This is a genomic window from Kluyvera chengduensis, assembly GCF_044197065.1.
In the GTDB taxonomy this organism is placed as follows: Bacteria; Pseudomonadota; Gammaproteobacteria; order Enterobacterales; family Enterobacteriaceae; genus Kluyvera; species Kluyvera ascorbata_C.
Genome location: NZ_JBIQOI010000003.1, coordinates 171,589 through 341,410, shown reverse-complemented (window position 1 = coordinate 341,410; position 169,822 = coordinate 171,589). Strand labels below are relative to the sequence as shown.

Here is a 169,822-nt window from a genome sequence, read left to right as displayed (position 1 = left end):
CGACGTTATGCGGTATTAGCTACCGTTTCCAGTAGTTATCCCCCTCCATCGGGCAGTTTCCCAGACATTACTCACCCGTCCGCCACTCGTCACCCAAGAGCAAGCTCTCTGTGCTACCGTTCGACTTGCATGTGTTAGGCCTGCCGCCAGCGTTCAATCTGAGCCATGATCAAACTCTTCAATTTAAGTTTGATGCTCGTGAATTAAACTTCGTAATGAATTACGTGTTCACTCAGAGACTTGGTATTCATTTATCGTCTTGCGACGTTAAGAATCCGTATCTTCGAGTGCCCACACAGATTGTCTGATAAATTGTTAAAGAGCAGTGCAACACGGCTTTCGCTCACTGTTGCGAGGTGGCGTATATTACGCTTTCCTCTTTCAGAGTCAAGCGTTTAATTTCGCTTTTCTCTGTCGAGATTCTCAGGGGAACCTCGCTGACCCGGCGGCTTGTTTGCCGTTGTTCCGTCTCAGTGGGGCCGCATTATAGGGAGTAATTGAGATCCCGCAAGCATAAATTTAAAATAATTTACCGCTCGCTTTCTTTTTCAACAAATCGTGCAGCAATGCGTCGTAAAAAGCCTGAATTGCTGTTTTTAACACCGATTCAGCACGTCAAATGGCATACTAAAGAAAGATAAATAATAGGAATGGCATTTATGTCTCTAAGCGCACAGCAACTGGCAGCTCAAAAGAACATCTCCTGGGTCCTGGCTGAGAAAATAGCCCAGAAGATACTCACCGGTGAATACCCGCCGGAAAGCATTCTCCCGGGTGAGATGGAGCTGGGTGAAATTTTCGGCGTGAGCCGAACCGCTGTTCGTGAAGCGGTAAAAACACTCTCAGCAAAAGGCATGCTGCTTCCACGCCCACGTATTGGCACGCGCGTCATGCCACAGGCACACTGGAACTTCCTCGACACCGAGCTCATTTCCTGGTGGCTGACCACCGATAACTTCCAGTCGGTGATGAAACACTTTCTGGTACTTCGCCGTAGCCTGGAGCCGCAGGCCTGTATGTTGGCAGCGACATTAGGCACCGCCGAGCAGAAGGCGCACCTCAATACATTAATGGAAGAGATGGCAACGCTTGAGAAGGCATTCGACCGCAATCGCTGGATCGACATCGACACCTCATGGCACGAACATATCTATGAAATGAGCGCGAATCCGTTTCTGACCTCTTTCGCCAAACTTTTCCACTCCGTCTACCACATCTATTTTACCTCGATTACCGAAGACGAAGTAATTGAGCTTGCCAGCCACCAGGCAATTGTCGATGCAATACAGGACGGCGATGGTCAGCAGGCGTTTCTGGCATGCCAGGCTTTATTAAACGCACCGCATATCCGGGAAGCGGTATAAAGGACATCGAATGACAGAAAAGAAAGCGCGGAGTATGGCTGGCCTGCCGTGGATAGCGGCAATGGCCTTCTTTATGCAGGCGTTGGATGCCACTATCCTGAATACAGCGCTTCCCGCCATCGCCCATAGCCTTAACCGTTCACCTCTGGCCATGCAGTCGGCCATTATCAGCTACACGCTAACCGTCGCCATGCTGATCCCGGTTAGCGGCTGGCTGGCCGACCGTTTCGGTACCCGTCGCGTCTTTATGTTAGCGGTGAGCCTGTTCACCCTGGGATCTCTGGCCTGCGCGCTCTCTTCTTCATTGACCGAGCTGGTTATCTTCCGGGTGATCCAAGGGATTGGCGGCGCCATGATGATGCCCGTTGCACGCCTGGCGTTACTACGCGCCTATCCGCGTAGCGAACTGCTGCCGGTGCTCAACTTTGTCACCATGCCAGGTTTGATTGGCCCGATTCTTGGCCCGGTACTCGGCGGCGTATTCGTCACCTGGGCAACCTGGCACTGGATTTTCCTCATTAACATACCGATTGGCATTATCGGGATGCTGTACGCCCGGAAATACATGCCGAACTTCACCACGCCGCGGCGACGCTTCGATTTCTCCGGTTTTCTGCTCTTCGGGCTAAGCCTGGTACTGTTCTCCATCGGTATGGAGTTGCTAGGGGAGCAAATCGTGTCGGGCTGGGTGGCCTTAATGATAGTCCTGCTCAGTATCATTCTGCTGCTGGCCTATATCCGCCATGCACGCAAACACCCTACACCGCTGATTTCACTGTCGCTGTTTAAAACGCGCACCTTTTCCGTCGGCATCGCGGGTAATCTGGCAACACGTCTGGGCACCGGCTGTGTACCGTTCCTGATGCCATTGATGCTACAGGTGGGCTTTGGTTATCCGGCACTGATCGCCGGCTGCATGATGGCGCCGACGGCAATCGGTTCGATTATTGCGAAATCGACCGTCACTGCCGTACTACGTCGTTTGGGCTATCGAAAAACACTGGTGGGGGTCACGCTGTTTATCGGGCTGATGATCGCGCAGTTCTCGCTGCAGTCGCCGTCGATGCCGATATGGATGCTGATTCTGCCGCTGCTCGTGCTGGGGATGGCGATGTCGACGCAGTTCACGTCGATGAACACCATTACGCTTGCTGACCTGACGGACGATAATGCCAGCGGCGGCAATAGCCTGCTGGCGGTGACGCAGCAGCTGTCGATTAGCCTTGGCGTTGCTATCAGCGCCGCGGTGCTGCGTTCGTATCAGAGTATCGTGGGGTCAACCATCGATCAGTTCCACTATACCTTTATTACCATGGGCGTGATTACGGCGATATCCGCGCTGATGTTCCTGCTGCTGCGGCCGAAAGATGGCCGCAACTTAATAAAAGAAAAGCACTAAGCTCACACGGAGCCGCGAACCACCAGCTCGGGCGTCAGCTGCATACGCTGCTGTTTCTGCCCGGGCTGCGCGATGCGATGAATCAACACATCAATCGCCAGCTCGCCCAGTTCATCTTTCGGTTGGTGAATGGTGGTCAGCGGCGGCGTCATATAGCGCGCCAGCTCGATATCGTCATAGCCAATTACCGCCATGTCCTGCGGAATACGCAAACCGGCCTGATACAACGCTTGATAGGCACCGACCGCCATGGCGTCATTGCCGACAAACACCGCATCCGGACGCTCGGGATGCTTTAACAACTGCTGCATCGCCTCCAGACCGCCACCAAATTCGAAGTCGCTGGTAATTTCATAGCCGTCCAGAATAGGCAGCTTCGCGTTATGCATCGCTTCCCGATATCCTTCCAGCCGCAGACGCGCAGGAGTTTTATCTAGCGGGCCAGCAATACAAGCAATGCGCGTATGGCCGCGTTCAATCAGGTAACGGGTCGCCATATCGCCGCCGAGCAGCGAGTTGTCCTGAATCAGGTCGCTGTCGCCGTCGAACGGTGCCCAGTCCATCATCACGGAAGGAATAGAAGGGTAGCGCTGCATGATCTCCAGCGACGGCTGGTGCGTTTCGGTGCACAGCAACAGCAGCCCATCGACGCGTTTTTGCATCAGCGTCTCAAGATTGCGGTTCATCCGCTGCTCGTCGCCTTCGGTATTGCACAGCACCAGGCTGTAGCCACGCTCAAAACAGCTGCGTTCTACGCCGCGCACCAGTTCAGAGTAGAACGGGTTGGTACTGGCGGTGATCAGCATGCCAATCGTGTGGGTCTGATTCAGCTTGAGGCTACGCGCCAGCGCCGACGGCGCGTAGTTCAGCGTTTTGATGGCCGCATCAACTTTCTCGGTAACAGCATCGCTGACGAACCGGTCTTTATTGATGACGTGCGATACCGTAGAGGTGGAAACGCCCGCCAGGCGAGCAACATCCTTCATCGTGGCCAAGCATTACCCCTGTAGACGTAAGAATTCGTCGATCTCTTCACGCCACGGAACCGATGGCTGAGCGCCTTTACGCGTAACCGCAATGGCCGCGGCTACATGAGCAAAGCGCAGCGCCTCCGCCAGCGGCGTATTTTCCAGCAGCGCGGTCATCAACGCACCGTTAAAGGTATCGCCCGCTGCAATGGTATCGATGGCCTGAACTTTAAAGCCCGGCACGCGACGACCTTCGCCCTTCACGCTGGCCCATACGCCACGGCTGCCGAGGGTGATTATCACCGTGTCGATACCTTTGGCATGCAGCACCTGCGCGGCTTTCGCTGCGTCTTCATCGTTTTCTACCCGTACGCCCGTCAGCTTCTCTGCTTCGGTTTCGTTCGGGGTAATGATATCCACCAGCGACAGCAACTCATCCGACAGCGCGCGCGCCGGGGCCGGGTTTAATACCACGGTGGTCTGGTTCTGGTGGGCAATCTGCGCGGCCAGCAGTACGCTGTCCAGCGGGGATTCAAGCTGCATCAGCAGCGCGTCAGCCTGGGCGATACGCTCGCGCTGCGCGTCGACTAACGCGGTGGATAATGCGGCGTTGGCTCCGGCATGGATACCAATGACGTTTTCGCCTTCTCCGTTCACGAAGATCAGCGCCACGCCGGTCGACTCGCCCGCCACGGCGCTCACTGGCGCGGTATCAATGCGGTCAACCTGTAACTGCTTACGGATACGCTCGCCGATATCGTCATCGCCCGTACAGGCAATAAACGCAATATCCGCACCGCTGCGGCCAGCAGCTACCGCCTGATTAGCACCTTTACCGCCAAAAGCGACCTGATAATGGTTACCGGTGACAGTTTCGCCAGGCGTCGGAAATGATTCAAGATTGAGAATGTGATCGGCATTGATGCTGCCAAGGACGACGAGTTTGCCTGCGGTTTTCATTTTCGGTATGTCCGGTAAGATGCGCCACCGGCTGACTCACCGGTGGCGCGTGCCCTGCTTTTATTTTTGATGTTGTCCCTCAGGCTAAGAGCCTGAATCGCACTCGCGTTATTACTGCTTAATTACCAGCTTCAGGTCAACAGGATATTTCGCCTGGACCTTTTCGCCTTTCAGCACTTTGTCAGCGGTTTCCACGCCGGTTGCGCCGATCTGGTCAGGTAACTGCGCGATAGTCGCCGCCAGTTTGCCATCTTTTACCGCTTTCTCGCCATCTGGCGTACCGTCAAACCCAACCACCATCACATCGGATTTACCGGCAGTCTGCAGCGCACGCAGTGCGCCCAGCGCCATTTCATCGTTCTGTGCAAAGACCGCTTTCACGTCCGGATGCGCAGTCAGCAGGTTCTGCATCACGTTCAGACCTTTAGTACGGTCGAAGTCGGCAGGCTGGCTCGCCAGGACGTTAAATTTGTGAGCAGCAACGGCCTGCTGGAAACCTTCGCCACGCTCGCGCGCTGCGGACGTCCCGGCAATCCCCTGCAGTTCGATAACCTTCGCGCCTTCACCGGCTTTCTTCGCGATGTAATCACCGGCAATTTTGCCGCCCAGCACGTTATCGGAAGCAATGTGGCTCACGACGTCGCCTTTAGAAGCCACACGGTCAAGGGTGATTACCGGGATTTTCGCCTGGTTAGCCATCTTGATAGCGTTACCTACCGCATCGGAATCCGTTGGGTTAATCAGCAGAATTTTGGTGCCACGAACCGTTAAATCCTGAACGTTAGCCAGCTCTTTCGCCGGGTTATTCTGTGAATCCAGAACCACCAGGTTGTAACCCAGTTTATCGGCTTCTTTCTGCGCGCCATCCTTCAGGGAGACGAAGAACGGGTTATTCAGGGTAGAGATAACCAGCGCAATGGTGTCTTTCGCCATCGCGTTCGCACTCACGGTGGCGCTCAGCGCAACCGCAGAAACCAGGGTAGCCAGTTTTTTCATGTTCATATCTAAGATGTCCTGTAGTGTCGTGAATTACTGCTTTTTGTTGTCCACCAGCACCGCCAGCAAAATGACGACTGCTTTAACGATCATCTGGTAATAAGAAGAAACGCCTAACAAGTTCAAACCGTTGTTCAAGAACCCAAGAATCAGCGCACCAATAAGCGTGCCGACGATACGACCTTTACCGCCTGCCAGGCTGGTACCACCCAGCACCACCGCCGCGATAGCATCCAGCTCATAGCCGGTACCCGCCGTCGGTTGCGCAGAGGAGAGACGCGCCACTTCGATAATCCCCGCCAGCGCCGACAGCAGCCCGCACAGAGAGTAGACGATAATTTTGACTTTATTAACGCTGATACCGGAAAGACGCGTTGCCGCTTCGTTGCCGCCCAGCGCATAGATATAACGACCCAGACGGGTGTGATGCAGCATGTACCACGCGGCCAGGAAGACAATCCCCATGATCCATACCGGGGTAGGAATGCCCAGCGGACGACCAATCCCGAACCAGCCAAAGACATCAGCGTTATCGGTAAACCCGGTATTTACCGGACTGCCGTTGGTGTACACCATGGTCACGCCGCGCAGCAGCAGCATCATCACCAGCGTGGCGATAAAGGCCTGAACGCGACCTTTGGCGACGATAACGCCGGTAACGGCCCCGATTGCGGCACCTAATGCGAGTGCGGCAGCAACCGCCACCAGCGCATTAACTTCGATGCCCACAATCGACGCGGCGACCGCGCCGGTCAACGCCAGCAGAGAACCGACGGACAGGTCGATTCCTGACGTTAAAATGACCAGCGTCATCCCGACCGCCATGATCGCATTCACGGAGGTTTGCTGCAGGATGTTGAACAGGTTATTGACGGTAAAAAAGTTCGGGCTCATGGTCGATACAATCGCTATCAGCACCAGCAGGGCTATCAGCGATTTTTGCTCCAGCAGCCATGCTTTAGTGAAATAGCGGCGACCCGCCACAGACTGGGTTGTCATCTTTTTTACTCCTGGTTCACGCGGTTAAGCTTGCCCACTGCGGCAGCCATTAATACTTCCTGGGTGGCCTGCTCGCGTGAAAACTCACCGCCGAGATGCCCTTCATGCATCACAATAATGCGATCGCTCATCCCCAAGACTTCCGGCATCTCTGAAGAGACCAGAATGATGCTCAAGCCGTCGGCTTTGAACTGGTTGATAAGCTGATAAATCTCTTTCTTCGCCCCCACGTCGACGCCGCGCGTCGGCTCATCGAGGATCAGCACCTTCGGACGAGTCATCAGGCCGCGGGCAATCGCCACTTTCTGCTGGTTACCGCCGGAGAGCAGGCCGATAGCCTGTTCCATGGAAGGCGTTTTAACGTTAAACAGGCGGATAAAGTCGCCGACCGCCTGCTGTTCATCTTTATGCTTCAGGCCACCACCGGCACGGCTGAAGTAGCGCAGCGCGGTTAGCGACATGTTCTCTTTCACCGACATGCCCAGCACCAGGCCATCGCGCTTACGGTCTTCGGAGATATAAACGATGCCGTTTGCCAGGCCGTCCTGCGGTGAACGGGTCACCACTTCATGGCCGTCGAGAGTCACGTAGCCGCTGGTGCGCGGCAGCGCGCCGTACAGCACCTTCATCAGTTCGGTACGTCCAGCGCCCATTAGCCCGGCGACGCCAAGGATTTCGCCTTTACGCAGGGTGAAGGAGACGTTTTCCACGCCCGGCCCGCACAGCGCGTCCACCTTCAGGCGGATCTCACCCGGTTCTTTATCAAGATGCGGGTACTGATCTTCGAGTTTGCGCCCAACCATCATTTCAATCAGAAGGTCTTCGTCGAGGCTCGCCACTTCACGCTCGGCAATAAACTGCCCGTCGCGAAACACGGTGACGTCGTCGCAGATCTCGAAAATCTCTTTCATGCGGTGGGAGATATAGACAATGCCGCGTCCCTGCGATTTCAGCTCGCGGATGACGCGGAACAGGGATTCGGTTTCAGTATCGGTCAGTGCATCGGTCGGTTCATCCATGACGATGACCTTCGACTCAAAGCTCAGCACCTTGGCAATTTCCACCATCTGCTGATCGCCGATAGAGAGGTCGCCCACCAGGCGGTCGCTCTTAAAGCGCAGATTGAGTTTTGCCAGCAGGATATCGGCCTCGGCATACATCTTCTTCCAGTCAATTTTGCCAAAGCGATTCACGAACTCACGGCCGAGGAAAATGTTCTCGGCAATCGTCAGTTGCGGGATCAGGTTCAGCTCCTGGTGGATGATGCCGATACCGGCTTCCTGGGACGATTTTGGACCGTTAAAGGTAGTCTCTTTACCCAACCATAATAATGAGCCGGCATCGCGGGCGTAGATCCCGGTCAGCACTTTCATCATGGTGGATTTGCCCGCGCCGTTTTCGCCCACCAGCGCCATCACGCGACCGGAGTAGACGTTCAGCGCGGCGCCGGAGAGCGCCTTTACGCCCGGGAACGATTTATCGATCCCTTTCAGTTGTAAGAGTGCGTCCATGATGGCCTCAGAAGGTGACGCCAGCACAGAGAATGATATTCGCATACGGGGAACACTCCCCGCTGCGAATCACCGCCTGACTGTCTGCGGTTTGTTGTTTGAACTGTTCATGTGAGACGTAACGAACATCAATGGTGTTTCCCTGGTGTTGCTGCAGCTGCTCAATGTGTTTGAGCAACGCTTCGTGGAGCTGCGGATTATGTTGTTGAATTTCCGCGGCGAGAATGGCGGCCTCGACCTGCATCTCTTGCGTCACCACGCCCAGCACCTGCATAAAGGTGGGAACGCCCTGGGTCAGCGCCATATCAATGCGCGCCGTGCTGCGGGGAATAGGTAAGCCCGCATCGCACACCACCAGCGTATCGGTATGCCCCAAACGGGAGATAACCGACGAGATTTCAGAGTTGAGTACCGTGCCTTTCTTCATTTTGTTTTCTTGCTCCACTAGCGAAACGTTTCGCTAACATAAGTTTAATCTGAAGAACGAACAGAAAACCACCATCAGGTTATAGAAATGTGATCGCCATCGAAACGTTTCGCGAACGAAGGAAAGGGAGATAAAAAAACGCCCTCCGTCAGAATGAGGAAGGGCGTTGATAGCATTAGATTTCGACCTGGGTGCCCAGTTCGATAACCCGGTTCGGCGGGATCTCGAACTGATCCGGCGCGCGAAGCGCGTTGCGCTGCAACAGCAGGTAGAGCTTGCCGCGCAGGCGCAGGTACCACGGACGCTTGCCGACAATCAGCGACTCATGCGACATAAAGAACGAGGTTTCCATCATTCGGCAGCTTAAGCCTTCCAGGCCGCAGCGGTGGAACACCTCTTCCACGTTTGGCGTTTCACGCCAGCCGTAGCTGGCCACCACGCGCCAGAAGGTTGGAGAGAGCTGCTCAATCTGCACGCGGCGAACGTTATGCACATACGGCGCATCTTCAGTACGCAGCGTCAGCAGGATAACCCGCTCGTGCAGCACCTTGTTGTGCTTGAGGTTATGCAGCATGGCGAACGGAATTACGTTCAGCGCACGAGACATATACACCGCGGTACCCGGTACGCGTACCGGAGGCGATTTCTCCAGTGAGGCGATCATCGCTTCCAGAGAGTTACCGTGCTCATGCATACGACGCAGCAGGCGGAAACGCTCGCTTTTCCAGGTAGTCATGATGGTGAACATAATCAGCGCCAGCGTCAGCGGCAGCCAACCACCGGAGACGATTTTATCGAGGTTCGCCGAGAACAGCGGAATGTCGATGCACATAAACGCCACGAACAGCAGCGCCACAAAGAACTTGTTCCAGCGCCAGTTCTTACGTGCCACCGTAGTGAACAGAATCGTCGTCAGCACCATGGTCCCGGTCACGGCAATACCGTACGCCGCCGCCAGGTTTGAGGAGTGCTCAAAGCTGACGATAACCACCACCACCGAGATATAAAGCAGCCAGTTGATAAACGGGATATAGATCTGGCCGGACTCCATTTCCGAGGTGTGGATAATGCGCATCGGTGACAGATACCCCAGGCGCACCGCCTGGCGAGTCAACGAGAAGACCCCGGAGATAACCGCCTGAGAGGCGATAACCGTCGCCAATGCCGCAATCACCAGCATTGGGATCAGCGCCCAATCAGGCGCCAGCAGGAAGAACGGGTTCTTAATGGCTTCCGGGTGCTTTAACAGCAGCGCGCCCTGACCAAAGTAGTTCAGCACCAGCGAAGGCAGCACCACCGAGAACCAGGCCAGGCGAATCGGTAATTTCCCGAAGTGCCCCATGTCGGCATACAGCGCTTCCACGCCGGTAATCGACAGCACCACCGCGCCCAGAGCCACAAAGGAGACGGTTTTATATTGCAGGAAGAAGTTCACCGCCCAGTAAGGATTCAGCGCATGCAGGACTTCCGGGTTAGCAATAATGCTCCGCGCGCCCAGCACCGCCAGCAGCAAGAACCAAATAAGCATTATCGGCGCGAACAGTTTGCCGACCATGCTGGTACCGTGCTTCTGGATAGCAAAAAGCAGCGTCAGGACGATGATAGAGATGGGGACAATCCAGGTATCGAGCGTTGGCGCGATGATCTCAAGACCTTCGATCGCCGACATCACCGAGATAGCCGGGGTAATCACCACTTCACCATAGAAGAAGCTTCCCCCAATAAGCCCAAGGATCACCAGCACCGATGTGGTTCTTGCGGAGGTATTACGCCCGGCAAGCGACATCAGCGTGAGGATCCCGCCTTCACCGGCGTTATCCGCCCGCATCACGAAGGTAATGTATTTGAGTGATACGGTAAAAATCAGCAGCCAGAAAATTAATGACAGAAAGCCAAAAACCGCGTCACGTTCGACGCCAAAACCAAACTGCCCAGACAAACATTCACGAAGCGTATAAAGAGGGCTGGTACCAATATCGCCGTATACCACGCCAATTGCAGCGAGTGTAATCGCTGATAAAGATTGTTTCTTATCAGTGCTCATAGACTAGTCTTTCGTTTACGAAACAAATGTGTGCCTAGTCCCTTGGCCCACCAAAAGCGCACAGTATGCACGATTAACATCAAAATCGTACCCCTTAATTGCGTCATCTTAACCTGCCTCAAGAAATAGCGAGGTACTATTCAGGCTATTCACCTAAAGAGTTATACGTCTATACTCAGCCAGTTAGCAGAATAAGCGGTGAAAGGACGCAACTTAATTATGGCGCAACCACATTTATTAGCAGAAAGAATTTCACGCCTGAGCAGCGCGCTGGAAAAAGGCCTTTTTGAGCGTAGCCACGCCATGCGGCTGTGCCTGCTGGCGGCCCTCAGCGGGGAGAGTGTGTTTTTACTTGGTCCTCCCGGCATAGCTAAAAGCCTGATAGCCCGCCGCCTGAAGTTTGCCTTTCAGCACGCCCGCGCCTTTGAATACCTGATGACCCGTTTCTCTACGCCGGAAGAGGTATTCGGCCCGCTCTCTATTCAGGCCTTAAAAGATGAAGGGCGCTATGAGCGTCTGACCGCGGGTTATTTGCCCGAAGCGGAAATCGTCTTTCTTGATGAGATCTGGAAAGCCGGCCCGGCGATTCTGAACACCCTATTGACCGCCATCAACGAGCGTCACTTCCGTAACGGCGCCAGCGTCGAAAAAATCCCCATGCGCCTGCTGGTCACAGCCTCCAACGAACTGCCGGAAGCGGAAAGCAGCCTTGAGGCGCTGTATGACCGTATGCTGATTCGTCTGTGGCTCGACAAAGTGCAGGATAAAGGCAATTTCCGCTCAATGCTGATTAGCCAGCAGGACGAGAACGACAACCCGATTCCGGCCAATCTTCAGGTCACCGACGAAGAGTATTTCCAGTGGCAGAAGGATATCGGCAACGTGAAGCTGCCGGATGCGGTGTTTGAGCTGATCTTCACCCTGCGCCAGCAGCTCGATAATCTGCCGAATGCGCCTTATGTCTCCGACCGTCGCTGGAAAAAAGCGATCCGTCTGCTTCAGGCCTGCGCCTTCTTCAGCGGCCGCGATACCATAGCGCCTATCGATCTGATCCTCTTAAAAGAGTGTCTCTGGCATGACGCAGAGAGCCGAAATCTTCTGCAACAACAAATAGATATTTTGATGACTGGGCACGCATGGCAGCAACAGGCGATGCTCAACAAGCTGGGCGCAATCACCCAGCAGCGTCTGCAAATTCAGCAGCAACAAAGTGACAAAACGGCGCTCAAGGTGACGCGTCTGGGGGGCATGTTCAGCCGCAAACCACACTATGAGCTGCCACCTGAGGTGCAGTCGCCTACGGTCACGCTACTGCTGCAAAAACCGCTCAAACTGCACGATATCGAAGTGATTCACATCACCTTTGAACGTCAGGCGCTGGCCAACTGGCTGGAGAAAAGTGGTGAAATCCGCGGCAAGCTCAACGGCATCGGCTTTTCGCTGGCGCTGAATATGGAAGTCGACGCCGGTCAGCACCTGGTGGTGCGCGATGTCAGCCTTCAGGGAACGCGCCTATCGCTGCCCGGCACGGGCACGACGGAGAATATGCCAGCGGAAATCCGCCAGCAGCTGCTCGCGCTGGATGAAGAGTGGCACCAGCAGCACAACCGCTTTAGCGAACAACAAAAATGCCTCTTTATTAATGAAGAGTGGCTCGGCCGCATTGAAGCCAGCCTGCAGGATGTGGCCGCGCAAATTAAGCAGGCGCAGCTTTAATGCTGACTATTGATACACTCAACGTCATGCTGGCGGTTAGCGAAGAGGGGATGATCGAAGAGATGATCATCGCCCTGCTGGCCTCGCCGCAGTTGGCTATCTTTTTTGAAAAGTTTCCTCGTTTAAAAACGGCCATCACCGACGATCTTCCCCGCTGGCGCGAGACCTTTAAAAGCCGCCTGAAGGGAGCGCCGGTGCCACCAGAGCTGGAAGAAGAGGTCATCTGCTATCAGCAGAGCCAGCTACTCTCTACCGCGCAGTTTATCGTCCAGCTACCGCAGATTCTGACGTTACTGACTCGTCTGAGATCGCCATTCGCCGCACAGGCACAGCAGCTTGTAGCCAACAATGCGACCTTTACCCCCGCACTACACACCCTGTTCCTGCAGCGCTGGCGGCTGAGCCTGGTCGTTCAGGTCACGTCGCTTAACCAGCAGATGCTGGAAGAGGAGCGCGAACAGCTGCTGAGCGAGGTTCAGGAACGCATGACCTTGAGCGGCCAACTGGAGCCGGTGCTGGTGGAAAACGACAGCGCGGGCGGGCGGCTATGGGACATGAGCGCCGGGCAGCTTAAGCGCGCTGACTATCAGCTGATCGTCAAATACGGCGAGTTTCTCAGCCAGCAGCCGGAACTGATGCGTCTGGCAGAACAGCTTGGGCGCTCTCGAGAAGCGAAATCAGTACCGAAAAAAGACGCGCCGATGGAGACCTTCCGCACCATGGTGCGTGAACCCTCCACCGTGCCAGAGCAGGTCGATGGCATTCAGCAAAGCGACGACATCCTGCGCCTGCTGCCGCCGGAGCTGGCAACGCTTGGGATGACCGAACTGGAATATGAATTCTACCGTCGGCTGGTGGAGAAGCAGCTGCTGACCTATCGGCTGCATGGCGATGCATGGCGCGAAAAGGTCACCGAGCGCCCGGTGGTTCATCAGGATGAAGACGAACAGCCGCGCGGCCCGTTTGTAGTCTGCGTAGATACCTCAGGTTCGATGGGCGGCTTCAACGAGCAGTGCGCCAAAGCGTTTTGCCTTGCGCTGATGCGCGTGGCGCTGGCGGATAACCGACGCTGCTACATCATGCTGTTCTCAACGGAGGTCGTGCGCTACGAACTGACAGACCGTCAGGGGCTGGAGCAGGCGATCCGCTTTTTAAGCCAGCGCTTTCGCGGCGGCACCGATATGGCGAGCTGTCTGCGTGCGGTTATCGAGCAACTGCAAAACCCGCAGTGGCAGGATGCCGACGCGGTGGTCATTTCCGATTTTATCGCCCAGCGGCTGCCAGATGAGGTGGTGAAGAAGGTAGGGGACCTGCAGCACAAATATCAGCACCGTTTTCATGCGGTGGCGATGTCTGCACATGGAAAACCCGGGATCATGCGCATCTTCGATCATATCTGGCGCTTTGATACCGGGTTGAGAAGCCGCCTGCTAAGACGCTGGCAGCGTTGATTTAAGCATTACAACAGGGCGGAGACGCTCTCACGAACCTGTGCTGGCCATACGCCACACTGCACCTGCCCGATATGGGAGAGTTGCAGCAGCAGCATCGTCAAACGAGACTGACCAATGCCACCGCCGATAGTCTGCGGCATTTCACCGCGCAGCAGCGCCTGATGCCATTCCAGCTTCAAACGATCTTCATCACCGGTTAACGCCAGCTGATGCTTCAGCGCTTTGGCATCAACGCGGATCCCCATAGAGGAAAGCTCGAAGGCGTCTTCCAGCACCGGGTTCCACACCAGGATATCGCCGTTCAGACCAGAAAGGCCGGAAGCCGTTGGCGTGCTCCAGTCGTCATAGTCCGGCGCACGAACGTCGTGGCGCTCACCGTCAGAAAGCTTACCACCGATTCCCATCAGGAAGACCGCGCCCAGCTCTTTGGCTATCGCGCGCTCACGGCCTTTCGCATCGAGGCCCGGGTAGCGGCTCAGCAGCGTTTCACTATGAACGAAGTGGATCTGTTCTGGCAGGAACGGTGTCAGACCAAATTCTTTGCTCACAGCAATTTCAGTTTCTTTAATACCCGCCCAGATTGCCTTCACGGTGCTTTCCAGCGTACCCGCATGGCGCTCTTCATCGCCCATTACGCGCTCCCAGTCCCACTGGTCAACGTAAACGGAGTGAATGGCGGTGAGTCGGTCTTCATCGGGGCGAAGGGCCTTCATGTGCGTGTAGAGCCCTTCGCCCGCGCTGAAGTCGTGTTGTCCCAGGGTTTGACGTTTCCACTTCGCAAGGGAATGAACCACTTCGAACTGGGCTTCTGGCAGTGTTTTCACTTTCACCTGAACCGCCTTCTCGCAACCAGACAGGTTGTCCTGTGTCCCATCTCCCACGCGGCTTAAAATCGGCGCCTGGACTTCTACGAGCCCTAGCTTCTCTTCCAGCTGACGGGAAAAATAGGATTTAACGAAACTAATCTGGCGTTGTTTTGCGATGTATGCGGTTTTCATTATTTTTACTCCTGCGTCCTGTTGGTATTGATTAAGCAACAAAACAGGGTGCCAATTCAATAATCAAACAATAAAAAGCCTCACTCACTTTTGATTCAATAAAATAACAGGCTAAAATAGAGTGAATCATCAATCTTCATAAGAAAAAGCTATGGAAAATTATCAAATCGACAATCTGGATCGCGGCATTCTTGAGGCGTTAATGGCCAATGCCCGTACCGCCTATGCCGAACTGGCCAAACAATTCGCCGTGAGCCCCGGCACCATTCACGTTCGCGTAGAGAAGATGAAGCAGGCGGGCATTATTACCGGTGCGCACGTTGACGTGAGCCCTAAGCAGCTGGGTTATGACGTGGGCTGCTTTATTGGCATCATTCTGAAGAGCGCGAAGGATTACCCTTCGGCGCTAGCAAGGCTGGAAAGTCTGGACGAAGTGACCGAGGCGTATTACACCACCGGGCACTACAGCATCTTTATTAAAGTCATGTGCAAATCCATCGATGCCTTACAACAGGTACTTATCAACAAGATCCAAACAATTGATGAAATTCAGTCCACGGAAACCTTGATCGTCCTGCAAAACCCGATAATGCGTACCATCAAGCCGTGATCGTTTTTTTTAATCCCACATTTTTCCACAGGTAGATCCCAGCTCGTTCACAGCGTACAATGCGCCTTCTATATAAAGGTGGGCGAGCATGGCAGACATTACTCTTATCAGCGGCAGCACGCTTGGCAGTGCGGAATATGTAGCAGAGCATCTGGCTGAAAAACTCGAAGATGCCGGTTTTACCAGCGAAATGCTGCACGGACCAATGCTTGATGAAGTGCCAACGGAAGGGATCTGGCTGGTTATCAGTTCCACGCACGGTGCTGGTGACATTCCTGACAACCTGCTGCCTTTATATGAAGCATTACGTGAGCAAAAACCGGATCTCTCCCAGGTTCGCTTCGGCGCTATCGGGATTGGTAGCCGTGAATACGACACGTTTTGCGGCGCGATCGACAAACTGGATGCTGAACTGAAGGCCTGCGGGGCCAAACAGATTGGCGAAACGCTGAAGATCAACGTACTCGAGCATGAGATTCCTGAAGATCCGGCCGAAATCTGGTTGGGATCGTGGCATCTTTTGCTCAGAGATTTGTAAAGATCGGAATTTATTGTGTGGATAACTCTGGTTAAAAGCTTGGATCAACCGGTAGTTATCCAAAGAATAACTTCTGTCTGGTTTTTGACCTGTGCATAACCCTTCGTTTTGATCCCAGCTTATACTGACCAGGATCACCGATCATTCACAGCTAACGATCCTTCTTAAACGGTTGATCTTAAAATCCGGATCGGACTTATCCACAAAGGTTGGCGATCCTAATAAGAGATCACAATAGAACAGATCTCTAAATAAAAAGATCTTCTTTTTAATACCCAAGATCCGAACCCTTTCTCCATCGACTAAAGTTGAGTAGAATCCACGGCCCGGGCTTCAATCCATTTTCAAACCGCTTTACGCGAGGCAAACCACCATGTTTTATCAGGATCCTTTTGACGTCATCATCATTGGCGGGGGTCATGCAGGCACTGAGGCCGCGATGGCCGCAGCGCGAATGGGTCAACAGACTCTGCTTTTGACACACAATATCGACACGTTGGGGCAGATGAGCTGCAATCCGGCGATTGGCGGCATTGGGAAAGGACACCTGGTAAAAGAAGTGGATGCCCTTGGCGGCCTGATGGCTACAGCGATCGACCAGGCTGGCATTCAGTTTAGGATACTAAACGCTAGCAAAGGCCCAGCCGTTCGCGCTACCCGTGCACAGGCGGATCGCGTGCTCTATCGCCAGGCGGTACGCACCGCGCTGGAGAACCAGCCGAACCTGATGATCTTCCAGCAGGCGGTTGAAGATCTGATTGTTGAGAACGATCGCGTCGTTGGCGCCGTAACTCAAATGGGTCTCAAATTCCGCGCTAAAGCGGTGGTTCTTACCGTAGGGACATTCCTTGACGGTAAAATTCACATTGGTCTGGATAACTACAGCGGTGGCCGTGCTGGCGATCCGCCGTCTATCCCGCTGTCTCGTCGTCTGCGTGAACTGCCGCTGCGCGTCAGTCGCCTGAAAACCGGTACACCGCCGCGTATCGACGCGCGCACTATCGACTTTAGCGTCCTGGGTCAGCAAAACAGTGATAACCCACTGCCGGTCTTCTCCTTCCTGGGCGATGCCTCTCAGCATCCTCGTCAGATGCCGTGCTACGTCACCCATACCAACGAGAAAACGCATGAGGTGATCCGCAATAACCTCGATCGCAGCCCAATGTACGCTGGCGTGATCGAAGGGATCGGTCCGCGCTACTGCCCATCGATCGAAGATAAAGTGATGCGTTTTGCCGATCGTAACCAGCATCAGGTATTCCTGGAGCCGGAAGGGCTGACGTCCAACGAAATTTATCCAAACGGCATCTCCACCAGCCTGCCGTTTGATGTACAGATGCAAATAGTCCGTTCCATGCAGGGGATGGAAAACGCGCGAATCGTGCGTCCTGGCTACGCCATTGAGTACGATTTCTTCGATCCGCGCGACCTGAAACTCACGCTGGAAAGCAAATTTATCCACGGCCTGTTCTTTGCTGGTCAAATTAACGGCACTACGGGCTACGAAGAAGCTGCTGCTCAGGGCATGCTGGCCGGACTTAACGCCGCGCGTCTATCCGCTGACAAAGAAGGCTGGGCACCGCGTCGCGATCAGGCTTATCTCGGTGTGCTGGTGGACGACCTCTGCACGCTCGGTACTAAAGAACCGTACCGTATGTTCACCTCCCGCGCGGAATATCGCCTGATGCTGCGTGAAGATAACGCCGATCTGCGTCTGACCGAAATTGGCCGTGAGCTGGGAATGGTGGATGACGTTCGTTGGGCTCGCTTCAACGAGAAGCTGGAAAACATTGAGCGTGAACGTCAGCGTCTGAAATCCACTTGGATTACGCCGTCATCCGAGTCTGCAGCCGAAGTGAATGCTCACCTGAGTGCGCCACTGACCCGCGAAGCCAGCGGTGAAGATCTGCTGCGTCGACCGGAAATGACCTACGAACAGCTGACTGCTCTGACTCCGTTTACGCCAATGCTGGAAGACGCGCAGGCGGCTGAACAGGTAGAAATTCAGGTCAAATACGAAGGTTATATTGCTCGTCAGCAGGATGAAATCGAGAAACAGCAGCGCAACGAAAACACTTTGCTGCCTGCCACGCTGGACTATCGCCAGGTTAATGGCTTGTCCAACGAAGTGATCGCCAAACTTAACGATCACAAACCGGTCTCGATAGGCCAGGCATCTCGTATCTCCGGGATCACGCCAGCGGCAATCTCCATTCTGCTGGTATGGCTCAAAAAACAAGGGCTGCTGCGCCGCAGCGCTTAATGCACCGAACGTTGCCCGGCGGCGCTACGCTGACCGGGCCTACACCTAAGCCGGATAAGGCGAAGCCGTCATCCGGCAGATTATCGCTAACAGGTATTCTCCGTGCTCAACAAACTCACCCGACTGCTGAATGAAGCAGGAATTTCCCTCTCCGATCACCAGAAAAACCAGCTTGTGGCCTACGTGGATATGCTGCACAAGTGGAATAAAGCCTACAACCTGACCTCCGTACGTGACCCTAACGAGATGCTGGTTCGCCATATTCTCGACAGCATTGTGGTCGCGCCATCGCTGAAAGGTGAACGCTTTATCGATGTGGGTACGGGTCCTGGCTTGCCGGGTATTCCGCTGTCGATTGTACGCCCTGATGCTCACTTCACTCTGCTGGATAGCCTGGGCAAACGCGTCCGCTTCCTGCGTCAGGTGCAGCACGAGTTAACGCTGACTAACATCACGCCAGTGCAGAGCCGTGTTGAAGATTTCCCGGCTGAACCGCCGTTTGACGGCGTGATTAGCCGTGCTTTTGCCTCACTGACCGACATGGTGACCTGGTGCCATCACCTTCCTGGTGAAGCTGGGCGCTTTTACGCATTGAAGGGACAACTGCCGGAAGAGGAAATTGCCCAACTTCCCGCGCCGTTTAGCGTCGAGAGCGTAGTGTCGTTAAAAGTTCCTCAGCTGGAAGGGGAACGTCATTTGGTTATTATTGCAGCAAATAAAATTTAATTTTTATCAAAAAAAGTAGAGAAAAAGTAGGGTCTCTGGTGTTAACAAATGAGCGACAATTAGCGCCAGCGACCTGCTATATTTAACCAGCGGTTAACTTTGGCTTATCTTCACCTTAACGCGGCTTTTTTTGTTAAGACTTAAAATAGTCAACATGGAAAATATCAGTCTGCTAAAAGTAAGCCCATTCGTCATTTTGTCATGTTAATAAATTATTATGAATGTCAATGAATGGTTTTTGTTCTGTATCGCGGTGTTTTTAAAAGAGTTCGCGAATTAAGTCTTATATATCAGAATGATGAGAACATCCGTTTTGCTACAATGATTTATGCGCTTTGCTCGAAAATGTTTAATTTGTGATCTTGTGCACGCTTTGTAATCACTATTTTCGGTGTATTTGCAGTTTTGTACGATCGTTCACACTTTGGCGAAAAGTAGAAAAATAGCGCGAATGAAAAATAATTAAATATTTATTCACGTTTTGGCTACTTATTGTTTGAAATCACGGGGTGTCACCGTATAATTTGACCGCTTTTTGATGCTTGACTCAGAGCATTAAAGAACGTTTTATACGACACGCGGCATACCTCAAAGGGAGCAGGAGTACAAACGTGATGTCTATGTCGTTCGTGAGTCGCAATGTTGCTCGAAAGCTTCTGTTCATTCAGCTTCTGGCAGTGATAGCAAGTGGATTGCTGTTCAGCCTTAAAGACCCCTTCTGGGGCATCTCCGCCGCGTGTGGAGGCCTGGCAGTGTTACTGCCTAATATGTTGTTTATGATTTTTGCCTGGCGTCACCAGGTACATACACCCGCTAAAGGCCGAGTGGCCTGGACGTTCGCCTTCGGGGAAGCGTTCAAAGTGCTTGCGATGCTGGTGTTACTGGTCGTGGCGCTGGCGGTTTTTAAAGCGGTGTTCTTACCGCTGATCGTTACATGGATTTCGGTGCTAGTGGTTCAAATACTGGCGCCCGCTGTAATTAACAACAAAGGGTAAAAGGCATCATGGCTTCTGAAAATATGACGCCGCAGGAATACATAGGACACCATCTGAATAACCTTCAGCTGGACCTGCGTACTTTCTCGCTGGTAGATCCGCATAACCCCCCAGCCACCTTCTGGACGCTCAATATTGACTCCATGTTCTTCTCGGTGGTGCTGGGTCTGTTGTTCCTGCTTACGTTCCGTAGCGTTGCCAAAAAAGCAACCAGCGGCGTACCGGGTAAATTTCAGACCGCGATTGAGCTGGTAATTGGCTTCGTTCATGGCAGTGTCAAAGACATGTACCATGGCAAAAGCAAGGTCATTGCTCCGCTTGCCCTGACGATCTTCGTCTGGGTCTTCCTGATGAACCTGATGGACTTACTGCCTATCGACCTGCTGCCGTATATTGCTGAGCATATACTGGGCCTGCCGGCGTTGCGCGTGGTTCCGTCTGCGGACGTAAACATTACCCTGTCTATGGCACTGGGCGTGTTTATCCTGATTCTGTTCTACAGCATCAAAATGAAAGGCATCGGTGGCTTCACTAAAGAGCTGACACTGCAGCCGTTCAATCACTGGGCATTTATTCCTGTCAACTTAATCCTTGAAGGGGTAAGCCTGCTGTCCAAACCGGTATCTCTCGGTCTGCGACTTTTCGGCAACATGTATGCCGGTGAGCTGATTTTCATTCTGATTGCTGGTCTGTTGCCGTGGTGGTCACAGTGGATTCTGAATGTGCCGTGGGCCATTTTCCACATCCTGATCATTACGCTGCAAGCCTTCATCTTCATGGTTCTGACGATCGTCTATCTGTCGATGGCGTCTGAAGAACATTAATTTACCAACACTACTACGTTTTAACTGAAACAAACTGGAGACTGTCATGGAAAACCTGAATATGGATCTGCTGTACATGGCTGCCGCTGTGATGATGGGTCTGGCGGCAATCGGTGCTGCGATCGGTATCGGCATCCTCGGGGGCAAATTCCTGGAAGGCGCAGCGCGTCAACCGGATCTGATTCCTCTGCTGCGTACTCAGTTCTTTATCGTTATGGGTCTGGTGGATGCTATCCCTATGATCGCTGTAGGTCTGGGTCTGTACGTGATGTTCGCTGTCGCGTAGTAAGCGTTGCTTTGAATTAAGTAAGAGCAATATCAGAACGTTAACTAGATAAAGAGGCATTGTGCTGTGAATCTTAACGCAACAATCCTCGGCCAGGCCATCGCGTTTGTCCTCTTCGTTCTGTTCTGCATGAAATACGTATGGCCGCCTTTAATGGCTGCCATCGAAAAGCGTCAAAAAGAAATTGCTGACGGCCTTTCTTCTGCAGAACGAGCTAAAAAGGATTTGGACCTTGCACAGGCCAATGCGACCGACCAGCTGAAAAAAGCGAAAGCGGAAGCCCAGGTAATCATCGAGCAGGCGAACAAACGTCGCTCTCAGATCCTGGACGAAGCCAAAACTGAAGCAGAGCAGGAACGTAACAAAATCGTGGCACAGGCTCAGGCAGAAATTGATGCTGAGCGTAAACGTGCCCGCGAAGAGCTGCGTAAGCAAGTCGCTATCCTGGCTGTTGCTGGCGCCGAGAAGATCATCGAACGTTCCGTGGATGAAGCTGCTAACAGCGACATCGTGGACAAACTTGTCGCTGAACTGTAAGGAGGGAGGGGCTGATGTCTGAATTTGTTACGGTAGCTCGCCCCTACGCCAAAGCAGCTTTTGACTTTGCCGTCGAACACAAAAGCGTAGATCGCTGGCAGGACATGCTGGCGTTTGCCGCCGAAGTGACGAAGAACGAACAAATGGCAGAGCTTCTGTCTGGTGCGCTGGCACCGGAAACGCTCTCTAAGTCGTTTATCGCAGTATGCGGTGAGCAACTGGACGAAAACGGCCAGAACCTGATTAAGGTTATGGCTGAAAATGGTCGTCTTAAAGTGCTCCCGGATGTTCTCGAGCAGTTCATTCATCTGCGCGCCGCGAGTGAAGCTACCTCTGAGGTAGAAGTCATCTCCGCTAATGCACTGAATGAAGAACAGCTTGCGAAAATCAGCGCCGCGATGGAAAAGCGTCTGTCACGCAAAGTTAAGCTGAATTGCAAAATCGATAAGTCTGTAATGGCGGGCGTTATCATCCGTGCGGGTGATATGGTCATTGATGGCAGCGTACGCGGCCGTCTTGAGCGCCTTGCAGACGTCTTGCAGTCTTAAGGGGACTGGAGCATGCAACTGAATTCCACCGAAATCAGCGAACTGATCAAGCAGCGCATTGCTCAGTTCAGTGTTGTGAGTGAAGCTCACAACGAAGGTACTATTGTTTCTGTAAGTGACGGTGTTATCCGCATTCACGGCCTGGCCGATTGTATGCAGGGTGAAATGATTTCCCTGCCGGGTAACCGTTACGCTATCGCACTGAACCTGGAGCGCGACTCCGTAGGTGCTGTAGTCATGGGTCCGTACGCTGACCTTGCCGAAGGCATGACCGTCAAGTGTACTGGTCGTATCCTGGAAGTTCCGGTTGGCCGTGGCCTGCTGGGCCGTGTGGTTAACACCCTGGGTGCACCAATCGATGGTAAAGGCGCGCTGGACAACGACGGCTTCTCCGCCGTTGAAGCTATCGCACCAGGCGTAATCGAACGTCAGTCCGTTGATCAGCCAGTTCAGACTGGTTATAAATCCGTTGATGCCATGATCCCAATCGGTCGTGGTCAGCGTGAACTGATCATCGGCGACCGTCAGACCGGTAAAACCGCGCTGGCAATCGACGCCATCATCAACCAACGTGATTCCGGCATCAAGTGCGTATACGTTGCTATCGGCCAGAAAGCGTCCACCATTTCTAACGTGGTACGTAAACTGGAAGAACACGGCGCGCTGGCTAACACCATCGTTGTTGTGGCAACCGCGTCTGAATCCGCTGCACTGCAATACCTGGCACCATATGCCGGTTGCGCAATGGGCGAATACTTCCGCGACCGCGGCGAAGATGCGCTGATCATTTACGATGACCTGTCTAAACAGGCTGTCGCATACCGTCAGATCTCCCTGCTGCTCCGTCGTCCACCAGGACGTGAAGCATTCCCGGGCGACGTATTCTACCTCCACTCCCGTCTGCTGGAGCGTGCTGCGCGTGTTAACGCCGAATACGTTGAAACTTTCACCAAAGGTGAAGTGAAAGGGAAAACCGGTTCACTGACTGCTCTGCCGATTATCGAAACGCAGGCAGGTGACGTTTCCGCATTCGTTCCGACCAACGTAATTTCCATTACCGATGGTCAGATCTTCCTGGAAACCAACCTGTTCAACGCCGGTATTCGTCCTGCGGTTAACCCGGGTATCTCCGTATCCCGTGTTGGTGGTGCAGCTCAGACCAAGATCATGAAAAAACTGTCCGGTGGTATCCGTACCGCTCTGGCACAGTACCGTGAACTGGCAGCATTCTCCCAGTTCGCATCTGACCTTGACGATGCAACCCGTAAGCAGCTGGACCATGGTCAGAAAGTAACTGAACTGCTGAAACAGAAACAGTATGCGCCGATGTCAGTCGCGCAGCAGTCTCTGGTTCTGTTCGCGGCAGAACGTGGTTATCTGGCGGATGTAGAACTGGCGAAAATCGGTAGCTTCGAAGCCGCTCTGCTGGCTTACGTTGACCGTGATCACGCTCCGTTGATGCAAGAGATCAACCAGTCCGGTGGCTATAACGACGAAATCGAAGGCAAGCTGAAAGGCATCCTCGATTCCTTCAAAGCAACCCAATCCTGGTAAAGTCTGACGGCCTGTCTTAGGGCAGGCCGTAGGCATTGAGGAGAAGCTCATGGCCGGCGCAAAAGAGATACGTAGTAAGATCGCAAGCGTCCAGAACACGCAAAAGATCACTAAAGCGATGGAGATGGTCGCCGCTTCCAAAATGCGTAAATCGCAGGATCGCATGGCGGCCAGCCGTCCTTATGCAGATACCATGCGCAAAGTGATTGGTCACCTTGCGAACGGTAATCTGGAATATAAGCACCCATACCTGGAAGAACGCGACGTTAAGCGCGTGGGCTACCTGGTGGTGTCTACCGACCGTGGTCTGTGCGGTGGCTTGAACATTAACCTGTTCAAGAAACTGCTGGCGGATATGAAGGCATGGACCGAAAAAGGCGTTCAGTGCGACCTCGCAATGATCGGCTCTAAAGGTGTGTCCTTCTTTAATTCCGTAGGTGGCAACATTGTCGCTCAGGTAACCGGTATGGGCGATAAACCTGCCCTGTCCGAACTTATCGGTCCGGTAAAAGTGATGTTGCAAGCCTACGACGAAGGTCGTCTGGACAAGCTTTATATTGTCAGCAACAAATTTATTAACACCATGTCTCAGGTGCCGACGATCACCCAACTGCTGCCGTTACCGGCTTCAGAAGATGATGATCTGAAACGTAAAACCTGGGATTACCTGTACGAACCCGATCCGAAAGCGCTGCTGGATACCCTCCTGCGTCGCTATGTCGAATCTCAGGTCTATCAGGGCGTGGTAGAAAACCTGGCCAGCGAGCAGGCCGCACGTATGGTGGCGATGAAAGCCGCGACCGACAATGGCGGCAGCCTGATTAAAGAGCTGCAGTTGGTATACAACAAAGCTCGACAGGCCAGCATTACTCAGGAACTCACCGAGATCGTCGGTGGTGCATCCGCGGTATAACCAGGTTAATTCGTAGAGGATTCAAGATGGCTACTGGAAAAATTGTCCAGGTAATCGGCGCCGTAGTTGACGTCGAATTCCCTCAGGATGCCGTACCGCGCGTGTACGAAGCTCTTGAGGTGCAGAATGGTAATGAAGTTCTGGTGCTGGAAGTTCAGCAGCAGCTCGGCGGCGGTATCGTACGTACCATCGCTATGGGTTCTTCCGACGGTCTGCGTCGCGGTCTGGATGTTAAAGACCTCGAGCACCCAATCGAAGTTCCGGTAGGTAAAGCAACACTGGGTCGTATCATGAACGTACTGGGTCAGCCAGTAGACATGAAAGGCGACATCGGTGAAGAAGAGCGTTGGGCTATCCACCGCGCTGCACCTTCCTACGAAGAGCTGTCTAGCTCTCAGGAACTGCTGGAAACCGGTATCAAAGTTATCGACCTGATGTGTCCGTTCGCTAAGGGCGGTAAAGTCGGTCTGTTCGGCGGTGCGGGTGTTGGTAAAACCGTAAACATGATGGAGCTGATCCGTAACATCGCGATCGAGCACTCCGGTTACTCCGTGTTTGCGGGCGTAGGTGAACGTACTCGTGAGGGTAACGACTTCTACCACGAAATGACCGACTCCAACGTTATCGATAAAGTATCCCTGGTATATGGCCAGATGAACGAGCCACCGGGAAACCGTCTGCGCGTTGCTCTGACCGGTCTGACCATGGCTGAGAAATTCCGTGACGAAGGTCGTGACGTACTGCTGTTCGTCGATAACATCTATCGTTACACCCTGGCCGGTACAGAAGTATCTGCACTGCTGGGTCGTATGCCTTCAGCGGTAGGTTACCAGCCGACTCTGGCGGAAGAGATGGGCGTTCTGCAGGAACGTATCACCTCCACCAAGACCGGTTCTATCACCTCCGTACAGGCGGTATACGTACCTGCGGATGACTTAACTGACCCATCCCCAGCAACTACCTTTGCTCACTTAGATGCAACCGTAGTACTGAGCCGTCAGATCGCTTCCCTGGGTATCTACCCTGCGGTTGACCCGCTGGACTCCACCAGCCGTCAGCTGGATCCGCTGGTTGTTGGTCAGGAGCACTACGACACCGCTCGTGGCGTTCAGTCCATCCTGCAGCGTTATCAGGAACTGAAAGACATCATCGCCATCCTGGGTATGGATGAACTGTCTGAAGAAGACAAACTGGTGGTAGCACGCGCTCGTAAAATTCAGCGCTTCCTGTCCCAGCCGTTCTTCGTAGCAGAAGTATTCACCGGTTCTCCGGGTAAATACGTTTCGCTGAAAGACACCATCCGTGGCTTTAAAGGCATCATGGACGGCGAATACGATCACCTGCCGGAGCAGGCGTTCTACATGGTCGGTTCCATTGACGAAGCAGTGGAAAAAGCCAAAAAACTTTAACGCCTTAATCGGAGGGTGATATGGCAATGACTTACCACCTGGACGTCGTCAGCGCAGAGCAACAAATGTTCTCTGGTCTGGTCGAGAAAATCCAGGTAACGGGTAGCGAAGGTGAGCTGGGTATTTACCCGGGCCACGCCCCGCTGCTCACCGCCATTAAGCCTGGTATGATTCGCATCGTTAAACAGCACGGTCACGAAGAGTTTATCTATCTGTCCGGCGGCATTCTTGAAGTGCAGTCTGGCAGCGTGACCGTTCTGGCTGATACCGCAATTCGCGGTCAGGACCTCGACGAAGCGCGCGCGATTGAAGCGAAGCGTAAGGCCGAAGAGCACATTAAGAGCTCTCATGGTGACGTGGATTACGCTCAGGCGTCTGCGGAACTGGCCAAAGCGATCGCTAAACTGCGCGTTATCGAGTTGACCAAAAAAGCGATGTAACACCGGCTTGAAAGTCAAAAAGCCAGTCTGGTTTCCAGGCTGGCTTTTTTTATGGCTTGTTTTAATTTAAATGAAACTGAAAAGGTATTTTAAATATTTTGTGATTTGAATCACAAAACTGTTGATCGATAAATGTCCGAGGAGTAGACTTCTTTTTGTGACATGAGTCACAGAAAACACCACTACTATCGCAGGATTAAAATCATGAAACTGATCAATAAAATCATCGCTCTCTTCAGCGCTATGAACATCTCTTTCGGTACTTTCAACCTGTAAGGTTGATGACCGCACTGGCCGCCTCACCTGTAGGTCAGATGCCGTTCTGTTAAGCGCTGTACCGCTAACGAAAACCACAACACATGCGGTGTAAACAGAACCAAAAATGAAGAAGGTCGCCTCACGGCGACCTTTGTATTTTGTAGGCCGGATAAGGCGTTTACGCCGCCATCCGGCAATGTCTTTGTGGCTTGCCTGATGGCGCTGCGCTTATCAGGCCTACAGCACTCACCTCCGCATCAATCCTTGTTCAGGAAATTCCCGGTATCAAAACTCCCGTCCGCATTACGGGTCAGCGGCTGCGGTAACGATAGCGACTGGAAGTCTTGCGCGCGCAGCTCCTTCCCTTCCGTATTAACGCTTTTTCCCTTCTCGATGAAGTAGTTGGTTGCATCAACGTTCCCCACCACCGCATCGTCGTATTTCCCCGGCTGGCTGCGCAGCGAAATGTTGTCGCTGAACACGCCCTGGGTTGCGGCATCCCCGTACGGGCTTGGGCGGAAGATGAAGTTGAAGCGCTGGTTATCCACGGCAACGTTATTCACCACCACCAGCTTGCCTGGGTTGAAGTTATCGGTGAAACCATCAAGATGGTTGCCAATAGCAATGCTATTGCGGATTTCATGGGCCACTGGCTGGCCTTCACCACCGAGCTTGAAGCCGTTGCTGGTGTTATTGCGGGCAATAGAGTTCTCAATCACCACCACGCCGTTGGCGCCATCTTCAATCTTGTTGAACAGATCGAAGCCATCGTCGATGTTGTCGTGGGAGTAACACCCTTCCAGTCGGTTACCTTCACCCACGCGCATCTTCACCGCAAAACCGTCGGCGTTGATCTTACCCGGATCTTCGTTGCGATAAGATTCGGAGTTCACCACGCGGTTATGGCTTGCCCACAACGGGCGACCGATCTTATCGGCAGAAGAGATCTGAATTCCGGTATCGTCGTTGTGATAGGCGGTGACGTTTTCGATAAGGTTATGGCTTCCCTGAATGCGTAGGCTCTTGTCGGTAATATCGATACCTCGAATCGTCCAGTAGTGAGCGTCCAGCAACATGCCGTGGATAACCGCTTTACCGTTGGCTTCCAGCGTTTTACGTCCATTTTCAAGGCCGCTTGCGGAAAGTGGAATATCCGTTTTTGCATAGTCGCCTGCTGCCAGTACCACTTTACCGCCCGGTGGCACAAGCGCGATGGCGGAGGCTAAATCCAGCGGTGCTTCTGCCGTGCCTTTAGCATCGGCTTTACCGTCCGCAGCAGCGTACAGCGTACTGTTTGCCGCCGCTTTATACTGGCTAACGGTAAGCTGCTGTTCAACCGGCGAACGATCGCCGCCGCTGGTGGGGGTAAACGTAATCTGGAAGCTGTTGTTGTCTTTCAGCGTGGCTGGCAGGGTAAACATCTCGCCGGCTTTCACCGGTTTATTCTCCCCGATCACTACTTCATTCTGGCGCACCGAGAACAGACCATCGTAGTTCGCTCGCGCCTGTAAGGTGTAGTTCGCCCCGGCGCTTTGGCTGCCGGATGCGACCTGCATCACCACCGGCCAGGATTTTGCGACGAACGGCTTCGAGGCGACGGTCTGGGCTGCCGACGTGGTCAGTGAGGCATCACTCACGGTGATTTTCGCGTTACGGGAGGCAAAAAAACCGACGTAGTACTGCTTTTTATCCTGAACCGAAATTAGATCGGCATTCGGCACCTGCTGAGTTGTCCACTCTTCGCTACCAACCGGCGCCCAGGCGGTAATAAAGCCCTCATTGGTTCGCTCGAGCTTAAGGCGGAAGGCCGGTGACTCTCGCAGATTAACACCTTCCTTGTAGCTGACCTTTTTAATTTCGGAGCCCGCGTTCCCCCACGGTTGGGTGATGCCGTTGCGTGAGATAGCCTGTAGCTTCACGCGGTAATCGTCTTTTTTATCCTGAGTCATGATGGCGTTCATCACCATATTCGATGCCGCAGGAAACTCTTCATAACCCTCTTTCAACGGCTCCTGGCGAGGAATGCCGATAATATCGCGCACCAACAGTCCGGCCCCTTCCTGAGCGGCCGGCTTAGCGCCATTTTCTGGGCCAAACTGATCGACGGTTACCGTGGCGGAGAGAACAAAATTCTCGTCACTCGGTACGGTGGTGTAGAAAAAGGTCAGGCCATCGTGTGAGTTAGCAATCTTACCACCACGACTTTCGATGGTGATAGGTTTGCTAAGAGAGGCAGTTTGTTGTGGAGTCAGCGTCTTACCGTCAATCGTCACGTTGTTAACGCCAATCTTCTCCGGTAACACATTGGAGGAGAAGTTTACGTCGGTAGATTGCCCAAAAGCGATCGCCTTCCATTGCTGGGGCGCCTGAGCGTGTGCCGACAGAGAGAGTGCTGCGCTACAAAGCGTCAGAGCCAGAGGTATTTTCTTTTTCATATCATCTTCCTGAATGGTTGAGCGCCGTAATTATCAACAAATCAAAACGCTGTTTCTTTTTTGTTCGTCACAATAATGAGTAAATAAAACGGCGTTTTAAATTATGGGTTTCTTTATTCAGGTATCAAAAAAACAATATAAGCAGAGAGATAGCGCGCTATCTGGCGATTGAGCCGAATTCTTACAAGACAAATGCGTTTGATATGGACGAAAATAAGGGAAGAAAATCAGGTCGAAAGGGGATGTTGAACGTTTTATCATCAAGCCATTTCATGGCGAAAAATATGTAGAATTTTCAACGTTAACCCGCTTTACTTCATACTTAATCTACAGACAGGATACCTATGTCTAACCGTACCATGAGCGTTGTGATCCTTGCCGCAGGCAAAGGCACGCGTATGTATTCCGATCTCCCAAAAGTGCTGCACACCCTGGCGGGCAAGCCGATGGTGCAGCATGTTATTGATGCCGCGAATCATGTTGGCGCGAACCAGGTTCACCTGGTGTACGGTCACGGCGGTGATTTACTTAAGCAAATCTTATCCGACGATAACCTCAACTGGGTGCTACAGGCTGAACAGCTGGGCACCGGTCATGCAATGCAGCAGGCTGCGCCGTTCTTCGCGGATGACGAAGATATTCTGATGCTCTACGGCGACGTGCCGCTGATCTCTGTTGAAACGCTGCAACGCCTGCGTGAAGCCAAGCCGCAGGGCGGGATTGGCCTGCTGACTGTGGTGCTGGACGATCCGAGCGGCTATGGCCGTATTACCCGTGAAAACGGCAAAGTGACCGGCATTGTTGAGCACAAAGATGCCACCGAAGCACAGCGTCAGATTCAGGAAATTAACACCGGTATCCTGATTGCTAACGGCGCGGACCTGAAGCGCTGGCTGGCGAAACTGAACAACAACAATGCGCAGGGCGAATTTTATATCACCGATATTATCGCCATGGCATACCACGAAGGCCGCGAAATTGCTGCGGTTCACCCGGCGCGTATCAGTGAAACTGACGGCGTGAATAACCGCCTGCAGCTTGCCCGTCTTGAGCGTATTTATCAGTCCGAACAGGCTGAAAAACTGCTGCTGGCAGGCGTGATGCTGCGTGACCCAGCGCGTTTTGACCTGCGAGGCACCCTGTCTCACGGGCGTGATGTCGAAATTGATACTAACGTTATCCTTGAAGGCAACGTGGTGCTGGGTCATCGCGTCAAAATCGGCGCGGGCTGCGTGATTAAAAACGCCACCATCGGCGACGACTGTGAAATCAGCCCGTACAGCGTTGTGGAAGATGCTCATCTGGAGGCCGCCTGCACCATCGGCCCGTTTGCTCGTCTGCGTCCTGGCGCTGAGCTGCTGGAAGGCGCGCACGTGGGTAATTTCGTCGAAATGAAAAAAGCGCGTCTGGGTAAAGGCTCGAAAGCCGGTCACCTGACCTACCTCGGCGACGCGGAAATTGGCGACAACGTGAACATCGGCGCGGGTACCATTACCTGCAACTACGATGGTGCCAACAAGTTTAAAACGATTATTGGCGATGACGTTTTTGTCGGCTCCGACAGCCAATTGGTTGCTCCGGTCACCATTGGCAAAGGTGTCACTATCGCGGCCGGTACCACCGTGACCCGCGATGTTGCTGATAACGAACTGGTGCTGAGCCGCGTACCGCAGGTACACAAGCAAGGCTGGCAGCGCCCGGTGAAGAAGAAGTAGTTTTATGTAGGCCTGATAAGGCGTAGTCGCCATCAGGCAGACAAGGGTGAGGAGATAACATAATCTCCCGCCCAAAAAGCAGTACCTATAAAAATAACCCCACTCTCTACAAGGCTCGGGGCGCCCGGAATACGGGCAACAGGTTGACCGACAACGCATGGCATAACGCCAAAATCGGAATAGAAAACTATGTGTGGAATTGTTGGCGCAGTCGCGCAACGTGATGTAGCTGAAATCCTTCTCGAAGGTCTCCGTCGCCTGGAATACCGTGGTTATGACTCTGCGGGTCTGGCCGTGGTAGACGCAGAAGGTCATATGACCCGCCTACGTCGTTTGGGGAAAGTCCAGATGCTGTCCAAAGCCGCGGAAGAACACCCGCTGGTGGGCGGCACGGGTATTGCTCACACCCGCTGGGCAACCCACGGCGAACCGTCGGAAGGCAACGCGCATCCGCATGTTTCTGACCACATTGCGGTGGTGCATAACGGCATCATCGAAAACCACGAACCGCTGCGCGAAATGCTGCAGGCGCGTGGCTATGTTTTTGTTTCAGCGACCGACACCGAAGTGATCGCTCACTTAGTGCACTGGGAGATGGAACAGGGCGGTACGCTGCGTGAAGCGGTGCTGCGCGCTATCCCGCAACTTCGCGGTGCCTACGGCACGGTGATTATGGACTCCCGCGACCCAAGCACGCTGCTGGCCGCGCGTTCCGGTAGCCCGCTGGTTATCGGCCTCGGCATGGGCGAGAACTTTATCGCTTCTGATCAACTGGCGCTGCTGCCGGTCACCCGTCGCTTTATCTTCCTCGAAGAGGGCGATATCGCCGAAGTAACGCGCCGTTCGGTCGCGGTCTTTGATAAGTCCGGTGCCAGCGTGAATCGTCAGGAGATCGAATCTAATCTGCAATACGATGCGGGCGATAAAGGTATTTATCGTCACTATATGCAGAAAGAGATCTACGAACAGCCGAACGCCATCAAAAACACCTTAACCGGGCGTATCAGCCACGGCGAAGTGGACCTCAGCGAGCTGGGCCCACAGGCCGACGCGCTGCTATCTCGTGTTGAGCATATCCAGATTATCGCCTGCGGCACCTCCTATAACTCCGGGATGGTCGCGCGCTACTGGTTTGAATCACTGGCTGGCATGCCGTGCGACGTCGAAATTGCCTCGGAGTTCCGCTATCGCAAATCGGCCGTGCGTCCGAACAGCCTGGTCATCACCCTGTCGCAGTCTGGCGAAACCGCCGACACGCTGGCTGGCCTGCGCCTCACCAAAGAGCTGGGTTATCTGGGCTCGCTGGCGATTTGTAACGTCGCCGGTTCGTCGCTGGTGCGTGAGTCCGATCTGGCGATTATGACCAACGCCGGGGCGGAAATTGGCGTGGCGTCCACCAAAGCGTTTACCACTCAGTTGACGGTTCTGCTGATGTTGGTGGCGAAGATGGCGCGCCTGAAAGGAGCTGATGCGTCCGTAGAGCATGAGATTGTTCATGCGCTGCAGGCACTGCCAAGCCGCATTGAGCAGATGCTGTCGCAGGACAAACGCATTGAAGCGCTGGCAGAAGATTTCTCTGACAAGCATCACGCGCTGTTCCTTGGCCGTGGCGATCAGTACCCGATCGCGCTGGAAGGTGCGCTGAAGCTCAAAGAGATCTCCTACATTCATGCGGAAGCGTATGCCGCAGGCGAGCTGAAGCACGGCCCGCTGGCGCTTATCGACGCAGATATGCCGGTTATCGTGGTCGCGCCGAATAACGAACTGCTAGAAAAACTGAAGTCCAACATTGAAGAGGTACGCGCGCGCGGCGGTGAGCTGTATGTGTTTGCCGATCGTGATGCGGCGTTCAGTAACAGCGACAACATGCACATCATCGAGATGCCGCATGTGGAAGAGGTGATTGCACCTATCTTCTACACCGTGCCGCTGCAGTTGTTGGCTTACCATGTGGCGCTGATCAAAGGCACCGATGTGGATCAGCCGCGTAACCTCGCGAAGTCGGTTACCGTCGAATAAGTACGTTTAGTCAAAACGATCCGGCTCTGCCCTCAGGCGCAGCCGGATTTTTTTTATCTTCATAAACTGTCATAAAGCATGATTTTTGGGTTGTCATAAAAAGAAAATTTCACTGTAATTTCATTGTAAATTATTTTTATAACTCGCTGATTTATAGTGGTTTAATAATATTGTTTTTCGCATGGTTTTCGTTGTCATTAAACTGTAATAAACCTTACATATAACTGTCACCTGTTTGTCCTATTTTGCTCCTCGTAGCCACTAAACAATCATTTACGGATTCTTGCAGGAGACATTATGAAAGTTATGCGTACCACTGTCGCAACTGTTGTCGCCGCGACCTTATCGATGAGCGCTTTCTCTGCATTCGCAGCAGCAAGCCTGACGGGTGCTGGTGCAACCTTCCCGGCGCCAGTGTATGCCAAATGGGCAGATACCTATCAGAAAGAGACCGGTAGCAAAGTAAACTACCAGGGTATCGGCTCCTCCGGTGGCGTAAAACAAATTACTGCTAACACCGTTGATTTCGGCGCATCAGATGCGCCGTTGTCTGACGACAAACTGGCTCAGGAAGGCCTGTTCCAGTTCCCGACCGTAATCGGCGGTGTGGTTCTGGCTGTTAACATCCCTGGCCTGAAATCCGGCGAGCTGGTGCTTGACGGTAAAACCCTGGGTGACATCTACCTGGGTAAAATCAAGAAGTGGGATGATGAAGCCATCACCAAACTGAACCCAGGCGTTAAGCTGCCTTCTCAGAACATCGCCGTTGTGCGTCGTGCTGATGGTTCCGGTACCTCCTTCGTGTTCACCAGCTACCTGTCTAAAGTGAACGAAGAGTGGAAATCCAAAATTGGCGCGGGCTCTACCGTAAACTGGCCGACCGGCCTGGGCGGTAAAGGTAACGACGGTATCGCTGCATTCGTACAGCGTCTGCCAGGTTCCATCGGCTACGTTGAATATGCTTACGCTAAGCAGAACAACCTGGCTTACACCAAACTGATTTCTGCTGATGGCAAGCCGGTTAGCCCAACTGAAGATAACTTTGCTAACGCCGCTAAAGGCGTTGATTGGAGCAAATCCTTCGCGCAGGACCTGACTAACCAGAAAGGTGACAACGCGTGGCCGATTACCTCTACCACCTTCATCCTGGTACACAAAGAGCAGAAGAAACCTGAGCAAGGTGCTGAAGTGCTGAAGTTCTTTGACTGGGCGTACAAAAACGGCGGCAAACAGGCTAACGAGCTTGATTACGCCACTCTGCCAGAGAGCGTGGTTGAGCAGGTTCGTGCTGCATGGAAGACCAACGTAAAAGACAGCAGCGGTAAAGCGCTGTACTGATTACGGTAGCCCGGCGGAAACGCCGGGCAACGTGTAAATGTCGTGGCGGATTTTAAACTGGAAAGAGTGATTTATGGCTGCAACTAAGCCTGCTTTTAACCCTCCGGGTAAAAAGGGTGACATGATATTCAGCGCGCTGGTAAGACTGGCTGCGCTGATTGTGCTATTGATGTTGGGCGGGATTATCGTCTCTCTTATCATCTCTTCATGGCCAAGTATGGAGAAGTTCGGCTTCGCCTTCCTGTGGACCAAAGAGTGGGATGCGCCTAACGATATCTACGGTGCGCTGGTACCCATTTACGGTACGCTCGTGACCTCCTTTATCGCGCTGCTGATCGCCGTTCCGGTGAGCTTCGGTATCGCACTCTTCCTGACTGAACTGGCACCTAACTGGCTCAAACGCCCATTAGGTATCGCGATTGAACTGCTGGCGGCGATTCCCAGCATTGTTTACGGTATGTGGGGCCTGTTTATCTTTGCTCCGCTGTTCGCGACCTACTTCCAGGAGCCCGTCGGCAATATCCTTTCTAACATCCCGTTTGTCGGTGCGTTGTTCTCCGGCCCGGCGTTTGGTATCGGTATCCTGGCGGCAGGGGTTATTCTCGCCATCATGATAATCCCGTATATCTCCGCCGTAATGCGTGATGTGTTTGAACAAACTCCGGTGATGATGAAAGAGTCGGCCTACGGCATCGGCTGCACCACCTGGGAAGTTATCTGGCGTATCGTTCTGCCGTTCACCAAAAACGGGGTCATAGGCGGCGTGATGCTCGGCCTGGGCCGCGCGCTGGGTGAAACCATGGCGGTGACCTTTATCATCGGTAACACCTACCAGCTCGACAGCGTTTCGCTGTATATGCCGGGCAACAGCATTACCTCCGCGCTGGCGAACGAATTCGCTGAAGCGGAGTCGGGTCTGCATGTCTCTGCGCTGATGGAGCTGGGGCTTATCCTGTTTGCGATTACCTTTATCGTGCTGGCTGCATCGAAGTTTATGATTATGCGCCTGGCTAAAAACGAGGGGGCACGCTAATGACGACGCTGGAAATGCAAAGCACCGCCGCGCTGGCAGAGTCTCGCCGCAAGATGCAGGCACGCCGCCGCATGAAGAACCGCATTGCGCTGACGCTGTCGATGGCCACCATGATTTTCGGCCTGTTCTGGCTGGTGTGGATCCTGATGTCCACCGTGACCCGCGGCATCGACGGTATGTCGCTGGCGCTGTTTACTGAAATGACGCCGCCGCCAAACACGGCGGGCGGTGGTCTGGCTAACGCCCTGGCGGGCAGCGGCCTGCTGATCCTGTGGTCGACCGTTATCGGTACCCCACTGGGCATTATGGCGGGTATCTACCTGGCGGAGTACGGCCGCAAGTCCTGGCTTGCTGAGGTTATCCGTTTTATTAACGATATTTTGCTCTCCGCGCCGTCCATCGTTGTAGGCCTGTTCGTCTACACCATCGTGGTGGCGCAGATGCAGCACTTCTCCGGCTGGGCGGGCGTGATTGCGCTGGCGCTGCTGCAGGTGCCTATCGTGATTCGTACCACTGAGAACATGCTCAAATTGGTGCCGGATAGCCTGCGTGAAGCAGCCTACGCGCTGGGTACGCCGAAATGGCGAATGATCTCCGCGATTACGCTGAAAGCGTCTATCTCCGGGATTATGACCGGTATCCTGCTGGCTATTGCGCGTATCGCCGGTGAAACGGCTCCGCTGCTGTTTACGGCGCTCTCCAACCAGTTCTGGAGCACCGACATGATGCAGCCAATCGCCAACCTGCCAGTGACCATCTTTAAATTTGCGATGAGCCCGTTTGCTGAGTGGCAGCAACTGGCCTGGGCCGGTGTGTTGATTATCACGCTGTGCGTATTGCTGCTGAACATTCTGGCGCGCGTTATTTTCGCGAAGAAGAAACACGGTTAATTTTAATACCTTGCCTGATAAGCGAAGCGCCATCAGGCATGATGAGGAAGTGATTGAGATGAGTATGGTGAACACAACTCCGGGTAAAATTTCAGTACGTGACCTGAACTTCTACTACGGCAAATTCCATGCCCTGAAGAACATCAACCTGGATATCGCCAAAAACCAGGTAACGGCGTTTATCGGCCCGTCAGGCTGCGGTAAATCGACGCTGCTGCGTACCTTCAACAAGATGTTTGAACTGTACCCGGAGCAGCGCGCAGAAGGCGAAATTCTGCTGGATGGCGACAATATTCTCACCAATACCCAGGATATCGCCCTGCTGCGTGCGAAAGTGGGTATGGTTTTCCAGAAGCCAACGCCATTCCCGATGTCTATCTATGACAACATCGCCTTCGGCGTGCGCCTGTTTGAAAAGCTGTCGCGTACCGACATGGACGAACGCGTGCAGTGGGCGTTGACCAAGGCCGCATTATGGAACGAAACCAAGGATAAACTGCACCAGAGCGGGTACTCTCTCTCCGGTGGTCAGCAGCAGCGTCTGTGCATCGCGCGCGGTATCGCGATTCGCCCGGAAGTTCTGCTGCTGGATGAGCCGTGTTCAGCGCTAGACCCAATCTCTACCGGGCGTATCGAAGAGCTGATCACCGAGCTGAAAGAGGATTACACCGTCGTTATCGTGACCCACAACATGCAGCAGGCTGCACGTTGCTCCGACCACACGGCGTTTATGTACCTGGGCGAGTTGATTGAGTTCAGTAACACGGACGATCTGTTCACCAAGCCTGCGAAGAAACAAACCGAAGACTACATTACTGGCCGCTACGGTTGATCGGGAGAGAACTGTGGATAATTTAAACCTTAATAAACATATTTCCGGCCAGTTCAACGCAGAACTGGAAAGCATCCGCACCCAGGTGATGACCATGGGCGGCATGGTAGAGCAGCAGCTTTCTGATGCGATTACCGCTATGCACAACCAGGATAGCGAACTGGCGAAGCGCGTCATCGACGGTGATAAACACGTCAACATGATGGAAGTGGCGATTGATGAAGCCTGCGTGCGCATCATTGCCAAGCGCCAGCCAACGGCGAGCGACCTACGTCTGGTGATGGCGATTATCAAAACCATCGCCGAGCTGGAACGTATTGGTGACGTGGCGGATAAAATCTGCCGCACTGCGCTGGAGAAATTCTCCCAACAGCACCAACCGCTGCTGGTGAGCCTGGAGTCGCTGGGCCGCCACACCGTGCAGATGCTGCATGACGTGCTGGACGCGTTTGCGCGTATGGATCTTGACGAAGCGGTGCGTATCTACCGTGAAGACAAGAAAGTTGACCAGGAATATGAAGGCATCGTGCGTCAGTTGATGACCTACATGATGGAAGACTCGCGCACCATTCCAAGCGTGTTGACCGCGCTGTTCTGTGCGCGCTCTATCGAGCGTATCGGCGACCGCTGCCAGAATATCTGCGAATACATCTTCTACTTTGTGAAGGGACAAGACTTCCGTCACGTCGGTGGTGATGAGCTGGATAAACTGCTCGCAGGGAAAGATCCTAAGGAATAAGCGGTCCGCCGGGCACCCCCGGCGTCGCTATAGTAGGCCGGATAAGGCGTTACGCCGCCATCCGGCATTCTGCGTAATGCTGCCTGATGGCGCTTCGCTTATCAGGCCTACGGTTTAACCTACGATGTTCCACCCGCGCGCTTTCCATAGTGCAGGTAGTTCCGCCAGATCGGTAAACGTCGTCACCTTCGGGTGAACGATCGGTTTGTTGTGCGGGTCGGCGCAGAAGTAGAACACCTCCATGCCCGCATCAATCCCCGATTGCGCGCCAGCGGAAGAGTCATCCACCAGAATGCACTTCTCCACATCTACGTTCATCGCTTTTGCAGCGTGGTGCATCAGCGCCGGGTCTGGCTTCCAGCGCTGGATGTCATAGCCGCTGAACAGCTTCTGTGGGAAATGATGCAACATCCCCAGCTTGCCCAGCGAATGCTGCATTTTGCTGACCGGGCCGTTCGATACGACGCACATCGGCACGCTAACCGCATCGAGTAACGCATTCGCCCCGGAAATCACTTCCAGCTCGGTGTCGAACAGGCGTGCGACCTCGGCGCGGTAAACCGGTTCTAGCTCGGCTTTTTCCAGATGGGTACCGTGCTCATCGTTGATGATGTCGATAATCTCGTAGAGCTTTACGCCCTTGAAACGTTTAAAAATCTCTTCCAGATCGAGCGTGATGCCAAATGTTTTAAACATATGGACGTAGGCCCGTGAACAGATCACTTCGCTGTCTACCAGCGTGCCGTCACAGTCGAAAAAAACCGCTTCAACTCCGGACATGTCATTTCCTTTTTAACAAGTTTAACGTTTACGTAATGCCGAATTGAGAGACGCAATCGTTGCCGTATAAGCAAAATCAATGAAAAAAAGTATCTCGCAACCGCGCCTATTGTCGCATTTTGGTATAGGATAGCGACGAATTTTCCTTCCATGTCTGCGGAAATTAATAATGAGTCAACAACACACCACCCCGGCTTCCGGTCAGGGGATACTGGAGCGCGTGTTTAAGCTGCGCGAGCACGGCACGACGGCACGTACCGAAGTGATCGCCGGTTTCACGACCTTCCTGACGATGGTCTACATCGTTTTCGTTAACCCGCAAATTCTTGGTGTCGCTGGCATGGACACCAGCGCGGTGTTCGTCACCACCTGCTTGATTGCGGCGCTGGGCAGTATCCTGATGGGCGTATTCGCCAACCTGCCGGTGGCATTGGCTCCGGCGATGGGTCTGAACGCCTTCTTCGCGTTCGTGGTGGTGCAGGCAATGGGCCTGCCGTGGCAGGTGGGTATGGGCGCCATCTTCTGGGGCGCTATCGGTCTGCTGCTATTGACGATTTTCCGCGTGCGCTATTGGATGATTGCCAATATCCCGGTGAGCCTGCGTGTGGGTATCACCAGCGGTATCGGTCTGTTCATCGGTATGATGGGCCTGAAAAACGCCGGCGTTATCGTGGCGAACCAGGACACCCTGGTATCTATCGGTAACCTGACTTCTCACAGCGTACTGCTGGGCGTGCTGGGCTTCTTTATCATTGCGATTCTGGCCTCTCGCAACATTCACGCTGCGGTGCTGGTCTCCATCGTGGTGACCACGCTGCTGGGCTGGATGCTGGGTGATGTGCACTACAGCGGCATCGTTTCCGCGCCACCGAGCATTACCACCGTGGTCGGTCACGTTGACCTGGCGGGCTCCTTCAACCTGGGTCTGGCGGGGGTTATCTTCTCCTTCATGCTGGTTAACCTGTTCGACTCCTCCGGCACGCTGATTGGTGTGACCGACAAAGCCGGTCTGGCCGACGCGAAAGGTAAGTTCCCACGCATGAAGCAGGCGCTGTTCGTGGATAGCGTCTCCTCGGTTGCGGGTTCCTTTATCGGTACTTCTTCCGTCACCGCGTATATTGAGTCTTCCTCCGGTGTCTCCGTAGGTGGTCGTACCGGTCTGACGGCGGTGGTTGTCGGTCTGCTGTTCCTGCTGGTTATCTTCCTGTCGCCGCTGGCGGGGATGGTGCCAGGCTACGCGGCTGCTGGCGCGCTGATTTACGTGGGTGTCCTGATGACATCCAGCCTGTCTCGCGTGAAGTGGGATGACCTGACCGAAGCTGTTCCAGCGTTTATTACCGCCGTGATGATGCCGTTCAGCTTCTCAATCACCGAAGGTATCGCGCTGGGCTTTATCTCTTACTGCGTAATGAAAATCGGTACCGGTCGTTTCCGCGACCTCAGCCCGTGTGTGATTGTTGTCGCACTGCTGTTCGTACTGAAGATTGTGTTTATTGATGCACACTAAGTAAGAAAACCCTCACCATGCTGGTTTTCTCCCTCTCCCTATGGGAGAGGGCTGGGGTGAGGGTAATTTTGTTTACGCTTTAACGCGCTGAATATACTCGCCAAATGCGGTCAACTGACCGGTCAAATGATCCAACGTCCCCTGTTCAATCACTTCACCCAGCTGTGGGTCGACCTTATTCTGAATCACGCCGCCCATAAACTCCGGCTTGTTCATCACCATCGCATCGAGGAACACCAGAATCTGGCGCAGATGATACTGGCAGCGCGCGCCGCCGATAGCGCCCATGGAACTGGTCTGAATCAGGACCGGTTTACCGGAAAGCGGCTGATCCGGTAAGCGAGAGAGCCAATCGATAGCGTTCTTCAGGCCGCCCGGCACGGAATAGTTGTACTCTGGCGTGACGATGACCACGCCGTCAGCCTGGCGAATCTGTTCTGCCAGCGCTTCAACGCTCTGCGGGAAACCATCTTCCTGCTGAAGGTCTGCGTCATACAGCGGGATATCGCCAATCGACGGCAGTGCGGAAACGCTCATGCCCGCCGGGGCGATTTTAGGCAGAGTGCGAGCCACCATACCGTTGAATGAGCCTTTGCGCAGGCTTCCCAGTAACGTAACAACGTTCAATGTTTCAGACATGACTACTCCTTTCCATCTTAGCGGCTGAAATCCAGCCGAATCAGTTGAGTATAAGCGCTTTCTCTGCCGGTAGGCTGGTGAATCTCATCAGGCGTGCCGAAGGTTCGTTGGCCCGGGTTTGGGCATCAGGCAGGCTACGCCAGCCGTACTTACCATCAAACTCCCAAACCTTGAGTTTGTCGATAGACGGTGAAGCGGCCAGCGACCAGACCAGAACATCCTCGGCATCGCAGATAACTTCGAGCTGGTCGGTCAACGTTGAACGCAGACGGCCTGAGCCGGGCAGGAGCTGGAGCGTTTGTGGGGAGTCGTGGTGAACCTCACCTGACAACTTGAGGACGCTCTGACGCAGCGTGATGAGCTGTGCGCGCGCTTCGTGTGGGTCGTTCTGATTATTGATCCACAGATTCTCATTGCTGGTAAAGCGGTAGCTTTCCATCATCGTGGCCTGCGGGGTGTTGCGCAGCGTGCGCAGCAGTTCCATATCGAGGCCGCACTGGCCTTCGGTGGTCAGCGCAACGCCGACGATGTTGCCAGCATAAGCGATAGAAAAATCAGGCAGATGGCTATCCTTAAAGTGCGGTTTACCTTCTTCCTGAGTCACGATTTCAGGCAGTTCGCCTATGCCATACAGCATAAACAGCAGTTCAGCCAGCAGCGCGCGTGAGGCCAGATAGCGGGTCCGTCGATGGGACGGCAGCTGGCGCGCGATATTATGGCTGGTGGATGACAGCCTGACTGATAGGAGATGTCCGTCTTTAAGGATCCCTCTTGCAAAATGCGTCGCCATTTTTCGCTCCGTGATTAATGGACTGTGGATATGGCGAGAGTAACATTTACGCCAGTTATGATCAGGTTTTACTGCCTAAAAATGCGATTGAAAAGGGGTATTACGAGACTTTTACACTTCGCCTTAACTGAAATGTATTATTTTTACGAATAATGAGTCAGGAAACAGCGAGATATAAGGCTTTGAGGGTATCGCGGAGCCAAATAATTTTGGGGTTGTGACTATTTCGTTTATGCCAGAGTAGGGTAAACGGCACCTGCAATTTTTCCCGCTGAATGGCATCGAAAGGCAGCGGACGGGCCACTAAAGGCAGGTTATGTAGTTGGTTGTAGTGCTGGCAATAACGCGGTGCTGTTGCAATCATCTGGTGGTCAGGTTGGGCGGCCATAAATAGCGACTGTTCAAAGCCCGGTAGGCTTAAGGCGATATCGCGCTCGCGTCCCATTTCTTGCAGTACGTCGTCCAACGCCCAGGTATCGCTCTGCTCCCAGCAGATGCTGATATGCGGGTAGCGCAAGAACGTTTCCAGATTCCACTCTTCTTGAAGCGCAGGATGGTCTTCACGCAGCCAGACCCAGGGAAGATCGGTAAACAGCACCTCGTAGTCTATCGACAGCGGCAGCAAGCTCAACAGCTCGCGTGAGCGGGGATGGCTTTCGCGCCCGGTGAAGCCAATGTCGACCTCACCGCGAATAATCGCATCCAGCGAATCATAGTCCCAGTTACGCACTTTGATCGTCGCCTGCGGATAGCGCTGGTAGATCTGGCTGGAGAGTTCGTTGAACATGATCATCACCAGCGGCGTTTCGGCAACCAGATCAAACTTCAGCCCACGAGGCATCTCATGGTGCGGCTTATCCAGCAGTTGATTGCTCATCTGCATCCACTCGGCCAGGTTTTGCTCCATGTTAAGCATCAGCGGCGTTGGCGTGAGCCCGAGCGGCGTATTCACGAAGAGTGGATCGTCAAACCAGGCTCTGAGCTTCGACAGCGACTTACTCACCGCCGACGGCGTGACGTTCATCCGTTTGGCAGTTTTCGTCACGCTGCGCTCCTGCATCAGGAGCTGCAGGCAGAGCAGTAAGTTAAGATCGAGACTAGTGAGGGACTTCTTCATGTGTTGGCACAGACCGGTTAGGAGCAACTGAGATAATAAACAGTATGCTACAACCAATCACAATTCCGAACAGTAAAAAGAGTGAGTACACAGTATGTTCTTCCCTAAGAAAGGGCAGCCGTAATTTAGTGTACTTTAAGAAAAATTCTTTTTTACTTCTTTGTTGTGTTGATAAACATTAATTTATTGCAATTTGTGAAAAAGCGATAAAATATATTTATGTAATTACGTAAAACCATCTATCAGCGCTGAAATTGCGGGTATTTTAATTCGAATGCATTTGTTTTATGAATAGTTAATGCATTATATATACAAAGTCCTGCGGCATTCAAATCTTCTTTTATTGTGTATGATAATAATATCTTATTACGCTAAGAGTTGCTCAAAAATGTCAGATATAGACTTTGTCGTCTTGTGGGTGGATTCCAACGATCCATCATGGCTGAAATCATACTCACATTATAAAAATATCAGCGTTGGGGCTGATAAAAACTCTCAGAAGCCAGCAAGATTCAGAGACATGGGAATGTTCAGATATTGGTTTCGTAGCGTAGAAAAATATGCCCCATGGGTGCGAAAAATACATTTGGTTACCTGTGGTCAGGTTCCTGAATGGTTGAACATCAATCATCATAAAATTAATATAGTTAAGCATAGCGATATTATGGATGAAGCATGCCTACCAACGTTTAGTTCTCGGGCTATTGAAGTTAATATTCATAAAATTAAAGGTCTTAGCGAAAAATTCGTTTTCTTTAATGATGACATGATGTTGAATTCAAAAATTGATCCTGAATTTTATTTTAAAAACGATCTGCCAAATGATTTTATGATTGATAGCAGGCTAAGTCCAACCTCGATTGAACATATTGTTTTTAACTCAACGATAATTGCTAATGCCTCAGTTATAAATACGTTTTTTAATCGTCGCTTAGTAATCAAGAACAATATCAAGAAGTATTACAGCCACATTTATGGTCGTTATATCTTAAAAAACATAAAGTTGAAACAAAATAAATCGTTTGAAGGTTTTTTGGGTAAGCATTTGCCACAACCATTTTTGAAATCAACCTTTGAAGAAATCTGGAGTATGAAGGAAATAACCGACCTGTTGAATAGAACTTCCAGATTTAAATTCAGAGAGGGGTGCTGTTTGAACCAATACCTATTCAGATATTGGCAGTTAGCTAAGGGAACGTTTAATCCTTGTAATCCAAAGGAAATGGGGGTTTGTTATCATTTGTCAGGGGATGACAAGCAGCTATTAAACGCGATAGCTGATTTAAAATCAACTAAGCCCCAGATATGCTTAAACGATTGTTTTAGTGATGATGACGCGTTTCATAATGCTTGCGACAAACTCGCAAACACACTCAATTTGAAACTAGGCGCACGCTCTAGCTTTGAACTTGCAGCTATGCCGGCAGCAGACGCAGCGGCATAGCTGTCAAATTAAGACTGAGGCTGGCGGGAGGCTTCTTCATGCGCTGTTGCAGACCGGTGAGGGGCAACGGAGATAATCAGCAATATGCACACGATGCTACAGCCAATCAGAATCCCGATCAGCATATTCAATGCATTGAGACCCAGAACAGCTGATAGCCATATCCACAGCGATGAACCGCAGACCTGCGCGATACCTAGCACAGAGCTGGCTACCCCCGCGCGCATCGAGAACGGCCCCAGCGCCTGGCTCATGGCAACGCCAAAGCCTACCGAGAAGCCAGCGCAGATTAAGGTCAGCCCGAAGAGCGTGACCGCGTGCGTGCTGGCAAGAGTCAGCACAATACCTGCCGCCAGGAACAGCACCTGTGATGCCAGCATGAGGGTGCGGGGCTTAAACAGGCTCAGGGCAAACGGCGTCGAAAAAGACACCGCCATGCTGATCCCTGCGGTCATCGCCATCGTTGTGGCATATTCGCCGCGGTCGAAGCCCATCACTTCCATCAGCAACACCGGAGAGGTGTTCACAAAGGTCAGGATCACCGACACGCTCAGCGTGGTTATAGCCAGGCGGCTGAGGAAGAAACGGTTAACCAGCGACTCGGTGCCTGGTGTGTGGTTTGCCGATGCGGAAATCGTCGTTGGGCGTGATTCTCGCAGCACAAATACCGACAGCAGGCAGACCACAACGCCCATGCCGATCATCGTGTAGAACAGGCTTTGCCAAGGATATCTGAGCATAATCAGATGCCCCATCACCGGCGCAAGCACCGGCACGATACAGGTGATGCCATTAAGCAGCGACAGCACCTTGGCCCGCAGGCGATCGTCGAGCGTATCGCGCAGGATAGCGAAGGCCACCACGTAGCAGCAGCCAGCCCCAACGCCCTGAATAAAGCGACCGACCAGGAACGGCGTACCGCTCTCTGCGAGCGAACAGAGGGTGGATGCGGCGATATAAATCAATGCACCGGTAATCGCGACCGGCTTACGGCCAGACCGATCGGCCACCTTCCCGGCGAACAGCATCGCGGTGGCCATTCCGGCCAGATAGACCGAAAACGCGATATGCAGCTGCGCTTCGCTGGCCTGTAAATCAGCGGCGATGCGGGGCAACCCAACCAGATACATATCGATACCGGCGGGATAAAGCAAAACCAGGGCAAAACTGCAGACAAGAAAGCGTGTCATGGCGACCTCACGAGAAATGTGGCGTCAGCATAATGGGGCGCGGGCGATGACACGAGTTGCCATTTGGACAACTGTGATTTCCTGTGAGGAAAATTGGCGTAGCCCGGTGGCGCTACGCTTACCAGACCTACATGCTACGTAGGCCGGATAAGGCATAGCCGCCATCCGGCAAGACTACTTACCAATACAGAAGCTAGAGAAAATCCTACCGAGCAGATCGTCGGAGGTAAATTCCCCGGTTATCTCGCTCAGGCTCTGCTGCGCCAGGCGCAGCTCTTCTGCCAGCAGCTCTCCGGCCCAGGCACCGAGTAACTGGGCTTTACCCTGCTCAAGATGCTCGGCGGCGTCGGAAAGCGCCTGCAGGTGGCGACGACGCGCCAGGAAGCCGCCTTCCATGTTGTTTTCGAAACCCATGCTCTGTTTGAGATGGTTACGCAGCACATCGACACCTTCGCCGGTACGCGCGGAGAGGCGTACAAGTGAGTGGCCATTTACTTCACTCAGCCCCAGCGTCTCGCCGGTGATATCGGCTTTGTTTCGCACTACGGTGATCGGCAGATTTGCTGGCAGACGGGCGATAAAGTCCGGCCAGATATCTGCGGGGTCGGTCGCGTCGGTGGTGGTGCCGTCGACCATAAACAGCACGCGGTCGGCCTGCTCAATTTCCTGCCAGGCACGCTCGATACCGATACGTTCAACTTCATCGTTGGCGTCGCGCAGACCGGCGGTATCGATAATATGCAGTGGCATACCGTCAATGTGAATATGCTCGCGCAGCACGTCGCGGGTGGTGCCAGCGATGTCAGTGACAATAGCCGCTTCACGGCCCGCCAGGGCGTTCAACAGGCTCGATTTCCCGGCGTTCGGACGACCGGCAATCACTACCTTCATCCCTTCGCGCAGCAGGCTGCCCTGACGCGCTTCGGCACGTACAGCGTCGAGATCGCCCATCACGGCATTCAGCTGCGCTTCGATTTTGCCATCGGAGAGGAAATCTATCTCCTCGTCAGGGAAGTCGATAGCCGCCTCAACGTAAATGCGCAGGTGGGTGAGGGCTTCCACAAGGTGGTTAACACGCGCTGAGAAAGCACCCTGCAGCGAGTTCAGCGCAGAGCGCGCTGCTTGCTCGGAGCTGGCGTCGATCAGGTCGGCAATGGCTTCTGCCTGCGCCAGGTCGAGCTTATCGTTTAAAAACGCGCGCTCGGAAAACTCGCCGGGGTTGGCAATGCGCACGCCCGGCAGCGTCAGAATACGTTTTAGCAGCAGGTCGAGGATCACCGGGCCGCCGTGGCCCTGAAGCTCCAGCACGTCTTCACCGGTGAATGAGTTCGGACCCGGGAACCACAGCGCAATGCCCTGATCCAGCGCGCTGCCGTCGCTGTCTTTGAACGGCAGATAATCGGCGTAGCGTGGCTTAGGCAGCTTGCCCAGCACCGCCTGTGCGACATCTCTCGCCTTCAGGCCGGAGATGCGCAGAATGCCCACCCCACCGCGTCCCGGTGGGGTGGCCTGGGCGACGATAGTGTCGTTTTGGCTCATGGTTTGTCTCTACTGTATCGCAATAAAAAAAGGCGGTCATATGACCGCCTTTTGATTGTAGGCCTGATAAGCGTTAGTGCCATCAGGCAGCGCGGCGCGCATAGCCGGATGGCGGCTTCGCCTTATCCGGCCTACACCGAATCAGGATTTTTTCTTCTCGCGGCTATGCAGGCCACGTTTTTCCAGACCACGGTAAATCAGCTGCTGCTGAATGATGGTGACCAGGTTGCTGACGATGTAGTACACCACCAGACCAGACGGGAACCACAGGAAGAACACCGTGAAGATGACCGGCATAAAGGTCATGATCTTCTGCTGCATCGGGTCGGTCACGGTCGTCGGAGACATCTTCTGAATGAAGAACATCGTCGCGCCCATGATGATCGGCAGGATGTAGTACGGGTCTTGTGCAGACAGGTCGTGGATCCACAGGATGAACGGCGCATGACGCAGTTCAACCGAGGCACTCAGCATGTAGTACAGCGCAAGGAAGATTGGCATCTGGATAATCAGCGGGAAGCAGCCACCCAGAGGGTTAACTTTTTCCGCTTTATACAGGGCCATCATTTCCTGGCTTTGACGCTGTTTGTCGTCGCCCAGACGCTCACGCATGGCCTGAATCTTAGGCTGCAGCATACGCATCTTCGCCATGGAGGTGTACTGCGCTTTGGTCAGCGGGTACATGATGCCACGAACGATAAAGGTGATAACGATGATGGAGAAGCCCCAGTTACCCAGGAAGCTATGGATCCATTTCAGCAGTTTGAACAGCGGCTGAGAGATGAACCACAGCCAGCCATAGTCAACGGTCAGATCCAGGTGCGGCGCAACGGCAGCCATTTTGTCCTGAATTGCTGGGCCGACCCACAGGGTGCTCTGCAGTTTATCTGCCTGGCCTGGCTGTACCAGAACTGGCTGAGATTTGTAGCCGATAGCCACTACGCCGTTACCGAGGTTAGCGGTGTAGAAGTTATTGGTACCGTTGTTCTGAGGAACCCATGCAGTCGTGAAGTACTGCTGCAGCATGGCAACCCAACCGTTTTTGGTGTTGGTGTTCAGGTTCTCGTTATCAACGATGGTGTCGAATTTATATTTTTCGTATTTCGAGTCAGACGTTGAATACGCTGCGCCACGGAAAGTGTGCATGGTAGACAGGCCGCCAGACTGCGTATTACGGTCAGACGGCAGGTTAGCCGTCTGCTTCAGCTGACCGAAGGTAGACACTTCCAGCGGTTTCTCGCCGGCGTTCTTCACGTCATAGCTTACGTTCACCGCATAATCACCGCGTTTCAGGGTGAAGGTTTTGGTGAAGACGTTGCCTGCTTTATCGGTATAGGTCAGTGGAATGACGATTTCATTCTGGCCATCGGCCATCACAAACGCATCTTTATCGACGTTATACAGCGGACGTGGGCCGTTAGCCGGGTTATCCGGGCCATCACGACCGGTTAAGCCGCTTTGTGCCTGATAGACAAACTGTGGGGTGGTTTCCAGTAACTGGAACGGTTCGTCAGATTTCAGTGCTTTCGGGTAAGCCGGAAGCAGCGCTTGCTCAATATCACCACCGCGAGTGTTGATAGTCAGCTCAAGCACATCAGTTTTAACCGTGATCAGTTTCCCTTGGCCACTGGCCGGTACGCCCTGGTCTGCGGCGCTACCCGCTGCTGTGGTCGTAGTCTGCGTGGTCTGCTGCTGGGTCTGAGGATTGTTGTCCTGTTCCCAAGCTTGCCAGATCATGAAAGACACGAACAACAAAGCGATGATAAGAAGATTGCGTTGCGAATCCATCGTTAGTGTTCTCTGGTATCAAATGGTCCGGGCGGGACGGGGTCGTCACCACCAGGGTGTAAAGGGTGGCATTTTAATACGCGTTTCACTGTCAACCAACTGCCTTTTATCACTCCAAACCTGCGCAATGCCTCAATTCCGTATTGAGAACAGGTTGGTGTGAAACGGCAATGCGGCCCGAGTAGCGGACTAATCAGGCGCTGATAGACCCGAATAAGGCCTATCAGGACCCGCGAGCCAGACGACAATGGCGGCGCCATAATTTTTCCAACGCTTCCGAGAGAGCACGGTTATCGAGGTCGGCAACCCCTCTCTTTGCCACCACCACGAAATCCATAGGCGGGAGTTCATGCTGACGTAAACGGAAACTTTCACGCGTCAGACGTTTAATCCGATTGCGTTCATGTGCGCGTTTGACGTTTTTCTTGGCGACGGTGAGACCGATACGGGGATGCCCCAGCGAATTCAGGCGGCCGAGGATGGTGATTTGCGGCGTGCCAGCCCGTTGTGGCTGCTGGAAGACGAATGTGAAATGAGTGGGAGTTAACAAACGTAACTCCCTGGGAAATGCTAGCTTAACCACTCGAGGGGTTAGCTTTATTACTTAGAAACGGTCAGACGAGAACGGCCTTTAGCACGACGACGTGCCAGAACCTGACGACCATTTTTAGTAGCCATACGAGCACGGAAGCCGTGAGAACGGTTGCGCTTCAGTACAGACGGTTGAAAAGTGCGTTTCATGGCGATTTCTACCTAAACTTGAATAAATTCAATGGCTTTATTGGATATCCGAACGAAAATCGAACGATGGACACCGAAGCCATGGGTGATTAAAGAGGCCGGATTGTAATAATTGTACACTCCGGAGTCAATTCTCTTTCCTTATTTACCGCGTAAAAAACCACGTATCACCGCAGTTTTTCGCCCGGTAAATGAGCAGCGTCCTTCACCAAAATTCGCGCAGAACACGCCGGGTGGGGGATTATACGGGCTGCCCATTAAAGCGCAAGGATCATCCTGGATCTTTGTTAGATCATTTAAGCAGAAATTTGTCGCTAGTCATTAATTTTTCCAATATGCGAAGGAAATCGTGCCTTCTCTTTGTCGGGATCGTTTACACTTAGCGCTTGCCGGATCCACCTGTGGATAAATCGGGAAGAATCTGTGAGAAACAGAAGATCTCTGGCGCAGTTTACGCTATGATCCTCGGCCCGATCGCGATCGGTGGATCGTAAAAGGGGAAAATAACCGCGTCATTTCAGCACCGTGTCTGAAAGAGGTGGTTGAAAACCGCAGATAGCGGTTCGCGCGTCACCCGCTTGCATCGGGTCTTTTCGACGTGTGCCAAAAATCACGAATTTTTAATCTTATACACAGCATTGTTCGGGCTGCGCATATGCAGCAACTGAATGAATCCCCGACAGTATTCAGTTTTGCTGGCGGCAGGATCGTCAGAGGTAGCCTGCAGGTTTGCCTGGAGGATGATGTGTATCGACTTTTTTCGAGTGGAGTCCGCCGTGTCACTTTCGCTTTGGCAGCAATGTCTTGCCCGATTGCAGGATGAGTTACCAGCCACAGAATTCAGCATGTGGATCCGCCCATTGCAGGCGGAACTAAGCGATAACACGCTGGCACTGTATGCGCCAAATCGTTTTGTACTTGATTGGGTAAGAGATAAATACCTCAATAACATCAACGGTCTGCTGAATGATTTCTGCGGCTCTGATGCCCCGCAGTTGCGCTTTGAGGTTGGTACCAAGCCCGTTACCCAAACGTTGCGAGAGACGGCAAACGTCAGCGCCCCGGCGCAGATGGCCCAGGTTCATGCCCCGCGCGTTGCCCCTGCGCCACGTGCAGGCTGGGACAACGTTCCAGCACCCGCTGAGCCTTCTTACCGTTCAAACGTCAACGTTAAACACACCTTTGATAACTTCGTGGAAGGTAAGTCGAACCAGCTGGCCCGCGCGGCGGCGCGTCAGGTGGCAGACAACCCAGGCGGCGCTTATAACCCGCTGTTCCTCTATGGCGGCACCGGTCTCGGTAAAACGCACCTGCTGCACGCGGTAGGCAACGGTATTATCGCCCGTAAACCGAACGCGAAAGTGGTGTATATGCACTCCGAGCGCTTTGTCCAGGACATGGTAAAAGCCCTGCAAAACAACGCGATCGAAGAGTTTAAACGCTACTATCGTTCGGTGGACGCCCTGCTGATCGATGATATTCAATTCTTCGCCAACAAAGAGCGCTCTCAGGAAGAGTTCTTCCACACCTTTAATGCCCTGCTGGAAGGTAATCAGCAGATCATCCTCACCTCGGATCGCTATCCGAAAGAGATCAACGGTGTAGAAGATCGTCTTAAATCCCGCTTCGGCTGGGGGCTGACGGTGGCCATTGAGCCGCCTGAGCTTGAGACCCGCGTCGCTATCCTGATGAAAAAAGCCGACGAAAACGATATTCGTCTGCCTGGCGAGGTGGCGTTCTTCATTGCCAAGCGTCTACGCTCTAACGTGCGTGAACTTGAAGGGGCACTGAACCGCGTTATCGCTAACGCCAACTTTACCGGCCGGGCGATCACCATCGATTTCGTGCGCGAAGCGCTGCGCGACCTGTTAGCGCTGCAGGAAAAGCTGGTCACCATCGACAATATTCAGAAGACGGTGGCGGAGTACTACAAAATTAAAGTGGCGGACCTGCTCTCCAAACGACGTTCTCGTTCGGTAGCGCGTCCGCGCCAGATGGCGATGGCGTTGGCGAAAGAACTCACCAACCACAGTCTGCCGGAGATTGGCGATGCGTTTGGTGGCCGTGACCATACCACCGTGCTGCACGCCTGCCGTAAGATTGAACAGCTGCGTGAAGAAAGCCACGATATCAAAGAAGACTTTTCCAATTTAATCAGAACATTGTCGTCGTGATCCTATGAAATTTACCGTAGAACGTGAACATTTATTAAAACCGTTACAACAGGTGAGTGGCCCGCTAGGCGGGCGTCCGACATTGCCGATTCTGGGTAACCTGTTGCTGCAGGTCGCGGACGGCACGCTGTCGCTGACCGGTACCGATTTGGAAATGGAAATGGTAGCGCGTGTGGCGCTGCTGCAGGCACATGAACCGGGCGCGACTACCGTCCCGGCGCGTAAATTCTTTGATATTTGCCGCGGCCTGCCGGAAGGTGCCGAGATTGCTGTACAGCTGGAAGGCGACCGTATGCTGGTGCGCTCTGGCCGTAGCCGCTTCTCGCTCTCCACGCTGCCTGCCGCCGACTTCCCGAACCTGGACGACTGGCAGAGCGAAGTCGAATTCACCCTGCCGCAGGCGACCATGAAGCGCCTGATTGAAGCCACCCAGTTCTCGATGGCCCATCAGGACGTTCGTTATTACTTAAACGGCATGCTGTTCGAAACCGAAGGTGAAGAGCTGCGTACCGTGGCGACCGACGGCCACCGTCTGGCGGTCTGCTCCATGCCTATCGGGCAATCGCTGCCGAGCCATTCGGTGATCGTGCCGCGTAAAGGCGTGATTGAGCTGATGCGTATGCTCGACGGTGGCGATACGCCGCTGCGCGTACAAATCGGCAGCAACAACATCCGCGCGCACGTCGGTGACTTTATCTTCACTTCCAAGCTGGTTGATGGCCGTTTCCCGGATTATCGCCGCGTATTGCCGAAGAACCCGGATAAACATCTGGAAGCCGGCTGCGATATCCTCAAGCAGGCCTTTGCCCGTGCGGCGATTCTCTCCAACGAGAAATTCCGCGGCGTGCGCCTGTTTGTCAGCGAAAACCAGCTGAAAATCACCGCCAACAACCCAGAGCAGGAAGAAGCCGAAGAAATTCTGGATGTCTCCTATCCGGGCACTGAGCTGGAAATCGGCTTTAACGTCAGCTACGTGCTGGACGTTCTGAACGCGCTGAAGTGCGAGAACGTGCGCATTCTGCTGACCGATTCCGTATCGAGCGTACAGATTGAAGATGCCGCATCACAGTCGGCTGCTTATGTTGTTATGCCAATGAGACTGTAATGTCGCTCACCCGCCTGTTGATCCGCGATTTTCGCAATATCGAAAACGCGGATCTTGCTTTATCCCCTGGCTTTAACTTCCTGGTTGGCGCCAACGGCAGCGGCAAAACCAGCGTGCTGGAAGCCATCTATACGCTCGGTCATGGCCGGGCCTTTCGCAGTTTGCAGATTGGCCGCGTTATCCGCCACGAGCAGGAATCATTTGTCCTGCATGGTCGCCTACAGGGCGCGGAGCGTGAAACGTCTATCGGCCTGACTAAAGACAAACAGGGCGACAGCAAGGTGCGTATCGACGGCACCGACGGCCATAAAGTGGCCGAACTGGCGCTGCTGATGCCAATGCAGCTGATTACGCCCGAGGGGTTTACTTTACTCAACGGCGGCCCCAAATATAGAAGAGCGTTCCTTGATTGGGGATGCTTCCACAACGAAGCCGGATTCTTCAACGCCTGGAGTAACCTGAAGCGGTTGCTCAAGCAGCGCAACGCCGCGCTGCGCCAGGTGAGCCGCTACGCGCAGCTGCGCCCGTGGGATATGGAACTCATCCCATTAGCCGAGCAAATCAGCCGCTGGCGCGCGGAATACAGCGCCGGTATCGCTGAAGATATGGCCGATACCTGCAAACAATTTCTCCCGGAGTTCTCTCTGACCTTCTCCTTCCAGCGCGGCTGGGAAAAAGAAACTGACTATGCCGAAGTGCTGGAGAGAAACTTCGAACGCGACCGTATGCTGACCTACACGGCACACGGCCCGCACAAGGCGGACTTCCGCATTCGCGCCGACGGCGCGCCGGTGGAAGACACCTTATCGCGCGGGCAGCTCAAACTGCTGATGTGCGCGCTACGCCTGGCACAGGGCGAGTTTTTAACTCGCGAAAGCGGAAGACGCTGCCTGTACCTGATAGATGATTTTGCCTCGGAACTTGACGACGCGCGGCGCGGCCTGCTGGCCAGCCGTTTAAAAGCCACACAGTCTCAGGTTTTCGTCAGTGCGATCAGCGCTGAACACGTTCTGGACATGTCGGACGAAAATTCGAAGATGTTTAACGTGGAAAAGGGTAAAATAACGGATTAACCCAAGTTTAAATGAGCGAGAAACGTTGATGTCGAATTCTTATGACTCCTCCAGTATCAAAGTCCTGAAAGGGCTGGATGCGGTGCGTAAGCGCCCGGGTATGTATATCGGCGACACGGATGACGGCACCGGTCTGCACCACATGGTATTTGAGGTTGTGGATAACGCTATCGACGAAGCGCTCGCTGGTTACTGCAAAGATATCGTTGTCACGATCCACAGCGATAACTCCGTATCCGTACAGGATGACGGCCGTGGTATCCCAACCGGTATTCACCCGGAAGAGGGCGTTTCTGCTGCGGAAGTCATCATGACGGTTCTGCACGCAGGCGGTAAGTTCGACGATAACTCCTATAAAGTCTCCGGCGGTCTGCACGGCGTGGGTGTTTCCGTGGTTAACGCCCTGTCCCAGAAGCTGGAACTGGTTATCCAGCGCGATAACAAAATTCACCGTCAGATTTACGCGCACGGCGTGCCGCAGGCACCGCTTGCCGTCACTGGCGATACCGAAAAAACCGGTACCATGGTACGTTTCTGGCCGAGCTACGAAACCTTCACCAACGTTACCGAGTTCGAGTACGAGATTCTGGCAAAACGTCTGCGCGAGCTGTCGTTCCTGAACTCCGGCGTCTCTATTCGTCTGCGCGATAAGCGTGACGGCAAAGAAGACCATTTCCACTACGAAGGCGGCATCAAGGCGTTCGTTGAGTATCTCAACAAGAACAAAACGCCAATTCACCCAAATATCTTCTATTTCTCCACCGAAAAAGACGGTATCGGCGTTGAAGTTGCGCTGCAGTGGAACGACGGCTTCCAGGAAAATATCTACTGCTTCACCAACAACATTCCACAGCGTGATGGCGGTACTCACCTTGCAGGCTTCCGTGCGGCGATGACCCGTACCCTGAACGCCTACATGGACAAAGAAGGCTACAGCAAAAAAGCCAAAGTCAGCGCCACCGGTGATGATGCCCGTGAAGGCCTGATTGCGGTGGTTTCCGTGAAGGTGCCGGATCCGAAGTTCTCCTCACAGACCAAAGATAAACTGGTCTCCTCCGAGGTGAAATCGGCGGTAGAACAGCAGATGAACGAACTGCTGGCGGAATACCTGCTGGAAAATCCGTCTGACGCGAAAATCGTGGTAGGCAAAATTATCGACGCAGCACGTGCACGTGAAGCGGCGCGTAAAGCCCGTGAAATGACCCGTCGTAAAGGCGCGCTCGACTTAGCCGGCCTGCCGGGCAAACTGGCGGACTGTCAGGAACGCGACCCGGCACTGTCTGAACTGTACCTCGTGGAAGGGGACTCCGCGGGCGGCTCTGCGAAGCAGGGGCGTAACCGTAAGAACCAGGCGATTCTGCCGCTGAAGGGTAAAATCCTCAACGTTGAGAAAGCGCGCTTCGACAAGATGCTCTCCTCTCAGGAAGTGGCCACGCTGATTACCGCGCTGGGCTGCGGCATTGGTCGTGACGAATACAACCCGGACAAACTGCGTTATCACAGCATCATCATCATGACCGATGCGGACGTCGACGGCTCGCACATTCGTACGCTGCTGTTGACCTTCTTCTATCGTCAGATGCCGGAAATCGTTGAACGCGGCCACGTCTACATTGCACAGCCACCGCTGTACAAAGTGAAGAAAGGCAAGCAGGAACAGTACATCAAAGATGACGAAGCGATGGATCAGTATCAGATCTCCATCGCGCTTGATGGCGCAACCCTGCACACCAACGCCAGCGCGCCAGCGTTAGCGGGTGAGCCGCTGGAAAAATTGGTTGCCGAGTTCAACGCGACGCAGAAAATGATCAACCGTATGGAACGCCGCTTCCCGAAAGCGCTGCTGAAAGAGCTTATCTATCAGCCTACGCTGGTGGAAGCAGACCTGTCCGACGAACAGAAAGTGACGCGTTGGGTCAACGCGCTGGTGACCGAGCTGAACGAAAAAGAACAGCACGGCAGCCAGTGGAAGTTTGATATTCAGCACAACGTTGAACAGCAGCACTTCGAGCCGATTATCCGCGTGCGTACCCACGGCGTGGATACCGACTACGTGCTGGACAGCGAGTTTGTTAACGGTGGCGAGTACCGTCGTATCTTCACGCTGGGCGAGAAGCTGCGCGGCCTGGTGGAAGAAGACGCGTTCATTGAACGTGGCGAACGCCGTCAGCCGGTAGCGAGCTTCGAACAGGCGCTGGATTGGCTGGTGAAAGAGTCCCGTCGTGGTCTGGCTATCCAGCGTTATAAAGGTCTGGGCGAAATGAACCCGGATCAGCTGTGGGAAACCACCATGGACCCAGACAGCCGCCGTATGCTGCGCGTGACCGTGAAAGATGCGATTGCCGCCGACCAGCTCTTCACCACCCTGATGGGTGATGCCGTTGAGCCGCGTCGTGCCTTTATCGAAGAGAATGCCCTGAAAGCCGCGAACATCGATATCTAACGCTGTAGGCCGGATAAGGCGTTTACGCCGCCATCCGGCAATGTGCTGCATTGAGCCTGATGGCGCTACGCTTATCAGGCCTACAGAAAAAACGCCTGAATTTTTTCAGGCGTTTTTTTATGCCCGTCAGCCACGAACTATACTTTGCTACGTCTTCTCTTAACCGTCATTCCGAGGTGGAAAAATGGGGCTTTTTGATGATGTGGTGGGCTCGCTGCTCAGCGGCGATGCGGGTAAATATCAGGCTATCCTGAGCTGGGTCAACGAGCAGGGCGGTATTCAGGCGCTGCTGGAGAAACTGCAAAGCGGCGGACTCGGTGACATTGTTTCATCCTGGATAAGCAATCAACAAAGTAATCAATCTATTAGCAGTGACCAAGTGGTCTCGGCGTTGGGCACGCCAGCCGTTGCCGATCTCGGTGCAAAGCTCGGCACCGATGCCAGTTCCGCCTCAACGATGCTGGCGGAATACCTGCCGAAAATCGTCGATGCGCTGTCGCCAAAAGGCGAAGTGGACCCGCAGGCGCATAACAATTTGCTGTCAGCGGGCATGGATCTGCTGAAAGGCGGCAAACTCTTCGGTTAACGATGCAGCAAAAGGGGAGCACGCTTTACGCGTTGTATCCCCGTTTTAAGCGCGGCTGGCTACTGTTTTTTGAGCTAAACCGAGTTAGCATGAGAACAGACTCATCTAACCTGGGGATCTCATGGCTATTAAACTTATTGCAATCGACATGGACGGAACATTGCTGTTGCCGGACCACACTATTTCTCCTGCGGTAAAAAACGCGCTGGAAGCAGCACGTGCTAAAGGGGTAAACGTGGTTCTGACCACCGGGCGTCCGTACGCCGGTGTACACAGCTACCTGAAAGAACTGGGGATGAACGAGCCGGGAGATTACTGCATTACCTATAACGGCGCGCTGGTGCAGAAAGCCGGCGACGGCAGTACCGTGGCACAGACCGCGCTGAACTATGACGATTACCGCTTCCTGGAAGAACTGTCGCGCAAAGTCGGTTCCCACTTCCACGCGCTGGACCGCAACACGCTGTACACCGCGAACCGCGATATCAGCTACTACACGGTGCACGAATCCTTTGTCGCCACCATTCCGCTGGTGTTCTGCGAAGCCGAAAAAATGGACCCGGCAACTGAATTCCTCAAGGTGATGATGATTGATGAACCGGCCATTCTGGATAAAGCGATTGCCCGTATCCCGCCGGAAGTGAAAGAGAAGTACACCGTGCTGAAAAGTTCGCCGTACTTCCTCGAAATCCTTGATAAGCGCGTCAACAAAGGCACCGGCGTGAAGTCGCTGGCCGACGTGCTGGGCATCAAGGCCGAAGAGGTGATGGCTATCGGTGACCAGGAAAATGACATTGCGATGATTGAATACGCTGGCGTTGGCGTGGCGATGGATAACGCGATTCCAGCAGTCAAAGAAGTGGCGAACTTCGTCACGAAATCAAACCTGGAAGACGGCGTTGCCTGGGCGATTGAAAAGTACGTCCTGTCCTGATGTTCCTGTTGCCCGGCATTGTCCGGGCACTAACCTTAAGATTGTTTGGAAAATTGTTATTGTATTATCAGGTGTGAAACCGCACGTAAGTCCCCGCAATTAGCCCGTAATTTCTTTACTCTCCTCCCCCTCTTTTATCTCCCGGCAGACCTGCCTGCACATACGCTTCATTTATGATCAACAAACGCATCCGTCTGGTGCTGATGATGTCATCCTGTACGGTTTTTCAGACCTGGGCGGCGACGGATTCTGACTCGACGCTGACACCGCTTTATGGCTATCAGGATGATAGTCAGGCTACCCCTTTGCCTGCGAAACCTGCGGCCGTGGTGCCGGAAGAAAGCCACTCTGTTTTACCTTTCTTAGGTGACGAAGCGCGTAAGCGCGGCTATGAGCTGCCATTACCGTTTGGCGTGAATATTAACTACATGAATATCCGGCAGAATATTGATGTGGATAGTATCAATTTCAACGGACTGTCTCTGAAAGGCCACTCGCTGGATAACGCCTTTAAAATCAACGTGGGTAATACTCGCGAAAGAAGCAAAACCGAAACGGTAAAGCTGGATGCCTGGCTACTGCCGTTTATGAACGTGTATGGTCTGGTGGGGTATACCGACGGGCACTCCGTTTCGCAGATTGGCGTGGGGATTAAAGGGCCGCGTAAATATCGCTACCCTGGTAATTTGCAGAACCTGGCCTTTCAGCTCGATTTTAAAGGCACCACCTACGGCGTCGGCACCACGCTGGTCGGCGGTGTCGGTAACTGGTTTACCGCCTTTGACGCCAACTACACCCAGACACGGTTCGATATTCTGGATGGCAGCATCGACGCCTTCACTATCTCCCCGCGTATCGGCTATCGCTTTAACACGCCGGGCATCGATACCCTGCACCTGCCTTCCGGCAAGTTAAACCTGTGGGTCGGCTCCATGTATCAGGACGTGCAGCAGGAGTTTAAAGGTAGCCTGAGCGACCTCACTATGCCGTCCGCCGCGCTGCAGGATATGGTGAATCTGGCGAACAAAGATAACAAAGGTCGTTTCGATGTGAAGCAGCACCTGTCATCGCCGTGGAACGTGCTGGTGGGTGCGCAGTATGAACTCACCCGCAACTTCAACGTCACCACCGAGATTGGTTTTGCCGACCGCAACAGCTTCTTTGTCGCGGGGGAATATCGCTTTTGACACGCCTCGGCCTGCTCCTGCTGTGCTGCCTGTTTGTCGGACAAGTCCAGTCGGCGCTGCCGACGCGCGACCAGGTTGACGGCTGGCTGAAAAAGCTCGGCGCGAGCGATAATTTTGATGCCAGCAAAGGCGTTGACTGGGGCGTCATGCCGGGGCCGTTTTATACCCCCGAACTGGGGCTTGGCGTGGGCACGGCGGTGGTGGGCATGTATCGCCCTGACCCAAACGACACGGTCAGTCAGAACTCAACCCTGACGCTGAGCGGCTACTTTAGCTCAACCGGCGCTTTTGGCCTGACAATGCAGAATTATGCCTTTTTCGCCGACGATCGCTGGCGTTTCTTTCTTGATGGCTCACTGACCGATACCCCAACGTATTACTGGGGACAGGGTTTTAGCGCGGGTGATAAGGACAGTAAAAAAGAGCAGTACACCGCCCAGGATCTCGATTTACGCCCGACGGTATACCGTCGGCTGGCGCCGAATATCTATCTGGGAGTGGGCTGGTCGTTGAATGCCCAGCACGCGGCGCAAATCAATAATGATGACCCGCAGAAAATTAGCGACACCGCACAGGGAGAATCCGTGTTGAGCTCCGGTAGCAGCGTTGAGCTGAGCTGGGACGATCGTGATTTTGTCCCTAACCCGCGCAAAGGGCAGTATGCCGATCTCCGCTACACCCGCTTTACGCCGGATGTTGGCAGCGATACCCGCTTTGACGAATACCAACTTCACTACAGCCGCTATCACTCGCTAGACGACAACAACGTACTGGCGTGGGAAATAGACGGCGCGTTCACCCAGGGCGAGGTCCCCTGGACAATGATGCCGCTGCTTGGCAGCAATCAGCGGATGCGCGGCTACTACGAAGGTCGCTACCGGGATAAAAATGCCGTCAGTGGTCAACTGGAGTACCGCCGCAAGCTTGACTGGCGGCACGGCGTGGTGGGGTGGCTGGGCGCTGGCACCATGGGGCCGTCTTTTCACTCGCTGGACGATGGTCGCTGGTTGCCCTCGGCGGGCGTTGGCTACCGTTTTGAGTTTAAGCCGCGGGTTAATGTACGGCTGGATTACGGCATTGGCAAAGGCAGCAGCGGGTTTTACTTTCAGGTAGGAGAGGCGTTTTGAAGGCGTTGATTAAAATGGTATCACTGCTGGCGCTGTTTGCTATCACGCGAGCCACGGCCGCGCTGCCGGTGGCGCTGGATTTAAGTGAAAATGCCACGGCGCTGGCGGCGAGTGCCTGGCCCACGATGCCCCCGCAGCCGTTGCCCAAAGGGCTGCGTCCGTGCTGCGCTTTTGGCTATAACCTGCATGCGGAACTGTTGGGAATGCCGGTACCGTTATACCAACTGGATAACGTGGCTTACGCCAGCCAACTGGGTCAGCATCAATACAACGATAAGATGCTGGCCGGTCTGGAGAATCTGACGGGGTTAAGCGGTGAGAATAACGGCATTCTCTACACCACCCGTGGCGGTTTTATTGATACCGCCCACGTGCGCGATACCGCGGATATGACGGTCTATATCTTTAGCCAACTGCTGCCGAAACTTGGCCAGGCGTTTACCCTCGATCTGGATAGCGAGCTGGCGCAGCGTCGCCTGGTTTTTAAAGCGTTCACCCCGCCCACTGACCCCGTTGAGCGTTACACGCTGGCCGCCTGGCTTGCGGCCCATCTGGCCTTTCAGGTCGCGGAATGGCATGAAATTGCCCAATGGTATGGTTTTGAATCGGTTCCTGGATTTTCAGAGGGCGTTTCCGCTTTTTCGCCGGAAGATCTCTACTCAAACCTGCTCGGCGCGCGCGTAGCCGTCTCGCTGATACTCGACGGACAGACCGTTTCTCAGGGGGTCTACAATGCGGCGATGGGCACGGCGCTTACTCAGGCACTCATGCATCTGGGCGCGCAGCCTCCAGCGATGACCCGCTTCCATTTCGATATGCTGGACGGCCGCTGGTGGAACAGCCAGCGCCGAGTGCCGGAGAAATATCTGGTGCTGCATCGTAATTTTAAGATGGGCGATAACCGGCTGCCAACCCGTGTGCCGGGTGAGCAAACCGCGCCGCAGCGCCTGACGCTGCCGCACCGCTGGCAGGGTGTTCATCTTCGGGAATTAGGGCAGCTTCAGCTGTGGCCCTCTGCATCGATGGAACAATTACCGCCGCCTGAACGGTATTACACTGCGGCTGATTTCCCCATGCTTGCCGCCAGCGCGCAACAAGCCGATGCGCTAACTCGCCGCTAAAGGTTTATGGGATAAGACGCGTGCGTGGTAAAAAGAGTCGGTATCTTTTGACCGGGACTCCGCCATGAAACAAATCACCTTTGCACCGCGTAATCATCAGCTTACCAATACCCGAACCTGGACGCCGGACAGCCAGTGGCTGGTCTTCGATGTGCGCCCGTCCGGCGCGTCGTTTACCGGTGAAACCATCGAGCGCGTGAATGTGCACAGCGGTGATGTTGAGGTGATTTATCGTGCAAGCCAAGGCGCGCACGTTGGCGTCGTCACGGTGCATCCCTCTGCCGAACAGTACGTGTTTATCCACGGCCCGGAAAATCCAGATGCCCAGTGGCAGTACGATTTCCACCATCGCCGCGGCGTCGTCTCGGCCCACGGTCAAAACCAAAACCTGGACGCGATGGACATCACCTCGCCCTACACGCCCGGTGCGCTGCGTGGCGGTAGCCACGTCCACGTCTACAACCCTTGCGGAAAGTACGTTAGCTTCACCTACAACGACCATGTGATGCACGAATATGACCCTGCGCTGGATCAACGTAACGTTGGCGTAGCGGCGCCGTTCGGCCCGGTGACACCGCGCGGTCAGCATCCGCGTGAATATGCCGGTAGCCACTGGTGCGTGCTGGTGAGTCAAACGACGGCGAAGCCGCAGCCCGGTAGCGATGAGATTAACCGCGCCTATGAAGAGGGCTGGGTGGGTTCCTCTGCGTTGGCCTTTATCGGTGATACCGTTTCGCTTACCGGTGAAAAAGTCCCTGAGCTATTTCTGGTGACGCTACCGCGCGACGAGGCTGGATGGAAGCTGGCGGGTAATGCGCCGCTATCAGGAACGGCGACAACGCTGCCTGCGCCGCCGGCAGGTGTTCATCAGCAGCGACTGACCTTTACCCATCAGCGTGCTTATCCAGGGCTGGTGAGCGTGCCGCGTCACTGGGTGCGCAGCAACCCGCAGGGGACGCAGATTGCGTTTCTGATGCGCGATGACCGTGGCGTAGTGCAGCTGTGGCTTCTCTCACCCGAAGGCGGCGAGCCGCGCCAGCTTACGCACAATGCGTCAGATATTCAGTCGGCGTTTAACTGGCACCCATCCGGAAAGGGACTGGGCTTTGTGCTGGAAGGGCGTATTGCGATGTGCGATGTAGAGACCGGTGCGGTGACGTTTTTAACGACCGATCACGCAAATCCACCGTCGGCGGATGCGGTGGTCTTCTCTCCTGACGGTCAGTTTATTGCCTGGATGGAAGAGGTGGCTGGCTTTCGCCAGCTATGGATAACCGAAACCGCCCGCTGAATCAGGGGGCGGGCATTGGCGCTGGCGGAATAACCGAATTGGTTGCCAGCGTCTCTTGCTCACTCTTTTCTACGCGGGAGCGAACGGAGCTATCTTTACGGAAGAAGTCCCACGGCAGCAGTACGGTGTCCATCACCGCCGTAAACGGCATATCAACGGCGACCAGCGATTTGGCGACCCAGCCGCTGTCATCGTCGCCCAGCATCGCGGCGCTTGCACGCGTGCCAGGGTACGTTCCCTCTTTGCCGCCAGTATGCGACATGACGCTGGAACACCCTCCTGACAAGAAGATCCCCCCAACCAGCGCCGTTTTAATCAGAACATTTTTCATAATGAGTTCTTCTCGTCACGGGCATAAACAGCCCTTCTTTGGGTTATATCTACCCATTGCCAAAATAGGAAGTACCGGCTTGCCGCTCTGTGGCGGCTGTCGCACTTTGGCCTTTTGTGCCATACCCCCAGTCTAAGCGGTCTGTGGGAAAGTGCAAAAAAAGTAAGACATGAGGACTTGAAAATGGTTCTTTTCACCACATTTTATAGGTGTAGCCAAGAGGAACACGCCTTCGGGGTGTTTGGGCTTCAACAACCTGTCCATGATGGAAGGTGATTAATTTCTCGCTGATTTTCAGGAGCTATTTAACTATGCGTAACTTCGACTTTTCCCCGTTATACCGTTCTGCCATCGGTTTTGATCGTCTGTTCAACCTGTTAGAAAACAATCAAACGCAAAGCAACGGCGGCTACCCTCCGTACAACGTTGAACTGGTTGATGAAAACCACTATCGCATCGCGATTGCCGTGGCCGGTTTTGCGGAAAGCGAACTGGAAATCACCGCGCAGGACAACATGCTGGTGGTAAAAGGCGCGCATGCCGCAGAGCAAAAAGAACGCACCTATCTCTATCAAGGCATCGCCGAGCGTAACTTTGAACGCAAATTCCAGCTTGCGGAACATATCCACGTACGTGGCGCAAACCTGGTGAACGGCCTGCTGTATATCGAACTGGAACGCGTGATTCCAGATGCGGACAAACCGCGTCGTATCGAAATTAATTAATGATGCCGGGCCGCCCGTGCGGCCCTGTTAGCTAAATCATCAATCGGCTTGCCGTCAGGGAGCCGGAAGGTACTTACTCGCTTCTTAGAAGGAGAAACACAATGCGTAACTACGATTTATCCCCACTGCTGCGTCAATGGATCGGTTTTGACAAACTGGCGAACGCGCTGCAAAGCACCAGTGAAGGCCAGACCTTCCCACCGTACAACATCGAAAAAAGCGACGATAACCACTATCGCATTACCTTAGCGTTAGCCGGGTTCCGTCAGGAAGATCTGGATATTCAGCTCGAAGGCACTCGCCTGACTGTAAAAGGCACGCCAGAGCCGCAGGAAAAAGAGACCAAATGGCTGCATCAGGGGCTGGTGACTCAAGCCTTTAGCCTGAGCTTCACCCTGGCAGAAAATATGGAAGTCGCCGGTGCGACCTTTACTAACGGCCTGTTGCATATCGACCTCACCCGCAACGAGCCGGAAGCTATTGCGCCGCAGCGTATCGCCATTAGCGAGCGACCTGCGTTGAATAGTTAATAGCATTGCCCAATTAGCCCCGAGAAATCGGGGCTTTTTTTTGCGAGTGAAAGCATGTTTGTCGCCCTTGCTGCAACGAGTGTTTCAGTTTAAAAAATGATCAGAGAAAATGGCGTAATAAAACAAGGGACATGTTATGAACGAGCAACAGCTGTTTGAAGTGATTAAAAACGTCGATCAGGAAGGTAGCGAGTATTGGTCTGCTCGCGATCTAGGACCATTACTTGATTATAAAGAGTGGCGTAATTTTCAAAAGGTTATCTCAAAAGCAGCCATTGCATGTGAGGCAAGTGGTCAGCGGGTATCTGACCATTTTGTTGAGTCCAACAAAATGGTTGAAGTGGGATCTGGTGCTAATCGACAGCTTGAAGATATCAGGCTTTCCCGCTACGCCTGCTATCTGGTTGTACAAAACGGTGATCCCTCTAAACCCGTGATTGCAGCGGGGCAGACCTACTTTGCATTACAAACCCGCCGCCAGGAGCTGGAAGACGACAAAGTCTTTAAATCTCTACGGGAAGATGAGAAACGCCTTTTTCTACGCAATGAACTTAAAGAACATAACAAACATCTGGTCGAAACCGCTCATCAGGCGGGTGTTGAGACGGCGCTGGATTTCGCTGTGTTCCAAAATCATGGTTACAAAGGGCTCTACGGCGGCCTTGATCAAAAGGCGATTCATGAACGTAAGGGGCTGAGAAAAAGCCAGAAAATTCTCGACCACATGGGCTCCACCGAGCTTGCGGCAAATCTCTTTCGTGCCACGCAAACCGAAGAAAAGCTGCGCCGCGACGACGTCAACACAAAGCAAATCGCCAATCAGACGCATTACGAAGTGGGTCAAAAGGTGCGTCAGACCATCAAGGACCTTGGCGGTACGATGCCAGAGTCACTCCCTTCCCCTGATAAAAGTATTCAGCAGTTAGAAATTGCGGCTAAGAGTAAAGACGCACCTGAATAGTGATATTTCCTCAGTCGATTAATGTGCGCCGTACTACATACAAGCTCCCTCCGACTCAGACATAATCCCTGATGTTAATAATGTTATTCACAGGGAAAATACGATGAGTGATATAGCATTGACGGTAAGCGTCCTGGCACTGGTGGCGGTGGTCGGGCTGTGGATTGGCAACGTCAAAATCCGCGGGATTGGCTTTGGCATCGGCGGCGTGCTGTTCGGTGGGATTATCGTTGGCCACTTTGTCGATCAGGCAGGCATCACGCTAAGCAGCCCGATGCTGCACTTTATCCAGGAATTCGGCCTGATTCTGTTCGTCTACACCATCGGTATCCAGGTGGGGCCGGGATTTTTCGCTTCGCTGCGCGTTTCTGGCCTGCGGCTGAACCTGTTCGCCATCCTGATTGTGGTGCTTGGCGGTCTGGTCACCACGCTGCTGCATAAAATCTTCGCGATCCCGCTTCCCGTCGTGCTGGGCATCTTTTCCGGCGCGGTGACCAATACCCCTGCGCTGGGTGCCGGGCAGCAAATTCTGCGCGATCTTGGCGAACCGTTTAGCGTCGTAGACCAGATGGGGATGAGCTACGCGATGGCCTACCCGTTTGGTATCTGCGGCATTCTGCTCACCATGTGGCTGGTGCGCCTGTGCTTTCGTATTAACGTCGACAAAGAGGCGCAGCGCTTCGATGAGCAGGCGGGTTCCAGCCATTCCCATCTTCAGACCATCAATATCCGCGTTGAGAACCCCAATCTGAACCACATGGCGATTCAGGATGTGCCCGTTATCAACAGCGATAAAATTATCTGCTCGCGCCTCAAACGGGGTGAAACGCTGATGGTGCCTTCGCCAACGACCATTATTGAGAGTGGCGACCTGCTGCACCTGGTGGGGGAAGCGGCGGATCTGCGTAGTGCGCAACTGGTGATCGGCAAAGAGGTTGAAACGTCGCTTTCCACCCGAGGCACGGATCTCAAAGTGGAAAGGGTGGTGGTGACCAACGAGAAGGTATTAGGCAAGAAAATCCGCGATCTACACTATAAACAGCGTTATGACGTGGTGATCTCCCGCTTAAACCGCGCCGGGGTTGAACTGGTCGCCAGCAGCAATGCCAGCCTACAGTTTGGCGACATCCTCAACCTCGTGGGGCGTCCGGCGGCCATTGATGCCGTCGCCTCCGACCTTGGCAATGCCCAGCAGAAATTGCAGCAGGTGCAGATGCTGCCGGTGTTTATCGGTATTGGTCTTGGCGTACTGCTCGGCTCTATCCCACTGTTTATCCCCGGCTTCCCGGTCGCGTTAAAGCTCGGTCTGGCGGGCGGGCCGCTAATTATGGCGTTGATCCTGGGCCGTATCGGCAGCATCGGCAAGCTCTACTGGTTTATGCCGCCGAGCGCCAACCTGGCGCTGCGCGAGCTGGGGATTGTGCTGTTCCTTTCGGTGGTAGGACTCAAGTCCGGCGGCGGCTTTGTTGACACGCTGCTACATGGCGAAGGGCTGAGCTGGATTGGCTACGGCATCCTGATTACCGGTATCCCACTGCTGACGGTAGGCATACTGGCCCGGGTGCTAGCGAAGATGAACTACCTGACCCTCTGCGGCATGTTGGCCGGTTCGATGACCGACCCTCCTGCGCTGGCGTTTGCCAATAACCTGCACGCGACCAGCGGCGCGGCGGCGCTCTCCTACGCGACCGTCTACCCGCTGGTGATGTTCCTGCGCATCATCACGCCTCAGCTTCTGGCGGTGCTGTTCTGGGGGATGGGCTAGGGTTGTGGATGCGCCTGAGGTGATAATCCACCTGATATTCGCTGGCGTTACGGAACATCACTGAATAGTTAAGAAACTCACCGCTGTCGCTGTAGGAAAGGGAGGTAATACGCAGCAGCGGTGTTTGTTCGGGTACGTTCATCGACTGGGCCAACTGCTTATCAGCCAGCACCGGTGCCAGGCTTTCATAGTTACCGCTGATTGTTATCCCGCACTCTTTTTCGATGTAATCAAACTTTGACCCCTCCAGATGCACCAGCGACAGATTGCGAAAAAGCTTAACCGGCATATAGCTGTCTTCAAGCATCAAGGGCTTTCCATCAACGTAGCGTACCCGCCGGGAAAAATAGATCCGCTCATTGATTTGAATGCGAAGCTGGCTGGCAATGGCGGGCGGCGCGGGCATCACCTCGAAAACCAGGACGTGGCTTCTTACCTCTTTGCCCTGCTTGCGTAAAATCTCGGCCAGCCCGGTCAGGTTTGAGGTTTCATGGTGGATATCTTTATGGGCAACATAGGTGCCGCTACCCTGCCGACGAACCACCAGACCCCACTCGACCAGCAGGTCGACCGCTTTGCGGATGGTCATCCGCGCAACGCCAAACTCCTGCGCTAACGCTTTCTCGCCTGGAATCGGGCTGCCAATGTTGAAATCGGATGAGTTGAGCCGTAGACGTAGCCTGTCCGCAATAGATTTATAGATCACTTCTGGACCTCTATTTCCAATCAAACCAGGTTTATTGAACCGCCGTTTCTTATTAAAAAGTAATCAATTACAGGCAAATAATGACAATTCTTATAACAGAACGGAATTGAGCGATATGACATGTCTATTTTTATCTTAAAAATTAGACAACATCGCCTGAATTAAAACCATGAAAGCGATCACGAATCGCGTGCTCAGCGCATGTTGTCTGACGGGCTAATTCCTATCCTCGTAGCAGGCCGGAAATCAACATTAATAAGGCCACTTACCCTACGAGTTGTTAAATGAGGATTGCTAAATGCTCAGTCAAATACAACGCTTTGGCGGCGCCATGTTTACCCCAGTTTTATTATTTCCGTTCGCGGGGATTGTGGTGGGTATCGCCATTATGTTGCGTAACCCAATGTTTGTGGGTGAAGCACTCACTGCACCTGATAGTTTATTCGCTCAGATTGTTCACATTATTGAAGAAGGCGGCTGGACGGTATTCAGAAACATGCCGCTTATTTTTGCCGTTGGCTTGCCGATTGGCCTTGCTAAACAGGCACAAGGGCGAGCCTGTCTGGCCGTACTGGTTAGCTTCCTGACCTGGAACTATTTCATCAATGCCATGGGAATGACCTGGGGCCACTTTTTTGGCGTCGACTTCTCCGCTGATCCGGTGGCGGGAAGCGGCCTGACGATGATTGCCGGGATTAAGACGCTGGATACCAGCATCATCGGCGCTATTGTCATCTCGGGTATCGTGACCGCGTTGCATAACCGCTATTTTGATAAGCCACTGCCGGTTTTCCTCGGTATTTTCCAGGGATCTTCGTTTGTCGTTATCGTGGCTTTCCTCGCCATGATCCCCTGCGCGTGGATAACACTTTTAGGCTGGCCAAAAGTCCAATTGGGCATTGAATCACTGCAGGCATTTTTACGCAGTGCCGGGGCCCTGGGCGTCTGGGTTTATACCTTCCTTGAGCGCATTCTTATTCCTACAGGCCTGCATCACTTCGTCTACGGTCCCTTTATTTTTGGCCCGGCGGCGGTTGAAGGCGGAATTCAGGTTTATTGGGCTCAGCATCTCCAGGAATTCAGCCAAAGCACTGAATCACTCAAAGCGCTGTTCCCGGAAGGCGGCTTTGCGCTGCACGGTAACTCAAAAGTGTTTGGTTCCGTCGGGATTGCGCTGGCGCTTTACTTCACCGCAGCCCCTGAAAACCGCATCAAGGTCGCGGGGCTGCTCATTCCTGCCACGCTGACCGCCATGCTGGTCGGGATCACGGAACCGCTGGAGTTCACCTTCCTGTTTATCTCTCCGCTGCTGTTCGCCATTCACGCCGTACTGGCAGCTACCATGTCGACCGTGATGTACATGTGCGGCGTGGTGGGGAACTTTGGCGGCGGCCTTCTTGACCAGTTTATCCCGCAAAACTGGATCCCGATGTTCCATAACCATGCGTCGGTGATGTTTACCCAGATAGGTATCGGCGTGTGCTTTACCGCCCTCTACTTCGTCGTCTTCCGGGCCTTAATTCTGCGCTTCAATCTGAAAACGCCGGGCCGTGAAGACAGTGAAATCAAGCTCTACAGCAAAGCAGACTACCAGGCCGCGCGTGGCAAAACCTCAGCGGCTGGCGCGAGCGACACCAAATTGGGCCAGGCGGCAGGCATTCTCCAGGCGCTGGGCGGAGCCGCCAATATTGAAAGCATCAACAACTGCGCGACCCGATTACGTATTGCGCTAACCGATATGGCGAAAACGCAAAGTGATGACGTATTCAAAGCGCTGGGCGCGCACGGTGTGGTGCGCCGCGGCAACGGCATTCAGGTCATCGTTGGCCTGCATGTACCACAGGTCCGCGACCAGCTTGAAAGCCTGATGAAAGATTCTCTACAGACCGAACAAACCACCATGACGGAGGCAGTATCATGAAAAAATTCTCAGTTGTTATCGCAGGCGGCGGCAGTACTTTTACTCCAGGTATCGTCTTGATGCTGCTGGCAAATCAGGATCGTTTTCCACTGCGAGCGCTGAAATTTTACGACAACGACGGTGCGCGACAGGAGACGATTGCAGAAGCCTGTAAGGTGATTCTAAAAGAGCAGGCGCCGGAGATTGAATTCAGCTACACCACAGACCCGCAGGTGGCGTTTACCGACGTCGATTTCGTGATGGCGCATATTCGCGTGGGTAAATACCCGATGCGTGAAAAGGATGAGAAGATTCCGCTGCGCCACGGTGTACTGGGTCAGGAAACCTGTGGACCAGGCGGCATTGCCTACGGCATGCGCTCCATTGGCGGCGTGCTGGAACTGGTGGATTACATGCAAAAATACTCGCCGAACGCCTGGATGCTTAACTACTCCAACCCGGCGGCGATTGTGGCGGAAGCGACCCGTCGTCTGCGTCCGGATGCCAAAATCCTCAACATCTGCGACATGCCTATCGGCATTGAAGGACGGATGGCGCAGATTGTTGGTCTGAAAGACCGCAAGCAGATGCGCGTTCGCTACTACGGGCTGAACCACTTTGGCTGGTGGACATCTATCGAAGACCTTCAGGGGAACGATTTGATGCCTAAGTTACGCGAATATGTCGCGAAATATGGCTATGTTCCGCCATCAAACGACCCGCATACTGAAGCCAGTTGGAACGACACTTTCGCCAAAGCGAAAGATGTACAGGCGCTGGACCCGGACACCATGCCGAACACCTACCTGAAATACTATCTGTTCCCGGACTATGTAGTGGCGCACTCAAATCCGGAACGTACCCGAGCCAATGAAGTGATGGATCACCGTGAGAAAAATGTGTTCAGCGCATGCCGGGCGATTACAGAAGCCGGTAAATCCTCGGCGGGAGATCTGGAAATTGACGAACATGCGTCTTACATCGTCGATCTTGCCACCGCGATTGCTTTTAATACCCAGGAAAGAATGCTGCTCATTGTGCCGAACAACGGCGCTATCCATAACTTTGACGCCGATGCGATGGTTGAAATTCCATGCCTCGTCGGCCACAACGGCCCGGAACCGCTGACGGTGGGGGATATTCCAAACTTCCAGAAAGGGATGATGAGCCAGCAGGTTGCGGTGGAAAAACTGGTCGTTGATGCCTGGGAACATCGTTCATACCACAAGCTGTGGCAGGCGATTACGCTGTCGAAAACGGTGCCGAGCGCTTCTGTGGCAAAAGCGATTCTGGATGATTTAATTGAGGCTAATAAGGACTACTGGCCGCCGTTAAACTAAGTACTGATTTAGCGTGTCATGCCCACAGGACGTTGTTCTGCGGGCATTTTTGTTTTCAGGTGTTGGGATGTGAGACGGCGCACACTGATGTAAAAAGCAGCGAGAGCACGTAAGCTATTGAGGTAACTTACTCACTTTCGCTGGGCACAAGGAGCCGTCATGAAAATTTCCCGCGTGGGAGAAGCGCCAGACTATCGCTTCTCTCTGGCCAACGAACGTACGTTTCTGGCATGGATTCGCACCTCGCTAGGCTTTCTGGCGGCGGGCGTCGGTCTCGATCAACTGGCTCCGGATTTTGCGACACCGGTGATTCGTGAAGCGCTAGCGCTGATGCTCTGCCTGTTCGCGGGAGGGCTGGCGATCTATGGCTATCTGCGCTGGTTACGCAATGAAAAAGCGATGCGCCTGAAAGAGGATCTTCCTTACACCCGTAGTCTACTGGTCATTAGCCTGATACTGGCGCTGGTTGCTGCGGTGGTGATGATTCTGGTGTTCTATGGCGGATAACCGCAAAGCCCGCCGCGAAGCCGATCCCGGCCTACAGCCGGAACGTACCTCGCTCGCCTGGTATCGCACGCTGCTTGGCTACGGCGCGCTGATGGCGCTGGCGCTAAAGCATAACTGGCATCAGGCTGGCGGACTATTCTGGTTGTCAATTGGCGTACTGGTTATCGTCGCTATCATCCTCTGGCAATACACCCGTAATCGCAACGTCATGGACGTCACACAGAGCGATTTTACTCAGCCGCGCGCGGTACGTGATAAATTTTTGATCTCCCTCGCGGTGTTATCGCTCGCATTGTTGTTTGCTGTTACCCACATTCGCCAGCTTGTTATTTTTATAAAGGATTTTGCATGACAGGACGTCAAGTTGAAGCCGCCATCGCGTGCTGTAGTTTCAATGGCACGAGGATGCCTGAGGGCATCTTATGCAGCATGGTGAATCGCCAAAATTGTCTGCAACCGCAGCGCTGGTATCGCGAATTTCGTCAGACGGGAATGACATCAGTACAGTTAATTCCGCAGATAGAAAGAGATGCGTCAGGCAATCTCAGCGCGGAGTCGGTGCAGCCGGAAGAGTGGGGCGCGTTCCTCTGCGCTATTTTTGATCTCTGGGTGCGGGAAGATATCAACACAATCCAGATTCACCTTTTTGAATCCACGCTCGCCATCTGGCGAGGTTTTTCCCCTCAGATAACCCGCAATATGGATAACGCATGCGGTAAGTGTTCTGTGCTGCGCCTCTGCCGCGGAGCCTGCTCTGAGCCCCCATGTTCTGAGGATAAGCATGTGCTCTGCGAGGGATATCGCCGTTTCTTCACCTACAGCGCGCCATACATGAAAGCAATGCGCGACCTCCTGAAACAGCACCGCTCGCCGATAGAATTAATGGCGATGTTAAGCCAGGCCGAATAAGCTTTCTCTGTTTGCCAGACGGGCCTGCCGGATGGCAAACAGGTCAAGGTCTCCGCTATGGATTCTGGTATCACTATCTCTTCACTGTGATAACGCGTCTGGAGTGTCTATGCCGCTCGTGCTGCCCCGGGAAACCCACTTTCACCACCCGCTGGAAAGCGTGGTGTTCCATTTCTGGAAACCGGAAAAAAATATCAGTCATGAACACACCCATGAATACTGCGAACTGTTCCTGGTCGGGCATGGTAGCGGCATCCACGTCATCAATGAAAAACCCTGGCTGCTGAGCAGCGGAACGCTCTGCTACCTGAATCGTCAGGACTACCATCTGTTTGAAGAGATGAAGGCGTTGCAGCAGGTGAACCTGCTGTATCTGGGGCGCGATAACTTTAACTTTATCAAACAGATTGATTATCTCCTGCCGAAGGAGGGTGAGAGCAACGTCTGGCAGGTGGACGTGGGCATTATGCAGCGCATTTTTGACCGTTTGGCCAGCCACAACGAGGCAGAGTTCAGCGACAAGCTGCTGGCAGAAAGCCATAAAGAGATGATTTTTCTCGAAGTGCTGCACACCCTGAACCTATGGCGCTATAAAACCCAGGATTTTCACTCCAGCGAAGACCGTATCAGTCAGGTGTTGATTCGCCTCAACGGCCAGTGGCAGCAGCCGCTCGACCTCGATGCGCTGTGCCACGAGTTTGGCCTTTCCCGGCGCACGCTGCAGCGCGGTTTTAGCGACTACACCGGCATCTCTCCTCAGCAATACCTTGCTCGCGTGCGGCTATTGCAGTCCCGTTATCAGCTACGTTTTACCTGTGATTCGGTAAATGACATCGCCATTCGCTGTGGATTTGGCGACGTTAGCTACTTTTCCCGTGCTTTTCGTCGACAGTTTGGCGTGTCGCCAAATCAGTGCCGTTAATCGGTCAGAGTGGGAGGTAATGCATAAAAACGAATAAAAATAACACTGTGGAAATTAAAAGTAACATTACTAATTAACTGTTTTTATTTAATAAATACACATTTATTCCATTTGAAATAATAAAAGTACCAGCGATATAAATCAGTTTTGTGCCGCCCTTCACTTGCCGCTTTCTACCCTACTACGCAGAATATATTTTGCCGTATTTCCGCGGAATACCACGCTTATAACGCCAGGGGAAAATGATGAAGAAGATCTTTTTATGCTGCGCAGCAGGCATGTCGACCAGTATGTTAGTTGAAAGAATGAAACAATCTGCCGCTAGCCGCGATATTGATGTGGATATTACCGCCGTCCCGGTTTCTGAATTTGATCAGATTATCGAAGATGCCGACGTTATTTTGTTAGGCCCGCAGGTGAAATTCCAGCTACAGCGTTTAGCGGCTGTCGCTGAACCACAGGGTGTGCCGGTGGCAGCCATTGATATGATGCAATATGGCTCGATGCAGGGCGATAAAGTCCTGGATCACGCGCTGTCTTTATTAGCCAAAGCACAATAAGGACAGGCCATGAAATACCATTTTCCTGATAATTTCTGGTGGGGTACTGCAACCAGCGCCACGCAATCTGAAGGCCGTATTCCCGGCGATGGCAAAGGCGACAATATCTGGGATTATGCTTCACATCATTTTAACGAGCGCTTTTTCCAGGGCGTCACGGCGGATGATACCTCGACGTTTTATCAGCATTATCGGGAAGATATTCAGCGCGCCAAAGAGATAGGCCTGAACTCCTTTCGCACCTCGCTCTCCTGGTCCCGGCTCATCCCCGACGGCGACGGTGAAGTCAATCAACAGGCGGTGGCGTTTTATAACGCCATGATTGATGAATTGCTCGCGCAGGGTATTGAGCCCTTTATTAATCTCTATCACTTCGATATGCCAATGGCGCTACAGGAAAAGGGCGGCTTTGAAAATCGCGACGTGATTGACGCCTTTGCCCGTTACGCGCGTATTTGCTACCAGCTGTTTGGCGATCGCGTCCGCTATTGGTTCACCTTTAACGAACCGTTAATTCCGGCGGAAGCGGGGTATTTACACCCTCGTCATTATCCCTATGTCACCGATTTCCGCCGTGCGGCGCAGGTGTTGCACCACATCGTGCTGGCGCACTGTAAGGCGGTCGCCGCGTGGCGCGAGCTGGGCCTTGCCGGGCAGATTGGCATTATTATGGACGTTATTCCGGTCTACCCGCGTAGCGATACGCCGGAAGATTTACAGGCCGCCGCCATGGCCGACCTGTTTTATACCCGCAGCATCAACGAACCTATTTTATTGGGCAAATATCCTGACGAACTGGTGGCGATTCTGCGCGAGCATGATCAGTTGCCGGAATATTTAGCGCAAGACTGTGCGCTTATCGCCAATACGCGTATCGACCTGCTGGGGATTAACTATTACCGTCCTCGCCGGGTCAAAGCGCGTGAAACACCGCTGGCAGAGCCGCACGGTTTTGTGCCGGAACGCTTCTTTGAGGAATACATTATGCCGGGACGCAGAATGAATACCTCGCGCGGCATTGAGATTTATCCAGCGGCGCTTTACGACATCGCGATGGTGGTGAAAGAACGCTACGGCAATTTACCGTGGTTCGTTTCTGAAAACGGCATCGGTATTCAGGATGAAGAACAATTTATGGTGAACGGCCAGGTGCAGGACGATTACCGCATTGAATTCCTCAAAGAACATCTGGGATATCTCCATCAGGCCATGGCCGACGGCAGCAATTGTCTGGGCTACCACATGTGGACGTTTATTGACTGCTGGTCGTGGCAAAATGCCTATAAAAATCGCTATGGATTCTATCGCCTTGATTTAGCCACCCAACAGCGGTCACTGAAAAAATCCGGGCAATGGTTCTCAACGGTGATTGCCAATAACGGATTCGAGGGGGAGTAACATGTCTTACTTTGAACGGCTGGCGGAAAAAATGCTGCCGGTAGCGAATGCTATTGGTAATCAGCGCCATATGCAGGCCATTCGTAACGGCTTAATCTCTATTTTACCGCTGACCATTGTCGGATCGTTTTTCGTTATTCTGCTGAATATCCCGATTAAAGGGTACATGGATTTTATCGCACCGTGGCGCGATATTCTGGATGTGCCTTTCCGCTTTACCGTTGGGCTAATGTCGCTGTACGCCGCGTTCACCATCGGCTCATTTTTGGGGAAAAGCTACAAGCTCAACGATATCACCAGCGGCCTGCTGGCGATGCTCGCCACGCTGCTGATGATTGTGCCGGTGAATATTAAAGAGGGCGTGACCGTCGCCGGTGATGCGATTTCCGGGCGCTATATTCCGGTGGCGTCGCTGAGTTCGCAGGGACTGTTTGGGGCGATCATCTCCTCGCTGATTGCCATTGAAATCTATCGCTTTATTAAAGTCCGCAATATCGAAATTAAGATGCCCGCAGGCGTACCGCCAGTGGTTGCCAGCTCCTTCTCAGCGCTGTTCCCGACGCTGGCGGTAGTGCTGATTTTCTGGATCCCGCGACACTTTTTAAATATCGATATTAACGCCATCATCAGCTACATCATCATGCCGCTGAAGGGCTTTATGACCGGTACTAACCTGTTCGGCGGTATCGTCACGCAGTTCTTTATCGACCTGTTCTGGGTGTTTGGTATTCACGGTCACGCGGTGATGGGGCCGTTGATTCGCCCGCTGTGGGACCAGGCCATCGTGCAGAATATGGAGCTGTTCCAGGCCGGAACCAGCGCCTACGACCTGCCGAATATCTTCACTGAACAGTTCTTCCAGTGGTATGCGCAGATGGGCGGTACGGGCTCCACGCTGGCGCTGGTGGTGTTGTTTATTCGATCAAAAGTTATCTATCTGAAATCGCTGGGTAAGCTGTCGTTTATCCCCGGCCTGTTCAACATCAATGAGCCCATGATTTTCGGCGCGCCGATCGTGATGAACCCGATTCTGGCGGTGCCGTTTATTCTGGCGCCGATGGTCAACACGGTGGTGGTGTATCTCTTTACCATCAGCGGGCTGATTCCGCGCATGATGGTGAAACCGCCGTTTACCATCCCGGCTCCGCTCGGGGCGCTTATCACCACCAACTGGAACCTGATTGCCTGCGGGCTGGTGTTTATCTGCTTCTTTATCTCGCTGGCTATCTACTACCCGTTCTTTAAGGTGTACGAGAAGAAAATGCTGGAAACGCAGCAGGCTCAGCAGGAAGAAGAGGAAAAAGCGAAGCAGTTGGCAAACGCCTGAGACAGAAAGTCAGCGCCAGCCTCTGTCCCGGCTGGCGCGTTTTTTTAGCCCTTCACTTCTATCACTTCCAGCAGCGTGGAGCCGGTTTTTGCCTCGTGCGGTACGTCGCGGAAAATGGGCAGCGCCTCCCAGCGCAGCCAGTAGCGGCTTTGCGGGCTGTAATCGCTGTTCTGCGCAGCCACTAACTGCACTTCCGCCTGCGGCGCAACGTTCTGCCGGGGTTGCCACAGCTTGGCTGGCAGCGGCGGCGTGAGCGGGCGCGCGGTGACGACGGTAAGCGTCCGGTCATCAATAATCCACACGCCGCTACCGGCCCAGGTTGAGGTCCATTCCACGGCCATTTGTCCGTGGCCGATAGCGCGCGGCGCGCTGAGGGTAACGTCCGGCGGAATAGAGCCGCCGCCGCTGAAGTCCCAGCGAAAATCCCACTGGCTGATCTGCGTTTTTTGCCAGCCGCCCTTGCCGTCCGGGCGTGCCAGATACGCCTGCGACAGTCCCCGGTCATCATAACGATGATAAATCAGCACCGGGCGCGCCTGATTATCAAAGCCCACCTCCTGCACCATATTAATCAGCCCGCCGCCGATGCCCGCATCGTCGACAATCTCACCCTGATGGCGGGCGATAGGCAGCGTAAGCGGCGTGCCGTCTGATTTTTCCCACTGCTGAAGGTCGCGGCTGCGCGCGTACGAGAGATTATTGTTGGTTTCGCAGTGCGGTGTTTCGCGCCACATCCACACCATATGCCAGTAGCCGTCCGGCCCCAGCAGCGGCTGGCGCGCGTAGCCGTTGCGCGCCCCTTCACCGTTGAGCAGCGGTGTTTCCAGCAGGCGCGACCACTGCTGACGCTCGGCGTCGAAAATGTTGTACAGGTCATCACCGTTGCCGCTGCAGCCATCGCGATAGCGGAACAGCAGGCGGCCCTGCACGTCTTTAAAGAACACCGGGTAGGTGGCCCGCGTTTCCCGTTCGCCGGTCATCGCAGGAACACACTCCAGGGTGGTGACGTCCAGCGGTGCGCGGCTTCTGAAGTAAATGAGTGGATCAACGTGCATATTGCCGGAAAGATGCAGGTATCCAGCGCTATCTACCGCCATCGTCAGATAATTGTGCGAATCAAACTCGGTGATATGCGAGTAACGTTCGCGCTCCGGTAGCCAGCATCCCTCCGGTTGAAAAGTCTGCCACGGGCCGTCGGGTAAGCGGCGCTGGCCCACGGTGATGCGGTGCTCCGCATCATACCAGGCGGCAAACTGGTGGTTGTGGTGATTGATAAGACAGTAAAGCACGGTGAAATCTGCGCAGGCGTGTGCCACGGGCGCAACAACGATATCAGTCATCAGACGGTCTCCGGACGAGCAACAAAGGATTTTTTACGACGCAGGAAGAAGGCGGCTAACACCAGCGCGCCGATGGGGTGTAGCGTTGCGCCAGCGTATATCGGCATCGAATAACCGAAGTGGTCGATGATGGTGCCGACAAAGCCGTTAAAGATAATGGAGGTCACGCCGCCCAGGGCGCTCATCACGCCGATAGCGGTGGCGATGGCCACGCGCGGTGCCAGCCCGCCCATCATAATGGTGGCCATGCTGAGCCAGGCGGTGCACATAAAGTTAATCACCGTCATGATAGCCACCGCCGCGTAGGCGTTGCTGATGGACGGTAGCAGGAACACCAACGGCGCCAGACAGGTGACGGACCAGATAATGGTTAAGCGGGCGCGGGTCGCGTCCATGCCGCGCGCCACCAGACGGTCAGAGGCCCAGCACACCGCCAGCACGCCAAAAACGGCAACCAGCGGCGGCAGCCACATCAGCTTGCCAACTTCTGCCAGCGTCAGGCCGATTTTTTCCTGCATAAAGCCGACCTGCCAGTATTGATAGAAGAACCAGAACGGGTCGGTGAGCAGGCGAGCAATCAGCAGCGCCCAGATAGGTTTTGAGGTCAGCACCATCTTGTAGCGCTCAACCAGCGGCACGCTGACGGCGCTCACCTGTGCCGTGTCGTCGGCCGCAGGCGGCGTTTTACGACTAGAGAGATACCACATCACCCCAACGACCACGCCCGCCATGGCAGGGATAAAGAACGCCCAGCGCCAGCCGGTAGAGATAGTCACCCAGGCCACGAATGGCGGCGCCAGGATAAGCCCCAACGACTGAATAATATTGGTGAGCTGGAAGGCAAAGGCACGCTGCTCGGCGCGAAACCAGGTAAAGACCGCCAGCGTCAGCGCTGGCACAATCCCGGATTCCGCCAACCCTAGCATCACGCGCCCGACGATAAGCCCGGTCATTGAGTGCGACAGGCCGGTGATCAGCGTGGCAATCGACATCAATACCATCAGCGCGCACAGCACATAGCGGCTGCCGAAGCGGTCGACGATGCCGCCGACGAAGAAGTACATGAAGGTGTAGGGGATCATAAAAGCGCTGATCAGCACCGAATAGTCGCTGTTATCGAGCCCCAGTTCCTGCATGAGGGTGGTTTTGAGGATGGAAACAATTTGCCGGTCGAGCGAAAAGAAAAACAGCACGCAGCCGAGGAGCAGAAGCAGTACCCAGATGAGCAGGGTAAAACCGCCGCGGCCGACCGATTTTTCAGCCTGTTGCATTGTGTTCTCCGGTTTATCGTAGGGATACGAGATAGCCTGGAGTATATCGACGCCGCTTCTTAACGCTGGCGGCAGGGGAGAGGAGTGTGACGTGCGGCAATACGCTTTGACCTGAGATGCCACAATGCCGGGAGAAGTGGCACGATTGTGATGAAGCAGCATCGCGCAATAACGGCGATGCTGCTTGAGGTTAACGCGGCTTAGCGCCCTTTCGCCAGGTACTGCGCCATTTCGGCTTCCGGCACCATACCGCCGCCGGTCGCCCACACCAGATGGGTGGCGTGATTGAGCTGCTCGGCGCTGAAGCCGTGCATCTGCTGGTAATCCGTGGAGGCACAAACGTGCTGAGGGCCAGCCATGCCTGCCAGCGCCGACGGCTCAAGACGAATGCCTTCCTCCTGCGCCAGCCAGCCCAGCATGTCATACATGGTCTGGTCATCGAGGGTGTACAGACCGTCGAGCAGACGCTCCATCGCCCGGCCGACAAAGCCCGAGGCGCGACCCACCGCCAGCCCATCTGCCGCCGTCAGGTTGTCGATGCCGATATCCTGGACGGAAATGGTGTCGTGCAGCCCGGTATAAATCCCCAGCAGCATGCACGGTGAATGAGTCGGCTCGGCGAAGAAGCAGTGAACGTTATCGCCAAACGCCAGCTTCAGGCCAAACGCCACGCCGCCAGGGCCGCCGCCGACGCCGCACGGCAGGTAAACAAACAGCGGATGATCGGCATCCACCACGCGCCCTTGCTCTGCAAACTGCGCCTTCAGACGCTGCCCGGCTACCGCATAGCCTAAGAACAGCGTGCGGGAGTTTTCATCATCGATAAAGAAACAGTTCGGATCGGACTGTGCCGCTTTGCGCCCCTGTTCAACCGCTACGCCGTAGTCTTCCTCGTACTCCACCACCGTCACGCCGTGGCTGCGCAGTTTGGCTTTTTTCCACGCGCGGGCGTCAGCGGACATGTGCACCGTGACGTTAAAGCCGATACGGGCGCTCATGATGCCAATCGACATTCCGAGGTTGCCGGTGGAGCCGACGGCGATGCTGTACTGGCTGAAGAACTGTTTGAACTCGGGCGAAAGCAGAACGCGGTAGTCGTCTTTAGTGGTCAACAGGCCCGCTTCCAGCGCCAGTTTTTCCGCATGGGTCAGCACTTCATAAATGCCGCCACGCGCTTTAATTGAGCCCGAAATCGGCAGGTGGCTGTCCTTCTTCAGCAGAATTTCGCCGTTGATGTGCTGCCCGTACTCTTTTTCCAGCCGCTTTTGCATCAATGGAATGGCGGCCAGCTCAGATTCGATAATGCCGCCGGTGACGGCGGTTTCCGGGAACGCCTGCGCCAGATACGGCGCGAAGCGCGTCAGACGGGCGTGGGCGTCCTGGACATCGTGCTCGGTCAGGCCAACATACGGTAAACCTTCCGCAAAAGAGGTGGTGCCAGGGTTAAACCAGGCCGTTTCCTTGAGAGCGACCAGGTCTTCTACTAAAGGATGCTGGGCGATAAGTGTTTGAATGTTTTCCATAGTCAGTCTCTTTGCGCTTAGATAATAAAGGAAAGCAGGAATGTGCACGCCAGTGCAATAACCGAGGCGATAAATGTCGCGGTTGTATAGTATTTGAATGTCTCATTCAGGGTGGCGCCGCAGTATTGCTTGACCAGCCAGAAGAGGGAATCGGTGACGATCGTGCAGCCAATAGCGCCGGAACCGATGGCAATAGCGATGATCTCCGGGCTAACGTTAGGGTAGAGCGGCAGCATCGGTGCCACGATTGCCGTCGCCCCCATCATTGCCACCGTAGCGGAACCCACCGCGGCATGGAGGATTAACGCCACCAGCCAGGCCAGCAGAATCGGATGCATATGCATGTTCGAGAGGATTAGCGCAAGCGTATCCGCCAGCCCGCTGCTTTTGAGGATAGCGTTGAATGCGCCACCTGCGCCGATAATCAGCAAAATGTTAGCAATGGAGCCAAAACCGTTTTCGGTGTGGGTCAGCAGCGCACCCATGCCGATGTGCTGACGCAGGCCGAGAATGTAATAGGCCACGAAAACGGCGATAAACATCGCGGTGATCGGGTTACCAATAAACTCCAGCAGCGTATACACCGTGCTGCCTTTCGCCATGTTCAGCTCGGCGACGGTTTTCACCAGCATCAGGCCAATCGGCAGCAGTATGGTAAACAGCGTGGCACCCAGCGACGGTAGCGTACTTTCTTCGCGCACTTTCAGGTCGGAAAACTCAGCCGGAACCGGTTTAAACGGCAGACGGTTACCGAGGAATTTCAGGTACAGCGGCCCGCCAATCAGCGATGCCATTAAGCCCACCAGTAAACCGTAGACAATCACGGTGCCAATGTCTGCGCCCAGTTTGTTGGCCACGAACAGGGCAGCCGGATGCGGTGGCACCACGCAGTGCACCGCCATCAGCGCCGTACACAGCGGGATAGCCAGCTTCAGCAGTGAAGTATGGGTCTTTTTGGCAATAGAAAAAGCCAGCGGAATCAACAGCACCACGCCCACTTCCACAAACAGCGTGATCCCGCAAATCAGCCCAACCAGCACCATAATGACGTCAACGGAAAGCCAGCGGCAGCGCTGTAGCGTCAGGCCGATGCGCTCTGCCGCGCCGGACACTTCCATCATTTTGCCCAGAATGGTCCCGAGGCCGATAACGGCGGCAAGGAAGCCGAGCGTGCCGCCGATGCCGTTCTCAATGGCATTGACCATATCCAACGGCCCCATGCCCATCATCGTCCCCACGAAGAAGCTGGCTAACAGCAGCGCCAGAAACGGGTGGAATTTAAACTTCACGATGGTCAAAACGATTAACACGATGCTTATCAGCAGCGTGCTCACAACCCAGATTTGAGAGTGCATAACTCACCTTGCCCTGTGATTAACCTGGGGTTATTGGACAAAAATAGGGCAGGGTCTGACAAACGATATAAATCCCCACTCACATGAGCCAGATTGAATCAAATGGGTGATTTGCATCTAATTACGCTGCTTTTATGCGACATGATTCACTCTGCATCACCTTTGTGCTGATTTTTAGCGCGGGTTTTTTTACACTCCGGCGAAGAGAAATCAGGATGAAAGAGGTGAGTATGGACCCCCTGCGCGAAGTCAGAAATCGGCTGCTTAACGGCTGGCAGCTGTCGAAGTTGTATACCTTTGAAGTGGCGGCCCGACATCAGTCATTTGCGCTGGCGGCGGACGAGCTGTCATTAAGCCCCAGCGCCGTCAGCCACCGTATTAACCAACTGGAAGAGGAACTGGGCATTCAGCTGTTTGTCCGCTCGCACCGCAAAGTGGAGCTTACCCACGAAGGCAAACGGGTATTCTGGGCGCTGAAATCGTCGCTGGATACGCTCAACCAGGAGATTCTTGATATCAAAAATCAGGAGCTTTCGGGGACGCTCACCGTCTACTCGCGGCCTTCTATCGCCCAGTGCTGGCTGGTTCCGGCGCTCGGTGACTTTACCCGTCGCTATCCGTCCATTTCACTGACCATCCTGACCGGCAACGACAACATCAATATGCAGCGCGCCGGGGTTGATCTGGCGCTTTATTTCGACGATGCGCCGTCCGCGCAGCTCACCCACCATTTCCTGATGGATGAGGAAATTCTGCCGGTATGCAGCCCGGAATATGCTCGCCGCTACGATCTGACCGGTTCACTGGTGAACCTGCCGCACTGTACGTTGCTGCATGACAGGCAGGCGTGGAGTAACGATTCGGGAACCGATGAATGGCACAGCTGGGCGCAGCAGTATGCAGTGAACTTGCCGACATCATCGGGTATTGGCTTCGATCGTTCTGATTTAGCGGTGATTGCGGCGATGAATCATATTGGCGTGGCGATGGGGCGAAAGCGGCTGGTGCAAAAGCGCCTCGACAGCGGGGAGCTGGTGGCTCCTTTTGGTGATAAGGCGCTGAAATGTCATCAGCATTATTACGTCACCACGCTGCCCGGCAGGCAGTGGCCGAAAATTGAGGCGTTTATTGGTTGGCTTCAGGAGCAGGTTAAATAGGCGTTTTATGCCGGGTGGCGGCTCCGCCTTACCCGGCCAACTCACGGTCTTTGTAGGCCTGATAAGCGAAGCGCCATCAGGCAGTGTGACGGTATTACACCGCCTGGCCTTGCTGCGCAAAGCGCGACGCCAGCGGCAGCCAGCAGAGGAAAATCAGCAGCCCCATCAGCGTCATCAGCAGCCCGATGCTGCCTTGCCCGGTTTGCGGCATCATTGCCGACAGCCAGGCCAGCATGCCGGAACCAATGTTCTGCAAGCCGCCAACCAGTGCCCCGGCGGTACCGGCGAGGAACGGGAAGGGCTCCATCGCGCCGCTGGTCGCCAGCGGGAACAGCATCCCCGCGCCGAAGAAGAACAGCGCCGCAGGCACCAGTAGCGTCCAGATATTCATGACCCCGAACAGGCCTGGGAGCCACATCATCACCCCCGCCGCCAGACAGCACACCACCGACTGCCACATCAGCGTCGGGAAACGTTTTTTCGGCCGTCCGGCAAACCAGGCGCCAAAGAACGCCGCCGGAATCGGCAGAATAAACAGGATACTGACCATCATGCTGCTTAAGCCCAGCACGCCGCCCATCAGCACGCCGGAGCTGGCTTCAAATACCGCGATACCGGCCAGGCCGCCAATCAGCATCAGCAGGTAGCAGTTAAAGCCGCTGTTGCCGAACAGCGTTTTGTAGTTGCTGATAAGGCGGGTTTTTGGTGCGCCGGTTGGGCGCGTTTCCGGCATCCAGCGCGCCATGCTGATGGTGACACCCGCACACAGTACCAGCAGAAAACCGTAGCAGGCACGCCAGTTGATGAGCGTCTCCAGCACGCCGCCAATCAGCGGTGCCAGCAGTGGACTGACCAAAATACCCATGTTTAACAGGCTATTAGCATGGCGAAGCTGGCTGCCCTCATAGAGGTCACGCGGCAAGGTTCGCGCCATCACGCCGCCCACACCGGTCCCCATGCCCTGCATCGCACTGGCAATAATCAGCACCGTCAGGCTGTGTGTGGTGATGGCCACCAGCGTCGCCAGCATAAAAATCGACATCCCGACGAGGATCACCGGGCGACGGCCTACGCGGTCGGAAAGCGGGCCGTAGAACAGCTGCGAAACGCCATAGGTCAGCAGATAGGCCGCCATCACGCTCTGCACCGCCCCTTCGCGAACGTTCAGGTCGTTCGCCATCTGCGCAATTGCGGGAATATAAATGGTTTGCGCCATCTGACCGACGGCGACGAGCAACACCAGCATCACCAGGATATTGACGTTTCTATCTCTTTTCATTTCGCTGATAACTTTATAAAAATTGGGTTTATAAGAATAAATGTCCGGGAATTGCGCTAAAAGCGAGAGGAATCTACCACAATGAGATGACAATTTAATCACATGTCATGTAAATGGAATGTGTGATGCAGGCAGGATTTATACACGTAAACGGCAACAATAGTTGCCAGTTGCGTCAGGAGAGACGCAGCAGAATGGCACCCGCGGCGATACCGCCAGCGGCCACCAGGCGCAGCCCGGCGACCCGTTCTTTGAGCAGCAGCCAGGCGATCAGCGCGCCGAACAGAATCGAGCTTTCACGTAGCGCGGCGACCACCGCCAGCGGAGCCTGGGTCATCGCCCACAGCGCCAGACCGTAGGAGCCCATCGTCCCCATGCCGCCCATCAGGCCTTTTTTCCAGTGCTGAACCAGATAGCGCGAGGCTTCGCGGCGGCGGGCGATCATCGCCCAGCACAGCAGGCTGGAACCGTTGAGGAAAAACGACCACAGCGTATAGCCCAGCGCGGTGTCAGAAAGGCGCACGCCGGTACCGTCGATCAGGGTATAACCGGCAATAATCCAGGCGTTCAGCAGCGCTAACATCACGCCGCGCTGCGAACCCCCTCGACCATTGAACGCCATTCCCAGGATCGCCGTACAGATAACCGCTATTCCGCACCACGCCAGCGTAGAGAGGCTCTCGCCAAGAAACAGCACGCTGATGATGGCCACCAGCAGCGGCGCGGTGCCGCGCATCAGCGGGTAGGTCTGGCTCATATCGGAAATCTGATAGGTCTTTGCCACCAGTACGGTGTAGATCACCTGCAATACGGTGGAAGCCACCATAAACGGCATGCTGGCCGCCGAGGGCGCAGGCGCGAAGGGCAACAGCAGTAGTGCGATAAGCGCCGCGGACCCGGTGACGCCAATAGCAGAATAGAGTTTGTCGTTTCCCGCCTTCACGATGGCGTTCCAGCTGGCGTGCAAAAGTGCGGCAAACAGCAAAATGCAGAAAACAGAAAGCGTCATGAGAATACGTTGCCTGGGGGTATTTCAGCAAAACGTAACACAGCTTATCGACGGCGACCAAGGCCAGAAATAGGGGCAAAACAGGACAGATCGGCAGAATCCCCTTTGCGCGGAAACGTGATCTTTGACGCATTTTTACGCAGATGAAAATATTTCCATTGTCAGCCTGAATAAGCTGTGTTTGTATAAATTCACTAAACGAATTGAGAGAAGACCCTTAATGACCCCATCAATGCTGACTTCGACCCTACTAAAAACCGCGCTACCAGCCGCGGTGGTCGTCGTGCGTGTGGTGGTGGTCGTCGGCAATGCGCCGTAGGGTCAGGAACACACACGATTCCAAACCCCGCCGGCGCAAACCGGGCGGGGTTTTTAGTTTCTAGCCCCCTCCGGATAGTCGGCCCAGAATAATAAGGACTGGAGCATGGCAAGTTCGGGCACAACATCACAGACCACGCGTTTTACCGGCGCGCAATTAATCGTTCATTTACTGGAACGCCAGGGTATCACCATGGTGACCGGCATCCCCGGCGGCACGGTGCTTCCGCTGTACGACGCCTTAAGCCAGAGCACGCAGATCCGTCATATTCTGGCGCGACACGAGCAGGGCGCGGGCTTTATCGCCCAGGGCATGGCGCGAACCCACGGCAAACCGGCGGTGTGCATGGCCTGTAGCGGGCCGGGCGCGACCAACCTGGTGACCGCCATCGCCGATGCGCGCCTCGACTCCATTCCGCTGGTGTGTATCACCGGTCAGGTAGCCTCGTCGTTAATCGGCACCGACGCGTTCCAGGAAGTCGACACCTACGGTATCTCTATCCCCATCACTAAACACAACTATTTAGTCCGCAACATCAATGAATTACCTCAGGTTATTGCTGATGCTTTCCGGATTGCCCAGTCAGGCCGCCCTGGCCCGGTGTGGATAGACATTCCTAAGGACGTTCAGACCGCGGAAATCGATATCAGCGAACTGCCAGAACCCGGCGGCCGCGCAGCAACGCCGGAATTCAGCGCCGAGAGCGTGAGCGCAGCGGCGGCGATGATCAACGCCGCACAGCGCCCGGTGCTCTATCTGGGCGGCGGCGTTATCAACGCGCCGGAACGCGTGCGCGAACTGGCGGAAAAAGCCAACCTGCCGACCACCATGACCCTGATGGCGCTGGGCATGCTGCCAAAAGCACACCCGCTGTCGTTAGGCATGCTGGGGATGCACGGCGCGCGCAGCACCAATTTCATCCTTCAACAGTCTGATTTACTGGTGGTTTTAGGTGCGCGTTTTGATGACCGGGCGACCGGTAAAGTGGCGGAGTTCTGTCCGAACGCGAAGATTATCCACGTCGATATCGACCGCGCCGAACTGGGTAAAATCAAACAGGCTCACGTGGCGATTCAGGCGGACGTGGATGACGTGCTGGCCCAGCTGCTGCCGCAAATCGACGCCCAGCCGCGCGACGAGTGGCGTGGCAAAGTGGCTGAACTGCAACAAGAGTTCCCTGGTGCCATTCCTGAAGCGGGTGACCCACTCAGCCACTACGGCTTGATTAACGCCGCGGCGGCCTGCGTTGACGACACCGCGATTATTACCACCGACGTTGGTCAGCACCAGATGTGGGTGGCGCAGGCTTACCCGCTGAACCGTCCTCGCCAGTGGCTGACCTCCGGCGGCCTCGGCACCATGGGCTTTGGCCTGCCTGCGGCTATCGGCGCGGCGTTAGCCAACCCGGACAAAAAAGTGCTGTGCTTCTCCGGTGACGGCAGCCTGATGATGAATATTCAGGAGATGGCGACGGCGGCGGAAAATCAGCTGGATGTGAAAATTATCCTGATGAACAACCAGGCGCTGGGTCTGGTACACCAGCAGCAGAGCCTGTTCTACAAACAGGGCGTATTCGCCGCCACCTACCCAGGCATGATTAACTTTATGCAGATTGCCGCCGGGTTCGGTCTGGAAACCTGCGATTTGAATACTGAAGCCGACCCGCAGGCGGCGCTGCAGGCGATTATCAATCGTCCGGGCCCGGCGTTGATTCACGTACGCATCGACGCAGAAGAAAAAGTGTATCCGATGGTGCCGCCGGGTGCGGCAAATACCGAAATGGTGGGGGAATAAGCCATGCAACAACAGACTCATGATAACGTTATTCTGGAACTCACCGTACGCAACCACCCGGGCGTAATGACCCACGTCTGCGGGCTCTTTGCCCGTCGCGCCTTCAACGTGGAGGGCATTCTCTGTCTGCCGATTCACGACAGCGATCAGAGCCGCATTTGGCTATTGGTCAACGACGATCAGCGGCTCGAGCAGATGATTAGCCAAATCGACAAACTGGAAGACGTGGTGAAAGTGACTCGCAACCAGTCCGACCCGTCGATGTTCAACAAGATAAGCGTCTTCTTCGAGTAGTCCGCTCAAGACTTGAACACCAGGGCGCTTATCGTTAAGGTAAGCGCCTTTGCCGGATGGCGGCGTTAACGCCTTATCCAGCCTACCGTCTTGTAGGCCTGATAAGCGCAGCGCCATCAGGCGTTTCCCAGTTCCAGGACAAACCCATGATCACCGTAGCCCTTATCGACGACCACACTATCGTTCGCTCTGGCTTTGCCCAACTGCTCGGCCTTGAGCCTGATTTGCAGGTGGTCGCCGAATTTGGTTCCGGTCGCGAAGCGCTGGCGGGGCTACCGGGGCGCGGCGTGCAGGTCTGTATCTGCGATATCTCGATGCCGGATATCTCCGGCCTTGAGCTGCTCAGCCAACTGCCGAAAGGTATGGCAATTATCATGCTCTCCGTTCACGACAGCCCGGCGCTGGTCGAGCAGGCGCTGAACGCGGGTGCGCGCGGGTTTCTCTCCAAACGCTGTAGCCCGGACGAACTGATTGCGGCGGTCCACACCGTGGCGACCGGCGGCTGCTACTTAACGCCGGATATCGCCGTCAAGCTGGCGGCAGGTCGTCAGGACCCGCTGACCAAACGCGAACGTCAGGTAGCGGAAAAGCTGGCACAGGGGATGGCGGTAAAAGAGATTGCCGCTGAGCTGGGCTTGTCGCCGAAAACGGTACACGTTCATCGCGCTAACCTGATGGAAAAGCTGGGCGTCAGCAACGACGTCGAGCTGGCGCGCCGCATGTTTGACGGCTGGTGATGAATAGCGTCTTTTCGCGGTGTATTACCGTTGTCGCCTGTTTCTTTATCTTCTCCGCCGCGTGGTTCTGCCTGTGGAGTATCAGCCTGCACCTTGTGGAACACCCGGCGCTGGCGGTGCTGCTGTTCCCGTTCGGTCTGCGTCTGGGGCTTATGCTGCAATGCCCGCGCGGTTACTGGCCGGTGCTGATAGGCGCGGAGTGGTTACTGATTTACTGGCTGGCGCAGGAAGTGGCGCTGGACCACGCGTTATTATTGATGACCGGAAGCGCGCTGACGCTGCTGCCGGTGGCGTTGATTTCCCGCTATCGCCATCAGCGCGACTGGCGCACGCTGCTGCTCCAGGGCGCGGCGCTCACCGCGGCGGCGCTGCTGCAATCTTTGCCCTGGCTGTGGCAGGGAGAGGCGGCGCTTAACGCGCTGCTGCTGACCTTAACCGGCGGGCTGACGCTGGCGCCTATCTGCCTCGTGTTCTGGCACTACCTTACCAGCACCACCTGGCTGCCGCTCGGCCCGGCGCTGGTATCGCAGCCGGTGAACTGGCGCGGGCGGCATCTGGTCTGGTATCTGCTGCTATTTACCGTCAGCCTGTGGCTACAGCTTGGTTTGCCCGAAGAACTCTCGCGCTTCACCCCGTTCTGCCTCGCGTTACCGATTATCGCGCTGGCCTGGCACTACGGCTGGCAGGGGGCGCTGATTGCCACCCTGATGAACGCCATCGCCCTGATTGCCAGCCAGACCTGGCACGATCACCCCGTTGATTTACTGCTCTCGCTGTTGGCGCAAAGCTTGACCGGACTGCTGCTTGGCGCGGGTATTCAGCGGCTGCGTGAGCTTAACCAATCTCTGCAAAACGAACTGGCGCGCAACCACCGGCTGGCGGAGCGTCTGCTGGAAACCGAAGAGAGCGTGCGCCGCGACGTGGCGCGCGAGCTGCATGACGATATCGGGCAGACCATCACCGCCATCCGCACTCAGGCCGGGATCGTACAGCGGCTGGCCCCGGAGAACGCGGGCGTGAAGCAGAGCGGGGCGCATATCGAGCAGCTTTCGCTGGGCGTTTACGACGCCGTGCGCCGCCTGCTGGGTCGGCTGCGCCCGCGCCAGCTTGACGACCTCTCGCTGGAGCAGGCCATTCGCTCGCTGATGCGTGAAATGGAGCTGGAAAGCCGGGGTATCGTCAGCCACCTCGACTGGCGAATTGATGAATCAACGCTGAGCGAAAGCCAGCGCGTGACGCTGTTCCGCGTCTGCCAGGAAGGGCTCAACAATATTGTGAAGCACGCCAACGCCAGCGCGGTGACGCTACAGGGCTGGCAACAGGATGAACGGCTGATGCTGATGATGGAAGACGACGGCAGCGGCCTGCCGCCGGGCTCGAATCAACAGGGCTTTGGCCTCACCGGCATGCGCGAGCGGGTGACCGCGCTCGGCGGCTCGCTCACTATCTCCTGCATGCACGGCACGCGGGTCAGCGTCTCTTTGCCTCTGCGCTACGTGTAAGGAACGGCGATGTTTCAATTTCTCAAGGCTCCGGCTAACGCCCCGCGTATCACCGACAAGCAGGAAGTGGATGCGCAATACCGCTACTGGCGGCGGCATATCCTGCTGACCATCTGGCTTGGCTACGCGCTGTTTTACTTCACCCGCAAAAGCTTCAACGCCGCGGTGCCGGAAATTCTCACCACCGGCGTGCTGACCCGCAGCGATATCGGCCTGCTGGCGACGCTGTTTTACATCACCTATGGGCTGTCGAAGTTTATCTCCGGCATCGTCAGCGACCGCTCCAACGCCCGCTATTTTATGGGCATTGGGCTGATTGCCACCGGGGTGGTCAACATCCTGTTCGGTTTCTCCACTTCACTGTGGACCTTTGCCCTGCTGTGGGCGCTGAACGCCTTCTTCCAGGGCTGGGGCGCGCCAGTGTGCGCCCGCTTGCTCACCGCCTGGTACTCGCGCAACGAGCGCGGCGGCTGGTGGGCCATCTGGAATACCGCGCACAACGTCGGCGGGGCATTAATCCCAATCGTGATGGGGGCGGCGGCGCTGCACTACGGCTGGCGTGCGGGGATGACCATCGCTGGAACCCTGGCGATTGTGGTCGGCCTGTTTCTCTGCTGGCGGCTGCGCGACCGTCCGCAGACCATTGGTCTGCCGCCGATTGGCGACTGGCGGCACGACGAGCTGGAAATCGCCCAACAGCAGGAAGGGGCGGGTCTGACGCGCAAAGAGATCTTCACCCGCTACGTACTGCTCAACCCCTACATCTGGCTGCTGTCGCTGTGCTACGTGCTGGTGTACGTGGTGCGCGCGGCGATCAACGATTGGGGCAACCTGTACATGTCCGAGACGCTGGGCGTCGATCTGGTGACGGCGAACACCGCGGTAACCATGTTTGAGCTGGGCGGATTTATCGGCGCGCTGGTCGCGGGCTGGGGTTCGGACAAACTGTTCAACGGCAACCGTGGGCCGATGAACCTGATTTTCGCCGCCGGGATTTTGCTCTCGGTGGGCTCGCTGTGGCTGATGCCGTTCGCCAGCTACGTGATGCAGGCGGCGTGCTTCTTCACCACCGGGTTCTTCGTCTTCGGCCCGCAAATGCTCATCGGCATGGCGGCGGCGGAGTGCTCGCACAAAGAGGCGGCGGGCGCGGCCACCGGTTTTGTTGGCCTGTTTGCCTACCTCGGCGCGTCGCTCTCTGGCTGGCCGCTGGCGAAGGTGATGGAGGTGTGGCACTGGACCGGGTTCTTCGTGGTGATTGCCATTGCGGCGGGCATCTCGGCGCTGCTGCTGCTGCCGTTCTTAAACGCCCAGGCACCGCGAGAAGCGTGACCCGCTTCACCTTTCTAAGACGAATGGCGTAAAACTAGGAAATTTTCCCGGTTTCACCTGGACGGTGTCTCAGGCCAGACGCGTCGCTGATTTTTACAATACCGGCTATCACGCAGGTATAAAAATCAGGAGATACCCATGCTGGCCTTCTTAAACCAGGTGCGCAAGCCGACCCTGGATCTGCCGCTCGACGTGCGGCGCAAAATGTGGTTCAAACCGTTCATGCAGTCCTATCTGGTGGTCTTTATCGGCTACCTGACGATGTATCTGATTCGTAAGAACTTTAACATCGCGCAGAACGACATGATCTCCACCTACGGGCTGAGCATGACCCAGCTCGGGATGATTGGCCTCGGCTTCTCCATTACCTACGGCGTGGGTAAAACGCTGGTCTCCTACTACGCCGATGGCAAGAACACCAAGCAGTTCCTGCCGCTGATGCTAATCCTCTCCGCTATCTGTATGCTCGGCTTCAGCGCCAGCATGGGCCCGGGCTCAACCAGCCTGTTCCTGATGATTGCCTTCTACGGCCTGAGCGGTTTCTTCCAGAGTACCGGCGGCTCGTGCAGCTATTCGACCATCACCAAGTGGACGCCTCGCCGCAAGCGCGGTTCCTATCTCGGCATGTGGAATATCTCCCACAACCTCGGCGGCGCAGGTGCCGCAGGCGTAGCGCTGTTCGGCGCTAACGTTCTGTTCGACGGTCACGTCATCGGTATGTTTATCTTCCCGTCGATCATCGCGCTGATTGTGGGCTTTATCGGCCTGCGTTTTGGTAGCGACTCCCCGGAATCTTACGGCCTCGGCAAAGCGGAAGAGCTGTTCGGCGAAGAGATCAGCGAAGAGGACAAAGAGACCGAAGACAACGACATGACCAAGTGGCAGATCTTTGTTGAGTACGTGTTGAAAAACAAAGTTATTTGGCTGCTGTGCTTCTCCAATATCTTCCTGTACGTGGTACGTATCGGTATCGACCAGTGGTCTACGGTCTACGCTTTCCAGGAGCTGAAGCTCTCTAAAGAGGTGGCGATTCAGGGCTTTACCCTGTTTGAAGTTGGCGCGCTGGTGGGTACCCTGCTGTGGGGCTGGCTCTCCGACCTCGCCAACGGTCGTCGTGCGCTGGTGGCTTGCGTAGCGCTGGCTTTAATCATTGCGACGCTGGGCGTTTATCAGCATGCCAGCAACCAGTACGTCTATCTGGCGTCGCTGTTCGCCCTCGGTTTCCTGGTCTTCGGCCCGCAGCTGTTGATTGGCGTGGCAGCGGTAGGCTTCGTACCGAAAAAAGCGATCGGCGCGGCCGATGGTATCAAAGGCACCTTCGCTTACCTGATTGGCGACAGCTTCGCCAAGCTGGGCCTGGGGATGATTGCCGACGGTACGCCAATCTTCGGCCTCACCGGCTGGGCGGGCACCTTCGCCGCGCTGGATACCGCCGCTATCGGCTGTATCTGCCTGATGGCCATCGTCGCGGTATTTGAAGAACGTAAAATTCGCCGTGAGAAGAAGATTCAGCAGTTAAAAATGGCGTAAGTGTGTTTGGTAACTTCTTTGCCCGGTTCTGCACCGGGCTTTTTTATGCCTGTGGTTTGATGAGCGGTAGGCCGGATAAGGCGTTTACGCCGCCATCCGGCAATATGCGGCATGCTGCCGGATGGCGCTTCGCTTATCCGGCCTACAGTGCCTGCTGGCTGGTCTCATGCAGCAATTCGCGCAGCCACTGCTGCGCCGGGTCGCGATGCGTACGCTCGTGCCAGGCCATACTTTTGGTAAAACCGTGAATCGCCACCGGCGGCTCCTGCACGCAGATTGACGCGCGCGCGCTGGCAAGGCGGCTCGGCACCACGGCAATCATTTCGCTGACCGCCAGTACTTCCGGCAGCACCAGGAAGCTGCTTACCGATAGCCCGACCCGGCGCTTGCGGCCCACTTTTGCCAGCGCGTCATCGGTCACCCCCCAGAAACTCTCGCCCTCGTAAGAGACCAGAATATGCTCCAGCGCGCAGAAGCGGTCGAGGCTCAGCGGCGCTCGGGCATCGGGATGGTCGGCGCGCAGCATGCAGACGTAGCGCTCCTCGTACAGCGTGCGGCTGTGCAGGTCGCCCGGCGTGGTGCTGGGGGTCAGCAGCGCGAGGTCGATTTTCCCTTGCTCAAACTGTGCGGTGAGCCGCTCTGGCTCAACGGGGATCACCCGTACGCGAATCGTCGGCGCGCGCACCTTCAGCGCGGCGATAAACGGCACCACTACCGCTTTCAGCGCATAGTCGGTGGCGGCGAGGGTGAAGGTAAAGTCGGCGGTGAGCGGGTCGAACTGCGCGGGCCGTAGCAGCATGTTGATATCGTTCAGGATCTGTTTGACCACCGGCGCTAACTGCTGGGCGCGTAGCGTCGGCACCATGCCGTGCGGGGCGCGGATAAACAGCGGATCGCCAAAATTATCCCGCAGCCGGGTCAACATGCCGCTGACGGCAGGCTGGGTCAGCGACAGCCGCGCGGCTGCTCGCGTCACGCTGCGTTCATCGAGCAGCGCATCCAGCGTTTTCAGCAGGTTGAGGTCGAGGGTTCTGAGATCCGGTTTCATCGGCGGCTTCCTTCAGGGAGATAACGCACATTATGGCATGTTCGATTATCGACAGGGCGCAAAATCCCATTATTATGTCGGGGTTTAGCTAAGGTGAGAGCGTGCATGATCTGGTTGATTCTGGCCACCCTGGTGGTGGTGTTTGTAGTAGGATTTCGGATCCTGACCTCGGGTTCCCGACGGGCAATTCGCCGTCTCAGTGAGCGGCTCGGCATTACGCCAGAGCCGGTAGAGTCAATGGTAGATCAGCTAGGAAAAGCGCAGGGCGAAGCGTATTTACACTATCTGGAGCGGCCGAACGAAGCGCATTTGCAGAACGCGGCGCAGATGCTGCTTATCTGGCAGGTATGCATTGTCGACGGCAGCGAATCAAACATGCTGAGCTGGCACCGGCGGCTGCAAAAGGCCCGTCTGGCAGCGCCGATTACCGACGCCCAGGTGCGCCTGGCGCTGAGCTTCCTGCGCGAACTGGAGCCGGAAATCAGCGAGCTGAACGCCTTCCAGTACCGCTATAATGCGCTGTTCCATGATGAAAACGGCGTACACTGGCTGCATTGATATCACGTTTGGTGATGTTGTTTATCAATATTGATGATTATATTTATATCACTCCTGGGCGCATGATTTACCTCGTCAACACAATCACTCACGAGGTTCATCATGAAACAGTCCATGCAGCAAAGCGCAATCGTCTGGCCGGAAGGCTATCTGCCGGGTACCACCGACAACTTCGCCTCTAACGAAATCATCGTCAGCGGCCTGACCGCTAAACAGATTTGGGCGCAGCTTGACGACACCACGCTGTGGCCAACCTACTACAGCAACGTAGCGGATATTCATTTCCATGACGGCAGTGGCCCGATGCTGAGCGCCAACGCCCGCTTCCGTTTCTCTACCTTTGGCTTCCCGATTGAAGCGCAGATTACCGAATATGTTCCACCGGTCGACGGCGAAGCTGCACGCATAGCCTGGCACGGCTGGGCGGAAGGCGATGCCACAACCCGTCTGGATGTTATCCACGCCTGGCTGTTCGAAGACCTGCCCGGCAACCGCGTGCGCATCCTGACCCAGGAATCGCAGATTGGCGTCCCGGCGCAAGAACTGGCACGCACCGTGCCAAACCCGATGATTAACGGCCATCAGGAGTGGATCACCGGGCTGGTGAAATCGGCGCGTGGGGAGTGAGTTGTGAGTGCCGGATGGCGCTACGCTTATCCGGCCTACAAAAACCGCCGACCGTAGGCCGGATAAGGCGAAGCCGCCATCCGGCAGGCAGCGCTGGAATAGAAACTAATCACCGTAGCGAAGATGGAGCAGGCGGAAAACGATCCACGTTTGTCGACGCTGAGGCGTTACGTCGCTGCGCTCGGCAGTGAGATCAGCATTGATGTCACGCTGCCAACGGGAAAGAAGATAGCGTTTCATCTTTAACCGTTGCCAAAACGTTAAATCCATCACACTTAAAATGTTACACTGCGCACCCTTTCAGCAAAAACACCGCGCAGGTAACAAGAAATGAGTGAGCATAGTGAAGAGAAGCCCCGCACAGAGGGCGTTCTGCGGCCGAACTGGTCGGCGGTATTTGCCGTGGCGTTTTGTGTGGCCTGCCTGATTACCGTGGAATTTTTACCGGTCAGCCTGCTGACCCCGATGGCGGAAGATCTGGGCATTTCAGAAGGCGTGGCTGGCCAGTCGGTCACCGTGACGGCGTTTGTCGCCATGTTCTCCAGCCTGTTTGTCACCCAGATTATCGGCAGTCTCGATCGCCGCTACGTAGTGATTCTGTTCTCCATTCTGTTGACGCTTTCCTGCCTGCTGGTGTCGTTCGCCAACTCGTTTACGCTGCTGCTGATGGGACGCGCCTGTCTGGGTCTGGCGCTGGGCGGGTTCTGGGCGATGTCGGCCTCGCTGACGATGCGTCTGGTGCCAGCACGGACGGTACCGAAAGCACTGTCGGTTATCTTTGGCGCGGTCTCTATCGCGCTGGTGATTGCCGCGCCGCTGGGGAGTTTCCTGGGCGGTATTATTGGCTGGCGCAACGTGTTCAACGCCGCGGCGGTGATGGGCGTACTGTGTATTGTTTGGGTGGTGAAAGCGCTGCCATCGCTGCCGGGCGAACCGGCGCACCACAAGCAGAATATGTTTAGCCTGCTGCAACGTCCTGGCGTCATGGCGGGGATGATCGCCATCTTTATGTCCTTTGCCGGGCAGTTCGCCTTCTTCACCTATATTCGCCCAATTTATATGAATCTGGCAGGATTTGGCGTGGACGGCCTGACCTTAGTGCTGCTGAGCTTCGGGATTGCCAGCTTTGTCGGCACCTCGTTCTCGGCGGTTATCCTGAAACATTCGGTTAAGCTGGCGCTGGCCGGTGCGCCGCTGATCCTGGCGATAAGCGCGCTGGTGCTGGCGCTGTGGGGAAGCGAAAAGGCGGTGGCGGCAGGCATTGCCATTATCTGGGGGCTGGCGTTCGCGCTGGTGCCAGTGGGCTGGTCGACGTGGATCACCCGTTCGCTGGCTGACCAGGCGGAGAAAGCCGGTTCGATTCAGGTAGCGGTTATCCAGTTGGCGAATACCTGCGGTGCGGCCATTGGCGGTTTAGCGCTGGACCGTCTGGGGCTGACGTCGCCGCTGATGATTTCCGGGGCGCTGATGCTGCTGACCGCGCTGCTGGTGACGGTGAAGGTGCGGATTCGATAACGTTGTTGCCGGATGGCGGCGTAAACGCCTATCCGGCCGACGTATCTGCTGAATAATCTTGTAGCCCGGCCAAGCGAAGCGCCGCCGGGAACGGCGCCGATGTTACCTGTTTACGGGCGTTCGCCCTTCGACAGACGCGTATTAATCTCGGCAATCACGCCAGGTAAATCCGCCAGCGAATCCACCACGTAATGCGCCCCGGCGGCATACAGCTTGCTGGCGGCGTGCTCGCGGCGGGTGGCAATCTCTGTAACGCTCATCGCCTGATACTCCTCCCACGTCGCCCCGAACTCATTGCCCGACACCGCCAGGCCCACGGTCCACATTCCGGCATTCAGCCCTTCGGTAATGCCCGGCGCGGCATCGTCTACCTTCACGCAGTGGCTCACCGCATCGATACCGAGCGTAATCACGTTTTGCAGCGCCATCCACGGCCCCGGACGCCCGCCCGCGGCGAGATCGTCGGTGGCGACCCAACAATCCGGCGCGTAGCCGTGCTCGGCGGCGGCAGGTACCAGGCGCTCCATCACCGCGCGCGGGTAGCCAGAGCAGGAGCCAATCTTAATTCCCGCGTTACGCAGTGCCGCAATCGTGTCGATAACCCCGGCGATTGGCGCGGAAAAATCGACAACTTTGGCAATTTGCAGGGGCATAAAGGTGGCATAAATCTCATCGATATCCGCCGCGTTCATGGCACGGCCAAATTTTGCCTGCCAGCGGGCATCGACGGACGGCAGTTTGCCCAGCGCTTCAATATGCTGCCACTTGCCAAGCCCCATCGGCACGCGCGCTTCGGCGAGGGTTATCTCCACGCCAAACGCGCGGCGAAAAGCCTCGACGAAAATCTGCGTCGGCGCGAAGGAGCCAAAATCGACGGTGGTACCCGCCCAATCGAGAATAACGGCGTTAATACGGTTCATGATGGCTCCTTATTTTGTCCAGTACATCGCATGGCGAACGGCGGTCAGCAGGGCGGCGATATCGGTGTCGTACACTTCGCCAATGTTGCCAATACGGAAGCAATCGCTCTGCGATACCTTCCCCGGATAGATAACAAACCCCTGATCTTTCAGGCGGCTATAAAATGCTTTAAAGCGGTACTGCGGGTCTTCTGGAGAATAAAACGCGGTGATGATCGGTGAATGCAGCGCGTCGTCCAGCAGGGGGGTAAAGCCCAGCTCCCGCATACCGGCGACCAGGCTGCGCTGGTTTTGCTGATAGCGCTGATAGCGCGCCGCCACGCCGCCTTCTTCTGCCAGCTCTTTCAGCGCCTGCGCAAACGCCAGCACGGTATGAGTTGGCGAGGTGAATCGCCATTTGCCGTGGTTATCTTCCATGCAGCGCCACTGGGCGTAGAGATCCAGCGACAGCGAGCGAGAGCGGCCTTTGCACGCGGTAAGTTTATCCGTGCGGGCAATCACGAAGGCAAAGCCCGGCACGCCCTGAATGCATTTGTTGGCGGAGCTGATCAGGAAATCGATATTCAGCTCGGCAATATCCATCGGAATACCGCCGAAGCTGCTCATCGCGTCCACAATGTAGGTTTTACCGTACTGACGGGCCAGCGCGCCGACCTCGTCAATTGGGTTGAGCATCCCGGTGGTGGTTTCGCTATGCACCATCGCTATATGGGTGATCGCCGGGTCGTCCTTGAGGATCTGCTCGATCGTCTGCACATTCGGGCGGGAAACTTCGCCGCAATCATAGGCGTGATGGGCGATATCCATCATTCCCGCCATCTCGACCATGCGAGCACCATAGGCACCGTTGCTGACAATCAGCACCTTATCCTGCTTGCTGAGCGCGCTGCCGAGTACCGCTTCCACGGCGTAGCTGCCGCTGCCCTGCAGGAGCACAGAGGTGAAGCCGTCAGAGGTGGTTGCCAGTTTAGTCAGCTGCTGGCGGATAGATTCCACCACGCCGATATTGTAATCATCGTCCCAGGTGCAGCTATCGAACAGCATCGCTTCTTTCACGGTGCGTGAGGTGGTCAGTGGGCCGGGGGTCAGCAGCAGATAGTTACGCGAAGTCATGTTATTTACCTTTGGTCTATACCAGATTTGCATTTATCATGACGATCTTTTCGGCAAAGGGTCAAAGGGAAAATGGCTCTGCAACAAAAAATTCATCTGCGTCTGTATAATGGCGGCAGTGAAAAGTGACAGCGAGTGACTATGAAAGCGATTCCGGGCGATATCCCACAGTACCTGTTGATCAAGGCGCAGCTGCAGGCGCGCATCCAGAGCGGTGCGTTGAAAAGCGGCGATAAGCTGCCGTCTGAACGCGAACTGTGCGCGATCTTCAACACCACGCGCATCACCATTCGCGAAAGTCTGGCGCAGCTTGAGGCCAGCGGGCTTATCTGGCGCGCCGACCGCCGCGGCTGGTTTGTCACGCCGGAACGCCTGTGGCTGGACCCGACCCAGAACACCAACTTCCACAAGCTGTGCCGCGAGCAGGGCCGTGAGCCAAAAACCGCGCTGCTGAGCGGCGTGCTGACCACCGTGCCGGTGGAGGCGATGGAGCCGTTACAGCTCCAGCCGTTTGACCAGATCTACCTGCTGACCCGTCTGCGCTACGCCGACGGTCGCGCGGTGTGCTACAGCGAAAACCACTGTCTGCCCGCCCGCGTACCGGAGCTGTTGCAGTACGATCTCAACGGCAGCCTGACCGAGGTGTACGAGTCGCACTACAACCTTGTCTATACCAGCATGCACCTGTCGTTCTACCCGACCGCCATGCCAGCGCAGGCCGCGCAGGCGATGGGGGTGATGGAAGGGCGCCCGGCGCTGCTGTTACGCCGCCTTAACTACGATCAGCACGGGCGGGTGCTCGATCTGGATATCGAATACTGGCGTCACGATAGCTTGCGTATTGAGGTGGATACCCACTAACCGCCGTTTGCCGGATGGCGTCGCTGCGCGCCTTATCCGGCCTACAAATCGCACCGCCCATACAAATTGTACCGTCCTGTAGGCCGGATAAGCGCAGCGCCATCCGGCATTCAACAAATCCTTCATCGTATTGTCACAAAAGCCGTTTAGCGTAAAAAGCAAATCTGGTATAGGCCAGAAACACAAAACGCACGCTATGAGGCTATAACGATGAAACTTTCCCGACTTGCTCTGCTGTCTGTTTTCGCTCTCGCCAGCGCCCCGTCATGGGCGGAATCGGTGGTCACGGTTTACTCTATCGACGGCCTGCACGACGGCGACAACAGCTGGTATCAGGCGCAGTTCGACGCGTTCACCAAAGCGACCGGCATTACCGTACGCTACGTTGAAGGCGGCGGCGGCGTGGTGGTGGAGCGCCTGGCGAAAGAGCGCACCAACCCGCAGGCCGACGTGCTGGTGACCGCGCCGCCGTTCATTCAGCGCGCCGCGTCTGAAAAACTGCTGGCGAGCTTTAAAACCGACGCCGCCACCGCAATTCCGGATGCCAACGACCTCTACTCGCCGCTGGTGAAGAACTACTTGAGCTTTATCTACAACGGCAAGGTGCTGAAAACCGCTCCGGCTACCTGGCAGAACCTGCTCGATGGTCAGTTCAAGAACAAGCTGCAGTACTCCACCCCAGGCCAGGCCGCTGACGGCACGGCAGTAATGCTGCAGGCTTTCCACAGCTTCGGCAGCAAAGACGCCGGGTTTGATTATCTCGGCAAACTGCAGGCCAACAACGTCGGGCCATCCGCCTCCACCGGTAAGCTGACCGCGCTGGTCAATAAAGGCGAACTGTATGTGGCGAACGGTGACCTGCAAATGAACCTCGCGCAGATGGAACGTAACCCGAACGTGAAAATCTTCTGGCCGGCCAACGACAAAGGCGAGCGCAGCGCGCTGGCGATCCCGTACGTGGTTGGCTTAGTCCAGGGCGCGCCGCAGAGTGAAAACGGCAAAAAGCTGATTAACTTCCTGCTGAGCAAAGAGGCGCAAACCAGCGTCAGCGCGCTCTCCTGGGGGATGCCGGTGCGCAGCGACGTGACGCCGAGTGACGATCACTATAAAGCGGCCACCGCGGCGATGGCGGGCGTGCAGAGCTGGCAGCCAAACTGGGATGACGTCGCCGTCTCGCTGTCGGCCGACATCTCCCGCTGGCATAAAGTGACCGAAAGCGAGTAAGCCTGATGCTGATGAAAACGACCGCCGTTTCTGCCCCTGCGATGCAGGGAACCTCGGGGATTGTCCTCGACTCGCTGCGCGTGGCGTACCACGGCAACGTGGTGCTTAAACCGCTCTCTTTGACGATTGAACCCGGCGAAGTGCTGGCGCTGATTGGCCCTTCCGGCTCCGGAAAAACCACGGTGCTGCGCGCGGTGGCGGGCTTTGTCCAGCCTGCGGGCGGCCGCATTCTCATCGGCGATACGGATGTGACCCAGTTACCGCCTTACCAGCGTGGGCTGGCGATGGTAGTACAGAACTACGCGCTGTTCCCGCATATGAAGGTGGAAGATAACGTCGCCTTTGGCCTGCGAGCACAAAAACAGCCCAAGGCACTGATTAATGATCGCGTAACCCAGGCGCTGAAAACGGTCGGCATGAGCGATTATGCCACCCGTTATCCGCACCAGCTTTCCGGCGGCCAGCAGCAGCGCGTGGCCATTGCCCGCGCCATTGCCGTGCGCCCACGGGTGCTGTTACTGGATGAGCCACTCTCGGCGCTGGACGCGCAGATTCGCCACAACATGGTGGAAGAGATAGCTCGCCTGCACCGCGAACTGCCGGAACTGACCATCCTCTACGTTACCCACGACCAGACCGAAGCGCTCACCCTGGCGGATAAAATCGGCATCATGAAGGACGGCTCGATGATCGCCCACGGCGAAACCCGCGCGCTGTACCGTCACCCGCCGAACCGTTTTGCCGCCGAGTTTTTAGGGCGTGCCAATATTCTCTCCGCCACTGCGCTAGGCATCACGGATGCGCCGGGGCTGGTGGACGTGAGCTGCGGCGGCACGGTGGTCCGCGCCTTTAGCCAGGGCAGCCATCATGGTCACAACAAGCTGCTGTGCATTCGCCCGCAGCACCTGAGCCTGACGCCACGCTCTGCCGTCAGCAACCGTTTTAACGCTACGCTGCAATCGGTGCACTGGCAGGGGGATCTCACCCATTTGCTGTGCGACGTGGCGGGCGAGGCGGTGCGCATTGTGCTGACACACGTGGACCCGCTACCGAAGCCCAGCGACAAGCTGGCGCTGTGGTTCGAGCCCGATGATGCGGTTTTGATTGAGGTATAACGATGTCGCTCTCTCTGACCCAGACCAAACCGCTGCCCAATCTGCGCCCGCTATTATGGCTGCTGTTGCCGCTGCTGGTGCTGACCACGCTGTTCTTCTGGCCGCTGTCGCTGATCGTCGAGCAGGCGCTGCGCGACGCCAACGGCAACGTCGGGCTGGACACCTTCTGGCAGGTGGTGGAATCCCGGCGCTTTGTTAGCGCGCTGATGAACACCCTGCAAATTGCGCTGACCGCCACCGCCGGCTGTCTGCTGCTGGGCAGCGTGCTGTCGCTGATTCTGGTGTTTATTCCGTTTCCCGGCAGCGAACTGATTGGCCGGGTGGTAGACACCTTTATCGCGCTGCCCACCTTCCTGATAACGCTGGCCTTCACCTTTATTTATGGCTCGGCGGGACTGCTTAACGGCACGCTGATGCACCTGTTCGCCTTCGATCTGCCGCCGGTCGATTTTCTCTATTCGATGCAGGGGGTGATTCTGGCGGAGATCACCGTCTTCACGCCGCTGGTGATGCGCCCGCTGATGGCGGCGCTGCGCCAGATTGATAAAAGCCAGCTTGAGGCGGCCAGCATTCTCGGTGCGCACCCGCTGCGGGTGATTGCGCAGGTGATTTTCCCGGCGGCGCTCCCCGCGCTGATGGCGGGCGGCAGCCTGTGTCTGCTGCTGACCACCAACGAATTCGGCATCGTGCTGTTTATCGGCGCGAAAGGGGTCAATACGCTGCCGATGATGGTGTACAGCAAAGCGATTCTGGAGTCTGACTACAGCGTCGCCTGCATGATCGCATTAATTAATATTGTGCTGTCGCTGGGGCTGTTCTTGCTCTACCGCCTGGCGGCGGCGCGCACGGGCGTTAGGAGCTAACCATGTTGATTTGGTCGCGCAAAGGGCGCGTCGCGGCGGGCGTGGTAGCCACCGCGCTTGCCAGCGTCTTCTTTTTCCTGCCGCTGGCGGTGATTTTAATGTCCAGCCTGAGCCAGCAGTGGAACGGCATTCTGCCGAGCGGCTTCACGCTGAACCACTTTGTGAATGCCTTTCGCGGCGCGGCGTGGGATGCGCTGCTCGCCAGCCTGATCATCGGCTTTTGCGCCAGCCTGTTTGCGCTGCTGTGCGGCGTCTGGGCAGCGCTGGCGCTGCGCCAATACAGCGGTAAAGTGCAAAAAGGGCTGAGTATGCTGTTCTATTTGCCGAGCGCGATCCCTTCGGTTTCCGTCGGGCTTGGGATTCTGGTGGCCTTCAGCCAGGGGCCGCTACAGATGAACGGCACGCTGTGGATTGTACTGGTGGCGCACTTTGTGCTGATCTCGGCCTTCACCTTCAGCAACGTTTCCACCGGGCTGGCGCGGGTGTCTGCCGATATTGAAAATGTCGCTTCTAGCCTTGGCGCTTCGCCGTGGTACCGCCTACGCCACGTGACGCTGCCGCTGCTGATGCCGTGGATGGTCTCGGCGCTAGCGCTGAGCCTTTCGCTGTCGATGGGGGAGCTGGGGGCAACGATGATGATCTACCCGCCGGGATGGACCACGCTGCCGGTGGCTATCTTTAGCCTCACCGATCGCGGCAATATCGCCGACGGCGCGGCGCTGACTATCGTGCTGGTGGCGATGACGCTGCTGTTGATGATGAAGCTGGAGCGCGTGGCAAAGCGGTTGGGGCAGAAATAAAAACCCTCACCCCAGCCCTCTCCCTTAAAAAGGGAGAGGGAGCACATCGGTGCCGCTGGTTAGCTCGGCAGAAAAATTCTGCACAACACGGTCCCCTCGCCCCTTTGGGGAGAGGGTTAGGGTGAGGGGAATAGAGGGCACATAACCAAAAAAGGTCCCCTCTCCCCCTTTAGAGAGAAGGTGAGAGTGAGGGGCGTATGTTGGCTCGAAAGTCAAACCCTCACCCCAACCCTCCCCGTAAAAGGGGAGAGAGGGTTTATCACGCTAGCTTAGAACCAGGCTTCAAACATTCCGCCGAAATTCAGCGAATCCAGCTGCTCGTCCTGCGTTCCGTTCACCTTCGCCGTACGCTTGTTATCAACCTGACCACCGGTCACGTAGAAGCGCAGCATTGGGCGGAATTCCGGCCCCATACCAATCGCGATGTTCTGCGACAGCGTCAGCTTCCAGCCGTGGTTATCACCGCCCTGATCGTAATCTACGCGCTGGTAGCCCGCTTCCAGCCAGGTGGAGTGCACGTCGTTCCAGAAGTACATTGGACGCACGATAGCACCGTAGTTTTTACGATTGTCGGTGTTGTCTTTGCTGTTGTCGTAATCGTGGAAGGCCAACAGGTATTCCACCTGCGCCTGCTGGGTAAATTTATAGTTACCTTCGAAGCTGGCGTAGATAGCGGTCAGCCCGTCGGTTTTGTTGAATACGCTGTTATCCGAGTTATCGGAGTAGCGCAGGATAACCTTGTTCACGCCGCTGTCATCGCTGTTGGTGTGGCTTAACAGCAGGCCGCCCTGCCAGGCATCCAGCTGCTGATCGTTATCCACCGCTTTGGAGTCGAAGCCGTAGTTAGCGTAGACCTCAACGTCAATCGGGCCCGCTTTGATGTTGTGGGTTTTGGTGGTCAGCGCGTAGTGGCCGTCGTCACCGGTATCTGAGCTACCGGTACAGGTGATGCGAGATGGGTTGGACTCATCGGCCATCACTTCCGGGCTACAGGATTTCACCTGCGACACGGTAGCGACGTCGAACTGCACGCCGCCAACGTCGAAGTTTTTCACCCCTGCGCCCTGGCCGTCGTGGTTCATCCAGAAGTAGTCGTTGATACCCTGTTGTGGACGCTGGTGGAAGTCGCGGCCCGCCCAGATATAGGCGTTAGGGTTAGATTCCAGCACGTTGGTCACGCCAACGTAGGCTTTTTTCAGGTTAACTTCGTCACTCCAGTGGTCGAACATGACGTTGATATCCCAGATAGCGCCTTTGCTGCTCTTAAAGGCTTTGGTTAACTGGAATTCACCGCCGTTGCCTTCGTTACCCAGACGACCGATCGCCGAGGCACCGTTATAGGAGCCGTCCACGCCGACGTATTTCTGATCGCCAGCCTGGAAGTGTGCGCCGTAGCGCGCGTAGCCGCTGAACTTCAGACCAAACGGCACCGCCATGTCTGGGGTCTGTGCGGCGCTTTGTGGGTTAGTTTCCAGATCCACCTTTTTAGCCTGGGCGGCATCCATTTTGGCCTGGCGGTCAGCCAGGGCTTTATCGACGGCCTTGGCCACAATGGCGTCGATTTGTTCCTGAGTAAACTCTTGTGCCATTACAGAGGAAAGCGGGCAAAGTGCGGCAATAACCGCGATAGCTAAAGGAAGTTTTTTTACAGTTTTCATGGTTATCTCAAATTAATTAATTATATTTTCAGACAATAACCATCCCGTTCAGGTGGATATTCGCTATCGCCACCAGAACAAGCTGATTTTATATTTTATCGCGTAGGGTACAATTAAATCATTAGCGTGATTAACGTCTCCGTAGTTAAATTAAATTAAATATTAACGTTGATACAGATGAATAATTTCTTCCGAAAGTTCACGAGCAAGTAATGAATTCATTAAGTGATCCTGCGCGTGAACCATGATTAAGGTCATGGGCTGCCGCGCTTCACCTGCATCCTGCTCGATAAGCTTTGTTTGCATATGGTGCGCCTGACGGGCGTAGCCGTCGGCTTCCCGCAGGAGATTTCTGGCTTCCTCCATTTCGCCCTGACGCGCGGCGTGCAGCGCTTCAAAACAGAGCGACCTGGACTGGCCTGCGTTAATGATTATTTCCATTACCGCGTCCTCTAACCTAACCATAATAAGATCCCCTAACTATTTAAAGTCATCATAAGAACAGGGCGGAAATAATATATTAGTGCTTAATGTTAAATTAATTTTATTTAACTAACGGTTTCCGCTAATGGCGATGCTGCTTTTAATTTCTGCTCTTCAGTCTTCATTAATGAACGCTCGTAGGCGCGCAGGAATGGTAAATACATGGCCGCAGAGATCAGCATACAGATAACGCACATCACTACCGGACTTAACGCCCAGTTTGCCGCCCAGGAAGCACCGATAGGCGCAGGCGTGGTCCACGGCGTCAGCGAAACCACCTGTGCCAACCAGCCGAGACGGGTAGCGGTATAGGCGAGAACGGCGTTAACCATTGGAATGCAGACAAACGGAATAAACATCATCGGGTTCATAATAATCGGCGCGCCGAACAGAATCGGTTCGTTGATATTAAAGAAGCTTGGGACGACGCCCATTTTACCGATGGTACGCAGGTGCGCGACACGGCTACGCAGCAGCAGGAACGCCAGCGGTAAGGTACAGCCTACGCCGCCAATCAGCAGGTAGTGATCCCAGAAACCTTGCAGGTAGACATGCGGCAGAACGGTACCCGCCGCCAGCGCGGCCTGGTTGGCGGAGAGGTTCGCCATCCAGAATGGGTTCATGATCCCGGTGACAATCAGCGAGCCGTGGATCCCGGCGAACCAGAAAATCTGGCACATCAGTACTGACAGCAGAATTGCAGGCAGGGAGTCAGAAGCAGAAACCAGCGGTGCCAGTACGTGCATAATTGCCTGCGGCAGAATCATACCGGTCTGCGCTTCAATGAACAGGTTCAGCGGGTGCAGCGTACCAATCACCACCAGAACCGGAATCAGGATCTCAAAGGAACGCGCCACGCCGGTCGGGACTTCTTTCGGCAAACGAATGGTGACGTTGTTCTGCTTAAGCCAGGCGTACACGCGAGTGGAGTAAATCGCGGTAATCAGCGCAGTGAAAATCCCCTGACCAGACAGATACTGGGTGGAAATCTTGCCGTCTGCGTACGGCGCGGCAACCAGCAGGAAGGCCATAAACGCCAGCAGGCCGGACATCACCGGGTCGAGGTTAAACTGACGACCGAGGCTTGCCCCGATACCGACGGAGATAAAGAAGGTCATCACGCCCATGCTGAGGTTAAACGGCAGCATCAGCTGATCGCGATAGTGAGCGGAGAAATCGAGCCAGCCGCGGGCAAAACCGTTGGTCGTATCCGGTGAGAACGGCGGGAAAATAAACACCAGCATGAACGAGCCGATTATCATAAACGGCAGCGCGGCGGTAAAACCATCGCGAATGGCGATGACATATTTTTGCTGTCCGAGACGGCCAGCCAGCGGGGTAATGGATTGCTCAATAACGGCAACCATAGATTGATAAAGAGAACTCATTTGGAAACCCTTTTAGTGCGCTGCGGAAATCAGCGACAGAGCGTAATCGAGTACTTTGTCACCCCGTTGCATTCCGTAGTCCATGGTATCAATTGCCTGGACGGGAATATTTTGGGTGGCGGCCTTTTCTGACAAACTTTTTAACATGTACTTCACCTGCGGACCCAGTAACACCACCTGATATTGCGGGTACTGGATGTCAAATTCGGACACGCCATAGGCATCAATTTTCACCGGCAAGTCCCGTTCTTTCGCGGCTTCCACCATTTTTCTGACCAGCATACTGGTCGACATTCCGGCGGAGCAGCAGAGCATAATTTTGTACATCTATGACCATCCTCTAAATGTAAAAAGTTGTTGCGATTGTGATTTGATATGAAACTGAAACCGGTTTCTATTCATAAAACTTAGAACTGTGATATTCATCAATTTCTCATGCTTATGAGACTAATTATTTCGTCCTGGCTCACAAAAAATTGTCGTTTTGAGACTAAATGGACATCAAATGGATAATCGGTTTCCATGAAAAAAAGGAAACGGATATACTACCGACAGCTATAATTTGAGCCGTTGCTGTACCGAGGATTTACAAGGCAAGCCGTGTGCCTTTTCAGGGGAGAATGATGTCTACAATCAACGATGTATCACGTCTGGCCGGAGTGTCTAAGGCCACAGTTTCGCGTGTGTTGAGCGGTTCACGAGGAGTAAAGGAGGCTAGCCGGCTTGCGGTTTTACGTGCGGTTGATGAGCTTAATTATCGGCCCAACGTGATTGCCCAATCGCTGCTGAGTCAGTCCACCGGCTGCATTGGCGTCATTTGTGCGATGGAGAATATTAACCAGACCACCGGCTATCTCTACGCGCTGGAAAAGCAATTTAGCCAGCATCAGAAACACCTGCTGCTGCGTTTTGCCAATACGCGAACCGGCGTGATGTCGGCACTCGATGAATTGACCAGCGGGCTGTGCGATGACGTGCTGGTGATCGGGGCGCGTTTTCCGCTGGAAGTCGATAGCGACAATGTGGTGCTGATTGACTGCCCTGAAGCGGAAAACACCAACAGCATCCAGTTCGATCACGTCTTTGCCGCGGAAACCGCCTGCAACTATCTCGCAAGCCAGGGCCGCCGCCAGATTGCGCTGATTCAGCCGTTGGGCAGCGGTTTTGCCGACGACGTGCTGCTGGGCTATAAGCAGGGGCTGGAGAAAAACTTTCTGCCGTTTAATCGCAACCTGGTGTTCATGGACAGCAACTCTTCGACCGTGGCGTTGCAGGAACTGCTAAACAATGCCAGCACCGTCAACTTCAATGCGCTGCTGGTGGCCGATGAACAGGAAGCGCAGCGGGTGATCCCGCAACTCCTGGCGTTCAACAAACGGGTGCCGGAAGATGTGATGGTCTTTAGCCTTGCGGGGACGCTGCATCTGCCGGGCATTCCGACCATTCCGGCTATCGAATACTCGATGGACGCCATTGCCGCGCGCATTGTGCACTGGCTGGAAGAGAAAACACAGATGCCGGGAAATAACGCATTTCGTGGTGATTTGATTATTCCGGAGATGCATAAACGCTAATGATGTCGCCATCAGGCGTTGTGCGGCACGTTGCCGGATAGCCGTTTTAGCTTATCCGGCCAACGATTACTGAATGTTATTTGGTGGGGCACTGAATGCTTTTAATCGCCTTTTCATAGGCAGAACGATCGTTCTTATCCAGCGCCCGGGTGGCGCTCTGCACCGCGATTTTGTTGTCTTTTGACTCCAGTACGCGGTTGGCAAACGTGGAATCACTTAACCCACTGCTTGCCGGGCAATTCTGCTTCACGTCTTTTACCACCTGCTGTTTTTGCTGCTCAAACTTCAGCCCCTCCAGCGGTGCGGCCAGCGCGACAGCGGGCAACAGCAGGGAGGCGGCAAGCGACACGACGATACTGACTTTCTTCATTGCGGATATCCTTATGTTAATGCGCTTAGGTAACTATAGACGTATTCCCCGGAACATCATTCTGCGTAGCGGTTTCCCGCCAAATGATAGCGTTGCACTGGCACATTAACACCTTTCGTCGCGGCTCGTAAAAGCGGTAAATCAGGCCTGCTTTTACGCTGCTCTGCGCGTAGAGTCCCGCTATCAGTTCTCTGGATGATGGAACATCATGACGACTTCTACGCCGCACGATGCGGTCTTCAAACAGTTTTTATGCCACCCGGAAACGGCGCGGGATTTTCTGACTATTCATCTGCCGGAGGCGCTAAGGTCTCTGTGCGACCTGCAAACGCTAACGCTGGCATCCGGCAGTTTTATTGAGCCGAGCCTTCGTGCCTATTATTCCGATGTGTTGTGGTCGTTACAGACCACGGAAGGTGAAGGCTATATCTACGTGGTGATTGAACACCAAAGCTCGCCAGACGCACATATGGCATTTCGCCTGTTGCGCTACGCGCTGTCGGCGATGCAGCGTCATCTGGATGCAGGTCACCCGACGCTACCGCTGGTGATCCCTATGCTCTTTTATCACGGGATGCAAAGTCCCTATCCCTTTTCGTTGTGCTGGCTGGACGAGTTCGCGAATCCGGTAGCGGCTCGTGCGCTGTACGCCGACGCGTTCCCGTTGGTGGATATCACGGTCGTGCCAGACGACGAGATTATGCATCACCGACGAATCGCGCTGCTGGAGCTGGTACAAAAGCATATTCGTCAGCGCGATCTGCTGGGGCTGGTTGACAGGCTAGCCCTGTTGCTCGTTACTGGATGTGCTAATGACAGCCAGATGGAAGCGCTGTTTAATTATTTGCTGCGGTCAGGAGATGCGGTGCGCTTTCATGAATTTCTCCAGGCTGCGGTCGCGCGTTTACCCGAACAGAAGGAGAAGATGATGACGATTGCGGAGAGGCTGCGGGAAGAGGGGCATCTGGCGGGATTACAAATGGGGGTTCAGCAGGGGTTGCAACAGGGCATTCAGCAGGAAGCCCAGCGCATTGCCCGGACCATGCTGGAAAACGGTATAGATATCGCCCTGGTTCAGCTAATCACCGGGCTTTCGGCTGACGAACTGGCATCACTGCGCCATTAACATCAGGCCCGATAGCCAGATGCTATCGGGCAGCACGTCGCTACGCCGTCTTTGTTCTGCGGCGTGAGTCCAGTGAAATCAGCACCACCGAGGAGAGGATCAGCAGCGTGCCCAGCCAGTCCGGCAGGGTGAAGCTAATGCCCAACAGCAGCAGGGACAGTAATGCGCTGCTGAGCGGTTCGGCGCAGCTGAGGATGCTGGCTTTCGGGCCGCCGATCATCTGCGCCCCTTTAAGGTACAGGCTGAAGGTGAGGGAGGTGCCAATCACTACCAGGTAGAAGAATGCCAGCAGCAGGTTGCCGGTAATCACCACGTTGGCACCATCTCCCGCGTAGAACGGCAGCAGCATCGCGCCGCCGAGCAGCATGCTCCAGCCAACGATAGGCAGCGTGCCGTAGCGGGCAATCAGCGTGGACGGGTAGGTGGTGTAAAACGCCGCAGCGAAGGCTGAGGCGATACCCCAGAACAGCGCCGCGCCGGAAATCGACAGCGACGTCGGGTCACCGTGGGTGACCAGCAAGAAGGTGCCGATAAGCGAGGTGGCAATGGCGGCAAAGACGAAGCGTCCGGGGCGGGCTTTACGCACGATGGCGAACCAGGCGACGATAATGGTCGGCGACAGGAACTGCAAAATTGTCGCGGTGGCGGCGTTGGATTTTTCAATCGCCAGCAGGAAGGTGAGCTGAACGGTCATCGCGCCGACAAGAGAGAACAGCAGCAGGCTGAGAATATCTTTACGGTCTTTCAGAATGCGGAAAATGCCGTCGCCGTGCAGGAAGGAGAACGTCAGCAGGATAAAGCCACCGGAGAGCAGGCGAATCATCGTCAGAAACGGTGACGGCATCTGGCTGTGTTCCATGATGTACTGTGCACAAACGCCTGAACTTCCCCACAATATCGCTGCAACTAAGACGTTCAGCATCCCTTTTCTGGTGGCACCCATTTTTCCTCAACCCTGTCATATGATTTTATTCTGACGGGCATCATAGCATGGGCTGAGGCTTGCCCCCAGCGGTGCGCCGGGGGCAAAAGGGTTAGCTGAGATCGACGTTTTTACTGCCAAACAGCCAGGTGAGCAGGAAGCCGAAGAAGTAGGCCACCAGCAGGCCCGCGGCGTAGACCGCCATCCCGGCGTAGATGCCGCTGTGCGAGGTCATCAGCGGCAGTGCCACCAGGCCAGATGGACCAAAGACGGTGTTGAGGCCAACCGGCAGCCCGAGCCAGGCCACCAGACCGATAAAGAAGCCCCCGCAGGCACCGCCGAGACAGGCGGTGACAAACGGCTTCATGCGCGGCAGCGTGACGCCGTAAATCAGCGGCTCGCCCACGCCGAGCAGGCCGGGAATGATGGCGCCTTTGATCTGCGTACGCAGCAGAGAATCCTGCTTCGCGCGGACGTAGAGCGCCAGCGCCGCACCCACCTGACCCGCACCGGCCATTGCCAGAATGGTGAACAGCGAGTTGAAGCCTTGCGCTTCCATCAGCGCAAAATAGACCGGCACAAAGCCCTGATGCACGCCGAACATCACCGCCAGCAGGAACAGACCGGCCAGCACCGCAGAGCCGAACGGGTTGCCGTTGAGGTGCAGGAACAGCCAGGACATCCCGGTAAACAGGTAGCCGCCGATAGGCATAATCACCACGAAGGTGACCGCGCCCATGATCAGCAGCGTCACCGCCGAGGTGAGGATCATATCCAGGTTGGCGGGCATGATGCGGCGCACCCGTTTTTCGACCCACGCGCCAATAATCGAGGCGATCAGCACGCCGATAATATTGCCGCGCGGGTCGATGCCGTGGCCGAAGAAATCGGTGATGCCGGAGTAGAAACCGACGGTGGCCTTCGGGTCATAGCCGAGGATAAACAGCGCGGCGATGATGGCCCCGTTGACGCCGGAGCCGCCAAAGGCTTTCTGCGCGTTATAGCCAATGAGAATGCTCAGGAAGGTGAACATCCCTTTGCTGAAGATTTTCATGTAGCTGATGATGCCCACCAGCGTGGCGTTGGGATGCGCGTTCTCCAGCACGAAAAGCTGCTCGGCGAGCGTGGCGAAGCCCAGCAGCAGCCCGACGGCGATAAAGCCCGGAATCAACGGGGTAAAGATGGTGGCAAACTTCGCCAGAAACTTCTGCACGCCGCCGGTCTGTTTACCCTTCAGCTCCTGTTTTTTGGCGCTGGCGATATCGGCGAGTGACTCGCCGCTGGCGGGTGTTTGCTGCGCGGCAGGTTCGTTTTCCAGCAGTTCGTTCATCAGCTCGGCAGCGGTTTGCGCTTTGCCCGGCCCGAGGATTATCTGGAACTGCTCCTCGCTGACGACGACGCCCAGCACGCCTTCGACCTGGCGGATGGCCGTCACGTCGGCGTGGATGTCGCTGCGTAAGGTTAAACGCAGACGGGTCATGCAATTACCCGCCTGGACTACGTTCGGCGCGCCGCCAACCAGGTCGAGGAGGCGAGCTATCATCGCTTTATTTATTTTGGCCATTCCACGGTATCCCAGTCAGTCGAATCAGTGTTTTAACGCTTTACGGATAAAGCCGTTGTTGTCCGCCAGCAGCTGTTTGGCTTCTTCGGCGCTCAGGTTTGCCAGCACCATGACGATGGCGGTTTTGCAGTGACGTCCGCAGGCGTCCAGCGCCGCCTGCGCGGTGGCGCGGTCGCATTCGGTGGCTTCCATTACGATGGAAATCTGACGCTCAATCAGCTTGGCGTTGGTGGCTTCCACGTCCACCATCAGGTTGCTGTAGACCTTGCCGCTGCGGATCATCGCGCCGGTGGTAATCATGTTCAGCACCAGCTTCTGCGCGGTGCCTGCTTTCAGACGAGTAGAGCCGGTGACCACTTCCGGGCCGACAACCGGAGTGATGGCGATATCCGCGCGCTGCGCCATTTCGCCGTGCGGGTTGCAGCTCACAATGGCGACCAGCGCGTTCTGTTGGTGGGCGTATTCCATGGCACCGAGTACGTACGGGGTGCGGCCGCTGGCGGCGATGCCGACCAGTACATCGCGTTTGTTAAAGCCCAGCGCCTGTAAATCTTCTGCGCCGCGCGCCGCGTTGTCTTCCACGTTTTCTACGGCTTTCAGAATGGCGGTATGGCCACCGGCAATCAGGCCAACAACCTGTTCCGGGCGGGTGCCGAAGGTCGGCGGGCATTCGCTGGCATCGAGAATGCCTAAACGCCCGGAGGTGCCTGCGCCGATGTAAATCAGACGGCCGCCGTGGCGGAAGGCGTCGGCTACGGCGTCAACGAGCTGGGCAATTTGCGGAATGTAAGGGGTGATCGCATGGGCAACCAACTGATCTTCGTTGTTAATCACCGTCAGCATGGCTTCGGTAGAGAGGGTGTCAATGTTGGCGCTGTTGGCGTTGCGGCGTTCGGTCAGCAGTTTGCTCAGGTCGATACTCATAGGAAACCTCATCATTCTCAGTGGCAGGCAGTATAAGGAATTAATTATTCCAATCATGTGAAGAGTATCACGATTAATGCGTTGGAGATACGCGGTGAATTCGCTGGTGGTAGGAAAGTCGCGGTAATAACATTGGAATATTTTATTACCGCAACAGGGATTGTTATGCTTCGCGAGGTTTAAGCAGGCCGAAGAATAGCGCCAGCGCGTAGGAAATCGCCATGGCGAGGCTCATCTTGAGCATCGTTTCGCCGCCAAGCCCCGCGAGCGGCGCGGCGATGCCGCCGCAGACAAACATCAGGGTGCCCATCAGCGCCGAGGCGGTGCCCGACTGCGCGCTCTCCACCGCGTTCATTGCCTCGGCCCCGGAGACGGTGCTGATACCGCTCATAAACGACACGGTGAAGAACAGCCCCACCAGCGCCAGCACGGCGTGCTGTTGCCAGGCGAGCAGTAGTGTCACCAGCGCGCAGAATACTGCCAGCAGCAGGCCGCGTCGCAGCAAGGTTTCTGCGGGAGTACGGCGGGCCAGGCGGGAGAAAATCAGCGCAGCGATAATCAGCCCGATGCCGTTCAGGCCAAACAGCAGGCTGAACTGCATGGCGCTCATGCCGTATTCGCTTTGAATAACGAACGACGATGAACCGATGTAGGAGAACAGCCCGGCCATCATAAAGGCCTGAATCAGGCAGTAGCGCATAAAGCGGCGGTTCTTCAGTACCGGCGTACCTTTAGCCTGCTGCGCGGTATTGGCGCTTTTTGGCGGTAGCGTTTCATGCAGCACGACGAGGCTCAGGAGCAGCAGCACCGCGCCGATCCCCGCCATCGTCCAGAACAGAATGCGCCAGTCGAAGGCGGTGATGATATAGCCGCCCAGCACCGGAGAGAGCACCGGGGCGATGCCGTTGACGGTCATCAGCAGGGCGAAAAATTGCGTCAGCTGCGCGCCCTGATAACGGTCGCGGGCGATGGAGCGCGACAGTACGGAACCGCCTGCACCCGCAAAGCCCTGCAGGAAGCGCCAGGCGATCAGCATATGAATATCGTGCGTGGCGGCGCACATTGCTGAGGAAAAGATAAACAGCAACAGGGAGATAGCCAGCGGCTTGCGGCGGCCGATGCGGTCGCTGAGCGGGCCGAAAAATAGCTGGCCGAGACCCAGGCCGATAAGCGCAGCGGTGAGCGACAGCTGGGTCTGGGTGCCGGTGGCGCTCAACTGGTCTGTGATTTCCGGCAGCGCCGGTAGGTAAAAGTCGGTACACAGTGGGCCGATGGCGCAAAGCAGGCCCAGCACCACGACCCAGGAAAGGGAAATACGCGGCATGAAAGCTCCTTTTTATTTTTCATAATCAATGTGGGGATGGTGCGGACAGCACCCTCACCCCGGCCCTCTCCCTGGAAGGGAGAGGGAGAAAAAGATCCCCTCACTCCTTCGGGGAGAGGGTTAGGGTGAGGGGAAACCCCTGCACCAACACATCAGCTCGCTCCGCCCCCCAATGACTGCCACAGCGTGATCCGGTTCGCCAGATCCGTTTCCTGCAGCGCAATCAGCGTCTGCTGTGCCGACCACAGCGTGCGCTGCGCCGTCAGTGCGGTCAGGTAATCCCCGACGCCCGCCTGATAGCGCTTCATTGCCACGTCCAGCGTCTGCTGCTCCGCCGCCACGTACTGGCGCTGGGCATCCAACTGCTCGCCCAGCGTCTGGCGACGCGCCAGCGCATCCGCCACGTCTTTAAACGCGCTCTGAATCGTCTTTTCGTAGGTGGCAATCAGCCCCTTTTTTTCCGCCTCGGCGTAGCGCAGCTGCGCCAGATTGCTGCCGCCGGTAAACAGCGGCAGTGAAATGGACGGCGCAAATGACCAGACGCTCATGCCGTGGCTAAACAGTGAAGATAGCGCATCGCTGCCCACTCCGGCGCTGGCGGTGAGTGAAATGGTTGGGAAGAAGTTGGCGCGCGCCGCGCCGATATTGGCGTTGGCGCTCTTCAGATTGTGCTCCGCTTCCTGAATATCCGGGCGCGTTAGCAGTACCGACGACGAGACGCCCGCCGGGACCAGTGAGATGGTGTTGGCGGCCAGGCTCTCCAGCGTGCCGGGGAGCAGGGCGTCCGGTACCGTTTCACCCGCCAGCAGATTAATGGCGTTTTTATCCTGCATCACCAGCGTCTGATAGCTGGCGACGCTGGCGCGGGCCTGCTGGTAGACGCTCATCGCTTCGCTGACGTCGGTAGCTGCCGCGGTGCCAACCTGCTGCTGGCGCTGGACGATTTTCAGCGAGTCCGCGGCGCTCGCCATGGTTTGCTGCGCCAGCGCCAGATTGCTGTTATCCGCCGCCAGCGTCACCCACGCGCTGGTCAGTTCGGCAATCATCGTCAGGCGGGTGTTCTGCGCGGTGAATTCGCTGGCAAGCCAGGTTTCGCGCGCCGCGCGGGACAGGCTCTGATTACGGCCAAACAGATCCAGCTCGAAGCTGGAAACTGCGCCGTCGGCCTGCGCGGTGGTGCTCACGCCGCTGGCCAGCGTGCGGCTGCGGGTGTTGCTGAGCTCGGCGTTGACGGTTGGCATCAGCGACGCACGGGTTTCACCGTATTGCGCGCGGGCGGCATCAATGTCGGCAATGGCTTTTTGCACATCGCGGTTGCTGCTAAGCGCCTGGCTCACCAGCTTTTGCAGGCGCACATCGTTCACCACCTGCTGCCAGTTACCGACAACCGCGGTGGCTTCGCCGTGGCTGCCCGGCAGGCTCGCCGGGATGGGCGCGTCCGGGCGCTGATAGTTGGGGTCCATCGACACGCAGCCAACGCTCAGGAACGCAATAAATAACAAAGACAAACGAAACATAACTTACTCCTGACGACCGCGTTTGCCGGCGAACAGACGTTTCACCAGCACAAAGAACAGAGGAACAAAGAAAATCGCCAGCAGGGTAGCCGTTAGCGTACCGCCGATAATCCCGGTACCGATAGCGACGCGGCTATTCGCGCCCGCGCCGGTGGCGACCGCCAGCGGCATCACCCCAGCGATAAACGCCAGTGAGGTCATGATGATTGGACGCAGACGGGTTTGCGCCGCTCGCATGGCCGCGCGGGTCAGCGAGTAGCCCTGCGCCACGGAGGCTTCGGCGAACTCGACGATCAGAATGGCGTTTTTCGACGACAGCCCGATGGTGGTCAGCAGCGCCACCTGGAAATAGACGTCGTTGCTGAGCCCGCGCATCCACGCCGCTAACGCCGCACCAAGCAGGCCGAGCGGGATAACCATGATGACCGAAAACGGCACCGACCAGCTTTCATACAGCGCGGCCAGGCAGAGGAACACCACCAGAATGGAGATGGCGTACAGGCTCATCGCCTGACCACTTGCCAGTTTTTCCTGTAGCGACAGGCCGCTCCACGCCCAGGTGGTACCCGCGGGCAGGCTGTTGGCCAGCGCTTCCATCTTCGCCATCGCCACGCCGGAGCTAAAGCCGTCGGCGTTCTCGCCCTGGATTTCATAGGCCGCGGAGCCGTTGTAGCGCACCAGACTTTCCGGGCCGTATTCCCAGCGTGTGGTGGCGAAGGCGGAGAATGGCGTCATGCTGTCATCGCTGCCGCGTACGAACCATTTCCCGAGATCCGACGGCACGGCGCGCGCATCGCTATCGCCCTGGATGTAGACCTTTTTCACGCGTCCGCGGTCGATAAAGTCATTCACGTAGGTCCCGCCCCAGGCGCTGGAGAGCGTCGAGGTGACGTCGCTCAGCGACAGGCCCAGCGAGACGGCTTTGTTGTTGTCGATATCCACCTGGAGCTGCGGCATCTGCGGTAGGTCGTTGGCGCGCACGGCGTGCAGCGATGGGTCCTGGTTGGCGGCCTGAATCAGCTGGTTGCGCATTTTCAGCAGCGTATCGCGGTCGGTCGCGCCGTTGGCCATCAGCTCAAAGGTGAAACCGTTGCTCTGCCCCAGACCGTCAACGGCGGGCGGGGTCATGGCGAACAGCGTGGCGTCACGAATGCTGCTGAGCTCTTTGGTGGCGCGCAGCGCAATGGCCTGCGCGCTGTTCTCTTCGCCTGGGCGCAGCGACCAGTTTTTCAGTGCGACAAACGCCATCCCGGCGTTCTGTCCGCTGCCGCTAAAGCTGAAACCATCGACGGTGAAAATCACATTGGTGTTGGCTTTCTCTTTGGTCAGGAACCAGTCGATCACCTGCTGGCGTACTTCGGCGGTACGGGAAGCCGTGGCACCTGCGGGCAGGGTGTACTGCACCATCACATCGCCCTGATCTTCTACCGGCAGGAAGCTGCCCGGCAGTTTCCACATCGCCAGCGCCATGCCGCCGCAGATGGCGAGATAAACCACCATCACCACGCCAGAGCGGCGCAGGACGTTCATCACCCGGTGTTTGTAGCCGTGCTCGGTGGCGCTGTAGAAGCGGTTAAACTTGCCGAAGAAGCCCTTTTTATGCGGCGGCGTGTGGTGAAGAATAGAGCCGCACAGCGCGGGCGTCAGGGTCAAGGCGACCACCACCGACAGCATCATGGCCGAGATAATGGTGACCGAGAACTGACGGTAGATAACCCCGGTGGAGCCGCCGAAGAAGGCCATCGGTAGGAACACCGCCGACAGCACCAGCGCGATGGCAATCAGCGCGCCGGAGATTTCACCCATCGATTTTTCGGTGGCTTCGCGGGCGGGCAGCCCTTCGTCGCGCATAATACGCTCGACGTTTTCCACCACCACGATGGCATCATCCACCAATAAGCCTATCGCCAGCACCATCGCGAATAGCGTCAGGGTGTTGATGGAGTAGCCGAACAGCGCCAGCACGCCGAAGGTGCCGAGCAGTACCACCGGTACCGCCAATGCGGGGATCAGCGTCGCGCGGATGTTTTGCAGGAACAGGTACATCACGCAGACCACCAGCGCGATGGCCTCAAACAGCGTTTTCACCACGTCTTCGACGGAGATCTTGATGAATTCGGTGCTGTCTTTCGGGAAGGCGACTTCGTAGCCCTGCGGCATATTGCGCTGGAACTCGGCGATTTTGTCCTTCACGCGGGTGGCGGTATCGAGTGCGTTCGCGCCCGGTGCCAGCATCACCGCAACCCCGGCGGCCGGGTGGCCGTTGAGCTTGGCGGTGGCGGTGTAGTCTTCGCTGCCCATCTCAACGCGGGCGACGTCGCCAATGCGCACCACCGAGCCGTTAGACTGGCTTTTCACGATGATATCTTTGAACTGTTCGACCGTTTGCAGACGCGACTGCGCGCGCACGGTGGCGGTAAGCTGCTGCGTGTTTGGCGACGGCAGCGCGCCGATTTTACCGGCAGATACCTGCACGTTCTGCGCTTCAATCGCCGTTTCGACGTCGGACGGCATCAGCGAATAAGAGGCCAGCTTCGCCGGGTCCATCCAGATGCGCATGGCGTATTCTGCGCCGAATACCTGCAGGCTACCAACGCCTTCAATACGCGCCATCGGGTCCTGCATGTTGCTGACCAGCCAGTCGGCGATGTCCGAGCTGGTGGCGTTATCGGTGGTGTCGTAAACCGCCATGATCAACAGGAAGCTGCTCTGGGATTTCACCACCGTCACGCCAGCCTGCTGAACCTCGCTCGGCAGGCGGGATTCGGCCTGCTGCACCTTGTTCTGCACCTGCACCTGCGCGGTATCCGGGTCGGTACCCTGCTCGAAGGTGACGTTGATGCTGACCGTACCGTCGGAGCTGCTGGTGGACGAGAAGTAGAGCAGGTTATCGAGGCCGGTAAGCTGCTGTTCAATGACTTGAGTGACGCTGTTTTCCAGCGTATCAGCGGAAGCCCCGGTGTAAGAGGCGGAAATCTGGATGGTTGGCGGTGCCACGTCCGGATACTGCGCCACCGGTAGCGTCTGAATGGCCAGCATCCCGGCGAGCATAATCAGAATGGCGATAACCCAGGCGAAGACCGGGCGACGCACGAAGAAGCGAGAGAACATCAGGCTTTGCCTCCGTTGCTTTGCACGGCAACGGGTTTCACCGTCTGCCCGACCGTCACTTTATCGGTACCTTCAACAATCAGCTGGTCGCCGTTTTTCAGACCGCTTTGTACTAGCCATTTGTCGCCGTAAGTGCCGTCGGTTTCCAGCGTGCGCTGCTCAACCTTGTTATTCGCATCAACGACTAACGCGGTGGCGTTGCCCTTCACGTCGCGAGTGATACCCTGCTGCGGGGCAAGAATCGCCTCGCTCATCACCCCTTCGTCAATGCGGGCGCGTACGAACATACCCGGCAGCAGTTGGTGCTGTGGGTTAGGGAACACGGCGCGTAGCGTGACCGAGCCGGTGGATTCATCCACCGCCACTTCGGTGAGCGCCAGGCGGCCTTTTTCGCTGTAGGTGCTGCCATCTTCCAGGGTCAGCGTCACGCTCAGGGTATCGCTGTTAGTCGCCAGCGACTGCTTGCGCAGGCGCAGCAGGTCGACGCTGGAGCGGGTGAGGTCAACGTAGATGGTGTCGAGGCCGCGAATGGTGGCAAGCGCGGTGGTCTGTTCGGCGGTGACCAACGCCCCCGGCGTGACGGAAGAGATGCCGATGCGCCCGGCAATCGGCGCGGTGACGGTGGTCCAGTCGAGGTTAATGCGCGCGCTCTCCAGCGCCGCTTTTTTGGACTCGACGCTGGCTTTGTCCTGGGCGCAGGTGGACTGCGCATCGTCGGCATCCTGCCGCGATACGCCGTTATCTTTCACTAACAGCGCGTAACGCTGCGCCTTCTGGCAGTCTGCCACGACCAACGCCTGCGCCTGCTTCAACGCGGCGGCGGCTTCGTTATAGGTGGCGCGGAAGCTGGACGGGTCAATCTGGTACAGCGGCTGGCCCGCTTTGACGTTATCGCCTTCATTAAAAAGCCGTTTCTGGACGATGCCGGAGACCTGCGGACGCACCTCGGCGCTTAGCGCGGCGGTGGTACGCCCGGTCAGGTCGCTGACCACGGAAACGGGTTGGCTTTTTAATGTGACGATACCCACTTCCTGAGCGGGACGCTCTGGAGAGGCGGTAGGTGCATTATCGCATCCGCTCAGGAGAAATAATGCCGCGATGGTGGTTGTTATGTATTTCATATTTTTCTCTGGGTGAACGACACCCTCCTCGCCGAATAGGGGTGAGGATTTCAGGTGTAAAAAAGCCTGCGTCTCCGGTGGGCTGGAAACGACAAAAGGGGGATAAAAATATCCCCTGGTATCTAAATGGAATTAATTATTTTGCGGATACGAGCATATTAATAATTTCCTGATAGATTTTTTCCATCTCGTCAGACGGCACCTGTTGGGGGATCTGACGGCGATAAATCGTGCCTTCAACCATCACCGCCATCACTTCTACGCAGCAGCGGATTCGGCTTTCGCTTAACTCGGGATAGGTTTTACGCAGATGCTCGCAGGCGTTGGCAAACATGCGTTCATCGGCGGCGTTCAGCCAGGCGGCGACCTGCGGGTTGCGGGTGGCTTCGGCGGACATTTCCAGCATCAGCGCATCGTCGTCTTCGCTCAGCGTTTCGCGCCACGCCAGCATGTGCGGCATCAGATGGGTCTGGGTTTTGCCCTCCATCTCGGCGATGCGATAGTCGATAATCCGGCGGATCATCTCTTCGATAATGGCGTCTTTGTTGCTGAAATAACGGTAGATTTGTCCGACGCTAAGCTTCGCTTCGGCGGCAATCTGCGACATGCTGGCGGCATGAAAACCACTGTTGCGAAAGCAGCGGCGGGCAGCGGCGATGATATCGTCCTGGCGGGCTTTTTGCCTGGCTTCCAGCTTGCTGGTCATGCATGTCTCCGTGAAAGTTGATAGTGAGAACGATCGTTCTCATTTTCGTCCATTATACGTAGCGAGCGTCCGATGAAAAGCATTTTCTGATACTGTTTTTTCCTTTTTTTATTTGTGCAAAAAAGAATGGAGAAAAAAAGAATTTTTTGTGAAATTAACCCTGCCGGCCAATAAAAATAAGGAATAAATATGCCTTTTGTTATTAAAGAAATTATTACGCAGGAAGATAAAGACGAATTACTCACTGGGCTTCGCGCCTATAACCGTCAGTTTGTGGATACCACAGACTGGTGCGATGTCTGCGTTTACCTGCGCGACGAGCAGGACGTGATGCGTGGCGGCCTAATTGGTCAGCGCAAAGGCGACTGGCTCAGTATCGACTATCTGTGGGTGTGTGAAACGGTGCGTGGCGACGGGGTCGGCAGCGAGCTTATCAAGCGCGCGGAGGCGCTGGCGCGGGAGAAAGGTTGCCGCCATGCGCTGGTGGACACCATTAGCTTCCAGGCGCTGCCGTTTTATCAGAAGCAGGGGTATGAGCTGGTGAAAACGCTGGAGGATTTCCCGCTGGCGGGGATGGCGCGGCACTATCTGACCAAGGCGTTGTGAGGGTTGCCGGATGGCGCTGCGCTTATCCGGCCTACGCCAATCTGTAGGCCGGATAAGGCATAGCGCTGTTTTACGCGTGCCGGGTTTTCAGCGGCGCCTCTTTCAGCCACCACGATAGCAGGAACGCCACCACCATAATGCAGGCCGCCATAATAAACGCCGCGTGAATCGCCGAGCCAAAGGCGCTGAGATAATCGCTGCGAATCGCCTCGGGCAACTGGTGAATCGACACCGGGTTCATCCCCGGTGGAATAGCCGCCCCTTCCGGTAACAGGCTGGTCAGCCGTGATTGCAGCACTGAGGTAAACACCGCGCCAAACAGCGCCACGCCGATGGAGCCACCAATGGAGCGGAATAGCGTCACCCCGGAAGTCGCCACGCCGTAAAGGTTCGCCGCCACGGTGTTTTGCACCGCCAGCACCAGCACCTGCATCACCATCCCCAGGCCCATTCCCAGCACGCCGGTAAACAGATACAGCTGCCAGGTTGGCGAGGTAATGGTAATGCGCGTCAGCAGCACCATGCCGATAAAGCCCATCAGCGTCCCGATGATCGGGTAAATGCGGTATTTCCCGGTGCGGCTAATGGCGCGGCCGCTGATAATCGAGGTGAGCAGCAGCCCGCCCATCAGCGGGATCAGCTGGAGCCCGGCCTCCGTCGGCGTGGCATTTTTCACCACCTGCAGATACAGCGGCAGGAAGGTCACCGAACCGAACAGCGACATACCGATGATAAAACCAATCAGGCTGCACAGCAGGAAGCTGCGGTTGCGGAACAGCGAGAGCGGAATGATCGGCTCAAACGCCAGCCGCTCTTCATAGATAAACCCGGCGATACCAATCAGGCCAAAGGCCAGAATGCACCACAGCTGCGGGTCGCTCCACTCGCGCACCGTGCCGCCTTCGGTGGTGAACAGGATGATGCACACCAGCGCCATGGTCAGGTAAATCGCCCCCAGCCAGTCAATCTGGTGCTGGCTGCGTTTGTTGCTGGAGTGGAATACCGCGCCAATAACAAACAGCGCGAACAGCCCCAGCGGCAGGTTGATGTAGAAGATCCAGCGCCAGGAAGCATGCTGCACGATAAAGCCGCCGATAAGCGGCCCGATGACCGTCGCCAGACCAAACACGCCGCCGAAAAGCCCCTGATAGCGCCCGCGTTCGGCAGGCGGGATCACGTCGGCTACCGCCGCCATGCTGATAACCATCAACCCACCGCCGCCGAGCCCCTGAAGGGCGCGCATCAGCACCAGCTGCGTCATGTTCTGCGCCAGCCCGCACAGCGCCGAGCCCGCGAGGAACAGCAGAATCGAGATTTGCAGCACCCGCTTGCGGCCAAACAGGTCGCCGAACTTACCGTACAGCGGCACCACAATGGTGGAGGTGAGGATATAGGCCGTCACCACCCAAGAAAGCTTGTCGAGTCCGCCCAGCTCGCCGACAATGGTCGGCAGCGCGGTGGAGACTATCGTCTGGTCGAGCGCGGAGAGCAGCATCACCAGCAGGAGTGCGCTGAACAGCAGACGGACTGAGGTGACACCCGCCTGTTGGGGCGGCTGCGCATTCGTCGTCGTTTCGGATGCCATCATGTTCTCACTTGAAATTAATTAAATGCATAATTAATATTTATTGAAGATCATTCAGAGGTCAAGAGATCCTGTTTCTATGTCAGCACAAAAAGACCATCTCGAACCGCGCAAGCCCGGCCGCCCGCGTGGTAGCAAGCCCGATGCGGCCAAGCGTGAACAACTGATTGGCATCGCCCTGCGGCTCTTTTCCCAGCAGGGGATTGCGCGCACGTCGCTGAACGCCATCGCCCGTGAAGCCGGGGTGACGCCAGCGATGCTGCACTACTACTTTAATTCGCGTGAGCAACTGCTCGATGTGATGATTGAAGAGCGTTTTCTGCCGCTGCGCGCGCAGATAAGCGGCGTGTTTGGTGATTATCCTGACGAGCCGGTAAAAGCGCTGACCGCGATGGTGAAAACCCTGTCGGCGATTGCCGCCGAGCACGAATGGTTTGCCCCGCTGTGGATGCAGGAAGTGATTGGTGAAATGCCGGTGCTGCGCCAGCATCTGCACGCCCGCTTTGGCGACGACAAATATCACGCCACGCTGGCGATGGTGAAGCGCTGGCAGGCCGAGGGGAAAATCAACCCGCACCTGAGCGCGGAGTTGCTGTTCACCACGCTGTTAAGCCTGGTGCTGGTGCCTTTTTCCCGCATGCGTAACGACGAGCGGCTGGCGATGCTGACGCCGGAGGTCATCACCAATAACGTATTGGCGGTGATCCAGCAGGGGATTGGCCCGGTGTAGGTCCCGGCGTCGCGTTGCTCGGCCGGGCTACATGGTGGCACAAACGTAGCCCGGCCGAGCGCAGCGACGCCGGGAAGATATCATTCCACGCTAAACTGGTTACTCTCCGCTAACGCCTTAAACCACAGCCCGTTGCGCTTAATCTGCCGCTCGCCCGTTTCAAGATCGAGACGGTAAAAACCGTAGCGGCGCTTAAACGAGTTGAGCCACGACCAGTTGTCGATAAACGTCCACTGGTGCACGCCGAAGCAGTTCGCGCCGTCGGCGATGGCGCGATGGAGCTGCACCAGATGTTCCTCCATCAGGCCAATACGAAAACCATCTTCAATCACGCCATCTGCCTGTACCGGGCCTTCGGATTGCAAATCCATGGCGATGCCGATTTCGGCGAGATACCACTTAATATTGCCGTAATTGTCGCGGATGTTGACGGCAATATCGTAGATAGCCTGCGGATGAATTTCGTTGTTATCGCGGTACGGATTAAAGCGGCCGTTCGGGTCAACGTAGTTTTCGAAGTAGTACTCCGGTGAGAAATAGTCGAGGGTGTATGGCGTTTCACGCGCCTGTACGCGACGCGGCACGTAGTAGTTCACGCCGAGGAAGTCGATCCGCGAGTCGGTAATCAACGACACTTCCTGTTTGGTGGTTTCCGGCAGGCAGTTATGCAGCGCCAGCAGCTCGCACAGCTCTTTGGGGAACTGGTGCTTCACCAGCGGGTCGAGGAAGCTGCGGTTAAATAACAGGTCGGCATACCACGCCGCTTTTTTATCTTCCGGCGAGTTGTTGCGGGTGTAGGACGGCGTCAGGTTGAGCACGACGCCAATCTCGCCTGCCAACTGCTGCTGGCGGTAGCACTCCACCGCTTTGGCGTGCGCCAGCATGATATTAAACGCCACCTGTGCGGCCAGTTTGCCGTCTTTTTTACACGGATAGTGGAAGTCGTACAGGTAGCCGCCTTCTACCGGTACAATCGGTTCGTTGAAGGTGATCCAGTATTTGATTTTATGGCCAAACAGGCGGAACGCGGTGGCGGCAAAGCGGGCAAACAGGTCGGTGACGTGCTTTGACTCGAAGCCGCCGTAGCGGTTTTGCAGTTCTTCTGGCATATCAAAATGGTAGAGGTTGACCATCGGTTCGATGCCGTTCGCTATCATTTCGTCGAAGTAGTCGTTATAGAAACGCACGGCGTCGGCGTTCGGTTCGCCGGTTTCCAGGTCATCTATCAGTCGTGACCACTGAATTGAGGTGCGGAATGAGTTGAAGCCGATGCGCTTCATCAGCGCCACATCTTCTTTGTAGCGATGCAGCGTGTTACAGACCGTCTCGGGTCCTATTCCCTGGAAAAAGCGCTCCGGCTGTGCGGCGTGCCAGCTGTCCCAGATGGAGCGATGAGGCTTACCCTCTGCGCCTTCGGTTTGTGGGCCAGAGGCAGCAGCGCCCCAGAAAAAGTGGTTCGGAAACGCGTATGTGGTCATTTAACCTCCTGAATAAAAACACAAAAAAGCTGCGCCGCTATCGGCGCAGCAAATTACTACTCTGCATTCACCTGAATGGATTTGATAAAGATATAGCCCCAGTCACCGGCGTATTTCCCTAAGCTGATGGTGTTTTCACCCTGCTTGAGATGCACAGGAAGGGTCATCCGCTGGCCTTGTTCATCAGTTTGCGGAAACTCAATTTGAATCGGCTTATCGCTGTTCACCTGCACCGAGTTCTTCTTGCCGCCCCATTTAGCGTTGAAATCGAGGTGCAGCAGATAGTTGCCGTCCCACGGTGCGGCAACCTGCCAGCTCACTTTATCGCCATCATTGGCAAACGGACCGAGGAAGCCATCTTCGCCGGTTGCCAGTTCGTTTTCCGCGCTCTTGATCACCGTTTTCTGGCTTTGCTTCAGGTCCAGCAGCGGACTTTCAAAGCGGCAGAAGTCGTCGGGCGCTTTGGCCGTCGCCTCGGTCACGTTCACCGTTATCGTTTTGCTGCTTTTCAGCAGGCCGTCGTCGGCGGTAAACGTCAGCTGATAGGTTCCCGGAGTAGGGAACCAGGCGCGAGTGGAGGCCTTATCGGCATCGCAGAAGTGCGCCTGTTTTTTCCCTGTGCTGGTCCACTTTTCACTCACCTGACGTGACGGCAGATTGTCGTCCTGCCACGTGGCGTTGAGGCTCAGGCCGCGGTTTTGCGTGGTACTCACTTTCTTCTCAAGCGTAATGACCGGTGCCTGGTTTTTCTGCATATGGGTGACGCTGATAACGTTGGATGGTGCAGACTGCCCGGATTCATTTTTCGCAATCACCCGGTAGTAATAGGTTTTGCCCAGCGTGAGCGATGCGTAGTCGTCGCGGAAGAGGTCCATGGACTGTGGATCCCACTCCTGTACGCCATCGGAGATGTTTTTCCCTACGACTTTCCACGGACCGTCTTTCGACTCCGCGCGTTCTACGTCATAGCTGCGGCCAACGGCGGCCCCCATCCAGTTAATGGCGAAGGGAGAATGGCTCTCGCGCAGTTTTGGCGCTTCGGGTTTGGGCAGCGGTGCCATTTTTTCCTGCCCTGTCATTTGAGCGGCGGCGGTACGCACCAGGTCGACGACGTTGGTTTCCTGGTTAGCATCGCCTTCCGGGAAGCCCGGAAGATGGTAGCTATAGTGTCCGGTGTACTCTTTATGCCAGTAGAAACCACCGTCGTGTCGATGACCGCGGAAGCCCCAGATAAACCCGCCAGCCGCTTTTGCGCCGTTAACCTCGGTATGGACTATCGACTGCATGATGTTGTTCAGGTCTTTGCTATCAAGCAGACCAAACTCGCCCACCAGGTACACTTTCTTCCCGCCGATGGCTTCCAGATCCTTCTTCACCTGATCCGGATGATTGTTTCCCGCATTGGTGTAGTAGTGGTTGCTGACGATATCAACGTTAGGATCGTTCACGGAGAAGGCGTTGATTTTCTTATAGGTACCATCCACAACCAACTGATGTGGCGCGAGTTTTTTAATCCATGCCGCCGTCTGCTTCAGGAATGCCGCGTTGGTGTCTTCCAGTTCGTTACCCGTCTCCCAGGCCATAATGGCTTTCTCATCCGCGTAGGTGCGCCCGGTTATGGTGTTGGTTCGGGTGATCACCTGGCGAATCACATCAAGATAAGCCTGATAGGTTTTACTGTCGGTCCGGTAAAAATCTTCTGGTTTTTCATGGTAGAAGGCGGCTAACTGCTCGCGTCCACCCCACCACCACCAGTGATCGATAAACGGCAGGATCAAGCGCAGGCCTTGTTTATCGGCTTCGGCAATCATGTTGTCGTACACCACCATGGCTTTTTCATTCAGACGTGGCATACCGTCCGCCGTGGCGGGTGCCAGAATATGCGTTTCGCGCTCGCAGGCTTCGTCGTTCTCCTGCTGCACTGAGAGCACATAGACGCGCTGGGCTTTTGCCCCTGTCTGCACGATGGCTTTAATCCAGTTCTCCTGCTCTTCCGGAGTTGGCCACTTAAAGTACTGACCCCAGCCGCGCGGGTCGGCTTTACAGACGCCGCGGGCGTCGTTTTCAATACGGTGCAACTCTGGTGCGTGGATCCCTGCGAAGCGGAATTCCTGCTTGCCGTCCATCAACTGTGCGCCCTGGCGGGTGATGAAGTGGTCAAAGTGCGACGGTGCTGCCGCCATCGCGCCAGCGCTGGTCAAGGCGGCCAGCATGGCTATCAGCAAGGATTTTTTTACGGGCTGTTTCATTGCGTCTCTCCTTAGAACCAGACTTCTGCCTGTACGCCAAAGTTAACGGTATCGGTGCTACCGCTGCGGCTGTAGCCACCGGCATCGATGGTGTTGGTGCTCCAGTTGTAGTTGCCGTCGAGAGCATCCGAGACGCCTTTATCCCATTTGGCATAGGTCACAAAGAAGCGCAGCTGTGGGCGGCTCCAGAAGCCGGAATCGAAGGTCAACGTTGGCGCGACAGTGACTTTCGTCAGGCCGCCTTTCCCTTTGCCGTTCACGCCTTTGTAGTTGTCATCGTCGAGGTACTCGTAACCCAGCTCATATTGCATGGCGAAGTTTTTGGTGATCTGGTGATAAGGGCGGATACCGGCAACCCAACTGGTGCGTCCCCAGCCGCTGTCGTCGTTGCTCCACCAACGGTAATTTTTGTCTTTTTGCAGGTAGGCGAAGGTTGAGACCTCCACGTCGCCCATTGAGGCGAGACTGTCGAGCACAATACGCCAGGATTGCGTGTCTTCGAGGTTTGCCCAACCCCAGCCGTTTTTACCCAGTGAGTCACCTGCCGCCAGGCCGCGACCGTACTGCATCACCAGTTTGGAATAACCGCCGGTCAGGCCCCAGAAACCATCAAAGTTATAGACGCCGGTTACGCCATAGCCTTTCTCAGCAGAGGTTGGGTGATTTTCGTTGCGGTTCATCCGGTGGCCGATAAGCTCCAGATCCAGCCCGCTGCCGGCAATCTTTTTAAACCACAGATTGAGCGAGTAGTCGTCCGGGTAACCCTGATCGCCTTTGTCGACCGGATAGGCCTTGGTTTCATCGGTTGGCGAGAAGGCGTAAACCCCGGCGTCAAAGCGGGCAAAGCCCAGATCCATATTATCGAAACCGCCGCCGGTGCCGTTGTACTGAATGTACTCCCAGTCAAACTGATGGCTGGAGGTGTTGGAGCTGCTGTAACGCTTACCGCCCCAGAAGGTGATGTCCGGGGCGAAGTCGAGGTTGGTGAGTTCGGCATATCCTTCGCGGAACTGCACGTCGTGGCCGTCATCGTCCTGGCAGTTCCAGTCAGAGGTACATTTGCTCTGATGGGTGATGTTGGCCTGAATTTTTGCCACCGCACCTGAGTCGGATTTCAGCGTGACTGTCGGGATCAACTCTATTTTGGTGTCTTCTTCGTTGCCCAGACGCCATTTGCCATCCGGCATCAGCCCCACGGAGTCCGCGCGGTTTCCGTCTGAGTTCGCGAGGATCCCTGAGCGCATGTAGCCGTGCAGCTGGAAGTCATATTTTTCTGCATAGGCCAGGCCGCTTGTGGCGGTGCTGACGAATAGAGCCAGAGGTATCAATCGGTTAAGTTGTTTCATCTTTCTTTTTTCCCTTTTATTTTTTGTACGCAATAGCGCTTTTGTTAATGCGATGGGAAATTTACGGATCAAAAATGGAAATGTACATCCATGCATGGAAAGCGCTTTCCATAATTGCCGGATCAAATCACAGATCCGAAGATTGTTCGTATGAAAGCGTGATCTGGATCGGCTTTTGGCTTTTAGAGAATAAAAAAGCCAGCGTCTGAACGGCGCTGGCGAAGAATAAACTGTGAAGGCGATCGATTAGCGGATTTCAGAATCCGTGAGTTGCCGCTCGTAGACCTTGAAGAAGGGGCGGTAGATCATCCAGGCGTTAAAGAAGGCGAACAAGCACATAAACATATTTTTCCAGCTGCCGTTTGCTGACCAGGCGGCGCCCAGCGGTGCGGGCATGGACCACGGCAACATCGCCACGGCGCGATCGAGTACGCCGAGGTGCGTCAGATACCATGCAATGCAGGCGTTAATCATCGGAACGCCGATAAAAGGGATTAAAAATAGTGGGTTAAGTATTATCGGGAAACCAAAAAGTATCGGCTCATTGATGTTAAAGAGGGAAGGAATAAGGCCAATTTTGCCCACGCTTTTTAGCTGACGGGAGCGACTGCGAAGCGCCATAAAGACCAGCGGCAGCGTGGAACCGATACCCCCAATTAGCAGATAGAAATCCCAGAATCCTTGCAGATAAATATGCGGTAGCGGCGTGATGCCGTTCACCAGTGCCTGCTGGTTTTCAAACAGGTAGGTCATCCAGAACGGGTTCATGATGCCGGTGATAATCAGCGCGCCATGAATACCAACAAACCACAATAAGTTACAGATAAGTAAGGAGATGAGTAGCGCGGTTAGCGTATCAGAGGCGATGATAAGCGGTCGCAATGCTTCACTGATAAGCTCCGGTAAAATCATCCCGGTATTGAGCTTTAGCCCAGCATTCATCGCCGTAATAGAAAGCATGATCACCAGCAGCGGCACCAGCAGCTGAAAGCCGTTGCGGGTCATGATCGGCACCTCGTCGGGCAGGCGAATACACCAGCTTTTCCGATAGAAGAACCGGATCACTTCAACAGAGTAAAAGCTTGAAATCAAAGCGCTAAATATTCCCATTCCGCCCAGGAAGAGGTTACTACCCGCATTTTCCTTAAAGCCGATGAACACCAGAAATGCCAGGCAACCCGTCAGCCCGGAAAGCCGTTCGGGTAGTTGGTACTGCTTGCCTAAGCTGGCGCTCGCACCGAAAGCGATGATCAGCGCAATCAGGCCAATCGTCAGCTCAAAAGTAGGCAACAGCATGGGCCGAATAGCCAGATACCACGCGCCGTTGATAGCAAATGGCGGAAAGATCAGCGGCACCATCAGGCTGCCAACAATGACGAATGGCATGGCCAGCGCAAAGCTGTCGCGCATGGCGGTGATGTGTTGGCTACGGGTCAGAAGATTGGCGAAAGGCGTAACGCGCTGCTCAATCAGCGTCACAGCAACATTCATAAACTGAATGTTCATGGCGAACCTTATATCGAACGGAGGTGCCAGGATCATCGCCTACATCCCAACAAAGTGAAAGCCTGCAACCGGTGATCGCGCTCACATTTAACGGATTCATGTATGGAAAGCGCTTTCCGTTTTGTTTCCTCGTGATTATAGTCCGCTCATCGTTACTACTCAGTCAGGAGTTTTCCATGAAGAAAATTATGCTTTGTTGTTCCGCAGGGATGTCCACCAGTTTGCTGGTTAAAAAAATGGTGGCAGAGGCGGAAAAGCGCGGCCTGGAAGTGGATATCAAAGCCTTTGGTGTCGCCGAGTTTGAGCAGCAGGTAGGTCATTATCAGGTGGTGCTTCTGGGGCCGCAGGTGAAGTACATGCAGAAAGACTTACAGCAAAAAGCCAACGCCTACGGCATTAAGGTGGAGCCGATCAACATGATGGATTACGGCATGCAGAAAGGCGGCGCGGTTTTAGATTTTGCCCTGTCATTAATTGATAACAATAACTAAGGGATAAAACATGAGCTCTCTGTACGCTAAATTAATCAGCGTGATAGAACAAAAAATCACGCCAATGGCCGGAGCGGTTGGTCAGCAAAAATACGTCACTTCCATTCGTGACGGTTTTATCCTCGCGCTGCCTTTTATGATTGTTGGTTCGTTTATGCTGGTGTTTATCTTCCCGCCGTTCTCACCGGATACCAGCTGGGGTTTTGCTCGCGCATGGCTGCAATTTTCGCTGGATCACCGTGAGAGCCTGATGCTGCCGTTCAATTTCAGCATGGGTATCATGACGCTATTTATCTCCGTTGGGGTGGCCGCCAGCCTTGCGCGTCATCACGATCTCGACCCGCTGACGTCCGGGATGCTGTCGCTGATGGGCTTTTTACTGGTCGCTGCGCCGCTGAAAGACGGACAGATTTCCGTGGCTTACTTCTCCGGGCAGGGCATCTTCACGGCGCTGCTGGTCGCGATATACACCACCGAGCTTTACGCTTTTCTGCGTCGTCACAACATCACCATTCGTTTGCCTCCGGAAGTGCCGACCGGCGTGGCGCGTTCCTTTGAGATTCTGATCCCCGTGCTGGCGGTGGCGCTGACGCTGCATCCGTTGAACCTGTTTATCGAAGCGCAGCTTGGAATGATTATCCCGGAAGCCATTATGTCGCTGGTGAAACCGTTGGTTGCCGCATCCGATACGCTGCCGGCTATTCTGCTGTCGGTACTGGTATGTCAGATTTTGTGGTTCGCTGGGATTCACGGCGCGCTGATTGTCACCGGCATTATGAACCCATTCTGGATGGCAAACCTGTCGGTTAACCAGGCCGCCATGGCCGCCGGTACCGCCATTCCGCATATTTACGTGCAAGGATTCTGGGACCACTACCTGCTGATTGGCGGCGTGGGCTCCACGCTGCCGTTGGCAATTTTACTGATGCGCAGTAAAGCGGTTCACCTGCGTACGATTGGCCGCATGGGCGTTGTACCCGGGTTGTTTAACATCAACGAGCCGATTCTGTTCGGCGCGCCCATCATCATGAACCCGCTGTTCTTTATTCCGTTTGTCCTGGTGCCGATGGTGAATGCGACGCTGGCCTACTTTGCCCTCGACTTCGGCCTGGTATCCCGCGTGGTATCGATGACGCCATGGACCACACCAGCCCCAATTGGTGCATCCTGGGCGGCAAACTGGTCGTTCAGCCCCATCATTATGTGCCTGATTTGTATGGTAACGGCTGCCGTCATGTACTACCCGTTCCTGAAGGCTTATGAGAAACAGTTGCTGTCGCAAGAAACCGGCGATGCGGAAACGGAAGGCCGCGTTGGACAGTCTGAAGCTGCCTGATTTTGTTGATTGAGAGGATGTTATGGATTTAGAAGAACAAGTGATGGGCATTATCATTAATGCCGGCCAGTCGCGTAGCCTGTGCTACGAAGCGCTAAATAGCGCTAAAGCCGGTAATTTTGCCGATGCGGATGAAAAAATGGGGCAGGCGCAGCATTTTGCCCGTGAAGCGCATCGGGTGCAGACGCAGCTGATTGAGGCCGATGAAGGCGAGGGTAAAACCAAAATGACGTTGGTGATGGTGCATGCGCAGGACCATCTGATGACGTCGATTCTGGCCAAAGAGCTAGTGGGCGAGTTGATTGAGCTCTACCGCACGCGTCATTAAGCCTCTGTCTCCCCGGCCGTTTCGCGCCGGGGAGTTGGCGAATACCTGAACGCATTTATGTTAGTATAGGGAGAAAACCGTAATACAGACGACACCATGCCTACTATTGATGATGTTTCAAAGTTAGCCAACGTTTCCCGTGCCACCGTTTCGCGCGTGCTGACGGGGACGCGTGGCGTTCGTGAAGAGAGCCGCGAGGCCGTATTACGCGCGGTGGAAGAGCTTAACTACCGCCCAAGCTTTGCGGCGCAGAACCTGGCGAGCAACACCTCGAGCTACGTCGGAATGGTGCTGCCCGCGAACGAAGCCGGGTTTAGCGCTACGCTGCTGCCGCAGCTATCGCAAGCGGTGAAATCGCTGAACAAATCGCTGATCATTCAGTACGTGAACGATGCTGCTGAACAGCAGGCGGCGGTTGAAAGCCTTCAACATCAATGCGTTGCGGTCGTCACCCTGAGCCGTAACAGCGGTGATGTTGCCAGCAACGTGATCGCCTTCGATGCGTTTTCCGCGCAAGGCAGCGCCAGCCAGGGTTATAACTACGCGTTTGCCACCGAAAGCGCCTGCCGCTACGTATTGGGCAAGGGGCATCGTAATATTGCGCTGCTGATGGACAATGAAAATGACGTCGCCAGCAAGCAGATGCTCGATGGCTATCGCAGCGTGCTGCAAAACTACTCTCTGCCGTTCAATCGTCAACTGTTGGTGATGGCTGACAATAATATTGAGCAGGCGCTGCTGACGCTTATCAATAGCTTTACCAAATATACGGCGATTATCGCCAAACGTGACTGCTACGCCGCCGAAGCGATGCGTTTATTGCGTGAATTCAATATCGCGATCCCACAGGAAGTATCGCTGGTGAGCCTTGAAGATTCTCCGCTGGCATCGTTGGTTTACCCGCCTCTGACCTGTATCGCTTATCCGGTTGAACAACTGCTGGAGCACTGCGTTCAGCGTATTCGTGCGTTAATTGATGGGCATTCTGTGTTTGTGCCGGAAGGGCGTGCGTTTACCGGACGTCTGGTGGCGCGCTCATCGGTGGCGGATATCAGTTAATCCTCGCGGTGCTGCCAATACCCGCGTTTTCGCAAGACACTTCTTTACAGCACTAAACTGGTCGGCTCGCTAAGATACGCTTCGTACTATGACGAGGTCATGATGAGCGAATTTTTCCAGCGCCGCCGCGTATACCGCTGGCTGCGCGAAATTATAGTGCTGTTGCTGTTAGCCGTGGTGCTGATGTGGGGCGTTGACCGCTTCCGCAGCCCCACGCTGCCCGACACCTTCTCTGGCACGACCATGCAGACAATAGACGGCCAGCAGCTGGATTTCGCCGCGATGAGCGAAACACGCCCGCTGCTGGTTTACGTCTGGGCGACGTGGTGCAGTATTTGCCGCTTTACCTCACCGTCGGTTGAAAAGCTGACGGAGCAGGGCGGTAACGTGGTGAGCATTGCCCTGCGCTCTGGCGATGATGCGCGGCTGGCGACGTGGATGCAGAAAAAAAAGCTGACTATGCCGGTGGTAAACGACGCGCGCGGTGAGCTGGCTCAGCGCTGGCAGGTGAGCGTAACGCCGACGCTGGTGGTTATCGACAAAGGCAAACCGGTTAGCGCCACTACGGGCTGGACGAGCTACTGGGGCATGAAAATGCGCCTGTGGTGGGCGGGCCTGTAATCCTTCTACTATTGCGATATTGATAATAGTCTATTGCTATTTATACCATTTATGTAATCAGTCTGCGGTCGTATCCTGCTTCGCATCACGTTACCAAGCGTAACGTCCCTTACCGAACAGGATACGACCATGAAAACCCTTACTACAATTTTTGCTGCTTCCCTTCTCTGTGTTGCTGCCTTTAGCGCCTCTGCGCAAAGCGTTACCGCGACCGCCACTACGCTGGACTCCGCTGAAGCGGCCATTGCGCAGAAAGCCAAAGAGATGAACGCCTCCGACTACAAAATCACCAGCGCACGCATGGGCAATACCGTGACCATGAGCGCTGAACTGTACAAATAAGCGGAGGAACACAGCATGTTATTCAAAAAATATTCTCTGAACGACCTGCCGCTGGCTAACCGTATCGTGATGCCGCCGATGACCCGCTCCCGCGCCGGTGCCGGCGATGTAGCGACCGACATGATGGCCGACTATTACGCGCAGCGCGCCAGCGCCGGGCTTATCATCAGCGAAGGCACGCAAATCAGCCAGCAGGGTCAGGGCTATGCCTGGACGCCGGGCATGTACTCTGAAGCACAGATTGCAGGCTGGAAAAAAGTGACCAGCGCCGTGCATCAGGCGGGCGGTAAAATCTTCGCTCAGCTGTGGCACGTCGGCCGCGTTTCACACAACGTCCTGCAGCCGAACGGCGCGCAGCCGGTCTCCTCTTCGGCGATTCAGGCCGAGGGTGTGAAAGTATTTGTTGACGTGGAAGGCCGTGGCCCGGAAAGCGGCGTCGGCGCGATGGTGCAGCACGATATGCCGCGCGCACTGCGTACCGATGAAATCCCGGCTATCGTCAATGACTATGCCCAGGCGGCACGCAATGCCATTGCCGCCGGTTTTGACGGTATTGAACTGCATGGGGCGAACGGCTATCTGATTAACCAGTTTATTGATTCGCAGGCTAACCTGCGCGACGACGAATACGGCGGCTCGCTGCAAAACCGTCTGCGCTTTATGAAAGAGGTGGTGGCGGCGGTGTCTGAAGCGATTGGTAAAGAGCGCGTGGGTATTCGCCTGGCGCCGCTGACCACGCTGATGGGTTCGCGCGATGATACCCCGGAAGCGACCTATCTGGCAGCGGCCAGCGTGCTGAGCGAGATGGGTATTGCCTATATTCACATCGCCGAAGCCGATTGGGATGATGCGCCGGTGATGCCCGCCGCGTTTAAAGAAGCGCTGCGGATTATCTTCCATGGCACGCTGATTTATTCCGGCAAGTACACCAAAGCACGTGCCGAAGAGGCGCTGGAGAAAGGCTGGGCGGATCTGATCGGCTTTGGTCGTCCGTTTATTGCTAACCCGGACCTGCCGTATCGTCTGGAGCATGATTTACCGCTGAATGCGCCGGTGAAGGAGCAGTTCTTCGGCGGTGGGAAGGCCGGGTATCTGGATTATCCGACGGTGGAGTGAGGGGTGCCGTTCCCCTCACCCTAACCCTCTCCCCACGGGGAGAGGGGACCTATCGTGCAGCCAGCATGTTTGGTTTTCTCCCTCGCCCCATTGGGGAGAGGGCCGGGGTGAGGGGAACCCGCTTACGCTACCTCGTCAATACGCATGTCCGGCGGGCGATGGCTTAAAAGGCGTGCCGCTATTTGAGACGGTTTTCTTTAGTAGGTCACATTGATGGTCACCGTATCGGCGTAGGTATCCGGGCGATAGTTGGCGCTGGGCACGACGGCGTACACCGTCTTGTTGACCGCGAGTCCGGTTCCCGTGCCCGGCACCGTATTGGTAGAGGTGATATTCCCCCATGCAGTACCGCTGACACCCGCCGTCGAGTTCAGCTGATAAGGTACCCTATCGAGATTGGTCGCGGGAATGGTGGTGCTTTTCATCATGCCGCTGCCGGTGGTGCTGCCGTTGGAAGGCGAAAGGCCAATGGTATACGGCGTCGAGTTTGTGCAGGCCATGGTGAAAAAGTTATTACCGGTAATATTGGTCTGCGTGCTGGGAACCGAGCCGAGGTTGATGTTATTGGCCGTGTTAATGTTGCACTGTTTGTTGACGACGGCCGTGACCATAAATGAGAACGTTTGCACCGTGCTGCTGCCGCAGGTGCCTGGCGGGAGCAGTAGCGCGCCGTTGATGGTGACGGATGCGGTAGACCCGGCATAGCTGTCGGAATAATTCCCCGGCGCGACGGTATTTTGCCCGCCAGGAACGGTGCCATAGACCGTCAAACTGCCGCTGACCGTGGTGATATCCAGCAAGTTGAGATCGACTTTGGGGAAGGTGCTGCCGGGAGCCGTCTGGTTCCCCCACACCAGACTGTTTCCGCTCGAATCTTTATAGTAAAGCTGGTAGTTCAGCGTGCCGCCGCCGCTGGTGGTCATCTTGCGGGTGGCGATGGTATTGCCGCCCGGCGCACCGAGGTTGAAGCACAGGGTGTACCCGCCGAGTACGTCGCCGACGACTTTTGAGCAACTGTAGTTAAAGGTCATCGAGGTCTGGGCATCGGTGGTGGATAACGGGTTCACCGAGCTAAACGCCACGTTCGAAACGGCGGTGATGGAGCAGGTCACCGCATGGCTTTTCATGGGGAAACAGAAAACCCCAATGAGTAAAATCAACACACGTAGCCACATAGCGTCAGCTCCTGTTTAGTGAAAGCGTTTATTGGCACGTTAACGGGCCAATCTGCGGGATATCCCGTGGTTTTTGCGGGTAGTCGAACTGTGCGGAACAGGCGCCTGCGCTGGTGCTCACCCTCAGCGTGTTGTGCATTTTCAGCGTATCGAAGTAGACCATGCCGTCGAAACCAACCACCGCACGCTGCCCGGATGCGCCGTTAAGCACGGCGGTTGAGCCCTCGGGAATGTCCTCCCCTTTGCTATCTTTCAAGATGATCAATGCCGAACGCACCGGCCTGACGGTGAAGTTCACCATCGTCCCGGAACGGTCGGCGGGGGTCGCCACGGCGTTAACCGGGTAGATCTGCATATTTGCGGGCAGGTTTAACGGGTTAATGCTGATCTGGTTTTTCTGATAGCTGTTAAGCGGCGTCACGAGCAGTAGCCCCTGGCTATCGCTGGTGCCAATCGGGTTGTTCTGCAACTCAATGGGCACGTCCGGCACGCCGTCGGTGGAGACCACCGCAAAACCGTTGTTGATGAGGCGCGAAGCAAACACGCCGCCGCCCATCAGCACCAGCGAACCGTCAGCGCCCGCATAGGCTGACTGACTGTCAGCGATATGGCTATAGCCGCTGTACACATTGCCGTAGCGCCCTAGATAGCCGATTTCACCCTGCCCATTTTGCCGCGAATCCTGCTGGTTGAGCGCCAGGTTCCAGCCCCAGCCGCCTTCCGTAGGCTGCGTCTTGCTGGCGTTGAGCATATAGCTCATCTGATCGTTGCTGCGCTGCACGGTGCTGCTGGCGCTAATGTTGTTATCAAACGAGACGCTGACCATCAGATACAGGCTGCGGTCGCGGCTTTTATCCACGTTCTGATTGAGCCCCGCGTTGAGGTAGACGTTATCGGTGACGGATCTATACCAGTTGGCGTTGGTATAGCGCTGCGTGCTTTCACCGGGATAGCGGAACTGCAGGTAGCCCACGCTAAAGCTGCCGAGTGTGTCCGTGGTGTAGCCGACAATGGTGCTCTGATTCAGCGAAGGCGGCGCCTGGCCGTAACGGGTGGCAACGTCGTGATAGTCGTTGACGGTGGCCGTGGTGGCCGTACTGAAGCTAAAGCGGCTGTTGCTCCAGCGGTAGCCCAGGGCATAGAGGAGGCCATTTTTCCCCGAGTCTGCGCTCATCGCCAGCGAGGTTGAAATGATGCCGCTGCTACTGCCGGGTATCCAGTCGCTGCTCAAACCGCCGTTGACCAGGCTGTCGGTGGCTTCGGCGTGCCCACCGAGGGTAAAGCTATTGCTGAAACCGTGCCGCCAGGTGCCGCTGAAGGCGGGGTTACTGGAGTAGTCAAAAGAAGAATAGCCGTAGTTGTTCCGCACCACGCCAACTTCCGCTGACCATTGGGTAATGCCTTTGCGCAGTAAAGACTGGTCGGTATAGAACGAGAAACTCTGTACCGTCGTTTTGCCTAAGGCATCGGTCATGGTGACCTGGCCGGTGCCCGCGCCGTTAATATTTGGCAGAGTGTTGATTTCAAAATTCCCCGCCGGGACTTCGCCGTTGTAGTACTTCACGCCGTTCATATACAGCTCAACGCTGGAAGGCAGGGTGGCGGAGCCGAAAAAGGACGGCAGCGGCGTGGTCGGCGTGTAGGGCTGAAGACTATAGTCCGTGCCAAGCTGTATCCCGGCGATGCGGGTCGGGCGTGACCAGTTCAGCGCGCTGGTAAAGGTATCCCCAGCGGTGACGGAGAGCACCCGTTCCGGGAAAGAGGAACGCCAGCTGGTGTCCAGGCGCGTCATGCCGTTTCCCTGATCGTAATCGTCATGGCTGCTGCTGTAGCGGGCTATCTGCGTGGAGCTCAGCACGCCCGCGCTGCTGAAGGCGCGAAGCTCGGTGTACGCGTTGGCGTTGTTCTGTTCGTTTTTTTCCTGCGAGGCGTAGAGATCGTAATTGAGCAGCAGGCCGCGCGACGTGCTGGCCTTAGGGTTAGTGTCATCCCGGTCGCTAATCTCCGTGGTGCCCATATCCAGCATGGCCAGCGGGGCGGTGAGGGTCAGCGTTTGCAGGTTGGCATCGTAGTCCAACTGCAACTGGGCGATATCGTTCAGACAGACCGGGTCCGGCGCGCCGGGTTCCACCCGCAAACCAATCTGGCGCAGGGTGTCGGCGCTGGCGTACAGCCGGTTGTTGTCAAAGCCGAACCGGGCGATGCCGATGTGGGTCTGGTTCAGCGTCACGTCGAGATAAAGATCGACCCCGACCAGCGGTTTGCCATCGGTAATCACTCCATCCTGCGGCGGTTTGTCGCTTTTCATTTCCGCAGACATACCCCTTGTTAAAAATAACACATTGAAAATTAAAATAATTAAAAGCCAGGTTGGCCTGCTATAGCGGTTGCAGCGATTTTTTACCATTGACCGTGACTTCAAGCTTCCCTCCCTGTCCTGCGTCACCGGCGCTGGCAGGAATAATCCAGCGCATCGTCGAGCCGGGAAGCACGTACCCTAATAACCCCGGGGTAATCTCTTTTCGGCTGCCTGACGCAGAGAGAATGCTGACTGCAGATATTTGCGCGTGCCCATCTCCCTGATTGCTGACTTGCAAAAACGCTTTCCCGTTTTCGCGATGGATCTGCCATTGCAGTCTGGCGAAGGCGTCACTCACGCCCGGAGGCTGGATAAAGACGGGAATGGAGTAGTGCAGTACGAACTGCAGGGCATTTTTTTTCAGCACCGACGGCGGCAACTCGTTAATGGAGAGGCGGTAGGCATCTTCTGTGGTCGGCGGCGGCCCGGTGCGGATCACGCGGATAAGCTGTCGCCCGCCGGGCGCTAAGGTCAGCATCGGCGGGCTGATCACCAGCCCCTGTGACGAGGCGAGCTTGTCGCCATAGTCGCTCTGGCTCCAGTGAAACACGCGCACCTGAGCGTTGATAGGGTTGCTACCGGTGTTGCTCAGCCATATCCCTTCAGCCCGCTGGTTTTGTTGCAGCGTCAGGTTGACGGGCGTGACCTGCAGGCCTTCTGCTATCGCCAGTGGGCTGACGAAGACCATCCCCAAAATAAAGGCAAGCGCACTCTTTTTCCCATTCATGTGCCGTCCCTGAACTAGTAGTTAACGCTGATGGTGACCGTATCGGTATAGGTATCGGGTTTGAAGTTGGCGTTAGGGGCCACGGCATAGACCGTGATGTTCTGCGCCAGGCCGCTACCGGTTCCGCCGACCCCGTTACCGGCGCTGGCGGAGGTGGCGGTGTTACCCCACGGTTTGGTACCCGCGGAGTCCTGGTTTAGCTGATACGGAACTTTATCCGTGTTGCCCGTCGTACCCGACATAAAGCCGTTGCCTGTCGTACCGCCGCCGTTAGCGGAAGAAGGCGTCAGGCCAACAAAGTAAGGCGTGGTTCTTGAACAGGTGACCGCCATCGTGGTTGAGCCGTTGGCTGTCGTCTCATCGGACTTCACCGAGCCCATGTTAAGCAACGCCGGTTGGGTAACAGAACAGCTGCTTGTAATAACGAGCTGTACCTGAAAATTATTTGTTGCCACCGCCGCGTTCGCTGCGGGAATAACGGCGGATGCCAGGCAGAAAAAAATGAACTTGAAAGACGTGTTCATAGTATTGACCTCTACTTAGGTGTTACTTTTCCTTAGTAAAACAATGACGTATGAATATTAAATCCTTATATAAAAATAGAATAGGTAGCAATATTCTGCCAATTTACCTTAAGGCTTTTTTATTAAAAATAGATCGCTCATCACCTTATTGGGTGAGAAAATAAGAATATAAATTATATGATATATTTAAACGGTAAGTGATTATTTGAAATGGAATAGTAGGTAATGAGTGTGGGCGTAGAATAGGTGTTTATTTTATTTTTTATAAAATAATATGTAGTGATAATTAAATGATTTTAATAATACTGGCATGCGTTTTCGGATCATTCCCTAAAAATAGTAGGGGTTGTGCCTCTGCTTCTCGCCGGGTAAAGCTGTGTTTACCCGGCCATATTTGCTGCTTTGTCCGTTAGAAAGCGTATTTTACGCCCAACATGCCCTGAGTATCCTGATAGCTGTTGGCCCCTATCTGCTGAGCTACACTGCCCCACACACTCAGATTTTCGCTTACGCGACCTTCCACGCCTGTTTTGAGTTCGGCTACATTGCGCTGGCCCTGGATGTCAGAGCGATCATCACCCATTTTCACACCATAATCCTTTGCGGTGTATACCCAGTTCGCTTCTACAAACGGCTCAAATTGACGGACTGTACCTTTGTTCAGATGGCTCTGACCCGTCATTGATAAACGTACGCCCAAACGGGTTTGTATGTTATCACTGCCACGGCCCTCAACTTTCGTACCGTTTGTTTCTGTATGATCATCGGCCTTCACCCCAGACCACAGTAACTGTGCCTGCGGCGTTACGTAAACATTATTCACCATGCCGCCTGCTGTCATGTACGAGCCGGTATGGAAGGTGTATCCGGTCTCCAAAGAAGCAGTAAGACCCTTTGATTTGTACTTTTCATACGATAGTTCATCGCCCTTCACGGAGTTGTTAAACCAATTCCAGGCAAGCCAACTATCTGCATACAGACCCGTTTTGTCTTTCGCATTTTGATACCAGGTACCATAGATTCCGGTGCTGTAACCCCACACAGAGCCTTTTGATTTGTAACCCGACAGGTTATTAAGGGTGCTGCTGTATTGCTTCCCATAGCCTCCCATTATGCCGAGGTGCCAGGCGTCATCAACGCCCAGACTGCCGTTAAGAATGTCGTTCCCAATCTGAAATACCATCCGGTTTGCGGAGTACTTAGACTGACCGTCTGACATCCGACCTTCTGAATGGGCGCCCACAGAACGTACCCACAGACTACTGTCCTGGCGCGCACCGGTGACGGGATTAATATAAACTCCGCCTCCCTTGCGATCTTCCATGCGCATATTAAACATTGTTGCTGCTGCCTGCAGGTTTGAGGCATAACTGCCTCGCTCAGGTCGATAAACTTCATTGCTGGTCAAATACCAGTTGTTCATATTCGCCCCTGAAGCTGTCCCCTGTTGGAGATGATACTCATAGCTACCTGCAACGATACGGCCCTTCTGAGTGAAGGCATCAGAGGTTGAGTTGCCGGTAGTAATGACCTCAATCCCTTCCAGCGTCTGAGCCCCTGTTCCGCCTTCATTGGTGACCGTCACATAGGTTTTTCCGGTTGCTGAGCCACTAATAGACAGTTTGTCAGTCAGGCTGTTATCACCACCTAGTACGGTTCCGATAGATAAGGTTCCTTGGTTACCGACGTAATTTCCATCAACAGTCAATGTATGACCAGCACAGGATGAACAGGCGTTAAGTATTACATTTCCACTATTTGTTAATGAAGAAATCACGGATGAAGATAGTAAATAAATATAGCCACTGTTATTTAATATACTATCACCCGTTAATAACGTATCGGTTAAATATGCTATCCCTGTATTATCTAATGTGCTTCCATCAACATTTTGCTGTCCATTTATGAATAATTTACCAGCGTTATTTAATGTTGAATGGGTAAAGCTGTTCCCCTCTTTTAAATACATCTTCCCTGCATATTCATTCACAATATCTACCGAATCACCATTATTTCCGGAGGAAGATAATTCTCCGCTGTTTTTTATGGTGGCAGATGATGTGGAACTATTAGCAAGATCCAAACGGCCATCGTTGTTAATATCGCTACTGGTCGCTATCCCGTTATTTATATATGCAGAAGAAGTATTGTCTATATTTATTTCGGTTGAAATTACCGAGTCGTTATTTGAAATCAACTGACTTTTATTATTCAGCGTGATGATGGCATCATTTACTGTATTTGATTTAAAATTTAACGTTGAATTGTTAGCTGTTATTTTTGAATTTGATGAGTCATTATCTTCACCTGACAGCACGCCTCCGTTACTCACTTCCATTATATTGTTTGTGCTTACATTATTTTTTAATATGGTATTTGCATTGTCAGTTATTATCGTGGTACCTGGGGCATTATTGTTTATTGCCGTTAGTACGCCGCCATTCTCATTTACAATGGTTGATTCAGCAGCGTAATTTGAGTCAAGAACAACCGTCGACGCATTATTCAGCACAGAAACTTCACCGGCATCGTTCCCATACATAGTCACCGACGAGCCATTCTTTATGGTGAAGTTTGAGGATGTTGCGATATTTTTATCAAAATACGCAGTAGAGGCATCTAATGATATAGTCGCTCCAGATGCATGGTTTGAACTAACAAAAACCATTGAATCATTATTAGCATCAATCTCTGCGTTAACGGTGTAGTTCTTATATAGAATTAGTGTGGCTCCAGTGCCTGATGCCGAGAACTTTCCCGATGTTGTAGTTGAGTTTCCCTCGTAATAATGAATCACACCATCTGAATTTTCGGCTGAGAACTCATCTGAATAGTCACCGCTAATAGAGTTTTTTAAATAATATGTTGCCTCTGAAGCATATAAATTTCCGCCTGTTAACGGATTGACTACTGAATATGCATTTCCGGAGCCTGAGTTTTGGTGTAACTGGTAAGGAGAGTCAGTTGAGGAAATGTTGTTTGAATCAAATGTTCCTGAATATCCTGATCCTGTTTCATCAATGCTTTGTATCGCATTGGATGCGACTTCATTACCTGAAGCATCAGTATGCGCAGCGAAAGCACTTTGGTTAAAAAGGAAAATAATTGATATTAGTTTATAGTGCGTTTTATATTCTTTTTTATCTTTTTTTTTCAAATTTATTAGAGACATTCCTGAAGTCCTCATCCAGTTACAACAACATAAATACGCTATATGTAACTTATGATTGTATTATGCTTTTTATTTTGGAGCTAAATGTCGTTGCATTTATCGCGTCGGATAAGAATTTTCCTAATGAAATATATGCCAGGCAATGCTGGGTTCATGCAGGTTTCTGATATTAATAATATTTGAAGTTATCTGTTATACATGGCTGGCGATCATTATTAAACATTGGTTTTTTGATGTGTTTATAATTATTATTGGGAGGATGATAAGATTTTTATTATTTTACTGATAACTTAAAATAAAGAATATGGCATCAACAGGTTGATTTTAAACAAGTATTTGTATAAAGCACTTGCTGGTTCTGACTTTTGTTTAATAAAATTTATATTATGAAAAACAATAAGTATCAAAAACAATAGAAGAATTTTGTGGGACTATTCTTTTACATACTGTGCACGTGCAGCCTTCCATCACTTTTACGCTAACCTGTTGCCCGGTTTCGACCCGGCTTCGCACAGCCACTTCCCGGAAAGGGTAAGACCAGGCGTGTTTTTGTTTGCACCCTGCGGGCGATATCCCACAATCAATATGTGTTCAGTATTTTTCTGCGTAATGAGAGGGCTTTTATTTTTGGTAAATGATTAACTTCATAACTGGAGATATTGCTCTGTAATACATTTTCCCTTCTTGCAAAAAGTGATGATGGAATAATTAACATCAATATAAATAACATATAATCACTAGCTATAGCATTTTTTGCTTTGGTAGCATCTTGATATCCCCGTTATTAATGTTTCTATAAACCAATGAAATGGAGTTTTGTATATGGCTATTCCTGCATATTTATGGCTTAAAGATGACGGTGGTGCTGATATTAAAGGTGCTGTAGATGTACAAAATCGAGAGGGCAGTATTGAGATAATGGGCTTCGGCCATGGCCTGCATCTACCGACCGATAACAACACGGGAAAAATTACCGGTACACGTGTTCATACGCCTCTCGTTTTTGAGAAGGAGTTTGACAGTTCAAGCCCATATCTATACAAGGCGGTAGCCAAAGGGCAGACGCTCAAAAGTGCAGAATTTAAGTGGTACAAAATTAACGACTCTGGACAAGAAGTTGAATACTTCAACATGTTACTGGAAGGGGTAAAGGTCGTTTCAGTTTGCCCCCTTATGCATGACGTAAAAGACCCAGTGATGGAAAAACATAATCATCTTGAAAGTGTGGCGCTGCGTTACGAAAAAATAACCTGGAAACATTGTGATGGGAATATCATCTTTTCAGATGCATGGAACGACCGATGATCCGCTGTACGTTTCACCTTAATAATGCACAACTTTCAACTCTAAGCTGTCCCGGTATTGGTTTCTTCCCTGCATATTCTGGTAACGCTGGAAAATATAGGAACAACCCTGAGGAATCCAGTACTGCTGAAAGGGGACCACTTCCACCCGGTAGATATTTTATCGTGACGCGCCAGAAAGGTGGGCTTAGATCCCGATGGCATGACCTTATAAAAGAACTGGAGAGTGGATCAAATCGTGATTTATGGTTTGCACTTTATCGCGAAGATGGTGCGATCGATGATATGACATTCATTGATAATGTTCAGCGCGGCTCCTTTAGGCTACACCCTGCCGGACAATCAGGTATAAGTAATGGCTGTATAACATTACCTAACCATTCACATTATAGAGTTTTACTTGGCGCTTTGCTTCGAACGGGGTCTATTATGATTACCCCACAATTAAAAGCATTTGGTACGGTACAGGTATATTAATGAATCCCAAAAAGCATGTATGCATTTGGTTAGTTGAAACGCTGATGCTTTTCGGAATTTATAGCATCCTGTGTTTCTTTATGCCGGATGTATGGCTGTATCATTTCTACACCAGAAATTTTGGATTTGTAACTGAACTGGAGTGGAGCGATAACTATACTTTGGTATTGTTTATAGCTTCATTATTTTTGAATGTAATATGTATTTATTTGTTTGCGCGTAGAAAAAATAAAATAGACCGGAAGTTGAATGGTTGTTCATGACGATTTGGATATTTACTAATGAAAGTTGTATTTTTTATTGCAAGCTGGTGCACGTTAGTATTTATGATGCTGCTTGCTTTGTATCATTATATTCCTGTTAAGGTGCAGTATTCAATGGCAGAACACTTTGGTGTTTATGGCGATGAGTCCGTGATGGATTTCTTATTATATGTTTACTTTGGACTATCCATATTATTGGTTTCTATTATTTTATCATGTGTTCTTATATTAATTAGGAAGAAATAAGGTTAGCCATGTTGCTATATTTCGGGCTATGTACACGGGTGTCGGTATCCCGCTAATCTTAGCCATACATTTGTTGAGATCTTCTGGCAATGATTCACCCGATTGCTCGTTAGCCTCTTTTCTATTGAACCTGTAAGTCTGGCTTACAGGTTCACTTTTACCCTCAATGTACTGCCGACACCGCCGCTTCAATCCCTTTCAGCTTCAACTGCGTTTCCTTCAACTCCGCCAGCAGCTTCTGCTCCTGTTCGCCATAGGCCATCAGGACTATGCACCCATCCATCACTTTTACGCTAACCTGTTGCCCGGTTTCGAACCCGGCCTCGCGCAGCCACTTCCCGGAAAGGGTGAGACTCGGCGTATTTTTGTTTGCACCCTGCGGGCGATATCCCACAATTATTGTGCGCTCGGTTTTTGCTGTGGGTAAGTCTGGGGTAGAATGCGAGTCAGCCATAATCAACTCCTTGATAGTTGGTGAGGTTAGACGCTCTGGTTGTGTTCCCGCACATCAGAGCGTTGTCTAGCTAAGGAGGTTTAGGTGGCCTCCTATATGTGTCAGAGTAGATGGATAGGTGGCCTCATGTCAATCGTATCGCGCGAAAAAAAACCAAAAGGCGGCGGTCAGTCACCGCAGTTCAAGATGCGTATTGATCCGGCGTTGAAGGAACAGTTGGATGTTGTGGCGGCGGAGGAGGGGGTTAGCCTCGCCAGTTGGTTTAAGGAGTTGGCGAGAGAGGAATTACGTAAAAAAGGTGTAAGTCCCAAAGGATAAAATTTATCGGTATCACATATTTGTGAAGGAATTGCATATGTCGCGTACAGCCAATCAATTAAAATTGCTTGAAGTTCTTAGACAGTATGAAAGTTCAAACACTACGTTTACTCCAATAGATTTAGCGTCTCAAACGGGTTATACAGTTAATAGTATTAGAAAATATATTCATGAAAAGTTAAATGGTATATATGTTAATAGCTCGGATGGGAAATCATGGAAGTGTGAAGGTATCCATCATTTATCAAATGATGATTTTATTGTTCTAATGTCACAATCGCTAAAAGCAAAAACATTAACACCAGAAATAAAGATCTATAGGTCTCTTCTTAAGCGAAGCTTAGATGCTTTTATCTTATCATTAGAGGTATATAATCGGCCTAGTTTAGGTAACAGAGTTGAAGCATTTTGTATCTTATCAGTAAATGCTTGGGAATTACTGTTAAAAGCAGAGTTAATTAAATCTTCTGGCATGGATTCTGTTTTTAAAAAAAATGGACATTCAATATGTATTACTGATGCCATTAATAAAAGACTACAACAGAACGATCCAGTTAAAAGAAACCTTGATACTCTGATTGAACTTAGGGATGGAGCTATTCATTTGCTGTTACCTGAACTACAGCCAGAACTTTCCCGCCTATTCCAAGCTAATGTTTTAAATTATCAACAGCGATATTTAAAAGAAACCGGAATATCTCCATTAGCAGGGCAAAGTGTTGGAATGTTAAGCTTAGTTGTAGATGGGCCCAAAAGTGATATTTCAACAATTAAAGAAAACTATGGAGAAATGACTGCAAATGTTGCAAAAGAGTTTCTTACACGCTTTCATCAAGCGACAAAAGATCAGAATTCTAATGAGTTCAGTATATCGATTGATTACAAATTAACGCTCACTAAATCAGAAAAAGAGAGTGATTTATCATTAGGTGCAGGAAGCCAAGGCAGTAATGCTATTATTATTCGGGAGACCAGAGATCCTGATATAACTCATCCATATTATCAGGGTTCTGCAATCGAGAAAATAAATAACATCCAAAATGATTTTGTTATTACTAGATTTTCGTTTACGGCGATTATTAAAAAACATAATATACAAAAATCAAAACGATCTGATATGCATTATACTATAGATAATAGACATAGATATTCTGAGAAGTTTATACAATGGCTGGGCAAAAATTTGAACCATCCAGGATGGTTAGAAGAGTCTGTTACGTACTACAAAAACACAAAAAAGAAATAAATTTTGGCGGAAGATCACAGGAGTCGAACCTGCCCGGGACCGCTGGCGGCCCCAACTGGATTTGAAGTCCAGCCGCCTCACCGGAGACGACGATCTTCCGCGCCTACATTGCTACATGGAGGCGGGCGCATTATAGCTACTTTCAATCATTTACCACATCCCCCCAGGGCACATTTTTCGCCCCATTCCCCCTGCACTTTTGTACTTCCAGGATAAAACCCTGCCTTTTCCTATGGTTACATTCTTCACCTGTAACACAGCGCACAATTTACCGCACTTCTTGCCCGATGAATGGCGTAAAAACCATCACCATAACCGAATATTTGACCCTTTCACGGCCAGTTTGCGTCGTGTTTATCAGCCGCTGGCCGCGCAGGCTTACGGCGTAAACGAGCCGGGACAGTATCAGGAAGAAAAAGGATATGGCTAAGGGAGAGTATAGATAAAACGGGTTAATACTTTGGCGGAAAAGTGAGCGAATTTTGGCGGAGATCGCAGGAGTCGAACCTGCCGGGAGCCGCAGGCGGCTACCACTGGAAAAGATGTCCAATCGTCTCACCGGAGACGACGATCTTCCGCGCCTGCATTGCTACATGGAGGCGGGGCGCATTATAGCCACTTTCAATCAGTTACCACATCTTTACTTACATTTTCCGCGAACTTTTTTATATCTGTCGCACGGTATGGATAGAAATATCTGCAAAATCCGCAAGTTACACTTAGTCACACTCTACCCACGAATCCAGATCACAGAAATCAAGAAACATAATTTGATAACGAGATATCGCAATTCACCTTATGGAGCGGATGGTTTAAAAAATGTGTAACCGGTACCAACGTGGCTTCGGTGCGAAAAGGGTTTGAAAGATGAAGAGTGAAGTATTATCTGTCAAAGAGAAGATCGGCTACGGAATGGGCGATGCCGCCAGCCATATCATTTTCGATAACGTCATGTTGTACATGATGTTCTTCTATACCGATATCTTCGGTATACCCGCAGGTTTTGTTGGCACCATGTTCCTTCTGGCGCGCGCGCTGGACGCTATCTCCGACCCGTGCATGGGGCTGCTGGCCGACCGTACCCGCAGCCGCTGGGGCAAGTTCCGCCCGTGGGTGCTGTTTGGCGCGTTGCCGTTCGGCGTGGTCTGCGTGCTGGCCTACAGCACCCCGGACTTCAGCCATAACGGCAAACTGATTTACGCGGCGATCACCTACACGCTGCTGACCCTGTTCTACACCGTGGTGAATATCCCTTACTGCGCGCTGGGCGGGGTTATCACCAATGACCCGACGCAGCGCATCTCGCTGCAATCCTGGCGCTTCGTGCTGGCGACGGCGGGCGGTATGCTCTCTACCGTCTTAATGATGCCTCTGGTGAATTTGATTGGCGGCGACAATAAAGCGCTGGGCTTCCAGGGCGGTATCGCGGTGCTCTCGGTAGTGGCGTTCCTGATGCTGGCCTTCTGCTTCTTCACCACCAAAGAACGCGTGGAAGCGCCGCCGACCAATAACTCCATGCGTGAAGACCTGCGCGACATCTGGCACAACGACCAGTGGCGCATCGTCGGCCTGCTCACCATCCTTAACATCATGGCGGTCTGCGTTCGCGGCGGCGCGATGATGTATTACGTCACCTGGATTATGGGCTCCCCGGCGCTGTTTACCGCCTTCCTCACCACCTACTGCGTCGGCAACCTGATTGGCTCGGCGTTAGCCAAACCGCTGACCGACTGGAAATGCAAAGTCAGCGTCTTCTGGTGGACCAACGCCATTCTGGCGGTGCTGAGCCTGGCGATGTTCTTTGTCCCGATGAGAGCGGACATCATGATGTTCGCCTTCATCTTCGTGATTGGCGTTCTGCACCAACTGGTGACCCCAATTCAGTGGGTCATGATGTCCGACACCGTTGACTACGGCGAATGGCGCAACGGTAAACGTCTCACCGGCATTAGCTTCGCGGGCACGCTGTTCGTGCTGAAGCTCGGCCTGGCGCTGGGCGGGGCGATGATTGGCTGGATGCTGGCCGGCGGTGGTTATGACGCTGCGGCCAAAGTGCAGAACCCAACCACCATCAGCATCATTATTGCCCTGTTCACTATCGTACCGGCTATTTGCTACCTGCTGAGCGCCGTCGTGGCGAAGCGCTTCTACACCCTGAAAACGCCGTTCCTGGTCAAGATGATGGCCGAACTGGCGAGCGGTGCGCACCGCAATCAGCAGGATTTTGAAAACGTATCTATGAAACAATCTCTCGAGAATTAAGAGGACGAACTATGAAGATCAGTGATGGAAACTGGATGACCCAACCGGGTCTCAACTTGATTCATCCGGTCCAGGTGTTTGATGTTGAACAGCATGGGAATGAGCTAGTGGTGTACGTGGCACCGCGCGATGTACGGGAACGTACGTGGCAGTTGGACACGCCGATGTTCACCATTCGCTTTTTCTCTCCTCAGGAAGGCGTGGTTGGCGTGCGTATTGAGCACTTCCAGGGCGCGCTGGATAAAGGCCCGCACTACCCACTGAACGTGCTGAAAGACGTGAAGGTGCAAATCCAGAACACTGCTGAGTTTGCCGAGCTGAAAAGCGGCAACCTGAGCGTGCGGGTCACCAAAGGCGAATTCTGGTCGCTGGACTTCCTGCGCAACGGCGTTCGCATTACCGGCAGCCAGCTGAAAAATAACGGCTACGTGCAGGACAGCAACGTCGATCGCAACTACATGTTCGAGCGTCTGGACCTTGGCGTGGGTGAAACCGTGTACGGCCTGGGCGAGCGCTTTACCGCGCTGGTGCGCAACGGCCAGAACGTCGAAACCTGGAACCGCGACGGCGGCACCAGCACCGAACAGTCTTACAAAAATATTCCGTTCTACCTGACCAACCGCGGCTACGGCGTGCTGGTGAATCACCCGGAAAACGTCTCCTTCGAGATTGGCTCTGAGAAAGTCTCCAAGGTGCAGTTCAGCGTTGAAGGCGAGCATCTGGAATACTTCGTTATCGACGGCCCAACCCCGAAAGAGGTGTTGAACCGCTATACCCAGTTTACCGGTCGTCCGGCGCTGCCACCGGCCTGGTCCTTCGGCCTGTGGCTGACCACCTCGTTCACCACCAACTACGACGAAGCGACGGTGAACAGCTTTATCGACGGTATGGCGGAACGCGACCTGCCGCTGCACGTCTTCCACTTCGACTGCTTCTGGATGAAAGCCTTCCAGTGGTGCGACTTCGAGTGGGACCCGGTGACCTTCCCGGACCCGCAAGGCATGATCCAGCGCCTGAAAGAAAAAGGGCTGAAGGTCTGCGTGTGGATTAACCCGTACATCGGCCAGAAATCTCCGGTCTTCCAGGAGCTGAAAGAGAAGGGCTACCTGCTCAAACGCCCGGATGGCTCCGTCTGGCAGTGGGATAAATGGCAGCCGGGCCTGGCGATTTATGACTTCACCAACCCGGAAGCCTGTCAGTGGTACGCCGACAAGCTGAAAGGTCTGGTGGAGATGGGCGTCGACTGCTTCAAAACCGACTTTGGCGAGCGCATCCCAACCGACGTGCGCTGGTTCAACGATGCCGACCCGCAGAAAATGCACAACCACTACGCCTATATCTACAACGAGCTGGTGTGGAACGTGCTCAAAGAGAACCTCGGCGAGAAAGAAGCGGTGCTGTTTGCCCGTTCCGCCTCGGTGGGCGCACAACAGTTCCCGGTGCACTGGGGCGGCGACTGCTACGCCAACTACGAATCGATGGCGGAGAGCCTGCGCGGCGGTCTGTCTATCGGCCTGTCCGGCTTTGGTTTCTGGAGTCACGACATTGGCGGCTTCGAAAACACCGCCCCGGCGGATGTCTACAAGCGCTGGTGCGCCTTCGGCCTGTTCTCCAGCCACAGCCGCCTGCACGGCAGCAAATCCTATCGTGTGCCATGGGCGTACGACGAAGAGTCCTGCGATGTGGTGCGCTACTTCACCGAAATGAAGTGCCGCATGATGCCGTACCTGTATCGTCAGGCGGCGCTGGCCAACGAGCAGGGCACGCCAATGCTGCGCGCCATGATGCTGGAGTTCCCGGACGACCCGGCGTGCGACTACCTCGACCGCCAGTACATGCTCGGCGATTCGCTGGCGGTAGCGCCAGTGTTCACCGAGGCGGGCGACGTGCAGTTCTACCTGCCGGAAGGCCGCTGGACGCACCTGTGGCACAACGACGAGGTGCAGGGCAGCCGCTGGCATAAACAGCAGCACGACTTTATGAGCCTGCCGGTGTACGTGCGTGATAACACCCTGCTGGCGCTGGGTAATAACAACCAGGTGCCGAACTACGCCTGGCATGAAGGGACCGCGTTCCAGCTGTTCCATCTGGAAGACGGCCGTCAGGCGATGTGTGAAGTGCCAGCGCAGGACGGTTCGGTTATCTACACGCTGACCGCGAAACGTCAGGGTAACGTGATTACCGTGACGGGCAACGGCAAGGCAAGCGGCTGGACGCTGTGCTTGCGCAATATTCAGCAGGTGGCAGGCGTGCAGGGCGGGGCGCAGGCGGGTAGTGAACTCGGCGTGGTGGTGACGGCGCAGGGTAATGAGTTGGTGATTACGCTTTAGTATTGAGGGTTCCCCCTCACCCTAACCCTCTCCCCGCGGGGGAGAGGGGACGGATTGTGCAACTGGCACGTGTGGTTTCCTCCCTCGCCCCTTTGGGGAGAGGGCCAGGGTGAGGGGAGCCCTCGCACGATCTCTCTTGTAGCCTGGCCAAGCGCAGCGCCGCCGGGGCGGCTCCGAGCCAACCCCGGGGTCGGCGTAAACGCCTCGCCCGGGCTACTTAATCATGCCGCCCAGCATCTGCTGGGTGACTTCCTGCTTATCCATATTCACCGCATGCAGCTGCCCGTTCACCGTCGGTTTGAGCGGCGCATCGGCTTGCACATTCCCGCTCGCCGTCAGTTGAACATTCCCATCGCCGGTAATCGGCAGCGTTGGCCATCCCCATTGCTGGAGCACGTTCAGCGGCACGCCTCGGCCGTTCAACGTGACGCGAGTCTGGCGCTGTGGTTGCTGCGCAACGGTAGCGGTGGCTTCCAGAATGCCTTTTTCGGTAAAGGCGCTCAGCTCGGTGATATTAACGTTTGAGGCATCGGCGTTCAGCGTCATTGACGGACGACGCACGTCGATGCGGTTAAAGGTTGCCGCCGCGCCGTTCAGCGTCGCGCTGCCGCCCCAGACGCCCCACTGGCGGTTTTTGGCTAACTGAAGATTGGCGCCGTAGCCGTCCAGCGCGGTGATCTGCCATGGGAAATCAGGGTCGATATCAATCACCAGGTTACGGCTGGCACCGAATTTCTTCAGGGTTACGCTTTGCAGCCACGGCGGAAGCTGTTCCATCCACAGCGATTTCCAGTTCTCCGGCAGCGTATATTCCAGCCCGGCGAAGACCGCATCGTCCAGCACCAGCGCATTCCCGGCGCGCAGCCAGTTACCGGAACTGCGCACCATGCCGCCTTCCCAGCGTGAGGTGAACTGACGCAGCGCAATGCCCTGCGGTGAGAATTCAGCGTTGAGGATTGGGTCGAGCAGATGCAGCGAGCCGTAGATAAACTCGCTGGCGTTCATTGAAATTTTACCGTCATCGCTCTGCCAGCCGCCCTGGCTGAGGGTCAGGTTGCGCAAGTTGAGGTCGAGGTCGGTCACCGCCCAGTCCGGGCCTTGCAGTCGCGCATCGGTGATATCAAGCCGGCCAATCTGTAACGACGGCACGGTGGTGAGCGGCGCAAGGAAATCGAGCAGCGACTTGTCGCTCTGCATGCGAATTTCGTTAAGACGCAGATTATCCACGACCCAACTGCCGTCGCTGTTGCGCCGTGCGTTGCCGGTGAGGGAACCGCGCGCCATATCGGCGCCGACGGTGGTTAATGTGACCTCGCCGTTGTCGAGGGTGCCTTCAATCAGCGCGTTGGTGGCCGGGATGCCATTAAGCGACAGCGAGCCTGCGCTCATCTGAATCTGGGCTTTGGTGCCCAGCACGTTACCGGCAACCGGAGCCCAGGGTATCACGCCGCCGGAGACGCGCTGAGCGCTCAGCTCCCAGCCGGTTTCCGGGCTGTTCAGCGCCATATTGTTTAGCTGCAAGCGGTCAGCGGCAAACGGCAGCGGGGCGTTAGACGGAGAAAGGTTCAGCGTGCCGTCTTGCAACAAAATGGTATCGACGTGCAGCGGGTCGGTTATCTGGCGCGAACTCAGGCCGATATCCACCGCTTTGGCGACCAGCGTTGCGGGCTTGCCGTCGCGGCCAAAGGTGACGTTTTTCAGCAGGATATGAGAAGGCGAAGAAAAGCGATGGTCCATCGCGTCAAACGTCACGTGGTACGGGGTGCTGTCGCTCAGCCACTGGCTAACGTGACGTGCGCCCCAGCGCGTTTGCAGTAAGAAATAGAAGGCCAGGATCACCAACAACAGGGCGATCAACAGCCAGATAATGAGCTTTCCAAGAAATTTCATGATCTTCCGTCCTGAGAAGGGCACATAAACCTGTTATGCATGATTTATGCGCATTCCTCAAGGCGGGAATCGTATTATTCGATGTCAGCGGCAGTGGCGAAACCACTGCCGCGAAGGGATTACGCTTTTTCCGGCGGGAAGACCAGGTTGAGGATAATCGCGGTGATACCACCGGCGGCGATGCCGGAAGAGAGCAGGTTTTTCAGCCAGTCCGGCGCGAACTGCAGGATTTGTGGCTGCTGGGACACACCCAGACCGACGGCCAGCGACAGCGCGATAATCAGAATCGCACGACGGTTCAGCGGCTCACGGGAGACGATGCGCACGCCGGAAGCGGCGATGGTACCGAACATCACCAGCGTTGCGCCGCCGAGTACCGGCTCAGGGATGTGCTGCACAAAGCCGCTTACCGCCGGGAACAGGCCGAGCACGATAAGCATCAGCGCCACCACGAAGCCCACGTAGCGGCTGGCAACGCCGGTCAGCTGGATCACGCCGTTGTTCTGCCCGAAGCAGGAGTTCGGGAAGGTGTTGAACACCGCTGAGACGCAAGAGTTCAGACCGTTTGCCAGCACGCCGCCCTTCAGACGCTTCATATAAACCGGGCCGGAAACCGGCTGCTCGGAAACGTCAGAGGTGGCGGTGATGTCACCGATGGTCTCGAGGGAGGTAATCATAAATACCAGCATCAGCGGCAGCAGCAGGCCCCAGTCGATGCCCAGGCCATAATAAAGCGGCGTTGGGATGGTAATCAGGCTGCTGTTCGCTGGCGCGGCGTTCTCCGGCAGCATGCCGAGGAACCACGCCATCAGGTAGCCTGCCGCCATGGCAATCACCAGAGAGGCGATGCGCAGGTACGGGTTACGCTGGCGGTTAAGCAGAATAATGATGGCCAGCACGATCCCTGCCAGCAGCAGGTTTTTCGGCGCGCCGAAGGTGTGGTCTGCCATCGCCGCGTAGCCGCCGCCGATGGAGGTCAAGCCAACCTGAATCAGCGACAGGCCGATAATCATCACCACCACGCCGGAAACCAGCGGTGTAATCACGCGGCGCGCCAGATGCAGCACGCGGGAGATAACCATTTCGGTGCAGCTTGCCAGCATCAGGGTGCCGAACAGCGCCGCCATCATTGTGGGTACGTCCGCGCCACCGGTTTTCAGCGCCGTGCCGCCCATGATTAACGGGGCGACGAAGTTGAAGCTGGTGCCCTGAATCGACAACAGGCCAGAACCTACTGGGCCCCAGGCTTTAATCTGAATGATGGACGCCACGCCGGAGGCGAATAACGACATGCTGATAATGTGCTGAGTGTCTTCCGCTGGCAGGCCAAGCGCCTGGCAGATGAGCAGCGCGGGGGTGATCACCGCAACAAACATCGCCAGCAGGTGCTGAAACGCGGCGAACAGCGTCTGCGGCAGCGGTGGACGATCTTCCAGACGATAGATTAATTCGCTGTTCTGCGAATGCGCAATCGGTTGCGCATTGGCTTGATCGAGTGTGTTAGAAGACATCTCAGAGGTAATCCCGTGGTGGAAAAGTGGCGATTTTAGCGGACTGGCTGGTAAAAGCAATCGGTTGCTTTCACTGATGGCATATTATTGCGGAAAATAGCCGCGCAAAATAAGGGGTTTTGCCGGAGTAAGTTAACGAAAATGATGACAAATAATACGTTTTTCTACCCTAATCACCTTTTTCTTGCTTACACTTTTGCTCGACGCCTCATGAGGAGGCGTGAACGACATGGGAAATTGGTCGCGTGTGAATGAATCATGCGTTTTAGTCAGGAGCTGTAATTATGTTTCATCTCGATACTTTATCGACGCTCGTTGCCGCAACGCTGGTGTTGCTGCTAGGACGAAAACTGGTTCAGAGCGTTCCCTTCCTTAAGAAATACACCATCCCCGAGCCCGTTGCGGGCGGCCTGTTGGTCGCGCTGGCGCTGCTGGTGCTGAAAAAGAGCATGGGCTGGGAAATCGACTTTGATATGAGCCTGAAGGACCCGCTGATGCTGGCGTTCTTCGCGACAATCGGCCTTAACGCCAATATCGCTAGCCTGCGTGCGGGCGGCAAGGTGGTGGGGACGTTCCTGATTGTAGTCGTTGGGCTGCTGCTGCTGCAAAACGCGCTGGGCATTGGCATGGCGAAGCTCTTAGGCCTCGACCCGCTGATGGGGTTGCTGGCGGGCTCGATTACCCTCTCCGGCGGTCACGGCACTGGGGCGGCGTGGAGCAAGCTGTTTATCGAACGATATGGCTTTGAAAATGCGACGGAAGTGGCGATGGCCTGCGCTACCTTTGGGCTGGTGCTCGGTGGCCTGATTGGCGGGCCGGTGGCGCGCTATCTGGTGAAACACTCGTCGTCACCGGATGGTACGCCGGACGATTTGCAAGTGCCGACGGCGTTTGAAAAGCCGGACGTGGGGCGCAGCATTACCTCGCTGGTGCTGATTGAAACTATCGCGCTGATTGCCATCTGTTTGACGCTGGGTAAAGTCATTGCGCAACTGCTCGCCGGTACGGCGCTGGAGCTGCCGACGTTCGTCTGCGTGCTGTTTGTCGGGGTGATCCTCAGCAACGGCCTGGCGCTGATGGGCTTTTACCGCGTGTTCGAGCGAGCGGTGTCGGTGCTGGGCAACGTCAGCCTGTCGCTGTTCCTGGCGATGGCGCTGATGAGCCTCAAGCTATGGGAACTGGCGGATCTGGCGCTGCCGATGATTGTGATTCTGGCGGTGCAGACCGTGGCGATGGGCCTGTACGCGATTTTCGTCACCTACCGTCTGATGGGCAAAAACTACGATGCGGCGGTGCTGGCGGCGGGTCACTGCGGCTTTGGCCTTGGCGCAACGCCAACGGCGATTGCCAATATGCAGGCGATTACCGAGCGTTTCGGGCCGTCACATATGGCGTTTCTGGTGGTACCGATGGTGGGGGCGTTCTTTATTGATATCGTCAACGCGCTGGTGATTAAGCTGTATTTGATGCTGCCGATATTTGGCTGAAATAAAAATGCCGGAGATAGTCTCCGGCATTTTTTTGCCTGATGGCGCTACGCTTATCAGGCCTACAAACGGATGCCGTTCGGTTCCCTCTCCCCCGTGGGGAGAGGGCTAGGGTGAGGGGGGCATACCGTGCGACACTTACCCTTCGTGATCTTCCCACGCTAACGCGCGTTTCACCGCTTTCTGCCAGCCACTGTAGCGGTAGTTACGCTCGGTGGTTTCAATCCCCGGGCGGAACTCGCGCTCAATCACCGCTTTTTCCTGCAGCTCATCCAGGTTCTGCCAGAAGCCGACCGCCAGACCGGCCAGGTAGGCCGCGCCGAGCGCGGTGACTTCACGCACTTCCGGACGCTCAACGCGAGTGCCTAGAATGTCGGACTGGAACTGCATCAGGAAGTTGTTGGCGACCGCGCCGCCGTCCACGCGCAGGGCGTGCAGACGAATGCCAGAGTCTGCCTGCATCGCTTCCAGCACGTCACGGGTCTGGTAGGCGATGGATTCCAGCGTAGCGCGAATAATGTGGTTCGAGTTCACGCCGCGGGTCAGGCCGAAGATGGCTCCGCGGGCATACGGGTCCCAGTACGGTGCGCCGAGGCCGGTAAAGGCCGGTACCACGTACACGCCGTTGGTGTCTTTCACCTTGGTGGCGAAGTACTCGGAGTCGAACGCGTCGCTAATCAGTTTCATTTCGTCACGCAGCCACTGAATGGACGCGCCCGCCATGAATACCGCGCCTTCCAGCGCATAGTTCACTTCACCGCGTGGGCCGCAGGCGATGGTGGTCAGCAGGCCGTGGCTGGAGGCCACCGCTTTCTCGCCGGTGTTCATCAGCATAAAGCAGCCGGTACCGTAGGTGTTTTTCGCCATCCCTTCTTTCACGCACAGCTGGCCGAACAGCGCCGCCTGCTGGTCACCGGCAATCCCGGAGATAGGAATACGCGTACCGCCTTTACCGCCAATGTTGGTCTGACCGTACACCTCGGAAGACTTGCGCACTTCCGGCAGCATGGCGCGCGGGATATCCAGCGCGTCCAGCATCTTGTCGTCCCACTCCAGCGTGTTGATGTTGAACAGCATGGTACGCGAGGCGTTGGTGTAGTCGGTAACGTGGACGCGCCCCTGGGTCATTTTCCAGATAAGCCAGGTATCAACGGTACCAAACAGCAGCTCGCCGCGTTTCGCACGCTCGCGGGAGCCTTCGACGTGGTCGAGGATCCACTTCACTTTGGTGCCGGAGAAGTACGGGTCCACCACCAGGCCGGTGGCTTTGCGCACGTACTCTTCCATGCCGTCACGCTTCAGTTGCTCGCAGATATCGGCGGTGCGGCGGCACTGCCAGACGATGGCGTTGTAAATCGGCTTACCGGTTTCACGCTCCCACACCACGGTGGTTTCACGCTGGTTGGTGATACCGATAGCCGCAATCTGGTCAGAGCTAATGTCGGCTTTCGCCAGCACTTCGACCAGCGTAGAGCTTTGGGTGGCCCAGATTTCCATTGGGTCGTGCTCAACCCAGCCTGGCTTAGGATAAATTTGTTCGAATTCGCGCTGTGACACGCTGACGATGTTGGCGTCATGATCCATAACGACGGCGCGGGAGCTGGTGGTGCCCTGGTCGAGCGCAACGATATATTTTTTGTCAGTCATAATGAACGTTCCGTAGTCAGTTTACAGCGAAGCATTTTGTTGGTTCTGGCTGGAGGCCGCCTTCGGCGCTTCAACCTCGCAGGTGTCGCACGGCAGGTGACGACCGATCAGCTTGCGATAGCTGAACGCCCCCAGCGCTGCACCTACTATTGGCGCACACAGCGGCACCAGGAAGTAAGGAATATCTTTGCCGCCGGTGAAGGCGACGTCGCCCCAGCCCGCCAGCCAGGCGAAGGTTTTCGGTCCGAGGTCACGCGCAGGGTTCATGGCAAACCCGGTCAGTGGGCCCATAGACGCACCGATAACCGCAATCAGCAGGCCAATCAGCAGCGGTGCCAGCGGCCCGCGCGGAATGCCGTTACCATCGTCGGTGAGCGCCAGAATCACGCCCATCAGGATAGCGGTAATCACCATTTCTACCGCGAATGCCTGCACAAAATTGATATGTGGGTTCGGGTAAGTCGAGAAAATACCGGCCAGTTCAAGACTTTCGACGCTGCCGCGCACCATATTGTGCGTGTGTTCGAAGTCGAGGAAAAGATTGTAGTAAAGCCCGTAGACCAGCGCGGCGGCGCAAAACGCACCGGCAAACTGAGCCACGATGAACGGTACGACTTTGCGCCCGTCGAAGCAGGCAAACAGCCAAAGTGCAATGGTCACTGCCGGATTAAGGTGCGCGCCGGAAACCCCAGCGGTCAGGTAGATGGCCATCGCCACGCCCAGACCCCAGATGATGCTGATCTCCCACTGGCCGAAACTTGCACCCGCAACTTTCAGCGCCGCAACACACCCCACGCCGAAAAAGATCAACAACCCGGTACCAAGAAACTCTGCGATGCACTGGCCTTTTAAGGTTGATGTTTGGCTCATAATCGGAATCCTGAAGACTAATTGATGATTATTGTGTACATGAGCGTTCGGGACACTCATGTTGCCATGTAGGCATAGTGTTAATTTATCGTTAACGAGCGTAAACGAGAAATATCGAAATCGAAATGTGTGTACCGCGTCAAGAAATGAGCGTTTTCGCGCCAAAAAATGAACGTTTTCGGAACGAAAAGTGTGAGGAAGGAAACATTCTTGTGGCTAAACATTTAACAATTTAATCAGAATGGACGCTAACGCTCCAGGATGAGACCGAAAATTGCGGACAACCGCAATCTACAGGCTCTGGCGCTGGACAGTCGCGGCGGGGCTCCATACAATCGACTGCAAGCCGTGCGCTTATTTAAGATAAGGCGTCGCCGGGGTTCCGGGACGATATCAACGCCTTGCAAGATCAGGAGAGGTTATGACGATGTCATTAGAAGTGTTTGAGAAACTGGAAGCGAAAGTTCAGCAGGCGATTGATACCATCACGCTGTTGCAGATGGAAATCGAAGAGCTGAAAGAAAAGAACAACACCCTGGCGCAGGATGTACAGTCTGCACACCAGAGCCGTGAAGAGCTGGAGCGTGAAAACAACCAGCTGAAAGAACAGCAGAGCGGCTGGCAGGATCGTCTGCAGGCGCTGCTCGGCCGCATGGAAGAAGTTTAATTCCATTCCTCCCCGGGCGGTTTTTTAACGGCCTGGGGATGTTCTTCCCCCCTTTATCTCCTCCCTGAGTGATTTCGAGCAAACGCGCATTTCGTGTCTCCGTTTATATTTCAAAACTGCATAATCAATCTTTTTTTATTCTTTAATCATTGGTTCGATTTCTGGCAGGCTAGCCTCATTACAACACAACAGATAAGAGAGCGGGCGATGAATAAGTGGGGCGTAGGGTTAACTCTTTTGCTGGCTACTACCAGCGTACTGGCTAAGGACATCCAATTACTTAACGTGTCGTACGATCCGACGCGTGAACTGTATGAACAATACAACAAGGCGTTCAGCGCGCACTGGAAAAAAGAGACCGGTGATAACGTGGTGATTCGCCAGTCGCACGGCGGATCTGGCAAACAGGCCACGTCCGTGATTAACGGCATTGATGCCGACGTCGTCACGCTGGCGCTGGCCTATGACGTAGACGCCATTGCCGAACGCGGCCGCATCGACAAAAACTGGATTAAACGTCTGCCGGATAACTCCGCGCCGTACACCTCCACCATCGTGTTCCTGGTACGTAAAGGCAACCCGAAACAGATTCATGACTGGAACGACCTGATTAAACCGGGCGTTTCCGTGATTACCCCGAACCCGAAAAGCTCCGGCGGCGCTCGCTGGAACTATCTGGCTGCCTGGGGCTACGCGCTGCATCAAAACAACAACGATCAGGCCAAAGCGCAGGATTTCGTGAAGGCGCTGTATAAGAACGTAGAAGTGCTGGACTCCGGCGCTCGCGGTTCTACCAACACCTTCGTTGAACGCGGTATCGGCGATGTGCTGATTGCGTGGGAAAACGAAGCGCTGCTGGCAGCGAATGAACTGGGTAAAGACAAGTTTGAGATTGTCACCCCAAGCGAATCTATCCTCGCCGAGCCGACCGTTTCCGTGGTCGACAAAGTGGCGGAGAAAAAAGGCACCACCGCGGTAGCGGAAGCGTACCTGAAATACCTCTACTCACCGGAAGGTCAGGAGATCGCGGCGAAGAACTACTATCGCCCACGTGACCCGGCGGTGGCGAAGAAGTATGAAAACGAATTCCCGAAACTGAAGCTCTTCACCATTGATGATGAGTTCGGTGGCTGGACCAAAGCGCAGAAAGAACACTTCTCTAACGGCGGTACCTTCGACCAGATTAGTAAGCGTTAATCTCACTCTAACGCCCGGTGATTTTACCGGGCGTTTTCTTTTGGTCATCAAACTACGTTACTCTTCCCCCTTGATTTGATTTGGGGAGACAAAATGACGCGCTTAAAATATCTGCTGGCAGCGCTGCTGGTATTGGTGATTGCTGCGGGAGCGGGCGGCTGGTACTGGCTGCATTCCGGCAACCCGGACGCGCTGCGCCACATTGTGCTAGAGCAGTGCGTGCCTAATCAGCTGAATCATCGCACCCCGGCCCCCTGTGCTGACGTGAATCCAAAAGGCGGCTACGTCCTGTTCAAAGACCGTAACGGCCCGCTGCAATACCTGCTGATGCCAACCTACCGCATCAATGGCACCGAAAGCCCACTGTTGCTTAACCCGCAAACGCCGAACTTCTTCTGGCAGGCGTGGCAACGTCGCATGATCATGAGCGATAAACGGGGCGCGGAAGTGCCGGATAGCGCCATCTCCCTGACAATTAATTCCCGCACCGGACGGACGCAAAACCATTTCCACATCCATATTTCCTGCCTGCGTAAAGATGTTCGCGAGCAGTTGGACGGCGATATCGCCGCCATCAGCAGCCGCTGGTTGCCGCTGCCGGGTGGTCTGATGGGGCATGAGTATCTGGCGCGCCGCGTCACCGAAAATGAGCTGGCGCAGCGTAGTCCGTTCCTGATGCTGGCGGAAGAAGTGCCGGAAGCGCGCGACCATATGGGGCGCTTTGCGCTGGCGCTGGTGAAGCAAAGCGATGACTCGTTGCTGCTGCTGGCAACCGAGCGTAACCTGCTGGCGCTGAACCGTGCCTCTGCCGAAGAAATTCAGGATCATCGCTGCGCAATCCTGCAATAACCCCACCTAATCTGGCGTTTACCTGTCTACCCTGTCGTCGTATGCTTGCTGAAAAAAACGACAGGAGACAGGTATGTCGCTCTGGTTTTCCCACCCTCTGTTCCTTCCCTCTATCATCGTTGGCGTCACTATCCTTCTGTGGGCCACCTCGCTGCTACCGGAGTTTATTACCGCGCTGCTGTTTTTCGCTGCGGCGATGACGGCGAAAATCGCGCCGCCGGACGTTATCTTTGGTGGCTTTGCCTCGTCGGCCTTCTGGCTGGTATTCAGCGGTTTTGTGCTTGGTATCGCCATTCGTAAAACCGGGCTGGCGGATCGCGCCGCACGGGCGCTCTCCTCAAGACTCACTGACTCCTGGCCGCTGATGGTCGCCAGCGTGGTGCTGCTGAGCTACGCGCTGGCGTTTGTGATGCCGTCGAATATGGGGCGCATTGCGCTGCTGATGCCGATTGTGGCGGCCATGGCTAAACGCGCGGGTATCGAAGACGGCACCCGTGCCTGGTACGGGCTGGCGCTGGCCGTTGGTTTCGGCACCTTCCAGCTTTCTGCGACCATTCTGCCCGCCAACGTGCCTAATCTGGTGATGAGCGGTGCTGCGGAAGGCGCCTACGGCATTCACCTCAACTATGTGCCGTATCTGTTGCTGCATACGCCGGTATTAGGTTGGCTGAAAGGGGCGGCGCTGGTGGGGCTTATCTGCTGGCTATTCCCCGGTAAACCCCATCCACCGCGCGACCTGGAGCCGTTGCCGCCAATGAGCGCGGATGAGAAGCGCCTGGCGTGGCTGTTGGCGGTGGTATTGACGCTGTGGGTGAGTGAAAGCCTGCACGGCATCGGACCCGCCTGGACGGGGCTGGTGGCTGCGGTCATCACGCTACTGCCGCGCGTTGGGTTTATTAACGGCGATGAATTTGCCAGCGGAGTGAACATCCGCACCTGTATTTACGTGGCGGGGATTCTGGGGCTGGCGATCACCGTGACCCAAACCGGGATTGGCGCCGTTGTGGGGAATGCGCTGCTGCATATCATGCCGCTCAGCGAAGACGCGCCGTTTACCAGCTTCCTCGCGCTAACCGGCATTACCAGCGCGCTGAACTTCATTATGACCGCCAACGGCGTACCTGCGCTGTATACCACCTTTGCCCAAAGCTTCTCTGATGCCACCGGCTTCCCGCTGCTGAGCGTGATTATGATTCAGGTACTGGGTTACTCCACGCCGCTGCTGCCGTATCAGGCGTCGCCGATTGTGGTGGCGATGGCATTAGGGAAGGTGCCTGCGCGGGCGGGGATGCTGCTGTGTCTGGCGCTGGCGGCGGTCAGTTATCTGCTGCTGTTGCCACTGGATTATGCGTGGTATCAGGTGCTGGGGAAATTATAAAAAAACCGGCCTGATGGCCGGTTCTTCCCGGCGGCGCTATGCTTGGCCGGGCTACGGGGAACCTGGTCGCCCGGACGAGGCGAATGCCGAATCCGGGGAGGTTCTGCGTGATGTCTTACGCTTTTTTCGCCGCTTCTGCTGCTTTAACGATCACCGCGAAAGCGTCAGCTTTCAGGGATGCACCGCCAACCAGCGCGCCGTCGATGTCAGGCTGGGTGAACAGCTCTGCTGCATTGCCTGCGTTTACGGAACCGCCGTACTGGATGATAACCTGTTCAGCGATTTTCGCGTCAGCTTTAGCAATGTGGTCACGGATGAATTTGTGAACAGCCTGAGCCTGCGCTGGAGTTGCAGATTTACCGGTACCGATAGCCCATACTGGTTCGTAAGCGATAACCGCGCCTTCGAAGGCTGCCGCGCCCTGAGTTTTCAGAACCGCGTCGATCTGACGTGCGCAAACTTCTTCAGTTTTGCCCGCTTCGTTTTCTGCTTCGGTTTCACCGATGCACAGCACTGGGATCAGACCCTGTTCTTTCAGAATCGCGAATTTCTTAGCGATCAGCTCGTCAGATTCTTTGTGGTAGGTACGACGCTCGGAGTGGCCGATGATGATGTAGGTTGCGCCAACATCTTTCAGCATTTCAGCGGAAGTTTCGCCGGTGAATGCGCCGGACAGGTTCAGGTCAACGTTCTGCGCGCCCAGGTGGATGTGGCTGCCCGCAGCGGCGTGTTTAGCCTGATCGATGTACATTTCTGGTGGCGCGATAGCAACGCCACAACCAGCAACGCCAGCCAGTTCGGTACGCAGATTAGCAATCAGCTCGTTTACCATGTGGCGGCTGCCGTTCAGTTTCCAGTTACCCATCACTAAAGGATGTCGCATTTCGATTCTCCACGCTTATCAGCGAATTAAGGAATATGGCCGCCCGTCAGGGCAGCATGGTCTGTGAAACAGTATAGAGATTGAATGTCATGAAGGCTTTGCTTTTTATCATTTATTCTCCCCTTCAAGATTCTCAGATAGCGCCAGCTTAATCGGTTCAACGGCGAAGGTCAGCCCTTTTTCACCGTTATCTGCGACAACATAGCGTACGGCGCCTTCGGTGCTGGCGAAGTAATGTTTACCTTTCCCGAGCGTCAGGAGCTTTTGCAGTTTTTGCAGACTTTGTGGTTTGGTGAGCGTTGGGATCACGGCGCGCATCAGCGCACTCATATATTCCAGCGCTTTATTCTTCGCCGCCTTCTGCTCTGGCCCTTGAATTGGCAGCCAGGTTATCTGAATGGACTTAATCTTCAGCGTGCCGCGCTCCAGCGCCGTAGAGGCGTAGAGATTTTCGTTTATCTTGCTGGCGGCGCGGGTAATGTTGAGCTGGTCGCGGCTTGAAGTAATTGACCGGAACTCGGCGAGCGGCAGCGTCGGGTTGTCGGCATTAAATTTTTCCCGGAACTGGCTGATGGAGAGATCGAAAGCTGGCGCGCCCGATATCAGATACGGCGCCACGGCCGCAGGCGACTGCGCCGACAGCACGGACTGAGCGGCACCCAGGGTCAGGAGCCCAATCAGACACAGCGTTATCCATTTTTTCATGCTTATCGTCTCCTCTTTTCCGATGACGATTAAAACGGGAACCACCTCGCTTGTCAAAATATGGCCGCTTCAGGGTACACTATGCGGCACAACGACAAAGGAAAGGGTACATGACTCTACAGCAATGGTTATTTTCCGGTAAAGGCCGTATTGGTCGCCGTGATTTCTGGATCTGGATTGCCATCTGGGCGGTGACGATGGTGGCGCTGTTTAGCCTTGCGGGCGGCGGGCTGGTTGACCTGCAAACGGCGGCATTTATGCTGGTCTGCCTGCTCTGGCCGACGGCGGCGGTGACGATTAAACGGCTACATGACCGGGGGAAGTCCGGCATCTGGGCGCTGCTGATGATTTTGGCGTGGATGCTGCTGGCGGGCAACTGGTCAATGCTGCCCGGTGTCTGGCAGTGGGGCGTAGGGCGCTTTATTCCGACGCTGATTATCGTGATGATGCTCATCGACCTGGGCGCGTTTGTCGGCACCCAGGGCGAGAATAAATACGGTAAAGAGACGCAGGCCGTGAAGTATCGCGCCGATCACCAATAGTGTTCGGCGGTCATGTGGCCCGGCCGACGACGCAGGTGTTTGGTCATCTGTCGGGTTTCTTTCAGCAGTTGCTGAGTGTCACGTACCATCTGCGGGTTACCGCACAGCATCACGTGGCTGGTTTCAGCGTTCATCGGCAGGCCGACCGCCGCTTCCAGCGCACCGCTTTCAATGAGCGCGGGTACGCGCCCCGTCAGCATGCCCGGCGCAGTTTCCCGGCTGACAACCGTATGAATACGCAGCTTGCCGGCATAACGTGCTTCCAGCGCTCGCATTTGCGGCAGATAGCTTAAGTCGGCGGCGTAGCGTGCGGCGTGAACCAGCACCAGATTCTTAAAGCGATCCAGATCTTTGCCTTCTTCCAGAATCGACAGATACGGCCCAATGGCGGTGCCGGTTGCCAGCATCCACAGAGTTTCGCAGTCGGGGATCTCTTCGAGCACAAAGAAGCCCGCCGCTTCGCTGACGACCAGTACCTCATCACCGGGCTTCAGCGCCGCCAGGCGTGGGCTCAGCTTGCCGTCCGGTACGGTGACCAGATAGAACTCGAGATCGGGATTATGTGGGGCGTTAACGTAGGAGTAGGCGCGCTGCACGCGCTCGCCGTCGATATCAAGACCGAGCTTGGCAAACTGCCCGGCGGTGAATGGTTTAACCGGTGCGTGGACGGTGAGGCTAAACAGTGCATTCGTCCAGTTATGCACCTTAACAACTTTGCCTGTTACCCAGTCAGCCATGGCCTATCTCCCCTCAATATCGTTAGCTTTATCATCACCGCGACGAGAGCAGATTTCCAGCCCGAAAGGGCCGGAAAGCTCTATTGATCAAATGATTCAGAGAATGTGACGCTGAATTTCAGTGTCTTTGCGATCGAGATAGTGAATTGACTGAATGCGGCGAATGGTGCGTGATTTGCCGCGGATCAGCAGCGTCTCGGTGGTGGCGATATTGCCCTTGCGGGTAATGCCATCTAGCAGGTCGCCTTTGGTGATGCCGGTCGCGGAAAAGATAACGTTATCGCTGCGCGCCATGTCGTCGAGCGTCAGCACGATGCCCGCTTCAATGCCCATCGCCTTGCAGCGTTCCAGCTCGTTTTCACCGATACGGCGGTTCTCTTCGCTGTCGCCTTTGACGTGATGACGCGCCAGCAGGCGGCCATGCATATCGCCATCCAGCGCGCGAATGACCGCAGCAGAGACCACGCCTTCCGGCGCGCCGCCGATGCCGTACATCACATCGACTTCGCTATCCGGCATACAGGTCAGGATAGAGGCGGCAACGTCGCCATCGGGAATGGCAAAGACGCGCACGCCCAGTTTTTGCAGCTCAACGATAACCTCGTCGTGACGTGGTTTAGCAAGAATGGTGACGGTTAATTCGGACAGCGGTTTGTCCAGCGCGCGGGCGACGTTACGCAGGTTCTCTTCCAGCGGTTTGTTGAGATCGATAGTGCCTTTCGCGCCTGGGCCGACAATCAGCTTTTCCATGTACATGTCAGGCGCATTGAGGAAGCAGCCCTTGTCGCCTACCGCCAGCACCGCCAGTGCGTTTGCCTGGCCCATTGCCGTCATTCGGGTGCCTTCGATGGGGTCAACGGCGATATCTACCGCATCGCCATTCCCGGTACCGACGGACTCGCCGATGTAGAGCATTGGCGCTTCATCGATTTCGCCTTCGCCAATGACGATAGTGCCGTCAATGTTGACCTTGTTGAGCATAATACGCATGGCATTGACCGCCGCGCCGTCGGCGGTGTTTTTATCGCCACGGCCCAGCCATTTGTAGCCTGCCAGCGCCGCTGCTTCGGTGACGCGCGAAAATTCGATAGCCAGTTCTCGTCTCATTACAAACTCGTCCAGGGAAGTAAAATTGTGCGAAGTTTAGCACAGCCTCTGTGGGGCTGTGGGTATCGCTACGCGTTGGAATAACGTTCGGTTTCCGGCATCCAGCGTTCAATCAGGGCATGGGCTTGCTGTGGATAACGGTCGTGAATATGGCGCGCCAGGCGCTGAACTTCGGGGATCATTGCCTGATCGCGCAGCAGGTCGGCGACTTTAAATTCAGCGTTGCCGGTCTGGCGGGTGCCAAGCAGCTCGCCGGGGCCGCGGATCTCGAGGTCCTTTTGCGCAATCACAAAGCCGTCGTTGCTGTCGCGCAGCACCTGCAGGCGCATCTGCGCGGTTTTCGACAGCGGCGCTTTGTAGAGCAGCACGCAGTGCGATGCCACCGCGCCACGACCTACGCGGCCTCTAAGCTGGTGCAGCTGCGCCAGACCCAGACGCTCCGGGTTTTCAATAATCATCAGGCTGGCGTTAGGGACGTCGACGCCGACTTCAATGACCGTGGTAGCAATCAGCAGGTGCAGTTCGCCCTGCTTGAACGCCTGCATTACGGCCTGCTTCTCGGCGGGCTTCATGCGCCCGTGGACGAGGCCGATATTCAGCTCCGGCAGCGCCAGCTTTAGCTCTTCGCAGGTGGCTTCCGCCGCCTGGGCTTCCAGCAGGTCGGATTCTTCAATCAGCGTACAGACCCAGTAGGCCTGACGGCCTTCGGTGGTGCAGGCGTTGCGTACGCGGTCGATGATGTCATGGCGACGGGTGTCCGGGATGGCGACCGTTGTGACCGGGGTTCGTCCCGGCGGCAGTTCATCAATCACCGAGGTATCCAGATCGGCATAGGCGGTCATCGCCAGGGTGCGTGGAATCGGGGTAGCGGTCATGATCAGCTGATGCGGGTGGAAGCCTTGCTGCTGGCCTTTTTCCCACAGCGCCAAACGTTGATGCACGCCAAAACGGTGCTGTTCATCGATGATCACCAGCGCCAGACCGTTAAACTGCACCTGTTCCTGGAAGATAGCGTGGGTGCCGACAATCATCTGCACCTGACCACTGGCAATAGCTTCCTGCTGCGCCTGACGTGCCTTGCCTTTCTGCTTACCGGCTAACCAGCCGACTTCAATGCCGAGTGGCTCAAACCAGCTACGGAAGTTATTGGCGTGCTGTTCGGCGAGCAGTTCTGTTGGCGCCATCAGCGCCACCTGTTTGCCGTGAGCGATAGCGCGCAGTGCCGCCAGCGCGGCAACCAGCGTTTTACCGGAGCCGACGTCGCCCTGCACCAGGCGCATCATGGGGATATCCAGCGCCATATCGTGTTCAATTTCGGCCGTTACGCGCGCCTGTGCGCCGGTAGGCTTAAACGGCAGATTGGCCAGAAACTTATCTTTCAGTTCGCGGTTCGCGCTGAGGGGCTGAGCGTGAAAACGCTGCGCGCCCGCGCGTAAGGCCAGCATGCTGAGATTGTGCGCCAGCAGTTCTTCCAGGATTAAACGCTGCTGGGCAGGGTGTTTACCGGTTTCTAAATCGGCAAGCTGGAGTGACGGAGGTGGGCGATGCAGCGTGCGCAGCGCTTCCGGCAGGCTCATCATCCCCTGCGCCAGTTCCGGCGGCAGCAGCTCGCTGATGGCGCAGGTATCGAGTAAAT

Annotated in this window: 151 protein-coding genes, 2 tRNA genes, 1 rRNA gene, 1 pseudogene and 1 other annotated feature (1 of these 156 cut by a window edge); of the genes and pseudogenes, 89 read left to right on the top strand and 66 right to left on the bottom strand. The window is 55.0% G+C overall.

From position 1 onward, the window contains the following. Positions 1-185: ribosomal RNA gene (locus tag ACH1XZ_RS12580) — 16S ribosomal RNA — on the bottom strand; the annotation flags it as partial. 474 nt (positions 186-659) lie between these two features. Here ACH1XZ_RS12580 and ACH1XZ_RS12575 point away from each other — a divergent pair. Further along, positions 660-1,364 (top strand): FadR/GntR family transcriptional regulator, encoded by a 705-nt coding sequence (locus ACH1XZ_RS12575; RefSeq protein WP_395595830.1) that lies wholly within the window; start codon positions 660-662, stop codon positions 1,362-1,364. Positions 1,365-1,374: 10 nt separating this feature from the next. Next, complete coding sequence (gene mdtD, locus ACH1XZ_RS12570; protein WP_395595829.1) at positions 1,375-2,763, top strand: multidrug transporter subunit MdtD; 1,389 nt, start codon at positions 1,375-1,377, stop codon at positions 2,761-2,763. Between the two features lie 2 nt (positions 2,764-2,765). On the opposite strand, the gene rbsR is transcribed toward mdtD, so the two are convergent. From rbsR to kup, 7 genes are all read right to left on the bottom strand, one after another. Beyond that, on the bottom strand, positions 2,766-3,758 hold the full coding sequence (gene rbsR / locus ACH1XZ_RS12565) for a ribose operon transcriptional repressor RbsR (protein ID WP_395595828.1): 993 nt from the start codon (positions 3,756-3,758) through the stop codon (positions 2,766-2,768). A 3-nt stretch (positions 3,759-3,761) separates the two neighbouring features. Then, positions 3,762-4,691, bottom strand: coding sequence for a ribokinase (gene rbsK / locus ACH1XZ_RS12560; RefSeq protein WP_395595827.1), 930 nt, complete (start codon positions 4,689-4,691; stop codon positions 3,762-3,764). 111 nt (positions 4,692-4,802) lie between these two features. Continuing rightward, positions 4,803-5,693 (bottom strand): ribose ABC transporter substrate-binding protein RbsB, encoded by an 891-nt coding sequence (rbsB, locus tag ACH1XZ_RS12555; RefSeq protein ID WP_395595826.1) that lies wholly within the window; start codon positions 5,691-5,693, stop codon positions 4,803-4,805. A 27-nt stretch (positions 5,694-5,720) separates the two neighbouring features. Continuing rightward, positions 5,721-6,686, bottom strand: coding sequence for a ribose ABC transporter permease (rbsC, locus tag ACH1XZ_RS12550; protein ID WP_035893646.1), 966 nt, complete (start codon positions 6,684-6,686; stop codon positions 5,721-5,723). Positions 6,687-6,691: 5 nt separating this feature from the next. Then, complete coding sequence (rbsA, locus tag ACH1XZ_RS12545; protein WP_395595825.1) at positions 6,692-8,197, bottom strand: ribose ABC transporter ATP-binding protein RbsA; 1,506 nt, start codon at positions 8,195-8,197, stop codon at positions 6,692-6,694. Positions 8,198-8,204: 7 nt separating this feature from the next. Continuing rightward, entirely contained in the window at positions 8,205-8,624 is a 420-nt protein-coding gene (gene rbsD / locus ACH1XZ_RS12540) for a D-ribose pyranase (RefSeq protein WP_123650958.1), read from the bottom strand. 175 nt (positions 8,625-8,799) lie between these two features. After that, complete coding sequence (gene kup, locus ACH1XZ_RS12535) at positions 8,800-10,668, bottom strand: low affinity potassium transporter Kup (RefSeq protein WP_395595824.1); 1,869 nt, start codon at positions 10,666-10,668, stop codon at positions 8,800-8,802. A 219-nt stretch (positions 10,669-10,887) separates the two neighbouring features. Here kup and ravA point away from each other — a divergent pair, with 219 nt between their 5' ends. Continuing rightward, entirely contained in the window at positions 10,888-12,384 is a 1,497-nt protein-coding gene (gene ravA / locus ACH1XZ_RS12530) for an ATPase RavA (protein ID WP_395595823.1), read from the top strand. After that, the gene (gene viaA / locus ACH1XZ_RS12525) at positions 12,384-13,835 is read left to right on the top strand and encodes an ATPase RavA stimulator ViaA (RefSeq protein WP_395595822.1); all 1,452 of its coding nucleotides are present in this window, start codon (positions 12,384-12,386) and stop codon (positions 13,833-13,835) included. Before ravA ends, viaA begins: the two co-directional genes overlap by 1 nt. 8 nt (positions 13,836-13,843) lie before the next feature. Here viaA and asnA read toward each other — a convergent pair whose 3' ends face one another. Then, positions 13,844-14,836, bottom strand: a complete 993-nt coding sequence (gene asnA, locus ACH1XZ_RS12520; protein ID WP_035893633.1) for an aspartate--ammonia ligase — start codon at positions 14,834-14,836, stop codon at positions 13,844-13,846. A 151-nt stretch (positions 14,837-14,987) separates the two neighbouring features. Here asnA and asnC point away from each other — a divergent pair, with 151 nt between their 5' ends. From asnC to ACH1XZ_RS12455, 13 genes are all read left to right on the top strand, one after another. Next, positions 14,988-15,446, top strand: coding sequence for a transcriptional regulator AsnC (gene asnC / locus ACH1XZ_RS12515; protein WP_035893632.1), 459 nt, complete (start codon positions 14,988-14,990; stop codon positions 15,444-15,446). Between the two features lie 88 nt (positions 15,447-15,534). Continuing rightward, positions 15,535-15,984, top strand: a complete 450-nt coding sequence (gene mioC, locus ACH1XZ_RS12510) for an FMN-binding protein MioC (protein WP_035893631.1) — start codon at positions 15,535-15,537, stop codon at positions 15,982-15,984. A gap of 373 nt (positions 15,985-16,357) precedes the next feature. Beyond that, positions 16,358-18,247: a tRNA uridine-5-carboxymethylaminomethyl(34) synthesis enzyme MnmG gene (gene mnmG / locus ACH1XZ_RS12505; protein ID WP_395595821.1), complete on the top strand. Its 1,890-nt coding sequence runs from the start codon at positions 16,358-16,360 to the stop codon at positions 18,245-18,247. A 102-nt stretch (positions 18,248-18,349) separates the two neighbouring features. After that, positions 18,350-18,973: a 16S rRNA (guanine(527)-N(7))-methyltransferase RsmG gene (rsmG, locus tag ACH1XZ_RS12500; protein ID WP_395595820.1), complete on the top strand. Its 624-nt coding sequence runs from the start codon at positions 18,350-18,352 to the stop codon at positions 18,971-18,973. A gap of 614 nt (positions 18,974-19,587) precedes the next feature. Next, complete coding sequence (gene atpI / locus ACH1XZ_RS12495; protein WP_395595819.1) at positions 19,588-19,968, top strand: F0F1 ATP synthase subunit I; 381 nt, start codon at positions 19,588-19,590, stop codon at positions 19,966-19,968. Positions 19,969-19,976: 8 nt separating this feature from the next. Beyond that, the gene (gene atpB, locus ACH1XZ_RS12490; protein WP_035893623.1) at positions 19,977-20,792 is read left to right on the top strand and encodes a F0F1 ATP synthase subunit A; all 816 of its coding nucleotides are present in this window, start codon (positions 19,977-19,979) and stop codon (positions 20,790-20,792) included. 46 nt (positions 20,793-20,838) lie between these two features. Next, entirely contained in the window at positions 20,839-21,078 is a 240-nt protein-coding gene (atpE, locus tag ACH1XZ_RS12485) for a F0F1 ATP synthase subunit C (protein WP_000429386.1), read from the top strand. Between the two features lie 66 nt (positions 21,079-21,144). Beyond that, entirely contained in the window at positions 21,145-21,615 is a 471-nt protein-coding gene (atpF, locus tag ACH1XZ_RS12480; RefSeq protein ID WP_035893620.1) for a F0F1 ATP synthase subunit B, read from the top strand. A gap of 14 nt (positions 21,616-21,629) precedes the next feature. Continuing rightward, positions 21,630-22,163: a F0F1 ATP synthase subunit delta gene (gene atpH, locus ACH1XZ_RS12475; protein ID WP_035893618.1), complete on the top strand. Its 534-nt coding sequence runs from the start codon at positions 21,630-21,632 to the stop codon at positions 22,161-22,163. 12 nt (positions 22,164-22,175) lie between these two features. Continuing rightward, on the top strand, positions 22,176-23,717 hold the full coding sequence (gene atpA, locus ACH1XZ_RS12470) for a F0F1 ATP synthase subunit alpha (protein ID WP_166515109.1): 1,542 nt from the start codon (positions 22,176-22,178) through the stop codon (positions 23,715-23,717). Positions 23,718-23,766: 49 nt separating this feature from the next. After that, complete coding sequence (gene atpG / locus ACH1XZ_RS12465) at positions 23,767-24,630, top strand: F0F1 ATP synthase subunit gamma (RefSeq protein WP_035893615.1); 864 nt, start codon at positions 23,767-23,769, stop codon at positions 24,628-24,630. Positions 24,631-24,656: 26 nt separating this feature from the next. Beyond that, positions 24,657-26,039: a F0F1 ATP synthase subunit beta gene (gene atpD / locus ACH1XZ_RS12460; RefSeq protein ID WP_035893613.1), complete on the top strand. Its 1,383-nt coding sequence runs from the start codon at positions 24,657-24,659 to the stop codon at positions 26,037-26,039. Between the two features lie 20 nt (positions 26,040-26,059). Then, on the top strand, positions 26,060-26,479 hold the full coding sequence (locus tag ACH1XZ_RS12455) for a F0F1 ATP synthase subunit epsilon (RefSeq protein WP_035893612.1): 420 nt from the start codon (positions 26,060-26,062) through the stop codon (positions 26,477-26,479). 515 nt (positions 26,480-26,994) lie between these two features. On the opposite strand, the gene ACH1XZ_RS12450 is transcribed toward ACH1XZ_RS12455, so the two are convergent. Beyond that, complete coding sequence (locus ACH1XZ_RS12450; RefSeq protein ID WP_395595818.1) at positions 26,995-29,172, bottom strand: right-handed parallel beta-helix repeat-containing protein; 2,178 nt, start codon at positions 29,170-29,172, stop codon at positions 26,995-26,997. A gap of 344 nt (positions 29,173-29,516) precedes the next feature. Between ACH1XZ_RS12450 and glmU the strand changes: the two genes are divergently transcribed. The 7 genes from glmU to phoU all read left to right on the top strand — a co-directional run bounded on the left by glmU (position 29,517) and on the right by phoU (position 37,738). Next, positions 29,517-30,887 (top strand): bifunctional UDP-N-acetylglucosamine diphosphorylase/glucosamine-1-phosphate N-acetyltransferase GlmU, encoded by a 1,371-nt coding sequence (glmU, locus tag ACH1XZ_RS12445; RefSeq protein WP_395595817.1) that lies wholly within the window; start codon positions 29,517-29,519, stop codon positions 30,885-30,887. A 189-nt stretch (positions 30,888-31,076) separates the two neighbouring features. Further along, positions 31,077-32,906, top strand: a complete 1,830-nt coding sequence (gene glmS / locus ACH1XZ_RS12440; protein ID WP_395595816.1) for a glutamine--fructose-6-phosphate transaminase (isomerizing) — start codon at positions 31,077-31,079, stop codon at positions 32,904-32,906. Between the two features lie 297 nt (positions 32,907-33,203). Then, positions 33,204-34,244, top strand: a complete 1,041-nt coding sequence (gene pstS, locus ACH1XZ_RS12435; protein ID WP_395595815.1) for a phosphate ABC transporter substrate-binding protein PstS — start codon at positions 33,204-33,206, stop codon at positions 34,242-34,244. A 73-nt stretch (positions 34,245-34,317) separates the two neighbouring features. Further along, positions 34,318-35,277, top strand: coding sequence for a phosphate ABC transporter permease PstC (gene pstC / locus ACH1XZ_RS12430; RefSeq protein WP_395595814.1), 960 nt, complete (start codon positions 34,318-34,320; stop codon positions 35,275-35,277). Then, the gene (gene pstA, locus ACH1XZ_RS12425) at positions 35,277-36,167 is read left to right on the top strand and encodes a phosphate ABC transporter permease PstA (RefSeq protein ID WP_035893603.1); all 891 of its coding nucleotides are present in this window, start codon (positions 35,277-35,279) and stop codon (positions 36,165-36,167) included. The genes pstC and pstA overlap by 1 nt, the downstream gene beginning before the upstream one ends. Before the next feature lie 58 nt (positions 36,168-36,225). Beyond that, positions 36,226-36,999, top strand: coding sequence for a phosphate ABC transporter ATP-binding protein PstB (pstB, locus tag ACH1XZ_RS12420; protein WP_035893601.1), 774 nt, complete (start codon positions 36,226-36,228; stop codon positions 36,997-36,999). Between the two features lie 13 nt (positions 37,000-37,012). Further along, positions 37,013-37,738, top strand: coding sequence for a phosphate signaling complex protein PhoU (gene phoU, locus ACH1XZ_RS12415; RefSeq protein ID WP_012907987.1), 726 nt, complete (start codon positions 37,013-37,015; stop codon positions 37,736-37,738). 114 nt (positions 37,739-37,852) lie between these two features. Here phoU and yieH read toward each other — a convergent pair whose 3' ends face one another. Beyond that, positions 37,853-38,518 (bottom strand): 6-phosphogluconate phosphatase, encoded by a 666-nt coding sequence (gene yieH / locus ACH1XZ_RS12410; RefSeq protein ID WP_395595813.1) that lies wholly within the window; start codon positions 38,516-38,518, stop codon positions 37,853-37,855. 169 nt (positions 38,519-38,687) lie between these two features. Here yieH and adeP point away from each other — a divergent pair, with 169 nt between their 5' ends. Beyond that, positions 38,688-40,025, top strand: a complete 1,338-nt coding sequence (gene adeP / locus ACH1XZ_RS12405) for an adenine permease AdeP (RefSeq protein WP_395595812.1) — start codon at positions 38,688-38,690, stop codon at positions 40,023-40,025. Between the two features lie 72 nt (positions 40,026-40,097). On the opposite strand, the gene ACH1XZ_RS12400 is transcribed toward adeP, so the two are convergent. The 3 genes from ACH1XZ_RS12400 to yidZ form a co-directional block, all read right to left on the bottom strand. Then, positions 40,098-40,664 carry an NADPH-dependent FMN reductase gene (locus ACH1XZ_RS12400; RefSeq protein WP_123650965.1) on the bottom strand — a complete coding sequence of 189 codons (567 nt, stop codon included), beginning with the start codon at positions 40,662-40,664 and terminating at the stop codon, positions 40,098-40,100. 40 nt (positions 40,665-40,704) lie between these two features. Next, positions 40,705-41,454, bottom strand: a complete 750-nt coding sequence (locus tag ACH1XZ_RS12395) for a 4'-phosphopantetheinyl transferase family protein (RefSeq protein ID WP_395595811.1) — start codon at positions 41,452-41,454, stop codon at positions 40,705-40,707. A gap of 157 nt (positions 41,455-41,611) precedes the next feature. Beyond that, the gene (gene yidZ, locus ACH1XZ_RS12390) at positions 41,612-42,571 is read right to left on the bottom strand and encodes an HTH-type transcriptional regulator YidZ (RefSeq protein ID WP_395595810.1); all 960 of its coding nucleotides are present in this window, start codon (positions 42,569-42,571) and stop codon (positions 41,612-41,614) included. Between the two features lie 388 nt (positions 42,572-42,959). Between yidZ and ACH1XZ_RS12380 the strand changes: the two genes are divergently transcribed. Then, positions 42,960-44,015, top strand: coding sequence for a stealth family protein (locus ACH1XZ_RS12380; protein ID WP_395595809.1), 1,056 nt, complete (start codon positions 42,960-42,962; stop codon positions 44,013-44,015). 8 nt (positions 44,016-44,023) lie between these two features. Here ACH1XZ_RS12380 and ACH1XZ_RS12375 read toward each other — a convergent pair whose 3' ends face one another. From ACH1XZ_RS12375 to rpmH, 6 genes are all read right to left on the bottom strand, one after another. Further along, positions 44,024-45,205 (bottom strand): MFS transporter, encoded by a 1,182-nt coding sequence (locus ACH1XZ_RS12375; protein ID WP_395595808.1) that lies wholly within the window; start codon positions 45,203-45,205, stop codon positions 44,024-44,026. Between the two features lie 174 nt (positions 45,206-45,379). After that, positions 45,380-46,744 (bottom strand): tRNA uridine-5-carboxymethylaminomethyl(34) synthesis GTPase MnmE, encoded by a 1,365-nt coding sequence (mnmE, locus tag ACH1XZ_RS12370; RefSeq protein WP_333497948.1) that lies wholly within the window; start codon positions 46,742-46,744, stop codon positions 45,380-45,382. Positions 46,745-46,885: 141 nt separating this feature from the next. Beyond that, positions 46,886-48,532: a membrane protein insertase YidC gene (gene yidC, locus ACH1XZ_RS12365; RefSeq protein WP_395595807.1), complete on the bottom strand. Its 1,647-nt coding sequence runs from the start codon at positions 48,530-48,532 to the stop codon at positions 46,886-46,888. A gap of 2 nt (positions 48,533-48,534) precedes the next feature. Next, a complete protein-coding gene (gene yidD, locus ACH1XZ_RS12360) occupies positions 48,535-48,792 on the bottom strand; it encodes a membrane protein insertion efficiency factor YidD (RefSeq protein ID WP_395595806.1) in 258 nt (85 codons plus the stop codon). Continuing rightward, positions 48,756-49,115 (bottom strand): ribonuclease P protein component, encoded by a 360-nt coding sequence (rnpA, locus tag ACH1XZ_RS12355; protein ID WP_034881900.1) that lies wholly within the window; start codon positions 49,113-49,115, stop codon positions 48,756-48,758. Before rnpA ends, yidD begins: the two co-directional genes overlap by 37 nt. 17 nt (positions 49,116-49,132) lie before the next feature. After that, entirely contained in the window at positions 49,133-49,273 is a 141-nt protein-coding gene (rpmH, locus tag ACH1XZ_RS12350) for a 50S ribosomal protein L34 (protein WP_003849659.1), read from the bottom strand. A gap of 776 nt (positions 49,274-50,049) precedes the next feature. Between rpmH and dnaA the strand changes: the two genes are divergently transcribed. The 10 genes from dnaA to ACH1XZ_RS12300 all read left to right on the top strand — a co-directional run bounded on the left by dnaA (position 50,050) and on the right by ACH1XZ_RS12300 (position 62,314). Beyond that, positions 50,050-51,447 (top strand): chromosomal replication initiator protein DnaA, encoded by a 1,398-nt coding sequence (gene dnaA / locus ACH1XZ_RS12345; RefSeq protein WP_395595805.1) that lies wholly within the window; start codon positions 50,050-50,052, stop codon positions 51,445-51,447. 4 nt (positions 51,448-51,451) lie between these two features. Beyond that, positions 51,452-52,552, top strand: a complete 1,101-nt coding sequence (gene dnaN / locus ACH1XZ_RS12340) for a DNA polymerase III subunit beta (protein WP_035896448.1) — start codon at positions 51,452-51,454, stop codon at positions 52,550-52,552. Then, positions 52,552-53,625, top strand: coding sequence for a DNA replication/repair protein RecF (gene recF, locus ACH1XZ_RS12335; RefSeq protein ID WP_270502217.1), 1,074 nt, complete (start codon positions 52,552-52,554; stop codon positions 53,623-53,625). Before dnaN ends, recF begins: the two co-directional genes overlap by 1 nt. Positions 53,626-53,653: 28 nt before the next feature. Further along, positions 53,654-56,068 carry a DNA topoisomerase (ATP-hydrolyzing) subunit B gene (gene gyrB, locus ACH1XZ_RS12330; RefSeq protein WP_395595804.1) on the top strand — a complete coding sequence of 805 codons (2,415 nt, stop codon included), beginning with the start codon at positions 53,654-53,656 and terminating at the stop codon, positions 56,066-56,068. A gap of 184 nt (positions 56,069-56,252) precedes the next feature. Continuing rightward, positions 56,253-56,654 carry a YidB family protein gene (locus ACH1XZ_RS12325; RefSeq protein ID WP_395595803.1) on the top strand — a complete coding sequence of 134 codons (402 nt, stop codon included), beginning with the start codon at positions 56,253-56,255 and terminating at the stop codon, positions 56,652-56,654. A 121-nt stretch (positions 56,655-56,775) separates the two neighbouring features. Further along, positions 56,776-57,588 carry a sugar-phosphatase gene (yidA, locus tag ACH1XZ_RS12320; RefSeq protein ID WP_202216901.1) on the top strand — a complete coding sequence of 271 codons (813 nt, stop codon included), beginning with the start codon at positions 56,776-56,778 and terminating at the stop codon, positions 57,586-57,588. A 173-nt stretch (positions 57,589-57,761) separates the two neighbouring features. Beyond that, on the top strand, positions 57,762-58,775 hold the full coding sequence (locus ACH1XZ_RS12315; RefSeq protein WP_395595802.1) for a hypothetical protein: 1,014 nt from the start codon (positions 57,762-57,764) through the stop codon (positions 58,773-58,775). Further along, on the top strand, positions 58,763-59,902 hold the full coding sequence (locus ACH1XZ_RS12310) for a BamA/TamA family outer membrane protein (protein ID WP_395595837.1): 1,140 nt from the start codon (positions 58,763-58,765) through the stop codon (positions 59,900-59,902). The genes ACH1XZ_RS12315 and ACH1XZ_RS12310 overlap by 13 nt, the downstream gene beginning before the upstream one ends. Continuing rightward, the gene (locus tag ACH1XZ_RS12305) at positions 59,899-61,023 is read left to right on the top strand and encodes a DUF4056 domain-containing protein (protein WP_395595801.1); all 1,125 of its coding nucleotides are present in this window, start codon (positions 59,899-59,901) and stop codon (positions 61,021-61,023) included. Before ACH1XZ_RS12310 ends, ACH1XZ_RS12305 begins: the two co-directional genes overlap by 4 nt. A 64-nt stretch (positions 61,024-61,087) precedes the next feature. Continuing rightward, the gene (locus tag ACH1XZ_RS12300) at positions 61,088-62,314 is read left to right on the top strand and encodes a DUF3748 domain-containing protein (protein WP_395595800.1); all 1,227 of its coding nucleotides are present in this window, start codon (positions 61,088-61,090) and stop codon (positions 62,312-62,314) included. A gap of 1 nt (position 62,315) precedes the next feature. Here ACH1XZ_RS12300 and ACH1XZ_RS12295 read toward each other — a convergent pair whose 3' ends face one another. Further along, positions 62,316-62,645: a YceK/YidQ family lipoprotein gene (locus ACH1XZ_RS12295; protein WP_395595799.1), complete on the bottom strand. Its 330-nt coding sequence runs from the start codon at positions 62,643-62,645 to the stop codon at positions 62,316-62,318. Between the two features lie 241 nt (positions 62,646-62,886). After that, positions 62,887-62,963, top strand: a sequence feature (ROSE (Repression Of Heat Shock gene Expression) occurs in the 5'-region of heat shock genes and acts as an RNA thermometer to modulate expression.). Here ACH1XZ_RS12295 and ibpA point away from each other — a divergent pair. The 4 genes from ibpA (at position 62,957) to ACH1XZ_RS12275 (ending at position 66,626) form a co-directional block, all read left to right on the top strand. Further along, a complete protein-coding gene (gene ibpA / locus ACH1XZ_RS12290; RefSeq protein ID WP_395595798.1) occupies positions 62,957-63,370 on the top strand; it encodes a small heat shock chaperone IbpA in 414 nt (137 codons plus the stop codon). It overlaps the preceding feature by 7 nt. Before the next feature lie 101 nt (positions 63,371-63,471). Next, positions 63,472-63,900, top strand: coding sequence for a small heat shock chaperone IbpB (gene ibpB / locus ACH1XZ_RS12285; RefSeq protein WP_185668145.1), 429 nt, complete (start codon positions 63,472-63,474; stop codon positions 63,898-63,900). A 136-nt stretch (positions 63,901-64,036) separates the two neighbouring features. Beyond that, a complete protein-coding gene (gene dinD / locus ACH1XZ_RS12280; RefSeq protein ID WP_395595797.1) occupies positions 64,037-64,861 on the top strand; it encodes a DNA damage-inducible protein D in 825 nt (274 codons plus the stop codon). Between the two features lie 103 nt (positions 64,862-64,964). Next, positions 64,965-66,626, top strand: coding sequence for a putative transporter (locus ACH1XZ_RS12275; protein ID WP_395595796.1), 1,662 nt, complete (start codon positions 64,965-64,967; stop codon positions 66,624-66,626). Here ACH1XZ_RS12275 and ACH1XZ_RS12270 read toward each other — a convergent pair. Continuing rightward, positions 66,583-67,332, bottom strand: a complete 750-nt coding sequence (locus ACH1XZ_RS12270; RefSeq protein WP_395595795.1) for a GntR family transcriptional regulator — start codon at positions 67,330-67,332, stop codon at positions 66,583-66,585. The genes ACH1XZ_RS12275 and ACH1XZ_RS12270 overlap by 44 nt on opposite strands. A 298-nt stretch (positions 67,333-67,630) precedes the next feature. Here ACH1XZ_RS12270 and ACH1XZ_RS12265 point away from each other — a divergent pair, with 298 nt between their 5' ends. From ACH1XZ_RS12265 to ACH1XZ_RS12225, 9 genes are all read left to right on the top strand, one after another. Further along, the gene (locus ACH1XZ_RS12265) at positions 67,631-69,253 is read left to right on the top strand and encodes an alpha-glucoside-specific PTS transporter subunit IIBC (RefSeq protein WP_395595794.1); all 1,623 of its coding nucleotides are present in this window, start codon (positions 67,631-67,633) and stop codon (positions 69,251-69,253) included. Then, entirely contained in the window at positions 69,250-70,572 is a 1,323-nt protein-coding gene (locus ACH1XZ_RS12260) for a 6-phospho-alpha-glucosidase (RefSeq protein ID WP_395595793.1), read from the top strand. The genes ACH1XZ_RS12265 and ACH1XZ_RS12260 overlap by 4 nt, the downstream gene beginning before the upstream one ends. Before the next feature lie 159 nt (positions 70,573-70,731). Then, complete coding sequence (locus tag ACH1XZ_RS12255) at positions 70,732-71,079, top strand: YidH family protein (protein ID WP_220440780.1); 348 nt, start codon at positions 70,732-70,734, stop codon at positions 71,077-71,079. Next, a complete protein-coding gene (locus tag ACH1XZ_RS12250) occupies positions 71,069-71,431 on the top strand; it encodes a DUF202 domain-containing protein (protein WP_395595792.1) in 363 nt (120 codons plus the stop codon). Before ACH1XZ_RS12255 ends, ACH1XZ_RS12250 begins: the two co-directional genes overlap by 11 nt. Beyond that, positions 71,428-71,988: a radical SAM protein gene (locus ACH1XZ_RS12245; RefSeq protein ID WP_395595791.1), complete on the top strand. Its 561-nt coding sequence runs from the start codon at positions 71,428-71,430 to the stop codon at positions 71,986-71,988. The genes ACH1XZ_RS12250 and ACH1XZ_RS12245 overlap by 4 nt, the downstream gene beginning before the upstream one ends. Before the next feature lie 109 nt (positions 71,989-72,097). Beyond that, positions 72,098-72,910 carry a helix-turn-helix domain-containing protein gene (locus tag ACH1XZ_RS12240; protein WP_395595790.1) on the top strand — a complete coding sequence of 271 codons (813 nt, stop codon included), beginning with the start codon at positions 72,098-72,100 and terminating at the stop codon, positions 72,908-72,910. Between the two features lie 245 nt (positions 72,911-73,155). Continuing rightward, positions 73,156-73,470: a PTS sugar transporter subunit IIB gene (locus tag ACH1XZ_RS12235; RefSeq protein ID WP_333495366.1), complete on the top strand. Its 315-nt coding sequence runs from the start codon at positions 73,156-73,158 to the stop codon at positions 73,468-73,470. A gap of 9 nt (positions 73,471-73,479) precedes the next feature. After that, entirely contained in the window at positions 73,480-74,868 is a 1,389-nt protein-coding gene (locus ACH1XZ_RS12230; RefSeq protein ID WP_395595789.1) for a glycoside hydrolase family 1 protein, read from the top strand. Position 74,869: 1 nt separating this feature from the next. Continuing rightward, a complete protein-coding gene (locus tag ACH1XZ_RS12225; protein WP_395595788.1) occupies positions 74,870-76,195 on the top strand; it encodes a PTS sugar transporter subunit IIC in 1,326 nt (441 codons plus the stop codon). Between the two features lie 44 nt (positions 76,196-76,239). On the opposite strand, the gene ACH1XZ_RS12220 is transcribed toward ACH1XZ_RS12225, so the two are convergent. The 4 genes from ACH1XZ_RS12220 to dsdX all read right to left on the bottom strand — a co-directional run bounded on the left by ACH1XZ_RS12220 (position 76,240) and on the right by dsdX (position 81,684). Next, positions 76,240-77,535 (bottom strand): BNR repeat-containing protein, encoded by a 1,296-nt coding sequence (locus tag ACH1XZ_RS12220; RefSeq protein WP_395595787.1) that lies wholly within the window; start codon positions 77,533-77,535, stop codon positions 76,240-76,242. After that, complete coding sequence (locus ACH1XZ_RS12215) at positions 77,535-78,806, bottom strand: MFS transporter (protein ID WP_395595786.1); 1,272 nt, start codon at positions 78,804-78,806, stop codon at positions 77,535-77,537. Before ACH1XZ_RS12215 ends, ACH1XZ_RS12220 begins: the two co-directional genes overlap by 1 nt. A 200-nt stretch (positions 78,807-79,006) precedes the next feature. Continuing rightward, complete coding sequence (dsdA, locus tag ACH1XZ_RS12210; protein WP_395595785.1) at positions 79,007-80,329, bottom strand: D-serine ammonia-lyase; 1,323 nt, start codon at positions 80,327-80,329, stop codon at positions 79,007-79,009. A gap of 17 nt (positions 80,330-80,346) precedes the next feature. Beyond that, positions 80,347-81,684 carry a D-serine transporter DsdX gene (dsdX, locus tag ACH1XZ_RS12205; RefSeq protein ID WP_395595784.1) on the bottom strand — a complete coding sequence of 446 codons (1,338 nt, stop codon included), beginning with the start codon at positions 81,682-81,684 and terminating at the stop codon, positions 80,347-80,349. A 230-nt stretch (positions 81,685-81,914) separates the two neighbouring features. Here dsdX and dsdC point away from each other — a divergent pair, with 230 nt between their 5' ends. Next, positions 81,915-82,841, top strand: a complete 927-nt coding sequence (gene dsdC, locus ACH1XZ_RS12200) for a DNA-binding transcriptional regulator DsdC (RefSeq protein WP_395595836.1) — start codon at positions 81,915-81,917, stop codon at positions 82,839-82,841. 94 nt (positions 82,842-82,935) lie between these two features. Here the strand turns inward: dsdC and emrD are convergent, their stop codons facing one another. Both emrD and ACH1XZ_RS12190 read right to left on the bottom strand, forming a co-directional pair. Continuing rightward, the gene (emrD, locus tag ACH1XZ_RS12195) at positions 82,936-84,120 is read right to left on the bottom strand and encodes a multidrug efflux MFS transporter EmrD (protein WP_395595783.1); all 1,185 of its coding nucleotides are present in this window, start codon (positions 84,118-84,120) and stop codon (positions 82,936-82,938) included. A gap of 175 nt (positions 84,121-84,295) precedes the next feature. Then, positions 84,296-85,129 (bottom strand): EamA family transporter, encoded by an 834-nt coding sequence (locus ACH1XZ_RS12190; RefSeq protein WP_395595782.1) that lies wholly within the window; start codon positions 85,127-85,129, stop codon positions 84,296-84,298. Between the two features lie 220 nt (positions 85,130-85,349). Between ACH1XZ_RS12190 and ivbL the strand changes: the two genes are divergently transcribed. The 7 genes from ivbL (at position 85,350) to uhpT (ending at position 92,634) form a co-directional block, all read left to right on the top strand. Beyond that, the gene (gene ivbL / locus ACH1XZ_RS12185; RefSeq protein ID WP_072011409.1) at positions 85,350-85,448 is read left to right on the top strand and encodes an ilvB operon leader peptide IvbL; all 99 of its coding nucleotides are present in this window, start codon (positions 85,350-85,352) and stop codon (positions 85,446-85,448) included. 105 nt (positions 85,449-85,553) lie between these two features. Continuing rightward, positions 85,554-87,242 carry an acetolactate synthase large subunit gene (gene ilvB / locus ACH1XZ_RS12180; protein WP_395595781.1) on the top strand — a complete coding sequence of 563 codons (1,689 nt, stop codon included), beginning with the start codon at positions 85,554-85,556 and terminating at the stop codon, positions 87,240-87,242. A gap of 3 nt (positions 87,243-87,245) precedes the next feature. After that, complete coding sequence (ilvN, locus tag ACH1XZ_RS12175; RefSeq protein WP_395595780.1) at positions 87,246-87,536, top strand: acetolactate synthase small subunit; 291 nt, start codon at positions 87,246-87,248, stop codon at positions 87,534-87,536. A 146-nt stretch (positions 87,537-87,682) separates the two neighbouring features. Next, entirely contained in the window at positions 87,683-88,273 is a 591-nt protein-coding gene (gene uhpA / locus ACH1XZ_RS12170) for a transcriptional regulator UhpA (RefSeq protein ID WP_395595779.1), read from the top strand. Further along, a complete protein-coding gene (gene uhpB / locus ACH1XZ_RS12165; protein ID WP_395595778.1) occupies positions 88,273-89,775 on the top strand; it encodes a signal transduction histidine-protein kinase/phosphatase UhpB in 1,503 nt (500 codons plus the stop codon). Before uhpA ends, uhpB begins: the two co-directional genes overlap by 1 nt. Before the next feature lie 9 nt (positions 89,776-89,784). Then, positions 89,785-91,104 (top strand): MFS transporter, encoded by a 1,320-nt coding sequence (uhpC, locus tag ACH1XZ_RS12160; RefSeq protein ID WP_395595777.1) that lies wholly within the window; start codon positions 89,785-89,787, stop codon positions 91,102-91,104. A gap of 138 nt (positions 91,105-91,242) precedes the next feature. After that, positions 91,243-92,634, top strand: coding sequence for a hexose-6-phosphate:phosphate antiporter (gene uhpT, locus ACH1XZ_RS12155; protein ID WP_395595776.1), 1,392 nt, complete (start codon positions 91,243-91,245; stop codon positions 92,632-92,634). A 142-nt stretch (positions 92,635-92,776) separates the two neighbouring features. Here uhpT and ACH1XZ_RS12150 read toward each other — a convergent pair whose 3' ends face one another. After that, the gene (locus ACH1XZ_RS12150) at positions 92,777-93,682 is read right to left on the bottom strand and encodes a LysR family transcriptional regulator (RefSeq protein WP_395595775.1); all 906 of its coding nucleotides are present in this window, start codon (positions 93,680-93,682) and stop codon (positions 92,777-92,779) included. Positions 93,683-93,787: 105 nt separating this feature from the next. Between ACH1XZ_RS12150 and ACH1XZ_RS12145 the strand changes: the two genes are divergently transcribed. The 4 genes and pseudogenes from ACH1XZ_RS12145 to nepI all read left to right on the top strand — a co-directional run bounded on the left by ACH1XZ_RS12145 (position 93,788) and on the right by nepI (position 96,382). Beyond that, positions 93,788-94,240 (top strand): DUF1198 family protein, encoded by a 453-nt coding sequence (locus tag ACH1XZ_RS12145; RefSeq protein ID WP_395595774.1) that lies wholly within the window; start codon positions 93,788-93,790, stop codon positions 94,238-94,240. 114 nt (positions 94,241-94,354) lie between these two features. Beyond that, the gene (locus ACH1XZ_RS12140) at positions 94,355-94,867 is read left to right on the top strand and encodes an SRPBCC family protein (protein ID WP_333498243.1); all 513 of its coding nucleotides are present in this window, start codon (positions 94,355-94,357) and stop codon (positions 94,865-94,867) included. 111 nt (positions 94,868-94,978) lie between these two features. Further along, positions 94,979-95,113: pseudogene (locus tag ACH1XZ_RS12135) on the top strand (helix-turn-helix domain-containing protein); the annotation flags it as partial. Positions 95,114-95,197: 84 nt separating this feature from the next. Then, positions 95,198-96,382 carry a purine ribonucleoside efflux pump NepI gene (gene nepI / locus ACH1XZ_RS12130; RefSeq protein ID WP_395595773.1) on the top strand — a complete coding sequence of 395 codons (1,185 nt, stop codon included), beginning with the start codon at positions 95,198-95,200 and terminating at the stop codon, positions 96,380-96,382. Between the two features lie 110 nt (positions 96,383-96,492). Here the strand turns inward: nepI and phnX are convergent, their stop codons facing one another. Continuing rightward, positions 96,493-97,302 (bottom strand): phosphonoacetaldehyde hydrolase, encoded by an 810-nt coding sequence (gene phnX, locus ACH1XZ_RS12125; RefSeq protein ID WP_395595772.1) that lies wholly within the window; start codon positions 97,300-97,302, stop codon positions 96,493-96,495. A gap of 9 nt (positions 97,303-97,311) precedes the next feature. After that, on the bottom strand, positions 97,312-98,415 hold the full coding sequence (gene phnW, locus ACH1XZ_RS12120; RefSeq protein ID WP_395595771.1) for a 2-aminoethylphosphonate--pyruvate transaminase: 1,104 nt from the start codon (positions 98,413-98,415) through the stop codon (positions 97,312-97,314). 141 nt (positions 98,416-98,556) lie between these two features. On the opposite strand from phnW, the gene phnR reads away from it, so the two are divergent. The 5 genes from phnR to phnV all read left to right on the top strand — a co-directional run bounded on the left by phnR (position 98,557) and on the right by phnV (position 103,278). Then, positions 98,557-99,276, top strand: coding sequence for a phosphonate utilization transcriptional regulator PhnR (gene phnR / locus ACH1XZ_RS12115; protein ID WP_395595770.1), 720 nt, complete (start codon positions 98,557-98,559; stop codon positions 99,274-99,276). A 210-nt stretch (positions 99,277-99,486) separates the two neighbouring features. After that, the gene (gene phnS / locus ACH1XZ_RS12110; RefSeq protein WP_395595769.1) at positions 99,487-100,500 is read left to right on the top strand and encodes a 2-aminoethylphosphonate ABC transporter substrate-binding protein; all 1,014 of its coding nucleotides are present in this window, start codon (positions 99,487-99,489) and stop codon (positions 100,498-100,500) included. Positions 100,501-100,505: 5 nt separating this feature from the next. Continuing rightward, positions 100,506-101,615 carry a 2-aminoethylphosphonate ABC transport system ATP-binding subunit PhnT gene (phnT, locus tag ACH1XZ_RS12105; protein ID WP_395595768.1) on the top strand — a complete coding sequence of 370 codons (1,110 nt, stop codon included), beginning with the start codon at positions 100,506-100,508 and terminating at the stop codon, positions 101,613-101,615. A 2-nt stretch (positions 101,616-101,617) separates the two neighbouring features. Then, complete coding sequence (gene phnU / locus ACH1XZ_RS12100; protein ID WP_395595767.1) at positions 101,618-102,478, top strand: 2-aminoethylphosphonate ABC transporter permease subunit; 861 nt, start codon at positions 101,618-101,620, stop codon at positions 102,476-102,478. 2 nt (positions 102,479-102,480) lie between these two features. Then, entirely contained in the window at positions 102,481-103,278 is a 798-nt protein-coding gene (phnV, locus tag ACH1XZ_RS12095) for a 2-aminoethylphosphonate ABC transport system, membrane component PhnV (RefSeq protein ID WP_395595766.1), read from the top strand. Between the two features lie 269 nt (positions 103,279-103,547). Here phnV and ACH1XZ_RS12090 read toward each other — a convergent pair whose 3' ends face one another. The 4 genes from ACH1XZ_RS12090 to ACH1XZ_RS12075 all read right to left on the bottom strand — a co-directional run bounded on the left by ACH1XZ_RS12090 (position 103,548) and on the right by ACH1XZ_RS12075 (position 107,134). Then, positions 103,548-104,936, bottom strand: a complete 1,389-nt coding sequence (locus ACH1XZ_RS12090; RefSeq protein ID WP_395595765.1) for a carbohydrate porin — start codon at positions 104,934-104,936, stop codon at positions 103,548-103,550. 162 nt (positions 104,937-105,098) lie between these two features. After that, complete coding sequence (locus ACH1XZ_RS12085; protein WP_147281519.1) at positions 105,099-105,401, bottom strand: PTS lactose/cellobiose transporter subunit IIA; 303 nt, start codon at positions 105,399-105,401, stop codon at positions 105,099-105,101. Between the two features lie 83 nt (positions 105,402-105,484). After that, complete coding sequence (locus tag ACH1XZ_RS12080; protein ID WP_395595764.1) at positions 105,485-106,807, bottom strand: PTS sugar transporter subunit IIC; 1,323 nt, start codon at positions 106,805-106,807, stop codon at positions 105,485-105,487. A 12-nt stretch (positions 106,808-106,819) separates the two neighbouring features. After that, complete coding sequence (locus tag ACH1XZ_RS12075) at positions 106,820-107,134, bottom strand: PTS sugar transporter subunit IIB (protein WP_395595763.1); 315 nt, start codon at positions 107,132-107,134, stop codon at positions 106,820-106,822. A 296-nt stretch (positions 107,135-107,430) separates the two neighbouring features. Here ACH1XZ_RS12075 and ACH1XZ_RS12070 point away from each other — a divergent pair, with 296 nt between their 5' ends. Continuing rightward, positions 107,431-108,381 (top strand): LacI family DNA-binding transcriptional regulator, encoded by a 951-nt coding sequence (locus ACH1XZ_RS12070; protein WP_395595762.1) that lies wholly within the window; start codon positions 107,431-107,433, stop codon positions 108,379-108,381. A 76-nt stretch (positions 108,382-108,457) separates the two neighbouring features. Here ACH1XZ_RS12070 and ACH1XZ_RS12065 read toward each other — a convergent pair whose 3' ends face one another. Continuing rightward, positions 108,458-108,751 carry a YicS family protein gene (locus ACH1XZ_RS12065; protein WP_395595761.1) on the bottom strand — a complete coding sequence of 98 codons (294 nt, stop codon included), beginning with the start codon at positions 108,749-108,751 and terminating at the stop codon, positions 108,458-108,460. A gap of 208 nt (positions 108,752-108,959) precedes the next feature. Here ACH1XZ_RS12065 and ACH1XZ_RS12060 point away from each other — a divergent pair, with 208 nt between their 5' ends. After that, positions 108,960-109,877: an Rpn family recombination-promoting nuclease/putative transposase gene (locus ACH1XZ_RS12060; RefSeq protein ID WP_395595760.1), complete on the top strand. Its 918-nt coding sequence runs from the start codon at positions 108,960-108,962 to the stop codon at positions 109,875-109,877. 40 nt (positions 109,878-109,917) lie between these two features. On the opposite strand, the gene ACH1XZ_RS12055 is transcribed toward ACH1XZ_RS12060, so the two are convergent. The 8 genes from ACH1XZ_RS12055 to ACH1XZ_RS12020 all read right to left on the bottom strand — a co-directional run bounded on the left by ACH1XZ_RS12055 (position 109,918) and on the right by ACH1XZ_RS12020 (position 121,066). Continuing rightward, positions 109,918-110,820, bottom strand: coding sequence for an EamA family transporter (locus tag ACH1XZ_RS12055; RefSeq protein ID WP_395595759.1), 903 nt, complete (start codon positions 110,818-110,820; stop codon positions 109,918-109,920). Between the two features lie 91 nt (positions 110,821-110,911). Next, positions 110,912-112,363 carry a PTS N-acetylmuramic acid transporter subunit IIBC gene (gene murP / locus ACH1XZ_RS12050; RefSeq protein WP_395595758.1) on the bottom strand — a complete coding sequence of 484 codons (1,452 nt, stop codon included), beginning with the start codon at positions 112,361-112,363 and terminating at the stop codon, positions 110,912-110,914. Positions 112,364-112,387: 24 nt separating this feature from the next. Continuing rightward, positions 112,388-113,287: an N-acetylmuramic acid 6-phosphate etherase gene (gene murQ, locus ACH1XZ_RS12045; RefSeq protein ID WP_395595757.1), complete on the bottom strand. Its 900-nt coding sequence runs from the start codon at positions 113,285-113,287 to the stop codon at positions 112,388-112,390. Between the two features lie 163 nt (positions 113,288-113,450). After that, the gene (locus tag ACH1XZ_RS12040) at positions 113,451-114,611 is read right to left on the bottom strand and encodes a multidrug effflux MFS transporter (protein WP_395595756.1); all 1,161 of its coding nucleotides are present in this window, start codon (positions 114,609-114,611) and stop codon (positions 113,451-113,453) included. Positions 114,612-114,763: 152 nt separating this feature from the next. Further along, positions 114,764-116,128, bottom strand: coding sequence for an efflux transporter outer membrane subunit (locus ACH1XZ_RS12035; protein WP_395595755.1), 1,365 nt, complete (start codon positions 116,126-116,128; stop codon positions 114,764-114,766). Positions 116,129-116,131: 3 nt separating this feature from the next. Further along, positions 116,132-119,239, bottom strand: coding sequence for an efflux RND transporter permease subunit (locus tag ACH1XZ_RS12030; protein WP_395595754.1), 3,108 nt, complete (start codon positions 119,237-119,239; stop codon positions 116,132-116,134). Further along, positions 119,239-120,360 (bottom strand): efflux RND transporter periplasmic adaptor subunit, encoded by a 1,122-nt coding sequence (locus ACH1XZ_RS12025; RefSeq protein ID WP_395595753.1) that lies wholly within the window; start codon positions 120,358-120,360, stop codon positions 119,239-119,241. Before ACH1XZ_RS12025 ends, ACH1XZ_RS12030 begins: the two co-directional genes overlap by 1 nt. A gap of 136 nt (positions 120,361-120,496) precedes the next feature. Continuing rightward, positions 120,497-121,066, bottom strand: a complete 570-nt coding sequence (locus tag ACH1XZ_RS12020; protein ID WP_395595752.1) for a TetR/AcrR family transcriptional regulator — start codon at positions 121,064-121,066, stop codon at positions 120,497-120,499. A gap of 189 nt (positions 121,067-121,255) precedes the next feature. On the opposite strand from ACH1XZ_RS12020, the gene ACH1XZ_RS12015 reads away from it, so the two are divergent. Continuing rightward, complete coding sequence (locus ACH1XZ_RS12015) at positions 121,256-121,672, top strand: GNAT family N-acetyltransferase (RefSeq protein WP_333011091.1); 417 nt, start codon at positions 121,256-121,258, stop codon at positions 121,670-121,672. Between the two features lie 70 nt (positions 121,673-121,742). Here the strand turns inward: ACH1XZ_RS12015 and ACH1XZ_RS12010 are convergent, their stop codons facing one another. Next, positions 121,743-123,257 (bottom strand): MDR family MFS transporter, encoded by a 1,515-nt coding sequence (locus ACH1XZ_RS12010; RefSeq protein ID WP_395595835.1) that lies wholly within the window; start codon positions 123,255-123,257, stop codon positions 121,743-121,745. Between the two features lie 79 nt (positions 123,258-123,336). Between ACH1XZ_RS12010 and ACH1XZ_RS12005 the strand changes: the two genes are divergently transcribed. Next, complete coding sequence (locus ACH1XZ_RS12005) at positions 123,337-123,987, top strand: TetR/AcrR family transcriptional regulator (protein ID WP_395595751.1); 651 nt, start codon at positions 123,337-123,339, stop codon at positions 123,985-123,987. A gap of 80 nt (positions 123,988-124,067) precedes the next feature. Here ACH1XZ_RS12005 and ACH1XZ_RS12000 read toward each other — a convergent pair whose 3' ends face one another. The 4 genes from ACH1XZ_RS12000 to ACH1XZ_RS11985 form a co-directional block, all read right to left on the bottom strand. Next, positions 124,068-125,465 carry a glycoside hydrolase family 1 protein gene (locus tag ACH1XZ_RS12000; RefSeq protein WP_395595750.1) on the bottom strand — a complete coding sequence of 466 codons (1,398 nt, stop codon included), beginning with the start codon at positions 125,463-125,465 and terminating at the stop codon, positions 124,068-124,070. A 56-nt stretch (positions 125,466-125,521) separates the two neighbouring features. After that, positions 125,522-127,714, bottom strand: a complete 2,193-nt coding sequence (locus tag ACH1XZ_RS11995; protein ID WP_395595749.1) for a CBM35 domain-containing protein — start codon at positions 127,712-127,714, stop codon at positions 125,522-125,524. A gap of 11 nt (positions 127,715-127,725) precedes the next feature. After that, the gene (locus ACH1XZ_RS11990; RefSeq protein WP_395595748.1) at positions 127,726-129,060 is read right to left on the bottom strand and encodes a maltoporin; all 1,335 of its coding nucleotides are present in this window, start codon (positions 129,058-129,060) and stop codon (positions 127,726-127,728) included. A 246-nt stretch (positions 129,061-129,306) separates the two neighbouring features. After that, a complete protein-coding gene (locus ACH1XZ_RS11985) occupies positions 129,307-130,566 on the bottom strand; it encodes a PTS sugar transporter subunit IIC (protein ID WP_395595747.1) in 1,260 nt (419 codons plus the stop codon). A gap of 176 nt (positions 130,567-130,742) precedes the next feature. On the opposite strand from ACH1XZ_RS11985, the gene ACH1XZ_RS11980 reads away from it, so the two are divergent. The 7 genes from ACH1XZ_RS11980 to ACH1XZ_RS11950 all read left to right on the top strand — a co-directional run bounded on the left by ACH1XZ_RS11980 (position 130,743) and on the right by ACH1XZ_RS11950 (position 135,859). Then, positions 130,743-131,057, top strand: a complete 315-nt coding sequence (locus ACH1XZ_RS11980; protein WP_395595746.1) for a PTS sugar transporter subunit IIB — start codon at positions 130,743-130,745, stop codon at positions 131,055-131,057. Positions 131,058-131,067: 10 nt separating this feature from the next. Further along, entirely contained in the window at positions 131,068-132,393 is a 1,326-nt protein-coding gene (locus ACH1XZ_RS11975; protein ID WP_395595745.1) for a PTS sugar transporter subunit IIC, read from the top strand. Between the two features lie 22 nt (positions 132,394-132,415). Next, complete coding sequence (locus tag ACH1XZ_RS11970) at positions 132,416-132,721, top strand: PTS lactose/cellobiose transporter subunit IIA (protein WP_395595744.1); 306 nt, start codon at positions 132,416-132,418, stop codon at positions 132,719-132,721. A 96-nt stretch (positions 132,722-132,817) separates the two neighbouring features. Further along, positions 132,818-133,780 carry a LacI family DNA-binding transcriptional regulator gene (locus ACH1XZ_RS11965; protein WP_395595743.1) on the top strand — a complete coding sequence of 321 codons (963 nt, stop codon included), beginning with the start codon at positions 132,818-132,820 and terminating at the stop codon, positions 133,778-133,780. Positions 133,781-133,879: 99 nt separating this feature from the next. Then, positions 133,880-134,401: a protein disulfide oxidoreductase gene (locus ACH1XZ_RS11960; RefSeq protein WP_395595742.1), complete on the top strand. Its 522-nt coding sequence runs from the start codon at positions 133,880-133,882 to the stop codon at positions 134,399-134,401. Positions 134,402-134,530: 129 nt separating this feature from the next. Beyond that, a complete protein-coding gene (locus ACH1XZ_RS11955) occupies positions 134,531-134,743 on the top strand; it encodes a YdgH/BhsA/McbA family protein (protein ID WP_395595741.1) in 213 nt (70 codons plus the stop codon). Between the two features lie 15 nt (positions 134,744-134,758). Further along, positions 134,759-135,859, top strand: a complete 1,101-nt coding sequence (locus ACH1XZ_RS11950) for an alkene reductase (RefSeq protein WP_395595740.1) — start codon at positions 134,759-134,761, stop codon at positions 135,857-135,859. A gap of 197 nt (positions 135,860-136,056) precedes the next feature. Here ACH1XZ_RS11950 and ACH1XZ_RS11945 read toward each other — a convergent pair whose 3' ends face one another. The 5 genes from ACH1XZ_RS11945 to ACH1XZ_RS11925 form a co-directional block, all read right to left on the bottom strand. After that, positions 136,057-137,034 carry a Csu type fimbrial protein gene (locus ACH1XZ_RS11945; protein WP_395595739.1) on the bottom strand — a complete coding sequence of 326 codons (978 nt, stop codon included), beginning with the start codon at positions 137,032-137,034 and terminating at the stop codon, positions 136,057-136,059. 28 nt (positions 137,035-137,062) lie between these two features. Next, a complete protein-coding gene (locus ACH1XZ_RS11940; protein ID WP_395595738.1) occupies positions 137,063-139,342 on the bottom strand; it encodes a fimbria/pilus outer membrane usher protein in 2,280 nt (759 codons plus the stop codon). A 70-nt stretch (positions 139,343-139,412) separates the two neighbouring features. Then, positions 139,413-140,120 (bottom strand): fimbrial biogenesis chaperone, encoded by a 708-nt coding sequence (locus ACH1XZ_RS11935; protein WP_395595737.1) that lies wholly within the window; start codon positions 140,118-140,120, stop codon positions 139,413-139,415. Positions 140,121-140,134: 14 nt separating this feature from the next. Next, positions 140,135-140,644 carry a Csu type fimbrial protein gene (locus ACH1XZ_RS11930; RefSeq protein ID WP_395595736.1) on the bottom strand — a complete coding sequence of 170 codons (510 nt, stop codon included), beginning with the start codon at positions 140,642-140,644 and terminating at the stop codon, positions 140,135-140,137. 409 nt (positions 140,645-141,053) lie between these two features. Next, on the bottom strand, positions 141,054-143,816 hold the full coding sequence (locus tag ACH1XZ_RS11925) for an autotransporter outer membrane beta-barrel domain-containing protein (RefSeq protein WP_395595735.1): 2,763 nt from the start codon (positions 143,814-143,816) through the stop codon (positions 141,054-141,056). An 822-nt stretch (positions 143,817-144,638) separates the two neighbouring features. Here ACH1XZ_RS11925 and ACH1XZ_RS11920 point away from each other — a divergent pair. Continuing rightward, positions 144,639-145,121, top strand: a complete 483-nt coding sequence (locus ACH1XZ_RS11920; RefSeq protein ID WP_395595734.1) for an Hcp family type VI secretion system effector — start codon at positions 144,639-144,641, stop codon at positions 145,119-145,121. Beyond that, positions 145,118-145,597, top strand: a complete 480-nt coding sequence (locus ACH1XZ_RS11915; protein WP_395595733.1) for a DUF2778 domain-containing protein — start codon at positions 145,118-145,120, stop codon at positions 145,595-145,597. Before ACH1XZ_RS11920 ends, ACH1XZ_RS11915 begins: the two co-directional genes overlap by 4 nt. A 672-nt stretch (positions 145,598-146,269) precedes the next feature. Here the strand turns inward: ACH1XZ_RS11915 and ACH1XZ_RS11910 are convergent. Beyond that, complete coding sequence (locus tag ACH1XZ_RS11910; protein WP_395595732.1) at positions 146,270-146,560, bottom strand: SymE family type I addiction module toxin; 291 nt, start codon at positions 146,558-146,560, stop codon at positions 146,270-146,272. A gap of 126 nt (positions 146,561-146,686) precedes the next feature. Between ACH1XZ_RS11910 and ACH1XZ_RS11905 the strand changes: the two genes are divergently transcribed. Together ACH1XZ_RS11905 and ACH1XZ_RS11900 are read left to right on the top strand one after the other, a co-directional pair. Continuing rightward, the gene (locus tag ACH1XZ_RS11905; RefSeq protein WP_395595731.1) at positions 146,687-146,878 is read left to right on the top strand and encodes a toxin-antitoxin system HicB family antitoxin; all 192 of its coding nucleotides are present in this window, start codon (positions 146,687-146,689) and stop codon (positions 146,876-146,878) included. A gap of 37 nt (positions 146,879-146,915) precedes the next feature. Then, positions 146,916-148,124 (top strand): DUF3644 domain-containing protein, encoded by a 1,209-nt coding sequence (locus ACH1XZ_RS11900; protein ID WP_395595730.1) that lies wholly within the window; start codon positions 146,916-146,918, stop codon positions 148,122-148,124. 4 nt (positions 148,125-148,128) lie between these two features. Here ACH1XZ_RS11900 and ACH1XZ_RS11895 read toward each other — a convergent pair. Both ACH1XZ_RS11895 and ACH1XZ_RS11890 read right to left on the bottom strand, forming a co-directional pair. Continuing rightward, positions 148,129-148,223 (bottom strand) — tRNA-Sec (locus ACH1XZ_RS11895). A 384-nt stretch (positions 148,224-148,607) separates the two neighbouring features. Further along, positions 148,608-148,701: transfer RNA gene (locus tag ACH1XZ_RS11890), tRNA-OTHER, on the bottom strand. A 290-nt stretch (positions 148,702-148,991) separates the two neighbouring features. Between ACH1XZ_RS11890 and ACH1XZ_RS11885 the strand changes: the two genes are divergently transcribed. Together ACH1XZ_RS11885 and yicI are read left to right on the top strand one after the other, a co-directional pair. Then, on the top strand, positions 148,992-150,386 hold the full coding sequence (locus ACH1XZ_RS11885) for a glycoside-pentoside-hexuronide family transporter (protein ID WP_395595729.1): 1,395 nt from the start codon (positions 148,992-148,994) through the stop codon (positions 150,384-150,386). A gap of 11 nt (positions 150,387-150,397) precedes the next feature. Then, a complete protein-coding gene (gene yicI, locus ACH1XZ_RS11880) occupies positions 150,398-152,716 on the top strand; it encodes an alpha-xylosidase (RefSeq protein ID WP_395595728.1) in 2,319 nt (772 codons plus the stop codon). A gap of 213 nt (positions 152,717-152,929) precedes the next feature. On the opposite strand, the gene ACH1XZ_RS11875 is transcribed toward yicI, so the two are convergent. After that, positions 152,930-154,606 carry an AsmA family protein gene (locus ACH1XZ_RS11875; RefSeq protein ID WP_395595727.1) on the bottom strand — a complete coding sequence of 559 codons (1,677 nt, stop codon included), beginning with the start codon at positions 154,604-154,606 and terminating at the stop codon, positions 152,930-152,932. A 119-nt stretch (positions 154,607-154,725) separates the two neighbouring features. Continuing rightward, a complete protein-coding gene (locus ACH1XZ_RS11870; RefSeq protein ID WP_395595726.1) occupies positions 154,726-156,117 on the bottom strand; it encodes a nucleobase:cation symporter-2 family protein in 1,392 nt (463 codons plus the stop codon). A gap of 284 nt (positions 156,118-156,401) precedes the next feature. Between ACH1XZ_RS11870 and gltS the strand changes: the two genes are divergently transcribed. Then, the gene (gltS, locus tag ACH1XZ_RS11865; protein WP_395595725.1) at positions 156,402-157,604 is read left to right on the top strand and encodes a sodium/glutamate symporter; all 1,203 of its coding nucleotides are present in this window, start codon (positions 156,402-156,404) and stop codon (positions 157,602-157,604) included. Between the two features lie 138 nt (positions 157,605-157,742). On the opposite strand, the gene glpK is transcribed toward gltS, so the two are convergent. Continuing rightward, positions 157,743-159,251 carry a glycerol kinase GlpK gene (gene glpK, locus ACH1XZ_RS11860; protein WP_395595724.1) on the bottom strand — a complete coding sequence of 503 codons (1,509 nt, stop codon included), beginning with the start codon at positions 159,249-159,251 and terminating at the stop codon, positions 157,743-157,745. Between the two features lie 21 nt (positions 159,252-159,272). Beyond that, complete coding sequence (locus ACH1XZ_RS11855) at positions 159,273-160,121, bottom strand: MIP/aquaporin family protein (protein WP_395595723.1); 849 nt, start codon at positions 160,119-160,121, stop codon at positions 159,273-159,275. Positions 160,122-160,542: 421 nt separating this feature from the next. Between ACH1XZ_RS11855 and zapB the strand changes: the two genes are divergently transcribed. The 4 genes from zapB to ACH1XZ_RS11835 all read left to right on the top strand — a co-directional run bounded on the left by zapB (position 160,543) and on the right by ACH1XZ_RS11835 (position 164,212). Beyond that, positions 160,543-160,788, top strand: a complete 246-nt coding sequence (gene zapB / locus ACH1XZ_RS11850) for a septal ring assembly protein ZapB (RefSeq protein WP_115073675.1) — start codon at positions 160,543-160,545, stop codon at positions 160,786-160,788. Positions 160,789-160,995: 207 nt separating this feature from the next. Continuing rightward, positions 160,996-161,985, top strand: a complete 990-nt coding sequence (sbp, locus tag ACH1XZ_RS11845; protein ID WP_395595722.1) for a sulfate/thiosulfate ABC transporter substrate-binding protein Sbp — start codon at positions 160,996-160,998, stop codon at positions 161,983-161,985. 93 nt (positions 161,986-162,078) lie between these two features. Further along, positions 162,079-162,834: a CDP-diacylglycerol diphosphatase gene (locus ACH1XZ_RS11840; protein ID WP_395595721.1), complete on the top strand. Its 756-nt coding sequence runs from the start codon at positions 162,079-162,081 to the stop codon at positions 162,832-162,834. Between the two features lie 73 nt (positions 162,835-162,907). After that, a complete protein-coding gene (locus ACH1XZ_RS11835; protein WP_395595720.1) occupies positions 162,908-164,212 on the top strand; it encodes an SLC13 family permease in 1,305 nt (434 codons plus the stop codon). A 115-nt stretch (positions 164,213-164,327) separates the two neighbouring features. Here ACH1XZ_RS11835 and tpiA read toward each other — a convergent pair whose 3' ends face one another. Together tpiA and ACH1XZ_RS11825 are read right to left on the bottom strand one after the other, a co-directional pair. Further along, positions 164,328-165,095 (bottom strand): triose-phosphate isomerase, encoded by a 768-nt coding sequence (gene tpiA / locus ACH1XZ_RS11830; protein ID WP_395595719.1) that lies wholly within the window; start codon positions 165,093-165,095, stop codon positions 164,328-164,330. Between the two features lie 108 nt (positions 165,096-165,203). Then, the gene (locus tag ACH1XZ_RS11825; RefSeq protein ID WP_395595718.1) at positions 165,204-165,800 is read right to left on the bottom strand and encodes a DUF1454 family protein; all 597 of its coding nucleotides are present in this window, start codon (positions 165,798-165,800) and stop codon (positions 165,204-165,206) included. Between the two features lie 110 nt (positions 165,801-165,910). On the opposite strand from ACH1XZ_RS11825, the gene ACH1XZ_RS11820 reads away from it, so the two are divergent. Further along, complete coding sequence (locus tag ACH1XZ_RS11820) at positions 165,911-166,342, top strand: DUF805 domain-containing protein (protein ID WP_123651029.1); 432 nt, start codon at positions 165,911-165,913, stop codon at positions 166,340-166,342. Here the strand turns inward: ACH1XZ_RS11820 and fpr are convergent. From fpr to recG, 3 genes are all read right to left on the bottom strand, one after another. After that, on the bottom strand, positions 166,333-167,079 hold the full coding sequence (gene fpr / locus ACH1XZ_RS11815; RefSeq protein WP_395595717.1) for a ferredoxin--NADP(+) reductase: 747 nt from the start codon (positions 167,077-167,079) through the stop codon (positions 166,333-166,335). The genes ACH1XZ_RS11820 and fpr overlap by 10 nt on opposite strands. A 96-nt stretch (positions 167,080-167,175) precedes the next feature. Continuing rightward, the gene (gene glpX, locus ACH1XZ_RS11810; protein WP_395595716.1) at positions 167,176-168,186 is read right to left on the bottom strand and encodes a class II fructose-bisphosphatase; all 1,011 of its coding nucleotides are present in this window, start codon (positions 168,184-168,186) and stop codon (positions 167,176-167,178) included. A gap of 68 nt (positions 168,187-168,254) precedes the next feature. Continuing rightward, a protein-coding gene (recG, locus tag ACH1XZ_RS11805; protein ID WP_395595715.1) for an ATP-dependent DNA helicase RecG crosses the window boundary here: on the bottom strand, positions 168,255-169,822 show its 3' portion. The gene runs 514 nt beyond the window's last position; the window shows 1,568 of its 2,082 coding nt (coding positions 515-2,082); the start codon falls outside the window, past its right edge; its stop codon occupies positions 168,255-168,257.

What these genes read in the sequence shown, in the direction of transcription:
- ACH1XZ_RS12055 (WP_395595759.1), bottom strand. Translation starts at nt 110,820, where the DNA reads ATGGGTGCCACCAGAAAAGGGATGCTGAACGTCTTAGTTGCAGCGATA.
- ACH1XZ_RS11940 (WP_395595738.1), bottom strand. Translation starts at nt 139,342, where the DNA reads ATGAAAAGCGACAAACCGCCGCAGGATGGAGTGATTACCGATGGCAAA.
- ACH1XZ_RS11920 (WP_395595734.1), top strand. Translation starts at nt 144,639, where the DNA reads ATGGCTATTCCTGCATATTTATGGCTTAAAGATGACGGTGGTGCTGAT.
- rbsA (WP_395595825.1), bottom strand. Translation starts at nt 8,197, where the DNA reads ATGGACGCACTCTTACAACTGAAAGGGATCGATAAATCGTTCCCGGGC.
- murQ (WP_395595757.1), bottom strand. Translation starts at nt 113,287, where the DNA reads ATGAGTATCGACCTGAGCAAACTGCTGACCGAACGCCGCAACGCCAAC.
- ACH1XZ_RS12075 (WP_395595763.1), bottom strand. Translation starts at nt 107,134, where the DNA reads ATGTACAAAATTATGCTCTGCTGCTCCGCCGGAATGTCGACCAGTATG.
- ACH1XZ_RS12250 (WP_395595792.1), top strand. Translation starts at nt 71,069, where the DNA reads ATGGCGGATAACCGCAAAGCCCGCCGCGAAGCCGATCCCGGCCTACAG.
- atpB (WP_035893623.1), top strand. Translation starts at nt 19,977, where the DNA reads ATGGCTTCTGAAAATATGACGCCGCAGGAATACATAGGACACCATCTG.
- yidD (WP_395595806.1), bottom strand. Translation starts at nt 48,792, where the DNA reads ATGGCGCCGCCATTGTCGTCTGGCTCGCGGGTCCTGATAGGCCTTATT.
- ACH1XZ_RS11955 (WP_395595741.1), top strand. Translation starts at nt 134,531, where the DNA reads ATGAAAACCCTTACTACAATTTTTGCTGCTTCCCTTCTCTGTGTTGCT.
- ACH1XZ_RS12150 (WP_395595775.1), bottom strand. Translation starts at nt 93,682, where the DNA reads ATGAAACCGGATCTCAGAACCCTCGACCTCAACCTGCTGAAAACGCTG.
- uhpA (WP_395595779.1), top strand. Translation starts at nt 87,683, where the DNA reads ATGATCACCGTAGCCCTTATCGACGACCACACTATCGTTCGCTCTGGC.
- ACH1XZ_RS11900 (WP_395595730.1), top strand. Translation starts at nt 146,916, where the DNA reads ATGTCGCGTACAGCCAATCAATTAAAATTGCTTGAAGTTCTTAGACAG.
- gyrB (WP_395595804.1), top strand. Translation starts at nt 53,654, where the DNA reads ATGTCGAATTCTTATGACTCCTCCAGTATCAAAGTCCTGAAAGGGCTG.
- ACH1XZ_RS12035 (WP_395595755.1), bottom strand. Translation starts at nt 116,128, where the DNA reads ATGTTTCGTTTGTCTTTGTTATTTATTGCGTTCCTGAGCGTTGGCTGC.
- ACH1XZ_RS12090 (WP_395595765.1), bottom strand. Translation starts at nt 104,936, where the DNA reads ATGAAAACTGTAAAAAAACTTCCTTTAGCTATCGCGGTTATTGCCGCA.
- ACH1XZ_RS12265 (WP_395595794.1), top strand. Translation starts at nt 67,631, where the DNA reads ATGCTCAGTCAAATACAACGCTTTGGCGGCGCCATGTTTACCCCAGTT.
- ACH1XZ_RS12450 (WP_395595818.1), bottom strand. Translation starts at nt 29,172, where the DNA reads ATGAAAAAGAAAATACCTCTGGCTCTGACGCTTTGTAGCGCAGCACTC.
- mioC (WP_035893631.1), top strand. Translation starts at nt 15,535, where the DNA reads ATGGCAGACATTACTCTTATCAGCGGCAGCACGCTTGGCAGTGCGGAA.
- rbsD (WP_123650958.1), bottom strand. Translation starts at nt 8,624, where the DNA reads ATGAAGAAAGGCACGGTACTCAACTCTGAAATCTCGTCGGTTATCTCC.
- ACH1XZ_RS11950 (WP_395595740.1), top strand. Translation starts at nt 134,759, where the DNA reads ATGTTATTCAAAAAATATTCTCTGAACGACCTGCCGCTGGCTAACCGT.
- asnA (WP_035893633.1), bottom strand. Translation starts at nt 14,836, where the DNA reads ATGAAAACCGCATACATCGCAAAACAACGCCAGATTAGTTTCGTTAAA.
- ivbL (WP_072011409.1), top strand. Translation starts at nt 85,350, where the DNA reads ATGACCCCATCAATGCTGACTTCGACCCTACTAAAAACCGCGCTACCA.
- dsdA (WP_395595785.1), bottom strand. Translation starts at nt 80,329, where the DNA reads ATGGAAAACATTCAAACACTTATCGCCCAGCATCCTTTAGTAGAAGAC.
- dinD (WP_395595797.1), top strand. Translation starts at nt 64,037, where the DNA reads ATGAACGAGCAACAGCTGTTTGAAGTGATTAAAAACGTCGATCAGGAA.
- ACH1XZ_RS12040 (WP_395595756.1), bottom strand. Translation starts at nt 114,611, where the DNA reads ATGCCGCGTATTTCCCTTTCCTGGGTCGTGGTGCTGGGCCTGCTTTGC.
- ACH1XZ_RS12230 (WP_395595789.1), top strand. Translation starts at nt 73,480, where the DNA reads ATGAAATACCATTTTCCTGATAATTTCTGGTGGGGTACTGCAACCAGC.
- ACH1XZ_RS12025 (WP_395595753.1), bottom strand. Translation starts at nt 120,360, where the DNA reads ATGAAATACATAACAACCACCATCGCGGCATTATTTCTCCTGAGCGGA.
- ACH1XZ_RS12020 (WP_395595752.1), bottom strand. Translation starts at nt 121,066, where the DNA reads ATGACCAGCAAGCTGGAAGCCAGGCAAAAAGCCCGCCAGGACGATATC.
- glmS (WP_395595816.1), top strand. Translation starts at nt 31,077, where the DNA reads ATGTGTGGAATTGTTGGCGCAGTCGCGCAACGTGATGTAGCTGAAATC.
- ACH1XZ_RS12010 (WP_395595835.1), bottom strand. Translation starts at nt 123,257, where the DNA reads ATGGCATCCGAAACGACGACGAATGCGCAGCCGCCCCAACAGGCGGGT.
- ACH1XZ_RS11930 (WP_395595736.1), bottom strand. Translation starts at nt 140,644, where the DNA reads ATGAACACGTCTTTCAAGTTCATTTTTTTCTGCCTGGCATCCGCCGTT.
- ACH1XZ_RS12235 (WP_333495366.1), top strand. Translation starts at nt 73,156, where the DNA reads ATGAAGAAGATCTTTTTATGCTGCGCAGCAGGCATGTCGACCAGTATG.
- ACH1XZ_RS12190 (WP_395595782.1), bottom strand. Translation starts at nt 85,129, where the DNA reads ATGACGCTTTCTGTTTTCTGCATTTTGCTGTTTGCCGCACTTTTGCAC.
- ACH1XZ_RS12325 (WP_395595803.1), top strand. Translation starts at nt 56,253, where the DNA reads ATGGGGCTTTTTGATGATGTGGTGGGCTCGCTGCTCAGCGGCGATGCG.
- ACH1XZ_RS12395 (WP_395595811.1), bottom strand. Translation starts at nt 41,454, where the DNA reads ATGGCGACGCATTTTGCAAGAGGGATCCTTAAAGACGGACATCTCCTA.
- phnW (WP_395595771.1), bottom strand. Translation starts at nt 98,415, where the DNA reads ATGACTTCGCGTAACTATCTGCTGCTGACCCCCGGCCCACTGACCACC.
- rpmH (WP_003849659.1), bottom strand. Translation starts at nt 49,273, where the DNA reads ATGAAACGCACTTTTCAACCGTCTGTACTGAAGCGCAACCGTTCTCAC.
- ACH1XZ_RS11980 (WP_395595746.1), top strand. Translation starts at nt 130,743, where the DNA reads ATGAAGAAAATTATGCTTTGTTGTTCCGCAGGGATGTCCACCAGTTTG.
- ACH1XZ_RS12015 (WP_333011091.1), top strand. Translation starts at nt 121,256, where the DNA reads ATGCCTTTTGTTATTAAAGAAATTATTACGCAGGAAGATAAAGACGAA.
- ACH1XZ_RS11990 (WP_395595748.1), bottom strand. Translation starts at nt 129,060, where the DNA reads ATGAAACAACTTAACCGATTGATACCTCTGGCTCTATTCGTCAGCACC.
- rbsK (WP_395595827.1), bottom strand. Translation starts at nt 4,691, where the DNA reads ATGAAAACCGCAGGCAAACTCGTCGTCCTTGGCAGCATCAATGCCGAT.
- tpiA (WP_395595719.1), bottom strand. Translation starts at nt 165,095, where the DNA reads ATGCGACATCCTTTAGTGATGGGTAACTGGAAACTGAACGGCAGCCGC.
- ACH1XZ_RS12260 (WP_395595793.1), top strand. Translation starts at nt 69,250, where the DNA reads ATGAAAAAATTCTCAGTTGTTATCGCAGGCGGCGGCAGTACTTTTACT.
- uhpT (WP_395595776.1), top strand. Translation starts at nt 91,243, where the DNA reads ATGCTGGCCTTCTTAAACCAGGTGCGCAAGCCGACCCTGGATCTGCCG.
- ACH1XZ_RS11960 (WP_395595742.1), top strand. Translation starts at nt 133,880, where the DNA reads ATGATGAGCGAATTTTTCCAGCGCCGCCGCGTATACCGCTGGCTGCGC.
- ACH1XZ_RS11910 (WP_395595732.1), bottom strand. Translation starts at nt 146,560, where the DNA reads ATGGCTGACTCGCATTCTACCCCAGACTTACCCACAGCAAAAACCGAG.
- ACH1XZ_RS12255 (WP_220440780.1), top strand. Translation starts at nt 70,732, where the DNA reads ATGAAAATTTCCCGCGTGGGAGAAGCGCCAGACTATCGCTTCTCTCTG.
- glpK (WP_395595724.1), bottom strand. Translation starts at nt 159,251, where the DNA reads ATGACTGACAAAAAATATATCGTTGCGCTCGACCAGGGCACCACCAGC.
- viaA (WP_395595822.1), top strand. Translation starts at nt 12,384, where the DNA reads ATGCTGACTATTGATACACTCAACGTCATGCTGGCGGTTAGCGAAGAG.
- dnaN (WP_035896448.1), top strand. Translation starts at nt 51,452, where the DNA reads ATGAAATTTACCGTAGAACGTGAACATTTATTAAAACCGTTACAACAG.
- ACH1XZ_RS12240 (WP_395595790.1), top strand. Translation starts at nt 72,098, where the DNA reads ATGCCGCTCGTGCTGCCCCGGGAAACCCACTTTCACCACCCGCTGGAA.
- ACH1XZ_RS12295 (WP_395595799.1), bottom strand. Translation starts at nt 62,645, where the DNA reads ATGAAAAATGTTCTGATTAAAACGGCGCTGGTTGGGGGGATCTTCTTG.
- fpr (WP_395595717.1), bottom strand. Translation starts at nt 167,079, where the DNA reads ATGGCTGACTGGGTAACAGGCAAAGTTGTTAAGGTGCATAACTGGACG.
- mnmE (WP_333497948.1), bottom strand. Translation starts at nt 46,744, where the DNA reads ATGAGCCAAAACGACACTATCGTCGCCCAGGCCACCCCACCGGGACGC.
- pstS (WP_395595815.1), top strand. Translation starts at nt 33,204, where the DNA reads ATGAAAGTTATGCGTACCACTGTCGCAACTGTTGTCGCCGCGACCTTA.
- ACH1XZ_RS11855 (WP_395595723.1), bottom strand. Translation starts at nt 160,121, where the DNA reads ATGAGCCAAACATCAACCTTAAAAGGCCAGTGCATCGCAGAGTTTCTT.
- ACH1XZ_RS12030 (WP_395595754.1), bottom strand. Translation starts at nt 119,239, where the DNA reads ATGTTCTCTCGCTTCTTCGTGCGTCGCCCGGTCTTCGCCTGGGTTATC.
- rbsC (WP_035893646.1), bottom strand. Translation starts at nt 6,686, where the DNA reads ATGACAACCCAGTCTGTGGCGGGTCGCCGCTATTTCACTAAAGCATGG.
- dsdC (WP_395595836.1), top strand. Translation starts at nt 81,915, where the DNA reads ATGGACCCCCTGCGCGAAGTCAGAAATCGGCTGCTTAACGGCTGGCAG.
- ACH1XZ_RS12400 (WP_123650965.1), bottom strand. Translation starts at nt 40,664, where the DNA reads ATGTCTGAAACATTGAACGTTGTTACGTTACTGGGAAGCCTGCGCAAA.
- glpX (WP_395595716.1), bottom strand. Translation starts at nt 168,186, where the DNA reads ATGAGACGAGAACTGGCTATCGAATTTTCGCGCGTCACCGAAGCAGCG.
- ACH1XZ_RS11840 (WP_395595721.1), top strand. Translation starts at nt 162,079, where the DNA reads ATGACGCGCTTAAAATATCTGCTGGCAGCGCTGCTGGTATTGGTGATT.
- pstC (WP_395595814.1), top strand. Translation starts at nt 34,318, where the DNA reads ATGGCTGCAACTAAGCCTGCTTTTAACCCTCCGGGTAAAAAGGGTGAC.
- atpI (WP_395595819.1), top strand. Translation starts at nt 19,588, where the DNA reads ATGTCTATGTCGTTCGTGAGTCGCAATGTTGCTCGAAAGCTTCTGTTC.
- ACH1XZ_RS12220 (WP_395595787.1), bottom strand. Translation starts at nt 77,535, where the DNA reads ATGACTGATATCGTTGTTGCGCCCGTGGCACACGCCTGCGCAGATTTC.
- adeP (WP_395595812.1), top strand. Translation starts at nt 38,688, where the DNA reads ATGAGTCAACAACACACCACCCCGGCTTCCGGTCAGGGGATACTGGAG.
- mdtD (WP_395595829.1), top strand. Translation starts at nt 1,375, where the DNA reads ATGACAGAAAAGAAAGCGCGGAGTATGGCTGGCCTGCCGTGGATAGCG.
- mnmG (WP_395595821.1), top strand. Translation starts at nt 16,358, where the DNA reads ATGTTTTATCAGGATCCTTTTGACGTCATCATCATTGGCGGGGGTCAT.
- phnX (WP_395595772.1), bottom strand. Translation starts at nt 97,302, where the DNA reads ATGAACCGTATTAACGCCGTTATTCTCGATTGGGCGGGTACCACCGTC.
- phnU (WP_395595767.1), top strand. Translation starts at nt 101,618, where the DNA reads ATGTCGCTCTCTCTGACCCAGACCAAACCGCTGCCCAATCTGCGCCCG.
- ibpA (WP_395595798.1), top strand. Translation starts at nt 62,957, where the DNA reads ATGCGTAACTTCGACTTTTCCCCGTTATACCGTTCTGCCATCGGTTTT.
- ACH1XZ_RS12275 (WP_395595796.1), top strand. Translation starts at nt 64,965, where the DNA reads ATGAGTGATATAGCATTGACGGTAAGCGTCCTGGCACTGGTGGCGGTG.
- yieH (WP_395595813.1), bottom strand. Translation starts at nt 38,518, where the DNA reads ATGTCCGGAGTTGAAGCGGTTTTTTTCGACTGTGACGGCACGCTGGTA.
- phnV (WP_395595766.1), top strand. Translation starts at nt 102,481, where the DNA reads ATGTTGATTTGGTCGCGCAAAGGGCGCGTCGCGGCGGGCGTGGTAGCC.
- ACH1XZ_RS12070 (WP_395595762.1), top strand. Translation starts at nt 107,431, where the DNA reads ATGTCTACAATCAACGATGTATCACGTCTGGCCGGAGTGTCTAAGGCC.
- ACH1XZ_RS11995 (WP_395595749.1), bottom strand. Translation starts at nt 127,714, where the DNA reads ATGAAACAGCCCGTAAAAAAATCCTTGCTGATAGCCATGCTGGCCGCC.
- uhpB (WP_395595778.1), top strand. Translation starts at nt 88,273, where the DNA reads ATGAATAGCGTCTTTTCGCGGTGTATTACCGTTGTCGCCTGTTTCTTT.
- ACH1XZ_RS12455 (WP_035893612.1), top strand. Translation starts at nt 26,060, where the DNA reads ATGGCAATGACTTACCACCTGGACGTCGTCAGCGCAGAGCAACAAATG.
- ACH1XZ_RS12060 (WP_395595760.1), top strand. Translation starts at nt 108,960, where the DNA reads ATGACGACTTCTACGCCGCACGATGCGGTCTTCAAACAGTTTTTATGC.
- ACH1XZ_RS12080 (WP_395595764.1), bottom strand. Translation starts at nt 106,807, where the DNA reads ATGAGTTCTCTTTATCAATCTATGGTTGCCGTTATTGAGCAATCCATT.
- pstB (WP_035893601.1), top strand. Translation starts at nt 36,226, where the DNA reads ATGAGTATGGTGAACACAACTCCGGGTAAAATTTCAGTACGTGACCTG.
- recF (WP_270502217.1), top strand. Translation starts at nt 52,552, where the DNA reads ATGTCGCTCACCCGCCTGTTGATCCGCGATTTTCGCAATATCGAAAAC.
- glmU (WP_395595817.1), top strand. Translation starts at nt 29,517, where the DNA reads ATGTCTAACCGTACCATGAGCGTTGTGATCCTTGCCGCAGGCAAAGGC.
- ACH1XZ_RS12215 (WP_395595786.1), bottom strand. Translation starts at nt 78,806, where the DNA reads ATGCAACAGGCTGAAAAATCGGTCGGCCGCGGCGGTTTTACCCTGCTC.
- ACH1XZ_RS12225 (WP_395595788.1), top strand. Translation starts at nt 74,870, where the DNA reads ATGTCTTACTTTGAACGGCTGGCGGAAAAAATGCTGCCGGTAGCGAAT.
- ACH1XZ_RS11875 (WP_395595727.1), bottom strand. Translation starts at nt 154,606, where the DNA reads ATGAAATTTCTTGGAAAGCTCATTATCTGGCTGTTGATCGCCCTGTTG.
- ACH1XZ_RS11970 (WP_395595744.1), top strand. Translation starts at nt 132,416, where the DNA reads ATGGATTTAGAAGAACAAGTGATGGGCATTATCATTAATGCCGGCCAG.
- ravA (WP_395595823.1), top strand. Translation starts at nt 10,888, where the DNA reads ATGGCGCAACCACATTTATTAGCAGAAAGAATTTCACGCCTGAGCAGC.
- emrD (WP_395595783.1), bottom strand. Translation starts at nt 84,120, where the DNA reads ATGAAAAGAGATAGAAACGTCAATATCCTGGTGATGCTGGTGTTGCTC.
- gltS (WP_395595725.1), top strand. Translation starts at nt 156,402, where the DNA reads ATGTTTCATCTCGATACTTTATCGACGCTCGTTGCCGCAACGCTGGTG.
- ACH1XZ_RS12145 (WP_395595774.1), top strand. Translation starts at nt 93,788, where the DNA reads ATGATCTGGTTGATTCTGGCCACCCTGGTGGTGGTGTTTGTAGTAGGA.
- ilvB (WP_395595781.1), top strand. Translation starts at nt 85,554, where the DNA reads ATGGCAAGTTCGGGCACAACATCACAGACCACGCGTTTTACCGGCGCG.
- atpD (WP_035893613.1), top strand. Translation starts at nt 24,657, where the DNA reads ATGGCTACTGGAAAAATTGTCCAGGTAATCGGCGCCGTAGTTGACGTC.
- ACH1XZ_RS12140 (WP_333498243.1), top strand. Translation starts at nt 94,355, where the DNA reads ATGCAGCAAAGCGCAATCGTCTGGCCGGAAGGCTATCTGCCGGGTACC.
- ACH1XZ_RS11885 (WP_395595729.1), top strand. Translation starts at nt 148,992, where the DNA reads ATGAAGAGTGAAGTATTATCTGTCAAAGAGAAGATCGGCTACGGAATG.
- ACH1XZ_RS12245 (WP_395595791.1), top strand. Translation starts at nt 71,428, where the DNA reads ATGACAGGACGTCAAGTTGAAGCCGCCATCGCGTGCTGTAGTTTCAAT.
- atpH (WP_035893618.1), top strand. Translation starts at nt 21,630, where the DNA reads ATGTCTGAATTTGTTACGGTAGCTCGCCCCTACGCCAAAGCAGCTTTT.
- nepI (WP_395595773.1), top strand. Translation starts at nt 95,198, where the DNA reads ATGAGTGAGCATAGTGAAGAGAAGCCCCGCACAGAGGGCGTTCTGCGG.
- atpE (WP_000429386.1), top strand. Translation starts at nt 20,839, where the DNA reads ATGGAAAACCTGAATATGGATCTGCTGTACATGGCTGCCGCTGTGATG.
- ACH1XZ_RS12000 (WP_395595750.1), bottom strand. Translation starts at nt 125,465, where the DNA reads ATGACCACATACGCGTTTCCGAACCACTTTTTCTGGGGCGCTGCTGCC.
- ACH1XZ_RS12065 (WP_395595761.1), bottom strand. Translation starts at nt 108,751, where the DNA reads ATGAAGAAAGTCAGTATCGTCGTGTCGCTTGCCGCCTCCCTGCTGTTG.
- murP (WP_395595758.1), bottom strand. Translation starts at nt 112,363, where the DNA reads ATGGCCAAAATAAATAAAGCGATGATAGCTCGCCTCCTCGACCTGGTT.
- yicI (WP_395595728.1), top strand. Translation starts at nt 150,398, where the DNA reads ATGAAGATCAGTGATGGAAACTGGATGACCCAACCGGGTCTCAACTTG.
- ACH1XZ_RS12380 (WP_395595809.1), top strand. Translation starts at nt 42,960, where the DNA reads ATGTCAGATATAGACTTTGTCGTCTTGTGGGTGGATTCCAACGATCCA.
- ACH1XZ_RS11915 (WP_395595733.1), top strand. Translation starts at nt 145,118, where the DNA reads ATGATCCGCTGTACGTTTCACCTTAATAATGCACAACTTTCAACTCTA.
- ACH1XZ_RS12085 (WP_147281519.1), bottom strand. Translation starts at nt 105,401, where the DNA reads ATGGTTAGGTTAGAGGACGCGGTAATGGAAATAATCATTAACGCAGGC.
- ACH1XZ_RS11870 (WP_395595726.1), bottom strand. Translation starts at nt 156,117, where the DNA reads ATGTCTTCTAACACACTCGATCAAGCCAATGCGCAACCGATTGCGCAT.
- ACH1XZ_RS12315 (WP_395595802.1), top strand. Translation starts at nt 57,762, where the DNA reads ATGATCAACAAACGCATCCGTCTGGTGCTGATGATGTCATCCTGTACG.
- phnR (WP_395595770.1), top strand. Translation starts at nt 98,557, where the DNA reads ATGAAAGCGATTCCGGGCGATATCCCACAGTACCTGTTGATCAAGGCG.
- ACH1XZ_RS11820 (WP_123651029.1), top strand. Translation starts at nt 165,911, where the DNA reads ATGACTCTACAGCAATGGTTATTTTCCGGTAAAGGCCGTATTGGTCGC.
- ibpB (WP_185668145.1), top strand. Translation starts at nt 63,472, where the DNA reads ATGCGTAACTACGATTTATCCCCACTGCTGCGTCAATGGATCGGTTTT.
- rbsB (WP_395595826.1), bottom strand. Translation starts at nt 5,693, where the DNA reads ATGAACATGAAAAAACTGGCTACCCTGGTTTCTGCGGTTGCGCTGAGC.
- ACH1XZ_RS11905 (WP_395595731.1), top strand. Translation starts at nt 146,687, where the DNA reads ATGTCAATCGTATCGCGCGAAAAAAAACCAAAAGGCGGCGGTCAGTCA.
- ACH1XZ_RS11925 (WP_395595735.1), bottom strand. Translation starts at nt 143,816, where the DNA reads ATGTCTCTAATAAATTTGAAAAAAAAAGATAAAAAAGAATATAAAACG.
- sbp (WP_395595722.1), top strand. Translation starts at nt 160,996, where the DNA reads ATGAATAAGTGGGGCGTAGGGTTAACTCTTTTGCTGGCTACTACCAGC.
- ACH1XZ_RS11935 (WP_395595737.1), bottom strand. Translation starts at nt 140,120, where the DNA reads ATGAATGGGAAAAAGAGTGCGCTTGCCTTTATTTTGGGGATGGTCTTC.
- pstA (WP_035893603.1), top strand. Translation starts at nt 35,277, where the DNA reads ATGACGACGCTGGAAATGCAAAGCACCGCCGCGCTGGCAGAGTCTCGC.
- uhpC (WP_395595777.1), top strand. Translation starts at nt 89,785, where the DNA reads ATGTTTCAATTTCTCAAGGCTCCGGCTAACGCCCCGCGTATCACCGAC.
- ACH1XZ_RS11985 (WP_395595747.1), bottom strand. Translation starts at nt 130,566, where the DNA reads ATGAACATTCAGTTTATGAATGTTGCTGTGACGCTGATTGAGCAGCGC.
- ACH1XZ_RS12375 (WP_395595808.1), bottom strand. Translation starts at nt 45,205, where the DNA reads ATGACACGCTTTCTTGTCTGCAGTTTTGCCCTGGTTTTGCTTTATCCC.
- yidZ (WP_395595810.1), bottom strand. Translation starts at nt 42,571, where the DNA reads ATGAAGAAGTCCCTCACTAGTCTCGATCTTAACTTACTGCTCTGCCTG.
- atpG (WP_035893615.1), top strand. Translation starts at nt 23,767, where the DNA reads ATGGCCGGCGCAAAAGAGATACGTAGTAAGATCGCAAGCGTCCAGAAC.
- phnT (WP_395595768.1), top strand. Translation starts at nt 100,506, where the DNA reads ATGCTGATGAAAACGACCGCCGTTTCTGCCCCTGCGATGCAGGGAACC.
- yidC (WP_395595807.1), bottom strand. Translation starts at nt 48,532, where the DNA reads ATGGATTCGCAACGCAATCTTCTTATCATCGCTTTGTTGTTCGTGTCT.
- kup (WP_395595824.1), bottom strand. Translation starts at nt 10,668, where the DNA reads ATGAGCACTGATAAGAAACAATCTTTATCAGCGATTACACTCGCTGCA.
- dsdX (WP_395595784.1), bottom strand. Translation starts at nt 81,684, where the DNA reads ATGCACTCTCAAATCTGGGTTGTGAGCACGCTGCTGATAAGCATCGTG.
- yidA (WP_202216901.1), top strand. Translation starts at nt 56,776, where the DNA reads ATGGCTATTAAACTTATTGCAATCGACATGGACGGAACATTGCTGTTG.
- ACH1XZ_RS12300 (WP_395595800.1), top strand. Translation starts at nt 61,088, where the DNA reads ATGAAACAAATCACCTTTGCACCGCGTAATCATCAGCTTACCAATACC.
- ACH1XZ_RS12005 (WP_395595751.1), top strand. Translation starts at nt 123,337, where the DNA reads ATGTCAGCACAAAAAGACCATCTCGAACCGCGCAAGCCCGGCCGCCCG.
- atpA (WP_166515109.1), top strand. Translation starts at nt 22,176, where the DNA reads ATGCAACTGAATTCCACCGAAATCAGCGAACTGATCAAGCAGCGCATT.
- ACH1XZ_RS11945 (WP_395595739.1), bottom strand. Translation starts at nt 137,034, where the DNA reads ATGTGGCTACGTGTGTTGATTTTACTCATTGGGGTTTTCTGTTTCCCC.
- ACH1XZ_RS12575 (WP_395595830.1), top strand. Translation starts at nt 660, where the DNA reads ATGTCTCTAAGCGCACAGCAACTGGCAGCTCAAAAGAACATCTCCTGG.
- ACH1XZ_RS11975 (WP_395595745.1), top strand. Translation starts at nt 131,068, where the DNA reads ATGAGCTCTCTGTACGCTAAATTAATCAGCGTGATAGAACAAAAAATC.
- ACH1XZ_RS11835 (WP_395595720.1), top strand. Translation starts at nt 162,908, where the DNA reads ATGTCGCTCTGGTTTTCCCACCCTCTGTTCCTTCCCTCTATCATCGTT.
- ACH1XZ_RS11965 (WP_395595743.1), top strand. Translation starts at nt 132,818, where the DNA reads ATGCCTACTATTGATGATGTTTCAAAGTTAGCCAACGTTTCCCGTGCC.
- ACH1XZ_RS11825 (WP_395595718.1), bottom strand. Translation starts at nt 165,800, where the DNA reads ATGAAAAAATGGATAACGCTGTGTCTGATTGGGCTCCTGACCCTGGGT.
- zapB (WP_115073675.1), top strand. Translation starts at nt 160,543, where the DNA reads ATGACGATGTCATTAGAAGTGTTTGAGAAACTGGAAGCGAAAGTTCAG.
- asnC (WP_035893632.1), top strand. Translation starts at nt 14,988, where the DNA reads ATGGAAAATTATCAAATCGACAATCTGGATCGCGGCATTCTTGAGGCG.
- ilvN (WP_395595780.1), top strand. Translation starts at nt 87,246, where the DNA reads ATGCAACAACAGACTCATGATAACGTTATTCTGGAACTCACCGTACGC.
- phnS (WP_395595769.1), top strand. Translation starts at nt 99,487, where the DNA reads ATGAAACTTTCCCGACTTGCTCTGCTGTCTGTTTTCGCTCTCGCCAGC.